The organism is Alphaproteobacteria bacterium, assembly GCA_019635875.1.
Classification (GTDB): Bacteria; Pseudomonadota; Alphaproteobacteria; order Reyranellales; family Reyranellaceae; genus JAFAZJ01.
In genome coordinates this window covers 504291-729182 of the sequence record JAHBYP010000002.1, presented here as the reverse complement: position 1 = coordinate 729182, position 224892 = coordinate 504291, and the positions used below count along the sequence as shown (strand labels likewise).

General features: G+C 69.3%; 225 protein-coding genes and 3 tRNA genes (2 of these 228 running past the window's edge). 135 read left to right on the top strand and 93 right to left on the bottom strand.

Translation table 11 applies throughout. The annotated features are described in order from the left end of the window. Positions 1–648, bottom strand: partial view of a histidine phosphatase family protein gene (locus tag KF889_09720; protein MBX3499710.1) — the 5' portion only. Its footprint begins 6 nt before the window's first position; the window shows 648 of its 654 coding nt (coding positions 1–648); it begins with the start codon at positions 646–648; its stop codon lies off the left edge, out of view. Positions 649–756: 108 nt separating this feature from the next. Beyond that, positions 757–1080 carry a heat shock protein HspQ gene (gene hspQ / locus KF889_09715; GenBank protein MBX3499709.1) on the bottom strand — a complete coding sequence of 108 codons (324 nt, stop codon included), beginning with the start codon at positions 1078–1080 and terminating at the stop codon, positions 757–759. Between the two features lie 377 nt (positions 1081–1457). Here hspQ and KF889_09710 point away from each other — a divergent pair, with 377 nt between their 5' ends. The 11 genes from KF889_09710 (at position 1458) to KF889_09660 (ending at position 11882) form a co-directional block, all read left to right on the top strand. Beyond that, a complete protein-coding gene (locus KF889_09710; protein MBX3499708.1) occupies positions 1458–2243 on the top strand; it encodes an MBL fold metallo-hydrolase in 786 nt (261 codons plus the stop codon). 20 nt (positions 2244–2263) lie between these two features. Then, positions 2264–3091 (top strand): class I SAM-dependent methyltransferase, encoded by an 828-nt coding sequence (locus KF889_09705; GenBank protein MBX3499707.1) that lies wholly within the window; start codon positions 2264–2266, stop codon positions 3089–3091. A gap of 57 nt (positions 3092–3148) precedes the next feature. After that, positions 3149–4552 carry an adenylate/guanylate cyclase domain-containing protein gene (locus KF889_09700; protein MBX3499706.1) on the top strand — a complete coding sequence of 468 codons (1404 nt, stop codon included), beginning with the start codon at positions 3149–3151 and terminating at the stop codon, positions 4550–4552. Positions 4553–4678: 126 nt separating this feature from the next. After that, a complete protein-coding gene (locus KF889_09695; GenBank protein ID MBX3499705.1) occupies positions 4679–5368 on the top strand; it encodes a Tim44 domain-containing protein in 690 nt (229 codons plus the stop codon). A 90-nt stretch (positions 5369–5458) separates the two neighbouring features. Beyond that, a complete protein-coding gene (locus tag KF889_09690; protein MBX3499704.1) occupies positions 5459–6565 on the top strand; it encodes an MltA domain-containing protein in 1107 nt (368 codons plus the stop codon). 6 nt (positions 6566–6571) lie between these two features. Then, positions 6572–7354: a (Fe-S)-binding protein gene (locus KF889_09685; protein ID MBX3499703.1), complete on the top strand. Its 783-nt coding sequence runs from the start codon at positions 6572–6574 to the stop codon at positions 7352–7354. Beyond that, the gene (locus KF889_09680; protein MBX3499702.1) at positions 7351–8778 is read left to right on the top strand and encodes an iron-sulfur cluster-binding protein; all 1428 of its coding nucleotides are present in this window, start codon (positions 7351–7353) and stop codon (positions 8776–8778) included. The genes KF889_09685 and KF889_09680 overlap by 4 nt, the downstream gene beginning before the upstream one ends. Beyond that, on the top strand, positions 8775–9446 hold the full coding sequence (locus KF889_09675; GenBank protein ID MBX3499701.1) for an LUD domain-containing protein: 672 nt from the start codon (positions 8775–8777) through the stop codon (positions 9444–9446). Before KF889_09680 ends, KF889_09675 begins: the two co-directional genes overlap by 4 nt. Positions 9447–9459: 13 nt before the next feature. Further along, positions 9460–10176, top strand: coding sequence for a methyltransferase domain-containing protein (locus tag KF889_09670; GenBank protein ID MBX3499700.1), 717 nt, complete (start codon positions 9460–9462; stop codon positions 10174–10176). A gap of 2 nt (positions 10177–10178) precedes the next feature. Next, positions 10179–10976, top strand: a complete 798-nt coding sequence (locus KF889_09665; protein MBX3499699.1) for a transporter substrate-binding domain-containing protein — start codon at positions 10179–10181, stop codon at positions 10974–10976. 9 nt (positions 10977–10985) lie between these two features. Continuing rightward, complete coding sequence (locus tag KF889_09660; GenBank protein MBX3499698.1) at positions 10986–11882, top strand: transporter substrate-binding domain-containing protein; 897 nt, start codon at positions 10986–10988, stop codon at positions 11880–11882. A gap of 63 nt (positions 11883–11945) precedes the next feature. On the opposite strand, the gene KF889_09655 is transcribed toward KF889_09660, so the two are convergent. Further along, positions 11946–12167 carry a hypothetical protein gene (locus tag KF889_09655; GenBank protein ID MBX3499697.1) on the bottom strand — a complete coding sequence of 74 codons (222 nt, stop codon included), beginning with the start codon at positions 12165–12167 and terminating at the stop codon, positions 11946–11948. A 202-nt stretch (positions 12168–12369) separates the two neighbouring features. On the opposite strand from KF889_09655, the gene KF889_09650 reads away from it, so the two are divergent. Then, positions 12370–12636, top strand: coding sequence for a hypothetical protein (locus tag KF889_09650; GenBank protein MBX3499696.1), 267 nt, complete (start codon positions 12370–12372; stop codon positions 12634–12636). On the opposite strand, the gene KF889_09645 is transcribed toward KF889_09650, so the two are convergent. Both KF889_09645 and KF889_09640 read right to left on the bottom strand, forming a co-directional pair. After that, positions 12637–13776 carry a succinylglutamate desuccinylase/aspartoacylase family protein gene (locus KF889_09645; protein ID MBX3499695.1) on the bottom strand — a complete coding sequence of 380 codons (1140 nt, stop codon included), beginning with the start codon at positions 13774–13776 and terminating at the stop codon, positions 12637–12639. Positions 13777–13866: 90 nt separating this feature from the next. Beyond that, positions 13867–13942 (bottom strand) — tRNA-Ala (locus KF889_09640). Between the two features lie 156 nt (positions 13943–14098). Here KF889_09640 and KF889_09635 point away from each other — a divergent pair. The 6 genes from KF889_09635 to folD all read left to right on the top strand — a co-directional run bounded on the left by KF889_09635 (position 14099) and on the right by folD (position 17024). Continuing rightward, positions 14099–14479 carry a RidA family protein gene (locus tag KF889_09635; GenBank protein ID MBX3499694.1) on the top strand — a complete coding sequence of 127 codons (381 nt, stop codon included), beginning with the start codon at positions 14099–14101 and terminating at the stop codon, positions 14477–14479. An 18-nt stretch (positions 14480–14497) separates the two neighbouring features. Beyond that, complete coding sequence (locus KF889_09630; protein ID MBX3499693.1) at positions 14498–14761, top strand: hypothetical protein; 264 nt, start codon at positions 14498–14500, stop codon at positions 14759–14761. After that, positions 14761–15435, top strand: coding sequence for an FHA domain-containing protein (locus KF889_09625; GenBank protein MBX3499692.1), 675 nt, complete (start codon positions 14761–14763; stop codon positions 15433–15435). The genes KF889_09630 and KF889_09625 overlap by 1 nt, the downstream gene beginning before the upstream one ends. Before the next feature lie 85 nt (positions 15436–15520). Then, positions 15521–15814 carry a YggT family protein gene (locus tag KF889_09620; GenBank protein MBX3499691.1) on the top strand — a complete coding sequence of 98 codons (294 nt, stop codon included), beginning with the start codon at positions 15521–15523 and terminating at the stop codon, positions 15812–15814. After that, positions 15811–16125 carry a DUF167 domain-containing protein gene (locus tag KF889_09615; protein MBX3499690.1) on the top strand — a complete coding sequence of 105 codons (315 nt, stop codon included), beginning with the start codon at positions 15811–15813 and terminating at the stop codon, positions 16123–16125. Before KF889_09620 ends, KF889_09615 begins: the two co-directional genes overlap by 4 nt. After that, positions 16122–17024 (top strand): bifunctional methylenetetrahydrofolate dehydrogenase/methenyltetrahydrofolate cyclohydrolase FolD, encoded by a 903-nt coding sequence (gene folD, locus KF889_09610; GenBank protein MBX3499689.1) that lies wholly within the window; start codon positions 16122–16124, stop codon positions 17022–17024. The genes KF889_09615 and folD overlap by 4 nt, the downstream gene beginning before the upstream one ends. A gap of 165 nt (positions 17025–17189) precedes the next feature. Here folD and KF889_09605 read toward each other — a convergent pair whose 3' ends face one another. From KF889_09605 to KF889_09585, 5 genes are all read right to left on the bottom strand, one after another. Next, positions 17190–18155, bottom strand: a complete 966-nt coding sequence (locus KF889_09605) for a tripartite tricarboxylate transporter substrate binding protein (protein ID MBX3499688.1) — start codon at positions 18153–18155, stop codon at positions 17190–17192. A 33-nt stretch (positions 18156–18188) separates the two neighbouring features. Then, positions 18189–18848: a GntR family transcriptional regulator gene (locus tag KF889_09600; protein ID MBX3499687.1), complete on the bottom strand. Its 660-nt coding sequence runs from the start codon at positions 18846–18848 to the stop codon at positions 18189–18191. 63 nt (positions 18849–18911) lie between these two features. Next, positions 18912–19586: a glutathione transferase GstA gene (gstA, locus tag KF889_09595; protein ID MBX3499686.1), complete on the bottom strand. Its 675-nt coding sequence runs from the start codon at positions 19584–19586 to the stop codon at positions 18912–18914. Between the two features lie 23 nt (positions 19587–19609). Beyond that, on the bottom strand, positions 19610–20218 hold the full coding sequence (gene gstA, locus KF889_09590; GenBank protein MBX3499685.1) for a glutathione transferase GstA: 609 nt from the start codon (positions 20216–20218) through the stop codon (positions 19610–19612). A 9-nt stretch (positions 20219–20227) separates the two neighbouring features. Then, positions 20228–21187: a tripartite tricarboxylate transporter substrate binding protein gene (locus KF889_09585; protein MBX3499684.1), complete on the bottom strand. Its 960-nt coding sequence runs from the start codon at positions 21185–21187 to the stop codon at positions 20228–20230. A 141-nt stretch (positions 21188–21328) separates the two neighbouring features. Here KF889_09585 and KF889_09580 point away from each other — a divergent pair, with 141 nt between their 5' ends. From KF889_09580 to KF889_09565, 4 genes are all read left to right on the top strand, one after another. Beyond that, positions 21329–22360, top strand: a complete 1032-nt coding sequence (locus tag KF889_09580) for a glycosyl hydrolase (GenBank protein ID MBX3499683.1) — start codon at positions 21329–21331, stop codon at positions 22358–22360. A gap of 7 nt (positions 22361–22367) precedes the next feature. Then, a complete protein-coding gene (locus KF889_09575; protein MBX3499682.1) occupies positions 22368–22949 on the top strand; it encodes an amino acid synthesis family protein in 582 nt (193 codons plus the stop codon). Positions 22950–22952: 3 nt separating this feature from the next. After that, positions 22953–23810, top strand: coding sequence for an alpha/beta fold hydrolase (locus KF889_09570; GenBank protein MBX3499681.1), 858 nt, complete (start codon positions 22953–22955; stop codon positions 23808–23810). 208 nt (positions 23811–24018) lie between these two features. Then, complete coding sequence (locus KF889_09565; protein ID MBX3499680.1) at positions 24019–24555, top strand: hypothetical protein; 537 nt, start codon at positions 24019–24021, stop codon at positions 24553–24555. On the opposite strand, the gene KF889_09560 is transcribed toward KF889_09565, so the two are convergent. Beyond that, complete coding sequence (locus tag KF889_09560) at positions 24542–25486, bottom strand: hypothetical protein (protein ID MBX3499679.1); 945 nt, start codon at positions 25484–25486, stop codon at positions 24542–24544. The genes KF889_09565 and KF889_09560 overlap by 14 nt on opposite strands. After that, positions 25483–26556: a lysine-2,3-aminomutase-like protein gene (locus KF889_09555; GenBank protein ID MBX3499678.1), complete on the bottom strand. Its 1074-nt coding sequence runs from the start codon at positions 26554–26556 to the stop codon at positions 25483–25485. The genes KF889_09560 and KF889_09555 overlap by 4 nt, the downstream gene beginning before the upstream one ends. Positions 26557–26663: 107 nt before the next feature. Between KF889_09555 and msrB the strand changes: the two genes are divergently transcribed. Further along, positions 26664–27086: a peptide-methionine (R)-S-oxide reductase MsrB gene (msrB, locus tag KF889_09550; GenBank protein ID MBX3499677.1), complete on the top strand. Its 423-nt coding sequence runs from the start codon at positions 26664–26666 to the stop codon at positions 27084–27086. 262 nt (positions 27087–27348) lie between these two features. Here the strand turns inward: msrB and KF889_09545 are convergent, their stop codons facing one another. The 3 genes from KF889_09545 to KF889_09535 form a co-directional block, all read right to left on the bottom strand. After that, a complete protein-coding gene (locus KF889_09545; GenBank protein MBX3499676.1) occupies positions 27349–30009 on the bottom strand; it encodes a hypothetical protein in 2661 nt (886 codons plus the stop codon). 81 nt (positions 30010–30090) lie between these two features. Beyond that, complete coding sequence (locus KF889_09540; protein ID MBX3499675.1) at positions 30091–31080, bottom strand: alpha/beta hydrolase; 990 nt, start codon at positions 31078–31080, stop codon at positions 30091–30093. Positions 31081–31107: 27 nt separating this feature from the next. Next, positions 31108–32181 (bottom strand): YeeE/YedE family protein, encoded by a 1074-nt coding sequence (locus KF889_09535; GenBank protein MBX3499674.1) that lies wholly within the window; start codon positions 32179–32181, stop codon positions 31108–31110. Between the two features lie 57 nt (positions 32182–32238). Between KF889_09535 and KF889_09530 the strand changes: the two genes are divergently transcribed. Then, complete coding sequence (locus KF889_09530) at positions 32239–32742, top strand: OsmC family protein (GenBank protein MBX3499673.1); 504 nt, start codon at positions 32239–32241, stop codon at positions 32740–32742. Between the two features lie 36 nt (positions 32743–32778). Here KF889_09530 and KF889_09525 read toward each other — a convergent pair whose 3' ends face one another. Continuing rightward, on the bottom strand, positions 32779–32997 hold the full coding sequence (locus KF889_09525) for a hypothetical protein (protein MBX3499672.1): 219 nt from the start codon (positions 32995–32997) through the stop codon (positions 32779–32781). A gap of 100 nt (positions 32998–33097) precedes the next feature. Here KF889_09525 and KF889_09520 point away from each other — a divergent pair, with 100 nt between their 5' ends. Next, positions 33098–33577, top strand: a complete 480-nt coding sequence (locus KF889_09520; GenBank protein ID MBX3499671.1) for an Lrp/AsnC family transcriptional regulator — start codon at positions 33098–33100, stop codon at positions 33575–33577. Positions 33578–33655: 78 nt separating this feature from the next. Next, positions 33656–35491 (top strand): SLC13 family permease, encoded by a 1836-nt coding sequence (locus KF889_09515; protein ID MBX3499670.1) that lies wholly within the window; start codon positions 33656–33658, stop codon positions 35489–35491. A gap of 4 nt (positions 35492–35495) precedes the next feature. On the opposite strand, the gene KF889_09510 is transcribed toward KF889_09515, so the two are convergent. Beyond that, on the bottom strand, positions 35496–36461 hold the full coding sequence (locus KF889_09510) for a LysR family transcriptional regulator (protein ID MBX3499669.1): 966 nt from the start codon (positions 36459–36461) through the stop codon (positions 35496–35498). Positions 36462–36534: 73 nt separating this feature from the next. Here KF889_09510 and KF889_09505 point away from each other — a divergent pair, with 73 nt between their 5' ends. Then, the gene (locus KF889_09505) at positions 36535–37998 is read left to right on the top strand and encodes a 4-hydroxyphenylacetate 3-hydroxylase (protein ID MBX3499668.1); all 1464 of its coding nucleotides are present in this window, start codon (positions 36535–36537) and stop codon (positions 37996–37998) included. On the opposite strand, the gene KF889_09500 is transcribed toward KF889_09505, so the two are convergent. The 4 genes from KF889_09500 to KF889_09485 form a co-directional block, all read right to left on the bottom strand. Beyond that, entirely contained in the window at positions 37974–38306 is a 333-nt protein-coding gene (locus tag KF889_09500) for a cupin domain-containing protein (GenBank protein ID MBX3499667.1), read from the bottom strand. The two genes, KF889_09505 and KF889_09500, sit on opposite strands and share 25 nt — an antisense overlap. A gap of 85 nt (positions 38307–38391) precedes the next feature. Beyond that, the gene (locus KF889_09495) at positions 38392–38814 is read right to left on the bottom strand and encodes an SRPBCC domain-containing protein (GenBank protein MBX3499666.1); all 423 of its coding nucleotides are present in this window, start codon (positions 38812–38814) and stop codon (positions 38392–38394) included. A 96-nt stretch (positions 38815–38910) separates the two neighbouring features. Then, positions 38911–40191 carry a UbiH/UbiF/VisC/COQ6 family ubiquinone biosynthesis hydroxylase gene (locus KF889_09490; protein ID MBX3499665.1) on the bottom strand — a complete coding sequence of 427 codons (1281 nt, stop codon included), beginning with the start codon at positions 40189–40191 and terminating at the stop codon, positions 38911–38913. Positions 40192–40285: 94 nt separating this feature from the next. Beyond that, positions 40286–41062 (bottom strand): TorF family putative porin, encoded by a 777-nt coding sequence (locus KF889_09485; GenBank protein MBX3499664.1) that lies wholly within the window; start codon positions 41060–41062, stop codon positions 40286–40288. 440 nt (positions 41063–41502) lie between these two features. Here KF889_09485 and KF889_09480 point away from each other — a divergent pair, with 440 nt between their 5' ends. The 13 genes from KF889_09480 to KF889_09420 all read left to right on the top strand — a co-directional run bounded on the left by KF889_09480 (position 41503) and on the right by KF889_09420 (position 55309). Next, on the top strand, positions 41503–41841 hold the full coding sequence (locus KF889_09480; GenBank protein MBX3499663.1) for a P-II family nitrogen regulator: 339 nt from the start codon (positions 41503–41505) through the stop codon (positions 41839–41841). A gap of 26 nt (positions 41842–41867) precedes the next feature. Then, positions 41868–43196 (top strand): ammonium transporter, encoded by a 1329-nt coding sequence (locus tag KF889_09475; protein ID MBX3499662.1) that lies wholly within the window; start codon positions 41868–41870, stop codon positions 43194–43196. A 261-nt stretch (positions 43197–43457) separates the two neighbouring features. Next, positions 43458–43796, top strand: coding sequence for a P-II family nitrogen regulator (locus KF889_09470; GenBank protein ID MBX3499661.1), 339 nt, complete (start codon positions 43458–43460; stop codon positions 43794–43796). 107 nt (positions 43797–43903) lie between these two features. Then, a complete protein-coding gene (locus tag KF889_09465) occupies positions 43904–45208 on the top strand; it encodes an ammonium transporter (protein ID MBX3499660.1) in 1305 nt (434 codons plus the stop codon). Positions 45209–45432: 224 nt separating this feature from the next. Beyond that, positions 45433–45864 (top strand): hypothetical protein, encoded by a 432-nt coding sequence (locus KF889_09460; protein MBX3499659.1) that lies wholly within the window; start codon positions 45433–45435, stop codon positions 45862–45864. Between the two features lie 85 nt (positions 45865–45949). Further along, positions 45950–46750: a phosphonate ABC transporter ATP-binding protein gene (gene phnC, locus KF889_09455; protein ID MBX3499658.1), complete on the top strand. Its 801-nt coding sequence runs from the start codon at positions 45950–45952 to the stop codon at positions 46748–46750. Positions 46751–46782: 32 nt separating this feature from the next. Next, on the top strand, positions 46783–47718 hold the full coding sequence (phnD, locus tag KF889_09450; protein MBX3499657.1) for a phosphonate ABC transporter substrate-binding protein: 936 nt from the start codon (positions 46783–46785) through the stop codon (positions 47716–47718). A gap of 7 nt (positions 47719–47725) precedes the next feature. Then, positions 47726–48604: a phosphonate ABC transporter, permease protein PhnE gene (gene phnE / locus KF889_09445; GenBank protein ID MBX3499656.1), complete on the top strand. Its 879-nt coding sequence runs from the start codon at positions 47726–47728 to the stop codon at positions 48602–48604. Then, positions 48601–49467, top strand: coding sequence for a phosphonate ABC transporter, permease protein PhnE (gene phnE / locus KF889_09440; GenBank protein ID MBX3499655.1), 867 nt, complete (start codon positions 48601–48603; stop codon positions 49465–49467). Before phnE (KF889_09445) ends, phnE (KF889_09440) begins: the two co-directional genes overlap by 4 nt. Positions 49468–49756: 289 nt before the next feature. Then, positions 49757–50956 carry an aminotransferase class I/II-fold pyridoxal phosphate-dependent enzyme gene (locus KF889_09435; protein MBX3499654.1) on the top strand — a complete coding sequence of 400 codons (1200 nt, stop codon included), beginning with the start codon at positions 49757–49759 and terminating at the stop codon, positions 50954–50956. A gap of 160 nt (positions 50957–51116) precedes the next feature. After that, the gene (locus KF889_09430) at positions 51117–53912 is read left to right on the top strand and encodes a DNA translocase FtsK 4TM domain-containing protein (GenBank protein MBX3499653.1); all 2796 of its coding nucleotides are present in this window, start codon (positions 51117–51119) and stop codon (positions 53910–53912) included. Between the two features lie 160 nt (positions 53913–54072). Then, positions 54073–54819, top strand: coding sequence for an outer membrane lipoprotein carrier protein LolA (locus KF889_09425; protein ID MBX3499652.1), 747 nt, complete (start codon positions 54073–54075; stop codon positions 54817–54819). Between the two features lie 46 nt (positions 54820–54865). Beyond that, on the top strand, positions 54866–55309 hold the full coding sequence (locus KF889_09420; protein ID MBX3499651.1) for a winged helix-turn-helix transcriptional regulator: 444 nt from the start codon (positions 54866–54868) through the stop codon (positions 55307–55309). On the opposite strand, the gene KF889_09415 is transcribed toward KF889_09420, so the two are convergent. Then, complete coding sequence (locus KF889_09415) at positions 55302–55877, bottom strand: hypothetical protein (protein MBX3499650.1); 576 nt, start codon at positions 55875–55877, stop codon at positions 55302–55304. The two genes, KF889_09420 and KF889_09415, sit on opposite strands and share 8 nt — an antisense overlap. A gap of 105 nt (positions 55878–55982) precedes the next feature. Between KF889_09415 and KF889_09410 the strand changes: the two genes are divergently transcribed. The 5 genes from KF889_09410 to KF889_09390 all read left to right on the top strand — a co-directional run bounded on the left by KF889_09410 (position 55983) and on the right by KF889_09390 (position 62919). Beyond that, positions 55983–56495 (top strand): hypothetical protein, encoded by a 513-nt coding sequence (locus tag KF889_09410; GenBank protein MBX3499649.1) that lies wholly within the window; start codon positions 55983–55985, stop codon positions 56493–56495. Between the two features lie 69 nt (positions 56496–56564). Beyond that, positions 56565–57416, top strand: coding sequence for an FAD binding domain-containing protein (locus KF889_09405; protein MBX3499648.1), 852 nt, complete (start codon positions 56565–56567; stop codon positions 57414–57416). A 44-nt stretch (positions 57417–57460) separates the two neighbouring features. Next, positions 57461–60160 carry a molybdopterin-dependent oxidoreductase gene (locus KF889_09400; protein ID MBX3499647.1) on the top strand — a complete coding sequence of 900 codons (2700 nt, stop codon included), beginning with the start codon at positions 57461–57463 and terminating at the stop codon, positions 60158–60160. 162 nt (positions 60161–60322) lie between these two features. After that, on the top strand, positions 60323–61771 hold the full coding sequence (locus KF889_09395; GenBank protein MBX3499646.1) for a 6-hydroxynicotinate reductase: 1449 nt from the start codon (positions 60323–60325) through the stop codon (positions 61769–61771). Positions 61772–62052: 281 nt separating this feature from the next. Beyond that, positions 62053–62919 carry a UPF0280 family protein gene (locus KF889_09390; GenBank protein MBX3499645.1) on the top strand — a complete coding sequence of 289 codons (867 nt, stop codon included), beginning with the start codon at positions 62053–62055 and terminating at the stop codon, positions 62917–62919. On the opposite strand, the gene murJ is transcribed toward KF889_09390, so the two are convergent. The 3 genes from murJ to KF889_09375 all read right to left on the bottom strand — a co-directional run bounded on the left by murJ (position 62889) and on the right by KF889_09375 (position 66528). Next, positions 62889–64463 carry a murein biosynthesis integral membrane protein MurJ gene (murJ, locus tag KF889_09385; GenBank protein MBX3499644.1) on the bottom strand — a complete coding sequence of 525 codons (1575 nt, stop codon included), beginning with the start codon at positions 64461–64463 and terminating at the stop codon, positions 62889–62891. The genes KF889_09390 and murJ overlap by 31 nt on opposite strands. 141 nt (positions 64464–64604) lie before the next feature. Then, complete coding sequence (locus KF889_09380) at positions 64605–65696, bottom strand: ATP-dependent 6-phosphofructokinase (GenBank protein ID MBX3499643.1); 1092 nt, start codon at positions 65694–65696, stop codon at positions 64605–64607. Positions 65697–65793: 97 nt separating this feature from the next. Further along, complete coding sequence (locus tag KF889_09375; GenBank protein ID MBX3499642.1) at positions 65794–66528, bottom strand: SDR family oxidoreductase; 735 nt, start codon at positions 66526–66528, stop codon at positions 65794–65796. Between the two features lie 94 nt (positions 66529–66622). Between KF889_09375 and KF889_09370 the strand changes: the two genes are divergently transcribed. Then, positions 66623–67330: a helix-turn-helix domain-containing protein gene (locus KF889_09370; GenBank protein MBX3499641.1), complete on the top strand. Its 708-nt coding sequence runs from the start codon at positions 66623–66625 to the stop codon at positions 67328–67330. Here KF889_09370 and KF889_09365 read toward each other — a convergent pair whose 3' ends face one another. Continuing rightward, entirely contained in the window at positions 67331–68035 is a 705-nt protein-coding gene (locus KF889_09365; GenBank protein MBX3499640.1) for a M48 family metallopeptidase, read from the bottom strand. Between the two features lie 214 nt (positions 68036–68249). Between KF889_09365 and KF889_09360 the strand changes: the two genes are divergently transcribed. From KF889_09360 to KF889_09345, 4 genes are all read left to right on the top strand, one after another. Further along, entirely contained in the window at positions 68250–69434 is a 1185-nt protein-coding gene (locus KF889_09360; GenBank protein MBX3499639.1) for an aminotransferase class V-fold PLP-dependent enzyme, read from the top strand. 41 nt (positions 69435–69475) lie between these two features. Further along, positions 69476–70204 (top strand): 1-(5-phosphoribosyl)-5-[(5-phosphoribosylamino)methylideneamino]imidazole-4-carboxamide isomerase, encoded by a 729-nt coding sequence (gene hisA / locus KF889_09355; protein MBX3499638.1) that lies wholly within the window; start codon positions 69476–69478, stop codon positions 70202–70204. 97 nt (positions 70205–70301) lie between these two features. Then, positions 70302–70838: a TRAP transporter small permease subunit gene (locus KF889_09350; GenBank protein ID MBX3499637.1), complete on the top strand. Its 537-nt coding sequence runs from the start codon at positions 70302–70304 to the stop codon at positions 70836–70838. A gap of 9 nt (positions 70839–70847) precedes the next feature. Beyond that, positions 70848–72434 carry a TRAP transporter large permease subunit gene (locus KF889_09345; GenBank protein MBX3499636.1) on the top strand — a complete coding sequence of 529 codons (1587 nt, stop codon included), beginning with the start codon at positions 70848–70850 and terminating at the stop codon, positions 72432–72434. Between the two features lie 15 nt (positions 72435–72449). On the opposite strand, the gene KF889_09340 is transcribed toward KF889_09345, so the two are convergent. Then, a complete protein-coding gene (locus tag KF889_09340) occupies positions 72450–73556 on the bottom strand; it encodes a TRAP transporter substrate-binding protein (GenBank protein MBX3499635.1) in 1107 nt (368 codons plus the stop codon). Between the two features lie 167 nt (positions 73557–73723). Between KF889_09340 and hisF the strand changes: the two genes are divergently transcribed. The 3 genes from hisF to KF889_09325 all read left to right on the top strand — a co-directional run bounded on the left by hisF (position 73724) and on the right by KF889_09325 (position 75777). Then, entirely contained in the window at positions 73724–74497 is a 774-nt protein-coding gene (gene hisF, locus KF889_09335) for an imidazole glycerol phosphate synthase subunit HisF (protein MBX3499634.1), read from the top strand. 73 nt (positions 74498–74570) lie between these two features. Further along, positions 74571–74975, top strand: coding sequence for a phosphoribosyl-ATP diphosphatase (locus KF889_09330; protein ID MBX3499633.1), 405 nt, complete (start codon positions 74571–74573; stop codon positions 74973–74975). A gap of 52 nt (positions 74976–75027) precedes the next feature. Then, positions 75028–75777, top strand: coding sequence for an HAD family hydrolase (locus tag KF889_09325; GenBank protein MBX3499632.1), 750 nt, complete (start codon positions 75028–75030; stop codon positions 75775–75777). Between the two features lie 136 nt (positions 75778–75913). On the opposite strand, the gene KF889_09320 is transcribed toward KF889_09325, so the two are convergent. From KF889_09320 to KF889_09310, 3 genes are read right to left on the bottom strand one after another with little or no spacing between them, the layout of a single operon-like run. Continuing rightward, positions 75914–77068: an OmpA family protein gene (locus KF889_09320; GenBank protein MBX3499631.1), complete on the bottom strand. Its 1155-nt coding sequence runs from the start codon at positions 77066–77068 to the stop codon at positions 75914–75916. Positions 77069–77086: 18 nt separating this feature from the next. Continuing rightward, positions 77087–77443, bottom strand: a complete 357-nt coding sequence (locus KF889_09315) for a (2Fe-2S) ferredoxin domain-containing protein (protein ID MBX3499630.1) — start codon at positions 77441–77443, stop codon at positions 77087–77089. A 5-nt stretch (positions 77444–77448) separates the two neighbouring features. Next, complete coding sequence (locus KF889_09310; GenBank protein MBX3499629.1) at positions 77449–77706, bottom strand: hypothetical protein; 258 nt, start codon at positions 77704–77706, stop codon at positions 77449–77451. Positions 77707–77789: 83 nt separating this feature from the next. Between KF889_09310 and KF889_09305 the strand changes: the two genes are divergently transcribed. After that, a complete protein-coding gene (locus KF889_09305; GenBank protein MBX3499628.1) occupies positions 77790–78980 on the top strand; it encodes a diaminopropionate ammonia-lyase in 1191 nt (396 codons plus the stop codon). Between the two features lie 139 nt (positions 78981–79119). Further along, entirely contained in the window at positions 79120–81168 is a 2049-nt protein-coding gene (locus KF889_09300; protein MBX3499627.1) for a thioredoxin domain-containing protein, read from the top strand. Here the strand turns inward: KF889_09300 and rbfA are convergent. Beyond that, positions 81154–81606: a 30S ribosome-binding factor RbfA gene (gene rbfA, locus KF889_09295; protein ID MBX3499626.1), complete on the bottom strand. Its 453-nt coding sequence runs from the start codon at positions 81604–81606 to the stop codon at positions 81154–81156. The genes KF889_09300 and rbfA overlap by 15 nt on opposite strands. Positions 81607–81778: 172 nt before the next feature. Between rbfA and KF889_09290 the strand changes: the two genes are divergently transcribed. Then, a complete protein-coding gene (locus tag KF889_09290; protein MBX3499625.1) occupies positions 81779–82402 on the top strand; it encodes a hypothetical protein in 624 nt (207 codons plus the stop codon). Between the two features lie 182 nt (positions 82403–82584). Continuing rightward, positions 82585–82875 (top strand): hypothetical protein, encoded by a 291-nt coding sequence (locus KF889_09285; protein ID MBX3499624.1) that lies wholly within the window; start codon positions 82585–82587, stop codon positions 82873–82875. Positions 82876–82884: 9 nt separating this feature from the next. Here the strand turns inward: KF889_09285 and KF889_09280 are convergent, their stop codons facing one another. The 5 genes from KF889_09280 to rimP all read right to left on the bottom strand — a co-directional run bounded on the left by KF889_09280 (position 82885) and on the right by rimP (position 90412). Beyond that, on the bottom strand, positions 82885–84465 hold the full coding sequence (locus KF889_09280; protein ID MBX3499623.1) for a winged helix-turn-helix domain-containing protein: 1581 nt from the start codon (positions 84463–84465) through the stop codon (positions 82885–82887). Between the two features lie 89 nt (positions 84466–84554). Next, complete coding sequence (infB, locus tag KF889_09275; GenBank protein ID MBX3499622.1) at positions 84555–87563, bottom strand: translation initiation factor IF-2; 3009 nt, start codon at positions 87561–87563, stop codon at positions 84555–84557. Between the two features lie 2 nt (positions 87564–87565). Beyond that, entirely contained in the window at positions 87566–88258 is a 693-nt protein-coding gene (locus KF889_09270) for an RNA-binding protein (GenBank protein MBX3499621.1), read from the bottom strand. Between the two features lie 18 nt (positions 88259–88276). Continuing rightward, positions 88277–89848: a transcription termination/antitermination protein NusA gene (gene nusA / locus KF889_09265; GenBank protein MBX3499620.1), complete on the bottom strand. Its 1572-nt coding sequence runs from the start codon at positions 89846–89848 to the stop codon at positions 88277–88279. Positions 89849–89866: 18 nt separating this feature from the next. Continuing rightward, positions 89867–90412 carry a ribosome maturation factor RimP gene (gene rimP / locus KF889_09260; GenBank protein ID MBX3499619.1) on the bottom strand — a complete coding sequence of 182 codons (546 nt, stop codon included), beginning with the start codon at positions 90410–90412 and terminating at the stop codon, positions 89867–89869. Positions 90413–90632: 220 nt separating this feature from the next. Here rimP and KF889_09255 point away from each other — a divergent pair. Then, positions 90633–90709 (top strand) — tRNA-Ile (locus KF889_09255). A 200-nt stretch (positions 90710–90909) separates the two neighbouring features. After that, positions 90910–91686 carry an SEL1-like repeat protein gene (locus tag KF889_09250; GenBank protein MBX3499618.1) on the top strand — a complete coding sequence of 259 codons (777 nt, stop codon included), beginning with the start codon at positions 90910–90912 and terminating at the stop codon, positions 91684–91686. A gap of 182 nt (positions 91687–91868) precedes the next feature. Here KF889_09250 and KF889_09245 read toward each other — a convergent pair whose 3' ends face one another. From KF889_09245 to KF889_09230, 4 genes are all read right to left on the bottom strand, one after another. Next, on the bottom strand, positions 91869–92234 hold the full coding sequence (locus KF889_09245) for a hypothetical protein (protein ID MBX3499617.1): 366 nt from the start codon (positions 92232–92234) through the stop codon (positions 91869–91871). Between the two features lie 53 nt (positions 92235–92287). Beyond that, positions 92288–92614: a YggT family protein gene (locus KF889_09240; protein MBX3499616.1), complete on the bottom strand. Its 327-nt coding sequence runs from the start codon at positions 92612–92614 to the stop codon at positions 92288–92290. A 73-nt stretch (positions 92615–92687) separates the two neighbouring features. Next, entirely contained in the window at positions 92688–94478 is a 1791-nt protein-coding gene (locus tag KF889_09235) for a cation acetate symporter (GenBank protein ID MBX3499615.1), read from the bottom strand. Between the two features lie 11 nt (positions 94479–94489). After that, the gene (locus KF889_09230) at positions 94490–94759 is read right to left on the bottom strand and encodes a DUF4212 domain-containing protein (protein ID MBX3499614.1); all 270 of its coding nucleotides are present in this window, start codon (positions 94757–94759) and stop codon (positions 94490–94492) included. Between the two features lie 125 nt (positions 94760–94884). Here KF889_09230 and KF889_09225 point away from each other — a divergent pair, with 125 nt between their 5' ends. The 6 genes from KF889_09225 to KF889_09200 all read left to right on the top strand — a co-directional run bounded on the left by KF889_09225 (position 94885) and on the right by KF889_09200 (position 100702). After that, positions 94885–95532 carry a hypothetical protein gene (locus tag KF889_09225; protein ID MBX3499613.1) on the top strand — a complete coding sequence of 216 codons (648 nt, stop codon included), beginning with the start codon at positions 94885–94887 and terminating at the stop codon, positions 95530–95532. Between the two features lie 5 nt (positions 95533–95537). Beyond that, on the top strand, positions 95538–96131 hold the full coding sequence (locus KF889_09220) for a 3'-5' exonuclease (GenBank protein ID MBX3499612.1): 594 nt from the start codon (positions 95538–95540) through the stop codon (positions 96129–96131). Between the two features lie 15 nt (positions 96132–96146). Further along, complete coding sequence (locus tag KF889_09215) at positions 96147–97595, top strand: CBS domain-containing protein (protein MBX3499611.1); 1449 nt, start codon at positions 96147–96149, stop codon at positions 97593–97595. Between the two features lie 49 nt (positions 97596–97644). Then, positions 97645–98298 (top strand): response regulator transcription factor, encoded by a 654-nt coding sequence (locus KF889_09210; GenBank protein ID MBX3499610.1) that lies wholly within the window; start codon positions 97645–97647, stop codon positions 98296–98298. Between the two features lie 225 nt (positions 98299–98523). After that, entirely contained in the window at positions 98524–100029 is a 1506-nt protein-coding gene (locus KF889_09205) for an ABC-F family ATP-binding cassette domain-containing protein (GenBank protein ID MBX3499609.1), read from the top strand. Between the two features lie 217 nt (positions 100030–100246). Further along, on the top strand, positions 100247–100702 hold the full coding sequence (locus KF889_09200; GenBank protein ID MBX3499608.1) for a transglycosylase SLT domain-containing protein: 456 nt from the start codon (positions 100247–100249) through the stop codon (positions 100700–100702). A gap of 11 nt (positions 100703–100713) precedes the next feature. Here KF889_09200 and KF889_09195 read toward each other — a convergent pair whose 3' ends face one another. Continuing rightward, positions 100714–104487 carry a PAS domain-containing protein gene (locus KF889_09195; protein ID MBX3499607.1) on the bottom strand — a complete coding sequence of 1258 codons (3774 nt, stop codon included), beginning with the start codon at positions 104485–104487 and terminating at the stop codon, positions 100714–100716. A 151-nt stretch (positions 104488–104638) separates the two neighbouring features. Between KF889_09195 and ettA the strand changes: the two genes are divergently transcribed. After that, positions 104639–106315: an energy-dependent translational throttle protein EttA gene (gene ettA, locus KF889_09190; protein MBX3499606.1), complete on the top strand. Its 1677-nt coding sequence runs from the start codon at positions 104639–104641 to the stop codon at positions 106313–106315. Between the two features lie 183 nt (positions 106316–106498). Beyond that, positions 106499–108361, top strand: a complete 1863-nt coding sequence (locus tag KF889_09185) for an ABC transporter ATP-binding protein (protein ID MBX3499605.1) — start codon at positions 106499–106501, stop codon at positions 108359–108361. A 40-nt stretch (positions 108362–108401) separates the two neighbouring features. Here the strand turns inward: KF889_09185 and KF889_09180 are convergent, their stop codons facing one another. Beyond that, positions 108402–109271 (bottom strand): helix-turn-helix domain-containing protein, encoded by an 870-nt coding sequence (locus tag KF889_09180; protein ID MBX3499604.1) that lies wholly within the window; start codon positions 109269–109271, stop codon positions 108402–108404. Between the two features lie 75 nt (positions 109272–109346). Here KF889_09180 and KF889_09175 point away from each other — a divergent pair, with 75 nt between their 5' ends. Further along, a complete protein-coding gene (locus tag KF889_09175) occupies positions 109347–109736 on the top strand; it encodes a VOC family protein (protein ID MBX3499603.1) in 390 nt (129 codons plus the stop codon). Positions 109737–109764: 28 nt separating this feature from the next. Here KF889_09175 and KF889_09170 read toward each other — a convergent pair whose 3' ends face one another. Next, entirely contained in the window at positions 109765–111213 is a 1449-nt protein-coding gene (locus tag KF889_09170; protein ID MBX3499602.1) for a glycosyltransferase family 4 protein, read from the bottom strand. 29 nt (positions 111214–111242) lie between these two features. Next, a tRNA-Thr gene (locus KF889_09165) sits at positions 111243–111317 on the bottom strand. 88 nt (positions 111318–111405) lie between these two features. Between KF889_09165 and KF889_09160 the strand changes: the two genes are divergently transcribed. From KF889_09160 to KF889_09150, 3 genes are all read left to right on the top strand, one after another. Next, positions 111406–112875: an L-lactate permease gene (locus KF889_09160; protein MBX3499601.1), complete on the top strand. Its 1470-nt coding sequence runs from the start codon at positions 111406–111408 to the stop codon at positions 112873–112875. A 148-nt stretch (positions 112876–113023) separates the two neighbouring features. After that, the gene (locus tag KF889_09155; protein MBX3499600.1) at positions 113024–113893 is read left to right on the top strand and encodes an NAD(P)-dependent oxidoreductase; all 870 of its coding nucleotides are present in this window, start codon (positions 113024–113026) and stop codon (positions 113891–113893) included. A 9-nt stretch (positions 113894–113902) separates the two neighbouring features. Further along, the gene (locus tag KF889_09150) at positions 113903–114532 is read left to right on the top strand and encodes a glutathione S-transferase family protein (protein ID MBX3499599.1); all 630 of its coding nucleotides are present in this window, start codon (positions 113903–113905) and stop codon (positions 114530–114532) included. A 58-nt stretch (positions 114533–114590) separates the two neighbouring features. On the opposite strand, the gene KF889_09145 is transcribed toward KF889_09150, so the two are convergent. Together KF889_09145 and KF889_09140 are read right to left on the bottom strand one after the other, a co-directional pair. Beyond that, on the bottom strand, positions 114591–114908 hold the full coding sequence (locus KF889_09145; GenBank protein ID MBX3499598.1) for a hypothetical protein: 318 nt from the start codon (positions 114906–114908) through the stop codon (positions 114591–114593). A gap of 136 nt (positions 114909–115044) precedes the next feature. Further along, positions 115045–115239 (bottom strand): hypothetical protein, encoded by a 195-nt coding sequence (locus KF889_09140; protein MBX3499597.1) that lies wholly within the window; start codon positions 115237–115239, stop codon positions 115045–115047. Between the two features lie 418 nt (positions 115240–115657). Here KF889_09140 and KF889_09135 point away from each other — a divergent pair, with 418 nt between their 5' ends. Beyond that, the gene (locus KF889_09135; GenBank protein ID MBX3499596.1) at positions 115658–116401 is read left to right on the top strand and encodes a creatininase family protein; all 744 of its coding nucleotides are present in this window, start codon (positions 115658–115660) and stop codon (positions 116399–116401) included. Between the two features lie 17 nt (positions 116402–116418). Next, on the top strand, positions 116419–116805 hold the full coding sequence (locus KF889_09130) for a nuclear transport factor 2 family protein (GenBank protein ID MBX3499595.1): 387 nt from the start codon (positions 116419–116421) through the stop codon (positions 116803–116805). Positions 116806–116830: 25 nt separating this feature from the next. On the opposite strand, the gene KF889_09125 is transcribed toward KF889_09130, so the two are convergent. Further along, complete coding sequence (locus KF889_09125) at positions 116831–117286, bottom strand: helix-turn-helix transcriptional regulator (GenBank protein ID MBX3499594.1); 456 nt, start codon at positions 117284–117286, stop codon at positions 116831–116833. A gap of 280 nt (positions 117287–117566) precedes the next feature. Further along, the gene (lnt, locus tag KF889_09120) at positions 117567–119192 is read right to left on the bottom strand and encodes an apolipoprotein N-acyltransferase (protein ID MBX3499593.1); all 1626 of its coding nucleotides are present in this window, start codon (positions 119190–119192) and stop codon (positions 117567–117569) included. Between the two features lie 127 nt (positions 119193–119319). Here lnt and KF889_09115 point away from each other — a divergent pair, with 127 nt between their 5' ends. The 10 genes from KF889_09115 (at position 119320) to KF889_09070 (ending at position 129207) form a co-directional block, all read left to right on the top strand. After that, complete coding sequence (locus tag KF889_09115) at positions 119320–119469, top strand: hypothetical protein (GenBank protein MBX3499592.1); 150 nt, start codon at positions 119320–119322, stop codon at positions 119467–119469. Positions 119470–119521: 52 nt separating this feature from the next. Next, entirely contained in the window at positions 119522–120274 is a 753-nt protein-coding gene (locus KF889_09110; protein ID MBX3499591.1) for a tRNA (guanine(46)-N(7))-methyltransferase TrmB, read from the top strand. A 207-nt stretch (positions 120275–120481) separates the two neighbouring features. Beyond that, entirely contained in the window at positions 120482–121480 is a 999-nt protein-coding gene (locus KF889_09105) for an ABC transporter ATP-binding protein (protein ID MBX3499590.1), read from the top strand. Then, positions 121477–122463, top strand: coding sequence for an ABC transporter ATP-binding protein (locus tag KF889_09100; protein MBX3499589.1), 987 nt, complete (start codon positions 121477–121479; stop codon positions 122461–122463). Before KF889_09105 ends, KF889_09100 begins: the two co-directional genes overlap by 4 nt. 66 nt (positions 122464–122529) lie before the next feature. Further along, positions 122530–124137 carry an ABC transporter substrate-binding protein gene (locus KF889_09095; GenBank protein ID MBX3499588.1) on the top strand — a complete coding sequence of 536 codons (1608 nt, stop codon included), beginning with the start codon at positions 122530–122532 and terminating at the stop codon, positions 124135–124137. Positions 124138–124319: 182 nt separating this feature from the next. Next, entirely contained in the window at positions 124320–125291 is a 972-nt protein-coding gene (locus tag KF889_09090) for an ABC transporter permease (GenBank protein ID MBX3499587.1), read from the top strand. Between the two features lie 49 nt (positions 125292–125340). Further along, positions 125341–126216, top strand: coding sequence for an ABC transporter permease (locus KF889_09085; protein MBX3499586.1), 876 nt, complete (start codon positions 125341–125343; stop codon positions 126214–126216). Between the two features lie 222 nt (positions 126217–126438). After that, entirely contained in the window at positions 126439–127719 is a 1281-nt protein-coding gene (locus tag KF889_09080) for an aromatic ring-hydroxylating dioxygenase subunit alpha (protein ID MBX3499585.1), read from the top strand. Then, complete coding sequence (locus KF889_09075; GenBank protein ID MBX3499584.1) at positions 127719–128183, top strand: aromatic-ring-hydroxylating dioxygenase subunit beta; 465 nt, start codon at positions 127719–127721, stop codon at positions 128181–128183. The genes KF889_09080 and KF889_09075 overlap by 1 nt, the downstream gene beginning before the upstream one ends. A gap of 118 nt (positions 128184–128301) precedes the next feature. After that, positions 128302–129207, top strand: a complete 906-nt coding sequence (locus KF889_09070) for a 4-hydroxythreonine-4-phosphate dehydrogenase PdxA (protein MBX3499583.1) — start codon at positions 128302–128304, stop codon at positions 129205–129207. An 85-nt stretch (positions 129208–129292) separates the two neighbouring features. On the opposite strand, the gene KF889_09065 is transcribed toward KF889_09070, so the two are convergent. From KF889_09065 to purH, 5 genes are all read right to left on the bottom strand, one after another. Next, positions 129293–129697, bottom strand: coding sequence for a VOC family protein (locus KF889_09065; protein MBX3499582.1), 405 nt, complete (start codon positions 129695–129697; stop codon positions 129293–129295). A gap of 8 nt (positions 129698–129705) precedes the next feature. Next, complete coding sequence (locus tag KF889_09060; protein MBX3499581.1) at positions 129706–131436, bottom strand: thiamine pyrophosphate-requiring protein; 1731 nt, start codon at positions 131434–131436, stop codon at positions 129706–129708. Between the two features lie 12 nt (positions 131437–131448). Then, positions 131449–132105, bottom strand: a complete 657-nt coding sequence (locus KF889_09055; GenBank protein MBX3499580.1) for a hypothetical protein — start codon at positions 132103–132105, stop codon at positions 131449–131451. A gap of 4 nt (positions 132106–132109) precedes the next feature. Next, on the bottom strand, positions 132110–133123 hold the full coding sequence (locus tag KF889_09050) for a CapA family protein (protein ID MBX3499579.1): 1014 nt from the start codon (positions 133121–133123) through the stop codon (positions 132110–132112). Between the two features lie 90 nt (positions 133124–133213). Continuing rightward, positions 133214–134827 carry a bifunctional phosphoribosylaminoimidazolecarboxamide formyltransferase/IMP cyclohydrolase gene (gene purH / locus KF889_09045; GenBank protein MBX3499578.1) on the bottom strand — a complete coding sequence of 538 codons (1614 nt, stop codon included), beginning with the start codon at positions 134825–134827 and terminating at the stop codon, positions 133214–133216. Between the two features lie 147 nt (positions 134828–134974). Between purH and KF889_09040 the strand changes: the two genes are divergently transcribed. Continuing rightward, on the top strand, positions 134975–135961 hold the full coding sequence (locus KF889_09040) for a tripartite tricarboxylate transporter substrate binding protein (GenBank protein ID MBX3499577.1): 987 nt from the start codon (positions 134975–134977) through the stop codon (positions 135959–135961). 3 nt (positions 135962–135964) lie between these two features. Here KF889_09040 and KF889_09035 read toward each other — a convergent pair whose 3' ends face one another. Further along, positions 135965–136660 carry an alpha/beta fold hydrolase gene (locus KF889_09035; GenBank protein MBX3499576.1) on the bottom strand — a complete coding sequence of 232 codons (696 nt, stop codon included), beginning with the start codon at positions 136658–136660 and terminating at the stop codon, positions 135965–135967. A gap of 12 nt (positions 136661–136672) precedes the next feature. Further along, a complete protein-coding gene (locus KF889_09030; protein MBX3499575.1) occupies positions 136673–138406 on the bottom strand; it encodes a heparinase II/III family protein in 1734 nt (577 codons plus the stop codon). A 59-nt stretch (positions 138407–138465) separates the two neighbouring features. Here KF889_09030 and KF889_09025 point away from each other — a divergent pair, with 59 nt between their 5' ends. From KF889_09025 to metK, 5 genes are all read left to right on the top strand, one after another. After that, on the top strand, positions 138466–139470 hold the full coding sequence (locus KF889_09025; protein MBX3499574.1) for an NAD(P)-dependent glycerol-3-phosphate dehydrogenase: 1005 nt from the start codon (positions 138466–138468) through the stop codon (positions 139468–139470). A gap of 1 nt (position 139471) precedes the next feature. Beyond that, positions 139472–139885, top strand: coding sequence for an EVE domain-containing protein (locus KF889_09020; protein MBX3499573.1), 414 nt, complete (start codon positions 139472–139474; stop codon positions 139883–139885). Beyond that, positions 139882–140520 (top strand): tetratricopeptide repeat protein, encoded by a 639-nt coding sequence (locus tag KF889_09015; GenBank protein ID MBX3499572.1) that lies wholly within the window; start codon positions 139882–139884, stop codon positions 140518–140520. Before KF889_09020 ends, KF889_09015 begins: the two co-directional genes overlap by 4 nt. Before the next feature lie 12 nt (positions 140521–140532). Then, positions 140533–141468 carry a DMT family transporter gene (locus KF889_09010; protein ID MBX3499571.1) on the top strand — a complete coding sequence of 312 codons (936 nt, stop codon included), beginning with the start codon at positions 140533–140535 and terminating at the stop codon, positions 141466–141468. Positions 141469–141656: 188 nt separating this feature from the next. Next, positions 141657–142943: a methionine adenosyltransferase gene (gene metK, locus KF889_09005; GenBank protein ID MBX3499570.1), complete on the top strand. Its 1287-nt coding sequence runs from the start codon at positions 141657–141659 to the stop codon at positions 142941–142943. A gap of 64 nt (positions 142944–143007) precedes the next feature. Here the strand turns inward: metK and KF889_09000 are convergent, their stop codons facing one another. The 4 genes from KF889_09000 to KF889_08985 form a co-directional block, all read right to left on the bottom strand. After that, a complete protein-coding gene (locus KF889_09000) occupies positions 143008–143328 on the bottom strand; it encodes a hypothetical protein (protein MBX3499569.1) in 321 nt (106 codons plus the stop codon). Then, complete coding sequence (locus KF889_08995; protein ID MBX3499568.1) at positions 143325–144239, bottom strand: J domain-containing protein; 915 nt, start codon at positions 144237–144239, stop codon at positions 143325–143327. The genes KF889_09000 and KF889_08995 overlap by 4 nt, the downstream gene beginning before the upstream one ends. 59 nt (positions 144240–144298) lie before the next feature. Beyond that, positions 144299–145234, bottom strand: coding sequence for an HlyC/CorC family transporter (locus tag KF889_08990; protein ID MBX3499567.1), 936 nt, complete (start codon positions 145232–145234; stop codon positions 144299–144301). Between the two features lie 124 nt (positions 145235–145358). Then, positions 145359–146906 carry an acetolactate synthase large subunit gene (locus tag KF889_08985; protein ID MBX3499566.1) on the bottom strand — a complete coding sequence of 516 codons (1548 nt, stop codon included), beginning with the start codon at positions 146904–146906 and terminating at the stop codon, positions 145359–145361. Between the two features lie 138 nt (positions 146907–147044). Between KF889_08985 and KF889_08980 the strand changes: the two genes are divergently transcribed. Next, on the top strand, positions 147045–147851 hold the full coding sequence (locus tag KF889_08980; GenBank protein ID MBX3499565.1) for a DUF2272 domain-containing protein: 807 nt from the start codon (positions 147045–147047) through the stop codon (positions 147849–147851). 280 nt (positions 147852–148131) lie between these two features. Here KF889_08980 and cobT read toward each other — a convergent pair whose 3' ends face one another. Then, complete coding sequence (gene cobT, locus KF889_08975; protein ID MBX3499564.1) at positions 148132–149160, bottom strand: nicotinate-nucleotide--dimethylbenzimidazole phosphoribosyltransferase; 1029 nt, start codon at positions 149158–149160, stop codon at positions 148132–148134. 59 nt (positions 149161–149219) lie between these two features. On the opposite strand from cobT, the gene cobS reads away from it, so the two are divergent. The 7 genes from cobS (at position 149220) to KF889_08940 (ending at position 154036) form a co-directional block, all read left to right on the top strand. Further along, entirely contained in the window at positions 149220–150029 is an 810-nt protein-coding gene (cobS, locus tag KF889_08970) for an adenosylcobinamide-GDP ribazoletransferase (protein ID MBX3499563.1), read from the top strand. Positions 150030–150033: 4 nt separating this feature from the next. Further along, positions 150034–150687, top strand: a complete 654-nt coding sequence (locus tag KF889_08965) for a histidine phosphatase family protein (GenBank protein ID MBX3499562.1) — start codon at positions 150034–150036, stop codon at positions 150685–150687. A 2-nt stretch (positions 150688–150689) separates the two neighbouring features. Continuing rightward, entirely contained in the window at positions 150690–151196 is a 507-nt protein-coding gene (cobU, locus tag KF889_08960; protein ID MBX3499561.1) for a bifunctional adenosylcobinamide kinase/adenosylcobinamide-phosphate guanylyltransferase, read from the top strand. A gap of 195 nt (positions 151197–151391) precedes the next feature. Further along, a complete protein-coding gene (locus tag KF889_08955) occupies positions 151392–152282 on the top strand; it encodes a DMT family transporter (GenBank protein ID MBX3499560.1) in 891 nt (296 codons plus the stop codon). Positions 152283–152297: 15 nt separating this feature from the next. Beyond that, a complete protein-coding gene (locus KF889_08950; protein MBX3499559.1) occupies positions 152298–152768 on the top strand; it encodes a hypothetical protein in 471 nt (156 codons plus the stop codon). Positions 152769–152899: 131 nt separating this feature from the next. After that, positions 152900–153595, top strand: coding sequence for a lipid-binding SYLF domain-containing protein (locus tag KF889_08945; protein MBX3499558.1), 696 nt, complete (start codon positions 152900–152902; stop codon positions 153593–153595). Positions 153596–153682: 87 nt separating this feature from the next. Then, complete coding sequence (locus KF889_08940; GenBank protein MBX3499557.1) at positions 153683–154036, top strand: cupin domain-containing protein; 354 nt, start codon at positions 153683–153685, stop codon at positions 154034–154036. Between the two features lie 2 nt (positions 154037–154038). Here the strand turns inward: KF889_08940 and KF889_08935 are convergent, their stop codons facing one another. The 5 genes from KF889_08935 to rsmI form a co-directional block, all read right to left on the bottom strand. Next, positions 154039–154611: an ankyrin repeat domain-containing protein gene (locus tag KF889_08935; GenBank protein ID MBX3499556.1), complete on the bottom strand. Its 573-nt coding sequence runs from the start codon at positions 154609–154611 to the stop codon at positions 154039–154041. Positions 154612–154697: 86 nt separating this feature from the next. Continuing rightward, entirely contained in the window at positions 154698–155645 is a 948-nt protein-coding gene (gshB, locus tag KF889_08930; GenBank protein ID MBX3499555.1) for a glutathione synthase, read from the bottom strand. A gap of 51 nt (positions 155646–155696) precedes the next feature. Further along, positions 155697–156551: a transglutaminase family protein gene (locus KF889_08925; GenBank protein MBX3499554.1), complete on the bottom strand. Its 855-nt coding sequence runs from the start codon at positions 156549–156551 to the stop codon at positions 155697–155699. A gap of 4 nt (positions 156552–156555) precedes the next feature. Beyond that, positions 156556–156936, bottom strand: coding sequence for a YraN family protein (locus KF889_08920; GenBank protein MBX3499553.1), 381 nt, complete (start codon positions 156934–156936; stop codon positions 156556–156558). An 86-nt stretch (positions 156937–157022) separates the two neighbouring features. Further along, the gene (rsmI, locus tag KF889_08915) at positions 157023–157919 is read right to left on the bottom strand and encodes a 16S rRNA (cytidine(1402)-2'-O)-methyltransferase (GenBank protein ID MBX3499552.1); all 897 of its coding nucleotides are present in this window, start codon (positions 157917–157919) and stop codon (positions 157023–157025) included. Between the two features lie 14 nt (positions 157920–157933). Here rsmI and KF889_08910 point away from each other — a divergent pair, with 14 nt between their 5' ends. The 5 genes from KF889_08910 to ada all read left to right on the top strand — a co-directional run bounded on the left by KF889_08910 (position 157934) and on the right by ada (position 162505). Next, entirely contained in the window at positions 157934–159154 is a 1221-nt protein-coding gene (locus tag KF889_08910) for a penicillin-binding protein activator (GenBank protein MBX3499551.1), read from the top strand. A gap of 7 nt (positions 159155–159161) precedes the next feature. Beyond that, on the top strand, positions 159162–159809 hold the full coding sequence (locus KF889_08905) for a LysE family translocator (protein MBX3499550.1): 648 nt from the start codon (positions 159162–159164) through the stop codon (positions 159807–159809). Positions 159810–160274: 465 nt separating this feature from the next. Further along, positions 160275–160655 carry an HIT domain-containing protein gene (locus tag KF889_08900; GenBank protein ID MBX3499549.1) on the top strand — a complete coding sequence of 127 codons (381 nt, stop codon included), beginning with the start codon at positions 160275–160277 and terminating at the stop codon, positions 160653–160655. 31 nt (positions 160656–160686) lie between these two features. Next, positions 160687–161289 (top strand): DUF4412 domain-containing protein, encoded by a 603-nt coding sequence (locus KF889_08895; protein MBX3499548.1) that lies wholly within the window; start codon positions 160687–160689, stop codon positions 161287–161289. A gap of 76 nt (positions 161290–161365) precedes the next feature. Then, positions 161366–162505 carry a bifunctional DNA-binding transcriptional regulator/O6-methylguanine-DNA methyltransferase Ada gene (gene ada, locus KF889_08890; GenBank protein MBX3499547.1) on the top strand — a complete coding sequence of 380 codons (1140 nt, stop codon included), beginning with the start codon at positions 161366–161368 and terminating at the stop codon, positions 162503–162505. A gap of 87 nt (positions 162506–162592) precedes the next feature. On the opposite strand, the gene KF889_08885 is transcribed toward ada, so the two are convergent. Further along, positions 162593–162961, bottom strand: coding sequence for a Smr/MutS family protein (locus KF889_08885; GenBank protein ID MBX3499546.1), 369 nt, complete (start codon positions 162959–162961; stop codon positions 162593–162595). A 254-nt stretch (positions 162962–163215) separates the two neighbouring features. Here KF889_08885 and KF889_08880 point away from each other — a divergent pair, with 254 nt between their 5' ends. The 3 genes from KF889_08880 (at position 163216) to KF889_08870 (ending at position 165803) form a co-directional block, all read left to right on the top strand. Next, positions 163216–163674 carry a hypothetical protein gene (locus tag KF889_08880; protein ID MBX3499545.1) on the top strand — a complete coding sequence of 153 codons (459 nt, stop codon included), beginning with the start codon at positions 163216–163218 and terminating at the stop codon, positions 163672–163674. A gap of 84 nt (positions 163675–163758) precedes the next feature. Then, positions 163759–165144, top strand: a complete 1386-nt coding sequence (locus tag KF889_08875) for a tetratricopeptide repeat protein (GenBank protein MBX3499544.1) — start codon at positions 163759–163761, stop codon at positions 165142–165144. Continuing rightward, positions 165141–165803: a YggS family pyridoxal phosphate-dependent enzyme gene (locus KF889_08870; GenBank protein ID MBX3499543.1), complete on the top strand. Its 663-nt coding sequence runs from the start codon at positions 165141–165143 to the stop codon at positions 165801–165803. The genes KF889_08875 and KF889_08870 overlap by 4 nt, the downstream gene beginning before the upstream one ends. A gap of 7 nt (positions 165804–165810) precedes the next feature. Here the strand turns inward: KF889_08870 and KF889_08865 are convergent, their stop codons facing one another. Both KF889_08865 and KF889_08860 read right to left on the bottom strand, forming a co-directional pair. Next, a complete protein-coding gene (locus KF889_08865; protein ID MBX3499542.1) occupies positions 165811–166173 on the bottom strand; it encodes a hypothetical protein in 363 nt (120 codons plus the stop codon). 160 nt (positions 166174–166333) lie between these two features. Further along, positions 166334–167497, bottom strand: a complete 1164-nt coding sequence (locus tag KF889_08860; protein ID MBX3499541.1) for an OmpA family protein — start codon at positions 167495–167497, stop codon at positions 166334–166336. Positions 167498–167657: 160 nt separating this feature from the next. On the opposite strand from KF889_08860, the gene truB reads away from it, so the two are divergent. The 7 genes from truB (at position 167658) to KF889_08825 (ending at position 174057) form a co-directional block, all read left to right on the top strand. After that, complete coding sequence (truB, locus tag KF889_08855) at positions 167658–168638, top strand: tRNA pseudouridine(55) synthase TruB (protein ID MBX3499540.1); 981 nt, start codon at positions 167658–167660, stop codon at positions 168636–168638. Positions 168639–168653: 15 nt separating this feature from the next. After that, positions 168654–168923, top strand: a complete 270-nt coding sequence (rpsO, locus tag KF889_08850; GenBank protein MBX3499539.1) for a 30S ribosomal protein S15 — start codon at positions 168654–168656, stop codon at positions 168921–168923. Between the two features lie 213 nt (positions 168924–169136). Then, complete coding sequence (pnp, locus tag KF889_08845) at positions 169137–171317, top strand: polyribonucleotide nucleotidyltransferase (GenBank protein ID MBX3499538.1); 2181 nt, start codon at positions 169137–169139, stop codon at positions 171315–171317. A 95-nt stretch (positions 171318–171412) separates the two neighbouring features. After that, on the top strand, positions 171413–172372 hold the full coding sequence (gene cysK / locus KF889_08840; GenBank protein ID MBX3499537.1) for a cysteine synthase A: 960 nt from the start codon (positions 171413–171415) through the stop codon (positions 172370–172372). A 36-nt stretch (positions 172373–172408) separates the two neighbouring features. After that, a complete protein-coding gene (locus KF889_08835; protein ID MBX3499536.1) occupies positions 172409–172732 on the top strand; it encodes an NIPSNAP family protein in 324 nt (107 codons plus the stop codon). A 37-nt stretch (positions 172733–172769) separates the two neighbouring features. Then, a complete protein-coding gene (gene moeB / locus KF889_08830) occupies positions 172770–173594 on the top strand; it encodes a molybdopterin-synthase adenylyltransferase MoeB (protein MBX3499535.1) in 825 nt (274 codons plus the stop codon). Further along, positions 173584–174057: a DsrE/DsrF/DrsH-like family protein gene (locus tag KF889_08825; GenBank protein MBX3499534.1), complete on the top strand. Its 474-nt coding sequence runs from the start codon at positions 173584–173586 to the stop codon at positions 174055–174057. The genes moeB and KF889_08825 overlap by 11 nt, the downstream gene beginning before the upstream one ends. 45 nt (positions 174058–174102) lie before the next feature. On the opposite strand, the gene msrA is transcribed toward KF889_08825, so the two are convergent. Beyond that, entirely contained in the window at positions 174103–174771 is a 669-nt protein-coding gene (msrA, locus tag KF889_08820) for a peptide-methionine (S)-S-oxide reductase MsrA (GenBank protein ID MBX3499533.1), read from the bottom strand. A gap of 82 nt (positions 174772–174853) precedes the next feature. Continuing rightward, a complete protein-coding gene (locus KF889_08815) occupies positions 174854–175603 on the bottom strand; it encodes a DUF899 family protein (GenBank protein MBX3499532.1) in 750 nt (249 codons plus the stop codon). 123 nt (positions 175604–175726) lie between these two features. Between KF889_08815 and KF889_08810 the strand changes: the two genes are divergently transcribed. Together KF889_08810 and KF889_08805 are read left to right on the top strand one after the other, a co-directional pair. Further along, positions 175727–175945: a hypothetical protein gene (locus KF889_08810; GenBank protein ID MBX3499531.1), complete on the top strand. Its 219-nt coding sequence runs from the start codon at positions 175727–175729 to the stop codon at positions 175943–175945. A 77-nt stretch (positions 175946–176022) separates the two neighbouring features. Then, entirely contained in the window at positions 176023–176922 is a 900-nt protein-coding gene (locus KF889_08805) for an amidohydrolase family protein (GenBank protein ID MBX3499530.1), read from the top strand. Here the strand turns inward: KF889_08805 and KF889_08800 are convergent. Beyond that, positions 176910–177299 carry an OB-fold domain-containing protein gene (locus KF889_08800; protein ID MBX3499529.1) on the bottom strand — a complete coding sequence of 130 codons (390 nt, stop codon included), beginning with the start codon at positions 177297–177299 and terminating at the stop codon, positions 176910–176912. The two genes, KF889_08805 and KF889_08800, sit on opposite strands and share 13 nt — an antisense overlap. A 2-nt stretch (positions 177300–177301) precedes the next feature. Continuing rightward, positions 177302–178435, bottom strand: a complete 1134-nt coding sequence (locus KF889_08795; protein MBX3499528.1) for a thiolase family protein — start codon at positions 178433–178435, stop codon at positions 177302–177304. A gap of 312 nt (positions 178436–178747) precedes the next feature. Here KF889_08795 and KF889_08790 point away from each other — a divergent pair, with 312 nt between their 5' ends. Both KF889_08790 and KF889_08785 read left to right on the top strand, forming a co-directional pair. Continuing rightward, complete coding sequence (locus tag KF889_08790; protein MBX3499527.1) at positions 178748–180187, top strand: 1-acyl-sn-glycerol-3-phosphate acyltransferase; 1440 nt, start codon at positions 178748–178750, stop codon at positions 180185–180187. 12 nt (positions 180188–180199) lie between these two features. After that, positions 180200–181126, top strand: a complete 927-nt coding sequence (locus KF889_08785) for a YihY/virulence factor BrkB family protein (GenBank protein MBX3499526.1) — start codon at positions 180200–180202, stop codon at positions 181124–181126. Positions 181127–181214: 88 nt separating this feature from the next. Here KF889_08785 and KF889_08780 read toward each other — a convergent pair whose 3' ends face one another. After that, entirely contained in the window at positions 181215–182207 is a 993-nt protein-coding gene (locus KF889_08780; protein MBX3499525.1) for a D-glycerate dehydrogenase, read from the bottom strand. A gap of 163 nt (positions 182208–182370) precedes the next feature. On the opposite strand from KF889_08780, the gene KF889_08775 reads away from it, so the two are divergent. Further along, positions 182371–182922 (top strand): hypothetical protein, encoded by a 552-nt coding sequence (locus KF889_08775; GenBank protein MBX3499524.1) that lies wholly within the window; start codon positions 182371–182373, stop codon positions 182920–182922. Here the strand turns inward: KF889_08775 and KF889_08770 are convergent. The 4 genes from KF889_08770 to KF889_08755 all read right to left on the bottom strand — a co-directional run bounded on the left by KF889_08770 (position 182915) and on the right by KF889_08755 (position 189984). Beyond that, the gene (locus tag KF889_08770) at positions 182915–183694 is read right to left on the bottom strand and encodes a hypothetical protein (GenBank protein ID MBX3499523.1); all 780 of its coding nucleotides are present in this window, start codon (positions 183692–183694) and stop codon (positions 182915–182917) included. The two genes, KF889_08775 and KF889_08770, sit on opposite strands and share 8 nt — an antisense overlap. A 24-nt stretch (positions 183695–183718) precedes the next feature. After that, entirely contained in the window at positions 183719–185974 is a 2256-nt protein-coding gene (locus KF889_08765) for a polysaccharide biosynthesis tyrosine autokinase (GenBank protein MBX3499522.1), read from the bottom strand. A 193-nt stretch (positions 185975–186167) separates the two neighbouring features. Beyond that, positions 186168–187688 (bottom strand): HlyD family type I secretion periplasmic adaptor subunit, encoded by a 1521-nt coding sequence (locus KF889_08760; protein MBX3499521.1) that lies wholly within the window; start codon positions 187686–187688, stop codon positions 186168–186170. 13 nt (positions 187689–187701) lie between these two features. After that, positions 187702–189984 carry a peptidase domain-containing ABC transporter gene (locus KF889_08755; protein MBX3499520.1) on the bottom strand — a complete coding sequence of 761 codons (2283 nt, stop codon included), beginning with the start codon at positions 189982–189984 and terminating at the stop codon, positions 187702–187704. A 411-nt stretch (positions 189985–190395) separates the two neighbouring features. Between KF889_08755 and KF889_08750 the strand changes: the two genes are divergently transcribed. The 4 genes from KF889_08750 (at position 190396) to KF889_08735 (ending at position 194796) form a co-directional block, all read left to right on the top strand. After that, a complete protein-coding gene (locus tag KF889_08750; protein ID MBX3499519.1) occupies positions 190396–191463 on the top strand; it encodes a hypothetical protein in 1068 nt (355 codons plus the stop codon). A gap of 39 nt (positions 191464–191502) precedes the next feature. Next, complete coding sequence (locus tag KF889_08745) at positions 191503–192864, top strand: outer membrane beta-barrel protein (GenBank protein ID MBX3499518.1); 1362 nt, start codon at positions 191503–191505, stop codon at positions 192862–192864. A gap of 39 nt (positions 192865–192903) precedes the next feature. Beyond that, positions 192904–193491 carry a polysaccharide biosynthesis/export family protein gene (locus tag KF889_08740; GenBank protein ID MBX3499517.1) on the top strand — a complete coding sequence of 196 codons (588 nt, stop codon included), beginning with the start codon at positions 192904–192906 and terminating at the stop codon, positions 193489–193491. Between the two features lie 216 nt (positions 193492–193707). Then, positions 193708–194796: a hypothetical protein gene (locus KF889_08735; protein MBX3499516.1), complete on the top strand. Its 1089-nt coding sequence runs from the start codon at positions 193708–193710 to the stop codon at positions 194794–194796. Positions 194797–194942: 146 nt separating this feature from the next. Here KF889_08735 and KF889_08730 read toward each other — a convergent pair whose 3' ends face one another. From KF889_08730 to fabA, 5 genes are read right to left on the bottom strand one after another with little or no spacing between them, the layout of a single operon-like run. After that, positions 194943–195530 (bottom strand): ActR/PrrA/RegA family redox response regulator transcription factor, encoded by a 588-nt coding sequence (locus KF889_08730; protein ID MBX3499515.1) that lies wholly within the window; start codon positions 195528–195530, stop codon positions 194943–194945. Between the two features lie 55 nt (positions 195531–195585). Continuing rightward, positions 195586–196971: an ActS/PrrB/RegB family redox-sensitive histidine kinase gene (locus tag KF889_08725; GenBank protein ID MBX3499514.1), complete on the bottom strand. Its 1386-nt coding sequence runs from the start codon at positions 196969–196971 to the stop codon at positions 195586–195588. 39 nt (positions 196972–197010) lie between these two features. Then, complete coding sequence (locus KF889_08720) at positions 197011–197808, bottom strand: enoyl-ACP reductase (GenBank protein MBX3499513.1); 798 nt, start codon at positions 197806–197808, stop codon at positions 197011–197013. Between the two features lie 59 nt (positions 197809–197867). Further along, entirely contained in the window at positions 197868–199091 is a 1224-nt protein-coding gene (fabB, locus tag KF889_08715) for a beta-ketoacyl-ACP synthase I (GenBank protein ID MBX3499512.1), read from the bottom strand. A 1-nt stretch (position 199092) separates the two neighbouring features. Next, positions 199093–199608, bottom strand: coding sequence for a 3-hydroxyacyl-[acyl-carrier-protein] dehydratase FabA (gene fabA, locus KF889_08710; GenBank protein MBX3499511.1), 516 nt, complete (start codon positions 199606–199608; stop codon positions 199093–199095). Between the two features lie 209 nt (positions 199609–199817). On the opposite strand from fabA, the gene KF889_08705 reads away from it, so the two are divergent. The 5 genes from KF889_08705 to KF889_08685 all read left to right on the top strand — a co-directional run bounded on the left by KF889_08705 (position 199818) and on the right by KF889_08685 (position 203256). Then, the gene (locus KF889_08705) at positions 199818–200231 is read left to right on the top strand and encodes a transcriptional repressor (GenBank protein ID MBX3499510.1); all 414 of its coding nucleotides are present in this window, start codon (positions 199818–199820) and stop codon (positions 200229–200231) included. Positions 200232–200352: 121 nt separating this feature from the next. After that, complete coding sequence (locus KF889_08700; GenBank protein ID MBX3499509.1) at positions 200353–200772, top strand: rubrerythrin family protein; 420 nt, start codon at positions 200353–200355, stop codon at positions 200770–200772. Between the two features lie 173 nt (positions 200773–200945). Continuing rightward, positions 200946–202295 (top strand): glycerol-3-phosphate dehydrogenase, encoded by a 1350-nt coding sequence (locus tag KF889_08695; GenBank protein MBX3499508.1) that lies wholly within the window; start codon positions 200946–200948, stop codon positions 202293–202295. Between the two features lie 14 nt (positions 202296–202309). Further along, complete coding sequence (locus KF889_08690; protein MBX3499507.1) at positions 202310–202669, top strand: hypothetical protein; 360 nt, start codon at positions 202310–202312, stop codon at positions 202667–202669. Positions 202670–202674: 5 nt separating this feature from the next. After that, the gene (locus KF889_08685; GenBank protein ID MBX3499506.1) at positions 202675–203256 is read left to right on the top strand and encodes a DUF3501 family protein; all 582 of its coding nucleotides are present in this window, start codon (positions 202675–202677) and stop codon (positions 203254–203256) included. A 17-nt stretch (positions 203257–203273) separates the two neighbouring features. On the opposite strand, the gene KF889_08680 is transcribed toward KF889_08685, so the two are convergent. Further along, complete coding sequence (locus KF889_08680; GenBank protein ID MBX3499505.1) at positions 203274–204875, bottom strand: caspase family protein; 1602 nt, start codon at positions 204873–204875, stop codon at positions 203274–203276. Positions 204876–205031: 156 nt separating this feature from the next. Here KF889_08680 and KF889_08675 point away from each other — a divergent pair, with 156 nt between their 5' ends. Then, positions 205032–206375: an adenylosuccinate lyase family protein gene (locus KF889_08675; protein MBX3499504.1), complete on the top strand. Its 1344-nt coding sequence runs from the start codon at positions 205032–205034 to the stop codon at positions 206373–206375. Between the two features lie 105 nt (positions 206376–206480). On the opposite strand, the gene KF889_08670 is transcribed toward KF889_08675, so the two are convergent. The 3 genes from KF889_08670 to KF889_08660 are packed head-to-tail and all read right to left on the bottom strand — an operon-like array spanning position 206481 to position 210050. Beyond that, positions 206481–206732: an addiction module protein gene (locus KF889_08670; protein MBX3499503.1), complete on the bottom strand. Its 252-nt coding sequence runs from the start codon at positions 206730–206732 to the stop codon at positions 206481–206483. 14 nt (positions 206733–206746) lie between these two features. Continuing rightward, entirely contained in the window at positions 206747–207835 is a 1089-nt protein-coding gene (locus KF889_08665; GenBank protein ID MBX3499502.1) for a mandelate racemase/muconate lactonizing enzyme family protein, read from the bottom strand. A gap of 55 nt (positions 207836–207890) precedes the next feature. Continuing rightward, a complete protein-coding gene (locus tag KF889_08660; GenBank protein ID MBX3499501.1) occupies positions 207891–210050 on the bottom strand; it encodes an O-antigen ligase family protein in 2160 nt (719 codons plus the stop codon). A gap of 111 nt (positions 210051–210161) precedes the next feature. Here KF889_08660 and KF889_08655 point away from each other — a divergent pair, with 111 nt between their 5' ends. Further along, positions 210162–211250: a nucleotidyltransferase family protein gene (locus tag KF889_08655; GenBank protein MBX3499500.1), complete on the top strand. Its 1089-nt coding sequence runs from the start codon at positions 210162–210164 to the stop codon at positions 211248–211250. Here KF889_08655 and KF889_08650 read toward each other — a convergent pair. Next, positions 211237–211506 (bottom strand): PqqD family protein, encoded by a 270-nt coding sequence (locus tag KF889_08650; GenBank protein MBX3499499.1) that lies wholly within the window; start codon positions 211504–211506, stop codon positions 211237–211239. The two genes, KF889_08655 and KF889_08650, sit on opposite strands and share 14 nt — an antisense overlap. A 31-nt stretch (positions 211507–211537) precedes the next feature. Further along, positions 211538–212437 carry a hypothetical protein gene (locus KF889_08645; GenBank protein MBX3499498.1) on the bottom strand — a complete coding sequence of 300 codons (900 nt, stop codon included), beginning with the start codon at positions 212435–212437 and terminating at the stop codon, positions 211538–211540. A 104-nt stretch (positions 212438–212541) separates the two neighbouring features. Here KF889_08645 and KF889_08640 point away from each other — a divergent pair, with 104 nt between their 5' ends. Both KF889_08640 and rfaE1 read left to right on the top strand, forming a co-directional pair. Continuing rightward, complete coding sequence (locus tag KF889_08640; protein ID MBX3499497.1) at positions 212542–213135, top strand: SIS domain-containing protein; 594 nt, start codon at positions 212542–212544, stop codon at positions 213133–213135. Continuing rightward, positions 213132–214601 carry a D-glycero-beta-D-manno-heptose-7-phosphate kinase gene (rfaE1, locus tag KF889_08635; GenBank protein ID MBX3499496.1) on the top strand — a complete coding sequence of 490 codons (1470 nt, stop codon included), beginning with the start codon at positions 213132–213134 and terminating at the stop codon, positions 214599–214601. The genes KF889_08640 and rfaE1 overlap by 4 nt, the downstream gene beginning before the upstream one ends. A gap of 4 nt (positions 214602–214605) precedes the next feature. On the opposite strand, the gene KF889_08630 is transcribed toward rfaE1, so the two are convergent. The 4 genes from KF889_08630 to KF889_08615 form a co-directional block, all read right to left on the bottom strand. Then, positions 214606–215178, bottom strand: a complete 573-nt coding sequence (locus KF889_08630; GenBank protein ID MBX3499495.1) for an MmcB family DNA repair protein — start codon at positions 215176–215178, stop codon at positions 214606–214608. A 250-nt stretch (positions 215179–215428) separates the two neighbouring features. Then, positions 215429–216049, bottom strand: coding sequence for a helix-turn-helix domain-containing protein (locus KF889_08625; GenBank protein ID MBX3499494.1), 621 nt, complete (start codon positions 216047–216049; stop codon positions 215429–215431). Positions 216050–216117: 68 nt separating this feature from the next. Further along, complete coding sequence (locus tag KF889_08620; GenBank protein ID MBX3499493.1) at positions 216118–217332, bottom strand: sel1 repeat family protein; 1215 nt, start codon at positions 217330–217332, stop codon at positions 216118–216120. Then, a complete protein-coding gene (locus tag KF889_08615; GenBank protein MBX3499492.1) occupies positions 217332–217967 on the bottom strand; it encodes a sel1 repeat family protein in 636 nt (211 codons plus the stop codon). The genes KF889_08620 and KF889_08615 overlap by 1 nt, the downstream gene beginning before the upstream one ends. Positions 217968–218110: 143 nt before the next feature. Between KF889_08615 and KF889_08610 the strand changes: the two genes are divergently transcribed. Next, positions 218111–218815: a cytochrome b/b6 domain-containing protein gene (locus tag KF889_08610; GenBank protein ID MBX3499491.1), complete on the top strand. Its 705-nt coding sequence runs from the start codon at positions 218111–218113 to the stop codon at positions 218813–218815. An 84-nt stretch (positions 218816–218899) separates the two neighbouring features. Here the strand turns inward: KF889_08610 and KF889_08605 are convergent, their stop codons facing one another. Further along, positions 218900–219343, bottom strand: coding sequence for a cytochrome c (locus KF889_08605; protein MBX3499490.1), 444 nt, complete (start codon positions 219341–219343; stop codon positions 218900–218902). A 197-nt stretch (positions 219344–219540) separates the two neighbouring features. On the opposite strand from KF889_08605, the gene polA reads away from it, so the two are divergent. The 4 genes from polA to KF889_08585 form a co-directional block, all read left to right on the top strand. Then, the gene (gene polA / locus KF889_08600) at positions 219541–222459 is read left to right on the top strand and encodes a DNA polymerase I (GenBank protein MBX3499489.1); all 2919 of its coding nucleotides are present in this window, start codon (positions 219541–219543) and stop codon (positions 222457–222459) included. Between the two features lie 29 nt (positions 222460–222488). Continuing rightward, positions 222489–223238: a hypothetical protein gene (locus KF889_08595; protein ID MBX3499488.1), complete on the top strand. Its 750-nt coding sequence runs from the start codon at positions 222489–222491 to the stop codon at positions 223236–223238. An 11-nt stretch (positions 223239–223249) separates the two neighbouring features. Next, the gene (locus KF889_08590; protein MBX3499487.1) at positions 223250–223879 is read left to right on the top strand and encodes a glutathione S-transferase family protein; all 630 of its coding nucleotides are present in this window, start codon (positions 223250–223252) and stop codon (positions 223877–223879) included. Between the two features lie 82 nt (positions 223880–223961). Then, on the top strand, positions 223962–224892 hold the 5' portion of the coding sequence (locus KF889_08585) for a thiamine pyrophosphate-requiring protein (protein ID MBX3499486.1). 701 nt of this gene lie beyond the right edge of the window; the window shows 931 of its 1632 coding nt (coding positions 1–931); it begins with the start codon at positions 223962–223964; its stop codon lies beyond the right edge, outside the window.

The following is a 224892-nucleotide window of genomic DNA, read 5'->3' as shown; positions in this document are numbered from 1 at the left end:
GGCGGCGCGTGGCGTGCCGGGCGGCGGCTGGCGGTGCCGCTCGAGGAACTGCGCCCAGCTCTCCGCGCGTACTCGCGCGATCATGGTGAATTTGTCCCCGCCGTCGGGGCGCACGATCATCGCCTCGCCCTCGCGCAGGAATTCCTCGCCCAGCAGTCCGGCTGCCCCGCCATGCCCGACCAGCACGCGGTTGGTGCCCGGCGCCGGCGGCGTCGACAGCAGGCGTTGCAGGGTCGGCAGCTTGTCCTTGTCGCCGCGCACCGCCTCGTCGGGGGCGACGCGACCGAAGGCCAGACGCGCGGTGTCCATGCAGCGGCAGTAAGGGCTGGCCAGCACCTCGGCGACGGCGACGTCCAGCTCGCGGAACGCCTCGCCGATCATCACTGCCTGGGCACGGCCCACGCCGTTGAGGTTGCGCTGCCGCTCGCAGGAGCTGAAGTCGACCGGGCTGGGCTCCTGATAGTCCGGCGTCGCGGCGTGGCGAAAAAAGATCACGAAGCCGCCCTTCTGCAGCATGTCGCGCAGGACCGGCGCCTGCGGCGGCTCGACTTTGGTGTTGAACACCGGGTGCTCCTGCGCCGCTGCAGCGCTCAGGGCGGCAAGCAGGAAGGCGAGCGCGAGCGCCAGGCGGCGCGGCGGTGACGGCATGGCTGGACGATCCCCTCCCATGGTGCGGAGGATGGACCGGCCCGGGCCGGTTCCCGAGTCACATCGGCTTGAGACCCCCGGGCTTGAAACCCCGGGACTTGAGACGCCTCAGTGCGCCTTGATGTGGCGCGGTTCGTAGAACGAGCCGTGGAAGCCGGAGAACAGCTCGGCGATCTGCGGATGGCCTACCGGCTTGCCGCTCCCGTCCGGCAGCAGGTTCTGCTCCGAGACATAGGCGACGTAGGTGGTCTTCGCGTTCTCCGCCAGCAGATGGTAAAATGGCTGGTCGCGCCTCGGACGCACTTCCTCCGGGATCGACATCAGCCATTCCTCGGTATTGGCGAACACCGGATCGACGTCGAAGATCACGCCGCGGAACGGATAGACGCGGTGCTTGACCACGTGGCCGATGCCGAACTTGGCGGTCCGCATCAATGCCTCGGGGGGCTGGCCCTGAACTGTCGCTATGCGTTGCATCTTGCCCCCTAGACTGTCGACCGATTGCGGCCGCATGGCGGCGGCCGGCAAGGCGGACAGCCGTCCAACCTTCCCGGGATAATGCGCCGCGTTGGCCGCTGCCGCAACGCGGCTGAAGGCGCGGTTCCGAGCGGAGAAAGGGCCCGCACGGCTGCGAGGGGGCATTTGCCGGCCTCTCGCCCGACGCCATCGCCGCGGACTCGAAGTGAATTGACGATCGCGCGGACCGGTGGTGGTGTCCCGCGGGGGTGTCGGGGAGATGCGGTTTGTCGGATTTGTCGGTGACGTTCTGGGGCGTTCGTGGATCGATCGCCTGCGCCAGCCCGGAATACATGCGCTACGGCGGCAACACGTCGTGCCTCGAGGTCATGGCCGGCGGCCATCGCCTGGTCTTCGATGCCGGCACCGGCATCCGCAAGCTCGGCAACCAGATCTGCGGCGCCGGCGGGACGACCGAAACCGAGATCTTCTTCACCCACACGCATTTCGACCACATCGCCGGCCTGAGCTTCTTCGCGCCGCTGGCGCGCAAGGGCCACAAGGTCCGCCTGTCGGCGGGCCATCTCGCGCCCGACCTCACTCTGAAGCAGGTGGTGCGCCACGCCATGGCCGCACCGCTCTATCCCGTCACCATGGACATCTTCGCCGCCGAGATCGAGTTCCGCGACTTCGTCTGCGGCGACACGCTGAAGCCGGCGCCCGGCGTGACCATCCGCACGGTGCCGCTCAACCATCCCAACGGCGCCACCGGCTATCGCATCGAGCATGCCGGCAAGTCGATCTGCTACATCACCGACACCGAGCACCGGCCCGGCGAACGCGACGCCAACATCGTCGACCTCTGCCGCGGCGCCGACATCATGGTCTACGACAGCAGCTACACCGACGAGGAGTATCCCCGACACGTCGGCTGGGGCCACTCGACCTGGCAGGAGGGCATGCGCATCGCCGACGCCGCCGATATCGCCACGCTGGCCATCTTCCATCACGACCCCTCGCACGACGACGACACCATGGACCGCATCGTCGCCGAGGCGGCGGCGGCGCGGCCGGGCATGACGCGCGCCGGCCTGCCGCGCATCGTGGCGGCGCGCGAAGGCATGACCCTGGCGCCCTGATGTTCTGGCGCCGCCTTCGACTGGGATTGCCGACTCTCCTGGGCCTTCGGCGACGCGGCTGGTTCATTCCCTACCGCTATGCCGCGACCTTGCCGCCGACCGGCGGCTCGCCACCCTACGGTGCGATCGAGGCGCTGTTCGCCGTGCGGCACGCCGCGTTCGAGGCGGTGCTCGATCTGATCGACGCCGCCGCGCTGGCCCTCGAGGCGATCGCGCGCCGCGAGCCGCCGCCGGGCTGGGCCGGTCCGACGCCGCGCTTCGATCAGGCGTGGTTTCCCACGCTCGATGCCTGTGCGGCCTACGCCCTGGTGCGCCGGCACCGGCCTCGGCGCGTTGTCGAGATCGGCTCCGGTCACTCGACGCGCTTCCTCGCCGCAGCGCTCGAGGAAGGCGCGATCGTCGCGATCGACCCGTCGCCGCGCGCCGACATCGCCCGGCTGCCGCGCGTCGAGGTGGTGCCGCGCACCGTGCACCATGCCGATCCGGCGGTGTTCGCCGAGCTCCAGGCCGGCGACCTGCTGTTCATCGACTCCAGCCACATCCTGATGCCGGGCAGCGACGTCGACCTGCTGTTCGGCCGCGTCCTGCCTGTCCTGCCGGCGGGCACGCTGGTGCATATCCACGACATCACGCTGCCGGACGATTATCCGGCCGAGTGGGCGTGGCGGAATTACAACGAGCAGCAGGGCGTGATCCCCCTGCTGCTGTCGGGCGCCTGGGAAGTGCTGTTCTCCTCGCCCTACGCGGCGACGCGCCTGGCCGGGCGAGTCGGCCAATGCGTCGCCGCACGATTGCCGCGCCATCCGCAGGGGCGGCCGACCAGCCTGTGGCTGCGCAAGCTGCGATAGCGTGCGGCTATCGACGAGGCGATGCCGCCTGCGGGACGAACCGCGTAGACTGGGACGATGAGGGCGGTGCTGAACTGGCTGTTCGACGGCGGTGGCGCCCCCGCGCCTCCGGCGCGGGTGCTCGCGCGCATCCAGGCGCAGCAGGAGCGCAGCGAGATCCTGGTCAGCGTCGCGCAATTGCTGGCGGCGCTGTTCTTCGCCGCGCTCTACCACGCCGCGCCGATGGCGCAGGGCAGCCTGCAGGATGTCGACATCATCAAGGGTGTCGACCTGATCGATGGCATTCTTGCGATCTACGCCACCCTTACCCTGATCCGGCTGGGGCTGGCGCTGGGCCATCTGCTGCGGCCGTGGATGCTCTACGCCTCGGTGGTGCTCGACATGGCGCTGCTGATGGCGGTGATCTGGAGCTTTCACCTCAAGTACGGCCAGCCGCCTGGCTTCTATCTCAAGGCGCCGACCTTCGCCTACGTCTTCATCTTCATCGCGCTGCGCGCGCTGCGCTTCGAGGCGCGCTTCGTGCTGTTCGCGGGCGCCATGGCGGTTGTGGGCTGGCTGGTCCTCGTGGCGTTCGCGGCGGGTGCGTCCGAGATGTGGGGCTACGGCGTCGGCCGGCCGTCGGGCTGCGCGGCGCATCCCTGCCGCACGCGTGACTACGTCGAGTATGTCCGCACCGACTTCATCCTTTACGGCGCGGAGATCGACCGAGTCGTGACGATCGTGGTGGTCACCCTGGTGCTGGCGCTGGCGATCGCGCGCGCCCGGCGGCTGCTGATCCGCGCCGCGACCGAGCAGGTCGCCGCGCTCGATCTGTCGCGCTTTCTCGCGCCCGAGGTGGCCGAGCGCATTCGGCGCAGCGAGATGGCGATCGCGCCGGGCGAGGGCGAGCTGCGCGACGTGGCCATCCTGACCACCGATCTGCGCGGCTTCACCCGGCTGTCGACGACGATGGCGCCCGACGCGGTGATGCGGCTCCTGCAGGAGTATCAGGGCCGTGTCTGTCCGGTGATCCTCGCCGCCGGCGGCAGCATCGACAAGTTCCTCGGCGACGGCATCCTCTCTTCATTCGGCGCGACCGGGCCGCGCGAAGCCTACGCCGCCGATGCGCTGCGGGCCGCCGATGCCGTGCTGGCCGCGATCGCCGGCTGGAACGCCGAGCGCGAGGCCGGCGGTCAGCCGGCGGTGCGCGTCGGGCTGGCCATCGCCTCGGGCCGCGTGGTGTTCGGCGCCGTGGGTGATGGCGACCGGCTGGAGTACACGGTGATCGGCGACGCGGTGAACCTCGCCGCCAAGCTGGAGAAGCACACCAAGGAGGAAGGCGTGCGCGCGCTGACCGACCAGGCGACCTACGATCTCGGGCTGGCGCAAGGATATGTCGCGCCAGCGCCGCATGAGCGGCGTGCCGGACGCCGCGTCAGCGGCGTGACCGCGCCTCTCGACCTCGTGATCCTTGCCGCCTGATTGCCCAAATTGAGGGGCAAGCATCGATTTTGGCCGACTGCCGCTCGCCTTGCCCTTTCGCGGGCCGCCGCTTATGTAGGTTGAGGCCAAGGCGGGCACAGGGCGCCCCAGCCGGCGAGGTCTTCCATGGGCAGCCATATTGAAATCATCCTGATCGCCCTGGTCGCAATATTCCTGGTATTGCGCCTGCGTTCGGTGCTCGGGCGCCGCACCGGAAACGAGCGGCCACCGACACAGGAACCCTTCGCGCCGCCGGCGCCGACGCCGGAGGCGCGCCGCGACAATGGAAACGTTGTGCAGTTGCCGCGGCCCAGCGATCCGTTGCCGCCGTCGCGCTCGGCCGGCCAGGTCCGCATCGCGGCTGCGGCCGGTGCGGGCATCGAGGCCATCCGCGATGCCGACCGCAGTTTCGACCCGCAGGGCTTCGCCGGCGGCGCGCGCGCGGCATTCGAGATGATCGTCGGTGCCTTCGCCAAGGGCGATCTCGTGAGCCTGCGCCCGCTGCTTGACGACGCCACCTATGCCAGCTTCGAGGCCGCGGTGAAGGATCGCCAGGCGCACGGGCGCGTACTCGAAACCAGCCTGATCGGCTTCGATTCGACCGAGCTGGTGCGCGCCGAGCTGCGCGGCAGCGTGGCGCATGTGACCATGCGGTTCACCACCGAGCAGATCAACGTCACGCGCGACGCCGACGGACTGATGGTCGAAGGCAATCCCAATACGGTCGAACGCGTGACCGATGTGTGGACCTTCGCGCGCGACACGCGGTCCGAAAATCCGAACTGGCTGTTGGTCGGCACCGACAGCGAAAGCTGAATTCGGGGTTCCATCCGGCGCCGCGACGTGGAATCGTCGGCGGTCCCGCGATCGTCCGAACCGGGACGACCCCTGTCCGGGAGACCACTATTGGCATTGGCAGCTCTACGTCGGGTGTTCGGCGTCTTCGGCCTGGTCGCGCTGGCGGGATGCGCCGGCGTCGGCCCCGGCAGCGAGCGCACGACGCGCCCGACGTTGTCCGCCGTCTCCTTCGCCGAGCTGCCGGGCTGGCGCGACGACATCCTCACCGACGCCGCCGTTGCGTTCCGGCGCTCCTGCCCGCGGCTGGTCGCCGGCGGCGAGACGCGCATCGCCGCCGACAACGGTGAGCAGCGCACCACTGCCGCCGACTGGAAGCGCGTCTGCGATCGCGCCGGGCAGGCGCGTGACGCACGCAGCGCGCGGGCGTTCTTCGAGCAGAACTTCCAGACCTTCGCCGTGACCGGCCAGGGCGTCGAGGTCAAGTACACGGCCTACTACGAGCCGTTCCTGCGCGGCAGCAAGGCGCCGTCGCGGCGCTTCACGATTCCGGTCTACCGCAAGCCGCCCGATCTGCAGGCCGGCGGGGCCTACCTGACCCGCGCCGAGATCGAGAGTGGCGGGCTGCGCGGCAAGGGTCTTGAGATCGCCTGGGTCGAGGATCCGATCAGCCTGTTCGAGATGCAGATCCAGGGCGGCGGACGCGTCCTGCTGGCCGAGGGCGGCTCGCTTCGCCTGGGCTTCGACGGCACCAACAACCGGCCCTACACGGCGATCGGCAAGGTGCTGGCCGACGAGGGCGCTATCCCCAGGGATCAGGTCAGCGCGCAGAGCATCCGCAAATGGCTGCAGACCAATCCGCAGCGCTCGCGTGACATCATGCGGCGCAACGAGCGTTATGTGTTCTTCAAGGACACCAGGGGCGCCGGTCCGGTCGGCGCGCAGGGCGTCACGCTGACCTCGGGCCGCAGCCTCGCCATCGACGCTGCCGTGATGCCCTACGGCATCCCGGTCTGGATCGACACCTTGCGCCCGCCGGCGCGCGGCGGCACGTCGACGCCCTATCGCCGCCTGATGGTGGCCCAGGACACCGGGGGCGACATCAAGGGCGCCGGCCGCGGCGACATCTATCTCGGCTCGGGCAACGCCGTCGGGCAGATCGCCGGCCGCTTCAACGCCGGCGGCCGCATGTTCCTGCTGCTGCCGAAGAAGAACTGAAATCAGATGCGCCAGCCGCAACGACCGGGCGCCGGCCTCGACGTCGCGCTGTTCGTCACCTGCCTCGTCGACATGTTCCGCCCCTCGGTCGGCTTCGCCGCGGCAAGGCTGTTGGAGGACGCCGGCTGCCGTGTCGTCGTGCCCGAGGCGCAGACCTGCTGCGGCCAGCCTGCCTACAATTCCGGCGACCGCGCCGACGCCGTCGACATCGCGCGCCGCGTGATCGAGGCCTTCGAGGGCTACGACCACGTCGTGGCGCCATCGGGCTCGTGCGGCGGCATGATCGCGCATCACTATCCGGCGCTGTTCGCCGACGATCCGGCGATGAAGGCGCGGGCCGAGGCGCTGGCGGCGCGGACGCATGAGCTCACCACCTTCCTGGTCGACGTGCTGGGCGTCGCGCCCCCCGCGGTGCGTTGCGAGGCGACGGCGACTTATCACGATTCGTGCTCGGGCCTGCGCGAGCTGGGCGTCAAGGCGCAGCCGCGCAAGCTGCTCGCCGGCGTCGAGGGATTGACCCTGGTCGAGATGAAGGGCGCCGAGATCTGTTGCGGCTTCGGCGGCACGTTCTGCGTGAAGTATCCCGACATCTCCAACGCCATGCTCGACGACAAGCTCGCCGATATCGAGGCGACCGGCGCCGACACGCTGCTCGCGGGCGACCTGGGCTGCCTGCTGAACATGGCCGGCAAGCTGCAGCGCGAGGGACGCCCCGTGAAGGTGCGCCATGTCGCCGAGGTGATCGCCGGCATGGCCGACGAGCCGGCGATCGGCGAGCCGGCGCCATGAAATCGACGGCGCACGCCTTCAAGGACAATATCGGCGAGGCGCTGCGCGACGCCAACCTGCAGCAATCGCTGTCGATCATGAAGGTCGGCTTCGTCGAGCGCCGCCGCGGCGCGGTCGATCGCATGCCCGAGTTCGAGGCGCTGCGCGATCGCGCGCGCGACATCAAGAACCACGCGCTGGCCAACCTGGATTTCTATCTCGAGCGCTTCGAGCGCAAGGTGCTGGCGCTGGGCGGCCATGTGCACTGGGCGCCGACGGCCGAGGACGCGCGGCGCATCGTGCTCGACCTCTGCCGCCAGGCCAACGCGCGCACCGTGGCGAAATCGAAGTCGATGATCGCCGAGGAGATCGGGCTCAACGAGCATCTCGAGGCGCACGGCATCGCGCCGATCGAGACCGATCTGGGCGAGTACATCATCCAGCTGCGCCAGGAGCCGCCGAGCCACATCATCGCGCCGGCGGTGCACCTGACCAAGGACCAGGTCGCCGACACCTTCCACGAGCATCACGGCAAGCTGGGCTTCACACGCCGCCTGACCGAGCGCAACGACCTCGTCGCCGAGGCGCGCGAGGTGCTCAGGCGCAAGTTCCAGGAGGCCGATGTCGGCATCACCGGCGCCAATTTCCTGGTCGCCGAGACCGGCAGCTCCATGCTGGTCACCAACGAGGGCAACGCCGATCTGTCGAACACGCTGCCCGACACGCACATCGTCATCGCCAGCATCGAGAAGGTGATCCCGACCCTGGAAGACGCCGCGGCGCTCTTGCGCGTGCTGGCGCGTTCGGCCACCGGACAGGAATGGTCTAGCTACACCACGTTCAACACCGGGCCCAGGCGCGACGGCGATCCGGACGGGCCACGGTCCTACCACGTCGTGCTGCTCGACAACGGGCGCTCCAGCGTGCTGGGCGGCGAGATGCAGGACATGCTGCGCTGCATCCGCTGCGGCGCCTGCATGAACCATTGCCCGGTCTATGGCGCGATCGGCGGCCACGCCTATGGCTGGGTCTATCCCGGGCCGATTGGCGCGGTGCTCGATCCGCAGCTGCTCGGCCTGGAGGAGGCCGGCGACCTGCCCAACGCCTCGACCTTCTGCGGCCGCTGCGAGAGCGTCTGCCCGGTGCGCATCCCGCTGCCCCGGCTGATGCGCCACTGGCGCGAGCGCGAGTTCGAGCGGCGCCTGACGCCGCCCGCTGTGCGCAAGGCTCTGGGCCTGTGGGCTTTCTTGGCCAAACGGCCGAGGCTCTATCGCGTGGCCACCGGCATCGCCAACCGTGCCCTGGCGCTGTTCGGCCGCGCCCAGGGTCGCTACGACGCGCTGCCGCTGGCGGGCGGCTGGACGAAGCATCGCGACATGCCGGCGCCACAAACCGGCGGCACCTTCCACGCGCAGTGGAAGGCGCGGGGCGGAGCGGTGCGATGAGCGCACGTGAGCAGATGCTGGGCGCGATCCGTCGCGGCCTGCGCCGCGGCGAGCTTTCCGGCGCGGCGCGCGAAGCCGCCGAAGCCCGCCTGGTGCAGCATCCCGTCAACATCGTGCCGCGGCGCTCGCAGGTCCCGCGCGAGCAGCAGATCGAACTTTTTGCAGAAGGCGCGAGGGCGGTCCACGCCACGGTCGCGCGCGTTGCCGAGGCCGAGGTGGCCGAAGCGGTCGGCGGCTATCTCGCCACCAACAATCTGCCGGCCGCCGCGGTGATGGCGCCTGATCCGGCGCTCGGCCGCTATGACTGGAGCGAACGGCCGATGCTGGAGATCCGCCGCGGCCTGCCGCGCGACGCCGATCGCGTGGCGATCACCGGCGCCTTCGCCGGCGTCGCCGAGACCGGAACGCTGATCTTCACCTCTGGGCCGGACCATCCGACCTCGCTCAACCTGCTGCCCGAGACCCATGTCGTGATCCTGCGCGAGGACGACATCGTCGGTGCCTACGAGGAGGTCTTCGCCCGCCTGCGCGCGCGCTACGGCGAGGGCGCCATGCCGCGCACCGTCAACACCGTCACCGGCCCGTCGCGCACTGCCGACGTCGAGCAGCAGCTCGAGCTGGGCGCGCATGGCCCGCGCCGCATGCACATCCTGATCGTGCGCGATTGAGGCGCGCCACGCGATGGGCGCGCCCGAGCAGCTCAGGATCGTCGGCACCGCGGCCACGCGCGAGATCGCCGCGCTGCTCGATGCCGTCGCCGCGGCGACCGGCAAGCGGAAGGCCCATGTTCTCCAGGTCGGCGCGCGCACCCATCCGGCCGAGCGCGGCGCACACAACTGGCGCCACCTGGTCGAGGACAGGCTCGGCAAGCGCGCCCGCTTCACCGGCGTGGACAGCTGCGCCGGCGCCAATGTCGATGTGGTGTGCGGCGATCTCACCGCGCTCGAGGCGGCGGCGTTCGACCTGGTGATCTGCGACCGTGTGCTGGAGCACGCCGTGGCGCCCTGGCACCTGGCCGGCCAGCTGCGGCAGCTCATGGCGCCCGGTGGCCACCTCTTCGTGCGCGTCGCCTGGGCGCGCGCCCATCATGCCGAACCCGACGATTACTGGCGCATGTCCTTCGCCGGCGTGATGCTGCTGTTCGACGCGCTGCGGCCTCTCTCGCTGTTCTATACCGGCGGCGCCGCCGGTCTCGACATCGCCTACCGCGTCATGCGCGGCGATGCGGTCGAGCTCTCGCCGGCGATCGGCGCCGTCGAGCAGGCGCTGTTCCAGGTCGTGCTTGACCATGAGGACAACCGGGCCATGCTGGCGAACCAGGCCGGCCAGCGCTACCCGCTGTCGCGGGACTACCTGCCGACCATGTTCGTCAACGTCGTCGCCCGGCGGGAGCCCTGACGATGCGATCCATCATCGCCGCCCTGCTCGTGCTCATCGCGAGCGTCGCACTCGCCCAGCAGGTCAAGTCGCCGCAGACGCCGCCGGGGCCGGCCGCGCCGCTGCCGCAGTCGATGCGGCTGCGCGTCGTCGTCGATCTGTCGGAGCCGCTGTTCGCGGCGCGGACCCCGGAGGGTCGTCTTGCCGGCTTCGACATCGAGCTGGTGCGGGCATTGTGCGCGCGCATGAAGGCCGACTGCATCATCGAGGCGATCGACTGGGACGAGCTGCGTGCCGAGCTCGCGGCGGGCAAGGCCGATCTTGCCGCCGGCGGCATCGAGATCGGTGGCCTGCCCGCCGAACGCGGCGTCTTCGCCGCGCCCTATGGCCGCGTGCCGCTGTCGATCGTCGTCCGCAAGGGCACGAAGCTCGACGCAACGCCCGTCGGGCTGAAGGATCGGCGCATCGCGGTGCAGCGCTCGACCCGCTGGGGGCGGTGGCTGAAGCAGGCCGGCGCCGCGACCGTGGTCGAGTACGAGACGCCCGAGGAGGTGAAGGCCGCCCTGAACGCGCAGGAGGTCGACGGCGCGCTGCTCGATCGCGCCCACACCGTGGCCTGGCTCGCCGGACCAGGCGGCGCCTGCTGCGAGGCGGCCCGGCCCGATATCCGCGATGCTGAGGCGAGCGGCCCTGGCGTCGCCGTGCTGATGCGCTCCGACATCAGGCTCAAGGAACTGGTCGACAAGGCGATGCTCGGCCTGCGCGGCGACGGCACGGTCCAGAAGCTGGCGGCCAGGCATCTGCCGTTTCCCTTGTTCTGAACGGCGGCGATGCGGATCGGCGGAAGGCTGAAGCTCCTGGCGATCGCGACGGCGCTGGCGATCGCACTGCCGGCGCCATGCGCGCCGCCGGTGCTCGCCCAGCAGCCGGGATCGACGACGGCGCAATCGACCACGCCGCCCAGGCCCAGGCCGGCCACGCCGCCGCACAAGGCCAAGCCCGGCCAGAAGCCGCCGGCGGCGCCGACGCTGAAGGCCACCGTGGTGACGGAGGGCCGGTTTCCGCCCTTCAACATGCTTGACGCCCAGGGCCGACCCGCCGGCTTCGAGGTCGATCTCGCCGCCGAGCTGTGCCGGCGCGCCCGGATCGACTGCCGGATCGTCACCGCGCCGTGGGACGACATCCTCCCCGGCCTGCTCGACAAGCGCTACGACGCGATCATGGCGTCGATGGACATGACGCCGGAGCGCCGCCGCCAGATCGCCTTCGGCCGGCGCTACATGCTGGTGCCGGGCGCCTTCGTCATGCCCAGGAATTCCATGGTGCCGGACGGCGCGCCGGCGCTGCTGCGCGGCAAGACGGTGGGCGTGCAGCGCGGCACGGTCTATGCCGACTATCTGCAGCGCGCCTTCCGCAAGACGATCCGCATGAAGATGTTCGCGACCGCCGACGAGGCGCGCGCCGAACTGGCCGCCGGCAAGCTCGACGCCGCGCTGGGCGACAAGGTGGCGCTGTGGCGATGGCTGAAGACGCCGGAGGGCGCCTGCTGCGAATTCTTCGGCCAGGACGTCAAGGACACGCGCAGTCTGGGCGACGGCGTCGGCATCGGCTTTCGCAAGGACGACGCCAAGCTGCGCGACGCCTTCAACAAGGCGCTGGCCGAGGCGGCGGCCGACGGCACGCTCAGGCGACTCGCCGAGAAATACGTGCCGTTCGCGATCTACTGAGGCGCCTGTCATCCCGAGCGCAGCGAGGGACTGGGAGCGCCCTCCAGGTTTCCGCTCGATCCTCTACGGAATCGGCTGGCCATAGCGCCAGCGAAGCTCGAAGCCCAGCTCGGTCTGCATCTGCACCTGGGCCTCGTGTCCCATGGCCTCGTCGGCCGCCGCCGCGTCGCGGGCAAGTCTCAGCGCGGTGTCGCGGTCGGTATGACCCTCGACCGCGCCATCGTCGAGCCGCACGCCCCAGTCGTCCTCGCCGTCGCTCACCACGTAATAGATTCGCCGCGCCATGCGATCCCTCCACGAAGGCAAGAAGCGTGAGCGCAGGCGATGGTTCCCGGCGCTCTGAGCGGCACAGATGTTGTGGCCAGCGATGTCGGCGACGCGCATTACTGCGCACTCGTCCGATTGATCAGTGAATCTGCTGCGCGCGGGAACCGGCGGGCAAGCCACCGGTTTTGAATCGAGGCAAGTCGCCTCGAGGCAATCCGTAATGAACGCCTGGGTCCTGTCGCTGATCATCTGCACGGCCTCGCCGCAGCCGGATGGCAGCCATTGCCAGGCACGCGCGGTCGACTACGGGCTCAGCCACGAGCAGTGCAGGGCGGCGCTGGCTGCCGAGAGCCGCAGGATCAAGCCGCCGATGCGGCTGGAATGCACCGAGGATCCGGCCCTGTCGGCGGCGTTGGAGGAGATGGACCTCGAGGGACGACGCGACGCACGGCCGCCGGCGCCGGCGAACATCCGCAAGCGCCGCTGATCAGCGGTCGCCCAGCAGCTTGCCGCGCCGGTCGGGAATCGATTCGGGGCTGGCGATCTTGGCGACGCGATCGCCCGCCTTGGCGAGATCGGGCCGCATGCGCGCGAACATGATGCCGGCCACCGGTGCCTTCAGCGCCAAGCGGCCGGCATCGGCCGGCAGCATCGGATCGACGAGATGGCCCACGACGTCACCGGCCGCCACGCGCGTGCCGGGCTCGACGCAGGGCACCCACAGCCCGGCATGCGGCGTGCGCACCGGGCCGACGCCGTCGAGCGGCGTCGCCGGGCAGGACGCAGGCGCCGGCGGCGCCTCGCCGGAGACGGCGCCGCGCGCGCACAGCCAGTCGAAGATGCCCTGCGCATCGCGCCGCGCCATCGCGTCGTCGATATCGCCGCGGCCGCGCAGCTCGACAGTGCAGGAGATCATCGCCTCGGCCGGGATCGGCTTGTCCTGATGGCGCTGCATCAGCCGCCACCACGGCCGCGTCAGCGCCTCGTCGAACGGCGTGTCGCCGGAATCCTCCGCGGTGAGCAGGGCGACGGCGCCCAGACGCGCGGCGAGATCGGCGAAGGCGGCGGCCTGGCGCGGGCCGCAATAGATGTGCAGTCCCGCCTGGTCGTCGCAATGCAGGTCGAGCGCGATGTCGGCGGTGGCGGCGAGGCGATGCAGGGTGAGCTTGAGGATGGCGCTTTCGTCGTCGGCCTTCTGCCCGGCCAGGAGCGTCTCGATCGCGGCGCGGATCGCGGCGACGTTGGCGGCCGGCTCGTCGCCGAGCTTGCCGGCCATCGCCGCCTCGAGCGCATCGCGCAGGTCGACGAAGCCGCGGTTGAAGTTGCCCGAGCCGTCGAGCGCGTAGCGGCCCTGTAGCACGCTGCCCACCACTTGGCTCAGGCCTACCGGATTGGCGAGCGGCGCGACCATGATCTCGCCGGGGATCAGCCCCTCTCGGTCGGCCTGGACCAGAAGCGGCATCAGGTGGTGCAGCACCAGCGGGCCGGGCAGCTCGTCGGCATGGATCGCCGCCTGCAGCCAGACGCGCGGGCGCGCGTCCCTGCGGCCGAAGCGGTGGACGACGATATGGCGCTCCGTGCCCGGCGACGGCGAGGGCAGCGCAATACGCTCGATGGTTCGCGGCATGGGCGGCAGCCTGCCAGCCGCCGGTTCAGTCGTCCACGCTCGCGGCGATTTGCCTGGCTGAGTGACGGTCGGGATGGTTTCGGGGCGGGTTGGTGGAGCTGAGGGGGATCGAACCCCTGACCTCCTCATTGCGAACGAGGCGCTCTCCCATCTGAGCTACAGCCCCGTCCCGAAAACGGCGCGGATAATGGTGACGGCACCCGGCGAAGTCAAGGCGGCCTTTCGGGCGGAAAAACGCCCATGGGACAGGGCTTTGGGCGGCAACTTGCCGGCCCGCGCGGGGCCGTGCGAGGGTGGCCGCCACGAGCCTCCGGAGAGCCCCATGAGCAAGCAGAAGATCCAGTCCGACGCCGCCCCCGCCGCGCTGGGCCCCTATTCGCAGGCGATCGCCGCCGGCGGCTTCATCTATTGCTCGGGCCAGATTCCGATCGATCCGAAGACCGGGCAGTTCGCCGGCGATACGATCGAGGCGCAGACGCACCAGGTGCTGAAGAACCTGCAGGCGGTGCTCAAGGCCGCCGGCAGCGATCTCGCCCGGGCTGTGAAGACGACGGTGTTCCTCGCCGACATGAACGACTTCACGGCCATGAACGGCGTCTACCAGACCTACTTCGCCGACCCGGCGCCGGCGCGCAGCACGGTGCAGGTGGCGCGCCTGCCGCGCGACGCGCGGGTCGAGATCGAGGTCGTCTGCCTCGCCTGACGCCGGAGGGCCGATGCCATGGATGACAAGACCGCCGCCTGGATCCTCGGTGCCGGCATGATCGTCGTGATCCTCGGCGTGATCATGTACCTCGTGATCATGGTGCTGGCGCTGATCATCCCGACCTGGCGCATCTGCAACCGCGCCGGCTACTCCGGCGCGATGTCGCTGCTGCACCTGATCCCGGGCGTCGGCACGGTGATCGTCTTCGCCATCCTCGCCTTCGGCACCTGGCCCGCCGGCGAGGCCGCGCCGCCGAAGCCGCAGACGGGGACACGCTGATGGAAGCCGCGGGCCTCGGCGCGCTGCTCGCCGGTCAGCTGTTCACCGTCGTCGTGCCGCTGATCTTCCTCGGCCTGACCACCTGGATGTCGTGGCGGATCATGGTGAAGGCCGGATTTCCCGGCTATCTCGGCCTGTTCAACGTCGCCGGCATCATCCCCGGCATCGGCTGGATCATCTGGATCATCCTGCTCTGGGTCTTCGCCTTCATCCAGTGGCCGCGCGACGGCGCGGGCGCGCCGCGCGTCGCCTACCAGCCGCCCGGCCCGCTGCCGCCGCAGGGCTTGCCGCCGCTGCCGCCCGGGCCGGGCACGCCGCAGGCCCTGCCGCCGCCGCAGCAGCAACTGCCGCCGCCTGCCGCCACCGGCTGGATCCTGTCCGGCGCCCTGCCCAACGGCACACCGCTGGGCTTTGCCTTCGACGAGAGCCGCCCGATCCTGACCGTGGGCGCGCCGGCGGCACCAGCCGACCTGACGATCATCGACAGCTCGGTCGGTGCGCCGCACGCCCGCCTGCATCTGCTGCCGGGCCGGCTGGGCCTCGAGGATCTCGGCACCTCGGGCGGCACCTGGATCGATGGCGCGCCCCTGCTGCCGGTCAACGGCATCCGCGAGATCAGCAACTCGCGGGAGTTGCGCTTCGGCGCCGTTACGCTTTCCCTGGCACGCGCCTGATGCCGCGCAGCCGCGTCGCCTTGCCGTCGCGCTCCCGCTCCGCTATGCGTGCGCCCCCGACAAGGAGGATGCCGTGATCTCGTCGCTGGCGGCCGTCATCGACATTGTGTTCAACCTGTTCATGTGGCTGCTGATCATCCAGGCCGTCATGAGCTGGCTGCTGGCGTTCAACGTGCTGAACCCGCGCAACCAGGTCGTCGGCATGATCTGGCAGTTCATGCTGCGGCTCACCGAGCCGCTCCTGCGGCCGATCCGCCGCTTCCTGCCGAATTTCGGCGGCATCGATCTGGCGCCGCTGGTGCTGATCCTGATCATCTACTTCGTCCGCCGTTCCATCCTGATTCCCCTCTCGTACGGACAAACCCCTTCGCTGCTGTGAGCTTCTGGACCGCGACCCGGGACGGCGTGCGCCTGCGCCTGAAGGTGCGCCCGCAGGCCCGGCGCGTCGGCATCGACGGCCTGGTGCCCGATCGCGACGGCGAGGCGCTGTCGATCTCCGTCACCGCCGCGCCGGAGGACGGCAAGGCCAATGCCGCAGTGATCGCGCTGCTCGCCCGGGCACTCGATGTCGCCCGATCCGCCATCAGCGTCACCCAGGGCGCCGCCGCCCGGCGCAAGACCATCCATGTCGCGGGCGACCCTGCGGCGTTGGGCGCGACGCTCGAAACCTGGAGGGAGAGCCCGCCATGACAGCCAGCCTGATCGACGGCAAGGCCTATGCCGCGGGTTTGCGCAGCCGCGTCGCCGGCGCGGTCGCCCAGCTGCAATCCACCGCGGGCGTGACGCCGGGACTCGCCGTGGTGCTGGTCGGCGAGGATCCGGCCAGCCAGGTCTATGTCCGCAGCAAGGGCAAGCAGAGTCTCGAGGTCGGCATGGCGAGCTTCGAGCATCGTCTGCCCGCGGCCACGACGCAGGCCGAGCTTCTGGAAGTGGTGGCGACGCTCAACGCCGATCCCCTGGTGCACGGCATCCTGGTGCAGCTGCCGCTGCCCAGGCACATCTCTACCGCCGAGGTGATCCGCGCCATCGACCCCGACAAGGACGTCGACGGCCTGCATCCGATGAACGCCGGCCGCCTGTCGCAGGTCGGCGCCGGCGAGCCGCTCGATTTCCCGGTGTCGTGCACGCCGCTGGGCTGCCTGATGCTGCTCAAGGACTCGCTGGGCGCGCTCTCCGGCGCCGACGCCCTGGTGATCGGCCGCTCGGTGCTGGTCGGCAAGCCGGTGGCGCAATTGCTGCTGCGCGAGGACTGCACCGTGACCATGGCGCATTCGCGCACCCGCGACCTGGCGGCGGCCTGCCGGCACGCCGACATCGTCGTCGCCGCCGTCGGCCGCGCGCGCATGGTGAAGGGCGACTGGATCAAGCCGGGGGCGACGGTGATCGATGTCGGCATCAACCGCGTGGCCCAGCCCGACGGCAAGTCGAGGCTGATCGGCGATGTCGACTTCGCCGCCGCCCGCGACGTGGCGCGCGCCATCACGCCTGTGCCCGGCGGCGTTGGGCCGATGACCGTGGCCTGCCTGCTGCACAACACCCTGCAGGCTGCCCGCCGAAGCGCCGGGCTGGCGCCGGCGAAGCTGTATTAGCGCGCCGGCATACCGAACATCGGAGCGACCCTGTCATTCCGAGCGCAGCGAGGAATCCAGGTCTGCCCTGGATCCCTCGCTGCGCTCGGGATGACAGTCGTGGCGTTCGATCGACCGCGCGCCGCTCTTGAGCGCCGCGGGTCAAACGGCAGGTCAGGTGACCGATCAATCGACCTGAACGCCGGAGGCCTTCACGACGGCGGTCCACTGCTTGACTTCGCCCTTGACGAAGTCGGCGAACTGATCCGGCGTGCCGGTCGCCACCGTTACGCCGCGTCCGTCGAAGGCGTCACGCACGGCCCGCATGGCCAGCACCTTGTTGATCGCCCGGTTGAGCCGCTCGACGATCGCGTTGGGCGTGTCGCGGGGCGCCAGCACGCCCATCCAGCCCTCGGTGGCCAACGCCACGCCGCTCTCGGTCATCGTCGGCAGCTCGGGCGCGAGTGCCGAGCGCACCGGAGACAGGACCGCCAGAGCCTTCAGCCTTCCGCTGCGCACCAATGGCATCGCCACGCTCAGCGTATCGAACGCCAGCTTGACCTGTCCGGAGACCAGATCCGTAGCCGCCGCCGCGCTGCCCTTGTACGGCACGTGCAGCAGGTTCGTGCCGGTCCTTCCGGTGAAGAACTCGCCGATGAGATGGTTGGTCGAGCCGATGCCGAAGGATGCGTAGGTCAGCTCCCCGGGACGGGCGCGAGCGAGTGCGATCAGTTCCTGCACCGTGCTCGCCGGCACCGACGGATGCGCCACCAGCATCAGCGAAACGGTGCCGATCCTTGCGACCGGCACGAACTCCTTCAGCGTGTCGTAGGGCGGCTTCGCCTTGACCGCCGGCAGCACCACCAGCTCCGAGCCGGTGCCCAGCAGCAGCGTGTGGCCGTCGGCGGCGGCGCGGGCCACCGATGTGGCGCCGATGGCCCCGCCGGCCCCCGCGCGATTGTCGACCACGACGGGTTGCCCAAGCTCGGCGGCGAGTTCCTTGGCGATGAGACGCGCGGCGGTGTCGGTGCCGCCGCCCGGCGCGAAGGCCGCGACAAGCGTGACGGGCCTGGAGGGATAGGCCGGCTGCGCTTGCGCCGCCGATGTGGCCGCCACCAGCAGGCCGGCCAGGATGAGTCGCACGATCTTCAAGGGAGTCTCCATGTCGTGGTCGCGCCCGGTGTGTCACTGGCCCTTGCGCATGACGCGCAGGGCCGCACGCGACGCCTGGCGGACGTGATGGATCGAGGCCTTGCTGGCGGCCGACTCGTCTCGGCTGCGCAGCGCGTTGAACATCTGGGTGAGCTCGTCGAGCGTTTCAGGCAATCGGCCGGCTTCCGACATCGAGGTCCGCCGAAGCAGCACGATGCGGTTGTGAAGCAGCTTCAGCATCGAGCTCAGGATCTTGTTGCCGCTGCCTTCGAGGATGACGTCGTAGAACTCGCCGCTGAGCTCCAGGGTCGCGTTGACATCGCCGGCTTCGGCGGCGGCCTGGAGCCGGGCGAAGACGGCCTCCAGCCTGCGCACGTGGCTGCTCGAGGCGCGCAGCACGAAGCCGATGCAGGCCTGCGATTCGAGGATGCCGCGCACCTCGTAGATCTCCTCGGCGTCCTCGTACGACAGCACCGAGACGACAGGGCCACGGTTGGGCACGAGGGTGACCAGGCCTTCGGCCTCGATCTGGCGCAGCGCCTCCCTCAGGAGCGTTCGGCTGACGCCGAGGCTTTCCATCAGCTGCCGCTCCTTGAGCCGCTCGCCGGCGTCGTAGCGCCCGGAGAGAATGGCTTTGCGCAGGCTTTCTTCGGCCTGCTTGCGCAGGGGAGTCGCCGTCTCGACGTTGTTCATCGTGTCAGCCCACCAGCCGGAGTTGCGGCGACGATGCGCCTGTGGATTCGAAGGACGGTCGGATCATACGGTAGCGGCCGGCGTGACCGGCGAGCCGACAGCGCCGGACGGGCGCAGCGCCGCCGCCTCGGCTTCGCGGCGCTCGGCCTCCTTCGCGGCGATCACGCTCGGGCGCGCGCCGATGCGCGCGAGGTAGGCCTGCAGATGCGGCCAGGACGAGACGTCGATTCCCTGGTACGCGGTCCACATCGCGATCGTGTAGCAATGGGCGTCGGCGATGGTGAATGTCGAGCCGGTCAGGTAATCGCGATCGGCCAGATGCTCGTTGAGCCACTGCAGGCGATTCAGCACCAGCTGTCGCGCGATGGGGCGATAGTTCGCCGGCGTCGCCTTCTTGATGAGCGGCATGAACGCACCCTTGTGGAGGTCCGATGCGATGAAGCTCATCCATTCCATGATGCGATAGCGCTCGAGCGTGCCGGCCGGCGCGATCAAGTCGCTGCCGGGGCACTGATCGGCGAGGTACTGCATGATGACAGCGCCTTCGCTGAGGTGCTGGCCATCGGGCAGTTCCAGGGTGGGCACCTGGCCCTTCGGATTGATCCTGTAGTAGTCAGAGCCGTCGGGCAGCTTCTTGCGCGGCACGTCGACCCAGACCAGCTCGAGCGGGATCCCGAGCTCGCGCGCGACGATGTCGACAGCGAGCGAGCAGCCGCGGACTTCGTGGTAGAGCTTCATGCGACCATTCCCCCGCGACCGTCTCAAGCTGCTTCGCGCTCCGCCTGCTCGGCGGCCTTGACGCTCGGACGTGCGGCGATGCGCGCGACATACGCTTCGACGTTGGGCCACTGCGCGAGGTCGATGTCGTGCAGCCTGGTCCACATGACGATCGTGTAGCAGTAGGCGTCCGCGACAGTGAACGTCGGGCCGGTCAGGAACTGCCGATCGGACAGTTGCTCGTTGAGCCATTTCAGACGGCCTTCGAGGTTCTGCCGCGCGATCGACCGGTATTCGGCGGGCGTGGTCGGACGAAAAAGCGGCGTGAAGCCCTTGTGCAGCTCCGAACCGATGAAGTTCAGCCACTCGAGGACGCGATAGCGCTCCATGCTCGTCGCGGCCGCCAGCAGACCGCTGCCGGGACGCAGATCGGCGAGATACTGGACGATGACGGGCCCTTCGGTGAGCCGCTGGCCGTCGGGCAGCTCCAGGACAGGAACCTGCCCCTTCGGATTGACGGCGAAGTAGTCGGCGCCGTCGCGCAGCCGCTTGGCGCGCACGTCGACCCATTCGAGGTCGAGCGCGATGCCGAGCTCGCGCGCGACGATGTCGACGGCGAGCGAACAGGCATGCGGGGTGAGGTAGAGCTTCATCGTCCGGCCTCAGTCGACGCGGATGCCGCGCTCGAGGACGATGCGGCCGTAGCGCGCGCGGCCGCGCGCGATGATGGCGGCGAGGTCCTCGGCGGAACCGCTGCCGACCTCGAAGCTCATGGCGTCGAACGACTTGCGCAGCGCGTCCGAGGCCAATGCCTTCCTCATCGCGGCGTTCAGCGTGGCCACGACGTCCGTTGGCGTGCCGGGTGGCGCCATGAGGCCGAAGAAGCCGGTGATGGCCAGATCGGCTAGGCCCGCCTCGGCGGTCGTCGGAACGTCGGGCTGCCCTGGATCGCGCGTCGCGCTGGTGATCAGCAGCGGCACCAGCTGCCCTGTCCTGACTTGCGCCAGCAGCGGCGCCAGCACCTCGTTCATCAGCTGTGCGTCGCCCCTGATCACGGCGTCGCGCGCCGAGGTCGCGCCCTTGTAGGGAACGTGCACGAACCTGGTCGTGGTCGCCGACATGAAGATTTCGCCGAGCAGGTGATTGCTCGAGCCGGCACCGGCCGACGCGAAGTTCAGCGCGTCGGGCTTGCGCCGCGCCAGGGCGACGAGCTCTTCGATCGACCTGGCGCCGGTCGCCGGCGAGGTCACGAAGATGAAGGGCTGCAGCGCGCCCACGCTGACCGGCACGAGCGATCTCAGGTAGTCCTGGCCCGGATAGAGGATCGGCGCGACCGCGAGGGTGCTGCCGCTGCCCCACAGCAGGGTGTAGCCATCCGGCTCCGCCGAGGCGACGCGGCGTGTGCCGATGCGGCCGCCCGCCCCCGGCTGATTCAGCACCACGACGGGCTGGCGCAGGACGTCGGAAAGCGCCTTGGCGACGACGCGCGCCGAGACGTCGGTCGAGCCGCCCGCCTCGAAGGGTATGACGATCGTCACCGGCCTGTCGGGATAGGGCGCTGCCAGCGCCGGCGCCGATAGGGCCAGTGCGAGCAGGACTGCCAGCGCGCGGAGGATTGGCATGATGGATGGCCCTTGTGGGGTCGATCCCATCGTTTGTACTATAGAACTGGCATCGTAGTCAATTGTAGTACTACAACATTGTTGATTGTAGCCGTTCCGTAGGGCAAGTACGGTGTTGGTGGCGGCTTTGGGAGAACGGCTATGCGGGGCACAATTCTGGTCGGGACGGCCAGCCAGGGAATCCTGCGCAGCGTCGATGACGGCGCGACGTGGCACCGGCTTGGGCTGAAGGAGGCCATCGAGTTTGACGGCGTCGTGCGCAGCCTGGCGGTTCACCCCGCCGACCCGGCGCGGATTCTCGCCGGTGCGGATGCCGGGTTGTGCGTGAGCATGGATGGCGGCGCGCACTTCTCGCGGATCGACTCGCCGATGAACGGCATGGCGGTGTGGTCGATTGCGATCGACCCGGTCGACCCGTCCTTCATCTACGCAGGAACCGGCGCACCACAGCGTGCGGCGATGTTCCGTTCGGTCGATGGCGGCAATAGCTGGGAGCGTCTGTCGCCGGACATCCCGGAGTTCTGCAACGGCGTCAATCGACCGCGCATTCTCACGATCTGCGTCGATCCCGTGGACAGCGCCCAGGTCTGGTTCGGCGTCGAGGAGGGCGGCGCGTGGCGCAGCCTCGATCGCGGCGTCACCTGGACGCGGATCGACCGGGATGGCGCGATCAACAATTCCGACATTCACCACATCGCCGTGCTGCCGCCCGCCAAGGGTCGGCCGCGGACGGCCTTCGTGCTGACGGTCAACTCGGTCTTCACCAGCACCGACGGCGGCGTGACATGGAGCGGCGTTCCATCGAAGAGCCGCTTCGACGGCATGTACTACACGCGCGCCGTCCAGCACGTGCCGACCACCGACGCCGTGGTTCTGGCGGTCGGCGATGGCACGCCGGGAACCCGCAGCCGGCTTTATCGCTCGCTGGATCGCGGCGTCAGCTGGACGCCGGCGCTCCTGCACGCGCAACCCAACTCCACCTTCTGGACGTTCGGCGCGCATGACGACGATCCGGGACTGCTGTTTGCCGGCACGAAGTACGGCGACCTGTTCCGCTCGGTCGACGGCGGGGCCAGCTGGTCCAGGGAGTGGCGGTCCTTTCCGGAGATCACCGCGGTCGCCTGGACGCCGTTCGAGGCACCGGTCCGTGCCCACCCGCAATCGATCGCCTGACCGCAGAATGAAGGCGAAGAACCTCGGCGAATTCCACGTCCGCAAATGGTACCTGCAGATCGAGGACACGCTCGCCAACGAGAGCGGTGTGCTCGCCGACGGCGAACCGGTGCGCAAGATCGTGATCGGCGCCGCGATCCACAACGCGTTCTCGGGCCGATTCGTCGAGGACCTGAGCGGCGCGGTTCGCGCATCCGGGGCGCTGGGTCAGGAGTTCGGCAACCGGTTGAAGGACGTCATCGGCAACGCCCGAGTCGCGAGCTACGGCAAGGCGTGCGTCGTCGGCGCGGCCGGCGAATACGAGCACGGCAATGCCCTGCTCACCACCGTGTTCGCCGATCCGGTGCGCCATGCGATCGGCGGTGGCGCGGCGTGGATTCCCTCCACCGGCAAGCGCGGCTCGCCCGGCACCGCCATCGACATTCCGCTCGCCCACAAGGACGAGCTGTACATGCGCTCGCACTACGACACCGTGAGCGTCATGTTCACCGATGCTCCCAACGCGGACGAGATCGTGATTGCCTTCGCCTTCGCCACGCGCGGGCGTTTGCACGCCCGTCTTGGCGGTCCTCGTGCGGAGCCCGGCTGAGCGATGGAGCGGCGCAGCTACACGGCCAGGGGCAGCACCGGACTGGCGCTCAGGGTCATCGAATGGGGCCCCCGGAGCGCACCGCCGGTCGTGATGCTGCATGGCATCAGGGGCTATGCCGAGACATTCTCGACATTGGCGGCGTCGCTGGCACCCGGCTTCCGCACGATCGCCTACGATCAGCGCGGGCGTGGCGGGAGCGACTGGGATCCCGCCCGCGAATACTACAACGACATGTATGTTCGCGACCTGGAAGCCGTCGCTCGGCAGTTGGAGCTGACGCGCTTCGATCTGCTGGGCCATTCGATGGGCGGTATCGCTGCCTACGTCTACGCGGCCGCCAATCCCGAGCGCGTCCGGCGGCTTGTAATCGAGGATGCCGGCCCGGGCGCATCGCGCGACAGCGCGGGGTCGGCCCGGATTCGTCATGAGTTTCTGTCTACCCCGACCTCGTTCGAAAGCTGGCAGGCGGCTGCCGAGTTCATGCGCAAGCTCAGGCCGAGCGTGACGGAATCGGCCCGCCAGGAACGACTTCGCAACATGCTGCGGCAGCGCGACGACGGGTCGTGGACGTGGCAGTACGACCATGCCGGCATCGCCGAAGCGCGTCTCAACGGCGATCCGTCGCGCGACGTGGATCTGTGGCCGCATGTCGAGGCGATCAGGTCACCGACGCTTCTCCTGCGCGGCCAACGATCGGACTATCTGAAGCCGGACACTGCCGAGGCGATAGGCAGGCGGAACCCGAGGGTCCAGTGGCGCGACGTTCCCGATGCCGGTCACTACGTTCACGACGACCAGCCGGAGCTTGTCTCGCGGTGGGTCAGTCTCTTCCTGAACGGATCTGGCGAAGACGCGTGAGGCGTCCGGCGCAACCCGGCCTCGCAAGCAAGCGGAGATTGTCCACCGGTGAGGCTGCATGGAGGCGGTTCACGACCGCCGTAGGGGTGGAAATAGTGCAGCATTGGCGGCCATCAAACATGCGAATCCGACAACCGTAGGGGTTCAGATAGGAGCGCGCGCTTTATGGCGGTACACCGGGACCAGTCACTCGAACTGGAGCACGCCGATGGCCCGCGACCGCAAGATCCCCTCTGATTTCTGGACCTGGGAGGCCGTCATCGACTGTGCGCCGATGACCCGACTTCTGTTCATCGGCCTGTGGAACTTCGCCGACGATTTCGGCGTGCAGCCGCTTCGGCCCCGCACCATCCGCATGCAGGTGTTTCCCGGCGACGCGATCGACAACGACGCCGTGCGGACCATGATCGACGAGCTGGCGACGCAGGGGCTGGTGCGGATCTACGAGGTCGACGGCGTGGAGTACGTCGCCGTCGTCGACTGGGGTCAGCTTCAGCGTGTCGGCAAGAACGCCAGGCGCCGCTACCCCTCGGCCCATGGCGACATGCCCTGTGCCGGCGAGGCGCCTGCGCGGACCATGGAAATCCATAGCAATGCCGAGACAGCGCCGACTCACGCGCCGCCCGAAGCGGAGCCCGATCGATCAGGACCAACTGTCATCCCGAGCGCAGCGAGGGATCCAGGGCCCGGGCTGGATCCCACGCTCCGATCGGATGACGGCCTGACGCGAACTACCGCCCCGTGAACAGGTCGCGGGCGATGGCGCCGATCAGGGCTTCGATCGACGGCGTGAAGGCGTCGTCGCGCAGCGAGAGCGCGAAGGGCAGGCTGCGCGCCGGCACCGCGGCGGCGAGGTCGTTGGAGAGAGGCCCGCGCTCGATCAGCGCCGTCGCCGGCGACAGCGCCAGCAATTCGGCATGGACCGATGCCGGCGCCTGCAGCGCCACGCCGACGCCCAGATCGGTCAGCGCCGCGACATGGCGCGCGACGATCCTGAGATCGTCGATCGCGGCGCCCGCCGCGCCATCGTCCTGCTCGGCGTAGACCAGCACGAGCTGGCCGGCGGCGGGCTGCTCGCCCTGCCAGCGCGGCAGCGACGGTGCGTAGGGTTTGGCGCTGGCGATCTCCAGCCGCGCCTCGTACTCGGCCAGGCCGTTGAGCCAGTCGCCGCGGCGCAGGCGGATGGCGGCGCGCCGCGCGCGCAGGGCCGCGTCGTTGGGCTTGAGCGTCAGCGCCGTGTCGAGGTCGCCCAGCGCGGTGATGTCGTCGCCCTCGGCCGCGGCCAGCTCGGCGCGCAGCGATAGGGCCACCAGCAGCCGCGGATCGATACGCAGGGCTTCCTCGACCTCGCCGCGCGCGGCGTCGCGCTGTCCGGCGGCGCGCAGCACATGGGCGTGGTTGAAGCGGATCGTGGCGTCGGTCGGCACCAGGCCTGCGGCGAGCGCGATATGCGGCAGCGCGTCGGCGGCGCGGCCCAGCCGCATCAGGCAGCCCGCGAGGTTGATGCGCGCGCCGACATCGTTGGTGCGCTGGCCGATGATGCGCTCGAACAGCGGCGCGGCGGCCGCGACGTCGCCGCCGCGCAGGCAGACCAGCGCCAGCCGCGCGACGATGGCGATGTTGTTGGGCTCGCGGGCAAGCGCCGCCTCGATATCGGCGCGCGACGGATCGTTCATGCGGGCTCCTCGGCCGGCGGCGGATAGAGATGCGTGTCGCCCCGGGGATCGCGCACCCGCGCGGCGCCGTCGGGCGGCAGGTCGACATAGCACGGGCCGACCGGCACCTTGCCGTGGCCGCCGGGGATGTCGAGCACATAGGTCGGCTGGCACAGGCCCGAGACGCGGCCGCGCAGCGCGCGCATCAGCGCCTGGCCTTCGGCGATCGACAGCCGGAAATGGCCGGTGCCGCGCGCCAGGTCGGGATGGTGCAGGTAGTAGGGCTTGACCCGGGCCTGCACCAGGGCGCGGAACAGCGCCTCGAGCGTCGCGGCATCGTCGTTGACGCCGCGCAGCAGCACCGTCTGCGACAGCAGCGGGATGCCGGCGTCGGACATCAGGCGCAGCGCCGCGCGGGCATCCTGCGTCACCTCGTTGGCATGATTGCAATGGATAGCAACGTAGATGGCGGCGCGCTCGGCGCGCAGCGCCGCCACCAGTTCGGCCGTGACGCGCGCCGGATCGGCCACGGGCACGCGGCTGTGCAGGCGGATCACGCCGACATGGGCAATGGCGTCGAGCGCGGCGACGATCTCGGCCAGCCGGCGCGGTGCGAGCATCAGCGGATCGCCGCCGGTGAGGATGACCTCCCAGATCTCGGGATGGTCGCGGACGTAGTCGAGCGCCTGGGTGAGCTCGGCACCGTCGAGCGCCTCGCCGCCCGGCCCGACCTGCTCGCGGCGGAAGCAGAACCGGCAATAGACCGGGCAGGCGTGCAGGGCCTTCAGCAGCACCCGGTCGGGGTAGCGATGGACGATGCCCTTGACCGGCGAAAAGGCGTGATCGCCGATCGGATCGCCCAGCTCCTCGGGCGCGACGATGCCTTCCTCGGCGGTCGGGATGTACTGCCGCGCCACGGGATCCGCCGCCGGATCGGGGCTGCGCATGCTGGCCAGCACGGCCGGCGAGACGGCAACGGCGTAGCGCTCGCTCACGGCTCGCAGCGCCGGATCGTCGGCCCGCGCGCGCGGCAGGGCGCCGAGGGCGACGAGCTCGTCGAGGGAACGGGCGGTCTTGGCCGGGACGGACATGCGGCCGCGGATAAACGCCGAATCGTGAACGCGGTCAACCCGTCCCGCCCCTTTGCAGCGGGCGCGCGAGAGGCCATGTTGGGAGGCGCACAGACAGGAGACCTGGAATGGCGACCAAGACCGCGCCGGCGGGCACCTACCCGGTGGAGAAGAGCGAGGCGGAGTGGCGACAGCAGCTCAGCGGCGATCAGTTCGCGGTGCTGCGCAAGCACGCCACCGAGCGCGCCGGCACCAGCCCGCTCGACAAGGAGTACGGCGCCGGCACGTATTACTGCGCCGGCTGCGGAAACGAGCTGTTCGATTCCGAGACGAAGTTCAATAGCGGCACCGGCTGGCCGAGCTTCTACGACGCCAAGGACGGCGCCGTCGGCACCACCACCGACCGCAGCTTCTTCATGACCCGCACCGAGGTGCATTGCGCCAAATGCGGCGGCCATCTCGGCCACGTCTTTCCCGACGGCCCCAAGCCGACCGGCCAGCGCTACTGCATGAACGGCGTGTCGCTGAAATTCGCCAGGAAGGACGGCTGAAGCGACGCGCCTCCCCGTCATCCCGAGCGCAGCGAGGGATCCAGGAAAGCCGCCTGGATCCCTCGCTGCGCTCGGGATGTCAGACGATCGACCCGCCCGCGCCTCAGGCGTTGGGCTTCGAGACCGGCGGCGGCGGATTGGAGCATTCGCCCGCCGATGCCGGCAGGGCGGCGCCGAGCGCCAGGACGGTGAGGACGAGAATCAGCGCGTTGCGCAACATGTGCATCTCCGCTGGAAGCCCGAGGCGGCGAGCTTGGCACAATCAGCGGGCATTGCCCAGCACCGGCCTGACCTCCCAGTCCTGCTCCGCGGCCGCCGCGCAGGGGCCGGTCCAGCCATCGAGCGCGCTGCGGGTCGGGATCGCCCCCGCGAAGTCGATCTCGTTGACCACGATGGCCGGCCCGCCGCCGGCCAGGAGCGGCCGGGCCACGATCGCAAGACTCGCCGCGCCGGCGTCCCGCTCGGCGCGCAGCACCGGCGCGGCCCTGAGCGGCCAGCGCCGGCCGGCCAGTTCCGGCGGCAGCGCGCAGACATATTCGCGCGCCGTCCATGGCGTGCTGTCGGATGCCGGCCGGGGATTGGCGATCACCAGCAGGCGCAGCACGCGCGGCCTCGCCTGCGCCGTGGCCGAGTCGCGCTGGAACTGCCGGCCGGGCTCGATCGACAGCGGCGAGTGGTCGCGCAGGTCGAGGGGATCGCTGGGCCGCAGCATGACCAGCCCGGCGCCGTCCCGGCCGAACGACATCGCGATCGGCGGATGGATGCGCCAGCTGCCCGCCAGGCGCGGCGCGGCGTGCTCCTCGCCGCTGCGCAGGCGCGGGGAGTCGATGTCGAACAGGCGCGGGCCGGGGCTCGAGTCGAGCGTCGTGTCGATCACCGACAGCCGCAGGCGCTCGTGATGGCCATCGCCCGGCGCGGTGTCGGCCTGCGGCGCTGCCGGGACCCTTTCGCGGCACAGGCCGCGGCTGTCCATGTGCGCCTCGCCCAGCCGGCAATTGGTCAGGTGGATTGCCAGCAGGGTCGTGTCGCGCGGCCGGCGCGGTGCGCCATCGGCGACGATCGCGGCCGGATAGCCGGTGCGATCCCAGCCGCGATGGCAGCCGAACTTGTGCGCCTGGCCGGTGACCCTGGTTCGCGAATCGAGGCAGGCCTGGTGGTGCACCGGCCAGCCCTCGAACAAGTGCCAGTCGAGCGTCGTGCGGATGTCCGGTGCCAGGCGCTCGGCGCGGCGCCTGTCGCGACGCGCCGGCAGCAAGCGCTGGACCAGCATGTTGTCGAGATCGAACAGGTCGCTGTCCGGCCGATGCGAGCAATAGCCGCGGGGCCCGTCGCACTTGCTGCGGAAGTAGAACTGCAGCGCCGGCTGCCCGGCGCCGACGCTCAACATGCGCGGCGGATGCTGGAAGCGCTTGTAGAGCTCGTGCGCGAAATCACCGCCGTCGGGCGTCCCCCAGAACCGCTTGGCCGCCTCGGGCTCGTCGGCCGCCTTCCAGTCGTGCGAGCGCATGCGCACGATGCGCCGGCCCTCGACGCAGAACTCGTACACGCGGACCTGGATCTGCTGGAAGTTGTAGCTGTCGGTGCCGATGAACGGCGCCACGATCTGCGCCCCGGCGGCGCAGATTCCGGCCGCCGTGCGGTCGACCGGCAGCAGGCCGTGCGCCGAGTGCAGGCGATGCTCGAAGCGGTCGATGTTGCTGCCGAAGCGGTACTTGATGCCGCCCGGCCGCGTGTTCGGGCCGGCCGGCCGCAGGGCGATGGTGGCGCGCGGCACGATCGTCCCGCCGGCGTCGCGATCGAAGCCGATCGGCAGGAAGATCGGACCCCAGCCGCACGGATCGTCGGTCGTCGCGCCGGGCGGGCGGCGAACGTCGACGGCGACCAGCACCAGCCAGTCGCGGCCCGAGCCGTCGATGTCGGCGACGACAGGCGCGTACGACAGGAAGTGGACCGAGCGCAGCAGATCGGTGACCCGGTAGGGCCGGCCGAGATTGTCGGCGCAGGCCCGCGCGCGCTCGATGTAGCGCGGGTTGAAGCGGCTCTCGTCATAGGCCAGCGGATCGCCGGTCTCGCCTTCGACCACGGCGATCGTCGAGAGGTCGAGCGTCATCGGCGGCGCTGCCCGCCAGCCGCCCGCGCCGTCGCGCTCGTGGATCACCAGCTCGAGCCGGGCGAGATCGGTGAGCGCGCGCACCTCGAGCAATTGCTGGCCGGCCGAGACGAAGCGGCCGGCGATCACCAGGTCGCGCGGCGGCTGGGCGCCGGCGTCGCTCTCGCAGTGATTGAGGAAATTGTCGCCGTAGAAGGTGTCGCCGAACACGTCGACCGCCGCCTTCATCCAGAAGCCGCGCGAGCGGCAGGACCGGATCGAGACGTCGTAGTGATTGTCGTCGTCCGTGACGTTGACAGCGCCGCGCGTGGCCTCGGCGCTGGCCCGGCACAGCCGGTTGATGTCGGCGAACATGTCGAGGTCGCAGTCCTGGCGCGTGCGGCCCGACGTGCCGGCGCCGTGGCCGTAGCAGAAATCGTGGCGCGCCGAGGCCTGGAAGAGCTGGCGCTCCAAGGTGCCGCCGGGCGTGCCGGCGAAGGTCAGGAAGAAGCGGCTGTCGGTGAAGGCCTCCGCCGAGCTGCGGATCGGCTCGCGATTGCCGCGGCGCAGGCGGCTGTTGCCGAGCTCGCCGCCGCACAGCCGATGATCGCCCGGCGCGGCCAGCGGCAGGCTCAGCGCCGCGATCCTCTCGTCGATGGTGGAACGGAGCACCGCGCGCAACGGGCCGGCGGCAGTCAGGTCGCGATCGCGCAGGCTCAGCACGCGATCCGCCGTCGTCACGTCGTAGTCGCTGCACGCCGCGACGAGGGCCAGCGACACGATCGCCAGCGCACGACGAACGAGCCCGGCCAGTGCGCGATCGAATGACGGCATCGCCCGATCCCCCGTCCCGTGATGGCGTCGGACAACCATCATGGGTTGCAGGGCAAGCGTATCGCGCGGGCGCGGCGCCCGCTACAGGCCCTTGAGGAACTCCACCAGCAGCCCGTTGACCGCCTCGGCGCGCTCCTGCTGCACCCAGTGGCCGGCGCCGTCGAGGATGTGCTTGCCGCGCAGCTTGGGCAGCGTCTGCGGGAAGGCGTCCATCTGCGCCTGGGCGGCGGGGAAGCGCAGCACGCCGTCGCGGCTGCCGGCGATGAACAGCGCCGGGATGGTGATCGGCTGGCCGCGCCACGGGCCGGCGAGCAGCCAGGTGCGCGTCAGGTTGCGATACCAGTTCAGCCCGCCGCGGAAGCCGGCGCGGGTGAACTCGGCGGTGTAGTAGTCGAGGTCCGCCTCGCTCAGCCATGGCGGCAGGGTCTGCGGATCGACCGTGTTGTCGAGCAGCCCGCCGCCCGGCGGCAGGATGGCGAAGCCCTTGCCCGGTTCCTGCATCTCGCCGCCGGCGGTGTAGTAGATGCGGCGCAGGCTGTTGCGCGCGTTCTTCTGCAGCTCGGCCTCGGCCACGCCGGGCTTCTGGAAGTACTGGATGTAGAACGTCTTGATGCCGCGCTTGAGCAGCGAGCTCAGGAAGTTGTGGTGGCTGGGCGGCGACCACGGCACGCTCATGCCGACCACGCCGCGGAACAGGTCGGGCCGCAGCAGGGCGCAGTGCCAGGCCACCGGCGCGCCCCAGTCATGGCCGATGACGACGGCTTTCTCCTCGCCCAGCGCCTTGAGCAGCTGGACCATGTCGCCGACCATGTGGAACAGCGTGTAGTGCTCGATGGCTTCCGGCGCCTCGGTGCCGCCGTAGCCGCGCATATCAGGGGCCACCACGCGGTAGCCGGCCTTGGCCAGCGCCAGGATCTGATGGCGCCAGGAGTACCAGCTCTCGGGCCAGCCATGGCACAGCAGGACCATCGGGCCGGTGCCGGCCTCGGCGTAGCGCATCCGGATCTTGTTGGCCTCGGCGCGCTTGAGCGCGATGCCGGGCACCGGCGAGACGAGCAGCGGATCGGACATCGAAGGCTCCGGCGAGAGGGGCGGCGATTATCGCGCGGCCGCAACACGGCGCGCACGCCATTTCATCGTCGCCGCGGCACCGGCGAAGATCGAGGCGAAGGCCAGCAGCGAGCCCAGCGACAGGGTCGACACGCCGCTCAGCCCCTGGCCGATGGTGCAGCCCAGCGCCAGCACGCCGCCGATGCCCATCAGCACGCCGCCCGAGATGTAGCGGCCGGTGGCGGCGGCGCCGTCGAAGCCCTCGAGCTTCATCTCGCCGCGCGCCAGTGCCACCAGCGCGGCGCCGACGGGGATGCCCAGCGCCCAGACGATGCCGAATTCCAGCGCGGCGCCGGTATAGGTCAGCAGGTAGATGATGGTCTGCGCCCACGGGCCGGTGACGGTGATGCTCTCGAGGTTCATGGGCTGGAACTCGTCGGCGCCGACGATGCCGGTGGCGGCGAAGCCGGCCGGCACCAGCAGGCCGATCAGCGCGCCGCCGACGAGATGCCTGGCTTCGACGCGCCGGCGCAGCACGAAGAGCAGCGCCGGTACCGCCAGCAACGCCACCATCAGCCAGCGTGCGATCGTGGCGGAGAGGCCGGTGAGGCGCGCGAGGATCGTCGGCAGGCTCTGGTCGGCGGTCGCGAGCGCCACGCCGGTGGCGGCGCCGAAGCTCTGGCGCGGTGGCGCCAGGATGCCGCGCAAGGTGGCGTAGGACACCAGGCCCATCACCAGCAGGGCCACGAGCGCGCGCAGATTGCCGCCGGCGGCCAGCACCAGCAGCCGCGCGCCGCAACCGCCGGTCAGCACCATGCCGGATCCGAACATCAACCCGCCCAGCACCGCGCCGCCCAACGGCACGGCGCCGGACAGGTAGATGGTCTTGCCGAGGTCGACGGCACCCGCGGCGGCCAGCGCCTCGACGCCGATCAGCGCGACGATCGCGGCCACGAGATAGCCGCGCAGGCGCGGCGCGTCGGGCCTGCTCAACGCGTCCTCGACCGCGCCGCGCACGCAGAAGCCCGACCAGCGCGCCACGGCGCCGAAGGCGACGCCGATGACGAGGCCGAGCAGCAGCGCCAAGGCGCGGGGGTCGAGATCGCCCATGGCCGCTGGCATAGCCGATGCGCCGCCGCCGGGGTAGGCTCACCACCGCATCAGGTCAGGGAGTTGCCGATGAACGCCGACGAGCTGCGCGCCACCCAGGCGCCGCTGAAGGACAGGTACCGGCAGGAGCCGCAGGCGGCGGTGATCACGCTGAAGGCCGCCGGCGATCTCGAGTCCGACGGCGTGGCCTGCAGGGTCGATACCGGCCGTGCCATCGTCGAGGCCGGGCTGCATCCCGCCACCGGCGGCTCGGGCCTGCAGGCCTGCTCGGGCGACATGCTGCTGGAGGCGCTGGTCGCCTGTGCCGGCGTCACCTTGAAGGCGGTGTCGACGGCGCTCGCGATTCCCATCCGCAAGGGCACGGTGCGCGCCGAGGGCGATCTCGACTTCCGCGGCACGCTGGGTGTCGCCAAGGACGCGCCGGTCGGCTTCCGCGACATCAGGCTGAGCTTCGATCTCGACACCGACGCCACGCCCGAGCAGCTGGCGACGCTCTACAAGCTCACCGAGCGCTACTGCGTGATCTACCAGACGCTCAAGAACCCGCCGCCGCTCGCGCTCAGCGCGCCATAGCGCCCATCCAGGCCACCACCTGCGTTGGAAGGCAAGCTATTGCCGACGGCGATGGGTGATCATGCGCTCGTGCAGCTCGCGGACGGCGCGGCTGCCGGTCGAGGTGAAGGTCCAGGGCAGCAGGCCGTGCAGCAGGCAGGCCAGCCCGGCGCCGATCAGGCGGAAGCCGAAGCCCGAGGCGGTGGCGAGGTGCTCGCCATAGGTCTCGCCGACCGAGGCGGGGTGGCTGCTGAAGAGGGCGGCAAGACGTGTCATGGCGATCAGGATACCGGCGTCGGAAGAAATCGGTTTGCGCAGTTTGCGCGTCCTGGCGCGGATCATGGAAAGTTTTCCTCGATTGGCCTATGATCGAGAAATGATTTCCCTCGATGCCTTCGACATCAAAATCCTCAACCTCCTGCAGCGCGACGCCACCCTGCCGCTGGCCGAGATCTCGGCCCAGGTCGGATTGTCGAGCACGCCGTGCTGGCGGCGCATCCAGAAGCTGGAGGAGGCCGGCGTCATTCGCCGTCGCGTCGCCCTGCTCGACCGCGATGCGCTGAACACCGGCGTCACGGTCTTCGTCGCCATCCGCACCCAGCAGCACAACGCGCGCTGGCTGCGGGACTTCGCGCGCGCCGTGACCGGCTTCCCCGAGGTTGTCGACTGCTACCGCATGGCCGGCGACATCGACTACCTGCTGCGCCTGGTCCTGCCCGACATCGCCGCCTACGACTCGTTCTACAAGCGCCTGATCGCCAAGATCGAGCTCAGCGACGTCACCTCGATGTTCGCCATGGAGCAGATCAAGTCGACCACCGAGCTGCCGCTGTCGTTCGTCAGGGCCTCGGCTTAGGTACAGAGCCGGAAACCGCCGGCCGGGCATCCGCGTTGTGACTTGCGGCGCCGCCAGCCGGGCGGCCCAGGGGGAAGAATGGGCGAAGGCTTGCCGCCGAACATCCACGCCGCGGCGGTCATGGCGGTGGCACTGATCGCCTTCGTCTTCTACAGCCGCGAACGCATCCCGCTGCAGACCACGAGCCTCGGCGTCCTGGTCGCGCTCGTGGCGGGGTTCAGCCTGTTTCCCTTCGCGCGCGAGGGTCGCGCCCTGACGGTCGGCGACCTGGTGTCTGGCTTCGGGCACGAGGCGCTGGTGGCGATCTGCGGGCTGATGATCCTCGGCCGGGGCCTCGTCGTCACCGGCGCGCTCAGGCCGCTGTCGCGCCAGCTTGCTCGTGCTGCGCAGGCGCAGCCGCGGCTCGCCCTGCTCTATGTCCTGCTGCTCGCGGCGGGGCTCAGCGCGGTGATCAACGACACCCCGGTCGTGATCCTGATGCTGCCGGTGCTGATCGAGGCGTCGCGCCGCGTCGGCCGGCCGCCGTCCGGGACGCTGCTGCCGATGAACTACGCCGTGCTGGTCGGCGGCACGACGACGACCATCGGCACCTCGACCAACCTTCTGGTCGTCTCGATCGCCGCCGACATGGGCGTGCGCCGATTCGCGATCTTCGACTTCACCCATGTCGCGGCAATCGCCGCCGTCGTCGGCCTGCTCTATCTGTGGCTCGTGCTGCCGCGCCTGCTGCCCGAGCGCGCTTCGCCTTTCGGCGACGCTCCTCCGCAGATATTCGAGGGCGTTCTCTATGTCCGCGAGGGCGCCGGCGTCGGCCGCACCCTGGCGGAGCTGCGCGATGGTCCGGGCGCGGACGTGCGCGTGCTGCGGGTGGTGCGCGGCGAGGGGCTCGAGCTGGTGCGCCTTCCCGACCTGAGGATCGAGGTCGGCGATCGCCTGCACGTGCGCGGAACGGCGCCCGACCTGCACGAGCTCGGCGAGCGCTTCGACCTCGCGCTCCACGACGTCGATGCCCCGCCCGAGGACGAAGCGACGGAGGACGGACTGCAACCGTCGGAGCAGCGTTTCGCCGAGCTGGTCGTCACCGATGGCTCGGTGCTGGCCGGCACCACCCTGCGCGAGTCGGGCTTCTCTTCGGCGTACTCGATCATCGCCATCGGCCTGCATCGCGCGGGGGAAGACCCGTTGGGACCGACCCAGGACATCGCGGCGATCCGACTGCGGCCCGGCGACATCCTGCTGGTGCAGGGCCTCGCCGAGGATCTCGGCCGGCTGCGCGCGCAGACCGGCCTGCTGCTGCTCGACCGCAGCTACGACTTGCCGCGAACGCGCCTGGCGCTGCCGGCGATGGGCATCATGGCGCTGGTCATCGGCCTGGCGGCGTTCAGGATCGTGCCCATCGCCGTCTCGGCGCTGGGCGGCGTGCTCGCCATGCTGCTGATCGGCTGCCTGCGCTGGCGCGACGTCGGCGCGGCGCTGTCGCTCGAGATCGTGCTGCTGATCGCCGCCAGCCTGGCTCTGGGCGCGGCGCTGACGGCGACGGGTGCCACCGACTACCTCGCCGGCGCGCTGCTGGCGGCGACCCGCAGCGCACCGCCCTGGGTGGTGCTGGTCTCGCTGATGGCCGGCATGGCGCTGTTCAGCAACTTCGTCTCCAACAGCGCCGCCGCCGCGGTCGGCACGCCGATCGCCGTCAGCGTCGCCCATCAGCTCGGCGTGGCGCCCGAGCCGCTGGTGCTGGCGATCCTGTTCGGCGCCAATTTCAGCTACGTCACGCCGATGGCCTATCAGACCAATGTCCTGGTGATGAGCGCCGCCGGCTACCGCTTCTCGGATTTCGTCCGCGGCGGCCTGCCGCTGGCCCTGCTGATGCTGGCGGTCTACGGCATCCTGCTGCCGGTCTTCTTCCCGTTCTGACGCGTTACGCCAGCCGTGCGGCGGCGCGCGTCAGAAGCCCGCGGAACCAGGCGCGGCCGCGCCGTCCGTCCGTCGCCGGGCTCCAGTAGGCGTCGATGAACAGCTGCTTGCGCGGATAGGCGATCTCGACGATGCGCAGCCGTGCGGCGCGCATCAGCTCGCGCGCCACCTTGCGCGGCACCAGCGCGACGCAGTCGGATTTCTCGACGATGGCGCCCAGCACCAGGAAGTTGGGCGCGGTGCAGACCGGCGCGATCTCGAGCGGCGAGGTCGGCTGCAGTTGCGTGCGCATCTCCTGCGGCATGCGCAGCTCGCGCCGGAAGGCGACATAGCGCGAGGCCTGGAACTGGACCGGTGTCAGCCGTTCCGGGATCGTGCGGTTCCGGGCGGCGGCGATGCACACCATCTCGTCGCGCCACAGCGGCAGGGAGCCGACCCGCTTGCCCAGGGTCTCGCCGAAGGCGCGCGGGCCGATCATGAAATCGACCTGCGCCAGGTCCTCGGCGCGGCGCGTCGAGATCCAGGTGAACTCCAGCACGACATGCGGCGCCTCGCGCGCGCACATCTCCGAGAGGATCGGCGCCAGCAACTGCATGACGTAGTCGGCGGTGTTGATCACGAGATGCACCGCCTCGCTCGCCGGGTCGAAGGGCCCGGCCGGCTTCAGCAGCAGGTCGAGCTCGGCCAGCGTACGACCGAGCGGGCCGGCCAGCGCCTGCGCCCGATCGCTCAGCCGCGCGTTGCGGCCGGGCGCGACCAGCAGCTGGTCGTCGAAGGCGGCGCGCAGCTGGCGCAGCGCCCGGCTGACCGCCGGCTGGGTCATGTTGAAGGCGCGCGCCGTGCGCGTGACGCTGCGCGTGCGCAGCAACTCGTGCAGCACCGGCAGCAGGTCGAGATTCATCCGGCGCAGGCGCGCCGCGAGGTCGCGCTCGCCCACCGTGGTTCCATAACCGCTCGTTATGCGTTTCATGTCCCGATTGACCGTTTCGGCATGCTCGCGCGGTGGCTACCGTCCTGGCAAGCGAAGCCTCGGGGAGGGGCGCATGGCGGCACGCACGGGCAGTCAGTTTCTCGCGGGCCTGCGCGATCAGCGCGAGCTGTGGATGGGCGGTGGCCGGGTCGGCGCCATCGCCGAGCATCCGGCGCTGGCCGGCGCGGCGCGCGCCATCGCCGAGGTCTTCGACCTGCAGCATCGCGCGGGGAATGAATGCCTGATGCCGGATCCCGAGACCGGCGAGCCGATCGCCGTCAGCCACATGATCCCGGCCAGCCGCGCCGACATCGAGCGGCGCCATCGCGGGCTGGAACGCATCGCCGAGTACTCGATGGGCCTGATGGGCCGCACGCCCGACTACATGAACGTCACCTTCGCCGGCTTCGCCGGACGGCGCGACGAATGGGCGATCAACGGCAACGAGCAGGGCGCCGAGAACCTGGTGCGCTACCAGAAGAAGCTGCGCCGCGAGGACATCTCGCTCACCCACACCATCGTCCACGCCAATGTCGACCTGGCCAAGGGCAAGTACCCGGTGGGCTTCGATCCGGTGCAGCTGCACAAGGTCGAGGAGACGGCGCACGGCGTCGTGGTGCGCGGCTCGCGCGTGCTCGCCACCTTGGCGCCCTTCGCCGACGAGCTGGCGGTCTATCCCGGCGGGCCGATGCCCGATGCCGCGCCCCAGCATGCGCTGAGCTTCTGCATTCCGATGGACACGCCGGGGCTGAAGTTCATCTGCCGCGATCCGGTGTCGGTCGCCACCGACCGCTTCGAGCATCCGCTGTCCAGCCGCTTCGACGAGCAGGACGCCTTCGTGATCTTCGACGACGTCGAGGTGCCGCGCGAGCGGCTGTTCATCGACGCCAACCTCGCCGTCTACAACTCGGTGATGAAGACGAGCTGGTGGCCCAACATCATGCAGCAGACCATGATCCGGGCGCAGACCAAGCTCGAGTTCGCCTATGGGCTGGCCAACCGCATGGCCGAGGCGCTCAACGTCACCGCCCAGCCGCAGACCCAGCAGCTGCTGGGCGAGCTGTTCATGTACGCGGAGTTCGCGCGCGCCTCGGTGTTCGCCGCCGAGCAGGGCGCGCGCGAGTACGGCAACGGTCTGTGGTGCTGCGACCTGCGCCCGCTTTCGGCCCTGCGCGCGGCGCTGCCGACCTGGTTCCCGCGCGTCAACGAGATCATCCGCATGATGGGCGCGCACAACCTCCTGACGACGCCCTCGCGTGCGGCGCTCGCCGACAAGGCGCTGCGGCCGCTGATCGACAAATACCTGCCGGGCGTCGGCATCGATGCCGAGCAGCGCAGCCGGCTGTTCCGTCTCGCCTGGGATTTCGCCGGCACGGCGCTGGGCAGCCGCAACGAGCAGTACGAGCGCTTCTATCTCGGCTCGGCCGGCCGCGGCCTCACCCAGGCGCATGGCCAGGCCGACCGCACGCGGGCCAGCCGACTGGTCGACCGCTTCCTGCTGGAGGATCTCGACTACTCGCCGCCCTTGGGCCCGTAGAACACCACCCAGACGCAGAACTCGGGCGAGCAATCCTCGAAGCGGTGCACCGCGCCGGCCGGCGCGAACAGCACGTCGCCCGGCGCGCACTCGTGGCGCCCGTCGTTGCAGACGAAGCGGCCGGTGCCTTCGTGCACGACGTAGAGCTCGTCCTGGTCGTGCGGCGTCTGCGGGTCGGGCTGCGGCGGCTTGTAGAAGCGCAGCTCCATCGAGCCATGGCCGAACAGGAAGGCCGACAGACGCGGGCCGCCCGTCGCCGGATATTTCGAGCGCGCTTCCGCCACCGTCGCCCGCGCGCCGTCGCGCATCGCCGCACCGCCCATCGCCGCCTCCGTGCAAAGCGGCGACGAGCCTAGCCGATGCCTCGAATGTCCCTGCCGGGAATATTGTCCCTCAATGCGCCACCAGCTTTTTCAGCCCGTCGAGCACCTTCGCCCAGTTGTTGCTGCACTCCTCGAGCTTCTCGGTCGGCACGTTCTCCTCCGACACGGTGATCTTGGTGCGCCGGCCGCTGCGCTCGAGCTGGTAGGTGACGCGGTGATGGTTCTCCGGCGCGTCGGGCTCGCCCGACATGCTGCTCCAGTGCGTAAAGGCCAGGCACTTGCGCGGCGCGATGGTCTCGATCGTGCCCTTGTCCTCGTAGCGCTGGCCGTCGTGCTCGCCGCTGAAGCGGATCTCGCTGCCCTTCTTCCAGTCGGTCTCGACCTCGGCGCCGAACATGTATTCACGGACCAGCTCGGGGGTGGTCAGCGCGTGCCACACTTCAGCCGGCGTGGCCGAGATCACGGCGGATGCTGACGCGATGTTCTTGTCCATGGGGCTGCTCCTTCCGTTGGGCGACCTCGGGGGTCTGGAAGGAGGTGGGAACGGGATGTGGCGAGGATGGGGCAGGTTGCAGAGGCAGCAGCAATTCTACAGCGGCAGGCCCCGCGTCAGCCTCGGCTGGTCGCCCACCGCGCCCATGGCGTGGCGCATGAAGAAGCGGCGCAGCGGCGGCAGGCGGTTGACGGCCGCGAGGCCGAGATCGCGCGCCAAGCGCACCGGCGCAATGTCGTTGGAGAACAGGCGGTTGAGCGCGTCGGTGGCGGCGACCAGCGCGAGGTTGTCGACGCGGCGCCAGCGCTCATAGGCCTCCAGGGTCGCGGCGCCGCCGATGTCGAGGCCCAGGCGGCGGGCATCGACGACAACCTCGGCCAGGGCGACGACGTCGCGCAGGCCGAGGTTCCAGCCCTGGCCGGCGATCGGGTGGATGGCATGTGCGGCGTCACCGACCAGCGCCAGGCGCCGGGCGATGTAGCGCTCGGCGTGCATCAGCGAGAGCGGGTAGTGATAGCGCGGCCCGACCGGGCGCACGGCGCCGAGATGCGAGCCGAAGCGCTGCGCGAACTCGCGCGCGAAGGATTCATCATCGAGCTTCAGCAGGGCGGGAACGAGATCGACGCGCTCGCTCCAGACGATCGACGAGCGATGCGCGCCGGTCGCGGGATCGTCGGTCATCGGCAGGATGGCGAAGGGCCCGCCGGGCAGGAACTTCTCGTGCGCCACGCCCTTGTGCGGCTGTTCGTGCTCGGCGACGCAGACGATGGCGGCCTGCTCGTAGCGCCATTGCAGGGCGCCGATGCCGGCCTGCTCGCGCAGCGCACCGAACTTGCCCTCGGCCGACACCAGCAGCGGCGCGCGCAGCACGCGCCCGTCGGTCAGGCTCACCGCGGCGGCGGCGTCGTCGCGCGTGATCGTCGCCGTGGCCGCCGGCGCGATGAGCGTCGCCGACGGCATCCCGGCCAGGCGCTTGAACAGCGCCAGACGGATGAAGCGGTTCTCGACGATGTGGCCCATCGGCTGCGCCGGATCGCGTCCCTCGGCCAGCTCGCGATGGTCGAAATGCAGGTGCAGCAGCGAGATGCGCGCTTCCGACGCGCCCGGCTCGAGGCGGCCGTCGGAGATGCGGATATCGTCGATCGCCGCGGCATGGGCGGCGAGCATCGGCCAGACACCCAGTGCTTCCAGTGCGCGGCGCGCCGCCGAGGCGATGGCGGTGGTACGCCCGTCGAAGGGACCGGCGGTCATGGTGTCGACCGCCAGCCGGTCGATGATGGCCACGCGCACGCCGGCCGAGGCCAGGGCGATGCCCAGCGTGGCGCCGATCAGGCCGGCGCCGACGACGATCACCTCGTGGCGGCTGTCGTTGTCCATGGCCGGACTTCGCACCCTGGACGGCGCCGGCGCAAACGAAAAAGAGCGGGCCGAGGCCCGCTCTTGAACGCTCGCGGGACGAAGGAGGGTTCGGTCAGAACGCCTTGGAGATCGAGAAGTACGGCCGCACCTTGCAGAACCGGGTGTTGGCGCATTCCGCCTGGCTCAGCGAGGTGCCGATCACCTGGGCGGTGAAGTCGAGGGTGAAGGCGGTGACAGTGACGCCGGCGGTGAAGTCCCAATAGTCGGGCGAGCCGAAATTGGCATTGCGCTCGATCGACTGGTGACCGACCGAGGCGGTCAGCTTGACCGCGATGTCCTTGTGGATCTCGAACGGCAGCGGCACGGCGACGTAGACCGCCTTGTACCAGGCGTTGCCCGAGTTGAAGAAGAAGTTCGGCGAGAAGTTGATCTTGGCGCCGAGGCTGGCGAAGCCGAAATCGTAGCTCGCGCCGAGCGCGAACTCGGTGAAGTTGGCCTGCAGCCCGGCGTTGATGCCCGGATAGAAGTAGCCGATGTAGCCGAGGTCGATGACCAGCTTGTCGTCGAAGAACGTGGCCTTGGCGCCGGCGACGATGTCGATCTCGACGTGCTCGTTGATGTCGGTGGCGAAGTTCAGGTTGCTGCCCCACACGCCGGCATAGAGCGAGATCGGCTTGAAGATCGGCACCTCATAGGTCAGGCCGCCCTGGACCGCGAAGTCGCGCGAGGTCTGGGAGATGCCACGGAACGAGTACTCGTTGGCGACCGTGACGATGCCGGTGATGTCGCCGCCGAACGGTCCGGTCGGCGTCTTGGCCGGGGCCTGGGCGAAGGCCGGCGCGGATACCGAAAGCGCCGTGGCGACGGCAACGGCCCAGATACGATTCATCATCTCTCCCCTCTGTGCGCTGAGTGCGGCGCAGCGTGCGTGCACCGATTCACTCGGGGGCCTAATGGCAAGCGGCATGCCATGCCGTTGGCGCAGCGCAGGAATCGGCGTTTGGTCGCGCGAAGCGGCAGCAGCCTGTGGCGACACCGCCACAGGCTGCTGCCGCAATGGGCAGGCCCGCCTCGCCGAGCCCCTGCGGCCCGCCTGTCGCGATACGAGCCGCCGGCCGGAGTGGCGCCGGATCTCGCCGCGAACCGGGCGGGCGCCCGATTCATGGGCAGTCTGACCGCTCTGCGCCCGCCGCATGGGCGCCACTCCCGGCCGATCTGCCTGCGCCGCTGGCACGAAACTTGATTAACCGGTTGGCGGATACCGAACGGGGTGTCCGGCCCGCCCGGCGCGAGTCCGGCCGGCGGCTCAGATCAACAAGGGGACAGTCGATGAAGCTGGTTATGGCGGTCATCAAGCCCTTCAAGCTCGACGAGGTCCGGGACGCCCTGACCGCGATGGGCGTGCAGGGCCTGACGGTGAGCGAGGTGAAGGGCTTCGGTCGCCAGAAGGGGCAGACCGAGATCTACCGCGGTGCGGAGTATGCGGTGAGCTTCCTGCCCAAGATCAAGGTCGAGGTCGTCGTCTCCGATGCGCAGGTCGAGCCGGCGGTCGAGGCGATCAAGAAGGCCGCCGCCACCGGCAAGATCGGCGACGGCAAGATCTTCGTGCTGTCGATCGAGCAGGCCGTCCGCATCCGCACCGGCGAGACCGGCGGCGACGCGCTGTGATGGAGGGGAAGACAATGAAGCATCGCATGAAGGGTCTGGCGCTGGCTGCTGGTGGCGCGGCGCTGACCGCCGCGTGGACCGTCTCGGCCCTTGCCCAGGCGCCGGCCACCCCGCCCGCCGCGCCGCCGGCGGCCGCAGCCGCGAAGCTCGATACCGGCGACACCGCCTGGATGATGACCTCGGTGGCGCTGGTCCTGTTCATGACCATCCCCGGCCTGGCGCTGTTCTACGGCGGCATGGTGCGCAGGAAGAACGTGCTGGCCACGGTGATGCAGAGCTTCGCCATCTGCTGCCTGATCTCCGTGCTGTGGATGATCGTCGGCTTCAGCCTCGCCTTCACCGGGGAAGGTTCCTACATCGGCAGCCTGTCGCGCTTCTTCCTCAAGGGCATGGAGATCGACAAGGCGCATTCGCTGGCGGCGACCATTCCCGAGCCGGTCTTCATGATCTTCCAGATGACCTTCGCGATCATCACCCCGGCGCTGATCGCCGGCGCCTATGCGGAGCGCATGAAGTTCAGCGCCATGCTGTGGTTCACCGGCCTGTGGTCGATTCTCGTGTACTCGCCGATCGCGCACTGGGTGTGGGGCGGCGGCTTCCTCGGCGGCGCCGGCGTGCTCGACTTCGCCGGCGGCACCGTGGTGCACATCAACGCCGGTGTCGCGGGCCTCGTCTGCGCCTACGTGCTGGGCAAGCGCAAGGGCTACGGCACCGACAACATGGCGCCGCACAACCTCGTGCTGTCGGTGGTCGGCGCCTCGCTGCTGTGGGTCGGCTGGTTCGGCTTCAACGCCGGCTCGGCGGTGGGTGCCAATCCGAACGCCGGCATGGCGATGGCCGTGACGCAGATCGCCGCGGCCGCCGCGGGCCTCAGCTGGATGTTCGCGGAATGGGCGCTGCGCGGAAAGCCCAGCGTGCTCGGCATCATCTCCGGTGCCATCGGCGGCCTGGTGGCGATCACCCCGGCGGCGGGCTTCGTCAACGCCACCGGCGCGCTGATCATCGGCCTGGTCGCCGGCGTGGTCTGCTTCTGGGGCGCGACGTCGCTCAAGAAGATGCTGGGCTACGACGATTCTCTCGATGCGTTTGGTGTGCACGGCGTCGGCGGCATCGTCGGCGCGATCCTCACCGGCGTCTTCGCCGTCGAAGCGATCGGCGGCAAGCCCGGCCTGATCGACGGCAACCCCGGCCAGGTTCTGGTCCAGCTCGAGGGCATCGTCGCCACCGTCGTCTGGTGCGCCGTCATCACCTACGTGATCCTCAAGATCATCGACGTGACCGTCGGCCTGCGCGTCAACCAGGAGCAGGAGGTCGAGGGCCTCGACATCAACCTGCACGGCGAGACCGTGCACTGAGCCCGGCCGGGCGCGGCCCAAGACCACCAGGTCCTCCGCGTCCGCCTGAAAGTTCCCTCCGCCGTCGGGCTTCGCACACCCGCCGGCACCTGAAGGCCCGATGCTCCGGCATCGGGCCTTTTTTCGTCTGCCTATGGATTGATCACAGAATGCCCATGAGACGGGCGATTCTCGGCTTTCGCGTGGAATGACAGCCTGCTATCGGTGGTCAAACTGTCGGCGCCCTGCTTGTCGGCGAGGCGGCCACGGAGGGAGCAGTCGATGAAGCTCATCAGCGCGATCATCAAGCCGTTCAAGATCGACGAGGTGCGCGACGCGCTGACCGGCATCGGCGTCATGGGCCTGACGGTCAGCGAGGTCAAAGGCTATGGCCGGCAGAAGGGCCAGACCGAGATCTACCGCGGCGCCGAGTACGTCATCAGCTTCCTGCCCAAGGTGAAGATCGAGGTCGTCGTCGCCGACACCGAGGTCGAGCGCGTCGTCGAGGCGATCAAGAAGGCGGCGCATACCGGCAAGATCGGCGACGGCAAGATCTTCGTCTGGCCCTGCGAGCAGGCGATCCGCATCCGCACCGGCGAATCGGGCACTGACGCCCTTTGAGGAGCTTCTGTCATCCCGAGCCCAGCGAGGGATCTTGCGGCAGCGAAGGATCCCTCGCTGCGCTCGGGATGACAGCCGATTCAATCAAGAAGCAAAAGGGGGGAACCATGGGTGCAATCGCGCGTGGCCTGGTGGTCGCGACTGTCGGCGGCCTGATCGCCAGCCCGGCGCTGGCCCAGCAGGCGCCGGCCAAGATCGACAGCGGCGACACCGCCTGGATGATCGTCGCCACGTCCTTCGTGCTGCTGATGAGCCTGCCCGGCCTGGCGCTGTTCTACGCCGGCATGGTGCGCAAGAAGAACGTGCTGGCGACCACGGCGCAGACCCTGGCGACCGCCGGCCTGGCGACCGTGCTGTGGGTGATCCTCGGATACTCGCTGGCGTTCTCGGGCAGCGGCGACTGGATCGGCGATCTCGACCGCTTCCTGATGGGCGGGCTGACGGTCGAGGCGATCCATCCCAACGCCAAGACCATCCCCGAATCGGTCTTCGCCTTCTTCCAGATGACCTTCGCCATCATCACGCCGGCCCTGGTGCTGGGCGCGGTGGCCGACCGCATGAAGTTCAGCGCCATGCTGTGGTTCATGGGGCTGTGGCTGCTGGTGGTCTACGTGCCGCTGGCGCATTGGGTGTGGGGCGGCGGCTTCCTGCAGAGCGACGGCGTGCTCGACTTCGCCGGCGGCATCGTCGTGCACATCAATGCCGGCATCGCCGCCCTGGTGGCGGCGGTTGTGCTGGGCCCGCGCCGCAATTACGGCCAGGAGAACATGGCGCCCTACAACCTGGTGCTGGCGGTGATCGGCGTGTCGCTGCTGTGGGTCGGCTGGATGGGCTTCAACGGCGGCTCGGCCGTGGCCGCCGACGGCCGCGCCGGCATGGCCATGCTGGTCACCCATGTCGCGGCCGCCACCGCGGCGCTGGCCTGGATGTTCGCGGAGTGGCTGACCATGGGCAAGCCCAGCGTGCTGGGCTTCATCTCCGGCGCGGTGGCCGGGCTGGGCAGCATCACGCCGGCTGCCGGCTATGTCGGCGTCGGCCCGGCGCTGATCATCGGGCTGGTCGCCGGCGTGCTGTGCTTCTACGCCTCGACGGCGCTGAAGAAGCGGCTGGGCTACGACGACTCGCTCGACGTCTTCGGCGTGCACGGCGTCGGCGGCATCGTCGGCACCATCGGCGCCGGAGTCTTCGCCGCCAGCTTCATCGCCGGGCCCGAGGTCAAGGGCCTGTGGTTCGACGGCAACGGCAAGCAGGTGCTGACCCAGCTCAAGGGCATCGTCGTCTGCCTGGTCTGGTCGGGCGCGCTGACCTGGGTGATCCTGATGGTCGTCAAGGCGACGATCGGCCTGCGCGTGACCAACGAGCAGGAGATCGAGGGCCTCGACCTGCATCTGCACGGCGAGCGCGTGGAGTAAAGCGTCTTGCCTTCCCCCTCCGGGGGAAAGTGACCGAAGGGCGGAAGGGAGATGTCGAAGGCGAACACCGATTTCGTTGAGGCATCCCCCTTCCGTCGCTCCGCGACACCTTCCCCCTCCGGGGGAAGGTAAGATCAAGGCCACGATCGCGCCGTTTTCCCGGGCGATGTGGTAGACAGCGCCGGCGCCGCAAGAATGCCGGCCCGCCCTCTCGGAGTCGCGCCATGATCACATCGTTTCCCTCGCGCGTTGCGCTCTCGCTCACCCTCGCCGCCGTGGCGCTGGCCGCCTGCGGCGACATGGGCTCGTCGGGCCGCGCCCCGGCCGGCGGGGGCTTCTACGAAGCGGCCGATCCGGTGGCCGACGGCGTGTCGTCCGCCTTCCGCCGCCCGATCCGCGAGGGCGATGTGCAGAGCGTGCTGGCGGCCCATGTGCGCAGCCCGGTCTACCGCGAGCTGGCCCAGCAGACCCTGCGCAAGAACAACTGCCCGCCGTCCGGCACCTGCACCGTGCGCACCCTGCTGGTCCGCGTCGACGGCACCGGCAAGCCGACCAGCGAGCCGCCCTCCTGCGGCCTGATCGTCAGCCAGATCAGCGGCCAGAGTCTGCAGTCGATGCGCTGGGAGCGCAGCTCGGGCCCCTGTGGACGCACCTGAGCTTCTGTCAACAGGCTTTCATAAATCGTTTACATCCGACGGCTAGAGAACCTTCGCGCCCGCAACATCGGCGTGGAGGTCAGGCATGCTCGTGCTCGAAGGTGTTTCGCGTCGCTTCGGCACCAAGCTTGCGGTCGATGACATCAGTCTTCAGTTCGGCGACGGCGGCTTCGTCGGCGTGATTGGCCGCTCCGGCGCCGGCAAGTCGACGCTCCTGCGCATGATCAACCGGCTGGTCGAGCCCAGCGCCGGGCGCATCGTGCACGACGGGCTCGACGTCACGGCGCTGAAGGGCGCCGAGCTGCGTGCCTGGCGCGCCCGCTCGGCCATGATCTTCCAGCAGTTCAACCTGGTCGGCCGGCTCGACGTGCTGAGCAACGTGCTGATGGGCCGGCTCAACAAGGTCTCGACGGCGCGCGCCGTGCTCAAGCTGTGGTCCGACGAGGACAAGGCGCTGGCGCTCGCCGCGCTCGAGCAGTTCGGCATCGCCAATATCGCCGCGCAGCGCGCCGAGCAGCTGTCGGGCGGCCAGCAGCAGCGTGTCGCCATCGCCCGCGCCCTGGTGCAGGAGCCCGACCTGATCCTCGCCGACGAGCCGGTGGCCTCGCTCGATCCGCGCAACACGCGCCTGGTGATGGACGCGCTCGCGCGCATCAACCGGCATTTCGGCATCTCGGTTGTCTGCAACCTGCATTCGCTCGACCTTGCGCGCGAGTACTGCGACCGGCTGGTCGGCATCGCCCATGGCCGCGTCGTGTTCGACGACGTCCCGGCGGCGCTCACCGAATCGATCGCGCGCGACCTCTACGGCCTGGAGGCCGACGAGGTGATCGACGCGCCCGCGCCCGTGCCGATGCCCGAGGGCATCGCCGTCGCCGCCGCCTGAGGTGTCTTCGTACCCCCTGCTGGAGACCTGACATGTTCGACCGCCGCCATCTGCTTGGCCTTGCCGCCGGCACCTTCGTGCTCGCCGCCGCGCCGGCCTTCGCCCAGAGCTGGAAAAGCAGCTACCCCGAGCTCGTGATGGCGATCGTGCCGGCCGAGAACGCCTCGGGCGTCACCGAACGCTTCGGACCGTTCATCGAGTACCTGTCCAAGGAGCTCGGCACCAAGGTCACCCTGCGCATCGCCAACGACTATGCCGCCGTGATCGAGGGCCAGCGTGCCGGCAACATCCACATCGGCTTTTACGGTCCGGCCGCCTATTCGCGCGCCTTCATCACCGGCGTGAAGGTCGAGCCCTTCACGACGGCGCGCAACAAGGATGGCTCGCTGGGCTACTACTCGGTGACCTATGTGCTGGCCAAGAGCCCGTACCAGAAGATGACCGACCTCAAGGGCAAGACCCTCGGCCTGGTCGATCCCAACTCCACGTCGGGCAACCAGGCGCCGCGCTTCTTCCTGGCGCGCGACGGCTACGACGTCGACAAGTTCTTCGGCAAGCACGTGTACGCCGGCAGCCACGAGAACGCCGTGCTGGCGCTGGCCCAGGGTACGGTCGATGCGGCCGCGAACTGGTGGAACGACGACGACGATTCCAACCTCACGCGCATGCTCAGGAAGGGCATGCTCAAGCACGCCGACGGCACGCCGATGAAGTACGAGGATTTCCGCATCGTCTACAAATCGGAGCTGTTGCCCAACAGCCCGTTCGCCTATCTCGCGTCGCTGCCCGCCGACCTGAAGTCGGCCATCGCGAAGGCCTTCATGGAGTCGCCGACCAAGGCCACGGCCGCCTTCCACAGGCTGTCGGACGGCAAGGATCGCGAATTTGTGTCGGTGAAGCACAAGGACTACGAACCGACGATCCAGATGATCCGCTACGTCGACGAGATGCGCAAGAAGCGCTCGTAAGCGCGACGTGACCACCGCGATCCAGCGCCTGCCGGAGGCGCAGGAGCAGGTTCTGGCGCGCGCCTATGCCCAGGCCGTCTCGGCACGGCGCATGCGCGTGGCGCTGGGCGGCGTCATCCTGATCGTCCTGATCGCGCTGTCGGCGCGCACCAGCGAGGTCGATGTCGGCACCTTCGTCGCACGCATCGGCAGCGTCGGCGACTATTTCGACCGCCTGCTGCGGCTCGATAGCGGTCAGCGCGTCTGGACCGATGTCGGCGAGTGGTTCTGGGGCCTGGGGCGCTGGAGCCGGCTGCTCTTCGACACGCTGCTGATCGCCTGGCTCGGCACCTTCCTCGGCGCCATCGGCGGCTTCTGCCTGTGCTTCGTCGCGGCGGAGAATCTCACCAGGTCGCGCGCGCCGCGCTTCGCCGCGCGGCGCTTCCTCGAGAGCTGCCGCACGGTGCCGGAGATCGTCTTCGCGCTGATCTTCGTCGTGGCCTTCGGGCTCGGCGCGCTGCCCGGCGTGCTGGCGATCGCGATCCATACCGTGGGTGCGATGGGCAAGCTGTTCGCCGAGGTGGTCGAGAACATCGACATGAACCCGGTCGAGGGCGCCACCGCATCGGGCGCGAGCTGGACGCAGACCGTGCGCTTCGCCGTGGTGCCGCAGGTTCTGCCGAACTTCGCCTCCTACGCGCTGCTGCGCTTCGAGATCAACGTGCGCGGCGCCGCCGTGATGGGCTTCGTCGGCGCCGGCGGCATCGGCCAGGACCTCGTCGAGTCGATCCGCAAGTTCCATTACTCCGATGTCAGCGCCATCCTGCTGATCATCATCGCCACCGTGATGGTGATCGACCTGCTGACCGAGCGGCTGCGCCATCACCTGATCGGGGTGACGCGATGAAGAGCCCGTTGCGTCTCGCTGCGACCGGCGATCGCGCCGGCTTGCACGACCGCCATCCCCTGGTCTTTCGTCCCTCGCCCAGGTCGCGCGCGATGGCCATCGCTGTCGTGCTGGGGGCGCTGGCGCTCACGATCTATGCCATGTGGCGGCTCGACTTCTCCTTCGACCGCATCGGCACCGGCCTGGTGCAGCTCGGCTACTTCCTCCATCTGATGGTGCCGCCCAGCCACGGCGGCAAGCTGACGCTCTATCTCGGCGCGCTGGCCGAGACACTCGCCATCGCCTTCCTCGGTACCTTGCTGGCGGCCGTGCTGGCACTGCCGGCCGGCGTGCTGGCGGCCAAGAACGTGGTCGCCAACCGCATCCTGCACTTCTTCATCCGCCGCAGCCTCGACACGGTGCGCGGCATCGACACGCTGATCTGGGCGCTGATCTTCGTCAGCGCCGTGGGCCTGGGCCCCTTCGCCGGCATGCTGGCGATCGCCGCCGCCGATTTCGGCGCCTTCGGCAAATTGTTCTCCGAGGCGATCGAGAACAGCGACCGCAAGCCGGTCGAGGGCGTGCTCGCCAGCGGCGGCGGCGGGCTGCAAGCCGTGCGCTTCGGCGTGCTGCCTCAGGTCTTCCCCGTCATGCTGAGCCAGGTGCTCTACTACATCGAATCCAACACGCGCTCGGCGACCATCATCGGCATCGTCGGCGCCGGCGGCATCGGCCTGCACCTCGCCGAGGAGATCCGCACCCTGGAATGGGACCGCGTCGCCTTCCTGGTGCTGATGATCCTGATGACCGTGGCGGCCATCGACTTCATCTCCGCCCGCCTGCGCTTCGCCATCATCGGCCGGCGCGCGAGCGCGCCGGTCTGAGGCGGCGCGACCCGACCGGCTCTTCGCCGGCGACAACCAACCCCGAGGAAGCCCTGGCGGCACCGAACAGCTACCGGCCGGGTCGTGTGGCCGGCATCAGGCGTGCGTTTCTGCAAGCCTCTGGAATCTATGTTAAAAAAGCCCCGTAAGTCGTTCTTGTAATTGACACTATCGTCCTTTAGTCTGCCGCCATATGCCGTTCCCCCGCGGCACAAGGTCTGGGCACTCGTTGTTTCTGGTCGCGGCCGGCGCCAAGCTGGCCGGGAATGGACTGAAAGCGATAGGAAAGATGATCAATCCGCGTCTTGCCCAGGATCTCAACGAATACCCGTTCGCGCGGCTGAACGAGCTGATCTCGGATCTGCCGGCGCCCAGGAACCCCATCATCATGTCGGTCGGCGAGCCGCAGGGCCCGGTGCCGCAATTCGCCCGCGACATCGTCGCGCGCGACCTTGGCCTGTCGAACAAGTACCCGCCCAACCAAGGCACGCCCGAGCTGTGCCAGGCGATCGCCGGCTGGCTCAGCCGGCGCTACGGCCTGCCCGAGGGCCTGGTGCAGTGGAACCGGCATGTGCTGCCGCTCGCCGGCTCGAAGGAGGGCGTCTACAACATCGCCACCGTGGCGGTGCCGCCCGAGAAGAACGGGCGCAAGCCGGTCGTGATGATCCCCAACCCATTTTACCAGGCCTATCTCGGCGGCGCGGTGCTGGCCGGCGGCGAGACGCTGTTCCTCAACACCAACGCCGAGAACGGCTTCCTGCCGGATTTCAATTCGGTGTCGCTTGAGACCTGGCAGCGCACGGCGCTGGTCTATCTCTGCTCGCCGGGCAATCCGCAGGGCGCTACCGCCTCGATCCCCTACATGCAGAAGCTGATCGAGCAGTGTCGCCGTCACGACGCGGTGCTGGCGATCGACGAGTGCTATGCCGAGATCTACAACGAGAAGCCGCCCTCGGGCGGCCTGCAGGCGGCGCTGGCGATGGACGAGAGCGGCGGCAAGGATCCCTTCGCCAATGTCGTCGTCTTCCACTCCCTGTCGAAGCGCTCCAACGCCGCCGGCCTGCGCTCCGGCTTCGCCGCCGGCGATCCCAAGATCATCGCCATGCTGCTGCGCTGGAAGACCTATGGCGGACCGCAGGTGCCGCTGGCCATCCAGAACGCCGCCGCGGCCTTGTGGGGCGAGGAGAGCCACGTGGCTGCGATCCGCGGCGAGTACCAGGCGCGCTTCCAGGCGGCGAAGTCGATCCTGCACAACAAGGGCGGCTTCTTCATGCCCGATGGCGGCTTCTTCCTCTGGCTCGACGTCGGCGACGGCGAGAAGGCGGCGCGCACTCTGTGGGCCGAGGGCGGCATCAAGGTGCTGCCGGGCGGCTATGTCTCGCGCGCGGTCGACGGCGTGAATCCCGGCCAGCGTTACATCCGCGTCGCGCTGGTGCAGGACCTCGACACCACCAGGCGCGCGCTCACCCGCATGTCGGAGCTGCTGTAGAGGCATGACGAACAGATCGAACCGGCTCCCTTGTCATCCCGAGCGCTGCGAGGGATCCATGCGGCCCTCCTGGATCCCTCGCTGCGCTCGGGATGACGGATCGATTCAACCTGCACGGACGGCGCTCTAGACCATGGCCCTGGCAACGCTGAAGGAAACGATGAGCTCGGCACGCGGCGGCTTCCTGCCGCCGGGCGCGACGTTGTTCTTCCGTCAGCGCGCCATGGAGCTGCTCGGCATCGGTGCGATCGTGCTGGGCATGGCGGGGCTGATCGCGCTGATCACCTATCACGCCACCGATCCGTCGCTGAACCGCGCCACCGGCTTCGCGCCGCGCAACATGCTGGGCTTTCCCGGCGCCGCTTTCGCCGACCTGATGATGCAGGGCATCGGCTTGGGCGCCTTCCTGCTGCCGGTCGGCGCGATCGCCTGGGGCGTGATGCTGGCGCGCCATCACGTGCTGCATTTCTTCGGCCTGCGCCTGGCGCTGCTGCTGGCCGCGGTGCTGCTCGCCTCGACCGCCGCCGGCCGTCTCACCGATATCGGCCAGTGGACGCCGCACGCCGGCCCCGGCGGCGTCACCGGCGCGGCGCTGGCGAAATACGTCGCCGAGATCGTGCTGACCTACAGCGACGGCGGCCCGCTGGCCGTCGTGGCGCCGCTCGCCACGCTGCTGGCGCTGGCCCTGATGGTGCCGGTGATGGGCATGCGGCGCGGCCATCTGCCGTTCATCTTCCGCGTGCTGGTCCTGCCGCTGCAGCTGCTGCGCTGGTTGTGGCGCGCCGCCGTGGCGCTGTGGCGCGGCCGCCCCGATCGCCTCGACGAGCACGCGCCGCCGCCCGGACCGCCGGTCGGCTACGCCACCATCCCCGGCGAGATCGACGCCTCGCAGTACGATCCGGCGCGCTTCCAGCCGATCCCCGACGAGGATCGCCCGCTGCCGCCGCGCGACACGCTGATGGTCGACGCGCCGCTCTCGCCGATTGCTGAGATGAAGCATCCCGACGGCGAGGTCGCGACGATTCCCGAGATCGACCACGGGCAGCGGCGCCGCGAGCACGGCTGGCTGCCGGGCTGGCTGCGTCGACGCGCCCAGCCGACGCCGGACGAATACGAAGGCATCGGCGTCGCCGAGGAACGCATCGAGCCGGTGCTGATGCGCGCCGCCGAGGGCGAAGGCGGAGCACCGCTGCCCGATGACAGCCCGCCGCCGGCCGTCGAGCCGCCGCCCGCCGTGGTGCCGTTGGGCGCCAAGGTGCTGCATCTGGTGCGCAAGCCGACGCCCGCGCCGGTGGTCGAGCCGGACGACGATCAAGCACCGCCGGTCGCGCCGGTCTACCAGCCCAAGGTCGTGCTCAAGCCGGTCAAGCCGCTGCCCGGCAAGCGCGCCCAAGCCGAGCGGCAGCACGAGCTGGCGCTGGGCGGCGAGAACTTCACCCTGCCGCCGCTCGACATCCTGTCGCCGCCGCCCCGGTCGCTGGCCGCCGCGACCATCGACGAGGAGGCCCTGGCGCAGAATGCGCGGCTGCTCGAATCGGTGCTCGACGATTTCGGCGTCAAGGGCGAGGTAGTGAAGGTCCGCCCCGGCCCCGTCGTCACGCTCTACGAGCTCGAGCCGGCGCCGGGCATCAAGTCGAGCCGCATCATCGGCCTGGCCGACGACATCGCCCGCTCGATGAGCGCGGTCTCGGTGCGCGTCGCCACCGTGCCGGGCCGCAACGTCATCGGCATCGAGCTGCCGAACGTGAAGCGCGAGATGGTCTTCCTGCGCGAGCTGCTGTCGACCAAGGACTATGAGGACCAGCGCCTGAATCTGCCGCTGGTGCTGGGCAAGGACATCGGCGGCGGTCCGGTGGTTGCCGACCTCGCGCGCATGCCGCATCTGCTGATCGGCGGCACCACCGGCTCGGGCAAGTCGGTGGGCATCAACACGATGATCCTGTCGCTGCTCTATCGGCTGGCGCCGGATACCTGCAAGTTCATCATGATCGACCCCAAGATGCTCGAGCTGAGCGTCTACCAGGACATTCCGCATTTGCTGACCCCCGTCGTCACCGATCCGCGCAAGGCGGTGGTGGCGCTGAAGTGGACGGTGCGCGAGATGGAGCGGCGCTATCAGCTGATGTCGCAGCTGGGCGTGCGCAACATCGCCGGCTTCAACGAGCGCGTGGGCGAGGCGCGCGATTCCGGCGAGGTGCTGACGCGGCGCGTGCAGACCGGCATCGATCCCGATACGCGCGAGAAGATCTGGGAAGACGAGCCGATCGACCTGGTGTCGCTGCCCTACATCGTCGTCATCATCGACGAGATGGCCGACCTGATGCTGGTCGCCGGCAAGGACATCGAGATCGCCGTGCAGCGCCTGGCGCAGATGGCGCGCGCCGCCGGCATCCATGTCGTGATGGCCACGCAGCGCCCCTCGGTCGATGTCATCACCGGCACGATCAAGGCCAATTTCCCGACCCGCATCGCCTTCCAGGTGACGTCGAAGATCGACAGCCGCACCATCCTGGGCGAGCAAGGCGGCGAGCAGCTGCTGGGCCAGGGCGACATGCTCTACATGGCCGGCGGTGGGCGCATCGTGCGCGTGCACGGTCCGTTCGTGTCCGATGCCGAGGTCGAGAAGGTGGTCAAGCACCTGCGCAAGCAGGGCAAGCCGGCCTATATCGACTCGATCACCGAGGATGCCGAGGGCGGCATCGGCGGCGGCGAGGGCAGTGGCGGCGGCTCGGGCGGCGAGGCGGAGGAGGGTTCCGACGAGCTCTACGATCGCGCCATCGACATCGTGGCGCGCGAGCGCAAGTGCTCGACCAGCTTCATCCAGCGCCACCTGCAGATCGGTTACAACCGCGCCGCCCGCATCGTCGAGCGCATGGAGCGCGAGGGCGTGGTGACGCCGGCCAACAGCGTCGGCAAGCGCGAGGTGCTGGCGCGCGACATCGACCGCGACGATTGAATGGGACCGCCGGCGTCGCGCCGGCCTCATGGAGAAGAGCCGGCGAGATGCCGGCGGTCCCAAGGCGGCGTGTGACACGGCGTTGCGGCTCACCCCTCTGTCTTGAATCCGCCGGGTTTGACGCCGATATCGCCGCCGACGGCTGAGAAAGGATATGGCGATGATCCGACTGTTCCCGCCTGCCCGCTCCGTGTTGCGCCTGACGCTCGCGGCGTCGACCGCGGTGGCCGCTTGGCTGCTGGCGCCGGCGCTCGACGAGGAACGCGAGCGGCTGATCTTCTCGGTCGAATCGGCGCGCGCGCAGGCGCCGGCCAAGCCGCGCCGCGACACGACGCCGGCGCCGCCGCCCGCCGCCGGCGTGACGGCGCAGCAGCAGGCGCTGGTGGCGCGCGTCGAGCAGTACCTGAATTCGATCACCACGATGAAGGCACGCTTCCTGCAGACCTCGGCGGCCGGCAACGTCTCGTCGGGCACCTACTACGTGCGCCGGCCCGGCCGTCTGCGCTTCGAGTACGATCCGCCGGTGCCGATCCTGATCGTCGCCGACGGCACCCAGGTCACCATGGTCGATTTCAAGCAGCAGGATTTCAGCCAGTGGCCGATCGGCTGGACGGCGGCGAGCTTCCTGGTCTCCAGCAATCTGCGCCTGTCGGGCGACATCACCGTGACCGATGCGCGCCTGGTCAACGGCGACATCCACATTTCGATGTACCAGACCAAGCGCCCCAACGAGGGCCGCGCGACCATGATCGTGCAGGACAACCCGATGCTGCTGAAGGGCTGGAGCATCACCGATGCCAAGGGCAACCAGGTCAGCGTCTCGCTTACCCGGGTCGAAAGCGGCATCGACCTCGGCAACGTCTCCTTCCGCTTCAACGAGAACGAGCTGAAGTCGGGGCCGAGGTGAGCGCGCGCGGCTTGCGTGTGGCCTCGCCCCGGTCTCTGATGGAGCGATGAAGAACGGCGACGACCCGTCCGAGGGCGGCACCTATACAGTCGAGCATCAGATCGGGTACCTGCTGCGCCGCGCCCATCAGCGCGCCACGGCGCTGTTTCAGGCCAATATCGGCGATCCCGGCACGACGCCGACCCAGTTCACCAGCCTGGTGAAGCTGGGCGAGCAGGGCGAGCTGTCGCAGAACCATCTCGGCCGCCTGGTCGGCATGGACAAGGCGACCACCCAGGGCGTGGTGCGCCGGCTGCGCGACCGCGCCCTGATCGCCGCGCGGCCCGACCCCGACGACGCCCGCCGCACCTTGCTGCGCCTGACGCCCGAAGGCGAGGAGATGCTGGCGCGGCTGATCGCCAACGGCCCGCGCGTCAGCGCCGAGACGCTCAAGCCGCTCGACGCCGCCGAGCAGCGCACGCTGCTCGGCCTGCTGTCGCGCCTCATCTAAGGCGGGCGCGGCGCTCCTCGATGCAGCGGCGCAGCTCGCGCTCCGATGTCGCGACTGTGCGCTGCGCCGGCAGATCGGCACGCGCGCGCCGCGCGGCGATCTCGTCCTCGATGGCGCGGAGCTCGATCAGCAGCACCGCTTCGCTCTGACGATAGCGATCGAGCACCTCGAGATGCGCCGTCAGATCGGCGCCCGTCAGCCGACGCTCCTCGAACATCGCCGGCGACAGGTGGGTGAGCCGTGTCCGCAACGCCTCGACATCGCGGCGTTGGCCGGCGACGCGGTCCCCCTCCGCCGCAGCCTCGGCCGCCAGCCGGTCGCGCTTCGCCTCAAGCGCCGCCAAGGCCGCGATCTCGCGCTTGATGGCGTCGATCCGCTGCGCCGCCCGATCGAGCGTCGCGCTGTCGGCATGGGCGACGGCCGAGCAGAACCGGGCGACGTCGGTGAGGTCGGGATCGTTGCGCGCCGACGCATCGCCGGTCGAGAGGACGGCGACGACCAGCGCGCAGGCATATCGCCTGGCTCTGCCGGGACCTCGACGCCGGAGGGATGGCGCGGCAGGGATCATGTGGATCGAAGGCTATCACGCCGCGTCAGCTGGCGAAGACGGCGCGTGGTAACATCACTGTGCATGGCAAAGGACGGTCGCAGCGCGAGGAGTCAGGCAGTGGCGATGGCGGCGTTCGTCGCTGCCATGCTGGCCGCGGGCGCGGTGCGGGCCGAACCGGGCTGGACCTTCGATCGAGTCACGGGCTGCCGCATCTGGGACGACAATCCCACATCGGGCTGGTCTGTGACCTGGTCCGGCCGTTGCGTCGAGGGCATGGGCCATGGCCGCGGTGTGGTGCAGCTCTATGATCGCGCGGGCATCGCCGAGTCGCGCTACGAGGGCGAAATGAGGGCCGGCCGCATGCACGGCCATGGCCTGTATGCCTGGCGCAGCGGCCAGCGCTACGAGGGCCAGCTGCGCAACGGCACCTTCCACGGCCGCGGCGCCATGACCTGGCCCAACGGCGATCGCTACGAGGGCCAGTGGGCCGACGACCTCGCGCACGGCTTCGGCGTGAAGACCACGGCCAATGGCCAGACTTTCGGCGGCCAGTGGGTCAAGGGTTGCTTTCGCCACGGCGAGCGCTGGGCGGTGGTGCGCCGCACGCCTGAGCAATGCGGCTTTCGCCGCCGGTGAATTGACTCGGATCGGGGGCGGGCTAGAATAGATCGTTCGCTTACGAACGATCTCGCCCGGGCTGGTCTGATGGCGGCTTATCTGCGACCGACGAGCATCGACGCGGCGCTCCAGGCATTGGCGAGCCGGCCGCTCACGGTGCTGGCCGGCGGCACCGATTTCTATCCCGCCCGCGTCGGCCGCCCGCTCGACGACGACGTCCTCGACATCACCGCCATCGCCGGCCTGCGCGGCATCGCCGATGCTCCCGGCCATTGGCGCATCGGCGCGACCACGACCTGGTCCGACCTGGTGAACAGCGACCTGCCGCCGCCGTTCGACGGGCTGAAGCGCGCGGCGCGCGAGGTCGGCGGCGCGCAGATCCAGAACGCCGGCACGATCGCCGGCAATCTCTGCAATGCCTCGCCGGCGGCCGACGGCGTGCCGCCGCTGCTCAGCCTCGACGCGTCCGTCGAGCTCGCCAGCATGGCCGGCGTCGTCGCCGTTCCGCTCGCCGAGTTCATCCTGGGCAACCGCCGCACGCGTCGCTCGCCGATCGAGCTCGTGACGGCCATTCGTGTGCCCAAGCCGCGCTCGCCGCGCGCCGTCGGCCACTTCATCAAGCTCGGCGCGCGCCGCTACCTCGTGATCTCCATCGCCATGGTCGCCGTCGCGATCGAATGCGACGAGGCCGGCCGCGTGACGCGCGCCGGCGTCGCGGTCGGCGCCTGCTCGGAAGTCGCGCGCCGCCTGCCCGACCTGGAGGCGGCGCTGCTGGGCTGCCCCGCCGACGCCACGCTGGCCGATCGGGTGACGCCGCGATACCTCGCGGCGCTGGCGCCGATCGACGATGTGCGGGCATCGGCGGACTACCGCGCCGATGCGGCGCTCACGGTGGTTCGCCGGGCCCTGGACGAAATCGGCAGCATGGTGTCGTCGTGACGCCCGACGATCTCGCCATCGCGCCGGCGCTGGCCGACGACACGGTGCGCTGCACGATCAATGGCAGCGCGAGGGCCTTGAGATCGCCGCCGCTGACGCGGCTGGCGCATGCGCTGCGCGACGAGCTTGGCCTGACCGGCACCAAGATCGGCTGCGATGCCGGCGATTGCGGCGCCTGCACCGTGCTGCTCGACGGCCAGCAGGTCTGCGCCTGCCTGACGCCGGTGGCCCAGGTCGCGGGCCGTACGGTGACCACCGTCGAAGGCCTCGATGCGAGCGCCGATGCGCTCAAGCGCGCCTTCCTCGTCCATGGCGCGGCGCAGTGCGGCATCTGCACGCCGGGCATGCTGATGTCGGCGACCGACCTGCTGCGGCGCGAGCGCCACCCCTCGCGCGCGCAGGTCGAGGACGCGCTGGGCGGCACGCTCTGCCGCTGCACGGGATACCAGAAGATCGTCGAGGCGGTGCTTGACGTGACGGCCGCCTCCGCGCCCGCACCGCAAGTCGGTGAAGCTGTCGGCGCGCGCGTGCCACGCGTCGATGGCGCGGCGCGGGTCGATGGCTCGGAGATCTACGGCGCCGATGGCATTCCCGCCGACGCGCTGTGGCTGCGTATCGTGCGCTCGCCGCATCACAGCGCGACCTTCACCATTGGCGACCTGTCGACGGCGAAGCGCGGCCTGACCGCGATCCTCACCGCCGCCGACGTGCCGTTCAACGGCTTCGGCATCTATCCAGACATCAAGGACCAGCCGGTCCTCGCCGACGGCCGCGTGCGCTATCGCGGCGAGGCCGTGCTGGCGCTGGTCGGTTCGCGCGATGCCGTCCTTGCGGTACGCGACCAGGAACTGCCGATCGCCTGGACTAAGCTGGAGCCGATCCTCGGCATCGACGCCGCCCGCGCGACGGGCGCGGCGCTGGTGCAGGCGGACAAGCCGGCCAACCTGCTGATCGAGGGCGGTGTGCGGCGCGGCGATGTCGATGCCGCGATCGCCTCGGCGGCGGCCGTAGCCGAGGGCATCTTCGAAACGACGTTCGTCGAGCACGCCTATATCGAGCCGGAAGCCGGCTGGGCGCGGCGCGTCGGCGATCGCATCGAGGTGCATGTCACGACGCAGACGCCGTACATGGACCGCGACGAGGTCGCCAGCGTGATGCGCCTGCCGACCTCGGCGGTGCGCATCGTGCCCAGCGCCTGCGGCGGCGGCTTCGGCGGCAAGCTCGACCAGTCGGTGCAGCCCTTGATCGCGCTGGCGGCGTGGACGTTCGGCCGCCCGGTGGCCTGCGTCTACACACGGCCCGAGAGCATGGCGGCGACCACCAAGCGCCATCCCGCGCGGGTCGTGGCGCGCTTCGCCTGCGACGCGGAGGGCCGGCTCACCGCCTGCGAGTCGCGCGCCGATTTCGACACCGGCGCCTACGCCTCGTGGGGACCGACCGTCGCCAATCGCGTGCCGGTGCATGCCACCGGTCCCTATCGCGTGCCCAACGCGCGGACCTGGGGCGCGGCGTGGTTCACCAACGGGCCGCCGGCCGGCGCCTTCCGCGGCTTCGGCGTGCCGCAATCGGCCATCGCGCACGAGGCGATGATGGACGCGCTCGCCGACCGGCTGGGCATCGACCGGCTCGAGTTCCGTCACCGCAACGCGCTGCGCGTCGGCGACATCACGGCCACCGGTCAGCGCCTTGCGCATTCGGCCGGCCTGGCGCAATGCCTCGAGGCGCTGCGGCAGCGCTGGGCCGAGTGGAAGGCCGAGACGGCCGCGTTCAACCGCAGGCCGGGCGCGACGCGGCGAGGCGTCGGCATCGGCTGCATGTGGTACGGCATCGGCAATACCTCGATGTCGAACCCCTCGATCATGCGTATCGGCATCGGCCGCGACGGCGGCGTCACGCTCTACAGCGGCGCGCTCGATATCGGCCAGGGCAGCAACACCATCATGACGCAGATCGCCGCTGACGCGCTGGGCCTGCCGTTCGCGCGCATTCGCCTGGTCACCGGCGACACCGACCGCACCGCCGACGCGGGCAAGACCTCGGCCTCGCGCCAGACCTTCGTATCAGGCAGGGCCGCCGAGCTGGCCGGCCGCGACCTGCGCGCGCGCATCCTGCGCATGGCCAATGCCGGCGCCGATGCCGAGCTGTCGATCCGCGACGCGACGCTGCTCGTCCACGAAGGCGAGAGCACGCGCGCGATCGACCTGCGCGGCCTGGCGCCCGATGCCGACGGCGACGTGATGATCGGCGAAGGCACCTTCGATCCGCCGACCTCGCCGCTCGACGCCGACGGCCAGGGCGTGCCCTACGCAAGCTACGCCTTCGCCGCGCAGATCGCCCTGGTCGAGGTCGATGTCGAGCTGGGCACGACGAAGGTGCTGCGCATGGCCGCCGCGCACGATGTCGGGCGCGCCATCAACCCGCTGCAGGTCGAGGGCCAGATCCATGGCGGCATCGCGCAGGGTCTCGGCCTGGCGCTGATGGAGGAATACATCCCCGGCCGCACCGAGAATCTGCACGACTACCTGATTCCCACGGTCGGAGACATGCCGCGGATCGAGGTGATGCTGATCGAGGATCCCGACCCGCTCGGCCCCTCGGGCGCCAAGGGTGTCGGCGAGCCGGGCCTCGTGCCGACGGCGCCGGCGATCCTCGGCGCGATCCACGACGCGACCGGGGTGCGCATGCGCCAGGTGCCGGTGCTGCCGCATCGCCTGCGCGCGGCCCTGCGGGGAGGCACAGCATGAGTATGTCACCCACTACCTTCCCCCGGAGGGGGAAGGTGGCGCGCGTAGCGCGACGGATGGGGGATGCTGCAACGAAATCGGTGTCCGTCTTCGACATCCCCCATCCGCCCTTCGGGCACCTTCCCCCTCCGGGGGAAGGGAAGGCCTCCTTTTGGTGCTGCCATGTCTGAGCTCGTGTCAGACGGCGTGGTGCGCTGCGACGCCTGCCCGGTGCTCTGTCGCATCCGGCCCGGCAAGGTCGGTGCCTGCGACCGCTACGCCAACGAGAACGGCCATCTGGTGCGCGTCGATTCGCTGGTCGTGATCGAACGCACGCAGGCGCCGCTGGTGCCCTTCGCGCAGGGCGCCGAGAGCTGGAGCGGCGAGCTTGGCCGGCCGGAGGGTACCTTCGTCACCGGCATCGGCGCGACCACGACCTATCCCGACTACAAGCCGGCGCCCTTCATCGTCGCCAGCCAGCATGACGGCGTCGACATGGTGACCGTCGTCACCGAAGGCATCTTCAGCTACTGCGGCGTCAAGGTGAAGATCGACACCGACCGCTTCCTCGGGCCCGAGCAGGCCGCGGTGCGCGTCGAGGGCGAGCAGATCGGCCACGTCACCACGGCCGAGTACGGCTCGCAGATGCTGTCGCTGGGCGGTGTGCGCCATCTCACCGGCGGCAGCAAGAAGGAGGGCGTCGTCACCTGCGACGCCATGCTGGCGCTGTGCAACCGCAAGCCGGTCGAGCTCGTCATCGATGGCGGCGCCTCTGTCGTGGTCCAGGCGGGCCAGCCGCCGGTGGTCAACGGCCAGCGCGAGGAGCGCATGCGCGTGGGCTGCGGCTCGGCCACCATCGGCATGTTCGCGCCGCAATGGCACGGCCATGTCGACGAGGTGATCGTCGTCGACGACCACATCACCGGCGTGCTGTCGGAGCACCAGGGCGGCAAGTTCCTCGACATGCCGCCCGCCGGCATCCGCGTGCGCGGCCGCCGCTCGACGCCGGGCCGCTACTTCCAGGTGGCCGAGCCGGGGCTGGGCTGGGGCGGCACCGATATCGCCGATCCGCTGGAGATCCTCGAGAAGATCGATCCCAAGGCCGCCTGGCCTGGGCTGCGCCTGCTGATGGTCTCGACCACCGGCGAGCATTCGGCGTGGTTCGTGCTCGACGAGGCACTCAGCCCGCAGCCCGCCGAGATGCCGCCCCCGGTGCGCAAGGTGGTCGAGCGTATCGCCGAGAATTGCGAGCCGGCCTTGTGCACGGTGATGTTCATGGCCGGCGCCGGCGGCTCGCTGCGCGCCGGCGTCACCGAGAACCCGGTGCGCCTGACCTTGAGCGTCAAGGACGCGCTGACCCGCGTGACCTGCGGCGGCGCTCCGGTCTTCGTCTGGCCGGGCGGCGGCATCACCTACATGGTCGATGTCGCGCGCATGCCCGACAACGCTTTCGGCCACGTGCCGACGCCGGCGCTGGTGGCGCCGCTGGAGTTCACCATGCGGCGCGACCATTACGAGGCGCTGGGCGGTTATACCGGTCGCGTCGTGTCGCTCGACGAGGCGCTGGCCGCCAATCGCCTCGACCGCCGCCCCTCGCGCGCCGGCAACCCATGGCCGGTGTCGTCGAACTAGTCGCACCCCATTCTTCATCCCTCCCTTCTTGTGCGGGAGGGCAATCGCATATGGCCGACCTGCCTTGGTTGCACCTTCCCCCGGAGGGGGAAGGTGCCCCAAGGGCGGAAGGGGGATGTCGAAGACGGACAGCGGCTTCGTTGAGGCATCACCCCCCGGGCCGTCCGCGGCCCCTGACCGTCGCGCTGCGCGCGCTCCCTTCCCCCTCCGGGGGAAGGGAGGTCCGATTTCCATATGCGATCGTCCTGCCCACGAGGGGGGAGGGAGGAGGGATGTAGGCCGTGCGTCCCGGCGGCCCGATCTCAGCGCGCCTGCCCGGTGGGCGGCTGCATCTGCAGCACGGCCCCATCGACCTGATCATCGAAGCCTTCGGTGCACAGGCCGAGGTCGAGGCATCCTATCGACAGGCCATCGAACGCTTCGACGACATCCTCGCCACGCTCGTGTCCGAGCTGCCGATCCTGCGCAGCCCGGTCGGCGGTGCACCGCCTGTGCTCAACGGTCCCGTCGCGCGCCGGATGGCCGATGCCGTCTGGCCTTACCGCGACATCTTCATCACGCCGATGGCGGCGGTGGCCGGATCGGTGGCGGACGAGGTGCTGGCCGCGCTGGTGCGCGGACGCGACCTGATGAAGGCCTACGTCAACAACGGCGGCGACATCGCGGTTCACCTCGCGCCGGGCCATGCGCTGCGCGCCGCGATCGTGGCCAATGTCGATGCGCCGGAACTCGATGGCGGCGTCGAGCTGCGGTCGGAGTTGCCGGTGCGCGGACTCGCGACCAGCGGCTGGCGCGGGCGTTCGTTCTCGCTGGGCATCGCCGATTCGGTGACTGTCCTGGCGCGCACGGCGGCGATGGCCGACGCGGCGGCGACCATCGTCGCCAATGCCGTCGATGCGGAGCATCCCGCCATCGAGCGACGGCCGGCGAACGCGATCGACGACGATACCGATCTCGGTGCGCGGCCGGTGACTGTCACCGTCGGACCTCTGCCGGGCGATGTACTCGCCATGGCGCTCGATCGCGGCTTGGAGCGGGCGCTAGATCTCCATGCACGCGGCTTGATCGAGGGCGCCGCGCTGGCGCTGCAGGGGCGGTGGCGTCTGCTCGGCGCCGCTCAGTCGATCTCAGGACGCACGCCGGGCTGACGGCGCAGCAGGCCGCGGATCTCGGAAAGGCGCACGATGCCCAGCGCCGCGCCGACGGCGCCATAGAGCGCGGCGCCGCCGAGGCACAGCGCCGCCAGCGCCAGCCACCGCATCGCGCCCGGCGTCGCGAAGGCGCCGCCGGCATAGCGCAGCGCCAGCCACAGAACGAGGCCCATGACCAGCGCCGCGACCAGCATGCGCCAGGCGCGCGACTTCAGGCGTGGGTCGGCGACGAGGTGCCCGCGGCGGACCAGCAGCCAGCCCAGCAGTAGCGCGTTGAGCCAGCCCGACAGCGAGGAGGCCAGGGCGACGCCGACATGCTGCAGGCTCGTGCTCCACAGGAAGATCACGTTGAGCGCGATGTTGAGCGCGATGCTGGCGAGCGCCACGTTGAGCGGCGTGCGCGTGTCCTCGCGGGCGTAGAAGCCGGTCGTGAGCGCCTTGACCAGAATGAAGGCGGGCAGGCCGGCGGCGAAGGCGGACAGCGCCGCGGCGGCGCGCGCGCTCTCGGCCGGGCCGAACTTTCCGCCTTCGAACAGGGTGGCCATGATCGGCAGCGCCGCGACCGACAGCGCCGCCGCCGCCGGCAGCGAGAACAGCAGGCCGAACTCGATGGCGCGGTTCTGGTTGGCCATCGCGGCCTCGGTCGAGCCGTCGCGCAGCTGTCGCGACAGCAGGGGCAGCAGCGAGGTGCCGATGGCGATGCCGACCACACCCAGCGGCAGCTGGTTGATGCGGTCGGCGTAGTAGAGAACGGAGATCGTGCCGTCGGCCATGAACGAGGCCCACACCACGTCGAGCATGGCGTTGATCTGGAAGGCGCCGGCGCCGATCGCCGCCGGCACGACCAGGGTCAGCATGCGGCGGATGCGCGGGCTGAGAATCGGCCAGCGCGGCAGCATAGACAGGCCGGCGCGGCGGCAGGCGTCGAGCAGCCAGAGCCATTGCACGATGCCGGCCGTGAACACGCCGATCGCCAGCGCGTAGCCGGGATTGGGCATGAGCGGCGTGAGCCCGAACAGCGCAACCAGCAGCACGACGTTCAGCAGCATCTGCGTCGCGGCGGCGTGGCCGAAGCGCTCCAGCCCGTTGAGCGCGCCGCCGTAGAGCGAGACCAGCGAGATGAACACCAGATAGGGAAAGGCGATGCGGCCGAAGTCGATCGCCCAGGCGATGGTCTGCGGCGAGGAGCGCAGGCCGGGCGCGATCAGTGCCACGACGACGGGCATGGCGATGATCGCCAGCGCCGTGAACGGCAGCAGTACCGCCAGCAGCGCCGCCTGCGCCTCGCGCGCGAAGGCGGCGGCTTCCTCGATGCCGCTGCGAGCGCGCTCGGCGGCGAACAGCGGCACGAAGGCCGACGCGAAGGCGCCCTCGGCGAACAGGCGGCGGAAGAAGTTCGGCAGCTTGAACGCGATGAAGAAGGCGTCGGCCACCGGCCCGGCGCCCAGGATGCGCGACATCGCCATGTCACGCGCGAAGCCCAGCAGGCGGCTCAGCATGGTGAAGCCGCCAACCACGGCAATGGCGCGGCCCAGGCTCATAGCCCGTGCCGAGTCGGCCTTCTCTCCCTCTCCCCGCAAGCGGGGAGAGGGAGAAAGAGCCATAATTCCGTCACGCGCCGACGGTAGAGTGCTCATTGGTGGCGCCCGGCGATGTGATGGTCGGGAGTCAACGCCACCACCTCAACTCACCGCATCATCGCCCAGGCAGATGCCCAGACCGCGTGCTGTGCGCACCAGCGGGCTGTTGGGATCGACGACATGCGGCACGCCCACGACCTCGTCGAGCGGCACGTCGATCACCTCGCGGTTCGACCACGCCACCATGCGGCCGGTGCGGCCCTCAGCCACGAGATCGACGGCATGCACGCCCAGCACCGAGCCCAGCAGGCGATCCTCGGCCAGCGGCGTGCCGCCGCGCTGTACGTGGCCCAGCACCGTCACGCGCGTCTCCGCGCCGGTGGCCGCGCCCAGCTTCGCCGCCAGCCAGTGGCCGATGCCGCCGGCATCCTTCACCGCCGTGGCGTCGCTGCCCGAGGGGCGCGCCGCCTCGGCCACCACGACCAGCGCGAAGTCGCGGCCGACGACGCGCAGCTCGCGCACGTGGTGCGACACCGCGTCAAACGTCCAGGTGATCTCCGGAATCAGCACGATGTCGGCGCCGCCGGCGATGCCCGCGGCGATGGCGATGTGCCCGGCGTCGCGGCCCATCACCTCCAGGATCATCACGCGATCGTGGCTCGCCGCGGTGGGCTGCAGGCGATCGAGCGCCTCGGTCGCCGTGGCCACGGCGGTGGCGAAGCCCACCGCGCGCTCGGTACGCGCCACGTCGTTGTCGATCGTCTTGGGAATGCCGACGAAGGGAATATTGCCCTGCTTGGCGAGCTTGGAGAGGATCTCCAGGCTGCCGTCGCCGCCGACGCCGATCAGCGCGTCGAGATCGAGCGCGTGGAAACCCTCGACGATCTCCTGCGAACGGTCCTTCAGCGAGCCGTCGGGCATCGGGAAGGCGAAGGGATCGCCCTTGTTGGTGGTGCCCAGGATCGTGCCGCCCAGGCGCAACAGCGATGCATCGTCGGCGCCGGGGCGCAGCTCGTCGGCCTCGACCGGGCGCGCCAGCAGGCCGTGCGTGCCCTTGCGGATGCCGATCACATCCCAGCCGTGGCCGTCGACGGCGCGGCGTACCACGGCGCGGATCACGGCGTTGAGACCGGCGCAATCGCCGCCACTGGTCAGCAGGCCGATCCGGCCGGTGCGCTTCTTCTTCGGTTTCATGGCTTGCCCCTCGCCTGGGACCGCCAGGGTCCCCCCGGCATCTTCCGTGGTCGCGGCACCGAAGAGCCGGCGGGGCGCCGGTGGTCCGACGAAGCCATCATGCCCAGCCTCCTGCATGTGCCAGGGTGTGGCCGGTGACGAAGCCGGCGCCGTCGGAGCACAGGAAGCAGACCGCCGCCGCCAGCTCCTCGGGCTTGCCCAGACGTCCCAGCGGGATCTGTGCCGTCATCTTCTTCATCGCCTCGGCATTCGCCAGCAGAGAGGGCGGGAAGTAGTCGGGGTTCTCGACATAGTTCGAGCCCACGGCATTGACCGTGATGTTGTCGCGGCCGAGCTCCTTGGCCAGCGATTGCACGAGGCCCAGCGTGCCGGCGCGCGCCGAGACATACATCGAGTAGTTGGCAATGCCGCGCAACGGCGCGGCCGACGACACGAAGACGATGCGCCCCGCCTTCTGCCGGCGCATGACGGGCACCACCTTCTGCGCCAGCTCGAACGGCTTGACCACCATCGTCTCCAGCGCGGCGCGGAAATCCTCCATGCGCGCCTCGGCGAGCGCTGCGCGCGTCGCCGGATAGGCGTCGTTGCTGACCAGCGCGTCGATGCGCGCGGCGAGCTTCAACGCCCCTTCGACGATCTTCGCCGGCTCCTGCGCGGCGATCGCCCGCGCGCCGGGGAATTCGGACTCGTAGGCCTTGCGTTTGACAGCCGAGGTGAAGCTCTCGTCATGGGCGATCACCTTCGCGCCCTCGGCGAGCGCCAAGCGCGACACGCCGTGGCCGGCGAAGCGGCGCACGTGGGTGACCAGCAGGACCCGATCCTTCAGCAGCATCGTCGCAGGCTGAGGGATCGCCTGCGGTCATTCAAGGATTTCCTCGGTGCCAATACCGTGTTGATTTCTCGCGGGATTTGAGTAGTGTAGCAAAATGCTACATACGCTTCCGATGCCTGTCTCCGAACGTTGCGATGCCGGCTTCCATCCGGTCCGCGCCTGGCGCGAGTTCCGCGGCTTCACCCAGACCCAGCTGGCGCTGGTCGTCGGCATCAGCCGGGCTTACCTGGCGCAGATCGAGGCCGGCGAGCGCACCGGCACGCTGGAGATCGTCGCCCGTCTGGCTCGCGTGCTCGATTGCCTGATCGAGCAGCTGATGCCGCGCCGCGACGAGGTGCCGGGCCGCGCCAACGCGCTGCTGGCGGCGATGCCGGGACGGCTGAAGGCGATCCTGGAAGCGATCCCCGAGACTTCGTGGCGTCTCCATCCGAAGGCGGGCGGCTTCTCGCTCGTCGAGCATGTCTGCCATCTGCGCGATATCGACGGCGATGGCTACCGCGTGCGCCTCGATCGCATGCTGGAAGAGGACCGCCCGGTGCTGCCCGACATCGACGGCGAGAAGCTCGCCATCGAGCGCGACTATCCGGCGCAGGACGCGCGCGCCGCGCTCGACGCCTTCACCGCGACGCGCTGGGCGATCGTCGGCCGGCTCGGCAAGCTCCAACCGGGCGAGCGTCGGCGGACAGGCCTGATGGCGGGCACGACCGAGATCGAAATCGACGGTCTGGTGTCGGCGATGCTGGCGCACGATTCCGAGCATCTCGACGATCTCGACCGCCTGCGCGCTGAGCTCGGCGCCTGATCAGCCCAGGCGCATCAGGCGCTCGCCGTTGCGCCGCAGCCAGGCGCGACTGGCGGCGACATCGCTCTCGGCGAGCCGCTCGGTGAGCGCCCAGAATTGCGGGCCATGGTTGGCGTGCACGAGATGCGCCACCTCGTGCGCCACGACGTAGTCGACGATCTCCGGCGGCGCGAAGGCCAGCCTTGTCGAGAAGCTCAGGCCGCCCGTGCGCGTGCAGCTGCCCCACTGCGTGGCGGTGTCGCGCACGGTGATGCGCGTGACCCTGCGGGCGATGCTCGCCGCCTTGGCATGCGCCAGCGCCGAGACGCGCACGCGCAGCTCGCCGGACAGCCAGTCGTGCAGGCGGCGCGGCAGATGCTCCATGCGACCGGCGACATGCAATGCGCCTTCCTCGAGCCACACCGTGCCGCGCCGTTCAGGCCGATGGCGCACGACGTGCGGCGTGCCGAACAGCGGGATCTCGGCGCCGTCGGCGAACGGCACCGGCGGCGTCATGCGCAGGGTGCGGCTGTGGATCCACGCCGCCTGGGCGCGGGCGAAGCCCAGCGCCGTCTCGCGCGCCATGCGCGGCGGCGCCACCAGTCGCACGCGGCCGCTGCGCTGGTCGACGCGCAGCGACACGCGCCGCGCCCTGGGGCTGCGCTCGAAGATCACGACCAGCGCCATGCCGGCGTGATCGACGGTGATCGCCTCGGGTGGCGGCAAGGCCGGCTTCGGCCTGGCCGCTACGGGCGCACTACGCTTCCGCCGGGACGCACCCGGCAACAGATCGCGCAGCGAGTCGGACAGGGACATCGGGCTGCTTGCTCGAGGGGGAACGAACGCTTGATGCTCTTGTTGCCTAAACCTGCCACATCTGGATTGTGCGAGACAATGTCTCCGTGGCGCGCGCCCGACGCCAGGCGCTAGTGTCGCGACCATGACTCTCGACATCGATCGCCTGCGCGCCGAGACACCGGGCTGCGCCCACGTCCTGCATCTCAACAACGCCGGCTCCGCGCTGCCGACCAGGCGCACGCTCGATGCGACGCTCGATCACCTCAGGCTCGAGGCCGAGATCGGCGGCTACGAGGCGGCCGATCGCGAGCGCGCGCGGCTCGACGCGTTCTATCCCTCGATCGCGAAGCTGATCGGCGCGCAGGCGGACGAGATCGCCTTCGTCGAGAACGCCACGCGCGCCTGGGATCTCGCCTTCTACACCCTGGCGGAGAGCTACAGGCCGGGCGAGCGCATCCTGACCTGCGTCAGCGAGTACTCGAGCAACTACATCTCCTACCTGCAGGTGGCGAAGAAGACCGGCGTCGAGATCGTGGCCGTGCCCGACGACAACACCGGCCAGATCGATGTCGGCGCGCTCACCAGCCTGATCGACAAACGTGTGCGGCTGATCGCGATCAGCCATGTTCCGACGCAGGGCGGCCTGGTGCAGCCGGCCGAGGCGGTCGGCAGGATCGCCCGCCAGGCCGGCGTGCCCTACCTGCTCGATGCCTGCCAGTCGGTCGGCCAGATGCCGATCGATGTCGAGGCGCTGGGCTGCGACTTCCTGTCGGCCACCGGCCGCAAGTACATGCGCGGGCCGCGCGGCACCGGCTTCCTCTACGCCAGGCGCTCGGCCTACGAGAAGATGGAGCCGATCTTCCTCGACAACCACGCGGCGCGCTGGACGGCCTCGGAGGAATACAAGGTCGTGCCCGACGCCAAGCGCTTCGAGAACTGGGAGCGCTATTTCGCCGGCGTGCTGGGACTCGCCGCCGCCGCCGACCAGTCGGTCGAGCTGGGCATGGACGCGGTCTGGGCGCGCATCAGGCTGCTGGCCGATGGACTGCGGGCGCGGCTGTCGGCGCTGAAGGGCATCCATATCGCCGATCTTGGCGCGGTCCGGGGTGGCATCGTCACCTTCTCGGTCGATGGGGCCGAGCACACCGCCATCAAGGCCCGGCTGCGGGCGCAGGCCATCAACTGCTCGGTCTCGACCCAGTTCTCCTCGCGGCTCGACCTGGAGGGCCGCGGCCTGAAGGACGTCGTGCGCGCCTCCGTGCACATCTACAACACCGAGGCCGAGCTCGACCGCTTCGTCGCGGCCCTGGACGCGGCGCGGCGTTGACGCCTTTGCATCGCCGGGCGGGGTCCGCTAAACCCCGGCCGATGATCCTGTTCCCCGCCATCGATCTGAAGGACGGCCAGTGCGTGCGCCTGCTGCGCGGTGACATGGCGGCCGCCACCGTCTTCAACAGCGACCCCGCCGACCAGGCCGGGCGCTTCGTCCAGGCCGGTTGCGAATGGCTGCACCTCGTCGACCTCAACGGCGCGGTCGAGGGCCGGCCGGTCAACAAGGCGGCTGTCGTGTCGATCCTCGAGGCGATCGGCGAGGTGCCGGTGCAGCTCGGCGGCGGCATCCGCGACCTGAAGACCATCTCGCTGTGGCTCGAGGCCGGCGTGCGCCGGGTGATCCTCGGCACGGTGGCGGTCAACGAACCGTCGATCGTCCGCGACGCCTGCAAGCAATGGCCCGGTCGCGTCGCCGTCGGCATCGACGCGCGCGAGGGGCTGGTGGCGGTCGACGGCTGGACCAAGCAGTCGACGGTCAAGGCGCTCGATTTGGCGCTGAAGTTCGAGGACGCCGGCGTCGCCGCACTGATCTACACCGACATCAACCGCGACGGCGCGATGGGCGGCGTCAACGTCGATCAGACGGTGAATCTGGCCTTCCATCTGACCACGCCGGTGATCGCCTCGGGCGGCGTGTCCTCGCTCGACGATCTGCGCGAGCTCAAGCAGCACGAGCATTCGGGCATCGTCGGCGTCGTCGCCGGCCGTTCGCTCTATGACGGCCGCATCGCGATCGGCGAAGCCCTGAAGCTCCTGAAGGCCTGAAACGCCCGCTGCGGTTAGGCCGCTGGCGTGAATCGTGCTAAGCCTGATGCACATGGCTCCGCCAGAGAGCAGCCAGGGGAGGTACGCCATGGTCGGAATGGCGCGCGCGATTCGGGCGATTGACCGGATCAATGACGGAGTGGGGCGGGTCGTCGCCTGGCTGACGCTGGCGACGGTGCTGATCTGCGGCGCCGTGGTCTTCCTGCGCTACGCCGCCGGCACGGGCTTTGTCTGGATGCAGGAACTCTACGTCTGGACGCACGCGCTGGTGTTCATGCTGTGCGCCGGCTACGCCTATCTGCGCAACGTCCATGTCCGCGTCGACATCTTCTACGCCAGCGCCAGTCGGAAAACGAAGGCGTGGATCGATCTGTTCGGCGTGGTCTTCCTGCTGCTGCCCTGGCTGGCGCTGATCGTCTGGACCGGCTGGCGCTACGTCGGCTACTCGTGGGCGACCAACGAGATCTCGGTGCAGAGCAACGGCATGCCGGCGATGTACGTGCTGAAGAGCGCCATCGTGATCTTCCCCGTGCTGCTGGGGCTGCAGGGTCTGGCCTGGATCGGCCGCTCGGTGATGGTGATCCGCGGGCTCGAGCCGCCGCCGGTCGAGCGCATCGCCGGGCCGCTGGGTTGAGCGCACACCATGTCACCGACCCTGATCGCCGACATCCTCGCCATCGCGCTGTTCGCGATCAGTATCTTCGGCGTGCTGGCCGGCTACCCGATCGCCTTCTCGCTGGCCGGCTTCGCACTGATCTTCGCCGGCCTGGGTTGGGTGTTGGGCGTGTTCGACCCGATCATCCTCACCAGCCTGCCGTCGCGCTATTTCGGCTTCATGACCAACGAGGTGCTGGTCGCGGTGCCGCTGTTCATCTTCATGGGATCGGTGCTCGAACGATCGAAGATCGCCGAGGCCCTGCTCGAGACCATGGGCCAGATGTTCGGCAAGATGCGCGGTGGCCTGGCGATCGCCGTCGTGATCGTCGGTGCGCTGCTGGCGGCCTCGACCGGCGTGGTCGGCGCCACCGTGGTCACCATGGGGCTGCTTAGCCTGCCGGCGATGATGCGGGCGGGCTACGATCCCAAGCTGGCGACCGGCGTGATCTGCGCCTCGGGTACGCTGGGCCAGATCATTCCGCCCTCGATCATCCTGATCTTCATCGGCGACCTGCTGATGGGCGCCAACCAGCTGGCGGCGATGAAACGCGGTGTTGCCGTCGAGCCCGTGTCGGTCGGCGACCTTTTCGCCGGCGCCTTCATCCCGGGCCTCTGCCTGGTCAGCCTGTACATCCTCTACGTCCTGTTCCTCGCAGTGGCGCGGCCGCAAAGCTGTCCGGCCATGGTGATGACCGACGAGGAACGCGCCTCGCTCGGGCGGCGCTTCATCCGGGCGCTGGTGCCGCCCCTGGTGCTGATCGTGGCCGTGCTGGGCTCGATCCTGAGCGGCATCGCCACGCCGACCGAAGCCGCGTCGATCGGCGCAGTGGGGGCCATGGTCCTGGCGGGACTCAACCGCGCCTTCTCCTTCGAGATGCTCAAGGCCGTGATGCGCACCACGGCGATGATCAGCGCCATGGTCTTCGGCATCGTGCTCGGCGTTTCCGTCTTCTCGCTCGTCTTCCGTGGCCTGGGCGGCGAGCACATGATCGAGGAACTGCTGACGAGCGCTCCCGGTGGGGCGTTCGGGGCGGTGATAGCCGTGATGGCCGTGATGTTCATCCTCGGCTTCTTCATGGACACGCTGGAGATCATCCTGATCGTCGTGCCGGTGACGGCGCCGGCGATCCTCGGCATGGGGGTCGAGGCGGTCTGGCTGGGCGTGATGATCGGCCTGAACCTGCAGGCCGCGTTCATCACCCCGCCGGTCGGCTTCGCGTTGTTCTACATGCGTGGCGTGGCACCGCCATCGATCACCACCATGCATATCTATCGCGGAGTGATTCCGTTCGTCGCCCTGCAACTCGTCGCCATCGGCGTGCTCTGGGCGGCGCCCGGCCTGGCCACCTGGCTGCCGCGCGTGCTGTTCGCCCCGCCGGCGGCCACGGCGGGCCAGGCGCCGGGCTCGGTCCTCGACGATCTGCTGAAGCGTCCGGCAGGTACGCCGCCGCCCTCTTCCCCGGCCGCGCCCTCTGCGTCGCCCCTCGACGACATTCTCGCCAAACCGCCGGCCGCGAAGCCGGCCGGCGGTGGCGATCCGGTATTGGACCGGTTGCTGAAGGGCGGCAACTGACGCCGCCCCTTTTGATCAGTTGAACTTGAAGCCCGTGAGGCGGGCGTTCAGGTACTCCTGCAGGCCGATGCGCGACCACGCCATCTGCTCGCGCTGGAACTTGTAGTAGGAGTCGAAGATCTTCTTGGTGATGGCGTCGCCCGTGGTGCGCAACTCGGTCAGCACTTCGTTCCACGCCTTGCCGTACTCGACGATGAACTCGTCGGGCAGACGCTTGAGCTGCACCTTGTGCTGGTTGATCAGGGTCACCAGCGAGCCGGCGTTGTTGGCGTCGTTCTCGGCCGTCGCCTCGCAGTGCTCGTCGCCACAGCCCCAGGCGAAGATCTGCTGGATGTCCTTGGGCAGGGCATCCCATTTCGCCTTGTTGGCGGTGATCTCGGTGAGCGTCGCCGGCTCGTGCATGCCGGGCCAGTAGTAGAACTTGGCCGCCTTGTAGTAGCCGGCCGCGAGGTCCTGCCATGGGCCGACCCATTCCGTGGCGTCGATCGCACCCGATTGCAGGGCGCCGAAGATCTCGCCCACCGGCAGGTTGACGATGGTCGCGCCGAGCTTGCGCAGGGCTTCGCCGCCCAGCCCGGGGATGCGCATCTTCAGGCCCTTCACGTCGGCTGCAGACTTGATCTCGCGGTTGAACCAGCCGGCCATCTGCACGCTGGTCGAGCCGGAGTGGAAACCCTTGAGTCCGAAGCCGCCGTAGATCTCGTCCCACAGGGCCTGGCCGCCGCCGTGGCGCAGCCACGCCACGGACTCGTAGTTGGTCATGCCGAAGGGCACCGTGGTGAACAGGCTGAGCACCTTCGACTTGTTCTGCCAGTAATAGGGCGTCGAATGCATGCAGTCGGCGGTGCCGCGCTGCACCGCGTCGAACGCCTCGAAGGCCGGCACCAGCTCGCCGGCGGCGAACACCTTGATGGTCAGCCGGCCGTTGGTCGCCGCGCCGACCTTGTCGGCAAAGCGCTGGGCCGCGACGCCGCCGCCCGGGAACATCTTCGGCCAGCTCGTCACCATGCGCCATTCGGTGCGCTGCTGTGAGATTGCCGGAGCGGCCAGCGTGGTCGCCGCCACCGCCGCCGTGCCGACCACAGCGGTCTTCGCAAACTTACGTCGCCGTATCGCAGCCATTGAGCATCTCCCAACGTTGTTGATCCGCCGTCGCGGGACACAACACTCTGCAGCGACGGGCGATCTGGCATCGCGCTCGGGGCCGGAACCGGGAAAGTCTATAGGTCGCGGCGCGCGACTGTAAAGCGCAGGTCCGATCCGCAGCGCGTTCGTGCTAGTCAGGACGCATGCTGAAGGTGCGCATCATTCCCTGCCTCGACGTGCATGCCGGCCGCGTGGTCAAGGGCGTGAACTTCGTCGATCTGGTCGACGCCGGCGATCCGGTCGAGCAGGCCAGCGTCTACGACGCCGCCGGCGCCGACGAGCTCACCTTCCTCGATATCACCGCCAGCCACGAGAACCGCGACACGATCTACGACGTGGTCGGCCGCACGGCGGAGCGCTGCTTCATGCCGCTGACCGTGGGCGGCGGCGTGCGTACCAACGAGAACATCCGCCGCCTTCTGCTGGCCGGCGCAGACAAGGTGTCGATCAACTCCGCGGCGGTAAGCCGGCCCGAGTTCGTCAGCGAAGCGGCGGAGAAGTTCGGCGACCAGTGCATCGTCGTGTCGATCGACTGCAAGCAGGTCGGACCTGGCAAGTGGGAGGTCTTCACCCACGGTGGCCGCCAGGGGACCGGCCTCGACGCCGTCGAGTGGGCCAGGCGCATGGCCAGCAGCGGCGCGGGCGAGATCCTGCTGACGGCGATGGACCGCGACGGCACCAAGTCGGGCTTCGACCTCGGCCTGACGCGTGCGGTCAGCGACGCCGTGTCGGTGCCGGTGGTCGCATCCGGCGGCGTCGGCACGCTCGATCACCTGGTCGAGGGTGTCACGAAGGGCGGCGCCAGCGCCGTCCTGGCAGCCTCAATCTTCCATTTCGGGATCTTCTCCATCGCCCAAGCCAAGGCGCACTTGGCACAATCCGGCGTTCCGGTTCGACAAATTGCGAAATCCCTGTAATATTACGGTGTTGCGATACGAACTAAACAACTGACGAAAATGTCGGCGTCTATCCCCCTAGTGGACCCCGAGTATGGCGAAGAGTAAGGGCAGCAAGAAGAAGGCTGCCAAATCCAAGAAGGCGCAGGCACGACAACTTGCCGAGCGGGGCGAGCCGGACGCGCACATGCTCGATCGCCTCTATGCCACCATCGAAAGCCGCCGGGGCGCCGATCCATCGACCTCGTACACGGCGAAGCTGATGGCGCGCGGTCGCGACAAGCTCGCCCAGAAGCTCGGCGAGGAAGCCACCGAGGCGGTCATCGAGGCGATCAAGGGCGACGCCGAGAAGCTCGTGGCCGAAAGCGCCGATCTACTCTACCACCTGTTGGCCCTGTGGGCGACGCTGGGCATCCGGCCGGATGAAGTCTGGGGCGAGCTGGCGCGGCGCGAAGGCGTATCCGGGCTCACCGAGAAGGCGAAGCGCAACGCCAGGTGATTGGGCGTGACGAGTCTGGCGTGATCGGCCGGTTCGGCGTAAGCCAGCGCCGATGAAGCATCTGCCGGCGGCCATCCTCTTCGATCTCGACGACACGATCATCCGTGCCTACGCCAGGCCGGTCGAGGCATGGGGCCGCCTGCTGGCGCGCTACCGCGATACGCTGGCGAACGGTGTGCCCGGCGCCGATGTCGATGCCGTCAGGGATGCCATCGTGGCGTCGGCCAACGCCTTCTGGAAGGACCCGCTCGAGGCGGCGCGCTGGCGCATCGACATCGCTGGCGCGCGGCGGCTGGTCGTCCAGGGTGGCTTCGCGCGCCTGGGCCATCGCGACGATGATCTCGCGGCCGAGATCGCCGATGCCTTCACCGAGATGCGGCGGGCCGAGTACCGGCTCTATCCCGACGCCCACGACACATTGGCGACGCTGCGCCAGGCCGGGGTGAAGCTGGCGCTGGTGACCAACGGCCGCGGCGAGGTCCAGCGCGCCAAGATCGAGCGCTTCGATCTCGCGCGGCATTTCGACCACATCCAGATCGAAGGCGAGTTCGGCCGCGGCAAGCCCGAGCCCGACGTCTATCACCACGCGCTGGGCAGGCTGGGCTGCAGCGCGCGCGAGGCCTGGATGGTCGGCGACAACGTCGAATGGGAGGTCGTCACGCCGCAGCGTCTGGGCCTGCGGGGCATCTGGTACGACCCCGATGGCGACGGCCTGCCCGAAGGCAGCGATGTCCGACCCGATCGCATCATCGCCCGTCTCGCCGACCTGCTGATCGACGAGACTCTGCCATCACGAGCGTAGCGAGGGATGACGGCCAGAGTATCGCTCCAGAGCGGCGCGCCGTTGATCGAACTCACTTGTCATTCCGAGCGCAGCGAGGGATCCACGGTCGGTCTGGATCCCTCGCTGCGCTCTGGAAGACAGTGAGAGTATCGCTCTACCGCTTGACCAGCTCGACTCGCCGGTTGCGCTGGCGGCCGGTATCGGTGTCGTTGGTGGCGATCGGCGACAGGTCGGCGACGCCGGCATAGGCCAGGCGCGCGCGATCGATGCCGTGCTTGGCGATCAGCTGGTCGACGATCGCCTTGGCGCGGTTCTCCGACAGCTGGCGATTGAAGCCGAAATCGCCCTGGCTGTCGGTATGGCCGACCAGCAGGAGCTTAAGCTTCGGGTCCTGCCGCAGGGCCGCGGCGATCGGCTCGATCGAGGGCAGTGCATTGGGCTTCACCACCGCGCTGCCGGTGTCGAACGGCACGTACAGCGATATGTGGCCCGACGTGGCGAGCTGCTGGGCGATCGCGGTGGCCGGGATCACGGCACTTGCCGAAGCTGGCTCCGCAGCCGCAGCCGGGTCGCAGGCAGGGGCCGCGGCCGGGGTCGGCTCAGGCGGCGGCTCGGGCAGCTTTGCGGTGGCCTGCTCGAGATCGGCGCGGCATCGCGCGGCGTCGGCCTGGGCGGCGGTGATCTGCCGGTCGGCCTCGTTGCGCGCCTCCATGAAGCGCTCGGCCGCCTCGGTGCGCGCCGCTGCCAGGCGCTTCTCCAGCTCGGCCTCGGCGGCGTTGTCGAGCCGACCCGCCCGGGCGCGCTCGGCCTCGTCGCGGGCGCGTGCCGCCTCGTCGCGAGCCTGGGCGATGGCGCGTTGCGACTCCTCCTGTGTCGATGCCAGGCGCGTCGCCAGCGCGTCGCGCGCGGCCACGGCGCGGGCAAGCTCCTCGCGGACTTCCGTCATCTCCGCCTTCGCCTTTGCGAGCGCGGCTGCACCGGCCGCCTGCGCGGCGGCCAGCGCGCGCTCGGCGTCGACGGCGCGCGCCATCACGCCTTTCACATGTGTTTCGAGGTCGGTCAGCTTGCGCTCCGCCTGCTCGCGATCCATCCCGGCCAGCCGATCGGCCTCGGTCTTTGCCGCGGTCGCGCGTGCGAGATCGGCCTTGGCCTGGAGCAGCGACTGTTCGAGCGCCGCGCGCTCCGCCGCCGCCCGCTCGTTCTGGGCGCGAATCAGGTCGCCGCGCGGCCAGCCCCAGGGCTTGACGAACGCCAGGCCCGCCCCGGCCGCCGCCAGCAGCATGATTGCGAGTGCCAGACCACGGCCCATCTCGCGCTTCCCCCTTGCTTAGTCCGCTGCGCGGTCGGCCGGCAGCTTGTCCGTTGGACGCAGCATCAGGCGCGGCACGCGACCGCCATCCCTGACATGCGTCTGCAAAATTTCCTCGACGTCTTCCCTGGTCGCGACGCTGTACCAGACGCCCTCGGGATAGATCACGATCGTCGACCCGAGCTCGCAGCGGTCAAGGCAGCCCGAGGCATTGATGCGCACATCCTTGAGCCCCAGCTCGCGCGCCCGGTTCTTCATGTGATCGCGCAGATCCTCCGACCCGCGCGCGGCGCAGGAGCCGCGCGGATGCGCGTCTGGGCGCCGGTTGGTGCAGCAGAAGACATGGGCGCGGTAGTAGGCTGCGGGATCGCTCATCTCGCTCACTTCTTCTGGCCACCGGCGAGCGAGGCCAGTTGCGACCAGAACATCTGCTGCAGCTGCTGGACCTGCTCGACGCCCTGCATGGTCGCCGGCAGCCAGGTCTTGAACACCGCTTCCGGCTCCATCGACGCCAGCGCCGCCTTCATCCGCGCCTCGATCTCGTCGAGAATGCGCCCCTGCATGGGCTGCAGGTCGGGCAGCCCGAAGAAGGCACGCGCTTCCTGCGGTGTGCAGTCGATCTCGACATTGACCTTCATCGGCGACACCCCTGTTATTGGCCGAACAATAGGGGAGACAATCCAGCCACGCCAGATACTTGCCGGCCATGGTACAGAGCGCCATGACCCCATCCTGGCTTCAGATCAATCCCCGCCGCCACACTGCCGCCGCATATGGCCCGGCGCAGCGCGCGGTTGTCTCCGCCGCCGGCCTGGCCGAGGTCGAGGCCGCGTTGGCGGGCTGCCCGGCGCATCGGTCGACGCCCCTGCACGACCTGCCGGCGATGGCGCGCCGCCTCGGGCTGGAGGCCCTGACGGTGAAGGACGAAAGCCTGCGCTTCGGCTTTGGCGCCTTCAAGGCGCTGGGCGGGGTTTTCGCGGTCGGCCGGGTCCTGCGCGATGCGGTGGGTGCGAGCGGCTTCGACCAGCTGGCCGGCCGATCGCACGCGCAGTTCACCTTCGCCACGGCGAGCTCGGGCAATCATGGCCGCGCGGTCGCGGCCGGCGCCAGGATCTTCGGCGCCAGGAGCGTGATCTTCCTGCCGTCCTTCACCAGCGCGGAGAAGGAAGCCGCGATCCGCGCGCGGGGCGCCGAGATCGTCAGGGTCGATGGCGACTACGAGGCGGCGGTGGCCCAGTGCCGCGAAACCTCGCAGGCGCGGGGCTGGACGATCATCTCCGACACTTCATGGCCGGGCTACGAGACGATCCCGACATATGTCATGCAGGGCTACACCGTGCTGGCCGACGAGATCCTGAAGCAGGCCGGCGCCACGCCGACGCACGTGCTGTTGCAGGCCGGCGTCGGCGGGCTCGCCGCGGCGGTGCTGGGCCTTTTCTGGGAACGCCTGGGCGATACCCGCCCGACCTCGATCATCGTCGAGCCGCACAGCGCCGATTGCTGGTTCCAGAGCAACCGCTCCGGCCGGCCGGCGTTGGCCAGCGGTGACGCCACGACGTCGATGGGTGGCCTGGCATGCCGCGAGATCTCGCCGCTGACCTGGCCGATCCTTGGGCTGGGGGCCGACTGGTTCATGACCATCGAGGAGGAGCACGTGCCACCGGCCATGCGCGTGCTGGCCCGTCCAGACGGCGGCGACCCGACAGTCGTCGCCGGTCCTTCCGGGTCATCCGGGATGGCGGCTTTGCTGCGTCTGTGCGCCGACCGGCAGGCGCGCGCGGCACTGGGGCTTGGCGCGAAGAGCCGCGTGCTGCTGATCAACAGCGAGGGCGCGTTCGGCGAGCCCGACCTGTTCGAGCGCGCGACCGGCCTTTCGCTGGCGCAGGCGACCGCGACGGCCGAACGGCGATAGTGCGGCAAGCAGAAGGGAGAAGCCGCCCTGTCCATCCGAATGTAGCGAGGGATGACAGGCGCGCTTGAACTGCCGACGGTGCTCTGTCGTCACAGCCGCGCGGCTGCCTTCGATCTCCCGCACGACTACAGGAGCTGCCATGACCGATCGCAATCGCCTGGCCGAGGAAACCAGCCCCTATCTGCTGCAGCACGCTGACAATCCCGTGCATTGGTGGGCGTGGGGCGAGGCGGCGTTGGCCGAGGCCAACCGGCGCGATGTGCCGGTGCTTCTGTCGGTCGGCTACGCGGCCTGCCACTGGTGCCACGTGATGGCGCAGGAGAGCTTCGAGACGCCCGAGGTCGCCGCGGTGATGAACAAGCTGTTCGTCAACATCAAGGTCGACCGCGAGGAGCGGCCCGACATCGACGCGATCTACCAGCAGGCGCTGGGCCTGCTCGGCGAGCAGGGCGGCTGGCCGCTCACCATGTTCTGCACGCCGCACGGCGAGCCGTTCTGGGGCGGCACCTATTTTCCCTATCCGGCGCGCTACGGCCGGCCGAGCTTCATCGACGTGCTCAGGAGCGTCGCCGGCGCGTTCCGCGATCGCAAGGATGCGATCGAGAAGAATCGCGCGGCCTTGCTTGCGGCGATGCGCGAACGGGCGCGGAGCGTCGCCGTCGAGGTGCCGCCGGGCGGCTCGGCCCTGCCGCGTGCGCTGCTGGACCAGGTCTCGGCCCGGCTGGCACAGGAGGTCGATCCGACGTGGGGCGGCATCGGCCAGGCGCCGAAGTTTCCCAGCACCCATGTCTTCGAACGGCTGTGGCGGTCGTGGCTGGCGGGCGGGCGCGCCGACGCAATGCTGTCCGACGCCGTGACCGTCACGCTCGATCGCATGTGCCAGGGCGGCATCTACGATCATCTCGGCGGCGGCTTCGCACGCTACTCGACCGACGCCCAGTGGCTGGTCCCGCATTTCGAGAAGATGCTCTACGACAACGCGCAGATGATCGATCTGCTGACGCTGGTCTGGCAGGAGACAAGGAGTCCGCTCTACGCGCAGCGAATCGCCGAGACCTGCGAATGGGTCCTGCGCGAGATGGTTGCCGCCAACGGCGCGTTCGCGGCGACCTACGACGCCGACAGCGAGCACGTCGAGGGCAAGTTCTACGTCTGGACGGCTGCCGAAGTCGATGCCGTGCTGGGTGCCGACGCGGCCTTCTTCCGCGCCGTCTACGACATCACCGACGAGGGCAACTGGGAGCACGGCAACGCGATCCTGCACCGCAACCGCCGGCCAGCCTTGCTGGTTGGATCCGAAGAGGCGCGGCTGGCGGACCTGCGCGCGAAGCTGAAGGCGGTGCGCGACAAGCGCGTCTGGCCGGGCTGGGACGACAAGGTGCTGGCCGACTGGAACGGCATGATGATCGCGGCGCTGGCCAACGCCTCGCAGGTCTTCGATCGGCCCGACTGGCTGGCCGCGTCCCGACGTGCTTTCGACGCGGTGTGGCGTGACATGCGCGGCGCCGATGGGCGCCTCGCCCACAGCTGGCGCCTCGGTCAGGCCAAGCATCGCGGCACGCTCGACGACTACGCCAATCTGGCGCGCGGCGCGCTCGCGCTGGTCGAGGCGGGCAGCGGCGACTCCTACCTCGACGCGGCACGCCAGCTGGTCGAGACTCTCGATATGCATTTCCCCGATGCTGACGGCGGCGGCTACTTCTTTACCGCTACGGACGCCGCCGACGTGATCGTGCGGCGCAAGGATGCGCACGACGGCGCCACGCCCTCGGGCAACGGCGTCATGGTCGGCGTGCTGGCCCGGTTGTGGCTGTTGACCGGCGTGGCGGGCTACCGCGACAGGGCCGAGCGGCTTGTGCTCGCCTTTGCCGGCGAGGTCGAGCGCAACTTCTTTCCGCTGATGAGCCTGATGAACAACGCCGAGCTGCTCGAAGACACCGTCGAGATCGTCATCGTCGGAGACACCGCCAACCCCGGCACCCGCGCGCTGCATGCGGCGGTCCAGGCCCGATCGCTGCCGAACAAGGTGCTGAGGCGGCTCGGGCCGCAAGAGTCGCTGCCGCCCGGGCATCCGGCCTTCGGCAAGGGGCTGGTCGCGGGCAAGGCCGCCGCCTATGTCTGCCGGTCGATGGCCTGCTCGGCGCCGGTGACCGCGCCGCGCGAACTTGCAAAGCTACTGGCTGCCTGACTGCTTCTCTTCGTCCTCGCTGCCGGCTTCGATATCGCGGGCCACGTCGGGCGAGTGCAGCAGCTCGTTGATGCGGCCGGCGTAGTCGAAGGATTCGTCGATGCGGAACTGCAGCTCGGGGGCGTGGCGCAACTCGACCATGCGCGCCAGCTGGGAGCGGAAATAGGGCGCAGCGCGGCGCATGGCGGACAGCAGGCGCTCGCGATCGACGCCGCCCAGCGGCATCACATAGGCGACGGCGTTGCGCAGGTCGGGGCTGCAATCGACCTGGGTCACGGTCACGGAGGCGCCGCGCAGCTCAGGATCGCGCATGTCGCCGCGCTCGAACAGCCGCGCCAGGGCGTGGCGCAGCTCCTCGCCGACGCGCAGCTGGCGCGGAGATTTGGGCCGGCCGGCAGGATCGGCGCCGGCTTTGGCCGAGGACTTTCGACGGCTCATATGGCTCCCAATACTTGCGCGGGCCCTTATGTGCAACCTGGACACTGCCTTTGTGCCCTTTGCAGGTTTTTTGGAATTTTTTGGGTCTTTTGGCGGTGGTCGTCCGGTACCTATTGTCGCGTGACGAATGATTGTTCACCCCAATCGCCATCTGTCGCAAGAGGAGGGTCGCATGGCTCTTGTTGGGATCATTCCGTACGTTAGCTTGAGCCTGGTGAAGCTTCAGGCGCCGTTGATGAGCGGCCTCGAGATCGCGGCAGCGCGTGTCCAGGGCGGCCAGGCCGACGCGGCGTGTCAACGTTGGTTTGGCGACACCAGCCAAACGTGGAAGAAGGAACTGGCGACGACGCTGAGGAAGTGGCGTTCGAACATCAATGTCCGGACGATCAAGGTCGGCTTTGCGCCGCGCGACGACCGCGGCGCCAACGCGGCCTCCTGGCGCACCAAGAACGGACTCGATTTTTCGACGCAGCTCACGGGCACGGGAACGAACGACCACATGAATCTCGACGAGGGGTTCAGCAGCCTGCCTGAGTACCTGCCGCTGCAAGGAGGCGTCGTGGATGCGACCTTCTACAGCCAGAGCAAGTACGAAACTCTCGTGCATGAGCTGTCGCACCTGTTGCTGAATACGAAGGACGTGCCGGTCGGATTTGATTCCGACGGTGATGTCAAGGAAGCCTATGGAGCGAAGCGATCCGCAAAGCTGGCGGTCAACGATCCGGCCAAAGCGAAGCGGAACGCCGAGAACTGGGGCATCTTCGTCGAGGCTGTGGGCATCCACAAATCGTCGTGACCGAGCCTTCGACGGAGCGGCGGCGACGCCTGCAACCGCTCCTTCGGCTAGGGGAAGCTCCACCCGTGGACCCTTTCGTGCGGGGACGCAGTGTCGCACCAGCCTCCGTCTCCGAGACGATGGAAGCTGACCGGGATCTCCGAATCGCCTGCACGAAGAGCTACAGGAGCTATCGCTACCGCTTGAACAAGCATGGCCCGAACCACCGGGAGCCGACATCCAAGAAGGCGGCGCTCTCCGGCGGCTATTGGCCATCGGTCGATACCAACGAATGGGACCTTTACCTGAAGCCGGGCACGACGTTCGACAATGCCGTCAAGACCGTGCTCGACCGCAAGGAAGGCTGGCGGATCGATTTCGTCGGCCACAAGAGCGACTGGAAATCGCTGAAGCGCATCGAGATCAAGCGCGGCAAGGACCACATCTCGGTCACGCTGTGGTCCTGCACCGGCAGCGCAAGACTTTTCACCTGATCGATCGGCTCAGCGGGCCGCGTCCGTCGGCCCGCTGTCGCCTTGCGGCACGCCCGCGCGCCCGAAGCCCTCGACGACGGCCTGAATCACCCGTTTGCCGGCGCGCCGGGCGTTGAACTGCACGAAGCGCGCGATGCTGAAGGTGGGATCGCGCACGAGCAGCGCAGCCAGCGCCTCTTGTGCGGGTTGGCCCGCGGCACCCAGCGCCGCAACCAGCGCGCGCCATGCCGACAGCCTGTCGTCGCTGTGCGCGACCGCACGTTCGGCCCACGACACAGCCTCGTTGAGCTGCCCGAGCATGAGGTGGGCGTAGGATATGCCGGTCATCGGCTCTCCGGCACCTGGATCGATCGGATCGAGCCTTATTGCCTCGTCGAAATGGTCCAGCGCGCGTTCGGGCCGATCGGAATAGAGCTGTACCCAGCCGGCGGCGGCCCGAGTCAGTGCGGAGTTTGGATGCAGCGCGACCGCGCGCTCGACCAGCTCCAGCGCGGTCGTGCGCCGATGCTCGAGATAGGCGAAGACGATGCCGACCTGCGCTAGAACCGTCGGCTCGTCGGCACCGTGGTCCAGGGCCGCTTCGGCCAGCCGGATAGCTTCGGCGGCGTTCTTCTCCGGGTTCGGGAAGATCTGTGAGACCTGCCACATCCGGCACCAGCCGGCGGCGGCAAGCGCGAGGGGAAAGGTCGGATCGAGCGCGATTGCCTGGTTGAGCCAGTCGAGTGCCGCCTCGCAGTTCTCGCGCGTCATCGGGTGCATGCGCCAGATCGCCCGCAAGTATGCTTCGTAGGCGTCCCGGCGGTCGGTCGGGCGGCGACGCACCTCCTCGATCTCGGATCGCCGCAGATTCGGCTCGATGGCCGAGACGATGCGGGTCACGATCTGGTCCTGCAGCGCAAAGATGTCGGCATCGGCGCCGTCGAAGCGGTCGCTCCAGACCTCCCTTCCATCGGCGGTGCGTATCAGCCCGACATTGACGCGAACGCGGCCGTTGGCGCGGCGTACGGCGCCGGAGATCATGTAGCGAACCGACAGCTCGCGGCCTATGGCCATCGGCGTAAGGTCGCGGTCGCGCAATGCGAAGGCCGATGCGCGGGCGATCACGGTGAACCAGCGCACGCGCGACAGCGCCGTGATCAGGTCCTCAACCAGGCCGTCGGCAAAGAACGTCTGGTCGGCGTCACCGCCCAGCATGCGGAACGGCAGGACGACCAGCGACGGTCCCTGCCCGATCCCGACCGACGCCAGGGCGCCCGGCGCCGCGGGCACCGAATCGGGCCGTGGCAGCGTCCCGCCGAAGCGATAGCCGCGTCCGGGCACGGTAATGATCATGGCGGCGCCGGAATCGCCGAAGGCTTTGCGCAGGGCAGAGATCTGGACGGTGAGATTGGCCTGCTCGACGACACCGCGCCCGGGCCATGCGGCGGCCATCAATTGCTGCTGCGAGACGACTTCGCCCCGCGCCCGGATTAGGGCGAGAAGCAGATCCGTTGTGCGGGCACCGAGGGACTGGCGGCGCTCGCCGTCCATCAAAGTGCGGCTTCGCGGCAGCAGACGCCAGCGCCCGATGTCGACAACCTGCTCGTCCACGGTCCCGCCATCGCCCGGTTTCAACGCGACAGTGACCAGTATACACGCAGGCCGCTCGAACACTCCGTCCGGTTGTGCTCCCCGACGCCCTACAGCGTCGGACGGACCTCCTCGACCTCGAAGCACTCGATCTGGTCGGCAGGGCGGATGTCCTCGTAGTTCTCGAAGGCCATGCCGCACTCGAAGCCGTTGTTGACCTCGCGCACCTCTTCCTTGAAGCGCTTGAGCGTCTTGAGCGTGCCTTCGTGGATGACGGTGTTGTCACGCAGCAGGCGCACCTTGGCGCCGCGCTTGACCACGCCCTCGGTGACCATGCAGCCGGCGACGTTGCCGACCTTGGTGATCTTGAAGACCTGCCGGATCTCGGCGTAGCCGAGGAAGTTCTCCTTGTAGGTCGGATCCAGCAGACCCGTCATCAGCGCCTTCACGTCGTCGACGACGTTGTAGATGATCGAGTAGTAGCGGATCTCGATCTTGTCGCGCCTGGCGACCTCGCGAGCTTGCGGATTGGCGCGCACGTTGAAGCCGATGATCACGGCGTTGGAAGCGCGCGCCAGGGTGACGTCGGACTCGTTGATGCCGCCGACGCCGCTGTAGAGCACCCGCACCGCGACCTTCTCGGTGCTGAGCTTCTGCAGCGAGGCGGCGATCGCTTCGACCGAGCCCTGCACGTCGGCCTTGATGACCACGGGCAGATCCTTGGCCGTGCCCTCGCGGATGCCCTTGAGCATCTCCTCGAGGCTGCCGCGGCCGCCGGCCTCCTTGGCGAGCTGCGCCTGGCGGTCGCGCCGGGCGCGGAACTCGGCGATCTCGCGGGCGCGTGCCTCGCTGTCGACGACGTGGAACTCGTCACCGGCCTCGGGCGTGCCGTTGAGACCCAGCACTTCGACCGGATACGCCGGCGGCGCCGCATCGACCTGCTGGCCGCGATCGTCGACCAGACGACGCACGCGGCCCCACACGGCGCCGGCGACGAAGACGTCGCCGCCATGCAAGGTGCCGCGCTGTACCAGCACCGTCGCCACCGAGCCGCGGCCCGGATCGAGCTTGGCCTCGACGATGGTGCCCTCGGCCTCGCGGTTCGGATTGGCCTTGAGATCGAGAATCTCGGCCTGCAGCAGGATGGCCTCCTGCAGCTTGTCGAGATTGATCTTCTTCAGCGCAGAGACCTCGACCGACTGCACGTCACCGCCGAACTCCTCGACCTGCACCTCGTGCTGCAGCAGGGCCTGGCGCACACGGGCGGGGTCGGCGCCGCCCTTGTCGATCTTGTTGATGGCGACGATCATCGGCACCTTCGCCGCCTTGGCGTGGGCGATGGCCTCGATGGTCTGCGGCATGATGCCGTCATCGGCCGCAACCACCAGCACGACGATGTCGGTCACCTTGGCGCCACGCGAGCGCATCGCGGTGAACGCCTCGTGGCCCGGGGTATCGAGGAAGGTGATCTTCTGGCCGCCTTCCAGCGTGACCTGATAGGCGCCGATATGCTGGGTGATGCCGCCGGCTTCGTGCGCGGCGACGTCGGTCGAGCGCAGCGCGTCGAGCAGCGACGTCTTGCCGTGATCGACGTGGCCCATGATGGTGACCACGGGCGGGCGCGGCAGCAGCGACTCGTCGGCGTCGACGACGGTGCCCAGGCCGACCTCGATGTCGGCCTCGGTCACGCGCTTGGGCGTGTGGCCCATCTCGGAAACGACCAGCTCGGCGGTGTCGGCGTCGATCACCTGGTTGATGGTCACCAGCTGGCCCATCTTCATCAGGATGCGAATCACGTCGACGCCGCGTTCGGTCATGCGGCTGGCGAGCTCCTGGACCGTAATCGTCTCGGGGATCGTCACCTCGCGATAGAGCTTCTGGGTCTGCGCCTGACCCGTCTGCATCTTGCGCTTTTCCTTCTCGTTGGCCCGGCGCAGCGCGGCGACCGAACGCCCGCGAATCGTGTCCTCGTCGTTGAGCGCGGCGTTGACGTCGACCTTGCCGGTGCGCCGCTTGGGGTCCTCGCGGCGGCCCGGCGTCGTCGGCCGCTTTGGCGGCGCCATCGCCGGCCGGCGTGGCGCGGAGGGGCCCAGGCCCGACCCCGGCGGGCGCGGTCCCGGCCCGGGTCCGGGCGCACGGCGAGGCGCCGGCGCCGCGTCCTCGGCACCGATCTCGGCGAGTTGCTGGGCTCGGCGCGCCGCGACCGGCGAGTTGTCGGCCTTGGCCTGCGCATCGCGCAGATGGCGCTGCGCCTGTCCTTCGGCACGCTTGCGCGCTTCTTCATCAGCCTTCTTGCGCGCCTCTTCCTCGGCGGCGCGCCGCTCGGCTTCCTCGCGCTGGCGGCGCTGGCGCTCCTCGTCGGCCGCGCGCAGCTTGGCCGCCTCCTCGCGCTGCTTGCGGCGCTCCTCGTCGTCGCGCACCGATCCGACAAGCGCCTTGGCGCGCGCCTCGCGTTCCTCGGGCGTCAGCGTGCGCAGCACAACGCCGCGGCCCTGCGGTCTTGTTGCCGGGGCTGGCGTTGGACGCACGATCCTCGCCGGCGTCGCCGGAGCCGTGCTCGTGCCTCGCGGCGCGGTGGTGCCGGCCGGGCGCAGGTTCGCTGCGGGTGCAGGACGGTTGGTGGTGACTGCCGGTGTCGCCGGCGGCGCGGCCGGGCGGGGCGCCGGCGCGGAAACCGCGGGCGCCGCCGTGGCCGTCGCCGGCTCAGCCGCCGGGGCGGACGTCGGCGCCGGAGGCGGCGATGGCGCTGGCGGTGGCGGTGGCGGCGCCTCGACCTTGACGGGCGCGGTTGCCGGTTTCGCGGCAGCTGGCGCGGCCGGCCTCGCCTCGGCGGGTCTGGCCTCGGCGGGCCTGGCCTCGGCGGGCCTGGCCTCGGCGGAGCGCGCTGGCAGTGCGCGAGCCGCCGGTGCGGCCGGAGCGACCGCAGGCGCCGCTGTGGGCGCGGCCGCCGCCGGGCCGACGATGCGCTTCTTCTTGACCTCGACGGTCACCGCCTTGGTGCGCCCATGCGAGAACTTCTGGCGCACCTGCCCCGCCTCGACCTTCGGTTTCAGATCAAGGCGGCCGGCGCCGGCGAGCGTCAGCGGCTTGCTCTGCTTGGTCTCGGTGCTATCCGTCATGTTCAGCCGTTCTCCGATCCTCGGTACGCCGTCGACGACGACGCCTGGGTGTCATAGCCCTCGCCGGCGTCCATACGCCCGCGAAAATCCAGGAAGCGATCGATCGCCGCGGCGACCGATGCGGCGGCACCGCGAGCGATGCCGATATAGGTCGCGTTCTCGCGACCGAAGATCCTGCCCAGGGTGGCCGCGTCGCAGAACGCGACCATCCGCACGCCCCAGCCGGCGAGCTTGGCGCGCCCGTCGCTGTCCTGGGCATCGGTCGCGACCACGACCAGCGCGATCTTGCGGCCGCGCAGGCGTTCCTCGACCTTGGCGAAACCCGACACCGCGTGTCCGCCACGGCGGGCGAAGCCCAGCGCGCCCAAGGCGCGCTCCAGCAGCTGCCGCTCGATCAGATCGGCGAGGCCGGCATCGACGCTGACCTGGCGCCTGGCGCCGCGCGCGAAGGCTTTGCGGGCGATCGCCTTCTCGAGGGCGGCGCGCGTGGGCGTCAGCCACAGGCCGCGGCCCGGCAGCCTGCCGGCGAGATCGGGCACGACCTGGCCGTCGGGGCCGACGACGAAGCGCATCAGCCGCTCGCGCGGCAGCACCTCGCCGGTGGCCAGGCAGGTGCGCAGCGGCCCGCGCTCGTCGTCGCCCGAGGCGACCACGGCCGTTGCGTCCGCTGTTTCAGTACCCACCACGTCCAGCATGCCCGTTCCGTCGCTCCCTTACTCCGCCGCCGCGTCCTGCTGACCTTCGTCCTGGCCTTCGCCCTGGCCCTCGTCGGCGAACCAGTGGGCGCGCGCCTTCATGATGATGGCGTTGGCCGTGTCGAGGTCGAGGTCGAACTCGCGCAGGATGCCGTCCTTGGGATCGACCAACTCGTCGCCCGACAGGTCGGCGAGGTCGTCGAGGCTCTTCACGCCGGCCTCGCCCAGGCTCACCAGCATCGCCGGCGTCAGCCCCTCGATGTCGCGCACCTCGTCGGCAACGCCGAGCTCCTTGCGCTTCTCCTCGAATTCGCCGTCGCGCTTCTCGATGAACTCGACGGCGCGGCGCTGCAGCTCCTGCGCCAGGCCCTCGTCGAAGCCCTCGATCGAGGTCAGCTCGCCGAGCTCGACATAGGCGACTTCCTCGATGCGCGTGAAGCCCTCGGCGACCAGCAGATGGGCTATCACCTCGTCGACATCAAGCGCGGCGACGAAGGCATCGACGCGATCGCGTGTCTCCTTTTGGCGGCGCTCCGACTCCTCGGACTCGGGCAGGATGTCGATGTCCCAGCCGGTGAGCTGCGAGGCCAGCCGCACGTTCTGGCCACGCCGGCCGATCGCCAGCGACAGCATGTCGTCGGGCACCACGACCTCGAGCTTGCCATTGTCCTCGTCCATCACGACCTTGCTGACCTCGGCCGGCGCCAGCGCGTTGACGACGAAATTGGCCGGCTCGGGCGACCACGGGATGATGTCGATCTTCTCGCCCTGCAGCTCCTGCACGACAGCCTGCACGCGCGCGCCGCGCATGCCGACGCAGGCGCCGATCGGATCGATGCTGGGATCGTGGCTCAGCACGGCGATCTTGGCGCGGCTGCCCGAATCGCGCGCCACCGCCTTGATCTCGATGATGCCGTCGTAGATCTCCGGCACCTCCTGCTTGAACAGCGCAGCCATGAACTGCGGATGGGTGCGCGACAGGAAGATCTGCGGGCCGCGCGGCTCCTCGCGAACGTCGTAGATATAGGCGCGCACGCGGTCGCTGGGGCGCAGCGCCTCGCGCGGGATGCTTTCGTCGCGGCGGATGATGGCCTCGGCGCGGCCGCCGAGATCGACGATGACGTTGCCGAAATCGACGCGCTTGACGGCGCCCGAGACGATCTCGCCGACGCGGTCCTTGAACTCCTCGTATTGCCGCTTGCGCTCGGCCTCGCGCATGCGCTGGGTGATCACCTGCTTGGCGGTCTGCGCGGCAATGCGGCCGAAATCGATCGGTGGCAGCTCGTCGGTGAGGAAGTCGCCGACCTGGGCCTCGGGGTTGCGGCGCTGCGCCTCGGGCACCGCGATCTGCGTCGCCTCGTTCTCGACCACGTCGACGACCTGCATGAAGCGCAGCAGGCGGATCTCGCCGTTGCGGCGGTCGATTTCGGCGCGGATGTCGTGCTCCAGGCCGTACTTGGAGCGGCCGGCCTTCTGGATCGCCATCTCCATCGCCTCGAGGACCTCCTCGCGGTCGATGCTCTTCTCGCGCGCCACCGCGTCCGCGACCTGGAGCATCTCCAGGCGGGGGATGTCTGCGGTCGTTACCATGTCATCGCTCCCATCCGTTCAGTGTGCCGAAGCCGGCGCGCGTCCAGCGGCGCCGGAATCGTCGGACTTCGAACTCTCCTCGATCAACGCGTCCGTCAGTACAAGCTTGGCCCGGTGAACCGTCGAGAGCGGGATGGCGATCTCGCCGCCCTCGTCCATCCGCAGGCGGGCGATGTCGTTCTCCAGACCCAGGATCACGCCCTTGACCCGGCGGCGGCCGTCGACCGGTTCGCTGAGCTCGACGCGCGCCACGTGGCCCGCCCAGCGCGTCCAATCCTTGCGCCGCGTCAGCGGCCGGTCGATGCCCGGCGAGCTGACCTCCAGCTCGTAGGCATGCGGGATCGGATCCTCGACATCGAGCACGGCCGACACCGATCGGCTGATCGCGGCGCAATCCTCGACCGACATGGCCACGCCGTCGAGGCGCTCGGCCATGATCTGCAGCCGGCCCTCACGACCTCCGGCCATCAGGACGCGCACGAGTTCATAACCCAGCCCCTCGATGGTCGGTGCCAACAGGGCCGCGATGCGCCGTTCCGGTTCCGTCAGTCGACCGTTGTCCACTGGCCTTCCGTCTTGCCCGGCGGCCCACGATCCCGGTGCTTCAAACGACAAGAGCGGGCTTTCGCCCGCTCTTTGTTGTTAGGTCCGGTATCGGACCGCCTGTAATGTGCCGCTGCATATAGTAAAGGGCCCCCCGCGAGTCCAGCGGAATCGGGCCGAAACGTTCCTTTCGGGGGCCGCCCTTGCGCCGGATCGGGGCGGGCTGATACCACGCTTTCGGGGGCCCGTAGCTCAGCTGGTCAGAGCGGACCGCTCATAACGGTTTGGTCGCAGGTTCAAGTCCTGCCGGGCCTACCACGAACCCGCCACGAACCCGACGGCACGATGGGTGGATCGGACCTGCGGCCTTGCGCTTCTTGCCCGGCTCTCCAGCTGAAATGGCGGAGTTATCAGGGCAGTACCCGGATTCTCTCACCTCCGCGGCAACAATACGTTCCTGTGACGATCGATTTCTGCGACAATCCGGGTCCGGCCGCACACCGGCTACGGTGCTGGGAATGAGCGACGCGCAATCTGCCTACGATCGCGGCGACTATCCGACCGCTCTCCAGCTCTGGTCGGCTCGCGCGCTGCGGGGAGAGGCGAGTGCCCAGGTCAATCTCGGGTGGATGCACGCCCGGGGCCAGGGAACGCCCAGGAATCTTGCCGAAGCGATCAGGTGGTTCCGGCTGGCCGCCGAAGCCGGGGATGCCAGTGCCCAGACGACCTTGGGGGTGATGTACGCCGGTGGCCGCGGCCTGCCGCGCGACGATGTCGAGGCGATCAAATGGTTCCGGCTCGCCGCTGCGCAGGGCCGCGCGGTCGCCCAGGCCGCCCTCGCGGAGATGGATGCCGAGGGCCGGGGCGCGCCGCTGCAGGTTGGCCGGTCGGTACGGGAGGTGGAGCCGGCCTCCAAGGCACAAGCCGTGCACTTGTCTCCTGAGATTCTGCACAGCCCAGCGTGGCGCGGCCTCAGCGGACCGGCTGTCAAGGTCTGGCTGGAGCTGCGCAGCAGATTCACGGGCGGCAACAACGGTCAGCTGACCTTGAGCCTGGACGAGGGGGCACGCCTGCTGCGGCTGGGCAAGGCAACCGTAAAGCGCGCCTTCGACGAACTTCAGGATGCCGGCTTCATAGCCCTGACCAGTCGGGGCCAGTGGAAGGGCCGGATTCCCAGCAAGTGGGCGATGACCGATCTTGATCTCGATGGGGAGAGGGCGACAAAAGCGTGGCAGGGCCGTAACTTAGCCAACGGAGAAAAGCTCGGTACCACAATGGTCCCATCCCGGGATTAGGGGTCGGAACGGGAACCGAAACGGGCCGCCAGAGTGAACCTTTTGGGTGTGATTGCGATTTGTACCGCATGTGTCGGTTCTATTGTGTTTCGGTTTCAATATGGACCGACAGTATCCGGGCCGTATTGAAACCGAGAGATCTGATGGAGCCTAGCTCGTCGTGTCGCGCTTGCCGCCTGCCATTACTTCACCATGTGCAGCCCGGCCGCGATAACGCACATGGACAGAGCCGTGTATCCGGCCAACGCGGCGTAACGGCGGATCACGTCGCTGCGGATCTGCTGGATCACCGTCTCGGGGTAGCCGGGCGGCAGGTCACGCCCCCGATCCAGCAGCAGCCACGCCTCCGTTCGCCGAATCGGGACTCGCAGCGCATTGCGATGCTGGAACTCCAGGACGAGGTACATGAAGGTGGTGAGCGCTGCACCCACCTTGAAGCTCAGCACAAGGTCGAAGGCCAGCCCGGCCATGGTCGTGGCGATCGCGAGCACGCCGAAACCGCATCCGCGCAGCACGCACATCTCGACGACGTACTCGATGCGGTTCATGGTCCGGCCTCCAGCCGCGCATCATGCGATGGGCCGGCCGGAGTGGTCCATCCCTAGCCGGATACCATGTTGCCGAGGGGTGGCACGAGCCCGGCCACCCGCATGACGACGTAGAAGACGTAGCGCGCGACCAGCACCCAGAAGCCGGCGACGAGCGGCAGAAAGGCCGCGAGCACGAAGCCGGGGGTGATCGGCCGCACGAGTGCCAGCAGCCAGTCGGTCAGGCGGCAGAAGTTCCGCCAGATGTAGTTTGGATGCCCAGGCGGGAAGAACAGGCCCAGGACGAAGCGACCGATGCACGTCCAGAACAGTGCCGACAGCAGGTAGTTCGGCACCTGGTAGGGCCAGTAGGCCCAGAAAAGATTGACCGTCTCGCCCACGCCTCGCTCCGCCGCCCGGAAGTGGAACGCGGGGCCACAGGCCCCGCGTCTGGCTTTAGCGTATCTGGCAGCGCTATTCGACCAGCGCCGCCTTCTGGCTGGTCAGCCGGACCCCGCCCTTGGGGACGCGGATCGAGTCGATGAAGTCCTGCATCGCGCGCGACGGGGCCGGCGTCATCAGGCTCACCACCACGGTGACGAGGAAGGCAACCGGGATGCCGAAGATGCCGCAGGAGATGTTGCGAATGCCGAACCACAGAGGCATGCCGTAGTACTGGGTGCCGATCAGATAGAACAGGCAGAGGCCGAAGCCCGCCGCCATGCCGGCGCCGGCACCCCAGGCCGTGGTGCGCTTCCACCACACGCCCAGCACCAGGGGCGCGAACAGTCCCGAAGCGGCGAGCGAGAAGGCCCACGCGACCATCGCCACGATCGTTGACGGCCGGGTCGATGCCGTCGCCGCCGCCGCGATGGCGACGAAGATCAGGATGACGCGGGCCACGATCAGCCTGGCCTTGGCGTCGGCCTTGGGGTTGATCATGCGGTAGTAGAGATCGTGGCTGAGCGCGTTGGCGATCGCCAGCAGCAGGCCGTCGGCGGTCGACAGCGCGGCAGCGAAGCCACCGGCGGCCACGAGACCCGATATCACGTAGGGCAGGCCGGCAATCTCCGGCGTCGCGAGCACGATGATGTCGGGATGGAAGGTCAGCTCCGACAGCTGCAGGATCCCGTCGCCGTTGGCATCCTTGATCGACAGCATGCCGGAGATCTCGGCCCATTTGGCGACCCAGGCCGGCAGCTTGGCGATCTCGGTGCCGACCAGGCTGCCGTAGACCTCCCACTTCGCGAAGGCGGCATAGGCCGGCGCTGTGAAGTAAAGCAGGAAGATGAACAGCAGGCTCCAGGCCACTGACTTGCGGGCTTCACGGACGTTGGGCGTCGTGAAGTAGCGCATCAGGATGTGCGGCAGCGAAGCCGTGCCGATCATCAGGCAGAGGATCAGGAACAGGAAGTTCAGCATCTCGGTGGTACTGAACTGGCCCCTGGCGTCGACGAAGGGCGCGACGTGGTGCTTGACCACACCCAGCTTGTCCTCGAGCGCGGTGATCGCCTCGAGCGCCTGGCCGTACATGATCTGCGGCACCGGAACCCCGGTCTTCTGTGCCGACAGCCAGACCACCGGGATCAGGTAGGCGACGATGAGGATGATGTACTGCGCCACCTGGGTCCAGGTCACCGCCCGCATGCCGCCGAGCATCGAGCACACCAGGATGCCGAGCAGGCCGACATAGCAGGCGACCTCGAAGTTCAGCCCGATGGTCCGGGCGGCGATCAGGCCGACGCCGAAGACCTGTGCCACGACGTAGGTGAAGGACGCCGCCATCAGCACGACGACGCCCAGCAGCCGCACGGTGTTGCTCTCGTAACGGGCGCCGAGGAAGTCGGGCACCGTGTACTGGCCGAACTTGCGCAGGTATGGCGCCAGCAGGATGGCCACCAGCACGTAGCCGCCGGTCCAGCCCAGCACGTAGCCGAGGCCGCCATAGCCCAGCACATAGAGGGAGCCGGCCATGGAAATGAACGAGGCGGCGCTCATCCAGTCCGAACCGGTCGCCATGCCGTTGTAGAACGCCGGCACGACGCGACCCGCCACGTAGTACTCTGAGACCTGCGCGGTTCGCGACAGGTAGCCGATGATGGCGTAGACGAGGATCGTGCCGAGGATGAAGCAGTAGCCGATGATCTTCTGCCCGAGGCCCATCTGCTCGAGGATGGCCAGTAGGATCGTGAACCCCACGAAGCCGCCGGTGTAGATGCCGTAGATCCGGCCGAGATTGCTGATGAAGTCGCCTTTGGTCGCCATGATCGCCCCCCTCAGTCCTCGGCCACGTTGAACTCTTCATCGATGGCGTTCTGCCGTCCGCCATACCAGAAGATCACCCAGACGAAGATGATCAGCGATCCCTGGGCCGCCATGTAGAAGCCCAAGGGGAAGCCGAGGATCTTGACCTCGTTCAGGGGCACGGCGAAGAAGTGGACCGCGAAGCTGAAGATGAACCAGATGGCCAGGACCCCCCACATCAGCGTGCTTGTCCTGTTCCAGTACGCCTTGGCTTTCTCGGGCGTGAGGCCTGTATCCGACATTGGCGTTCCCTTCCCAATTTGGCGGTAATGTTTCATGGCCCGCGCCCGTCCCGCCATTCGACCTTGGTCGTAATGCGGATCGGGCGGTCTTGCCGTTCTGTGGCGCGGCTCGAGGAGGGATCGCGATGAAGCTGCTCGGCGTCATCCTGTCGACGCTCGGCGCGCGGCGCGTGTCGCGGCGCATCGCCGACGCGGCGGCGTTCGCCGATTTCGCCGGCCGCGAGGCGCTCTATCTCGCGCAGAAGACGACGATCGAATATTGCCGCGCGCGCTCGGGCTTCAACTACGAGAAGCTGTCCAAGGAAAAGACGTTCATCGAAGCCTTCGACATCGCGCGCGCCGAGGCGTTCGCGGCCTGCCTGTCGGACGTCGTGCTGGTTGCCGAGGCCAGGCTGCGCCAGGCGGTGCCTGCCGGGCGCGAGGCGGTCTTCGAGGCGGCGCTGCGGCGCGGCTTTGTCATTGCGCTTGCAAGCGTGCCGCCGCCCGCCGGCGATGCCGCGCGGTGGGAAGCGGCGGCAGCGGACTTCGCCACACGGCTGGCGCACGCGCGTCTCGCGCCTCCGCGCCGTCCCGACGAGATCGCGCGGCATGGTGGCCGCCGGCTGTTCCAGGCGCTGCCGTTCGATCGTGCCGTCGTGGCTTATGACGGCGAGATGGTGGTCAATGCTCTGCGCTTCGCCATGGTCCGCTTCGACGGGCTGGCCGCCGGCGAGATCGATGTCGCGGCGCTCGTCGCCGACCTTTGTGGCGATCCGCCCGGTCCCGCGCGATGAGCCGGGTGGCGACCACGCTCGCGGGCAGCCGGTTTGTTGCGCTCGACACCGAGACCACGGGCCTGTCGGTATGGCGGGACGCCGTGGTCTCGATCGCGCTCGTAGAGCTCGTCGATGGCCACCCGGCCGCCGCGCCGCTGATCGACGCGCGCGTGCGGCCCGGCCGGTCGATTCCGGCCAGCGCCACCGCCATCCACGGGATCGCCGACGCCGATGTCGCCGCGGCGGCGCCGCTGTCGTCGCTGTGGCCGCGGCTGACGACGGGGTTCGACGGCGCTGTGGTCGTCGGCCATGGCATCGGTTTCGACATGGCCATCCTCAAGCGCGAGGCGCGCCGGGCGGCATTGCCCTGGCGCGCGCCGCCGACCCTTGATACCCGGGCGCTGTCGGTGGCGCTGGAGCCGCGCCTTCTGCACCTCGATCTCGCCGAGATCGCCCATCGCCACGGCGTGGAGTGCGGCGCCCGCCACACCGCCTTGGGGGATGCCCTGACGGCGGCCCGGTTGTTCGGCCACCTGGTCGGTCGCCTCGAGGCGATCGGCGTGCACACCGTCGCCGCTGCCGCCGCCTTCGCCGAACGCGCCCACGCGCTGCGCTGAGGAGGCGGCCCCACGATGGACGTTTCGGCCCTCAGAACGCTCGACAGCTGGCCCTACCGGCATCGGCTGGCCGACGTGATGCGCACGCCGGTCGCGACGGTGACGGCCGACACCACGCTGGCCGAAGCCGCTCGCCGGATGGTTCAGGCCGGCATCGGCGCCCTGCCGGTGGTCGATGACGGTGGCTGCATCATCGGCATCCTGTCCGAGCGCGATGCATTGCGGCTCGCTGCCGAGGGCGGCGCGCCCACCGCGCATACGGTCGGCTCGCTGATGTCCGCGCCGGTCGATGCGATGCCGGCCGACACCTTCGTCTATCGGGCCCTGGCGCGGATGCAGCGGCGCGGCTTCCGCCACATGCCGGTGGTTGATGCGGCAGGCCATCCGGTCGGCATGGTATCGGCCCGTACGTTGCTGGCGCAGCGCGCCGCCTTCGCGCTGGCGCTTGGCGACGAGATCGATGTGGCTGCCGATGCCGCCGCCCTGCGCGCTACCCACGACCGACTGCCGGCCCTGGCGACCGCGTTGCTCGCCGACGACGTGTCGCCACCTGCCGTGGCCGCCGTGATCGCCGCCGTCACCCGCGACATGACGGGCCGGGCGGCGGCACTCGCGCAGGCGGCGATGATCGAGGACGGCAGGGGCCCCGCGCCCTGCGGGTGGTGCCTGCTGGTGCTGGGATCGGCGGGGCGCGGCGAGAGCCTGCTGGCGCCCGATCAGGACAATGCGCTGATCCTCGATCCGCGGCCGGAGCAGGACGCGTCTGCGGTCGACGACTGGTTCGCCGCCTTTGCCGGTCGCCTGAACGCGATCCTGGATTCCGGCGGCATCCCGCTCTGCAAGGGTGGCGTGATGGCCCGCGAGGCTGATTATCGGCGCACGCGCGCGGGGTGGCGCACGACCGTCGCGCGCTGGGCGGAGAATCCCGACGGCGAAGCCGTGCTGGCGGCTGACATCTTTTTCGACCTCGTATCGGTGGCCGGCGACGCGACGCTGGCCGACGGGCTGCGCCAGGACGCGATCGCCGCCGTTGCGAGCTCGCCGCTGTTCCTGCGCCGGCTGGCCGAACCGGTGGGCGGTGCCGAGGCGGCATTGGGCTGGTTCGGCACCATTCGCCTCAAGGAGGGTCGCGTGGACGTCAAGCGCGCCGTCCTCATGCCGATCGTGGCGACGCTGCGCGTGCTGGCGCTGCGACGCGGCATCAAGCAGGTGGCCACGAAAGAGCGCCTGCGGGAGCTTCGTGCGCAGGGCGTGGTAAGCGAGGCCGACGCGACGGCGCTTGAGAGGGCGCGCGAGACGGCAATGGCGGTATTGCTGCGCCAGCAGATCGCCGACATCACCGCCGGCAAAGCGCCGGGCAATGCCGTCGATCCGGGCATCCTGGATCGCCCCGCCCGCCGGGCGCTGCGCTGGTCGATCGAGCGGGCGACGCTGATGCCCGGCTTGGTCGGCGACGCCCTGTGATCGCGGGCGCACCTTGACCATTTCGGTCGGCGGGAGCGATGGTTTGGCGATGGCCGTTCCCGCCGCATCGCCGCAGGCCTTCCTCGTCGCCGACGATCACCCGATGGTGCGCGATGCGCTGGGCACCGCGCTGGGCCAAAGCTTCCCCGGCGCGCTTATCGCCACCGCCTCGACCCTGGCCGAAACCGAGGCGGCGCTGGAGCGCGAGCCTGAGTTCGACGCGCTGCTGCTCGATCTCGACATGCCCGGCATGGATGGGCTGACCGGCCTGGCGCTCCTGCGCTCCAACTATCCGGCAGTGCCGATCATTGTCGTCTCGGCGGCGCAGGATGTGCAGATCGCACGGCGGACCATCGAGTTCGGTGCTTCGGCGTTCATCGCAAAATCGGCGCCGCTCGACGAGATCGGCGGGGTGGTGCGCGGCGTGCTGCGCGGGGAAGTCTTCGCGCCGCCGGGCGTGCCGGCCGGGTCGGGGTCCGCCGAGTCATTCGCCCAGCGCGCCCAGCAGCTGACGCCGCAGCAATGGCGGGTGCTGTCGCTGATGGTGCACGGGGACCAGAACAAGGTGATCGCCCACAAGCTGGGTGTCGGCGAGGCCACGGTGAAGGCGCATGTCACCGTCATCCTCAGGAAGCTCGGGGTGCGTTCGCGCACCCAGGCGGTGATCGAGGCGCGTCACCTCGCCTTGCCGCCGGCGGGGTGAAGGTGTAGACGGGCCGCGTCCGCGACATCCAGCCAGGGAGGACCGCGTTGGGCACATACAACCAGTATCAGACGCGCGGTCCCGTCACCGCCCCACGATCCGAGCGCATCGTGGGGCCGGCCGACAGCAGGGACTGACGCCGCAGGCGTTCCCGACGAAGTCTGGTCTGCCCCCAGGGCGCGTGCGCGCGCCCGTTTCCAAGACGGCAAGACCAGCGAGATTCCCATGGCTACCATCAGCCTGCGCGGCGTGAGCGTCCTGACGCCCGATCCGCTTTTCCGTGACCTGACCTTCGTCGTCGGCGAGTCCGATCGCATCGGCCTCGTGGCCGGCAACGGCGCCGGCAAGACCACGCTCCTGCGCTGCCTCGCCGGCGCCGCCGAGCCGACGTCCGGCGACATCGTGCGTTCGCGCGGCCTGCGCATGGGCATCGTCGAGCAGGATGTGCCGGCGACCTGGCTCGACCTGACCCTGGCCGAGGTCGTGCGCCGCGGCCTGCCCGCGGCGATGCGCGAATCCGAGTCGTGGCGCGTCGATCTCGTGCTCGACGAGTTCGAGACGCCCGCCGACATGCGCGAGCGCGTCATGCGCGCGCTGAGCGGCGGCTGGCAGCGCCTGGCGCAGATCGCGCGCACCTGGGTCGCGGATCCCGACGCGCTCCTGCTCGACGAGCCGACCAATCATCTCGACCTGGAGAAGATCCGGCTGCTCGAGGCGTGGCTGACGTCGCCGCTGCGCCGCGTGCCGATGGTGATCGCCAGTCACGACCGGCGCTTCCTCGATACATGCACCAACCGCACGCTGTTCCTGCGGCCGGAGGCCTCGCGCTACTACGACCATCCGTTCTCGACGGCGCGCCGGTTGCTTGCCGACGATGACGCCGCGCAGGAGGCCAGGTTCGCCAGGGATGCGCGCGAGGCCGATCGCCTGCGGCGCAGCGCCGGCGAGCTCAAGAACATCGGCATCAACAGCCTGAGCGACGCGGCGCAGAAGAAGGCGGCGCAAATCTACCGGCGCGCCGAGGCGCTCGAACGCACCATGAAGCCGGCCCATGTCGAGCGCGCCGGCGACATCCGGCTGGCCAATCGCGGCACGCATGCGCGCGTGATGCTGGGTCTCGACAGGGTCACGGTACGCACGCCCGACGGCCGGGCGCTGTTCACGACGGGCAGGCTCGAGATTCGACAGGGCGATCGGATCGTCGTGCTCGGCGCCAACGGCGTCGGCAAGTCGCGCTTCGTCGCCCTGCTACGCCAGGCGATCGCCGCGCCAGACAGCGTCGCGGGTGTGCGCATCAGTCCGACGTTGGTCCTCGGCTATGTCGACCAGGCGATGTCGCATCTGCCCGACGACAGGACGCCGCTGTCGTTCATCACGGAGACGTTTCGGCCCGGCGATCAGCGCGCCACGAGCCTGCTGGCGGGGGCCGGCTTCCCGCTCGACCGCCAGCGCCGTCCGATCGCGACGCTGTCGCCCGGCCAGAAGGCGCGGCTGGGCCTGCTGGCGCTGCGACTGGCCGATCCGAACTTCTACCTGATGGACGAGCCGACCAACCACGTCGACATCGCCGGGCAGGAGCGGCTGGAGCGGGAGATCCTGGCGCACGAGGCGACGTGCGTGCTGGTCTCGCACGACCGGCATTTTGCGGCCGCGATCGGCACGCGCTTTCTGCTGGTCGACAAGGGCGCGATGGTCGGGATCGACGCGGCGCCGGGGTTTTCCCCGGCCTGAGGTGCGGCCAGGGCAGGGTTGACTGGTGTCACCCCGAGCGCAAGCGAGGGGTCCAGGCCGGCCCTGGGTCCCTCGCTGACGCTCGATATGACAAGGGGGAATTGACCAGCCGCACGCCGCTGCGAATCCCTTGCTTGCCGCGCTCGGCATGAGAGAGATGATTTCGGCCCGTCCGGGCATTGCTTTAGGGTGGCCGCCCGAAGGCACGGGGGAGAGCATGAAGCATCGACTGGGCCGGCGCGACCTCATCGCCGCGACACTGATCGTCGCGCTGGGCGGCTGCGCGCAGCGATCCAGGCCGACGGTGGCCGCCCCGCCCGCCCCGCCGCGCCAGGTCTACAATCCCGGCGACGTCGACCCCGGTCTCGCGGAGAAGATCCAGTTCCACGCCGATCGCAACCAGGTGCCGGTCGAGCTGGTGCACAAGGTGATCCGCCGCGAGAGCCGCTACCAGCCGCGCGTCGTCGGCGCCGGCTTCGCCATGGGATTGATGCAGATCAAGTTCAGCACCGCGCGCGGCATGGGTTACGCCGGCACGCGTGACGGGCTGCTCGACCCCGACACCAACCTGCATTGGGGCGTCCGCTACCTTGCCGCCGCCTATCGCTACGCCGGCGGCGATCCGGTGATGGCGGACCGCCACTACGCCAGGGGCTTTCCGTACCGGCCCTGACGGCGCTGCTGTCACGCCGTCAGCCGCTCCGTGGGGCGGCCGCGCAGGCGCAGCAGCGCCCGCAGCGCAGCCGGCTTCACTGGCTTGTACAGCACCTCCACGCCCCGCGCGCGGGCGCGGGGACGCAATGTCGGATCGCGGTCCGCGGTAAGCACCGCGGCGGGCACGGCGAGCGCCCAGCGACGGCGCAGGGTCTCGATGATCTCCAGCCCGTCCGGCCCTTCGCCGAGATGCAGGTCGGCGACCACCAGGTCGGGGAAGCGACCGGCGCGGTCGACCGCCTCGATCGCTTCGTCGAGCGTGGCGGCGAGCGCGACCTGGCAGCCCCAGCCGCCGATCAGCGCGGCCATCGCCTCGAGCACCTGTGCCTCGTCGTCGATGCACAGCAGGAAGGCCTCGGGGTCGAAGACCGGCGCCGTCTGTTGCGTCAGTGCCGCCGGCGGTGCGGCGATCACAGAGGCGATGCGGCACACGTCGACATGAAAGGTCGACCCCTGGCCCGGCGCGGAACGCAGGCCGATCGGCAGGTCGAGCATGCGCGCGATGCGCTCGACGATGGCCAGCCCGAGCCCGAGGCCGCGCTCGCGCTCGCCGCGCTCGTCGTCGGCGTTGAGGCGCACGAACTCCTCGAAGATCATCGCCTGTTTGTCGTGGGCGATGCCGCGGCCGTTGTCGCGTACCTCGATGCGCAGCCGGTCGCCGGCGCGGCGGCAGCCGAGCAACACGCGCTGCGGCCGGCCCTCGGCGGCGCCGTAGCGGATGGCATTGGATAGCAGATTCTGCAGGATGCGGCGCAGGAAGGCGGGATCGGTCGACACGAAGGCGCGGCTCGGCACCACGCGCAGCTCGACGCCGTGGCGCTGCGCCAGCGGCGCGAAGGCGGTGGCCAGCGACTCGAAGAGCGGCTGCAGCGCGAAGGGCCGCGTCTCGGGCTGGAAGGCGCCGGCGTCAAGCTTGGAGATGTCGAGCAGCGCGTCGAGCAGCGATTCGACGGCGCCGAGGCTGAGGTCGATCTTGCCGCCCAGGTCGTTGTGCGGCTCGCGATCGATCAGGGCCGCGGTGAACAGGCGGGCGGCGTGCAGCGGCTGCAGCAGGTCGTGGCTGGCGGCGGCGATGAAGCGCGTCTTGCCGAGGTTGGCCGCCTCGGCCTCGGCACGGCTCGCCTCGAGCTCGGCGGTGCGCTCGATGACGCGCTGCTCGAGGTGCTCCTTGGCCTGGCGGAGGTCGGCCTCGGCCCGTCGCGCCTGGGTGATGTCCTGGTAAAGCAGGAAGAATCCGACGACGTCGCCGTTGTGGTCGAGGTGCGGGATATAGGTGCCGGCGGCGACCTCGATCTGCACGTCGTTGGTCGGGAACTCGATCTCGAAATGCTGCTCCTGTCCCGCGAGCACACCGTCGATATGCGGCTTGAGCTGGCCATAGCGCTCGGCGCCGATCACCTCCAGCGACGTGCGGCCCTCGGTCTGCTGGGCGGTGAGGTTCAGCGCCTGCTGGTAGGGCCGGTTGGTGAAGCGGTAGCGCTCGTCCTTGTCGAGATAGGCGATCAGCACCGGCACGTTGTCGGTGTAGACGCGGATGCGCCGCTCGCTGTCGCGCAGCGCCTCGGCCGTGCGCACGCGCGACGTGACGTCGTGGCAGGTGGCGACGAAGCCGCTGCCGGGCAGCGGATCGAGCCGGAGCTCGACGACGCGGCCGCCGCTCACCAGCTCGTGGATCTGCGCCGTGTCGGGTCGGCTCAGCAGACGCTCGACCTCGTCGGGGCCGCCGAGCTGCGCGGCCGGCGCGCCGACGGCGACCTTGTCGGGATCGAGCGACAGCAGGGTGGTGAAGCGCTCGTTGGAGATCTCCAGCCGGCCCTCGCGGTCGAAGGCGGCGATGCCCATGCCGACATGGTCCAGCGTGTTGCGCAGGATCTCGTAGTTGTAGCGGATCGCCTCCGACGCCTCGTCGATGATGGCGCGCGCCGTTCCGGGCAGGATCAGGCCGCGCCGCGCCGAGGCGGCGACGATGACGCGTGCCGAGGCGGCGCCCAACGTGCCCGACAGCGCCCGCTCGGTGCGCGCCAGCGCGGCCTGTGTCGAGAGCGGCCCGCCGGCGAAGACACGCTCGGCGCGCTCCGGCCCGATGAAGCGCGCCACGAGGTCGCGCAGCTCGGCGATGCGCGTCGCGGCCACCGGCACCGGCGAGGCGGGCTGCTCGGGATCGGTGCCGAGCACAAAGGAATCGGCTTGCTGGCGATCGCGGCCCAGCGGACGGGCGAGCAGGGAGACGCCGACCAGCAGCAGCGTGTTGACCAGCATGCAGACGATGAAGCCCTGACCGACCGGATCGAGCTCGGCCAGCGATCCGGGCAGCCACGGCTGCAGCGGCGTGCTCTGCCTGCCGCCGCTGGTCGCCTGGCCCAGCGAGGGCAGCAGCAGGGCGTAGAGCCAGACGACGAAGCCGCCGGCCAGGCCGGCGACGACGCCGTAGCGGTGCGCGCCCCGCCAGTACAGTCCGAGCACCAGTCCGGGCGCGAAATTCGCCACGGCGCAGAACGAGATCATGCCGATCGAGGCCAGCGGCAGGTAGCCCGAGATCACCCGCTCGTAGGCGTAACCGGCGAGCAGGATGAGCACGACGGCGATGCGGCGCACCAGCACGACCGTGCCGCCCATCTCGCTGGCGCGGCCGGCCTCGCGGCGCAGCAGATAGGGCATCACCAGCTCGTTGCCGATCATGCTGGAGAGCGCCATGCAGGCGACGATCACCATCGATGTCGCCGCCGACAGGCCGCCGATGAAGACGAACAGCGACAGCCAGTTCTCGCCGCCGCTCATCGGCAGGCGAAGCACGAAGAGGTCGGGATCGCTGCCCGGTCCCAGCAGCAGCAGCCCGCCTACCGCCAGCGGCACGACGAACAGGTTGATCAACACCATGTAGAGCGGGAACAGCCAGCGCGCGGTCCTGAGGCTTGAGGGATGGTCGTGCTCGACCACGGCGACGTGGAACTGGCGCGGCAGGCAGAGGAAGGCCGTGCCAGCCAGCAGCGTGAGCACGATCCACGACAGCGTCGAGCCCTGGTTGGTGACGCGATCGGCGATCGCCGGCGCTGCCGCGACCTTGGCCAGCAGATCGGCCGGCCCGTCGAACAGGACGAAGAGCACGAAGGGGCCGACGGCGAGCAGGGCGGCGAGCTTGACCACCGACTCGAAGGCGATGGCCAGCATCATGCCGCGATGCTGCTCGGAAGCCTGCACGTTGCGCACGCCGAACAGGATGGTGAACACCGCCATCAGCGCGGCGACGAACAACGAGGTGTCGGTGTAAACCACTGCCGACGCGCCGCTGTGGTCGCCCGAGCCGGCGATCGCCTTGAAGCTCGAGGACACCGCCTGCAACTGCAGGGCGATGTAGGGCAGCACGCCCACCGAGGCGAGCAGCGTGGCAGTGACGCCGACGGCGCGGCTCTTGCCGTAGCGCGAGGCGAGGAAGTCGGCGATCGATGTGACGTTGTTGCGCTTGGCCGCCTGCACCATCTTGCGCAGCATCGGATAGCCCGCGATGACCACGATCGCCGGGCCGACATAGATCAGGACGAAGTCGAGTCCGCTGGTCGCGGCGCGGCCGACGGCGCCGTAAAACGTCCACGACGTGCAGTAGATCGCCAGCGACAGGCTGTAGACCACCGGCCCCATGGCGCCGGTCGACCAGGTGCGCGCGTGGCGGTCGCCGAGCCACGCCACCGCGAACAGCAGCCCGAGATAGGCGAGCGAGAGGCCGAAGACCGCTGTCTCCTGCAGCATTGTCCCGTCCGAAGGTGTTTCTTCCCAGGAGGCATAAGACTACGCGGCCGGGACGCTGTCCATGCGCGCGCCTGGGCCGCCACGTTGATCCGGCGCCGCCCAGCCGCTACAACCCGCGCCAATTCCGACATCCCTGCCCGAGGATCGCCCGATGGCCGCCTACCAATACGTCTACGTGATGAAGGGTCTGTCCAAGACCTATCCCGGGGGCAAGCAGGTGCTGAAGGACATCTGGCTGAGCTTCTTCCCCGGCGCCAAGATCGGCGTGCTGGGTCTGAACGGCTCGGGCAAGTCGACGCTCCTGCGGGTGATGGCCGGGCAGGACGACAATTTCACCGGCGAGGCCTGGGCGGCCGAGGGCGTGAAGGTCGGGCTGCTGGCGCAGGAGCCCGAGCTGGATCCGACCAAGGACACGCTGGCCAACGTCATGGAGGGCGTCGGCGAGACGGCTCACCTGCTGAAGCGCTTCGAGGAAGTGTCGGCGGAGTTCGCCAATCCGGACGCCGACATGGACAAGCTGATCGCCGAGCAGGCCGAGCTGCAGGAGAAGATCGACAACGCCAATGGCTGGGACCTGCAGCGCACGGTCGAGATCGCCATGGACGCGCTGCGCTGCCCGCCGGGCGACGCCGACGTGAGCAAGCTCTCCGGTGGCGAGCGCCGGCGCGTGGCGCTCTGCCGGCTGCTGCTGTCGAAGCCCGACATGCTGCTGCTCGACGAGCCGACCAACCACCTTGACGCCGATTCGGTGGCCTGGCTGGAGCGCTTCCTGCACGACTATCCCGGCACCGTCGTCGCCGTGACCCACGACCGCTACTTCCTCGACAATGTCGCCGGCTGGATCCTCGAGCTCGATCGAGGCCAGGGCATTCCGTGGGAAGGCAACTACTCCTCGTGGCTGCGCCAGAAGGAGACGCGGCTGGCGATCGAGGAGAAGACCGCCGATGCCCGCCGGCGCACACTGCAGCGGGAATTGGAGTGGATGGGCCAGAGCCCGCAGGCGCGGCGCAGCAAGAGCAAGGCGCGCATCGCCGCCTACGAGCAGATGCTGGCCGAGAGCGACCAGCAGACCCTGGACAAGGCGCAGATCGTCATCCCGCCCGGCCCGCGCCTGGGCGACCTCGTGATCCGCGCCGAGAAGATCTCCAAGGGCTATGGCGATCGCCTGCTGATCGACGGGCTGAGCTTCAACCTGCCGGCCGGCGGCATCGTCGGCGTGATCGGCGCCAACGGCGCGGGCAAGACCACGCTGTTTCGCATGATCACCGGCCAGGAGAAGGCCGACACCGGCAGCTTCACCGTCGGCCCGACGGTGAAGCTGGGCTACATCGACCAGTCGCGCGAGAGCCTCGATGCCAACAAGACGGTGTGGGAGGAGATTTCCGGCGGCAACGACATGATCATGCTGGGCAAGCGCGAGGTGCCCAGCCGCGCCTATTGCGGCGGCTTCAACTTCCGCGGCCCCGACCAGCAGAAGAAGGTCGGACAGCTCTCCGGCGGCGAGCGCAACCGCGTGCACCTCGCCAAGATGCTGAAGACCGGCGCCAACGTGCTGCTGCTCGACGAGCCGACCAACGACCTCGATGTCGACACGCTGCGGGCGCTGGAAGAGGCACTGGTCGATTTCGCCGGCTGCGCCGTCATCATCAGCCACGACCGCTGGTTCCTCGACCGCATCGCCACCCACATGCTGGCCTTCGAGGGCGACAGCCAGGTGGTGTGGTTCGAGGGCAACTACCAGGACTACGAGGCCGACCGTAAGCGCAGGCTGGGTGCGGAAGCCGACCAGCCCCACCGCATCAAGTACAAGCCGCTGGTGCGGGCTTGACTCCTTACCTTTCCCCCGCTGGCGGTGGAAGGTAGAAAGCCGCGTCGCCGCGCGCATTGCGGCGGGGGTCGAATTGTGCAAAGTCACCGCGAAAGGCGTCCGGACCGACCTCCGGCGGTCCTGTCGCGGCCTCCCTCCGCCGCGGCGCTCCCACTCATTGTCGGTGAATGAACCTTGTCGGGGATGCGGCAAACAATCAGCAGCTTCCTGCGATCGCCGATCGGACGTCTGCTGAAGGATATCGCGCGGCGCTACCGCGGCGGGCTGTGGACGGTCTTCATCGTCTCCAACGTCGTCGCCATCGTAGGCGCGCTGCAGTATCCGCTGATCACGGTGTTCGTCAGCGCCGTCGCCGGGCAAACGCCGCAGGACGGCATCACGTCGGGCATCATCGAGTGGCTGCATCAGCTGCCGGGCCTGAACACCTTCGAGGGCCAGCGTGGCGTGATCATCAGCATCCTGGTGGTGCTGTTCTTCCAGATCTCGCTCAACGCCCTGGTCGCCTATCTCTACTCGCGGGTCGTCGCCACCGTGAACGCCCGCATCGCCAGCGACCTCGTCGTGCTGGCCGCCGACAAGGCGCTGGGCATGCCGATCGAGTACTTCGACCGCTCGAACACCGGCGAGCTGCGCGCCAAGCTCACCGAGCCGCCGCTCAACGACATCCCGCACTTCATCTTCAGGCTGCAGGAGATCGTCTCACAGCTGGTGCGCCTGGCGGCGACGATCGTCGTGCTGTTCTGGCTGTCGACCCAGCTGACGGCGCTGATGGTGCCGGTGGGCATCATCATCGGCTTCCTGGTGAACCGCACCCACCGGCGCATCTTCAGCCTGCTCACCGCCATGCGCGCGGTCGAGATCAAGTTCGCCGGCCAGTCGCACGAGCTGCTCGAGGGCATGCGCGTCGTCAAGCAGAGCAACCAGGAACTGCGGATGCTCGATGCCTACGCGGATACCGGCGGCGACCTGATCGAGCGGCGCCGCGTGTTCGCGATCAAGCAGTCCGAGCAGAACTTCGTGCTCGAGGTCGGCGGCCTGCTGATGATCAGCTCGGTGTTCGGCGTGCTGGCGCTTTCGGACTGGGGCAGCTTCGGCGAGCGGCTGGGCATCGGCGTCGGCTTCTTCGCCGCGATGATCCGCGCCTATATGCAGCTGCGCCAGATCGTGGCCGACGTCAATTCGCTGGCGCCGCAGCTGCCTCGCGTGAGGGGCTACGCCGACATCGTGCTGGCGGTCGAGCAGGCCAAGCCGCCGCGGCCGGAAGAGCCACCGCCGCCGCCCACCGGCGCCGGCGCGCTCGACGTGCACGGCGTCTGGTTCCGCTACGTCGAGGATCGCTGGGCGCTGAAGGACATCAACTTCTCGGTGGCCCCCGGCTCGACCACGGCGATCGTCGGCCTGTCGGGCTCGGGCAAGACGACCCTTCTGGAGATTCTCGCCCATCTGCGCTTCCCCGAGCGCGGGCGCGTGACGCTCGACGGCAAGGACCTCGACGACTACGACGCCAACGGCCTGCGCGGCGCCATCGGCTACGTCAACCAGGAGCCTTTCATCTTCAGCGGCAGCCTGCGGCGCAACCTGGTGTTCGCCAAGCCCGACGCCAGCGAGGAGGAGATCGAGAAAGCCATCCGCATGGCGGCGCTGACCGACGTCGTCGCAGGCTTCAACGGCAATCTCGAGGCGGAGATGGGCGATCGCGGCCGGCTGCTGTCGGGCGGCCAGCGCCAGCGCGTGGCGCTGGCGCGCGTGCTGATGCAGCAGCCGGCCTTCCTCATCCTCGACGAGGCGACCAGCGCGCTCGACATCAAGACCGAGCGCGTGATCTTCGATCACCTGATGGCGACGCGGCAGGAGCGCGGCCTGATCGCCGCGACGCACCGGCTGGTGTCGACGACCAATTTCGACCGTATCGTCATGATCCACGACGGCCGCATCGTCGAGGAAGGCAGCCATGCCGAGTTGATGGCGCATGGCGGCATGTACCACGACCTGTTCAAGTTCCAGACCGACGCCATCGCCTTCGCGCCGCAGGCCAGCCTGGCGTAGCGGCGCTCGCATGGAAGATCCCCTGCTGCGATGACAGGGATCACCTTGATGGCGGCTCCCGAAGCCGGACCGCCGCATTCGTCTTCGCCAGCCGTTCCATCCGCTCGCGGCTCGTCGCGTCGGCCGGTGCGTAGAGCGAGACGGCGAAGTCGCTGTCGCGGCCGGCTGGCTGCAGCACGGCGAAGTCGAACTCCATGTCGCCGACCAGCCCGTGCCGCACTGTCTTGCGCCAGATCGGCGGTTCGGCGAGTTCGCGATCGGCCCACCAGCGCGCGAATTCCTCGCTCGACGCAATGAGCAGCGCCACCAGCGACGCCAGCACCGGATCGTCGGCCATCGCCGCCGTCGCCAGCCTGAACTGCGCCACCGTCGAGCGCGCCACAGTCTTCCAATCGACGAAGATCTCGCGCCACAGCGGGTCGAGGAACATGCGGCCGATGACGCTGCCGCGCGCCGGATCACCGCTGTCGAAGGCGCCCAGCAACAGGCGGGCTGGCCGGTTGGTGGCGACGACCTGGCGGTAGCGGTTGGTGATGTATGCCGGGTGCGGCGCCAAGCCGCCGATCAGCGACAGCAGGTTGGCCGCCGGCATCGCCTCGCCGACCGGGCCGTCGCGCCAGTCGAGGTCCGGCCGCGCCAGCCGGAACAGATAGGTCTGCTCCGCCTGGCTCAGCCGCAGCGCCCGGCCGAGCGCGCGCAGCGCATGGGCGGAGGCGTTCACGTCGCGGCCCTGCTCGAGCCAGACATACCAGGTGGCGCTGATGCCGGCGGCTTCGGCGACCTCTTCTCGCCGCAGGCCGGCGGTGCGGCGGCGTCCACCGGGCGTGATCCCGAACGCCGCCGGGTCGAGTCGCTCGCGCCGGTTGCGCAGGAACCGCGCGAGTTCGTCCCGCCGCGTGGTGGTTTTCATACCAGGATAATATCTTATCTTTTACCAGTGTAGAACTTCCTTAGGATCCCGGCCTCCCGACCAAAGGACCCCCGAATGTCCCCACTCGGCGAGATCCGCCAGATCGACTGTACGGCCATCTACGCTCGCGACCTGAAGGCGATGCGGCACTTCTACGAGCACGTCATGGAGTTCCCGCTGATCCGGGTGCTGAGCGAGCGGTGGATCGAGTACCGCGTCGGCGGCACGACGCTGGCCCTCGCGGTGCACGGCCCGCGCTTCGGCGGCACGCCGCCCGCTGCCGGAGATCTCTCGGTGCAGCTGGCGTTCCGGGTCGCGCCGTCGGAAGTGGCGCGGTGTGCCGCGGCATTGGAGACCAAAGGCGTGACGCTGATCGCGCCGTTGACCGACCAGGCGTTCGGCCATCGCACGATCTTCTTCCGCGACCCCGACGGCAACGTGCTCGAGATCTATGCGGAGATATAGGGGCGCCGGCGAACGATCGCGCGCGGCTCTATGAGCGCACGCCTTCCACCGCCGCGAGCAGTTCGGCGCCAACCTCGTCCCAGTTGCGCGCCACGAAGCGCTCGCGGATGCGCGCGTTGGCCGCCTCGAGATAGCCCGGCTCGCCGATGACGCGGCGCAGCTCGGCGAGCCACGCCGCCTCGTCGTCGGTGTCGGCATGGAAGGCGAGACCCTGGCCGGCCTCGGGCAGCGACGTGTTGGCGGCGGCCAGGCAATACTTGCCGAAGGACAGCGATTCGAGGATCGGCAGGCCCCAGCCTTCGTACAGCGACGGGAAGAGGGTGAAGGCACAATTGGCATACAGCCAGGCGACCTCGCCGTCGGTCGGCCCCTCGACGAAGCGCAGCTTGCGGTTCCACATCAGCGTGTCGGCGGACATGGTCGCGAACAGTTCCTCGTAGCGCCAGCCGCGCTGGCCGGCGAACACCAGGGTTGGCGCCGCCTCGCCCAGCTCCTCGACCAGCCTGCGCCACAGACGATAGGCGAAAAGGTGGTTCTTGCGCGGGTTGATGGTCGAGACATAGACGACGAAGCGCCCCGGCTGCAGCGAATGGCGGGCCAGCGCCGCCGCGGGCCGCGGCACCACGCCGCCCTCGAGATCGGAGCTCAACGGCACGCGCACCACTGGCCGGATCGTCGCCTTCCGTTCGCGCGCATAGGCCTCGACGTCGTGCGCGACATAGGCAGAGGTCGCGCAAATCGTGTCGGCGCTCTCGATCAGGCCGTCGATGAAGCGCGTGAAGCGCCGGCGACCGGTCGCGTCGGTGAAGAACGCCGGCCGGCGGATCGGGATCAGGTCATGCACCAGGGCGACGAAGCGCACGCCGCGCTCGCGCTTCAGCCGTGCGATCTCGCGCAGCGGCGACGGGTTCCACCAGATGCCGAGCAGAAGCAGGGTCGAATCGCGCGCGAGCTCGACGGGACCGGAGGGCGTGTCGGACGGCTTTTCGCCGGCGCGCGTTTCCACCAGCACGTCGATGAAGTGGCCGAGGCGATCGGAGCCTTCGGTCAGCCGCAGGCGCTGCGCCATCGCGCGCCGCTCCTGTGGCGAGAAATGCTGCCAGGCCGCGGCGATCCGGCGAAAGGCGGCAAGCACGATGGTGCGGCCCGGTTCGCCGCTCACCGGCAAGCGACCGGCCAGCGCGGCCGACGCCCGGGCCAGCGCGCGCCGGAGTGCGGCCCTGGGATGCGGCTGCGGCGGCTCGGCACAGATCGCCTCGAGGTCGAGCGACTGCGCGCGCGTGATCGCTTCGAGGACGGCCGCGAAGTCGACCCGATGGAAATGCCTGTGCTGGTCGCTCCAGGCGACCACCGATGCGCCGCGTGCCGCGAGATATCGGGCGACCTCGTGCTCGACCCGGGGAATGCCGGTCTTCTTCTGGTGACGGCTCTCGAGCAGGTTGGTCACGCAGACATAGATCGGCGGTTGTTGCGTCACGTGCGCTTCCGCCGCCGGACGAGGGAAAATGGTGCCCCGAGTCGGATTTGAACCAACGGCCTACCGCTTACGAAGCGGTTGCTCTACCGCTGAGCTATCGGGGCGCCGCGCGGCTTGATACGGGAAACCACACCGGGCCGCAAGCTTGTCTGGCGACAAGCTTTTCCTTGCTCAGTCCCCCGCCGGCGCGGCATGGCTGCGGCCGTCCCGCGCATGACCCTTCTCGCCGCCGCCGCCCCGCTGGTTCTTGTCATCGTCCTGCTCGCCAGCGGCCGCTTCGGGGCCCTGGCGGCGGGCGCCGCCGGCCTGGCCGCAACGGTGATCGCCGCCCTGGGGCTGCACGGCACCGGGGGGTTCGCGGGCTTCGCCGTCGACCAGACCCTGGTCGGATCGTGGCTCTCCTGGCAGGTGATCTCGATCGTCGCCGGCGGCGTATTCTTCTACCGCTGCATCGCCGCCAGGGCGCAGCCGACGCCGCCATCGCAAACCATGGCAGCGGCGCCTGATCACCGCCGCCTGTACTTCGTCTGCTTCCTGCTCGGGCCCTTCGCCGAGGCGGTCACCGGCTTTGGCGTCGGCTACATCATCGCGCTGGCGGCGGTGAGCCGGCTGGGCATCGGCGGCGTGCCGGCGCTGCTCTTCGGCCTTTACAGCCAGTCGATGGTGCCGTGGGGCGCGCTGGCCGCAGGCACGACCGTGGGCGGGCTGCTCGCCGGCCTGTCGCCGACCACGCTCGGGGCGCTGTGCGGGCTGCTGCAGATGCCCGTGCATCTCGGCTACCTCGCCCTGTTCTGGTACTTCCGGCGCGGCATCGGCCCGGCCCCGACGGCCGCCCAGCGCCTCGACGACCTCGTGTGGACCATCGCGATCGTCGGCACGGTGTGGGCGTCGCATCTGGTCATCGATGTCGAGATCGCCGGCGCCGCGCCGCTGGGCGTGCTGGCGGCCTTGCGCTGGCTACGCGACGAGCGGCCCGATGCCGCGGCGCTGCGCCGCGCCGCGTCGGGTGCGGCGCCCTATGCGGCCCTGACCATCGCGCTGGTGCTGACGCGCACCGTCGCACCCTTGCAGACGATGCTGAAAAGCCTGTGGGCATGGCAGCCGATCGCCGGCCAGCCATCCTTCCCGCCGTTCTACGCGCCGGGCTTCTGGCTGCTCGCGGTCGGCCTGCTGAGCGCGCTGGCGCTGCGTGCACCCATCAGCGCCGTCGTAGGGAGCACGGCACGCGCGGCGTGGCGGCCCAGCGTCGTGACCCTGTTGTTCGTCATCATGGCCGCGTTCTATGTCGCGGCGGGCATGGCGGCGATCATCGCCGATGCGCTGTCCGCGGCGGTCGGCTCGGCCGCGGCGCTGGCGACGCCGCTGTTCGCGGCGGTCGGCGGCTTCCTCACCGGCAGTGGGGCCGCGTCGAACGCCATGCTGATGCCGATGCAGGGGGCACTGGCGGCCGAGACGCGCCTGCCGCTTGACTGGATCGCGGCGGTGCAGAACAGCGTCACCGCCAACCTCACCATGCTGTCGCCGATCCGCGTCTCGATGGGCGCGGCGATCCTGGCGCTGGCCGGCGGCGACGGCGCCGTCTATCGCCGCGCCTGGCCGCTGGCGCTGCCGCCGCTGCTCGTCGGCGTGGCGACGATCCTGGTGCTGCTGACGCGAAGCTGAGCTATAGCGTATTGAATCACTCTGTCATTCCGAGCGCAGCGAGGAATCCAGCGGAGATGCATGGATTCCTCGCTGCGCTCGGAATGACAGTGAACTCGCGTGCACGGGCCTTGAGCTAGGGTGCGGCGCGCTCTCGATGGAGGATTCTATGGCCAAGGTCGCCTTTCTCGGACTCGGCGTGATGGGCTTCCCGATGGCCGGGCATCTCGCGGCCAAGGGCCACGACGTCACGGTCTACAATCGCACCTTCGCCAAGGCCGAGCAGTGGACGCAGAAGCACAAGGGCGCGGCGAAGAAGACGCCGCGCGAGGCGTCGGAGGGCTGCGATATCGTCTTCTGCTGCGTCGGCAACGACGATGATCTGCGCTCGGTCGTGCTCGGCAAGGACGGCGCCTTCGCCGGCATGAAGAAGGGCGCCATCCTGTTCGACAACACCACCGCCTCCGCCAATGTCGCGCGCGAGCTCTACGCCGGGGCCAAGAAGCTCGGCCTGCATTTCGTCGACGCGCCGGTCTCGGGCGGCCAGGCGGGCGCGGAGAACGGCCAGCTCGCGGTGATGTGCGGCGGCGACCAGGAGCCGTTCGACCGCGCCAGGCCGGTGGCCGACAGCTTCGCCAAGGCCTGCACCCTGATCGGCCCCTCGGGCTCGGGGCAACTTACCAAGATGATGAACCAGATCTGCATCGCCGGCCTGGTGCAGGGGCTGAGCGAAGCGATCCATCTCGGCATGAAGGCCGGGCTCGACATCGAGAAGGTGATGGGCGTGATCTCCAAGGGCGCGGCGCAGAGCTGGCAGATGGACAATCGCTGGCAGAACATGGTCGCCGGCAAGTTCGACTACGGCTTCGCTGTCGACTGGATGCGCAAGGACCTCAACATCTGCCTCGACGAGGCGCGCAACCAGGGCGCGCGCCTGCCGGTCACCGCGCTGGTCGACCAGTTCTACGCCCAGGTGCAGCGCCGCGGCGGACGGCGCTGGGACACCTCGAGCCTGATCCACCTGCTCAACAACGACTGAGGTGCCGCGATGTACCGCCTGTTCGGACGCAGCGGCTGGGGCTCGGCGCTGATCGAGGCGCAGCTCGTGTGGTACGGCCGGCCCTTCGAGTTCGAGGAGGTCGGCGATCTCTTCAAATCGGCCGAGGCGCGCGAGAAGCTCGCGCGCGTCAATCCGCTGGCGCAGGTGCCGACCCTGGTGCTGCCCGACGGCGCAGTGATGACCGAGAGCGCGGCGATCACCCTGCTGCTGGCCGACGACGCGTCCGCCGATCGCACGCTGGTGCCGCCGGCGGGCACGAAGGAGCGCACGGCGTTCCTGCGCTGGCTGGTCTTCCTGGTCGCCAACATCTACCCGACCTTCACCGTCGCCGACGACACGAGCCGCTGGCTCACCGGCGAGGGGCCGCAGAAGGAGCTGCGTGAACGCTTCAACGACTATCGCCTGCGGCTGTGGCGCCAGGTCGAGGAGTCGCTGGGCGAGGGTCCGTGGTTCCTCGGCCAGCGCTTCAGCGCGCTCGATCTCTACGTCGCGATCATGACGCGCTGGACGCCCAGGCGTCCGTGGTTCGCCGAGACGCCGAAGCTCAACGCTATCGCCACGCGCACCGACGCGGTGCCCGATCTCGCGGCGGTGCTGAAGCGCAACTTCCCGACGTAGCGCCGCACCCTGTGATCCTCGGGGCCGCGGACGGCCCCGAGGATGACAGAGGGCTGAGCTACCGCGCCGACGACGTCACGTCGAACACGCCGACCAGCTGCGTCAGGCTGCGCGCGACATGCGCGGCGGTATCGGCATCGAGGCCGGCGACCTGGACGTCGACGGTCAGCACCTCGGCGTCGGGCGTGCGTGGCGTGCCCTCGAGCGCGGCGTGCACACGCAACGGCACCAGGCCGCGCTTGGCGATCAGCTCGAGCACGCGCGGCAGCAGGCCGGGCGAGGGATCGGCGGCGACGGCGAAGCAATGCACGTCGCGCGGCACGCTGTTGGAACGGTAGTCGGAAGCGGTCGGCTCAGCGGCCGTGACAGACAACATGTCGGGAACTCCGATCGGCGATGGCGAATGACAGCACGGCCCGGCCCTCGAGAAGGGCCGGGTGGCTAATTCGCCGCCGAAGGAGCATCGTCCCGGACATGAAAGATTGTTAGCACGCGGGCGCTCAGTTGGCCAGCTAGGCCTGGCGCGAAAGGAGGACCAGCGCGCCGCAGGCCAGCAGCATGACGAAGAACACGCCCATGCCGAAATTGTGGCGCACCGCCATGCGCAGTCGCTGGGCAAATGTGCGCCGCCGCCTGGGCGGTACCACCATGGTGCTGAAAAGCGGTCGCGCCCGCAAGCCGTCACTGGCGGTGTCGGGTGCGCTCATGGCCGCCTCAGCGGAAGACCGCGCTCAGTCGCACGCCAATGTCCCGCAGGGCGCAACGCAGATCCCACGAGAGGTCGTGCCAGAAGTCACGAATCGCGTTCATGGCCTGATGAATATCCCCCAACCCTACAGGAGGATTTTCGCGCGTTCCCTCTCACGATGAAATCATGAACAGATTCCTCTATGATATTCAGAGGATTAAAAGAAGAATCGCGCGTGCCCAGTGGCCATATTTGACCGTCGGCAAAGGTCGATTCGGGCGGTGGATCAAATCATTGTGGACCAATCACAATCCATGGCCTCATCTTCGGCTCGGTGACCAGCTCTACCCACTACATATTGTAGTGGTCTGGCCTCGCTTGCGATCAGCGGCGGGTGCGGCCATGCTCCGCGCGCGGTGACGACAAGGATCAGGACGATGCGGCTGCAGCTGGTGACGTGGCACGATGTCGAGGCGTATCTGCGCAAGAGCACCGGGATCATCATCCCAATCGGCTCGACCGAGCAGCACGGGCCCAACGGCCTGGTCGGCACCGATGCGCTGACGGCGGAGTTCGTCGCGCAGGGCGTTGGCGAGAAGCTGGGCGCGCTGGTCGCGCCGACGATCTCGGTCGGCATGGCGCAGCACCATCTCGACTTCCCCGGCTCGATGACCTTGCGGCCCTCGACCCTGATCGCGGTGGTGCGCGACAACATCCAGTCGCTGGTGCGCCACGGCTTCACCCGCTTCTTCTTCGTCAACGGCCATGGCGGCAACATCGCCACGGTGACGGCGGCGTTCTCCGAGATCTATGCCGAGCGCTCGCTTGTGCGCGGCAGCAACGCACCCTCGGTGAAGTGCAAGTTGCGCAACTGGTGGGAAGGGCCGGGCATCCGCGCGCTGTCGAAGGAGCTCTACGGCAATGCCGAGGGCAGCCACGCCACGCCGAGCGAAGTGTCGATGACCTTCTACATGCATCCGCAGACCGAGAAGAAGATGCCGATGTCGCCCGAGGTGGCGCCCAACGGCAGCTTCGCCGACGCCGAGGACTATCGCCGCGCCTTCCCCGACGGGCGCATCGGCTCGAACCCCAATCTGTCGACGGCCGCGCACGGCAAGCGCTTCTACGAGACTGCCGTCGAGGAAGTCGCCAGGGACTATCTCGCCTTCACCGCGAGCTGAACCGGAAGGAGTTGCGCATGATGCCCAGCGCCGAGCAACGCGACGCGATCTTCCGCGCCTTCGGGCGTGCGTTCTTCAAGCAGGACATGGAGGCGATGTACGCGGTGGTGACGCCCGACTTCACCTGGACGCTCCTGGCCAATGGCAGCCTGCGCACGCTCGATTCGCGCGAGAAGGTCGAGGCCTTCTTCACCGAGCGCAAGAGCCAGGTCGAGAACGTGCGCTTCGCCGACGTGGTCTATCACCACGCGCCGGACGCCTCGTTCATGACCTTCAGGATGACGGGAACCGACAAGGCCACGGGCAGGCCTTTCGCCGCGGTGGGCGTCGAGCGCTACACCTTCCGCGACGGCAGGCTGGCGGTGAAGGACGTCTATGTGAGGCCGGCGGACGCCGGCGGCTGAGCCGCGGCGCCGGGCGGACCGCAGCTCAGCGCTTCTTGCCGGTGGCGAGCTTGTGCGCCTTCGAGGCGGCGCCGACGGCCTTGACCATCTCGAAGATGCGCTTGCGCACCTTCTCCTCGTCAATCTTGTAGTAGGCGCGCACCAGCTCGAGCGTTTCGCGCTTGGCGAGCGGATCCTTCTCGTCCTCGAACGGCGTGCCTTCCTCGGCCAGGCCGGCCTTGCGGCCACGACCGCGGCCGCCGCGGCCGACCAGCACGTTCACCGGCATCTCGTCGAAGAAATACGAGACGGGCACGTCGAGCACCTTGCTGAACTCGTAGAGCCGGCTGGAGCCGATGCGATTGGCGCCGCGCTCGTACTTCTGGATCTGCTGGAAGGTGAGCCCGACAGCTTCTCCGAGCTTCTCCTGGCTCATGCCCAATAGCGTTCGCCGCTGGCGTACACGCATGCCGACATGAACGTCGACGGGATGACCTGCCATGGTCGCTTTGCTCCTTGTTGCGGCGACGCTCAGCGCTGAAATCCGTCGACTGGGACGTCCAGCGCTCCACGCCAATCCCGTACATGGCAGAACGCCACGTACGCCCCCGATTCACGGTGGGCGGGCGTGGCGCACTCATCGAATGAATGCTCAGTGTCCGACGTGGACCGTGAATCTATCGTCAACATAGCGTCAATTGGTCCTAACGTTAAGACATTATTTATACGACTGGTTGTCGCAAGGTGGTGGCCATGCGCGCCTTACGGGAAAATTACCACAGTCATTGTGCAGATTTTGAGATGCGGAATTGTCGGACCGAGACGCCGAGCGTGACGATGGCCATCAACGCCAGCAAGACGGCATCACCGTGGCGCCCGTACAACGTCGGCGACAGCGGCGGCGGCAACCGTTCATCAATTACTCCCTCGACGTTCATGCCGAGCTGGCGCAGTACGCGGCCGCCGCCGTCGATCACGGCGCTGATGCCGGTATTGGCCACACGGATCATCGGCAGGCCTTCCTCGACCGCGCGCAGGCGGGCGCTGACCATGTGCTGGTAAGGTCCGCTCGAGGTGCCGAACCACGAGTCGTTGGTGACGTTGAGGATCCAGGCCGGGCGCGGCCGGGGTACGATCTCGTCGGGGAAGATCGCCTCGTAGCAGATCGCCACCGCGAAGGGCGGCAGGCCGGGCAGGGCGATCGGTGTCCGCGTCTCGCCGAACTCGAAGGAGCCGCGGCCGATCGTGTCGCTGAGCGGGATGATGTCGCGCAGCGGGAGATACTCGCCCAGCGGCACGAGATGGATCTTGTCGTAGGTGGCGCGGATCACGCCCTGATCGTCGATGGCGTGCAGGCTGTTCCACACCGGCACGCCGCCGGTCAGCGCCGCGGCGCGCCGGTTCTCCTCCGGCGTCATGGGCCCGCGCGGCGCGCCGGCGAGCAGAAAGCCGCCTTTGGGCACCAGTGGCTGGAAGGCAGCGAGATAGGTCGGCGACTGCGCCAGCAGGAAGGCTGTCGCGGTCTCCGGCCAGATCACGTGCGCCACGCCGGCCGGCCGGCCGGCGGTGCTCAGCCGCATCAGCTTGGCGACATGTTCGGCGCGCCGTTCGGAGCGCCATTTCTCGCCTTGCGGGATATTGGGCTGCACCAGGCGCAGCAGCGGCCGCCCTTCGACCGGCGTGGTGCGGGCATCGGCCTGGGCCAGCCGAGCCTCAAGCGAGGCGCCGCCGGCCACGCCGATCGCCACCGCGAGCACCACGACGACGGCGCTCGGCAGCCAGCGTCTCGTGCCGGCGTCGGTCAGGCTCGCCGGCATCGCCAGGACGAGGATCGTCAGCAGGGAAAGGCCATAGACGCCGACCCAGGCGGCGGGCTGCAGCGCCGGTGCGCTGAACGCCCAGACGTGCCCGGCCGGGTTCCACGGAAATCCGGTCATGACGTGGCCGCGCCCCCATTCGGCGACGACCCACCACAGCGCGAACAGCACCACGCGGCGCCAGCCGGCGAAGCGGTCGGGCATCGCCCTGATGGTCGCGACGTAGAGCATGCAGGCGGTGCCGACAAACAGCGACAGCAGCGCCGCCAGGCCGAGCACGATGGGCGGCCCCAGGGGTGCGAAGATTGCCGGCGGCACGAAGAACGCCTCGATGATCCAGTAGCAGCCGACCGAGAAATGGCCCAGCGCCCAGAAGAAGCCGTCGAAGAAGGTCCGGCGGCGGCGCGGCGCCGGCCCCATCGTGCCGTCGAGCAGCCAGAGAAGGCCGACCAGGCCGATCGGCATCAGCGGCAGGACGTACCACGGCGGCATGGCGAAGCCGGCACCGGCGCCCAGCGCAGCAGCGACGGCAATTCGCCGCCATCCGGTCAGGCCGCCCAGCCAGCGGGCCCACGACGACAGTCCTCTCATCGGCGCATCCGTCGACAAACACCGTTTCCTTTCAATTGTTTACCCCGATTTCATTGCAGAAGAGAGGAACTTTGCTGTAGTATTTGCCTGTGGGATGGCCCATCGGCAGGGTCGGAGCTGAGACGCAATGTCCTTGATCAGGGAATGGTTCGCGGAGTGGGCGCAGGATTATTTCATCCGCCGCGGCTACGATCCCGTCAATCGCGTCATCAATGTGCTGGGCGGCCTTTTGGTCATCGGTGTTCTGGGAATGATCGCCGCGCACAGCTTCGCCTGACCGTCCGATCCGGCTTGTGAAGCGCCGCGCCGCGGCCTATGCCGCGCCGGCCATGCAAACCGACACCGCGCCGCATATTCGCACGATCTATGGCCGCCGCCAGGGCAAGAGGCTGCGCGCCCACCAGCAGGCACTGCTCGATGCGCGTTTGCCACACCTGCGCGTGCCGGTGACGCCCAGCCTCGATCCCGCCGACCACGCGGACCGGCTCGACCTCGCCGCCCTGTTCGGCCGCGCCATGCCGGGTGGCTACTGGCTCGAGATCGGCTTCGGTGCCGGCGAGCACCTGGCGTGGCAGGCCGACCAGCATCGCGACGTCGGGCTGATCGGCTGCGAGCCCTACATCAACGGCGTCGCCAAGGCGCTGGCGCATGTCGAGCGCCTGGGGCTGGACAACGTGCGCATCCACGACAACGACGCGCGCTTCGTCATGGCCGCGCTGCCGCCCGGCTCGCTGACCGCCGTCTTCGTCCTCTTTCCCGATCCCTGGCCTAAGGCGCGCCATCACAAGCGCCGCTTCGTCTGCCGCGAGAACCTCGATCGACTCGCGACCTTGATGGCGCCGGGCGCCGAGCTGCGGCTGGCGACCGACGATCCCAGCTACCTGCCGTGGATGGTCGAGCACGCCTGCCTGCATCCGGCCTTCGAGTGGCTCGCCGAGCGTCCCGGCGACTGGCGTACGCGGCCCGACGACTGGCCGCCCACGCGCTATGAACGCAAGATGCTGGCCGGCCGCACGCCGACCTTCCTCAGGCTGCGGCGTCATGCGATCGTGGGCGATCACGACATCGTGCGCGCGCGATAGTGCACCGGCCCCACAGGATAGCCGATGCGCCGCGACCAACTGTCTTTCCGCGGACGCCGCATTCGGCCTGCGGCCCGATGCCTGTCGCACTTGTACTGAACGCCCGCGATCCGTAAGGTTTCCGCCGGCCCGCCAGAGGCCGCGCCGCAGCCTTGGCCTGCGGCAGCATCAGACAGGGACGGAAAATGCGCGCCACGGAGCGACCTCATGCCGTTGCTTGAGGTTAAGGATCTTCACACCGAGTTTCGTACCGGCGCCGGCCTGGTCCGCGCCGTCGACGGCATTTCCTACACCGTGGAGCAGGGCGAGACCGTCGCCGTCGTCGGCGAGAGCGGCTCGGGCAAGTCGGTCGGCGCGCTGTCGATCATGCGCCTGATCGCCGATCCGCCGGGGCGCATAACGGGCGGCGAGATCGTGTTCGACGGCCGCGACCTGCGCTCGCTCTCGGAAGCGGAGATGCGCGAGGTGCGCGGCCGCGACATCGGCATGGTGTTCCAGGAGCCGATGACGTCACTCAATCCGGTGCTGACCATCGGTCGGCAGATCACCGAGGTGTTGGAGCAGCACCAGGGCGCCGATCGCGAGGCGGCGCACAAGCGGGCGCTGGAGCTGCTGGAAATGGTGGGAATCGCCGATGCGCCGCGCCGGCTGAAGCAGTACCCGCACCAGCTCTCAGGCGGCATGCGCCAGCGCGTGATGATCGCCGTGGCGCTGGCCTGCAATCCCAAGCTGATTATCGCCGACGAACCGACCACGGCGCTCGATGTCACCATCCAGGCGCAGATCCTCGAGCTGATGAAGGCGCTGACCGAGCGTTTCAACGTGGCGCTGATCGTCATCACCCACAATCTCGGCGTGGTCGCGCGCTACGCCCAGCGGGTCAACGTGATGTATGCCGGGCGCATCGTTGAATCGGGCAGCGCCGCGGCGATCTATCACGACCCGCGCCACCCCTACACCATGGCGCTGTTGCGTTCGGTCCCGAGGCTCGACCAGCCGCGCCGCGCGCGGCTCGATCCGGTCGAGGGCCAGCCGCCTGACCTGACAAGGCTTGACGGCGGCTGCTCCTTCCGGCCGCGCTGCCGCTTCGCCATCGAGAAGTGCGCGCAGTCGAGGCCGCCGCTCGAGCCGGCCGGCGAAGCGGGCCACAGCTCCGCGTGCTTTCGCCGCGACGAGTTGGGTGCGATGGCGGAGGCGGCGCAATGAACTTGGCGGCGCCCCTCGTCGAAGTGCGCGGCCTGCAGATGCACTTCCCGATCACCGAAGGCATCGTGCTGTCGCGCAAGATCGGCGACGTCAAGGCGGTCGACGGCGTCGACTTCACGATCGGCCGCGGCGAGACGCTTGGCCTGGTGGGCGAGAGCGGCTGCGGCAAGACCACCACCGGCCGCTGTATCCTCAGGCTCGAGAAGCCGACGGCGGGGCAGATCATGTTCGACGGCGCCGACGTCGCGCAGATGCCGCGCCGCGACCTGACCGCGCTGCGCCGGCGCATGCAGGTGATCTTCCAGGATCCCTACAGCTCGCTGAACCCGCGCATGAAGGTCGGCGACATCATCGGCGAGCCGATCAAGGTGCACGGTGTCGAGCCCGACGCTGCGAAGCGGCGCGAGCGCGTGCGCGAGCTGCTGTCGGTATGCGGGCTCGATCCCAAGTTCACCGACCGCTATCCGCACGAGATGTCCGGCGGCCAGCGCCAGCGCGTCGGCATCGCGCGCGCGCTGGCGCTCGATCCGGAGTTCATCGTCTGCGACGAGGCGGTCTCGGCGCTCGACGTGTCGATCCAGGCGCAGGTCGTCAACCTCCTCGAGGATCTGCGAGAGCGATTCAAGCTCACCTACCTGTTCATCGCCCACGATCTGTCGGTGGTGCGCCATCTCTGCCATCGCGTCGCCGTCATGTATCTCGGCCGCATCGTCGAGATGGCCGAATGCGACGAGCTGTTCGACAATCCGCTGCATCCCTACACCCAGGCGCTGCTCGCCGCCGTGCCGGTGCCCGACCCGACGGTCGAGGCGTCGCGCCGGTTCAGCCCGCCCAAGGGCGAGGTGCCCAGCCCGATCAACCCGCCCTCCGGCTGCGTGTTCCATCCGCGCTGCCCGATGGCGGTCGAGGGCTGCTCGCGCACGCGCCCGGCGCTGCGCGAGCTCAGGCCGGGCCACTGGGTCGCCTGCAGCGAAGCGACGTGACTATCGAGTAGGCGTACATCTGGAAGGGGATGGGGAAAGACCAGACAGGTTCTTAGGGAGGGTGTGATGAAGTCCAGAACGGGACTATGGGCCGCTACCGGCCTTGCCTTGACGGCGATGCTCGCCGTCGCACCGGCCAGCGCGCAGGCGCCCAAGCGCGGCGGCACGCTGGTGTTCATGATTCCGGCGGACTCGCCGCCGAGCTTCGACGGACACCGCGAGACGACGTTCGCCACGGTGCACGCCACCGCGCCGTTCTACAGCGTGCTGATCCGCGTGCCGCCCGACAACCCGGCCTCGACGACCGAGTTCGTCTGCGATCTGTGCACCGAGATGCCCAAGCCGACCGACGGCGGCAAGACCTACACCTTCAAGATTCGCTCCGACGTGAAGTGGCACGACGGCAGCAAGCTCACCGCGCATGACGTCGGCGCCAGCTGGAGCCGCATCGTGTTCCCGCCCAAGGGCATCACCAGCGCGCGCGTCAGCTACTACTCGATGGTCGAGAAGATCGAGGTGCCGGACGACTCCACCGTCGTCTTCCGCCTCAAGGTGCCGTCGGCGGCCTTCCTGCCGGCGCTCGCCGATCCCTTCACCTACATCTACAAGAAGGAGATCCTCGACAAGGACCAGCACTGGTACGAGAAGAACATCATGGGCTCCGGCCCGTTCAAGTTCGTCTCCTACGCGATCGGCCAGTCGATCAAGGGTGAGCGCTACGCAGACTACCACCACAAGGGCCAGCCCTATCTCGACGCCATCGAGGGCATCTTCGCCGCCAAGCAGGCGACCCGGGTCGACGCCGTCCGCGGCGACCGCGCCGCCATGGAGTTCCGCGGCGTGCCGCCGTCGGCGCGCGACGAGCTGATGAAGGAGGGTGCCGACAAGATCGTCGTCCAGGACAGCGACTGGAACTGCGGCAACATCGTCACGCCCAACCACAAGCGCAAGCCGTTCGACGACGTGCGCGTGCGGCGCGCGCTGGCGCTCGCCGTCGACCACTGGCGCGGCGCGCCGGCGCTCAGCAAGATCGCCATCGTGCGCACGCCCGGCGGTATCGTCTTCCCGGGCTCACCGCTGGCGGCGACCAAGGAGGAGCTGCAGCAGATCGTCGGCTTCTGGCCGGACATCGAGAAGTCCCGCGCCGAGGCGCGCCGCCTGCTCAAGGAGGCGGGGCAGGAGAACCTCAAGTTTACCCTGGTCAACCGCAACGTCGACCAGCCCTACAAGTTCGTCGGCACCTGGCTGATCGGCGAGTGGAAGAAGATCGGGCTCGAGGTCGAGCAGAAGGTGGTACCCACCGGCCCGTGGTTCCAGGCGATGCGCACCGGCGACTTCGACGTCGTCGTCGACGCCAACTGCCAGAGCGTGGTCAACCCGGCGCTCGACACCAGCAAGTACCTGCCGCAGAAGGAGTATCCCGAGAGCTACGGCGGCTACGATGATCCCAAGTCGAGCGAGCTCTACAAGAAGATGCTCGCCGCGACCGATCCGAAGGAGCAGCGCGCAGCGATGCGGGCCTACGAGAAGCATACGCTCGACACCATGGTGCATGCGATCGTGACGCCCTACTGGTATCGCATCCTGCCGCACCGCGCCTACGTCAAGGGCTGGAAGATCAGCCCCAGCCACTACCTCAACCAGGATCTGGCCAACGTCTGGCTGGACAAGTGAAGTGACTGCCCTTCTCCCCGCGCAGGCGGGGAGAAGGCGCCGAGCGCAGCGAGGCGGATGAGGGGCTTCGCGCCGGCGCAACGAGCAGACTGGAAGTCGAGAGACCTCCAAGCCCCTCATCCGCCCTTCGGGCAGCTTCTCCCCGCCTGCGCGGGGAGAAGGGTGGCTATCGGGAGCTCTGAGTGTACCGCTACATCGTCACGCGCCTCCTGATCGCGATCCCGACGCTCCTCGGGGCGGCGGCGCTGGTCTTCACCCTGATGCGATTGATCCCGGGCGATGTCTGCGTCATCCGCCTGGGCTCCGGCGGCGCGCACGTAAACCAGGACGCGGTCAACGCCTGCCGCGCGCAGCTTGGCCTGAACGACCCGCTGCTGCTGCAATTCCTCGACTTCATCTGGAACTACATCTCGCTCGATTTCGGCAAGTCGATGTGGTCGGGCAATCCGGTGGTCTTCGAGATCGGTGTGCGCCTGCCGGTGTCGCTGCAGATCGCGCTGATGGCCACCATCATCGCCGTCCTCATCGCCATCCCGCTCGGCACCATCTCGGCGCTGAAGGAGAACACCTGGCTCGACCACGTGGTGCGCGTGGTCGCCATCGCCGGCATCGCCACGCCCTCGTTCTGGCTCGGCATCATGTCGCTGGTGCTGGTGCTCGACATCACCTACTGGACCACCGGCAAGGCGTGGATGCCGCCGATCGACTACGCGCCGTTCTGGCAGGATCCGCTGCACAATCTGACGGTGGTCATGCTGCCGGCGATCACCGTCGGCTACCGCTACTCCGCCGTCACCATGCGGCTGACGCGCTCGGCCATGCTCGAGGTGCTGCGCGAGGACTACATCCGCACGGCGCGCGCCAAGGGCCTGATCGAGAAGCTCATCATCAACCGCCACGCGCTGAAGAACGCGCTCCTGCCGGTGGTCACCCTGATCGGCATCGAGTTCGCCTTCCTGATCGGCGGCCTGGTCGTCACCGAGCAGGTGTTCAACATCAACGGCATCGGCCGCCTGCTGGTGCTGGCGGTGCAGAACCAGGACAACGTGCTGACCCAGGCCCTGGTGATGCTGATCGTCGTCGTCTTCGTCATCACCAACCTCGTGGTCGACGTGCTCTACGCTTGGCTCGACCCGCGCATCCGCTACTCGTGAGAGGCCAAGAGGCATGACCGTCACCGTGCAGAACGGCGCCGTCCCGCCCATGCCGGCCGAGGAGGCGGTGGATCTCAGGAAGTCGCCGACGCGGCTGGCGCTCGACTTCGTGCGCCGTCAGCCGCTCGGCACGGTCGGGCTGCTGATCGTCGTCGTGATGCTGCTGACCGGCGTGTTCGCGCCGTGGATTGCGCCCTTCGATCCCGAGGAGAACGACTTCACCGCCATGATGCAGGCGCCGAGCCTGACCCATCTGCTGGGCACCGACCAGCTCGGCCGCGACATCCTCTCGCGTCTCGTGCATGGCGCGCGCACGGCGATGATCGTCGGCTTCACCTGCGCCGTGGTCGGCGGCATCATCGGCCTCGTGCTGGGCGTCGCCAGCGCCTATTTCGGCGGCTGGTTCGACCTTGTCTTCCAGCGCGTGCTCGACGTGCTGATGGCCTTCCCGCTGATCATCCTGGCGCTGGCGGTGGTCTCGGTCTTCGGCACCGGCGTGTTCAACGTCATCGTCGCCATCACCGTGCCGCTGGTGCCGCGCTGCGCGCGCGTCGTGCGCGCCAGCGCGCTGGCGGTGCGCGAGATCCCCTATGTCGACGCCGCGCGCGCGCTCGGCTTCAGCCACGCGCGCATCGTGCTGCGCCACATGGTGCCCAACGTCGTGGCGCCGTTTCTCATCCTGCTGTCGGCCTTCGTCGGCCAGGCGATCCTCGCCGAGGCCTCGCTCAGCTATCTCGGCCTGGGCGTGCAGGAGCCGGTGGCGGCCTGGGGCCTGATGCTGCAGGGCGGCGCCGAGGAGTACGCCACGACGGCGCCGTGGATCGCCGTGTTCCCCGGACTCGCCATCGTCCTGGCCGTGCTCGGCATCAGCCTGTTCGGCGACGCCCTGCGCGACGCGATCGATCCGAAGCTGCGGGACCGGTAGCTCTTCAACTCCCTCTCCCCGCTCGCGGGGAGAGGGTCGGGGTGAGGGGCTGGACCCCACCTGACCGTGGCCACGGTTTGTCGCACGAACCCCTCACCCTCCCATCGCGCTACGCGCGACGGGCCCCACCCTCTCCCCGCAAGCGGGGCGAGGGAGTGAAGGCTCTGGCGTCGTCACCCTGGATCGGTCAGGCTGCACCCCAAGAACCGAGGGAGGTTCGCCATGGACATCCGGCACGACGTAATCGGCCACGAGGATCTGCCAGGGCAGACGCCGCACGGGCCGTGGCCCGAGGACTCGCTGGCGCGCGTGCCCTACTGGGTCTACCGGGACGAGGCCAACTACCAGCGCGAGATGCGCCGGCTCTTCGAGGGCGCGACGTGGAACTTCGTCTGCCTCGAGGCCGACATCCCCGACAAGGGCGACTACCGCACCAACCAGGTCGGCGCCATGCCGGTCATCGTCGTGCGCGACGCCGACGGCGCGATCAACTGCTTCGAGAATCGCTGCGCCCATCGCGGCGCGCTGATCGCCTTCGACGACGGCGGCAACGTCAAGGGCAACTTCAAGTGCGTCTATCACGCCTGGGGCTACGATCTCTGCGGCAACCTCAAGGGCATCGCCTTCGAGAAGGGCATCAACGGCCTGGGCGGCATGCCGCCGGGCTTCGATCGCGCCAGGTTCAGCCCGCGTAAGCTGCGCACCACGACCTTGTGCGGCCTGGTCTTCGCCACGCTGTCGGACGACACGCCGCCGATCGAGGACTTCATCGGCGCCGAGGTGCTGGGCCGGCTCAAGCGCGTGCTCAACCGGCCGATCCGCGTCATGGGCCGCTTCGTGCAGCCGCTGCCCAACAACTGGAAGCTCTATGTCGAGAACGTCAAGGACACCTATCACGCCAGCCTGCTGCACACCTTCCTCACCACCTTCCGCATCTCGCGCCTGACCCAGGGCGGCGGCGTGCTGGTCAGCGAGGACGGCGGCAACCATTCGAGCTACACCATCGGCGTCGCGGAAGGCGCCAATGCCGGCGCCTACAAGGCGCAGGAGATCCGCACCGACCAGGACGGCCGCTTCGCACTGGCCGATCCCAGCGTGCTCGACTCGGTCGAGGAGTTCGGCGACCAGATCCAGCTGCAGATCCTCTCGGTCTTTCCCGGCTTCATCCTGCAGCAGATTCACAATTGCCTGGCCGTGCGCCACGTCGTGCCGCGCGGCGTCGACAGGATGGACCTGGTGTGGACGTACTTCGGCTTCACCGACGATTCCCCTGAAATGAACCGGCGGCGCCTGAAGCAGCAGAACCTCGTCGGCCCGGCCGGCTTCATCTCGATGGAGGACGGCTGCGTCGGCGGCTTCGTGCAGCGCGGCACGGCGGCGGCGGGCGAGCATGTCTCGGTGATCGAGATGGGCGGCGCCACGGCCGAGAGCCAGGCGACGCGCGCCACCGAAGCCTCGGTGCGCGGCTTCTGGAAGGCCTATCGCCGGCACATGGGCTACTGATGGATCTCGCGCGCCTCGTCGAGCTGAACGCGACCTACGCGCGCGTCATCGACACCGACCAGCTCGAGGAATGGCCCAAGCTGTTCCTCGACCCCTGCCTCTACAAGCTGACCACGGCCGAGAACGTCGCCAAGGGCCACGAGGCCGGCCTGATCTATGCCGACACGCGCGGCATGCTCGAGGACCGCGTGTCCTCGTTGCGCAAGGTCAACATCTACGAGGGCCAGCGCTACCGCCACGTCGTCGGCCTGCCGGTGGTGCTGGGCGAGACCAACGGCACCGCCGATGTCGAGACGCCGTTCCTGCTGGTGCGCGTGATGCGCGACGGCACGACCGACCTGTTCGCCACGGGCGTCTACCGCGACAAGGTCAAGCCCGACGCCTCGGGCGCCCTGCGCTTCGCCGAACGCGTCGTGGTCTGCGACGGCCGCCGCTTCGATACGCTGGTGGCGATCCCGTTCTGATGGGCAAGCCTCGTCGTCCTGAGCGCAGCGAAGGACCTCGCGGTCTTGCGATCATCCGAGGCATTGTGATCATGCGCACCACCGCAAGGTCCTTCGCTGCGCTCAGGACGACACGGGAGTGACCCGCATCGGCATCGCGCTGGGCGATCCCAACGGCATCGGCCCGGAGATCGCCATCAAGGCGGCGCGACGCTTCGCCGGCGCGGTGCTGGTGGGCGATGGCTTCGTGATCCGCGATACGGCCGCGCGCCTGGGCGTGCCCGTTCCCGAGTTCGTCGACGCGCCCGGCCTCGACCCCTCAGGCTATGCGCCGGGCCAGCTCGACCCGCGCGCCGGCAAGGCGACCGTCGCCTATGCCGAGGCCGCGATCCGCCTGGCCGAGGCGGGCCGCATCAACGCCGTGATCGGCTGCCCGCACTCGGAGACCGCGGTGAATCGCGCCGGCATTCCCTTCAGCGGCTATGCCGGGCTCGTCGCAGATGCCACGCGCACGCCGCGCGACCGTGCCTTCATGATGCTGGTGGCCAAGGGCATCCGCATCGCGCACGTCACCTTGCACGAATCGGTGGTGCGCGCCCTGGCGCGGCTGTCGCCCGAGCTCGTGGCGTCGGCGGCGCATGCCGCTGTGGCGACCACCAGGATGCTCGGCGTCGCGACACCCAGCCTGGGCGTCTTCGGCATCAACCCGCACGCCGGCGAGGACGGGCTGTTCGGCGACGACGACGAACGCGTCACCAAGCCTGCGGTGGCGCGATTGCGGCGCGAGGGTCTCGCCGTCGACGGGCCGGTCGGTGCCGACCTGCTGCTGAGCCAGCGCCGGCACGACGTCTATCTCGCGATGTTCCACGACCAGGGCCACATCCCGATCAAGCTGATCTCGCCGCTGCGCGCCTCGGCCCTGATCCTCGGCGTGCCGGTGCTGTTCGCCTCGGTGGCGCATGGCTGCGCATTCGACATCGCCGGCAGGAACCTCGCCGATGCGACCGGCGTGATCGAGACGATCGAGCTGCTGGCCAGTCGCTGAGGCACGCCTGGTCATCCCGAGCGCAGCGACGGATCTACGGCCGGCCGTAGATCCGTCGCTGCGCTCGGGATGACCAGGCGTGGCTCTACTTGTACGACGACACCTCGATCAGATTGCCGTCGGGGTCGCGGCAATAGACCGAGACGATGACGCCCATGGCGCCGAGCTTCTCGCCGGGGCCTTCCTCGATCGCCACGCCGCAGCTTCTGAAGTGATCGGCGACCTGCTGCGGCGTCGAGCGCGTGAGGAAGCACAGATCGTCGCTGCCCGGCGCGATGGCGCGGCCGGTGAACCACTGCTCCTGCGTCGCCCAGTGCGGGCGCAGGTTGATCTTCTGCCGCCCGAAATGCATCGAGGTCACCGTGCGGCCCGGCCGCGGCTCGGTGACGACGCGCTTCATGCCCAGCACGCGCTCGTACCACGACGCCGCGGTCTCGACGTCCTGCACGTTGATCACGAGATGATCGAGGGCTTCGACGGAGAGGGTCATGGCCTTCCTCAGATCCTGGTGACCTTGGCGTGCAGCAGCGCGGAGCGGCCGTTGCGCACCGCATCGAGGCAGCGTGCGATCGCGGCCTCGACCACTCGGGGATCGGAGACCAGCTCGCCATACGCGCCGCTGGCCTCGGCGACCTTGGCGAAGTCCATGTGCGGCGAGAGCCTTGCACCGAACTCGCCCTCGGCCTTGGCCTCACCCTCGGGATAGACGCGCAGGGTCGCGGCCTTCACCGCGCCCCAGCCGGAATTGTCGAGCACCACGGTGAAGACCGGCAGGCCGTACTGGCTGGCGACCGAAGCCGTCGATTGCGGGTTGGAGAAATAGAAGGTGCCGTCGCCGACGAACTGCACGATGGTGCGCTCCGGCATGGCAAGCTTGAGGCCCAGCGCCATGCCGCCGGAGAAGCCCAGTCCGCCACCGGCGAGACCCACCAGGGTGCCCGGCCGGGTGCGCGGCACCTGCTGGAAAACCACGGGGCCGTTGCGGATCGCCTCGTTGAGGATGATGTCCTCGGGCTTCAGCGCCTTCGCCACGGCGGCACAAAGGAAGTGCGGGTTGATCTGTCCCGGCGTGCCCGCGTCGGCGGCGAGCGAGGCGGCCTGCTTGCGGCGCGCGGTCTGTTCATCATCCAGCGCCGCCACGCGCTTGGCTGCACGCTCGCGGAAACCGGCATCGGCGCGCGTCTCCAGCGCCGCCAGCAGATCTGCCAGCACGCGATGGCTGTCGCCCTGGATGCGCAGATTGCCGGGGAAGGTCCACATCGGCATGGCGCGCTTCTCGGCGTCGATGTCGATATGCGCCCACCAGGTGCGCGGATCGTCGGGTGTGTCCTGCGGGATCCACGGCACGTCGACATCGACCAGCAGGCCTACATCGGCCTCGGCGACATGCCTGCCCGCCGCGAAGCCGCCATGGCAGGGCGAGTCCTGCGGCATGTTCAGGTGCAGCGGGCTGAACTCGACGACGCGGATGCCGGCGAAGCGCGCCAGGCGATCGAGGATGGCGGGCGTGGCGTGGTTGCGGCCGGAGTAGGCGGTGATCAGGAGCGGCCGCTCCGCCGCCAGCAGCCTGTCCGCCAGCACGTCGATGGTGGCGGCGTCGGCGCCGCTGGCCGCGACCGGTCCGAAGCGTTCGCCGGGATAGGAGCGGATGGCGCTCTCCGACCACAGCTCGGTCAAGGTCTCGCGCGGGAAGGTGAGATACACCGGGCCGCGTGGATCGCTCGACATCACGGTATGGGCGCGGCGCAGCGCCTCCTTCACGATCACGCCCGAGGGCAGGTTGTATTCCCACTTGGTGTAGGGCCGCACGACGCTTGCCTGGTCGAACGGTTCCTGCACGAAATGCACGTAGGTGTCGCGCGAGCCCAAGAGCTCGCCGCGCGTGGTGAAAGGCGCCTTGCCGGCCATCAGCATCACCGGGATGCGCGCGCGGCAGAGATTGTGCAGCGCCATCGCCGAGTTCGCGGTGCCGGCGTCGACATGCACCATGACGCCCTGGCCGCGCCCGGTGGCCAGGGCGTAGCCCGCTGCCATGTGCACCGCGGTGTTCTCGTGCGGGCAGAGCACGATGCCCGGCAGCTTGCGGCCGTTGCGCCGCGCCGCCGCCATCTCCTCGATCAGCGGCGCGTGGTCGGTGCCGAAGTTGCAGAACAGGAAGTCGATGCCGATCTCGTTGAGACCGTCGAGGAAGTAGGCGGCGGTCGAGCGCCGAATCTCGTTGCCTTCCATGGCCGTTCTCCCTCAGCCGTCGCGCTCGTAGGTCAGCGTCTCGCCCTTGGTCTGGAACACGCTATGGACCCACTCGCCGGCCTGATCGTGCCAGGTCTCGCCGCGGGCATAGGAGACGGTGACCCGGTGGCCGTTGGCGAGACGCTGCGCGCCCAGCACCGGCAGCACGCGCTGGCCCAGCGCTTCGACCGTGACGATTTCGAAACGCGCCTTCTCGCAGTCGATGACGTTGCGCTGGCGCACGAAGGCGGGATGCCACACCGAGTTCGAGGTCAGCGAGCGCGACGGCACCATGCGCGCGCCGGCCGGACCTTCGAGCCGCAGGTTGTCGCCCTGCGGCGTGGCGCGCACGCTGTAGCGCTGGCCATCGTCATAGGTCTCGGCGCGCAGCGACAGCAACCGGTCGCCCTGCCAGATCTCGGTCGCATCGTGCGTGTAGCGGAAGACCCGCACGAAGGCGACGTAGACCGACAGCTCGACCAGGGTGCGGGCGATCAGGCGGTCGCCGTCGCGGGCGAAGGCCAGCCGCAGGCTGCCCATCGGGCTGCCCTGGCGCGAGACGCGGAAGGACAGATCGCGCGGCGCTGCCGGCAGCTGCGCCGCGGCCGGGCCCGCCACGAACGCGCCGATCGCCGCCAATGCCCGCCGTCGCGAGAGCCCGTGCGGCATGGCGCTAGGCCTCGCCTGCCGCCGCCACCGGCTCGGCGATGAAATGCGCGGCGTCGCCGGCGGCGTGCTCGGCGCGGCCGCCCGGCGGCGACAGCCGGGCCAGTCGCGAGATCATGCGGCGGTGGAAGGCGCCGCGCGCCAGCCGCACCCGGCCGGGATGCAGCACGACAGGCACGACGCGCAGGCCGCTCACCTTGCCGTCGACGAAATCGACGAGGAAGACGCCGCCGGTGAAGAAGGGCAGGAACGGGAACCACCAGACGTCGTCGATGAAGTCGCCGGTGTCGTACAGGATGACGCCGTCGCCGCGCCGCTCGACGCCCTGCACGATATGCGCGGAGTGGCCGTGGAAGACATCGACGCCGCAATCGATGGCGGCGCGCGCGAAGCGGCGGAAGCGGGCCGGCGGCCAGGGCCTCAGGTTTGGACCCCAATGGGCGCTCAGGATCACGGTGCGCGCCCCGGCTTCGCGCAGGCCGCGGACATCGGCGGCGATGCGCGCCATGGTGGGCGCATCGTCGTCGATGCGCATGTAGTTGCTGCCCGGCCGGCCGGGGCCGGCGGCGAAAGCCGGCGTGTTGTCGGTCAGGCCGATGGCGCCGATGGTCGTGCCGGCGACCTGAAACAGCGCCGGCCGCGCCGCTTCCTCGGCATCGAGCCCGGCGCCGGCGCGGGCGATGCCGGCGCCGTCGAGCAGGCCGAGCGTCTCGGCCAGACCCTCGGCCTCGCGATCCAGCGTGTGGTTGTTGGCGAAGTTCACGAAGGCGATGTTGGCGGCGCTCAGCAGGCTCACCGCGGCGGGCGCCGCGCGCAGCCGCACCGGCTTGAACGTGCCCCGCCAGCGCCGCGGCCAGTCGGTCAGCGGCACCTCGAGATTGGCGATCACCGCGTCGACGCCGCGCAGCAGCGGCAGCACGTCTCCCCAGACGTCCTGCGGTCGTCCGGCCGCCGCCGCGGCGCTGCATCTGCTGTCGAAAATCAGATCGCCGATGAACGCCATCGTCGTGCCACGCGCCATATTCCCCACGCCCCCCGCCGGCGTCGTCGGCCGGTCCTCGGCGAAGGGTAGTCCAGCGGCGCGATCAGCCCAAGCGCGATCCGGACGGCCTCAGTGCCGGAAGTGACGCATCCCGGTGAAGACCATGGCCAGGCCCTTCTCGTCGGCGGCCTCGATCACCTCCTTGTCGCGCATCGAGCCGCCGGGCTGGATCACGGCGGTGGCGCCGGCCTCGGCGGCGGCGAGCAGGCCGTCGGCGAAGGGGAAGAAGGCGTCCGAGGCGACGACGCTGCCGATCGCCGGGCTCTGCGCCAACTTGGCGATCTCGCCCGATTCGGCGGCGCGGATGGCGGCGATGCGCGAGGAATCGCGGCGGTTCATCTGGCCGGCGCCGACGCCCACCGTGGCGCCGTCCCGGGCGTAGACGATGGCGTTGGACTTCACGTGCTTGCACACCGTGAAGGCGAAGAGCAGGTCGTCGAGCTCCTTGGCCGTCGGCGCCCGTCGGGTCACCACCTTGAGGTCAGCGCGGCCGAGCTTGCCGTTGTCGCGGGTCTGCAGGAGGTAGCCGCCGGCGACGCTCTTCAGCGTCATGCCGGCGCTCGACGGATCGGGCAACGAACCGGCCAGCAGCACGCGCACGTTCTTGCGCCTGGCGAGGATCTCCAGTGCCTCGGCGGTCGCGTCAGGCGCGATCACGACCTCGAGAAAGAGCCTGGAAAGGTCCTCGGCCGTGCGCGCCTCGAGCGTCGTATTCATCGCGACGATGCCGCCGAAGATTGACACCGGATCGCAGGCATAGGCCTTGAGGTAGGCGTCGTACTGGCTCTTCGCGACCGCCACGCCGCACGGGTTGGCGTGCTTGATGACGACGACCGCCGGCTCGTTGAACTCCGCGACGCACTCGTAGGCCGCCTCGGTGTCGCCGATGTTGTTGTAGGACAGCTCCTTGCCCTGGACGATGCGCGCCGTGGCGACGCCGGGGCGCCGGCTGCCGTCGCTGTAGAACGCTGCCTGCTGATGCGGGTTCTCGCCATAGCGCAGGCTCTGCACGCGCGTGGCGGCAATGGTCAGGCGCTCGGGGAAGGTCTCGCCCTGCTGTCCGGCGAACCAGCCGGCGATCGCCGAGTCGTAGGCGGCGGTGCGCGCATAGGCCTTGGCGGCGAGAGTTTGGCGCAGCTTGAGCGTCGTGGCGCCGCCATTGCCCTCCATCTCGGCGCGGATCGCAGCGTAGTCCTGCGGATCGACCGCGATGGTCACGAAGTCGTGGTTCTTGGCCGAGGCGCGGATCAGCGCCGGGCCGCCGATGTCGATGTTCTCCACGCAGGTGGCGTAGTCCGCGCCGCGTGCCACCGTGGCCTCGAACGGGTAGAGGTTGACCACGACGAGATCGATCGGCGCGATGCGGTGATCGGTCATCGCCTTCTGGTGCGTGGCGTCGGTGCGCCGGCCGAGGATGCCGCCATGGATCGCAGGCTGCAGCGTCTTGACCCGGCCATCCATGATCTCGGGGAAGCCGGTGTGGTCGGAAACCTCGACCACCTTCACGCCGGCGTCGCGCAGGGCCTTGGCCGAGCCGCCGGTCGACAGGATCTCCACGCCCTGGGCGGCGAGGAAGCGGCCGAACTCGACCAGCCCCTCCTTGTCGGACACCGAGACCAGGGCGCGGCCGATGCGCGCCAGGTCGGGGGTGGGCGAAGGCTGGACCTGGGCGGGGGCGGACATGGCGGCTTTCCGGCGGCGAAGGGATTTTCGCGCGCTCTATAGCAAACACCGGCGCCCCGTGGATGCGACGGATTGTGGATGATCCGGCGGTTATGACATACCTGTGCGGCCGACAGCCAAGACAGACGCGACAGGGAGAGAGTGGAGATGGCGAACAATCGATGGTCGAGGCGGCGCGTGCTGGCGCGCGGCGGCATGGCGATGGCGGGCCTGCTGGCGGCGCCCGCGCTGGTCCGAGCGCAGGATTTTCCCGGCAAGACGGTGCGCGTCGTGGTGCCCTATCCGGCCGGTGGCGGCACCGACATCGTCGCCCGGCTGCTCGCACCCAGGCTGTCGGAACGCTGGAAGCAGACCGTGGTGGTCGACAACAAGGGCGGCGCCAGCGGCATCCTCGGCAGCGAGATCGTCGCGCGCGCGCCGGCCGACGGCCACACGCTGCTGATCATGACCAGCGCCCACGTCATCAACCCGTTCACCAACAAGAACCTGCCCTACGACACCGAGAAGGACTTCACGGCCATCACGACCCTGGTGATGAGCGGCCTGACCCTGGTCGGCTCGACCAAGACGGGCCTCGATTCTATGGACAAGTTCCTCAAACTGGCGCGCGCCAACCCCGGCAAGTACCAATGGGGCAGCACCGAGAACACCACCCGCATGACCGGCGAGCTATTCCGGGTGAAGAGCGGCCTGCAGATCGAGAACGTGATGTACAAGGGCGCTGCGCCGATGCTTCAGGAGCTGATCGGCGGCCACATCCCGGTCGGCTTCACCAGCCCGCTGACGGCGATGTCGCACCACCGCAGCGGCGCCCTGCGCATGCTGGCGGTGACCACGGAGAAGAGACTGTCGGTGATCCCCGACGTGCCGACCATGGCCGAGGTCGGCATCCCGGATCTGGCGCGGCCGGCCTGGTTCTCGCTGTTCGGGCCGGGCGGCATGGCGCCGGCGCTCGCCAAGCGGCTCCACACCGACTGCGCCGCGGTCCTGGCGGAGCCCGAGGTCAAGGCCAAGATCGCCGATCTCGCCAGCGAGACCGGCGGCGAGGCGCCAGATGTCTTCGCCGCCCGCATCAGGACCGAGCTGAAGGTCTGGGGCGACGTCGCCAAGCTCGCGGGTGTCAAGCCGGAGTAGCGGTTACAGCCCGGTATCGGCGATCCAGTCCGTCAGCAGGGTCGACAGCTCGCGCGGGCGCTCCAGCGGCGCCATGTGACCGCAATCCTCGACGACGGCGAAGCGCCCGTCGCGCAGGTGCCTGGCCATGCGCTCGGTTTCCTCGAAGCGGCGCAGGCGGTCCTGGCGCGCGGCGATCACCAGCGACGGGCAGGTGATGCGCTCGAGATCGACGTAGCCGTCGGCGCGCGCGGGCGTGAGCTGGCGGATCATCACCGTCTTGCCCAGCCGGCGTGTCATGCCGCGCAGCCGTTCGAGCAGGGCCGGATCGCGCTCGCGATCCGGATGCAGCGCCTGCGAGAAGCTGCGCGCCGAGCCGCCGCGCGCGCCCGGTGCGTTGAGCGCGTCGATGCGCGCTTGCTTGTGCGCGTCCTCGCTGGCCGACTGCGCGCGCGCCGAGCTGCAGATGAAGGCGACGCCGGCGACGCGTTCGGGCGCCATCAGGGTGGCGATGCGCGCCACGAAGCCGCCCATCGAGAAGCCGATCAGGACGAAGCGCGGCGGCGATTCGGCGAGCACGCGTCTTGCCATGCCGTCGAGCGAATCGTCCTCGTAGACATTGCCGAAATGCGGCCGGCCCAGCGCCGCCAGCATCGGCATCATGTCGCTCCACAGGTCGACATCGCACATGAAGCCGGGCAGCAGGACCAACTCGCGCATGCTGGACGCCGATCAGCCCTCGACCCGGGTGAAGGCCCATTTGATCTTGGCGCCGTCGGGACCCAGCGCGCCGGTCAGCACCAGCTGCGCGGCGCGGCGGATGCGCTGGCCGTCGCCGAGATAGACGCTTTCCGCCAGACCGATGGTGCCGCCGCTGGCGCGCAGACGCCAGCCTTGGCCCGAGGGCAGCCGCAGCAACGCACTGGCGCCGGACTGCGCCAGCGACGCCTTGACGTCGGGATGCAGGTGGAAGCGCACGGCGAACTTGCGCCCCGAGGCGGTCTTCTTCACGCGCTTGCCCTCCGGTCCCGCCAGCGTGTCCTCGCCGCGCAGATCGGTGCCGTCGGGCGACAGCCACAGGCGCCGCTTGTGCACGACGCCGAACAGCGAGCGCCAGCCGTCGTGGCTGAGCTCCAGCCACAGCGCGCCGTCTCGCTCGAAGCGCTTGGCCGCGACATGGGCCGGCGGATGCTCCAGCGGCCCGTCGGGCATGACCTCGGAGGAATTGGTGTCGTCGACCACGGCCGTCGAATGCGCCGCGGTGTAGCGCATGGTCGAGCGCCACTCCGCCGCCAGCCCGGGATAGGCGCCACAATTGACGATCATGCGTTCGCTGCCGAGCGAGAACTCGAAGGACAGCGTGCCGGCATGGGCTTCGAGGTCCAGCCTGCGTCCGGGCGGCATGCCGGTATCGGCGATCACCTGGGCGGCGCCGGCGGCCAGACGCTGAAAGCCGCCGCGCGGGGCTTCCTTGGGCGGCCGCGCCGTCGTGCCGGTGCGCGCCAGCGCGAGGTCGAGCAACGCCGGATCGCCTTCGTCGGAGCCGTTGAAGCAGGCCAGCCCGCCATCGCCATGGCGGAAGAAGCGCAGCATGCCCGAAGCGCGCTCGATCGCCGCCTGCAGGGTGGGTGGCCCGGTGCGGTCGGCCGACAGCAGGCAGGCGCGCAGGTCGATGAGATGGCGCAGCGCGACGAATTGCTGGCGCGGGCTGCGCTCGGCGATGGTGCCGTCGTCGAGCACGATGCGCGCCAGCGCGCGCGACAGGCGCGCCAGCGAACGCTCCAGCGCGCGGTCGTGCTCTGGCCCGGCCTTGATGAAGGCGAGGTCGACGATCGCCGCCGCCTTCATCGCCGCCAGCAGGCGGGTGCCGGCCAGCCCACCGGGGATCAGCCGTTCGAGGTGACGGCGCTGCTGTGCCAGGCTGGCGACCAGCCGCGCGGCGAAGCCTTCGGTGGCGCCCGACGCCAGGAAATCGAAGTGCCGGATCCACATGACGACGCGGACCGACAGCACGTCGGCGCGCCAGGCGATCGGCGACCATCGCGGGTTCGCCGCGATCCATTCGTCGACCTTGGCCGCCGCCATGTTGGCGGCCAGCGGCTGGCCGGCGTCGCGCAGGTCGCGCAGCCACTCGAACTTGTTGAGCTCGGCCAGCCACAGCGGGTCGGCGTCGGCGCGCTGCCAGGGTTCGCCCTCGAACGGGCCCGTGCGGCCGTAGGCGGCGAACTGTCCGGCGAGCAGCGTGTCGGCGCGCGCCGGGTCGCCTGGCCACGGATCGGGCGCCACGGCGAAGAAGGCGCCGGGCGGCCTCGTGCGCAGGAACAGCGGATAGAGCGCTGAGCCGAACCACACACGGCGAACCGCATCGCGCAGATCGGGCGCGGCGGGGGGCGCTGTCAGCGCAGTGGCCATGAACGGCCGGCTGGCGCGGCAGAAGGGGAAGGCCGCATCATCGCCACGTAACATCGCGATTCGACCGCCGCAAGCTTCTGGCCGGTGGATGGCCGGGGCGGGTACAAGAGGGGATGGACCGGCCCGGCTTCTCCCGCATCGGTATCGTCGGCGGCGGCGCCTGGGGCACGGCCCTGGCGATGACCGCGCGCCGCGCCGGGCGCGACGTCACCCTGTGGGCGCGCGAGCCCGAGGTGGTGGCCGAGATCGGCCGCGACCACCGCAACACCGCCTTCCTGCCCGGCCACGCGCTCGATCCGGCGATCCGCGCCACTGCGGATCTGGCCGGGCTGGGCGCCGACATCGTGCTGCTGGTGACGCCGGCACAGGTCACCCGCGCGATGGCGTCGGAGCTGCATCGCCACCTCGCGCAGGGCGTGCCGGTGATCATCTGCGCCAAGGGCATCGAGACCGCCACCGGCGCCCTGATGCCCGCCGCGGTGGGCGCGGCGATGCCGGGCCGGCCGGTGGCCATGCTGTCGGGACCGACCTTCGCCGAGGAGGTCGCGCGCGGCCTGCCGACGGCGGTGACGCTCGCCTGCGCCGATGCCGCGCTGGGACGCGCGATGGCCGGGACGCTGGCGACGGCGACATTTCGGCCCTACTGGAGCGACGACCTGACCGGCGCGGCGCTGGGTGGCGCGGTGAAGAACGTGCTGGCCATCGCCTGCGGCATCGCCGATGGCCGCAAGCTGGGCGACAACGCGCGCGCCGCCGTGCTGACGCGCGGCTTCGCCGAGATGGCGCGGCTGGGCGTGGCGATGGGCGCCAGGGTCGAAACCATGGCCGGTCTGGCCGGTCTGGGCGATCTCACCCTGACCTGCAACGGGCCCTTGTCGCGCAACCGCTCGCTGGGCGTCGCCGTCGGCGAGGGCGCGAAGGCCGCTGACTTCCTGGCGGCGCGCAGTTCGGTCGCCGAGGGGTTCTACACGGCACCGGTGGTGGCCGAGGTCGCGCGCCGGCACGACGTCGAGATGCCGATCTGTACCGCCGTCGCCCATGTGTTGCATCATGGCGCCGACGTCGAGGCGACCATCCGCGCACTGCTGGCCCGTCCGCTGCGCGGCGAAGGGGAGTGACATGGCCCATTGGCTGGTGAAGTCCGAACCGTCGACCTATGGCTGGGACCAGATGGTCAAGGACAAGCGTACCTTCTGGAGCGGCGTTCGCAATCATCAGGCCGCAGCCAACATGAAGGCGATGAAGAAGGGCGACCTCGCCTTCTTCTATCACTCTGGTGACGGCAAGGAGATCGTCGGTATCGTGCGCGTGGCGAAGGAGTACTATCCCGACCACACCGACGAGACCGGCAAGTTCGGCATGGTCGATCTCGAGGCGGTGAAACCGCTGAAGACGCCGGTAACGCTGAAGGCGATCAAGCAAGACGCCAAGCTCAAGGATTTCGGCCTCGTGCGCCAGGGCCGGCTGTCGGTGGTCGCGGTCAGCGACCCGCACTGGGCGCTGTTGATGAAGATGGCGGGAGAGAAGGCATGAGCAGCACCGAGCAGCAGGAGCCTTCACCCGAGGAGGTGCTGGCTGCAGTCACGCACCAGGTCGAGCAGGACCGCGGCCGAGCTGCCGGCGATCCCAAGGCGCGGCCCGACCTCGCCGCCTCGCTCAACGCGCTCGCCACCATGCTCAACGCGGTGGGTCAGGTGCACGAGGCGGTGAAGCCGGCCGAGGAAGCCGTCGAGTTGCGCCGCGCGCTGGCCGGGGAGACACCCGATCTGACGCCCGATCTCGCACTGGCGCTCAACACCTTGGCGACCATGCTGGGCGCGGCCGAGCGCTTCGACGAGGCGCTGATGGCGGCGCAGGAGGGCACCATCGTCTATCGCGGGCTGGCCCGCGCCACGCCCGAGCAGTTCATTCCCGATCTGGCGCTGTCGCTGGGCGCCGAGGGCCGGCTGCTCGCCGGCCAGCAGCGCATGCGCGACGCCTGCACCGCGGCAGGAGAGGGCGTGGCCAAGCTCAAGCCGTTCTTCGAGCACGCGCCGGAGCCCTTCGCGCCGCTGATGCGCATGCTGTGCGCCGACTACGTGCGCTACGCCCAGGGCAGCCGGCAGCAGCCCGACGCTGCGCTGCTCGATCCGATCGTCGAGGTCTTCAAGAAGCTGCCGCCGGCGTAAGAGTATCGCGTCATGTCCGCAATGACGGGCGATGCCGCCGGCGTTCTGGCGGCCAACCGGCGCGGCATTGCGCTCATGTCGGCGGCGATGTCGGTGTTCATCGTCAACGACACGCTGATCAAGATCGCCAGTGAGAGCATGCCGGCGAGCCAGGTGGTTGGCGTGCGCGGCATGATGGCATCGCTGTGGATCGGCGCGGTGCTGCTGGCCAGCACGCCGCTGCGCGAGCTGCGCTGGCTCGGCGAGCCCAGCCTGCTGGGCCGCTGCGCGCTCGATATCGCCGGCACCTTCTCCTATCTGCTGGCGCTGTTCGCCCTGCCCATCGCCACCGCCACGGCGATCAACATGGCGACGCCGATCTTCATCACCGTGATGGCCGTGCTGTGGCTCAGCGAAGCCGTTGGCTGGCGGCGATGGAGCGCGGTGGCGGTGGGCTTCGTCGGCGTGCTGCTGATCGTGCGGCCCTCGCCCGAAGGGCTGAACTGGTGGGCGCTGCTGGCCTTCGGCGCCACCGGCCTGCACGCCTTCCGCGACATCTACACCAGGCGCATCGGCGCGGAGGTGCCCTCCGTGGTCATCACCTTCGCCAACGCGCTGTCGGTCGGCCTGTTCGGCTGCGCCATGGCAGCGATCGACGACTGGCGGCCGATGGGCTGGCGTGAATGGGCCCTGCTCGGCAGCGCCTCGCTGTTCCTGGCCATCGGCTATCACTGGGTGGTGCTGGCGATGCGCGCCGGAGAAGCCTCAGTGATCGGCGCCTTCCGCTACAGCGGCTTGGTCTGGGCAGTAATCATCGGCTGGGCGGTCTGGAACCACATACCCGACGGCCTGACCTGGGCCGGCATGACCCTGCTGGTCGGCGCCGGCCTCTACATCGTGCATCGCGAACGCGTACGCGCCCGTGAGGCCGCGACCGTAAGTCCCCGAAATCAGCCCGGAAGCGCTTGATTTCCGGCCCTCTCTCCGTCTTTCTATGGCCCGTCGACCGCCTGTCGGAAGGGCCGGCCGGCCGTGGATGGATTTCGGGCCCCTTGCCACCACGAAAAAAATGGCTAAGCGGTCGACGGCGCGCCCCGTGTCCCCCACGGGTCCGGCTCGATCCCGGTCCAGAACGAAGAAGCAAGGAGAGCCCTGCCGTGGCGCTTCAGGACTACATTTTCACCAGCGAATCCGTCTCCGAGGGACATCCCGACAAGGTCTGCGACCAGATCTCCGACGCCATCCTCGATGCCTTCATCGCCAACGACGTGAAGCTCGGCATCGCCGACGACAGCCACGCCAATACCCGCCTGGGCTGCGAGACGCTCGCCACCACCAACAAGATCGTCATTGCCGGCGAGGGCCGCGCGCAGGCGCCGTTCATGCGCAAGTACGGCGGCCACACCGTGGTCAACCGCGAGGCGCTGAGCGAGATCGCCCGCGGCGTGGTGCGCGACATCGGCTACGACCAGGACGGCTTCTCCTTCCACGGCGCCGATGTCGAGGTGTTGCTGCACGGCCAGTCGCCCGACATCGCCATGGGCGTCGACGCCAAGAAGAAGGGCGGCAATCTCGGCGAGCAGGAAGGCGCGGGTGACCAGGGCCTGATGTTCGGCTTCGCCTGCCGCGACAGCGAGGCCTACGAGAAGGGCTCGTTCATGCCGGCGCCGATCTACTTCTCGCACAAGATCCTGCAGGTGCTGAGCGAGGCGCGCCGCTCGGGCGAGTTGCCCGACCTGCAGCCCGACGCCAAGAGCCAGGTCACCGTGCGCTACGCCGGCGGCAAGGCGGTGGGCGCGGTGAAGGTCGTGGTCTCGACGCAGCATCGCGAGGCGACGGCCAAGGGCAGGAAGTACAACTCGGGCATGATCAAGGAGATGATCCGGGCGCACGTGACCAAGTCGCTGCCCGATGGCTGGATGCCCAGGAAGGACGCCGATTTCTTCGTCAACCCGACCGGCAACTTCGTCGTCGGCGGCCCCGACGGCGATTGCGGCCTGACCGGTCGCAAGATCATCGTCGACACCTACGGTGGCTATGCGCCGCACGGCGGCGGTGCCTTCTCGGGCAAGGATCCGACCAAGGTCGACCGCTCGGCCGCCTACGCCGCACGCTACCTCGCCAAGAACGTGGTCGCCGCCGGGCTGGCCGATCGCTGCCTGATCCAGGTCGCCTACGCCATCGGCGTCGCCGATCCGATGTCGCTCTATGTCGACACCCAGGGTACCGGCAAGGTCGACGAACGCCGGCTCGAGAAGATCCTCGCCGACATCTTCCCGCTGCGCCCGACCAACATCCGCCGCGGCCTGCAGCTCAACAAGCCGATCTATCAGCGCACGGCCGCCTACGGCCATTTCGGCCGCAAGCCGGAGAAGGACGGCGGCTTCTCGTGGGAGCGCACCGACCTGGTGAAGGAACTGAAGGGCGCCTTCGGCGAGAAGTAGTCGTCCGACGAGCGAGGATCACGAGCAGCGGCGTGGCGACACGCCGCTGCTTTCGTTTGGGTTGTCAGCGCTCGACCAGCGCCGCGGCGATCGCCCGGCGCACCTCTTCGGGCTGGCGCGCGATGGCGTCGGCAAGGCGCGCCAGACGATGACGCAGCGTATGCACCTGGTCGAGCAGCGGCACGACCGCTTCCAGCGCCGAGTCGTCGATCGCCAGATCCTCGCGCAATTCGATCAGAAGCTGCACGCGGGCCACGTCGATGGCGGCGAAGCGCGGCGGATCGTCGTCGCCTTCGGGCCGCAGCAGGCCGACCGCGATCCAGCGCTCGATCCGCGCCGGTGTGAGCGTCCCGTGAAGGCGCAGCAACTCTTCGAGAGTCGTCATGTCAGCGCCTCCAGGTGGCTGCGCGGGTCATGCGCCTTGCCGGCCTGCCAGTCCTCGAGAAATGCCTTGAGCTTCTCGTCCGCCTGCTCCGGCAGCGTCACCTGCAGCGTGACGAGCTGATCGCCGCGTTTGCCGGTGCGGCGGTCGAGCAGGCCGCGGCCGCGCAGTCGCATCACCTTGCCGCTGTTGGAGCCGGGCGTGACCTTCAGCATCACCGGCCCGCCGATGGTGGGCGTGCGAACCGAGCCGCCCAGCACGGCCTCGCCCAAGGTGATCGGCAGGTCGACGCGGATATCGCGGCCGTCGCGCTTGAAGACCGCATGCGGCTGCACGTCGAGCTCGACGATGGCGTCGCCGGCCGGCGCGCCTTCCACCCCGGGCATGCCCTGGCCCTTCAGCAGCAGGGTCTCGCCGTCCTCGGCGCCTTCGGGAATCGTCACCTCCAGCAGGCGACCGTCGGGCAGCTGGATGGCCTGCCTGCCGCCGCGCGCGGCGATCAGGAAGGGGATCGACAACGTGAAGGCGACGGTGCCGCCGCGGCCGCCCATGCCGGGACGGAAGCCGCCGCGCCCGAACAGGTCGGAGAACATGTCGCCGAAGCCCTGCAGGTCCTCGGGATTGAAGCCCCGATCGTACTTGCGGCCGCCGGCCTGGCCGGCGTGGTCGCGGTAGAAGCCACGCGGCTTCTCCTGCCCGCTGGCGTCGATCTCGCCGGCATCGTAGCGCTTGCGCTGCTCGGCATCCGACAGCAGCGCATGCGCCGCCGAGATCTCCTTGAAGCGCGCCTCCGCATCCTTGTCGCCGGGATGCAGGTCGGGGTGGTTCTGCTTGGCCAGCCGTCGGTACGCCTTGCGGATCTCGTCCGCCGACGCCGTCCTGGCCACGCCCAGCACGGAATACGGGTCCCTCATTGCGACGAATATGTGTTCGAAACACGCCCGTGCCAATGGGCAGTCGAGCGCAAGGCTGATCAGCCCGATTCGTTGCCGCGGTCCATGGTCTGCGGGCCATCGGGCGGCGAGCGGCGACGCACGCGCAGGCGGCGGATACGGCGCGGGTCGACGTCGAGGATCTCGAACTCCAACCCGTTGGGGTGGCGCACGATCTCGCCGCGCAGGGGAATACGGCCGGCGAGGCTGAAGATCAGGCCGCCCAGGGTGTCGACCTCGCCGCGCTCCTCCTCGTTCAGCGCCGGCCCCAGTGCCTCCTCGAAGGCCTCGATGGTGGTGCGGCCGGTGGCTTCGAAGACGCCGTCACCCTTGGGCACCGGCTTGTCCATGGTCTGGACGTCGTGTTCGTCCTCGATCTCGCCGACGATCTCCTCGACCAGATCCTCGATGGTGACCAGCCCGTCGGTGCCGCCGAACTCGTCGACCACCAGCGCCATGTGGACGCGCTGGCGGCGCATGTCGAGCAGCAGATCGAGCACCGGCAGGGTGGGTGCCGCGAAGATCACGCGGCGCAGTACGTCGCGGAGGTGGAACTTCCGGCCGGCGTTCCAATACGGCATGACGTCCTTCATGTGGACCATGCCGATCGTGTCGTCGAGCGACTCGCGGTAGACGGGGTAGCGCGAATGCGCCTCACGCTGCATCAGGCGGACGGTGTCCTCCAGCGAGGTGTCGACCGGCACGGCCAGGATGTCGGCGCGCGGCACCATGACATCCGACACCGTCTTGCCGCGCAGGCGCAGGATGTTGGCGAACAGCGTGCGCTCCTCGCCGCCCAGCGCCGGCATGTTGGCCGGCGCGTCGCGCAACTCCGGTGTCTTCTCGATGATCTCCTGGATGGCGTCGCGGATTTCCTCGCCGCGGTCGCGACGACGCAGCCGGCGCCAGACACGGCGCAATCGGCCGCCATCGCCGGCCGCGCCGGGACTTCGATCAGGCGATGATTCGGAGGACATGGCCCCAATATACGAAGAGCCGACCCGCAGCGAAAGACCGGGAAATGGGTCTGCCGGCGTCCTGCCGGCTCATGGAAGTCGTTGAAAACACTGGGAGGAGGCCGACGAGGCGCCGATCCTCCTACTACATCACGACTTCAATCAGGTACGGACCCTTGGTGCTCATGGCGTATTGCAGCTGCTTGTTGAGCGCCTCCAGGTCGTGCGCCTGGGCGCCTTCGACGCCCATGCCCTTGGCCAGCTCGACAAATTTCAGCGTCGGGCGGTCCAGGGTCAGCATGTCGATGGCGCGCGGTCCCGGGTTGGGTGCGCCAACATCGCTTAGCTGGCTGTAGAGGATCTGGTAGGAGCGGTTGGCGAAGATGATGACACAGACGTCGAGGTTGTCGCGCGCCATCGTCCACAGCGCCTGGATCGTGTACATCGCGCTGCCGTCGCCGATCATGCAGACGACCTTGCGATCCGGGCAGGCCACCGCGGCGCCGACCGCGACCGGGGCGCCGAAGCCGATCGAACCGCCCATGTTGTTCAGCCAGTCATGCGGCGGCGCGCCGACGCTGAACGGGAAGAAGCCGCGCCCGGTGGTCACCGATTCGTCGACCACGATAGCGCCCTCGGGCAGCACGGCACCCAGCGCCTGGCCCAGCCCATCCAGGGTGAACTTGCCGCTGGGCTTTTCCGGCCGCTTGGCCTGCGCCACGCCGGCCGGCTGCAGGCCGGTGGCGCCGAGCTCGGCGGCGAGCGCCTCGAGCGCGGCCTCGCAATCGTCCTCAACGGCGCAGAGCCTGGTCAGCGTGCAGCCCTCGGGGGTCAGAATGCTCGGCTTGCCGGGATAGGCGAAGAACGCTGCCGGCTCCTTGGCGCCGACCAGCACCATCTGCTTCATGCCCTTGAGCATGGCCTGCGCCTGCTCGACGACGAAATGCAGGCGGGTGATCTGCACCCGGCCGGCACCGCGCGACAGCCGCGCCGTGCCGCCCGAGCCCTGCACCTTGCAGCCGGTCTTGGCGGCGATCTTGCCAGCCAGCTCCAGACCTTTTGCGCGCAGCGCGCGGCCGCCCAGCAGCAGCATCGCCGGCTCACCCGAGGTCAGCGCCCTGGCGGCCGCCTTCACCGTGTCGGCATCGGGCTTGCGCTGCGCCGGCACCGGCACCGGCTCGGCGACCTCGCCGCCCGGCGTCCAGGCGCAATCGGCCGGCAGGATCAGCGTGGCGATCTGGCCGCAGCCCAGGCGGGCGGCCTGCACCGCGGCGGCGCCGTCCTTGCCCACGGTGCCGGGGTTGGGCGAGGTCTTGACCCAGTGCGAGAACGGCCGGGCGATGCCCTCGATGTCGGCGGTCAGCGGCGTGTCGTACTTGATGTGATGCGTGGCGTGCTCGCCGACGATGTTGACGATGCCGGAGCCGGCCTTCTTGGCGTTGTGCAGGTTGGCGGCCGAGTTGGCCAGCCCCGGTCCGAGATGCAGCAGGGTTGCCGCTGGCTTGTCGGTCATGCGGTAGTAGCCGTCGGCGGCGCCCGAGCAGACGCCCTCGAACAGGCCGAGCACGCAGCGCATGCCCTCGACCCGATCGAGGGCCGCGACATAGTGCATCTCCGAGGTGCCGGGATTGCTGAACGAGACGTTCACGCCGCTCTTCACTAGTGTGCGCACCAGGCTCTCCGCACCGGTCATCTGGTCGTTGCCGTCCATGATCGCTCTCCCTGGGTCGCATCCCGTTGGCGGCGGAGATTAGCGGGCCGCAGCCGGGGTCGTGAAGCGTCCCGCGGCGCAGGGCTTCCTTGCATCGATGGCTTCGTGTCTAGTGGCGGCATGCGTTCTTCGGGCGTGCCTGGCGCGTTTCTGCTGCTACTTGCGCTGGCCGCCTGCGCCGGGCAGCGGCCCGGGCCGCCGCCCGCCTGCGAACCCGCCAAGCAGTACCGGGATCCGAGGACGGCGCTGCCCGGCCGCGACTACGCCAGCAACATCGCGACCCTGCTGTTCGGCGAATGGGACCGTTTCGGCCGCCAGACCTGGCGCTATCGCGCGGGCGATGCCAAGGGCGAGGAGGTGAGATCGGGCCTGAGCGAGACCGATCGGCCGGAATGGGTGCAGGCCTATTGGCGCTCGGTGAGCTGGTCGCTGCCGGTCGAGCAGGTCGCGGCGCGGCCCTGGTCGGCGGTGTTCGTGTCGTGGGTGATGATCCAGGCCGGCGTGCCCACGAAGGCCTTCTGCGGTCACCCGGCCCATGCGGCCTATCTCGAGACGATCTGGAAGCGCCAGCAGCGCGATCCCGACGCACCCTTCGTGCTGCGTCACTATCTCGAAGCGGTGCCGCAGCCCGGCGATCTGGTCTGCGCGGCGCGCCGGCCGTCGGCGCGTGCGCCGGTGTCGGAGATCTCGATCGGCCATTTCCGCCGGCCTGACGGCAACTTCCTCGCCTCGCACTGCGACGTCGTCGTGGGAGTCGATCCGGCGCGCGGCCTGCTGGAGGCGATCGGCGGCAATGTTGCCGATTCGGTGACGCTGAGCATTTTCGACATCGACGCAGCGGGCCGCCTGGTTGCCCCGAGCGATCGCGACGGTGCGCGACCGTGGTTCGCCGTGATCGAGAACCACTACGCCCGCCAGGGCCGATGACCGGGCTGAATGAGCCCTGAGCGCTCCTCGAAGCGGCGGCCGGGGCTGGTCGCAACGGCCGATCAGCCGATACAGGCGACGGTGACGTTGCCGGTCTGGACGGCGATGTCGTTGCCGTCTGTTTCGCGGGCGCCGCTGCCGACGCCTCCCGATGGCTGGCGAAGATCACCACGTGGTTGACGGGATCCTCGCCGGCCGCCTTGACGACGGTCTGAGGCCCAACGCATCGGCTGACTTCGCATCGGTCGGCACCGTTGCCGCCGAAGGGCGTGTCAATAGCTCAGCTTCCATTCCGGCCGCTGACACCGGCCTCACCGAAGGTCGCCATGCCATCGAGACAGGCGCAGGCAGCCTTCAGGAGCGCCACGGCGAGGGCCGCGCCGGAGGCTTCTCCCAGCCGCATGCCGAGATCCAGGAGTGGCCGCTTCGCCAGTCTCCCGCACAGCGCTCCATGCGCCGGTTCGGCGGAACGATGGGCAACGAGGCAATGATCCAGAGCGGCGGGATCGAGGCGGTGCAGCACGGCGGCCGCGGCGGTGCAGGCAAAGCCATCGAGCAGTACGGGGATATGACCCATGCGCGCCGCCAGGATGGCGCCGGCGATGGCGGCGATCTCCTCGCCGCCCAGCGCCGCCAGCACCGCCAGCGGATCGCCCGAGACGGCGCGATGGCGCTCGACGCCCAGCCGCACGGTCTCGATCTTCCGTGCGAGCGCCTCGCCGGCGACGCCGGTGCCCGGCCCGACCCAGTCTTCCGCCGTGCCGCCGAACAGCGCCAGGCAGAGAGCGGCGGCCGAGGTCGTATTGGCGATGCCCATCTCGCCCAGGCACAGCACGTCGATTCCGGTTTCGGCGGCCATCATGCCGTAGGCCATGGCGCGCGCACAGCGCGCCTCGTCCATCGCCGGTCCCTGGGTGAAATCGGCCACGGGGTGGGCGAGATCCATCTCGTAGACCCTGAGGTCACCGTCGATCGCCGCGGTGAGCTGGTTCACCGCCGCGCCGCCGGCCACGAAGTTGCGCACCATCTGCTGGGTGACGCTGGCCGGATAGGCCGACACGCCGCGCGCCGCCACGCCATGGGCGCCGGCGAAGACGCAGACCCGGGGACGCTCGCAGCGTGGCCGCTCGCGGCCCTGCCACGCCGCCAGCCACTCGGCGATCTCCTCCAGCCGGCCAAGCGAGCCGGGCGGCTTGGTGAGGTCGGCCTGGCGCAAGCGTGCCTTGGTTTGCGCCGCGACATCCGGTCCCGGCATTTGCGCGATGACCGCGCGCATCTCGGCGAAGGTTGCGGCCTGAGGGGCGGTCATACGGGGAAGCGGGTGCGGCCGTGTCGGAGGGGCGCGGACTGTCCTACAATCGCCCCGTCATGACCAGCGAAAACCCGCAGCGGCCGGGCAATGTCGAGGAATGGTTCGCGGCGCTTGGCGAGACCGCGACCTTCTTCACGCGCCTGCCGTTCAACTTCAGCGGCGCGCCCCGCTTCCGTCTGGCGCAGCGGCTACCGACCCTGCCGGTACTGGGCCTCGCCATCGGCCTGGCAGCCGGCCTCGATCTGGCGATCGCGCAATGGCTGGGGGCCGGACCGATCCTCGCCGCTTTCGTCGGCTTGCTGACAGCCATCGTGATCACCGGCGCTCTGCACGAGGACGGGCTGGCCGACACCGCCGACGCGCTCGGGCCCGCCGGCGCCTCGATCGAACGGCGGCTGGAGATCCTGCGCGACAGCCGCATCGGCGCGTTCGGCGCGCTGGCGTTGATCTTCTCCGTCGGCGTGCGCGTCGCGGCCCTGGCGCAGCTGGCGGCGCGCGACACCGGCATCGCGCTGCTGGCGCTGGTCGCGGCCCACATGCTGTCGCGCGCGGCGATCGCCTGGCCGATGGGCGCACTCGAGCCGGCGCGCGGGGACGGGCTGGGCGCCGGGGTCGGGCAGCCGACGACCAGCGATGTCGGCATCACGCTGGCGATCGGCGGCGGCATCGCCTTCCTCATGCTGATGGGCGTGTCGCCGATCTCGGCGGTGCTGGCCCCGGCTGTCGTCTTCGCCGTCGCCTGGGGCATGGTGCCGCTGGCGCGCGAACGCTTCGGCGGCTACACCGGCGACGTCCTGGGCGCGACGCAGCAGATGGCGGAGACCGCCGCGCTGGTCGTTGTGGCGATGTGCGTGGGCTGGAGGTAGGCGTATGGCGACGGCGGCGAGCAACAAGGCACCGGTGACACGCTGGTGGTGGGTCCGCCATGCCGTGGTGCCCAACCCGGAAGGCCGCTGCTACGGCCAGAGCGACATGGATTGCGACGTCAGCGACCACGCGCTGTTCCGTCACCAGGCGGCGCTGCTGCCGCGCGGCGCGGTGTGGGTGACCAGTGGCCTGTCGCGCGCGATCAAGACCGCCGACACGCTGCGCGCGCACGGCGCGGACTGGCGCGAGCCGTTGCGCGAGCCGCGCTTCAACGAGCAACATTTCGGCCAGTGGCAGGGCCTGACCTATGCCGACATCGCCGCCAACCATGGCGACAACCATCTCTTCTGGCTCGGCCCGCCGACCAACCGGCCGCCAGGCGGCGAGAGCTTCGTCGACCTGATGCAGCGCGCCGGCTCGGCGATTCTCGAGATCAACGAGACGCACAAGGGTCGCGACATCGTCGCCGTCACCCATGGCGGCACGATCCGCGCCGCGCTGGCGCTGGCAATGGGGCTGGGCGCCGATGCCGCGGTGCGCTTCGAGGCCGAGAACGTCTCGCTGACCCTGATCGAGCATTACGAGCAGGCGGACCCGGATCACGCCTGGCGCATCGTCTTCACCAACCTGCTGCCGCGCGTCGTCGCAGCCGCCTGACGATGGCGGCGCCTGTCACGCTCGTGCTGGGCGGCGCGCGCGCCGGCAAGAGCGGCTATGCGCTCGCGCTGCTGGGCGGCGGCCTTTTCGTCGCCACCGCCGAGGCAGGGGATGCCGAGATGGCCGAGCGCATCGCCGTCCATCGCGCCGAGCGCGGCCAGGCGTGGATGACGATCGAAGAGCCGCTTGATCTCGCGCTGGTGCTGCGCCGGCACGCCGACGAAGCGCGCGCCATTCTCGTTGACTGCCTGACCCTGTGGCTGAGCAACCTGATGCATCGGGACCGCGACATCGATGCGGCCACGGACGAATTGCTGGCCGCGCTCGACGCACGCGCCGGCCAGACCGTGCTCGTTGCCAACGAGGTCGGGCTGGGCATCGTGCCTGACAACCCACTCGCCCGTCGCTTTCGCGACGCGCAGGGCATGCTCAATCGCCGCGTCGCCCAACGCGCCGATCGCGTCGTCTTCATGGCTGCCGGCCTGCCGATGATGCTGAAGGGCGCCTAGGGCGACGCGCGCAGCATCAGATTCCCTCGGTCATCCCCGGGGCCGCGGACGGCCCCGGGGATGAAAGTTGCGTTCGATTGGCCGCACGTGGCTCCAGCAATTCGCCGTCGTCCGCCGGATGGCGGGCGAAACGTGCGGCATGTCTCGTCGCGCTTTCGCCGAGCGGGAGCGACGATGACTTCTTCGCGTCAGACCATGGGAGCGACCGAGTGGCTGCTGCTCGGGACGCTATCGGTACTGTGGGGCGGCTCGTTTCTGTTCGGCAAGATCGCACTCGCCGAGTTGCCGCCTCTGACCATCGTGCTGGCGCGCGTCGGACTCGCGGGCGCCGCCCTGTGGCTCGCCGTCGTCGTCACGCGCCTGCAGGTGCCGCGGGAGCGCGCCGTGTGGCTGGCGTTCTTCGCCATGGGGCTGATCAACAACTTGATTCCCTTCAGCCTGATCATGTGGGGCCAGGTGCGTATCGGCAGCGGCCTTGCGTCGATCCTCAACGCCACGACGCCGCTGTGGACGGTGCTGGTGGCGCATGTGTTCACCGCCGACGAGAAGTTGGATGCGCGCAAGCTCGCGGGCGCGCTGACCGGCGTCGCCGGCGTCGCGGTGATGATCGGGCCGATGGCGCTCGCCGGGCTGGGTGGTGATGTCGCCGCCCAGCTCGCGGTGATCGCCGCGACACTGTCCTATGCCTTCGCGGGTCTCTATGGCCGGCGCTTCGCCCGCCAGGGCGTGAAGCCGTTGGTGGTGGCCGCCGGTCAGGTCGGCGCCACCACGGTCATGCTGCTGCCCGTCGCCCTGCTGGTTGATGCGCCCTGGAACCTGGCAATGCCCGGCCCGCGCACCGTCGCAGCGCTCTGCGGCCTGGCGCTGCTCAGCACGGCGCTGGGCTACGTGCTCTACTTCCGCATTCTGGCGACGGCAGGCGCCACCAATGTGCTGCTGGTGACTTTCCTGATCCCGGTCAGCGGCGTGCTGATGGGCGTGCTGGTGCTCGACGAGACGATCGAGCCGCGCCAGCTCGCCGGCATGGCGCTGATCGGTCTGGGGCTTGCGGCGATCGATGGACGTCTGCTGCGTCGCGCCAGTTAGCTATACTGGCCGCCGATGCGCGTCGACGCCGGCGAAACGTCCGTTGTCCTGACCGAGCGCCCGATCGTGGAGCGCTTCTTCAACGCGTTCCTGGCGGTGGCCGGAGGCTTCACCGCCTGGCTCTGCCTGCGCTTCTACGAGCCCGGCGGCGATTGGGGTGATCTCGCCCTGGCCCTCTTCGCGCCGTTTCTCCTGGTCGTTTCGGCCGCCGGCCTGTGGCGCGTGCTGACCCTTTGGACCACGACCTGTCGCGTCGACGGCGTGCGCCGTGTCGTCGAGCTCGCCCGGCACGCGCCATTCGCTCGACGCGACGCGCGCTGGAGCTTCGATGACATCGGCGAGCTGCGCGCCGGTGCCGACACTGCGTGGCGGGCCACCCTGGTCCTGCGCGACGGCCGTCGCGTCGCTCTCCAACCCCGGGGCGGTGATCCGGAAAGTGTCGAGCGATTCGTGTCGCAGGCGCGGCGGATCATGACGGCTGCGTGAATCGCGCCGGCGGCCGTCACAATTCCGCCGTGCGCCCTAGCCATGCTCCCGGCCGACATTGGTGGTATTGTGAAGTTGCCACGCCCCACGGCGTTCCCCGCGCCGGCGTGGCCAAACCAAGGAGCGCGACCATGACGATCCGCACCAATCTTGTGACGCGCCGCGGCGCGATCGCCGGTGGCACCGCCCTGCTGGGCATCGGCGCCAGCGCCCCGGCGCTGGCCGACGCCAAGCGCCAGGCGCTGGTCAACGATTCGCTGCGCACGGCGCAGAAGATCATCGAGGGCAAGGAAACACCCGATGCGCGCAAGCACATGCCGCAGGCACGTGCTGTGATGATCATGCCGGCCTTCGCGCAGGCCGCCTTCATCATCGGCGGCGCCGGCGGTCGCGCCGTGATGCTGGCGCGCAGCGGCCGCTCCGACTGGTCGTCTCCGGCGTTCTATTCCCTGGGATCGGGCAGCATCGGCCTGCAGATCGGCGGCCGTGTGCAGGAGATCGTGCTGATCATCCTGACCGACAAGGGCCTGAACGCCCTGATGAACGACAAGTTCAAGTTCGGCGCCGAGGCCGGGCTGACCTTCGCCCGCGAAGGCGCTGGCGTCGCCGGCGCCACGACCACGGCGGTCGGCGCCGATATTGTGTCGTTCTCGACCGCCGCGGGCCTGTTCGCCGGTGGCGCGCTGGAAGGCTCGTACATCGAGCCCGACAATGACTGGAACGCGCTGTACTACGGCCAGGGCGCCTCGCCGCGCGCCATCCTGCTGGATCGGCGTTACACAAACCCCGGCGCCAATGCGCTGCGCCAGTATCTGGCCCGGGTCTGATAGCCGACCGGCTCATCCGACCGCCCGCGCGGTGTTGCCCCCGACGCCTGGCGCGGGAGAGTGGGGTCACAGTCCGAGGGCATGTCGATGACCGTGATAAAGACCCCTTATGGTCCTCTCGTCGTCGAGCCGGTCGACGAGGGTTGGGGCTCGATTGAATGGCTGATAGGCGAGCGCGTGCATCCCGGCGTGCGCCACAGCGTAGCGCGCATCCTGGTGCGGCCGGGCGCCGAGTCGCCGCGCGAGCGGCATGCCCAGGCGACCGAGACGGCAATATTGCTTTCAGGCGAGATCACCTGTGTCATCGACGGCAGGCCGGTTGAGCTGTGGCCGGGCGATGTGGCGCTGATCCCGGCCGGCGCGCACCACTACCTGCGAAACGAATCGCGCGAGCCGGCCACCGTGCTGCTGAGCTTCTCGGCCGGCGCTGCTGCCGGGTAGCGTCACTCCCTGCCACCGGCGGCGCGCAGCAGCGAGGCGATGGCGTGGCGGTTGTTGCGCACCGCGTACGCCAGGGCCGTGCGGCCTGTGAAATCGGCGATGTTCGGATCCGCCTTGTGCGCCAGCAACGCACGCACGATCTCGGCCGAGCCGCGCCGCGCGGCGGCGATCAGCGCCGTGACGCCCTGGCGGTCCTGCAGGTTGACGCGCGGTTTGCGGGCCAGCAGCAGCTGGGCGGCGTCGATGTCGTCACGCTCGGCCGCCCACATCAAGGCGGTACGCTGATCGGCGTCGACGATGTCGACCACGGCGCCGGCCTTCAGCAGCAAGTCGACGATCGCGAGATGGCCCCTGGACACCGCGGTGACCAGCAGCGGCGTGCGCCGCTCGTCCGCCTGGTTGGGGTTCTCGCCCTTGAGCAGGTCGCGCCGCACCGCCTCGACCTCGCCGCGCGCGACATTGTGGATGATCTGCTTGTCGAACAGGCCTTGGGCTCGTGCGGTCGCGATCAGTCCCAGCCCACCGATCACCGCGCCCAACAGGCCCCGCCGGGCGGTCCCATTCTTCCTTCTCATGCCCACACCCCCCCCGGGCGTCTTGTAGGGCGCCTCGGCGGTGTCAGTTTGCCCCGGATCGCGGCGAGATCAAGGCGCCCGTGGCCTCAGCCGCCGCGCCGCCTTGCCTCGACCGCGTCCCAGATCCTCGCCTCCAGGCAGACCCCGTCGAAGCGGTTGATCTGCTGCAGGCCGGTCGGCGAGGTGACGTTGATCTCGGTCAGGAAGTCGCCGATCACGTCGATGCCGACGAACACCATGCCGCGCTCGCGCAGGGCGGGGCCGATTGTCTCGCAGATCTGTCGGTCGCGCGCCGACATGGTCGACTTGGTGGCGGTGCCGCCGACATGCATGTTGGATCGCGCCTCGCCTTCGGCCGGCACGCGGTTGATCACGCCCACCGCCTCGCCGTCGATCAGGATGATGCGCTTGTCGCCCTTGCGCACTTCCGGCACGTAGCGCTGCGCGATGATCGGCTCGCGCGACATCCTTGTGAACATCTCGAGCAGCGAGGCGAGGTTCTCGTCGTCCGGCCGGACGCGGAACACGCCGGCGCCGCCGTTGCCGTAGAGCGGCTTGATGATGATGTCCTTGTGCACGTCGCGGAAGCCGCGGATCTGCGCCATGTCGCTGGAGATCAGCGTCGGCGGCATAACGCCTTCGAACGTCGTGACGAAGAGCTTCTCCGGTGCGTTGCGCACCTCGCGCGGATCGTTGACCACCAGGGTCGCGGGATGGATGCGCTCCAGCAGATGCGTGGTGGTGATATAGGCCATGTCGAAGGGCGGATCCTGGCGCAGCCAGACGACGTCGAAGGTCGCGAGATCGACGATCTCGTGTGGTCCCAGCGTGTGGTGATTGCCCTTCTCGCGGCGCACCGACATGGCCTGCGCACGCGCCTTGACCTTGCCGTCGAGGAAGAACAGGTCGGCCGGCGTGTAGTGATAGACGGCGTGGCCGCGTTTCTGCGCTTCCAGCGCCAGCACGAAAGTCGAATCGCCGTCGATGTCGACGCTCGACACGTGGTCCATCTGGAACGCGACACGCAGAGCCATTGCGCTTCCCCCTCATCGTCCTTGTCCCCGCGCAGGCAGGGAGAAGGGCTTTCAGTTAAGGCGCCGGCGCAGTTCCCGCAAGTGATCGCTGGCCTGTCGGCGCGCCCGCTCGCGCAGGGCGGCGCGCTCGGGATCGGCGTGCGGCTTGTCGGTGAGCGCGAGGAAACGGTCGTAGGCGCGGATCGCCGCACCGACGCTCTCGGCCCGCTCGGCGATGGCGCCCATCTCGTACCAGAGCTCGGCGCGATCGGGCGCGATCGCGGTCATGCGCTCCATCACCGCCAGCGCGCCGGCGATGTCGGCGGCGCGCAGCAGGCGGCCCTTGCTGTTGTTCTCCAGCCGCAGCAGCACGTCTCGGTCGTCGACATCGGCGACGTGATCGGGCGTCAGCTCGGCATCGCGTCCGGCCGTGGCCTTCAGCAGGCTGCGCAGCTGCGGCGGCGTGCGCGAGGCGCCCTGGTCGAATGGATCGACGATCTCGGCGCCGCCGCCGCCATCGATGCGCAGCAGGAAATGGCCGGGGAAGGACAGGCCGGTGGCGCGCCAGCCCTGGGCGCGCGCGACATGCATCCAGATCACGCTCAGCGCCACCGGCAGCCCCTTGCGCCGGTCGATGACGCGCGCCAGGTCGGCGTTCTGCAGATCGTCGTAGGTCTCGCGATCGCCGCGGTAGCCGTAGCCGACGGCGAGGATCTGGCGCATCGCCTCCATCGCCGGGCGACGGCGGCGCACGAGATCGGCGACCTCGGCGACCATCGCCGCGAGATGCTGGCGATAGGGATCGGGATCGAGACCGGGCTGGCGCGCCACCGACAGCAGCAGGGCGGCCTCGGCGATGTCCAGGGGAGAATCCCGGGCGCACAGCGCGCGCAAGCGATCGAGCGTCTGCGTGCGGGCTTCGCTCATGGCCTCATCCGTTCGTCGGCCGCCAGACATCGGTCATGTGCCGGGGCCAGCCGCGCGGCGCGACCAGCATGGCGTCGAAGCGCCAGGCGCAGCCGATCAGCGCGGGGTGGCGCGCGGCGAATGCCTCGGCCGCGCGAGCGATGCGCCGAAGCTGCGATTCTGTCAAGGCGAAGGCCGCCTGGTCGTGCGTGGCGCGCGCCTTGACCTCGACGAAGGCGACGACGCCACCGCGCCGCGCGACGATGTCGATCTCGCCCGCGGGGCAGCGGAAGCGCCGCGCCAGGATTCGATAGCCCGCAAGACGCAGGCGCCAGACGCAGCGCATCTCGGCCCAGCGGCCGAAGCGATCGGCCGCGACACGGCGGGATTCGGATGGCGCTGTCATTCACCGAACCTGTCATCCCGAGCGTAGCGAGGGATCCAGGGTGGTCCCGGATCCCTCGTTACGCTCGCGATGACAGGGAAGACAGTTCATCGCTCGCCCGCCGTTCGCTTCAGCTCGAGGGCCCGCGCATAGACCTCGCGGCGTGGCCTGCCGAAGCGCGCAGCGACCTCGGCCGCCGCTTCCTTGACGCCGGCGCCGGCCATCGCCGCACGTAACGCGGCGTCGACGTCGTCGGCGCTGACGGCACGCGCGTTGGCGTCGGGTGGGCCGACGACGATGACGATCTCGCCGCGCGGCGGACCCTCGGCGCGGTAGTGCGCCGCCAGCGCGTCGAGCGGCGCGCGACGCGTCTCCTCGAAGCGCTTGGTGAGCTCGCGCGCGACGGCGGCGGGGCGAACCCCGAGCAGGGCGGCGAGATCCTCCAGCGATTCGACGAGGCGATGCGGCGCCTCGAACAGCAGCAGGGTCGCATCGACCGCCGCCAGGGCGGCGATCGCCCGGCGACGTTCCGTCGCCCTGGCCGGCAGGAAGCCGGCGAACAGAAATCGGTCACTGGGCAGGCCGGACAAGGCCAGCGCGGCCAACGGCGCGGACGGGCCGGGCACGACGGTGACGGGATGGCCGGCGTCGATGGCGGCGCGCACCACGCGGTGGCCGGGATCGGAGACCAGCGGCATGCCGGCATCGGAGATCAGTGCCACGACCTTGCCGTCTTCCAGCGCCGCAATGATGGCGCGCGCCGCCTCGGCCTCGTTGTGGTCGTGGCAGGCGATCAGCGGGGCGGCGATCGCCAAGCTGCGCAGGAATGGGCGCGAGACGCGCGTGTCCTCGCAGGCGACCAGGTCGGCGCCGCGCAGGGTATCGAGCGCGCGCAGCGTGATGTCGCGGGCATTGCCGATCGGCGTGCCGACGACGTACAGACCGGGCCGCGGTTTACTTCCCGCGGCCGCATCAGTAGCGTCGGATACCGTCGTCGGCTGCATCCAGGAGGCCTTTCATGTCGCATTCGGTCGGGACGGCGCCGCGCCGACGGGTGGCCACGATGCTGGCCTGCGCGGCCATGGCGATGATCGCCCTGGCCGGCTGCGAGACCAAGCCGAATCCGGCGGCCTCGTCCCGCCCGATCGCGCCGCCGCCGGGGCCGGTTCCGCCGTCGCCGATGTCCCCGGCCGTGACGCCCAGCGGCAAGCCCAAGATCGCCCTGCTGCTGCCGCTCAGCGGCCGCGCGCGCGAGATTGGCCATGCCCTGCAGGACGCCGCCGAGCTGGCGCTGTTCGATGGCGCCGGCAGGGACATCGCCCTGGTGCCGATCGACACCGGCGACACGCCCAACGGCGCGGTCGCCGCCACCGAGCGCGCCATCCGCGAGGGCTCCAACCTGATCCTCGGCCCGCTGTTCAGCGTGTCGGCGGCGGTCGCCGGACCGGTCGCCAGGCAGGCCAATCTGGAGATGATCAGCTTCTCCAACGACGAGGGCACGGCGCAGCCGGGGCTCTACGTCATGGGGCTGGCGGTCGAGCCCCAGGTGCGTCGCGTCGTCGACTACGCCCAGCGCAGGGGCGTGAGGCGCATCGTCGCGCTGGCGCCGGCCTCGGGCTATGGCGGCCAGGCGATGCAGGCGCTGCGCGACGCCGCCCAGCGCGCCAACATCAATGTCGGCGCCAGCGAGACGGTGCCGGCGAGCGGCGATCCGGCGGCGCCGGTGAAGCGTGTCGTGGCGACGATCGGCGCCGATGGCTCAGGCACCGCCTTGTTCATTCCGATCGGCGCCCCCCGCGTGAACGCCGTGGCGTCTTCGCTCGCCGAAGCCGATATCGCATCGCGCAGGGTGCGGCTGCTCGGCACCGGCGTGTGGGACGTGGCCAATATCGGCGGCGAGAAGGCGCTGGTCGGCGCCTGGTTCGCCGGGCCCGATCCGGCGCGCCGCGCCGCCTTCGAGCGCAAGTTCGAGAGCGTGCACGGCAGGGCGCCGCCGCGCATCGCCACGCTGGCCTACGACGCGGTGATGCTGGCGGCGCGGTTAGCGCGGCTGAGGGCGGGTGGCGACTTCACGGCCGGCGCCATCACCGACGGCGGCGGCTTCAACGGTCTTGACGGCCGCTATCGCTTCCGCACCGACGGGCGCGTCGAGCGCTCGCTGGCGATCCTCGAGATCGAGGACGATCGCCTGAAGGTGGTCGACCCGGCGCCCAGCGCCTTCATGTCGGTGGTCAATTGAGGCGGCGATGTTCGATCCGCATCTGCTGTGGCTCTATACCGGCGCCGCCGCGCTGCTGATCCTGACGCCCGGCCCCGACACGTTCCTGGTCGCCGCCACCAGCGCCGCCGACGGCGCGCGGGCGGGCGTGCTGGCGTCGATGGGCGTGTTCGTAGGCTGCCTGTTCCATATCCTGCTGGCCGCCGTCGGCATCTCGGCGCTGATCGCCGCGACGCCCTGGGCCTTCGACGCCATCAAGATCGCCGGCGCGATCTACCTGGTCTGGATCGGCCTGCAGGCACTGCGGGCGGCATGGCGAGGCCATGTCGGCGAACCCCCGCCGTCGATACCGCGCGGACGCAGCACCGCCCGCTCGCTGTTCCTGCGCGGCGCGCTGACCAACGCCCTCAATCCCAAGGCGGCGGTGTTCTTCATCGCCTTCCTGCCGCAATTCGTCGATCCCTCGCGTGGCCATGTCGTGGCGCAGTTTGTCGTGCTGGGGCTGATCTTCAACGTGCCGGGTACGCTCTACCTGATGGCGGTGGCGTCGATCAGCGGACGCGCCACCTCGGCGCTGCGCCGCCAGCCCCTGGTGCGCCGTGCAATGGATGCGCTGACCGGCCTGTTCTTCATCGGCCTGGCGGCCCATCTGGCCCGGACTCAGGCAAAAGGTTAGTGGCGATTCCAAAGCACTAGACCACGTTCTTCACTTGCTCTGACGTCCGTGCGCTGCTAGGGTCAGGCGCAATCGCGGTGTCGCGCGTCCGGCGGTTGCCCTCCTCCCTCCGCTGGTCGATTTTCCGGCCGATGCCCCCCGATCGGCCGGATGAGGTCAAGAAGCCGCCAAGAACAAGTCTGCAGGCAGAAGCATGGGCGAACAGCATCGCTGTCGCCCATGTTCCGCCAACGCGGTGTCCAGCGGTGACGGCCGACTGTGTAGGCCGGCCCGGCGTGTCGGCGTCGGCTCCTGCCCACCGATGCGCTCGGTGGGAGCGTCGGCGCCGACCGTCGGCTGATCATCTCCTCGTCCCATCGTCATCGACAACACCCGCGGGATCGGTATCGTGCCGCCGGCGCAGCCGTTCCGCCGGGCGTGCGGCGGTTGACGCGCCCGCCCCGGCGGCAACGCCGGAGGCCGCTGATGACTTATGACCGCAACAACGTGTTTGCCCGCATCCTGCGCGGCGAATTGCCCTGCAGGAAAGTCTACGAGGACGAGTTCGCGCTTGCCTTCCACGACATCAATCCGCTGGCGCCGGTGCATGTCCTGGTGATTCCCAAGGGCGAGTATGTGTCGAACGCCGACTTCGCGGCCTCGGCGCCCGACGAGCTGGTGATCGGGTTCTGGCGTGCCGTCGGGGCCACGGCCGGGGCGCTGGGCCTGGATCCGCTGGGCTACCGCATTGTTGCCAATCACGGCCCCAATGGCGGCCAAATCGTCTTCCACTTTCACGTCCACATTTTCGGCGGTCGTCAGATGAGCCATCGTATGGGCAACATGCCGCGACCGAACGAAGGTTGAGTTCAACGCCTCCACCTCTCCGGAGCCATCCATGCGCCTCTTTGTCCGCCTCGCCTCAGCCGCCGCCGTCGCGCTCGCCGCGTCGGCCGCCTCGGCGCAGGTTCCGCTGCCGTTTCCCACCGTCGATTTCATGCTCGAGGGCAAGATCGTCGCCGCGTCGGCCGGTCCGGCCCAGGGCATGACCACGCTCATGCGTCACAAGAGCGGCAAGATGCGCGTCGATGTCGATAACATGGGCATGAAGGGCTACATGCTGATGGAGCGCGGCGGCAAGACCGCGACCATGGTGATGGAGCCGTCGCCGGGCATGAAGATGGCCATGGAGATCGACCTCAACCAGGCGTCCGCCGCCAATTCCGGCCCGATGGACATGTGGGACATGAAGGGCACGCGGATCGGCACCGACCGCATCCTGGGCGAGTCCTGCGACTGGTGGCAGGCCGAGCACAAGGGCAAGAAATCCAAGGCCTGCGTCACGCCCGACGGCATCCCGCTGAAGGCGGTCGACGCGCAGACCAACGAGGCCATGTGGGAGGTCGTGCGGCTGGAGCGGCGCACCCAGGACGCGGCGCTGTTCGTGGTGCCGCCCGACGCCCAGCGCATGCAGATGCCCACCATGCCGCGCCGGCAGTGATCGATATCGCCGCAAGGCGCGGATAGCCGCGCTGGCGGCGGTGTCCTAACTCTGGAGCATGAGCAACACCGCCCCAATGGCCCAGGCCATCGCCACCCCGCGCCAGCCGACCGCTTCGGTGCTGGCGTTCCCCGCCACCAGGGCCACCACGCCCGACGTCGAGACGGCGTGGCGCGCCGTGCAGGCGCGCGATCGCGCCTTCAACGGCCGCTTCTACTTCTCGGTGAGGTCGACCGGCGTGTACTGCCTGCCGTCCTGCGCCGCGCGTCCGCCGCTGCGCAAGAACGTCGACTTCCACCCGAGCTGCGAGGCCGCCGAGGCGGCGGGCTTCCGCGCCTGCAAGCGCTGCCGGCCGCGCGACTGGCAACAGGAGGCGGGGCTGAGCCGCGCCGTCGCCCAGGCGTGCCGGCTGCTCGACGCCGAGGCCGAGGTTCGGCCCTCGCTGGAGCGCATCGCGCGCCAAGTCGGGCTGACCGGCTCGACCTTGACCCGCCGCTTCCAGCGCGAGCTGGGCGTGGCGCCACGCGACTGGCTGGCGGCGCGCAAGACCAGCCGCTTCAAGGCTGCGCTGAAGGCCGGCGACAATGTGACCTCGGCGCTGTACGGCGCCGGCTATGGCTCCTCCAGTCGGGTCTACGAAAAGTCTGACCAGGTGCTGGGCATGACGCCCGCGACCTACCGCAAGGGCGGCGCCGGGGCGCGCATCGCCTGGACCACGGTCGACAGCGACTATGGCCGCGTGCTGGTCGCCGCCACCGCCAAGGGTATCGCCGCGGTGCGCCTGGGCGACGACGAGCGGGCGCTGCTCGCCGACCTGCGCGAGGACTTCCCGGCGGCCGAGATCGTGCCCGACAGCGGCGCATTGGCGCCGAAGGTCAAGGCCGTGATGGCCCGTCTGGAGGGCCGCAAGCCGACCGCAATCGACGCGCCCGACGTGCCGCTCGACATCGTCGGCACCGCGTTCCAGTGGCGGGTTTGGAAGGCGCTGACCGAGATTCCCGTGGGGCAGACCGCGACCTATGGCGAGATCGCCCGGCGTATCGGCGAGCCCGGTGCGGCCCGTGCCGTGGGCCGCGCCTGCGCCACCAACCCGGTGGCGCTGGTCGTACCCTGCCATCGCGCCGTGGGATCGAGCGGCGCGCTCACCGGCTATCGCTGGGGCGTCGAGCGCAAGAAGCGCATCCTGGCGGCCGAGAAGCAGCGCGCCGCCGGCTGAGGCATCTGTCTGTCATCCCGAGCGTAGCGAGGGATCCAGGCCACCCCTGTATCCTCGCTACGCTCGGGATGACAGCAGCCAGCTGCGCTAACGCGGCTTCCTGAGCAGCACATAGAACGCCCCGCCGCCGCCGTGACGCGGGCTGGCGGGGCGCACGCCGATCACCCGGCCGCGATTCTCCGACCGGTTCAGCCAGTGCGGAAACTCAGCATGGATGCGACCGCCGACCGGTCGGTTGCCGTCGTCCTGGCGCGCCGCCTTGCCGGTCACCACCAGCACCACGCGGGCACCGCTCGCCTGGGCGCGCTCGAGGAAGCGCGCCAGCGCGCGCTCGGCCTCGGCCAAGGTATGACCGTGCAGATCGATCGATGCATCGGGCGCCAGCTTGCCGCGCCGCAGGCTCTCCTCGGTGGCGCGATCCAGGCCTGTGGCCGAGCGCGGGTCGAGGTCCGGCAAGGCCGCCGCCGATGGCGCCGGTGCCTTGACACGCGAAACGGCAGCCGCGGGCTTCGGTGCCGGCTTGCCCGGCGACGGCGGGACCGCTCGTCGGCCCCGCAGAGGCCGCGCGTCCTTCATGGCGCGATGAAAGAGATCGTCGTCCGGCATCCGGTGAAGATATCACACGGGTCAAGGCAGGCATCGCAAGGGCGCGGTGTCCGTATCGGCGCGCTGTTGCTAGACTCGGATTGTCGATTCGGCTGGGGGAAACCATGGCAACGATGATCGTCGTCTGCCGTCCGCTGATGCTCGCCGGCGTGATGGCGTTGATGGGGCTGGCGCCAGCGCTCGCCCAGGTCACGCCGGCACAGAGGCAGAAATTCGAAGCATGGGTCGAGCACACGAACCGGACGCAGGAAACCGGCCCGATGACCAATGCGACCTTGCTCGGCTTTGCCACGGACCAGGTCAGGCGCCGGCAGATCGGCGACACGCGCGACGGATTCAGCCGGCTGTTCGCCGTCGTCATCCCGGCGCAGGCCAACGGCATCATCCTCGCGGCGGGCCGCGCCGATACCGCCACCTACGGGGTGCATCGCACCGGCACGCATCTGCGCCGCATCAGCAGCGGCCGCAACATCAACCGCGTCGTCAGCAAGTGGGACGGCGCGGAGTGCGAACGCGACTTCAAGGAGCAGGTTCAGTACTGGCTCGATCGCTCGCTCAGTTGAAACGACGCGCCAGCCCGCGTTGCCCGGTGGAGCCCGCTGGGCTAGAACCCGCGCGTATCCGCTCCACCATCAGCGAGTCCGCGAATGGCCGCGCCGCCAGTGCCTGCCCGCGATCCAAGCGCCGAAGCCGCGCTGCGCCAGGGCATCGATCTCCTGCAGCTGGGCCGCGCCAGCGAGGCCGAGGCGCTGCTGCGCATGGCCTATGCAAGCATTGGGGACAGGCCCGACATGCTGCACTTCCTCGCCGTTTCGGCCATGCAGCGCAACGATGCGCGTGAGGCCGAGCTTCTATGGAAACGTGCCATCGGCCGCGATCCGAAGGAACCGATGCTGCGCTACAACTACGGCATCGCGCTGCAGGGCCTGGGCCGGCTCGACGATGCCATCCGCGAATGGCGCCAGGCGCTGCGCCTGCATCCCGACAACATCGATGCGCGGCTGCGCGTCGCGGCGGCGCTCAGCGACAATAACCGGCTGGCGGCAGCCGAGCGCGAGTATGCCGATCTGATCCAGATCTGCGACCGGCCGGAGACCGCCGGGCGCATCGCCCCCGAGGTGCTGCGCCAGGCGCGCGTGATGGCGCGCTCGGCGCTGGGCTATCTGCTCTACCGGCTGGGCCGCAACGACGATGCGCTCGCGGTGTTCGACGCGGCGCTGACCGATCTGCCCAGCAACGATCCGATGCGGCCCGCGGTGCTGGGCGATCGCGCGCTCGCGCTGGACATGGTCGGCCGCTCCGACGAGGCGGTCGCCGGCTTCGAAGGTGCGCTGCAGCTGGCACCGGCCAACGCCAAGCTGCACAACGGCATGGGACACGTGCTGCTGCGCGCCGGACAGGCCGCCGAGGCCGAGGCGGCCTTCCGCCGCGCGCTGGAGATCGATGCCGGCTTCGCCGAAGCGACGCGCAACGTCGCCCGCGCGCGCGGCGAGCAGGGCGATTCGGCCGGCGCGCTGGATTATCTGGTGCTGGCGCTGCAGACGGCGCCCGACGACACCGATACGCTCTACGACATGAGTACGCTGGCGCTCGAGCTGGGCGAGCCGCAGCGCGCCGTGACGGCGCTCGAGCCCTTCCTGCAGCGCCATCCCGAAGATGCGCGCGCCCTCAACAATCTCGGCCTCGCCTATCTGATGACAGACCGGGCGGGTGAGGCGCACGCGACCCTGCGCAAGGCCTTCAAGCTGATGCCGGACGAGCCGCTGGTGCTGACCAATCTCGGCCGCTCCCTGGTGGCGCTGGGCCGCCCCCAGGAAGCAGAGCCGCTGCACCGCAAGGCGCTGAAGCTGCAGCCCGGCGATCCGCGCCTGCTGGGTCACTTTGGCAACTGCCAGCTCGCCCTGGGCAACATCGAGCAGGCGCGTGAGCTCTACGTCGCGGCGCAGACCGGCCATCCCGACAATGCCGATGCGCGCATCGGGCTGGAGCGTATCGAGGCGATGCGCGCGATGAGCGGCGAGAGCCCGACATGAGCGCCGCGCTTGCCGAGGTCCGGGCGCGCATCGCCGCCGCCGCGCGCGCCGCGTCGCGCGATCCCACCGCCGTGACCCTGGTCGCGGTGTCCAAGACGCATGGCGCGGAGCGCGTCGAGGAGCTGCTGCGCGCCGGCCATCGCGTGTTCGGCGAGAACCGCGTGCAGGAGGCGCAGGCGAAGTTTCCTGACCTCAAGAAGCGCTACCCCGATCTTGAGGTGCATCTCATCGGCCCGCTGCAGACCAACAAGGCGCGCGACGCGGTGGCGCTGTTCGATGTGATCGAAAGCGTCGACCGGCCGAAGCTGGCGGCCGAGCTGGCGCGCGAGATGGCGAAGCAGGGAAGGCGGCCGGCCTGCTTCGTGCAGGTCAACACCGGCGAGGAAGAGCAGAAGGCCGGCGTCGCGCCCGCGGAAGCAGACGCCTTCATCCGCGCCTGCGTCGAGGAGCACAAGCTGCCGGTGGTCGGCGTGATGTGCATCCCGCCGGCCGACGAGGAGCCGGCGCTGCATTTCGCCCTGCTGGCCAAGATCGCCCGGCGCAACGGGCTTGATCGGATCAGCATGGGCATGAGCGCCGATTATGAGACCGCGGTGCGCTTCGGCGCCACCCATGTGCGGGTCGGCAGCGCGCTGTTCGGCGTGCGCGGTGCCGCCTGACGACGGCTCAGCTCTTCGGCAAGCCACCGACAAAGCAGTGGATTTGCTCCGTCTCGTCGGCGCAGATGTGGCTGTTGCCGTCGGGCGCGACGATGTTCAGCACGGCTTCCGGCGGTACTCTCTTCCAGCGCCCGTTGAGCATGGCGCGCCACCAGCCGTGGTGGTCGCGATAGGCGCGGGTGGGCCGGCAATCGCGCCCGTCGCAGCAGCTCAGCCCCGTAACGGGGTGCATCAGCTGGCGGTACCACTCGTGGTACTGGGCATGGCCTTCGCCTTGCCAGCCCTCCTGTGCGCGGAGCGCCGGCGCCACCAGGACGAGGAGCAGCCAGGCCACGGTGCCGAGCGCCAGCGGCGCGAAGAGCCGGATCACCCCATCGCCCACCCATCTGGAGGAGGAAGTCGAGGTCGCCGGAGGACTTGGCCCACGGCTAGCCACCATAGGGCGCGGCGGTGTGCAGCGCCAGCGACGCCTCCGCCCCAAAGAAGAGGGGCGGCCGAAGCCGCCCCGCGTCTGCCGATCGATGGCCGGATCAGAAGACGATCTCGACGCGCCGGTTCTGCGGCTCGCGCACGCCGTCGGCGGTCTGCACCAGCGGCTGGCTCTCGCCGCGGCCGACGACGGCGATCTGGTTGGCCGGAATGCCCTCGCGCACCAGCACGTCCTTGACCGCGTTGGCGCGGCGCAGCGACAGCGCCATGTTGTAGTCGTCGCCGCCCGAGCGGTCGGCGTGGCCGGTTACGTTGAGTCGCGTGGCGCGGCCCGCCTTGGCGTCGTTCGCCGCCTGGCGGATGGTGGTCGCCGCGGTGTCGGTGACGACGGCGCGGTCGAAGTCGAAGAACACCATGTAGCTGCGGCCGCTGGCGGGCGCCGCGGCAGGCGGCGGTGCCGGCGGCGGCGCCGCGCCGCGCGGTCCGGACAGGTTGTAGGTCAGGCGGATGAATGGGCCGGCCGAGACCGCGGTGCCGCGCGCCATGCTGCCGTTGAAGGCAGTGTTGAACAACGCGTCGATGCGCGCGCCGCCGGTGATCGCCAGCGAGGGCGTATCGGAGAAGCGGTACTGCACGCCGAGCTCGCCGCCGACCACCGGCACCAGGCGCCAGTAGCCGCTGCCATTGGGCGTGCCGACCTCGCTGAAGCTGCCGGCGAGCAGGGAGCCGTCGATGCTGCCGACCACGCCGATGTTCTCGGTGAAGAATGTCTGCGCGCCGATGCCGATGCGCGGACCGATCGCCCAGACATTGCGATGCGCCTGGGTGCCGATCGCCACGGCGACGGCATCCTGGTTGAAGTGCAGGCCGCGGACGCCGCCGAACACGCGCACGGCGGTGTCGCTTCCCATGTTCATGCTGTAGCCGGCCTCGAGGTCGAGGTACTGATAGCGCGACGAGGTGTCGAGACGGGCGCCGCCCACGGTCGACGACGAATTGCGGTGCCACTGGGCGCCGCCGCCCAGGGCGTAGTCCCAGGGCGAGTCAGTCTTGAAGCCGACGATGCCGCTGAAGCCCGGGCCGCTGCGCGGGCGCGCGTTCAGGCCGGCGCCCGGGCCGGCGCGATCGCCCCAGTTCCACCTCCACAGACCGGTGGCGCCGGCGTAGAAGCCGGTCTGTTCGGGGACCTGCGCTTCGGCGACGCTCGCGGCGCCAAGGGCGAGCGCGGTCGAGGCGGCGAGGAGGGAACGGTGAACGCGGTGCATCGGGAACTCCCGGCTCGGATGGCGATGCGCAGGCAACGCCGCGTAACCGGATTGGTGGCGGCTCCGCGATGACCTTGCGGGCGCGGTGTGGCATCGAGGACACGGTTCGAGTGCTTTGTGTCGGGATCGGGCCGCCCGGCGCGGTGAATGGGGCAGGAGCGTGACGCAAAGACGGCGGGAGAAAGTCGACGGCTGGCTGAATCTCGACAAGCCGCTCGGGCTCGGCTCGACATCCGCCGTTGGCCGGGTGCGCTGGCTGTTCAGTGCCGCCAAGGCCGGCCATGGCGGCACGCTCGATCCGTTGGCCAGCGGCGTGCTGCCGATCGCCCTGGGTGAGGCAACCAAGACCGTCCCGTGGGTGATGGACGGCCGCAAGGTCTACCGCTTCACCATCGCCTTCGGGCAGGCCACAGCGACCGATGATCGGGAGGGGGCAATCGTCGGCGAATCGGCGGTGCGACCATCCGACCGCGATCTCGCACGCTCGCTCGAGGCGTTCACCGGCGAGATCGAGCAGCGGCCACCGGCCTTTTCCGCGCTGAAGATCGACGGTGCGCGGGCCTACGATCTGGCGCGCGGCGGCGAGGCCGTCGAGCTGGCGCCGCGCCGGGTCAGGGTGGACCGGCTGGTCGTGCTGGCCCGGCCATCCGCCGACCTGGCCGAGCTGGAGGTCGAGTGCGGCAAGGGCACCTATGTCCGCTCGTTGGCCCGCGACATCGCCCGCACCGTGGGCACGGTGGGTCATGTGGCGGCCCTGAGCCGCACTGTCTGCGGTCCATTCCGCATCGAGGACGCAATTTCGATGGCGACCCTGGAGGCGGCTGCGAATTCGCTTCCCAAGGAGGGGTCTTTCGGGCATAAGCCCGCGCTTCTCGGGCATTTGTGGCCCGTCGTGACCGCGCTGGACGACATCCCGGCGCTGGCCTTGACGGACCGGCAGGCTCAGCGCCTCTCCGCAGGGGTGGCCGTGCCGATGACCGAGATCGCCGGCGCCGGGGCGCCGCCGATCGGGACGATGTCGCCCGCCGAGGGATCGGCCGAGCCTGCGCGCATCGTGCGGGCGATGGCCGGGGCGCGGTTGGTGGCGATCGCCCGTATCGACGGCGATCTGCTGCGGCCGGTACGCGTCCTCAACCTCTGAATGCGGGAGTTCCCGATGTCGGTCACGGCCGAGCGCAAAGCTGAAATCCTCAAGTCCTACGCCATCAAGGAAAACGACACCGGCTCGCCGGAGGTCCAGGTGGCGCTGCTCAGCGAGCGCATCAACAACCTCACCGAGCACTTCAAGGGCCACGTGAAGGATCACCATTCGCGTCGCGGCCTCTTGAAGATGGTCAGCCAGCGCCGTCGGCTGCTCGACTACCTCAAGGATCGCGACAGCAAGCGCTACGACGCTCTGATCGAGCGTCTGGGCCTGCGTCGCTAGCAGGAGTACCGGCCCCGTCATTGTGGCGGGGCCGTTTCGCGTCGAGGCACCGGTTACCCGTGCGGTAACGCGACCGGCGCCGCGACTTCGCAGGACAACCGTCGGACCAGGGGCGAGAGCGAACGGTTCCGGCGGTCCCGTCATCGCATAGGGCGATCGGCGGGCGGCGCGCGTCACGGGGCGTGGCGTCGATCGGGAAAGGAATGGACTGTCATGTTCGATGTATTTCGCAAAGAGATCGAGTGGGCCGGCCGCAAGCTGGTGTTCGAGACGGGCAAGGTCGCCCGCCAGGCCGACGGTGCGGTCATGTGTACCTATGGCGGCACGACCGTGCTGGCCGCCGTGGTCGGCGAGAAGCAGCCCAAGCCGGGCCTCGACTTCTTCCCGCTCACCGTCAACTACCAGGAGAAGGCCTTCGCCGCCGGCAAGATCCCGGGCGGCTTCTTCAAGCGCGAAGGCCGGCCGAGCGAGAAGGAGACGCTGACCTCGCGCCTGATCGACCGGCCGATCCGTCCGCTGTTCCACGAGAGCTATCGCAACGAGACGCTGGTCGTCATCACCACGCTGGCGCACGACATGGAGAACGATCCCGACATCGTCGCCATGGTCGCCACCTCGGCCGCGCTGACCATCAGCGGCATCCCGTTCCTGGGTCCGATCGGCGGCGCGCGCGTCGGCTATATCGACGGCCAGTACGTCATCAACCCGACCCTGGAGCAGCTCGAGAAGAGCGACCTCGACCTCGTCGTCGCCGGCACGCAGGAAGGCGTGCTGATGGTCGAGTCCGAGGCCAAGGAGCTGCCCGAGGACGTGATGCTGGGCGCCGTGATGGCCGGCCACCAGTCGATGCAGGCGGTGATCCAGGCGATCATCCAGCTGGCCGAGCACTGCGCAAAGGAGCCGTGGCCGCTGGGCGAGCCGTCGGCCGCCGCCGTCGCGGTCAAGGCCAAGCTCGACGCCGAGATGCGCGCCCCGCTGATCGCCGCCTACGGCGAGGTCGCCAAGCAGGCCCGCCAGGAGAAGATCAACGCCGCGCGCACGGCCGCCAAGGCGCTGCTCGGCGACGATGCCGCCGCGCTCGCCGCGCTGAAGGAGCAGTTCCACGACCTCGAGGCCGATGTCGTGCGCAAGGCCATCCTCGACACCGGCAAGCGCATCGACGGCCGCGACACCAAGACAGTGCGGCCGATCGTGGCCGAGGTCGGCGTGCTGCCGCGCGCCCACGGCTCCGCCCTGTTCACCCGCGGCGAGACCCAGGCGCTGGTCGTCGCCACCCTGGGCACCGGCCAGGACGAGCAGATCATCGACGCGCTCGAGGGCGAGTACCGCGAGAACTTCATGCTGCACTACAATTTCCCGCCGTACTCGACGGGTGAAGTGAAGCGCATGGGCTCGCCGGGCCGGCGCGAGATCGGCCACGGCAAGCTGGCGTGGCGCGCGCTGCGCCCGGTGCTGCCCTCGAAGGAGAAGTTCCCCTACACGATCCGCGTCGTGTCGGAGATCACCGAGAGCAACGGTTCGTCGTCGATGGCCTCGGTCTGCGGCGGCGCGTTGTCGCTGATGGACGCCGGCGTGCCGCTGGCGCGGCCGGTGGCGGGCATCGCCATGGGCCTGATCAAGGAAGGCGAGCGCTACGCCGTGTTGTCCGACATCCTCGGCGACGAGGATCACCTCGGCGACATGGACTTCAAGGTCGCCGGTTCGGAGAAGGGCGTCACCTCGCTGCAGATGGACCTGAAGATCACCTCGATCACCGAGGAGATCATGAAGGTGGCGCTGGCGCAGGCGAAGGATGGGCGCATGCACATCCTGGGCGAGATGGCCAAGGGCCTGGGCGGCGCGCGCGAGTCGGTGAGCCAGAACGCGCCGCGCATCACCGTGATCAACATCCCCAAGGACAAGATCCGTGAAGTCATCGGCACAGGCGGCAAGGTGATCCGCGAGATCACCGAGCAGACCGGCGCCAAGATCGACATCGAGGACGATGGCACGGTGAAGGTCGCCGCCGTCGACAACAAGTCGGCGCAGGCCGCTCTCGACTGGATCAAGGGCATCGTCGCCGAGCCCGAGGTCGGCGTGATCTACAACGGCAAGGTCGTGAAGGTGGTCGAGTTCGGCGCCTTCGTGAACTTCCTGGGCGCCCGCGATGGCCTCGTGCACATCTCCGAGCTGGCGCCGCGCCGCGTCGCCAAGGTCGGCGACGTGGTCAAGGAAGGCGACCAGGTCAAGGTCAAGGTGCTGGGCGTCGACGACCGGGGCAAGGTCAAGCTGAGCATGAAGGTCGTCGACCAGGCGACCGGCGAGGACATGACCGAGAAGCTGCGCGCCGAGCGCGACCAGCGCGATGCCGAGCGCGCGCAGCGCCGCGATCCGGCCGACGCGCCGCAGCCCTGATTCTTGCGACACCTCGGAAAATCGGACGGCGGCCTGCGGGCCGCCGTTTTCGTTTGTGCTAGGGTCGGCGCCAAGAGACTGGAGGGGAGAGCGCGATGGCTGGCACGCCGGAGTTCCGCGGCAGGATCTACGACAGCATCGTCGACACCATCGGCGCGACGCCCCTGGTGCGCCTGTCGAAGCTGGCGGCCAAGCGCGGGGTCAAGGCCGACGTGATCGGCAAGCTGGAGTTCTTCAATCCGCTGGGATCGGTGAAGGACCGTATCGGGCTGTCGATGATCGACGCCGCCGAGAAGGCCGGCCGCATCACCCCGGGCAAGTCGACCCTGGTCGAGCCGACCTCCGGCAACACCGGCATCGGCCTGGCCTTCGTCGCCGCGGCCCGGGGCTACCGCTTGATCCTGACCATGCCGGAATCGATGTCGGTCGAGCGGCGCAAGATGCTGAAGTTCCTGGGCGCCGAGCTCGACCTCACGCCACGCGAGAAGGGCATGAAGGGCGCCATCGCGCGCGCCGAGGAGCTGCTGAAGACGATCCCGGGCAGCTTCATGCCGCAGCAGTTCCAGAACCCGTCGAATCCGGAGATCCATCGCCGCACCACGGCGGAGGAGATCTGGCGGGACACCGGCGGCAAGCTCGACATCTTCGTGTCAGGGGTCGGCACCGGCGGCACGATCACCGGCGTCGGCGAGGTGCTCAAGCCGCGCCTGCCCAACCTCAAGGTCTATGCGGTGGAGCCCGAGGACAGCGCGGTGATCTCCGGCGGTCCGCCCGGTCCGCACCCCATCCAGGGCATCGGCGCCGGCTTCATCCCCGACATCCTCAACAAGGGCGTGATCGACGGCGTGATCCGCATCGCCAACGCCAACGCCTTCGCCACCGCGCGCGAGGTCGCCGCCGTCGAGGGCCTGCCGGTCGGCATTTCCTCCGGTGCCGCCATCGCCGCCTCGCTCGAGCTCGGCGCCAAGAAGGAGAACGAGGGCAAGCGCATCGTCGTGATCGTGCCCTCCTTTGCCGAACGCTACCTCTCGACCGCGCTGTTCGATGGGTACTAGGCTCCGCTTCGTCCAACGCCTCCAGGAGGAAACGCCGTGATCTTCGACATGCGCACCTATGTCTGCCGCCCGGGCACCATCGCCGCCCATCTCAAGCTCTACGAGGAGTTCGGCAAGACGCCGCAGACCAGGCACCTGGGCCAGCCGGTGTTCTACGCCGTCACCGAGACCGGCCTGGTCAACAGCTTCGTCCATATCTGGGCTTACGACGATGCGGCCGACCGCGCCAGGAAGCGCGCCGCGATGCAGGCCGACCCGGACTGGCAGACCTACATGAAGAAGAGCGCCGAGCTCGGCGCGCTGGTGCAACAGAACAACCAGATCATGAACGAGGTGCCGTTCTTCACGGTCAAGCGCTGAGCCTGCGGACGGGGTGTGGCGTGCTATAAGCGCCGGCATGGACTTCAGCGAAGCCCAGCTCCAGCGCTACGCGCGCCACATCATCCTGCCGGAGATCGGCGGCATCGGGCAGGCGAAGCTGCGCCAGGCCCGGGTGCTGGTGGTCGGCGCCGGCGGGCTGGGCGCACCCTTGCTGCAATACCTGGGCGCCGCCGGCATCGGCACGCTGGGCGTGATCGATCACGACACGGTCAGCCTGTCGAACCTGCAGCGCCAGGTGATCCACCGCACCGCCGATCTGGGCGTGCGCAAGGTCGACAGTGCCCGCCGGGCGCTGGCCGAGATCAATCCCGAGTGCGAGGTCATCACCATCGCCGAGCGGCTGACCGCCGACAACGCGATGGCGCTGGTCGGCGGCTACGACATCGTCGCCGACGGCTCGGACAATTTCGCCACCCGCTACCTGCTGACCGATGCCTGCTTCCTCGCGCGCCGCACCCTGGTGGCGGCGGCGATCCTGCGCTTCGAGGCGCAGCTCTCGACCTGGAAGGCGCATCTCGGCGCGCCGCATCCCTGCTATCGCTGCCTGTTCTCCGAGCCGCCGCCGCCCGACTCGGTGCCGAGCTGCGCCGCCGCCGGTGTGCTGGGCGCGATGGCCGGCACGATCGGTGCCTGGCAGGCGACCGAGGTGGTGAAGGAGATCCTCGGCGTCGGCCAGTCGCTGTCCGGCACCCTGCTGCTCTACGACGCGCTGGGCGCCTCGGTCGAACGCCTGGAGATCCAGAAGCGCGAGGACTGCCCGCTATGCGGCGCGCATCCGCGGATCACCTCGCTCGACGCCCCGCTCGCGCGGGCCAGCTACGACGAGGTCTATTGTGGCTGACGTTCAACCCGCGCTGTCGATCGTCGCGCTCTCGGGCGACTACGAACGCGTCCACTATGCCTTGGCGATGGCCGCCGCGGCGCGCGCCGTGGGCCGGCCGACCACGCTGTTCTTCACCCAGAAGGCAATCCTGGCGCTGACGCATTCGAAGTCGGGCGAGCCGCTGTGGCGTCGCCTGCCGGCCGACCCTGGCGCATCGTCGGACGGCCGCGCCGGCTTCGCCGACGCGCTCGACGCCGGCATTACGCGCGACGACGCCTACAAGGCGCGCGGCGTCGGCGACTTCGAGACACTGCTCTCGGCCTGCGTCGAGATGGGTGTGCGCATCATCGTCTGCGAGATGGGCCTGCGGGCGCAGACCATCGATCGCGACAGCCTGCGCCAGGACGTGCCGCACGAGATCGCCGGCATCGTCACCCTGCTGGAAGCAACGCCGGCGGGTAGCCAGCTGGTGACGCTGTAGAGCGCGACACTGTCGTCCCCCTCCGGGGAAGGGAGTGTTCCTGCCTTATGCGCTCGCGGTGACCCCCGTGCCGATCGGGCAGGACACGCCGGTGCCGCCCAGGCCGCAATAGCCGTTGGGCACTTTCGCCAGGTATTGCTGGTGATAGTCCTCGGCGTAGTAAAATTCGGGCGCGTCGAGGATCTCAGTCGTGATCGCACCGAAGCCGCGCTGGCCCAACGCAGCCTGGAACAGGCTCTTCGATGCCTCGGCCGCTTCGCGCTGCGCGGCGCTCTCGACATAGATGCCGGAGCGGTATTGGGTGCCGACGTCGTTGCCCTGGCGCATGCCCTGGGTCGGGTCGTGGTTCTCCCAGAACACCTTGAGCATCGCCTCGAAGCTGGTCTTCTTCGGATCCCACCACACCTTCACCACTTCGTTGTGCCCGGTCTGGCCGGAGCAGACTTCCTCGTAGGTGGGATGCGGCGTGTAGCCGGCGGCGTAGCCCACGGCGGTGCTGTAGATGCCGGGCGCCTGCCAGAACTTGCGCTCCGCCCCCCAGAAGCAGCCCATGCCGAATTGCGCCGATTCAAGCCCGGCGGGGAAGGGCGGCCGGATGCGGTTGCCGTTGACGAAGTGAATGTCCGGAATCTCGAAGACATAGCCCGCGCGGCCGCGCAGCGCCTGGTCGGGCGCCGGCATCCTGGCCTTCTTCGACAGCATCGACAGAAACATGAGTGATCTCCCTCGGATCCGCCGGGACAAAGGTGGGCGCGAAGCGGCCCGCCGTCAACGCAGGCGCGCGCAGATGTGAGCGTCAGTAGCGCAGCTTCGGGTCGAAATCGCCGCGGCCCTCCGGCGTCAGGTCGAGCATGTTCCACAGTGGGTCGAGCAGGTCGTTGTGCCGGTACTCCTGCCCGGGCTCCGGCGGCACGTAGAGCAGTTCCGAGCCCCAGAAGTGCCGGATCACGCCGTTCTCGCGCCTGAAGACGTTGAGGATCGGCATGTCCCATTCCTCGCCGGGCTTGAACTCCTGTTGCTCGCGCATCGCCTCGGACAAGGCCGTGGAATCGCCGAAGTAGTCGCGGCCGTAGGTATTGCCACTGGTCGACAGCAGCCTCAGATGCTGCCAGCCGCGCTGGCGCGCCCATTCGAGCAGGCGTGCCAGCGGCGACTTGGCGACCACGACGAAGCTCGCCCGCTGGGTGACGTGGCGGGCGGCGCCATCGAGGGCATCGAGGAAGTGCGTGCAGCCCGCACACGGCGCATCGCGCTCCGGCCCGAACATGAAGCTGTAGACCAGCAGCGCGTCGTGCGGGCCGAAGAGCCGCGAGAGCTTCAAGTCCTCGGGTCGGCCCGCCGCATCGATGCCCTCGAACACGTAGTCCTCGGGAACCCTGCCGCCGGGCGGCAGGGCGCGGCGCTGCGCGGCGACGCGTTCGACCTGCCGGCGCAGGGCCATTTCCTCGGCGAGCAACGCGTTGCGCGCGCGGCGATAGGCCGGGCTCTCGTTGGGGAACTGAAGATGCTGGAGCGCAGTCGACACCGCGGGCGCGGAATGGGCCATGGCGTTGATCCCTGCGGGTCGCTCTCCCCGTCCCACGCCATATCGGGCCGGGCCGCGGTGTCGACAAGGGGAACCACCCCGCCGCGGCCCTCGTTCTGCGACAGGGCCAAAGGAGGTCGAACCATGGCCACGATTCCTGCCGACCGCGAGCTGCGCGAGCACGAGGACAGCTACTTCGTGTTTCGCCGCATCGTCTTCTACGCGCTCATGCACATCGCCTTCACCATCGTCTGCCTGGCGCTGGCCTTCCTGGGCGGCGCGGCAGTGTTCTCCGCCATCCTGTGGATCGGCGGCACGCTCGCGATGCTGGGCATGTATATCGTGCGCACGGCTCGCAGCTGATCGTTTGTCGGGCGCCGCCTGAAGTGGTTGACTGCCCGGCAAGACGGCGCTGACCGTCGTATCCGGGGAGACGTCCGATGCCCCATGGCGCGCCCAACCACCCGCTCGCTACCGAGCAGGCGCCCGCCTGCGCGCCGCCGCGACCCGAGATGCGCGCGCCGCCCTGGGCGGTGCCTTTCGGCGCCTGCTGCTGCCACGCGCATGTCATCGGCGACGGGTACGAGCATCACCTCGTCGCCGGGCGCAGCTACACGCCGCCGCCGGCCACCGAGAAGCAGTACCTGCGCATGCTCGACGGGTTGGGCCTGACGCATGGCGTGCTGGTGCAGATCAGCGTGCACGGCACCGACAACAGCCTGATGGTCGAGGTGCTGCACGACCATCCCAGGCGGCTGCGCGGCGTCGCCGTCTGCGCGCCCGGCGTGCCGGATACCGAGCTGCAGGCGTTGAACGAGGCCGGCGTGCGCGGCCTGCGCTTCAACGTCACGTCGGGCGGCGGCATCGGCTTCGAGGCGCTGGAGACACTGGCAAGCCGCATCGCGCCGATGGGCTGGCACGTGCAGCTGCTGACCACGCCGGAGCGGCTGGTCGAGGTCGCGCCGCGCCTGCCGTCGCTGCCGGTCGATGTCGTGATCGACCATATGGCCTACATCAAGCCGCCCGATGGCGTGGCGAATCCCGCCTATCAGGTCATGCTCGACCTGCTGAAGAACGGGCGCACCTGGGTGAAGATCTCCGGCGCCTATCGCAACAGCCTGCAGGACCACGAGTGGAGCGACACCGACGACGTCGCCACGGGCCTGATCGCGGCGCGGCCCGACCGGCTGGTCTGGGGCACCGACTGGCCGCACACGCACATCACCAAGCCGATGCATCGCACCGGCGAGACGCTGGAGATCCTCGGCCGCTGGATGCCCGACGCCGCACTGCGCAAGCGCGTGCTGGTCGACAATCCGGCGACGCTCTACGGATTCTGATCGACGACGAAGCGCGGCACGACGCGATCGCCGAAGAGCACGAAGCCGACGCGCACGCGGGCGCCGATCGCAAGGTCGGAATCGGCGTGCGCCATCATGCGGAAGCCCTCGTCGAGGTCGACCAGCGCGATGCCGTATGGCGCGTGCTTGCGTAGCGCGTCCGAGGGCGGGCGGTGCACGACTGTGATCGAGAAGATCGTGCCGGTGCCGGCGGCCAGGCGCATCTCCAGCCGGTCGCCGTCGCAGACATCGCAGCGTGCCTTGGGCGGGAACTGCGGCGCGCCGCAATGATCGGCGCAGCAGCGCGAATAGGCGATGCGGCCCTCCTGCACCTGTTGCCAGAAGGCCCGGGCGTGGGGATCGGCACTGACGCTCATGTTCACACCCGTTCCAGGATCATTGCCACATGCGAGGACATCACGCCGCCATCGCCATGCACGTAGGCCGTCGAGGGTGAGCCCGCCTGGCGGTCGCCGGCGCGGCCGCTCAGCTGGCGCTGCGCCTCGACGAGATGCGCCATGCCACCGCCAACGCCGCAATGGCCGAAAGACAGCAGCCCGCCATGCAGGTTCAGCGGCAGGTCGCCGCCGATCTCGAAGCGTCCGGCGCGCGCCGCCTCGCCCGACTGGCCGCGGCCGACGAGGCCGATCTCCTCCAGCAGCATGGCGAGCGTGATGGTGAAGGAATCGTAGACCGCGAGGTGCTGGATGTCCTTCAGGCGCATGTGCGCCTCGGCGAAGGCCGCGTCGGCGGCGCGCTTCGCGCCCATGTCTGCCCAGTCGCGCGCCATCGAGATATGCTGGTGCAGGTGCGCCTGACCCGCGCCACGCACTCTTACGCGGGCCGCGTTCGTGGGATCGCGTGTGATCACCATCGCCACGCCGCCATCGGAGATCGGGCAGCAATCGAGCAGGCGCAGCGGCAGGGCGATCGGCTTTGACGTCATCGCCTGCTCGAAGGTGAAGGGCTCGCGCAGATGCGCCTGCGGATGGCGCGCGGCGTGGCGGCGCATGACCACGGCCAGTGACGCGAGATCCGCCTGCGTCAGCCCGAACTGATGCATGTAGCGCGCCGCCAGCAGGCCGTAATAGGCCGGGATGGTGGCACCATAGGGCACCTCGTAATCGGGGTGGCCGGCCTGCGCCAGGGTCTGGATCGACTGGTCGCGCGTCTGGCCGGTGGCGCGGTTCTCGGCGCCGACGATGAGCACCGCCTTGCAGCGTCCCGAATCGACCAGGATCGAGGCCAGCATGGCCATCGCCACGCCGGTGGCGCCGCCGGCCTGCATGGCATGGGCGTAGGCCGGCCTCAGCCCGAAATGCTCGGCGAAGACGGTGGCCAGCATAATGTGCGGCATGGTGGTGGCATAGCCGCACAGCACGCCGTCGATGTCGCGGCGTTCGATCCCGGCATCGTCCATAGCCAGGCGCGCGGCGTCGGCCATCAGACCCGGCGTCGTGCTGCCGGGATGCTGGCCGAAGCGCGTGGTGCCGACCCCGGCGATATAGGCCATCCGCTCCTCCCTTGCGGCGGCGACCGTATCTGCCTTCCCCCGGGTGGGGCAATCGCCTACGGCCGCTTTGCTTTGGTCTTGCCTTCCCCCTCCGAGGGCGAGGTGATCGCATATGACTTTCCCCCCGTTTTCCCTTCTCCCGCCTTCGCGGGGAGAAGGGAAGAAGGCCATGCGTGATCACCCTGCCCGTTGGCGGGGAGCTGCGCGCCACCTTCCCCGCCAGCGGGGGAAGGCATGAGACTCGCCATACGCGATTGTTCTACCCTCCAGAGAAGGTTGCTACGGGTGCCGAAAGGGGAGGGTGACAGGCGAATGACCGAGCCGGTTTCGGTACCGTTGTGGCTGTTCGTGGCGCTCGTCGTCTTCGCGGCCTGGTCGCTGCTCGACCGCCTGCTGATCCCCTCGGGCCGCTGGTTCCTGCGCCGTCGCGTCAACCGGCTGATCGACAGCGTCAACCGCCGGCTGCGCATCGAGATCAAGCCGTTCCAGCTCACGCGCCGCCAGGTGCTGGTCGACCGCCTGGTCTACGACCCGCTGGTGGTCGCCGCCGCCAACGAGAAGGCCAAGGCCGAGAACATCCCGCGCGAGGCGGCGATGACCGAGGCGCATCGCTACGCCAGCGAGATCGTGCCGGCGTTCAACGCCTACGTCTATTTCCGCGTCGGCTACGCGCTGGCGCGCGCCTTCGCCCGCGCGCTCTACCGCGTGCGGCTGGGCTACGTCGACGACATCGCCCATGCCCAGGTGCCGCAGGACGCCACCATCGTCTTCGTCATGAACCACCGCAGCAACATGGACTACGTGCTGGTGGCCTTCCTCGCCGCCGAGCGCACGGCGCTCAGCTACGCGGTGGGCGAGTGGGCGCGCATCTGGCCGCTGCAGCAGCTGATCCGCTCGATGGGTGCCTATTTCGTGCGCCGCAACTCCAACAACCCGCTCTATCGCCGCGTGCTGGAGCGCTATGTGCACATGGCGACCGAGGCCGGCGTGGCCCAGGCCATGTATCCCGAGGGCGGGCTCACCAGGGACGGCAGGCTGCGGCCGCCGCGTCTGGGCCTGGTCGACTACGCGCTGAAATCCTTCGACCCGCAGGGCGCACGCGACATCGTCTTCGTGCCCGTCGGCATCAACTACGACCGCGTGCTGGAGGACCGTACCCAGCTGCGCGCCGGCGACGCCGAAGCGCCGCGGCTGGGTGCCGGCTTTGCGCTGAAGACCACGCTGCGCTTCGCCGCGCGCAACTTCGGTCAGATGCTGCGCGGGCGCTGGTACAGCTTCGGCTATGCCTGCGTGAATTTCGGCACGCCGATCTCGACGCGCGCCTGGCTGGCGCGCACCGCCGAGCGCTTCGGCGGCGATCTGCGCACGCTCGACAAGGAAAAGCGCTTCGAGGCGGTGGGCGCGCTGGCGGCCGACATCATGGAGGGCATCGGCAGGGTCGTGCCGGTGCTGTCGGTGTCGCTGGTGTCGACTGTGCTGCTCGAGGCGGAGGAGCCGATCGACGAACTGGAACTGAAGGGCCGCTGCGCCGTTCTGCTCGACGATCTGGGTGCCGCCGGCGCCAGGATCTACCTGCCGCGCGGCGATCGGGACTATGCCATCCACGTGGGCTTGCGCATGCTGACCCTGCGCCGGCTGGCGCTTGTCAGCGAGGACGGACTCTACGCCGCGGCGGCGACGGAGCGGCCGCTGCTGGCCTACTACGCCAACGCCATCGCCCATCTGCCGCGCATCGATTCGAAGGCGGCGTGATAGGCTGGCGTCATGTTGTGGCGGCGCACGAAGGATCTGTTTTTCGCGGTCTGCAGGGCGTGCGTCGACAACCGCCTGCTAAAGCTGCTGCTCGACATCCTCCTCGCCACCTATCGCAGCTTCGTCGATAACCGCCTGACTTCGATGGCTGCGGCGATCGCCTTCTACACGATCTTCTCGCTCGGCCCGGTGCTGATCTTCAGCGTCGCCATTGCCGAGCCGGTGGTCGGCCGCCTGATGGCGCAGCAGCACATCCTCGACGCCATCGCCACGGTGATCGGCGCCGAGAACCTCGACATCCTGCGCCGCTTCGCCGACACCAGCCTGTTCCGAGGCCGCGGCTGGGTCGCGGCGGTCGGCCTGGCGTTGCTGCTCTATTCCGGCTCCGCGGTCTTCGTCGAGCTCGACAGCGCGCTCGACCACATCTGGAAGCCGGCCGGCGGCTGGCGGCGCCACCCGGTGATCGCCGAGCTGCGCACGCGCCTGCTGGCGCTGGTGATGATGACGGCGATCGGCGTGCTGTTCCTGGTGGTGCTGCTGGCCGGCCTGCTGCTCAGCGCCTACGCCGACGCGCTGAAGACCTTCCCGATGCTGGGCGAGTGGATCGGCCCCGCGGTGTCGGGCGCCCTGCAGTACGGCGCCGTCGCGGCATTCTTCACCGTGATCTACAAGGCGCTGCCCGACGTTGTCGTGCCCTGGCCCTATGCGCTCTACGGCGCCGCGATCGTCGCCGGGCTGTTCGCCCTGGGCAACTGGGCGATCGTCTACTATTTCAGCGTCACCCACATGGCCAGCGCCTTCGGCGCCGCCGGCGGCGTCGCCGCCGTCATGGTGTGGATCTACTATACCGCGATCATCGTGCTGCTCGGCGCCCAGGTCAGCCGCGCCACCCGCGACGTGCTGGAAGCACGCACCTCGCTGCCGGGGACCGAGGAGTGAGGTCTGTCTGCCTTGCTGGGAGCGCCGGCGTCTCGCCGGCTCTTCCATGAGGCCGGCGGGACGCCGGCGCTCCCAGGAGGAAGCGACCTCAGAACATCGCTGCCAGCACGCGATCCGGCGGCCGGTGGCCGTCGACGAAGGTCTTGATGTTGATGATGACCTTCTCGCCCATCTCGATGCGGCCCTCGAGCGTGGCCGAGCCCATGTGCGGCAGCAGCACGACCTTGTCGAGCTCGACCAGCTTGGGGTTGATCGCCGGCTCGTGCTCGAAGACGTCGAGCCCGGCGCCGGCCAGCTCGCCGGCGCGCAGCATGCGGGTGAGCGCGTTCTCGTCGACCACCTCGCCGCGCGCGGTGTTGACGATGATGGCGCTGGGCCGCATCAGCTTCAGGCGGCGCGCCGAGAGCAGATGATAGGTCGCCGGCGTGTGCGGGCAGTTGATCGAGACGATGTCCATGCGCGCCAGCATCTGGTCGAGGCTTTCCCAGAAGGTCGCCTCGAGCGGCTTCTCGATGTCGGCGTGCAGGCGGCGGCGGTTGTGGTAGTGCACCGCCATGCCGAAGCCGCGGGCGCGGCGCGCCACCGCCTGGCCGATGCGGCCCATGCCGACGATGCCCAGCCGCTTGCCCCAGATGCGCGCGCCCAGCATCGCCGTGGGTGCCCAGCCGGTCCATTTCGCGGCACGCACCAGACGCTCACCCTCGCCGACCCGGCGGGCCACGGCGAGGATCAGCGCCATGGTCATGTCGGCAGTGTCCTCGGTCAGCACGCCCGGCGTATTGGTCACCACCACGCCGCGCTGGCGGGCGGAATCGAGGTCGATGTGATCGACGCCGGTGCCGAAGGAGGCGATCAGCCGCAGCTTGGGCCCGGCCTGCGACAGCACGCGCGAATCGATGCGGTCGGTCACCGTCGGCACCAGCACGTCGGCGGTCTTGACCGCCTCGATCAGCTGGGCCTGCGTCATCGGCTTGTCGTCGGCGTTCAGCCTCGTATCGAACAGTTCCATCATGCGCGTCTCGATCGCATCCGGCAGCTTGCGCGTGACGATGACGAGCGGCTTCTTTGGCGAAACGGCCATGATGGCTCCAGCGACCCCCGAAGGCGGGGCAATAGCAAAGCCCCGCGCAGCTTGTCCAGTTTGGCTCCCGGACGCAGCCGATCCGCAAAAACCATGCCGAATCCGCCTCTTATCCGGGCTTTGACAGGTGGAAGGAAAGCCGGCGCTGCGATATAAGTTGCGGATGAGGCGTAGCGCGCGGTTCAGACGGTCGGGATGGGCTTTGGCCCTGTCGGCGCTATTGGCGATCGCCGGCCTTCCCGCCTTCGCCCAGGCCGTCGCGACGTCGGGCGGCGCCCACCCGCCGCCGCTGCGCAAGGGCACCGGCCTGCCGGTGCCGCGCTTCGCCAGCGTGCGCGCCGAGCAGACCAACGTGCGCACCGGCCCCGGCGTCCGCTATCCCATCGACTGGGAGTTCAAGCGCAGGAGCATGCCGATCGAGATCGTCGGCGAGTACGAGAACTGGCGCAAGATCCGCGACTGGCAGGGCGCCGGCGGCTGGGTGCACCAGAGCCTGCTGACCGGCAGGCGTTACATCATCGTCACGACCGCCAACGCGCCGCTGCGCAAGACGCCCTCGCCCAACGCCGCCATGGTCGCCCGCATGGGCGTCGAGGTCATCGCCCAGGTGAGATCGTGCTCGGGCGATTGGTGCCGGGTGCAGGCCAGCGGCCATATCGGCTGGATCGAGCGCCGCCACGTCTGGGGCGTCTACAGGGGCGAAGTCGTCAATTAGGCAGCGCGACATAGGTGGCGTCGAAGCGCCGCGCCAGCTCCGCATCGTCGACCAGCGCACCGCGCACGGCACCCAGACCGAGGTTCCGCTTGGCGAGCCTGGCCAGCCCGTCAATGTCGGCCCGCGCCATGGCGACGATCGGCGGTCCGGCGGCGCGCTGCGCCTTCGCCGGCAGCGCCTGCCAGTGGCGCAGGGCCAGCTCGACGCGCGCGTCGCGTCGTCTCGGGTCGTAGGGCGCTACCTCGAGGGCGCGCGACAGCGGGCCGATCACCGACGGATCGCCCAGGGTCAGCACCTCGAGGGCTTCGGCCAGTGCCGTCCAGGCCGCGGGATGGGCCGGCGCGCTGCGCACCGCGATCCTGGCGGCATCGACGCTTTGGCGGGCATGGGACTCGATGATCGTGACGTCCGTGGCCCGCCGCGCCTGCCAGAGCCGCAGATCGGCCAGCAGCAGCGCCGAGTCGGCATCCGGCGCCAGGTCGAGCGCGAACTCCAGCCGCTCGGCGGCCTGCGCGATATTGACGGGGTTGAGGCCGCGCTCGCCGGCGACATAACGCTCGACCAGCGGTCGCGCCTGGAGCACGGCGATGGCGGCGAAGAGGTGCGGCAACGCCATGGCGCCCAGCGCCAGGCCGCCGACCACGGCGATGACGCCCAGCGGCAGCGACAATGCGTGGCGCAGATGCTCGGGTCCGGCGCGCCGGCCGCGCCGCGCGCGGCTGTCTGGCCGCACGTCGGAAACCAGCGAGATACGGTTCGTGGGCATCGCCATGACGGACTGCGTCGAAGGTGGCGGCTACTCGCCGTAGTACTTCTTGTAGCCGCGGTAGTAGTACACGCCGCTGTCGGTGTAATCGTACTGGGCGTGGCGCCGCAGGTCGACCTGGGTAAGCACGATGCCCGACAGGCGCGCGCCGGCCTCGTAGACCATCTTCACGCCGGTCGAGGCGATATCGCGCCGCGTCTTCTCCCAGCGCACGACGAAGATCGTCGTATCGGCCTGGCGCACCAGCAGCAGCGCATCGGACACCGCCAGCACCGGCGGCGTGTCGAGCACGACGAGGTCGAAGGCGTCGCCCAGCTGCTGCAGCAGGCGGCGCATGCGCAGCGAGCCCAGGAGGTCGGTGGGCGAGGGCGGACGCTTGCCGGCGAGGATGTAGTACAGGCCGGTGCGCGGCTCGACATGCACCAGCTCCTCGAGGTTGCGCTGGCCCGAGAGGAACTCGGCCAGGCCGGCCTCGTTCTCGACGCCGAGGTTCTTGTGCGCCGAGGGCTGGCGCAGGTCGCAGTCGATCAGCAGCGTGCGCGCGCCCGACGCGGCCGAGGCGGCGGCAAGCGACAGCGAGGTCGTCGTCTTGCCCTCGCCAGGCACCGACGAGGTGACCACGACGGTGCGCTGCGGGTGGTCGGCACTGGACAGCTGGATGCCGGTTCGGATCGTGCGCAAGGCCTCGGAGTAGGCCGAGTTCGGCTTGTCGACGATGTTCATCCACGGCTTGGCGTTGCGCCGCAGGCGGCCGGACTGGAACGGCACCATGCCCAGCGCGGCCACGCCGGTCATCTGCTCGAGCTGGTGGATCGAGCGGAAGCCGGAATCCATCAGCTCGATGACGATGGCCACCGCGACGCCCAGCGCCAGCGAGGCGACGAAGGCCATCAGCACGATCAGGTCCTTGCGCGGCGCCACTGGCCAGTTGGGAGTCTCGGCATCGCTCAGCGGCCGCGCCATCGACTTGCGCTGCTGCTGGCCGGTGAGGCTGACCTCCTGGAAGCGCGACAGCAACGCCTGGTAGTACTGCTTGCGGGTGTCGAGCTCGGTCTGCAGCGTGCGCAGCTGAGCCAGGTTCACGGTCTGGCGCTTGATCTGCTCCTCGAGGCGGGTGACCTCGGTACGCAGCTTGTCGACCGAGATGCGCGTGGCTTCGAGCTCGCGGCGCTGGTTGGCGATGACGCGGCCGCGCTCGGCATTGACGCGGGCCTGCACGGCGCCCAGCTGCTGGCGGGCACTGACCATGGCGGGATGCGTCGGTCCGAGCTGCGCGCCAAGCTCGGCGACGCGCTTCTCGGCGCTGGCCAGCTCGCCCAGCAGCGTGGTGTCGTTGGGCAGCATGCCGTTGTCGGCACGCGCCGACTTCTCGCGCAGTTCCTTCTCGGCCGACAGCAGCTGCGCCTGCAGCTCGATCAGCTGCCTGGTCTGCGTCGAGGCATCGCCGGTGTCGTAGATCTGATTGGCGGCGCGGAACTCGGCCAGCTTGCCCTCGGCCTCGACCACCGCCTTTCGCGCAGTCTCGGTCTGGGTGCTGAGGAAGCGCATCAGCTCCAGCGCATCCTGCTTCTTGTCGGATGTCTGCTGATCCATGTACGTGCGGATCGCCTGGTTCACCGACTGCGCGGCGAGCTGCGGATCGGACGAACGGTAGCGCACGCTCATCACGCGCGAGTACATCGGGATCGCGGTCGACAGCCCGGCGGCCCAGGCGCCGGCGATCTGGTTGTAGAACGGATCCTTCTGGTCCGGCGGCATCGCCTCGAGGCGACGGCGGACCTCTTCGGGCGGCAGGCGCGACGGCGGCGCGGCGCCACCGGCGCCCACCAGCTTCAGGAGCGGCGCGAACAGCGCCTTGAACTTGCCCTGCTGCGGCGGCGCGAGATCGGGGTTGAAAAGCGGGTGCTCGATCAGGTTCAGCGCCCGTACCGAGATGCGCGCGGCGGTCTCGCTCTTCAGCTTGGCCGCCTCGGCCTCCATGTTGACGTCCAGGGGACCGGCGCCCTGGTTGGGGTTGATGATCGAGGTGTCGGTGCTGCCCTCGATCACGATGTCGGCCTGGGCCTGGTAGACCGGGGTCAGCTGGTTGGCGATCAGCCAAGCGATGGTGGTGCCGATCAGCGCCACGCCGCCGATGAGCAGCTTGTGGCGCCGCAGCATGCCCAGGATGTTGCGGACCGATACCGACGGCGAGGGATCGCCCTGCGGCTGCTGTTGCGAAACAGACGGCGGGGCTTCGACGGGAAGGTTGCTGTACGCCGTTTGCAGGCGCGTCACGTTCGCCATGGACTAGGACCACCCTGCGGCCGGGACGTCCGGCGAATCATGCAACAAGAATCACTAAATAACATGTCCTAAACTACTCTAAAACAAAGAAATTTCAAAGCCCTTGTCACTTCATTCCGGATCGTTCGCACCTACAATCTGTGGGGTGTGGCATTCCTGTGACCGCAATTCGTAGCGTGATGATGTCGTGTGATCATCGCTCCTTCAGGGCGCCGCCGACGGTCGAGAACAGCCGGTCGGTGAAGTATCCCATGATCGAGCGGCGGCCTATGTGCAGGTCGACGGTCGCGGTCATGCCGGGGGTCACCCGGTTTCGCTTGGGGTCCTCTCCCAGGTAGTCGCGGTCAATCGAGGCCAGGACGACGAAATAAGGTTGCGTCGTGGCCGCAGCCTGCGGGTTGACGGCCGGGTCCGGCGCGGTGGCGTCGGCGGCGATATGCGTGACCTGGCAGGCCAGCGCGCCGTGGCGGATCCAGTCATAGGTCTGCAGCTTCACGGTGCAGGGTTGGCCGGGTGTGATCAGGCCGATATCGGCGTTGGTGACCCGGATCTCGACCTCGATGCGCCGAGCCTCGCCCGAGGGCACGACGCCGACCACGAGTTCGCCGGGCCGCACCGCCTGGCCGGGGTTGGTCAGCCGCAGGCCGTTGACGATGCCGTCGATCGGCGCACGCAGGACCAGGTTGCGCCTCAGGGCCAGCTGTTGCTCCACGCCGCCCAGCGCACGGTCGCGCTCGGCGCGCGCCTCGCCGAGCCGCTTGAGCGCCGCCGACATCCATTCCCGGTCGACGATGGAACGCCGCCCGGCCGCTTCGGCAAAAGTCTGCTCGGCGCTCTTCAGCTCCTCGCGCGCCGAGGCGAGCTCGCCTTGGGCGATGACGAGGTCGCGCTTGACGCCGAGGTACTGCAGCTCGGGGAAGTATTGCTGGCCGACCAGGCCGCGCAGCGCCGACTCGCGCCGGGCCAGGATCGCCACCGTCTCCTCAAGGGTCTTGATGCGGTTCTGCAGCGACAGGACCCGTGCGCGCGTCTGCTCGATCACCGAATCCGCCGCGGTGCGCCTTGCCTGCAGCTCCGACTGGCGCGCACGCCACAGATTGAGCTGATCGGCGATCACCGCCGGGGCGTCCGACAGTGCCGCCGGGAAGATCGGCGGTGTCGACGGGCTGGCGGTTTCCGCCTCGAGCCGCGCCACCTCGCCGGACAGCGTCAGATAGACCGTGCGCGTCTTGCTGATCTCCTGGTCGACCTGATCGGCGTCCAGCGCCACCAGCTCTTGGCCCTGGCGAACCTGATCGCCATCCTTGACGAAGATGCGCGCCACGCGCCCGCCTTCGGGATGGCTGACGGTCTTGGCCTTGCCGGCGGGCCTGATGACGCCCGGAGCCGTCGCCACCTGATCGATCATCGAGACCGTCATCCACAGGATCGCCGCGGCGATGAAGCCGGCGACGGCATAGATCGTCCAGCTGATGTAGGGCGAATGCCGGCGCTCGGTGATCGCCTCGATATCGGGCAGGAAATCCTCGACCCTGGAGCGCGGCGTGCCGGGCAGGCGGGCCTCGGCGAAGACGCGGGCCAGCGCGTTCTCCGCCGGCTTCGCCGGCGCGGCGGATGCAGCCGAGGGCGCCTGGGACGCCTGGCGCGCGCCGCCATCCGGCTCGTCGCGAGTCGGCCGCCGTGCCCCGTTCGCCAGTCTCGCGCCCTCGACCATCGCGCGATCCTCCTCAGCCGCCGGCCAGCGGGCCGCCGCTGGCGACCAGGCTGGCGACGTTGGAGCCTGGGCTCATCGGCGAGGGGGCGCCGGGCTGGGCGCGGCTGGCCTCGGCCATGCGGATGCGGGCATAGGCCATCACCTCGGTCGGTGGGCCGATGCGCTCGATGCGGCCGTCGATCACCAGCGCCACCTTGTCGGCGATGGCGAGCGGCGCCAGGCGGTGCGTGACCATGACGATGGTGCGGCCGCGCGCGTTGGTGCGCAACGTGCGCAGCAGCTGCTCCTCGGTCGCCGGATCGAGCGCGCTGGTCGCCTCGTCGAGCACGATAATACGGGGATTGCGGATAAGGGCGCGGGCGATGCACAGCAGCTGCTTCTGGCCCTGCGAGAGGCCGCCGCCGCGTTCGCTCAGCACGGTATTGTAGCCCTGCGGCAGCTTCTGGATGAAGTTGTGGGCGCCGACGAACTTGGCGACGGCGACGATGCGACCGGGATCCTTGTCGGCGACGCCCATGGCGATGTTCTCGCGCACCGTGCCGGAGAACAGCTGCACGTCCTGCGGCACGGCACCGGTCTGCGCGCGCAACTGCGCCGGCGAGATATGCGCGATGTCGGTGCGGTCGACCAGCACGCGGCCCGACGTCGGCGTGTAGAGACCCTGCAGCAGGTTGGAGATCGTCGTCTTGCCCGAGCCCGAGGGGCCGATGATGCCGATCACCGTGCCGGGCTCGATGCGCAGGTCGATCTCGTGCAGGATCGGCGGGCCGTCGTCGTAGCGGAACGAGACGCGCTCGAAGACGATCTCGCCCTGCAGCGGCGGCATCGGCGCCAGCTGGCCGGGCTCGATCTCGGGCGCCACCTGCATCATCTCGTCGATGCGCGCGAAGGCGGCGCGCACCGCCTGCAGCGTATGCCAGGCCGAGATCACCTGGCGCATCGGCGCCAGCGCGCGGCCGGCCAGCATGTTGACGGCGATCAGCGCGCCGATGCTCATCAGCTGATTGGTGATCTCCCAGGTGCCGATCAGGATGACGCCCAGCGAGACGAACATCTGCAGCGCACCGGTGAAGGAGCCGACGACGTTGGCCAGGTTGTTGGCCTTGAAGCTGGTCCAGGCCGAGCGCGCGACGCGCTCGCGCCAGCGCCGCTCGATCTCGCTCTCCAGTCCCAGCGCCTTGATCGTGCCGGCGTTGTTGACGGTCTCGTTGAGCGCCGAGCCCTTGGCCGCCAGCGCGTTGAAGTTCTCGTCGATGTAGCGCTTCTGGGCGCGATGCGTGAGCAGCGAGATGCCGATGAACACCGGGATCATCAGGGTGACGAAGACGCCGATGATGGTGTTGATCAGGTAGATCGCGGTCAGATAGATGAAAACGAAGCCCAGATCGATGATCAGGGCCGGCATCTGGCCGGTGAAGAAGGCGCGCAGCGTGTCGAGCTGGCGCAGCCGCTCGGCGATCACGCCCGATGGCGTCTTCTCGAAATGCTGGTAGGGCAGGTGCACGAGATGGCGCACGACCTCGCCCGACATCAGCGCGTCGATGCGCGCGCCGGTGTTGCTCGAGATGTAGCCGCGGAGGATGCGCAACAGGGTGTCGAAGGCGTAGACGACGGACATGCCGACGATCAGCACGACCATCGTCGTCGCCAGCGTGTCGGGGCTGCCCTGGCCGATGACCTTGTTGAAGATCACCATCATGAAGAGCGGCGTGGCCAGCGCCAGGATGTTGATGGCGCAGGACGACACCAGCAGCTCGCCCAGCACCGGCCGGACGCGCTCGTAGAGCAGCGCCTTCCAGTCGCGCCTGCGTGCCTCGCGCGGCACTTCCTTGAGCACGATGGCCCGGCCGGTGAGCCCGGCGATGGTGCGCGCGTCGAGCGTGCGCACCTTGCCCTCGACGACATCGAGAGCGGTGAAGTGCTCGCCGTCGCGCGCGGTCACCACCATCGACGGCGCGTTGCCGGGGCCGACCAGAATGAAGGGCGTCGGCAGACGCGCGAGCGTCGCGGCATCCGTCGTCACCGGCGCTGCCTTGAAGCCGAGGCGGGAGCAGGCGAGGAGCACGGTCGGCTCGTCGAGGCCGTGCTCGGGGATCGGGCAGAGCGCCCGCAGTTCCGCCTCGCTGACCGGGCGGCCCATCTGCTGGGCGACATAAAGCACGCAGCGCAGCAGGGTATCGATGCGGCGTCCCGGCCGCGGGTCCGCCGCGGGCAGCTCGCCCGGCGCGGGGCTGACCGGCTGCGCCGAATCTGCTGCGTCCGGGGGATGGCCGTGCGATCTGTCAGGCGGAGCCATATGCGCAAGCAACCTCAGCGACGCGGTGGGACGGGCTACCGAACGGTGCCGGCCACCAGCGCGCCCGCGCTATTCCCGGTATCCGTGCAACTTCCTGTCACGGTACCATGCGCCTGTCGCAGGGACCATTGCCGAATAGTCCATTGTGGCAAGAAATCCGTCTAATATCAATAGCCTGCGGAATCACCCTGAAGCTGCATGAACGGTCTGATTTCGACTGAACGCGACGAGGAGTCGCAGACGGAAGGCGCATCACGTCAGATTGACGATTTTTCGACGATCGATCCCGTTTCGTTCAGGGTCTCGTACCGCGACGTGCAAAAATCTGTGTTACTCGGAATGCTGGTTTGCTATAAGGACTAGGAATCGTTTGGCGAATTTTGTCCAAAAGAATTTTCAGGAAGCGATTTCATGGGTACCTCCTTCCGCCACATTCTCCCGGGTTGGCTCACCGCGCTGCTGGTGCCGGCTCTGCTGTGCGGTACCGCTGCTGCGCAGTCACCGCAGCTTGTCGATCGCATCGCCCGCAATGACGGCGACTGGCGGTCGCAGGTCCGCGACTACCTGATCGGCAATACTGGCGCGGGCGATCGGACCCAGATCACGGACCGTGCAGTTCAGCTGATCAAGACCTTGCACGAGCGCTGCCGCAGTGGTGGCTGCGGCGCGGCGGGCAGCCCGGGCACGCCCGGCGGCCCAGGCGGTCTTGCAGCGGCCGTGCAGGATGTCGCCAAGATCGCCAGCGGCGCGGTCTGCGCGGCCTATCCGATCGACACGGTCTGCGTCCGCCGCTGGACGGTGCCGCGCAACATCCAGGCGTTCGATTTCGATCCGCCGCGCGCCCCGGTCTATCCCGGCATGATCCCGATTCGTCCGGGCGACTCGCGCATCACCGGCGGTGAGCGCGGTGTACGCTATAACGACGCCTATCCAGCCTCCGGCGACTCGCTGCTGGACGTGCGCTCCTTCCGCGTGCCGGCGCCCAATGGCCTGCTGCGCGTCTCGCTGATCAGCGGCAAGCGGCCTCTGGCGCAGGCGCTGTCCTCGCCATTCGGGCGCACGTTGACCGCCAACGGCCTGCCCTACGACATCGTCGCCGCCGGTCCCGATCGCTGGATCCCTCGCGGCGCGCTGGCGACCGGCACGCCTGACCAGGTCTTCGTCGCCAACAACATCCTGCCCGGCAGCGCACCCTCGATCATCTTCGAGGTCGAGAATACCCAGGGCGTGCTCGAGCTTGTCTTTCCGCAGGGCGCCGAGCTGGGCGCGGTGCTGATCGAGCCGGCCAACCTGCCCTCGACGCTGGTGCTCGATTCGACGGCGCGCGGCAGCGGCGTGCTGTCCAATGATACCTGCCTGCGCGAGCGCGAGAGGCTCGATCGCGAGCTGGCTGCCCTGCCGCAGTCGGCGCCGCCGCCGCGCAACGTGCCGCCGCCGCCGCCCCCGCCGCCGCCTCCGCCGCCCGTGAGCAAGAGCTAAGCCATGTGCTCGACATCCCGGCTCTTGCGCGGTCTTTCGATGACCTCGGGCACCGCAGCCGTCGCCTTTGGCCTCGCGGCAGCGATGTGGATCGCCACTGCGGTGGCGCAGACGACGACCACCACCACTACGACGCAGCCCGGCACGCAGCCGGCTACGCAACCGGGCGTGCGACCCGGCACGCCTCAGCCGACGGCGCCCGGCGCCCGCACCACGTCAGCGGGTCGGGCCCAGGAACTGTCGGCGCGCGAGGCCTCGGTGCTGCGCGGGCCGCGCAGCGACCAGCTCGAGGGTCTCCTGGTCGGCAGCTTCATCGTCCATCCGCGCCTGGCCCTGGATGTCGAATACGACGACAACATCTTCCGCACGAACACCAATCGCGTCAGCGACTTTGTGTTCCGGGTGCGTCCCGGCGTGACCGTCGACAGCGATTGGGACGAGCACGCCTTTCAGTTCTATGCCCTGGGTGAGCTGGCGCGACTGGCCTCCAACAGCAGCGAGAACTACGAGGCCTTCCAGGTCGGTGCGCGCGGTCGCTTCGACATCAATGATGAACTGGCAGTCAATGGCGAGGCCGAATTCGCGCGCATCCGGCTTGGCCGCGGCCAGCCGGGCTCGGTCGGTCCGGGCATAAATTCGGTGGTGCATCAGTTCACCACCGGCCTGTCGGTCACCTACAACGGCGATCCGCTCTACGTCCGCTTCGGGCCGCGCTTCCAGCGTGTGACGTATGTCCAGGGCGACGGCGGCATCAACCAGGACTACAACAGCTTCGAGTTCGGCGGCCGTATCGGCTACAAGATCACGCCGGAACTGTCCGTATTCATCGACCCGTCGTATCAGTGGGTGCGCTACGACCAGCAGACCGATCCCTTCGGCTTCCAGCGCAATTCACATGGCTTCGACATTCGCGCCGGCGTCGCCTACGACATCACGCAGACGATCACGGCGGAACTTGGCCTCGGCTATTTCCGCCGCAAGTTCAGCGATCCGCGCCTGGCGCCGATCTCCGGCCTGTCGGCGCTCGCCCGCCTGTACTGGAACCCGACCGACACGATCTCGATCGAGCTGGAGGGCCGCCGCGGCGTCACTGAATACCGCACGGCGCTGGCCGGCGTCGCCTCGGGCAACGCCGTCAACACCGGGGTGCAGCTTCGCGTCGGCTACCTGCCGATCGACGAGGTGCTGTTCGACGCCGGCTTCGCCTGGCAGCAATACGACTACGCCAGCCCGCTCACGCGCACCGACAACTATTACACCTTCGACATCGGGGCGAAGTACTTCATCATTCCGCAGGTCTTCGTCGGGCCGCGCTATATCCACGAACGCCGCAACTCCAGCGTTGCGGGCTTCAACTACAACGACAACCGCTACATGCTGACGCTTGGCGGACAACTGTGATACCGTCCCGCGCGGAGTAGAGAACCGCTGTGGGATGGTATGATCGTGACAAGCTTCTTCCGTCCTCTATTGACAATGTTGCTGTGCGGCCTCGTGGCTTTCGCGGTGAGCGCGTGCGAGTCCTCGAGCGGCGGCGGCCCCGGCAAGCCCGCGCCCGACAGGCTGGGTGCGGTCGGCGGCATGGATTACAAGCTGGGAGTCGGCGACAAGGTCAAGGTTGTAGTGCTGGGCCAATCCGACCTCGGGGGCGACCTTGAGGTCGATGCCGGAGGCAAGATCGTCGTCGCGCTGATCGGTGAGGTCTCGGCGGCCGGCCGCACGGTCGGCGAGGTGCAGGACGAGATCCGCGCCAAGTTCTCCCAGGGCATCCTGCGCGAACCCAGGGTGACTGTGCAGGTCGTGGGCTATCGGCCCGTGACCGTGCTTGGTCAGGTCCGCCAGCCGGGCCGCTATCCTTTCGCCTCGGGCCTGGATGTACGCGGTGCGGCCGCGATGGCCGGCGGCTACGAGCGTCGCGCCAGCGTCGATAGCGCCATCATCTTCCGCGGCGGGGAGAAGCTCGAGGGTAAGGCCGACACGCCCTTGCTGCCGGGCGATACCGTCGACATCCCGCGCAAGTTCTTCTGATCGATCCAACCCCCTTCGCGACCGACGGGCCGGCAGTTTGCCGGCCCGTTGTCGTTTTGGCCGCTCCGAAACGGACCCTGAATCGCCGCAAGGGATGAAGAGTCGAGATATAGTGCGCTGAAATATAAGGACTTTTGTGTTCAACGACTATGACATTGCAATTTCTCAGCAAAATCAATAAGATGAATCCTGATATTGAAGTGAATTTTGAGCCAAATGCGATTCTCTGCCCTTTTCCTGGCCTGCTCCACCCTTGTCGCCGTTGCTGTCGACGCTGCTGCGCAATCGCCGCAGATCGCTGCCGCGACAGCGGACGGCGAGATCCGCGACATCGTCGAGGGCGCGGCGCGCAACGATGCCGGCTGGCGCCAGCAGGCCGACGAATTCATCCGCGGCGAGCACACGCCGACCTTCGGCAATCGCACCCACGCGCGCGACCGTGCGATCCGCCTGCTCGAGGCGATCGACGAGCGCTGCCGCAATGGCGAATGCCAGACCGGCCGCCAAACGCTGGGCGCGGCGTCCGTGGCCCAGTCGCCGTCGCACGACGTGGCACGCATGGCGAGGACCAACGTCTGCTCGGCCTATCCGATCGCCGCCACCGGTGTGAAGCGCTGGAACGTGCCGGCCGGCTCGCTGGCCTTCGACTTCCAGCCGCGCGGTACCCAGCCCTCGGCGGGCGCCATCCCCATCGTGCCCGGCGACGGCCGCCTGATGGGCGGCTCGCGCGGCGAGCGCTATGCGGACGGCTATGTACTGACCGGCGACTCGCTGCACGAGGTGCGCGGCTTCAAGACGCCGGTGCCGCCGGGTCGTCTGCGCGTCATCCTGCTCGGCTCGACCCAGCAGCGCGCCCTGGCGATGCGCCTGCCCTTCGGTGCGAGCCTCGAGGTCAACGGCCGCGTGCTCGAAGTGCTGGGCGTGGCGCCCAATCGCTGGCTGCAGCGCGGCGTTCTGAGCGGCAGCGACCGTGCCGAGGCGACAGCGGCGGCCAATCTGCTGCCAGGCAGCGCGCCGGCGATCGTCTTCGAGACCGACAGCGCTCGTGGCCAGCTGACGCTCGGCTTCCCCGCCGGCATCGAGGTCGGCGCCGTGATCGTCGAGCCGGCCGACCAGCCCTCGTCCTTCGTGCTCGACGCCGCTGCGCCGGGTGCCGTGGCTTCCGACTCGATCTGCCTGCAGGAGCAAGAGAGGATTGACCGCGCGCTGGCCGGGCTGCCCTCGGGCCGCGTGACGCAGACGCGCACACCGACTGGCGAGGTCACGCCCAAGCCGTCGAGCCCGACATCGCTCAGCCCGAGTTGACGGGCGCGGCCCGTCATCCTGAGCGCAGCGAAGGATCCAGCGATCAAAGGCACTGATGACGGCGGCGCCGGACAATCCCGGCGCCCTTGTCGCTTGTCCGCGATGCCGCAAGGTCCTTCGCTGCGCTCAGGACGACGACGGAAAACCTACTGTTCGCGGGGCGCGTGCTTGCCGAGGATTCGCTGCAGCGTACGGCGATGCATGTTGAGCCGCCGCGCCGTTTCCGAGACGTTGCGATCGCACTGCTCGAAGACACGCTGGATGTGCTCCCAGCGCACGCGGTCGGCCGACATCGGATTGGAGGGCGGCGGCGGCAGCTTCTTGCCGTGCGCGACAAGCGCCTGCTCGATGGCATCGGCATCGGCCGGCTTCGACAGGTAGTCGACTGCGCCCTCCTTCACCGCCGCGACCGCGGTGGCGATGTTGCCATAGCCGGTGAGCACGACGATGCGCATGTCGGGTCGCGCCTTGCGCAGCGGGCCGACGATCTCCAGCCCATTGCCGTCGCCCAGCCGCAGGTCGACCACCGCGTAGGCCGGCGGCGTCGCCGCCTGGGCAAGCGCCTCGGCCACCGAGCCGACGGCGGTGACGACATAGCCACGCTGCTCCATGGCGCGGGCCAGCCGGGTGCGGAACGCCAGATCGTCGTCGGCGATCAACAGACTGCGCTCTAAGTCGTCCCCGGCATCCGCCGCTGTTGCGGCCGCGCCGGGCTTGTCGTCGCGGTTGGCCACGATGCTTCCCCTGCTACGCTCTCAAACGCTGCCGTCGAGCGAATGCCCGCAGCCCTTAAGTAGACCGGAACACCGGGTTCTTCCAGCGCGCCGTGACCCGGGCGCCGCCACCCGCGGATTGCGGGCGGTTATTGAAACGGACGGTGGCGCCCGTCCGTTCCAGCAAGGTCTTGGCGATGAACACGCCCAGGCCCATGTGGCCGTCTGTGCCATCGCGCGTTGACAGAAATGGGGCGCCCAGCTCGTCCAGCAAGGTGTCCGGGAAGCCCGGCCCGTCATCCTCGACCGCGATCTCGACCCAGGCCGCGGTCCAGCGCGTGGTGATCAGCACTGTCGATTTGGCGAAGCCGCAGGCGTTCTGGACTAAATTGCCGACACCCTGCAAGAACTCTGGGCCGCGCACCATGACGGGCGCCACCTGCGGTGCGGAGGGCGCCGCCGGCGTCGCCTCGAAGGCGATCCTGACCTTGCCGTCGTTCCAGGGTTCGGCGGCGGCTTCGACCAGCGCCGGCACGGGCACCACGGTGTAGGCGTCCGACACGTCGCCCACCGGATCTACGCTCAGCCGCGTGAGGATGGTCCGGCACCGCTCGACCTGGTCTACCACCAGGTCGACGTCCTCGCGCAGCGGGTCGTCCGGCTCGACCTCGCGCTGCATTTCGCGGCTCACCACGGAGATCGTCGACAGCGGGCTGCCCAGTTCGTGGGCCGCCGCCGCCGCCAACGCGCCCAGCGCCGAGATGCGCTGCTCGTGCGCCAAGGTCGCGGCCACGGCGGCCAGTGCATCGCCCATCCGCCGGCTCTCGTCGGCCAGCCGCCATGTGTAGAGCGCGATCAGCGCGATCGACAAGGTCACGGCCAGCCACACCGCGGTGACGAAGATCGGCGGCAGCACCGGCGGCGGGCCGTCCCAGGGCAGCGGCAGGTGGAACAGCGTGATCAGTCCGGCGCAGAGCACGGTGAGTCCGCTGAGCACCGCCACGCTGCCGCGCGAGAGGTTCGAGCCGGCAACGGCGACGGGCGCCAGCAGCAGCAGCACGAAGGGATTGGAGATGCCGCCGGTGAGATAGAGCAGCAAGCTGAGCTGCAGCACGTCGAAGCCGAGGAAGACCGCCGCCTCGCGGTCGCGCAATTGCGTGCTGGTCGGCCGGCCGATCTCGAAGATCAGGTTGAGCAGCGCCGACATGCCGATGGCGCCGAACACCCACAGCACCGGCATCTTGAAGCCCAGGCCCCAATGCACCGTGCCCGCGGTCACCGCCTGGCCGGCGACGGCGATCCAGCGGATCTGCACCAGCGAGCGCAGGCGCACGCCGCTGCGTCCCTCAAGGAAGGATGTCGCCTCGTCGAAGCTCGGCCGCGTGCGCCGCGCGGCGGATGCCGCCGGGGCAGCCGCCGCCGGCGCGGGGTGCGCCGGCATGATCGCCTCGCTGTCGCTCACCTCAGCACATCCCGGGCCGTTCTCGCGCGGCCCCGTCGCCTATTCCTCGCCGTTGCCGCCGGCAGCCGCGGAAGGCGGCGCCATGCCCATCACGTGATAGCCCGAGTCGACGTGGTGCACTTCGCCGGTAACGCCGGCCGACAGATCCGACAGCAGATAGAGCGCGGCGCCGCCGACATCGGCCTGGTCGATGTTGCGGCGGAGCGGCGCCACCTCGCGCGTCGTGCGATAGACGTAGCGGCCATCGCCGATCACCGCGGCGGCGAGCGTGCGCATCGGACCCGCGGAGATGGCGTTGACGCGGATCCTGTGCGGGCCGAGGTCGGCCGCGAGGTAGCGCACGCTGGCCTCGAGCGCGGCCTTGGCGACGCCCATCACGTTGTAGCTCGGCATCACGTGACGCGCACCGCTGTAGGTGAGCGTGATCAGGCTGCCGCCGTTGGTCATCAGGGGCTGCGCGCGCCGCGCCAGGTCGGTGAGCGAGAAGCAGGAGATGGTCAGGCTGCGCTGGAAATTGGCGCGGCTGGTGTCGACGTAGCGGCCCTTGAGCTCGTCCTTGTCGGAATAGGCGATGGCGTGCACGAGGAAGTCGAGCCGGCCCCACTCCTTCTTCAGGGTCTCGAACAGCTGGTCGAGACTGGCATCGTCCTCGACATCGGCCGGTAGCACGAGCTTGGCGCCGAGCTTGCCGACCAGCGGCTTGACCCGCTGGCCGAACACGTCGCCCTGGTAGGTGAAGGCGAGTTCCGCACCCGCGGCGTGGCAGGCCTTGGCGATGCCCCAGGCGATCGAGCGGTCGTTGGCCACGCCCATGATCAGGCCGCGGCGGCCGGTCATCAGGCCCGAGGCCCTGCCCGCGGCGTCCGCCGCCGATGCGCCACTGACCGAATCGGGGCTCATGCGCCGACCCTCTGAAACAGCAGCACCGCGTTGGTGCCGCCAAAGCCGAAGCTGTTGGACATCACGCGCTCGAGTCCCGCGTCGTCGACGCGCGCGCGCGCGATCGGGTAGTCGCCGACTCCGGGATCGAGATTGTCGATGTTGATCGAGGGCGCGATGAAGTCGTGCTGCAGCATCAGGAGCGTGTAGATCGCCTCGTGCGCGCCGGTGGCGCCCTGGCTGTGGCCGGTCATCGACTTGGTCGAGCTCACCGTCGGCAGGCGGTCCTTGAAGACCTCGCGGATAGCGTCGAGCTCGGTGATGTCGCCCACCGGCGTGCTGGTGCCGTGCGTGTTGATGTAGTCGACCGGGCGGTTGTGGCCCGAGCCGCCCAGCGCCATGCGCATGCAGCGCACCGCGCCCTCGCCCGAGGGCGCCACCATGTCGGCGCCGTCTGCGGTGGCGCCGTAGCCGACGATCTCGCCGTACATCTTCGCGCCGCGCGCGCGGGCGCGCTCGTAGTCCTCGAGCACGACGATGCCGCCGCCGCCGGAGATCACGAAGCCGTCGCGGTCCTTGTCGTAGGCGCGCGAGGCGCGCGTCGGCTGCTCATTGAAGCCCGCGGACATCGCCGGCATGGCGTCGAACAGCACCGACAGGCGCCAGTCGAGCTCCTCGCCGCCGCCGGCGAAGGCGACGTCGGCCTTGCCCAGCAGAATGGTCTCGTAGGCATTGCCGATGCAGTGCGCCGAGGTCGAGCAGGCGGAGCTGATCGAGTAGCTGGGGCCGCGCACGCCGAAGGCCGTGCCGAGATTGGCCGACACCGTGCTCGACATCGCCTTGGGCACGACGAACGGGCCGACGCGCTTGGGGCCTTTCTCGCGCGCCGTGTCGGCGGCCTCGACGATCGCCTTGGTGCTGGGACCGCCGGAGCCGGCGATCAGTGCCGTGCGCTCGGACTTGATGGTGGCCTCGTCGAGGCCGGCGTCGGCGATGGCTTCCTTCATCGCCAGCCAGGCGAAGGCGGCGCCGTCGCCCATGAAACGGCGCAGGCGGCGGTCGACCACTTTCTCGACGTCGACCTTCAAGGTGCCGGCGACCTGGCTGCGGAAGCCGCGCTCCTTGTACTCGGGCACGAACTCGATGCCCGAGCGGCCGGCCTTCAGGCTCTCGGTGACCTCGGCGGCGTTGCTGCCGATGCTCGAGACGATGCCCAGGCCGGTGACGACGACGCGGCGCATCTCAGCCCGCCGCCTGCGGCTGGAACAAGCCGACCTTCATGTCGCTGACCTCGAAGGCCGGTTGCCCGTCGGCTTCGAGCACGCCATCGGCGACGCCGAGCACGAGCTTGCGCAGAAAGACGCGCTTCATGCTGACGCGGTAGGTCACGCGCTTGATCGAGGGCGTCACCATGCCGGTGAACTTGACCTCGCCGACGCCCAGCGCGCGGCCCTTGCCCGGCGCCTTCAGCCAGCCGAGGAAGAAGCCGACCATCTGCCACATGGCGTCGAGGCCGAGGCAGCCCGGCATCACCGGATCGCCCTGGAAGTGCACCGGGAAGAACCAGAGGTCGGGCTTGACGTCGAGCTCGGCGACGATCTCGCCCTTGCCGTACTTGCCGCCCTTGTCGTCGATATGGACGATGCGGTCGAACATCAGCATCGGCGGCAGCGGAAGCTGCGCGTTGCCGGGGCCGAAGAGCAGGCCCTTGGCACACCTGATCAGGTCGTCGTAGCCGTAGCTGTTCTTGGTAACGATCGCGTCCACGTCGATCTCGCGCTGGTCTTTGGGAATCGCTGCCGGGATCTATGTCGCGACCCCTCGTGGCTTCTAACAAATAGGGCTGCGGTGGCAAATGGCAATTCCCGGTCCGTCAAAGACTTAGGGTGGAAGCCGGACATCACGCGGCGACAAATCACGGTGGCTCCTCTAGGCATCGGAGCCGCGCGGTGGCATATGACGAGGCGATGACCACGTCGCCCCAGAACGCCGTTCCGGCCCGGCTGCGCAGCGCGGGGCTCAGGCCCACGCGGCAGCGTCTGGCCCTGGCGACCCTGCTGTTCGGCGACGGCCGCGACCGCCATGTCACGGCCGAGCAGCTGCACGCCGAGGCGCGGCGCGATGGCGCCAAGGTCTCGCTGGCGACGGTCTACAACACGCTCAACCAGTTCACCGCCGCCGGCCTGCTGCGCGAGGTTTCGGCCGGGCCGGGCCGCATCTACTTCGACACCAACGTCTCGGCCCACCACCATTTCCTCATCGAGGGCGACAGCGTCCTGGTCGACATTCCGGCCGAGCAGGTGGTGCTGGCCAGGCTGCCGGATGCCCCCGAAGGCCTGCGCATCGAGCGGGTCGACGTGGTGGTGCGCGTCCGCAAGTAGGGTTTTGCGGCTGCAACTCATTCTCAGTTTAGAAAGATTCTAAAATCATTGACCGCCCGCGGGCCGGTTCCTATACCGGGCGCGACGGCGCCCTGTCGGCGCAAGCACGAGGGAGAGGACCATGGCAAAGCTTGGCGGTTCGAAGACCGAGGGCAATCTGAAGGCGGCGTTCGCTGGCGAGAGCCAGGCCAACCGGCGCTACCTGTACTTCGCCCAGAAGGCCGATGTGGAGGGCTACAACGATGTCGCCGCCGTGTTCCGCTCGACCGCCGAAGGCGAGACCGGCCACGCCCACGGCCACCTGGAATTCCTCGAGGCGGTCGGCGATCCCGCGACCGGCCTGCCGATCGGCGAGACCGGCGCCAATCTGAAAGCCGCCATCGCCGGCGAGACGCACGAGTACACCGATATGTACCCGGGCATGGCACGCACCGCCCGCGAAGAGGGCTTCGGCGAGATCGCCGACTGGTTCGAGACGCTCGCCAAGGCGGAGAAGAGCCACGCCGGCCGCTTCCAGAAGGCGCTCGACACCCTGTCGTAACCACCGCAAGGACGACGGGAGCCGGCTGGGCTCCCGTCGCGTTTTTCGCGTTGGCCCTGCGGCACAGACTGTCATCCCGAGCGTAGCGAGGGATCCAGGGTGAGCCTGGATCCCTCGCTACGCTCGGGATGACAAGGGGTCTGGCGGCGTTCGGCGTTGCGTACGGAGGATCGATGCGCGAGGGCAGCCTCGAGGCGCCGACCCGGCATCCCCTGGGTTGGCAGGACGCCGATTTCTGGGACGAGGCCAAGCTTCAGAAGGAGATGGAGCGGGTATTCGACATCTGTCACGGCTGCCGCCGCTGCTTCAATCTCTGCGACTCCTTCCCGCGCCTCTTCGATCTGGTCGACAACAGCCCGAGCGGCGAGCTCGACGGCGTGAGGCACGAGGATTTCGGCAGGGTCGTCGAGGCCTGCACGCTGTGCGACCTGTGCTTCATGACCAAGTGTCCCTACGTGCCGCCGCACGAATGGGCGCTCGACTTCCCGCATCTGATGCTGCGCCACCGTGCAGTCGAGGCGAGGAAGAAGGGCGGCGCCGGCTTCATCGAGCGCCAGCTCGCCGAGACCGACCGCAACGGCAAGCTGGCCAACATCGTCTCGGGCGTCGCCAACTGGGCGACCGACGAAAAGAACGCCGGCACGCGCCGCGTGCTGGAGAAGGTCGCCGGCATCCATCACGGTGCGCGCCTGCCGCGCTACGCCGACGAGACGCTGCTCAATCGCGCGCGGCGCGAGAGCGTGGCGGTCAATCGCGAGGCGCCGGCCTTTGGCAAGCGCAAGGCGGTGCTCTACGCGACCTGCTTCGTGAACTTCAACAACACCGATATCGGCCAGGCCTCGCGCGCGGTGCTGGCCCGGCTGGGCGTCGAGACCGAGGTGGCGCATCCGGCCTGCTGCGGCATGCCCAAGCTGGAGCTCGGCGATCTCGAAGCCGTAGCCACGGCCTCGCGCAAGGTCTCGGCCGAGCTGCTGACCTGGGTCGACAAGGGCTACGACGTGATCGCGCTCACGCCGTCCTGCGCGCTGATGCTGAAGTTCGAATGGCCGCTGATCGTGCCCGACGATGCCAACGTCAAGCGCCTGTCGCAGGCGACGTTCGACATCAGCGAATACGTCGTCGACATCGCCAAGAAGGAGGGCCTAGCGCCCGGCCTCACAGCGCTGGAGGGCGGCGTCACGGTGCATCTCGCCTGCCATTCGCGGGCGCAGAACATGGGCGCCAAGGCGGCCGAGATGCTGCGCCTGGTGCCGAAGACGCGCGTCGCGGTGGTCGAGCGCTGCTCGGGCCATGGCGGCATCTGGGGCTCACGCACCGAGAATTTCGACGTCGCGGTCAAGGTCGGCAGGCCGGCGGCGCAGCAGGCGTTGCGCAACAACACACCCTTCGTCGCCTCGGAATGCCCGCTGGCGGCGGATCACCTGCTGCAGGTGATGCAGCTGACCGCCGAGGACGAGCCGCCGAAGCCGTCCCGGCCACACCATCCGATCGAGCTGTTCGCCAAGGCTTACGGATTGATGTAGCGGAGGAGGAAACGATGAGGGTTTCAGATTTGGTGTGCGCTCTGGTTTTCTCGCTGGTGGCTGCCGGTGCGCATGCCGCGGATCCCAACGGCCGCTATCACATCATCGGTGCAGGCAGCGTGAAGTGCCAGCAGTACTCCCAGGCGACCGATCAGCAAAAGCTCTTCGCGCACACGTGGATGGCCGGCTATGTCACGGCGCTCAACCGTGCGACGCCGGACAACTATCACATCGTCGGTAACACGACTCCGGAGAGCATGTACGGGATGGTGGGCAAATATTGTGCCGACAATCCCGATACTTCCCTGGGTATCGCCGTTCACAAGGTCATCGAACACTTGCACCCCAACCGCATCCGCAAGTCACCGAACTGAAGACCATGCGCAAGATCACCGAAGCCGACATCCTGCCGCTGCCCGACTACGTGAAGATCCGCGCCGAGCGGCGCTCGGCGATCACGGCGCTGAAGAAGAACCGGCGGCTCGAGGTTGGGCCGTTCGCGACCTTCTACTTCGAGAGCTTCGACACCATGCTGCACCAGGTGCAGGAGATGCTCTACATCGAGAAGGGCGGCGCGCAGCAGGTGCCGGACGAGCTCGCCGCCTACAATCCGCTGATCCCCGACGGCCGCGAGCTCACCGCCACGGTGATGCTGGAGATCGACGACCCGGTGCGCCGCGCGCGGGTGCTGGCGGGCCTGGGCGGCATCGAGCACACCATGGTCATCCGCTTCGCCGGCGAGACCGTGAAGGGCGCGGCCGAGGACGACCAGGAGCGCACCCGTGCCGACGGCAAGGCCTCATCGGTGCAGTTCGTGCACTTCCCGTTCACGCCGGAGCAGATCGCCAAGTTCCGCGCGCCCGGGACGGAGATCGTGGTGGGCTTCACGCACGAGAATTACGGCCACATGGCGCTGATGCCCGACTCCGTGCGCGCGGCGCTGGCGCAGGATTTCGACTGACGCCCCGGCACCCGGCCTCAGGGCAGTCGGCGCGCCGTCAGACGAAACGTCACGCCGCCGGGATAGTTGGAACTCGCCGTCAGCGTGTCGCCCTCGATCCTGCCGGTCAGCGTGTGGTCGAAGGGATTGCCGGCGCGCGGCGTGCCGGGCGGTGCGATTCCGGCGTAGCGCATGCGCACCTGGCCATCCGCCTCGATGGCGCCATCCAGCGTCTGTGGCGAGCCTTTGCCGACAGCCACGCCGCTCAGCCGGTTCTTTGCGATCTGCATGTTGGCCGGCCGGCAGGCGTCGTTGCGGCAGACCTGGCCGGCCCAGCGGCCCTCGAACGAGGTCGTCGGACCGGCGGGCGCGACGGAGGATATCTGCGGTGCCGCCTTGCGCCGCTCCTCCTCGAGCCTGTCCAGGGCGGCATCGCCGTCCTTCGACAGCAGCGCCGCCTGCGCCGCGGTCAGGAAGCCGGTCGGCGACTCGGCGCGGGCGCGCTGCCAGTTGGCGATCATCTGCCGCGACCGCGGCCCCAGCACGCCGTCGGTGCCCATGGTGTCGAACCCCTGGGTGGTCAGCGCCGCCTGGATGCGGCGACGATCGAGCTCGCTGAGCTTGAGCGCCATTTCCCGCTGCTCGTCCGTGGCGGCGGATGACGGCGCGGGCGCGGCAGCCGCGGCCTGCAGCTCGGTCAGCCGCGCGCGCGCGAAATCGGCGTAGACGCCATCGGGAAAGCGCTTGAGGAAGACTTCGAACATCGCCGGGTTGCTGCTGCCGGCGATGGCGCTCCACGCCGCCAGCTCGAGCGCCTCGGGCGATGCGGCAGACGGCGCGGCGCCCGGGGCGGTGTTGGTCGCGGCCGCCGCCGCGGGGTGGAAGTAGAAGTCGCCCCGGAACGAGGAACTCACCCAGGGCGTCTGCTTGCTCGCGGTCGCCGCGGCAACGCCGTCGATGGTGCGCTTGAAGACTTCCTCGAGCGTCAAGCCGGGCACGGCCATGGCCTTGAGCAGCTCCGCCGTGTAGACGCCGTTGTCGCCGTCGCCATCGGCGGCGGTGTCGCCAGGTGCGGTGGCGTAGGCGATCACCGTGCCGCGCGGCGCGTCGGTCTGCGCCAGGCCGCGCGTCGTCGCGCGGAAGCGGCGGGTGAAGGGATTGTTGCGGCAGGCGTCGAGCACCACGAGGCTAAGCCGGGCGCGCGACTCCTCGAGGCGATCGAGCACGTCGTTGACGTCGATCGACTCGTATTTGAGGTCGTATTCGTTGGCGAGTGCTACGTCGACCGGCAGCAGGTAGTTGACGCCGCGCACCTGCAGGCCATGTCCGGCGAAATAGAACAGGCCCACGCCGCCCGGCGGCACCTTGCCGGCGAACTCATGCAGCGCCTCGACGAAGGCGCGGCGCGTGGCGTTCTCGCGCAGGATGACCTCGAAGCCGGCCGCCGTCAGCGCCGTGGCCATCGCCCTTGCGTCGTTCACGGGATTCTTCAGGACCTCGGCATTGCTGTAGGCGCTGTTGCCGATCACCAGCGCGATGCGCACCTCGCGCGCCTGCAACGCTGCGCCGCAGAGCGACACGACGAGGAATCCAGCCAGGGCGGCAAGCCACGCCCATGCGAAGCGACGGTCCGACGTCATTCTCGGCGTTCCGGGATTGACCAACGGCGGCGTCCACCGCCGTGCCCATGCAGATTAGTAAGAATTCTATCAGAAACATGACGACTGTGCCACTGGCCGGCTGGACGTGATGGCTGGCCATCGGCAAGGTGCCGCCGCGCGTATCGGGGAAGGGACATGGGCAGCACGGTTTTCGAGTCGATCCTGTTTCGCGACATGTTCGGTACCGCGGCGATGCGCGCGGTGTTCGACGATCGCACCCTGATCGCGCGCTATGTCGAGGTCGAGGTGGCGCTGGCCAGGGCCGAGGCCCGCGCCGGCGTGATCCCGGCCGATGCCGCCGAGGCGATCGCCCGTACCGCGGATGCCGGCAAGCTCGACTTCGATCGGCTGGAGCGCGAGACACAGAATGTCGGCTACCCGATCCTGCCGGTCGTCGCGCAGCTGTCGAAGATGTGTGGCGAGGCCGGGCGCTACGTGCACTGGGGCGCCACGACCCAGGACATCATGGACACGGCGACGGCGCTGCAGCTGCGCGCCGCCCTCGACATCGTCGCCGCCGACGTCGATGTGCTGCGCACCGTCATGGCCGATCTCGCGCGCAAGCATCGCGACACGCCGATGGCCGGCCGTACCCATCTGCAGCAGGCGCTGCCGGTGACATTCGGCTTCAAGGTGGCGGTGATGCTGGCGGCGATGGACCGGCACGCCGAACGCCTGAAGCAACTGCGCCCGCGCGTCGAAGTCGTCGAATTCGCCGGCGCCGCCGGCACGCTGGCCTCCATCGGCGAGAAGGGTCTGGCGGTCCAGCGCGAGCTGGCGCGCGAGCTCAACCTCGCCGAGCCCGCCGCCACCTGGCACGTCGCGCGCGACGGCTTCGCCGAGGCGGTCAACGCCCTGGCGCTGATCTGCGGCACCTTGGGCAAGATCGCGCTCGATACCATGATCATGATGTCGACCGAGTACGGCGAGGTCTTCGAGCCCTTCGTGCACGGTCGTGGCGCGTCGAGCACCATGCCGCAGAAGCGCAACCCGATCTCCAGCGAGCTGATCCTCGCCGCCGCCAAGATCGCGCGCCAGCAGGCCGGCTTGATGATCGACGCGCTGGTCACCGACTTCGAGCGCGCCACCGGCCCGTGGCACGCCGAGTGGGCGGCGATCCCCGAGGCCTGCCTCGCCACCGCGAGCGCGCTGCATCAGGCCAAGTTCATGCTGGGCGGCCTGATCGTCGACACCGCGCGCATGCGCAGGAACCTCGACATCACCTCAGGGCTGATCGTCGCCGAGGCCGTGATGATGGGCCTCGCACCACACATCGGCCGCCAGCAGGCGCACGACGTCGTCTACGACGCCTGCCGCGAGGCCTCTGAACACGGCACACCGCTGCTCGACGCGCTGCTCAAGGTCGAGGCGGTGACCAAGCACCTCGATCGCACAGCGCTGGCGAAGCTTTGTGATCCGTCGAACTACCTCGGCATCGCGCCAGCGATGGTCGATCGCGTCGTGACGTCGCGCTCCTGATTGCGGCGCACGCGAGCGTGATCAGACTGTCATCCCGAGCGCAGCGAGGAATCCGGGGCGGTCCTGAATCCCTGGCTACGATCGGGATTGCAGAGGTGTCAGCCGCTACCGATTGAAGCCGTGCTTGGCCAGAATCTCATCGAGCGATTTGCGGGGGGCGTTAGGACTTGCATCAAGCTCCGCGCTTCGTGCTTCGAGGATTGCGCGATGTTCTGGTGTCAGTTCGGGCGGGGCGATCTCGAACTCGGCCTCGATTTCATCCCAAATGGCATCGGCGAGCAGCAGCCGGTTTTCGGGCGAGAGCTTTTCGACTTCACGCTTGAGTGCCTCGGGCAGGTTGGCGGTCCGGAGCGACATGTTCGACGTCCAACCTATCCCACGCGATACAGCCGGATCGCATCGGCGTCCGGCTCGCAGCCCAGGCCGGGCCCCTGCGGCACCGCGACCTTGCCGTTCTTCGGTTTCACCACCTCGCCCATCGGCTCGGCCGCGAGATCGACCGCCAGGCGTTCGAGCAGCGGCACGTTGAGCGCGGCGGCGAGATGGATCGTGTGGGCGTAGCCGGCACCGATCATGAAGCAGTGCGGCATGAACTGCACGTCGAAGGCGTCGGCCAGCGCGGCGATGCGAATCGCCTCGGACAGGCCGTGCGCCTTGGCGATGTCCGGCTGCACGATGTCGACAGCGCCGGCCTCGAACATGATGCGGTAGTCGGCGAGGCTGCCGGCGTTCTCGCCGGCGGCGATCGGGATGCTGGTCGAGCGGCGCAGCGCGGCCAGCGCCTGCACGTTCTCCGGCGGCCAGGTCGGCTCTTCCAGCCACAGCAGGTCGTGCGGCTCCATCAGCTTCGCGTTGCGCTTCGCCTCGGCGAGCGTCCACGGGCAGTTGGTGTCGAGCATCAGCGCCACGTCGGGGCCGATGGCGGCGCGCGAGGCGCCCACCGTCTCGACCAGCACCTCGTGCAGCTTCAGCGCGCCGTAGCCTTCGCGCGCCAGCCGCTCGCACGCCTTGCCTGCGGCGGGACCGGAACCGTAGCGCACCATGCTGGCGTAGAGCGGCAGCTCGTGGCGCGCGCTGCCGCCCAGCAGGCGATAGAGCGGCAGGCCGGCTGACTTGCCGAGGATGTCCCACAGCGCCAGATCGACGGCGGAGACGCAGAAGGCGACCAGGCCGACGCGACCGAAATTGTGATGCAGCCGCTCGAGGTCGCGCTTGATGAGGTTGATCTGCGTGGCGTCACGACCGATCAGGGCGGGTGCGAGGTGGGTGTCGAACACCGCCTTCAGCGCCAGCTCGCCGTTCTTGGTGAAGACTTCGCCCCAGCCGCTGATGCCCTGGTCGGTGTCGATGCGCACCAGCAGGGTCTGGAACTGCTTGTGCGCGCCGGCCAGTCGCCAGAGTCCGCCATGATCCTCGTAGGGGATGGCGAGCAGGATGGATTCAACGCTGGTGATCTTCACGATGTCCCCCTGCATCGTTGGCGGGCGGCATCGTGCGCGAGGATCGCCGCGCGGTCTACGGCCGGCGCGAAAGCGGCAGACGCACGACGTTGCCCGGCGGATCGTCGGGCGTGTCCTGCGGCGGCGCGGACTCGGCACCTGGCTGCCGTGCTTCGCCCGGCCAGGCCGGCGGCATTGGCGGCTGCGGCGCAGTGGCATCGACGATCGGCGGCAATTCCTCGGTCGCGGCGTGGGCGAGGTCGTCGGCTGGCGGCGTGGTGCCCAGGCCGGTCCACACCTCGGGCGGGGTCGGTTGATCCGGCGGTGTCGGCGTCGTCACCGGGCGAGCCGGCGTGGCGGCGGCCTGACGCAGGCTCTGCCAGCGCGCCAGCGCGGCCTTGTAGGACTCGGTGCCGCCATCGGCGGCGACGGCCTCGTCCTGCGCCACCGTGGTCTCGCGCTTGGGCGCAACGCCGTCGGCATCGCCCCAGTGCCTGGCGGCAGGGGAGAACATCGGTCCCAGCGATCCTTCGCGCGGTTCGGGCTGGCGGTGCAGCGCGTCGGGCAGGACATCCGACAGCCCTGTCGAGCCGCGCTCCAGTGCCAGCGGCACCTGGGGCGCGGGTGTGACGAACTCCCGCGGCACGCTGGTGGCGGCGGCGCCTGGCCGCATCCAGGGCAGGTCGAACTCCGGCGGTGGCGTCACCGAATCGTCGGCAAAGGCCGGCCGATCGCTGCCGCGGCGCCGGCGCCGCCGCTTCTTGCGCGGCTGTTCGGGCGCCGGCTCGGTCTCGGTTGCCGAAACCTCGCGGCCGACGCGCTCCGAGGCCAGCGACTGCGCCGAGGCGACGCCCAGCATCAGCATGAAGGTCACCGCCACCGCCGGCATCTGCAGCGAGAAGTCGACCATCGAGTGGCCGGCGATCAGCGCCGCGCCGGCTATGGCGGCGATCGCGAAGCTGGTGCCGCGAGAGCACGAGAACAGGGCTGTGACGCAGATGCCCACGGCCATGCCGGCCAGCGCCAGGCTGATCAGCAGGGCCGGGATGCCGCCCTCGACGGCGAGCTCGAGATAGGAATTGTGCGCGAAGTCGACATAGGCGTCGAACCCGGGCGGGGCGTGCAGCGCGCCGTTGAATGCCGCCGGGAAGCCGCCCAGCCCGTGGCCGACCATCGGCCGCTCGCCGGCGACCTGGCGGCCGATTTCGAACAGCACCCAGCGCGCGTCGTGCTCCATGCCGTCGCTGACGCGTTCGGCGAGGAAGCCGCCGCTGATCACCAGCGCCGCCGCCACGAATAGGCCGCCGGCGCCGATCAGCGCCAGGAAGGCGCGCAGACTGAGGATGCGCACGATCAGCATGCCCACCCCGAACACGGCGAAGCCCAGCAGCAGGCTGGCGACCCCGGCGCGCGAGCCGGTGAGGATCACCGCCATGACACCGGTCGCGATCGCCAGCGCCGAGATGTAGAAGACCGGGGTGGCTTCCTCCGACACCGTGCGCAGCATGGCGATCGGCGAGGTGCCGCTGCGCATCACGCGGCGCAGCTCCGACAGCAGCGGCGCCATGGCGATGATGACGCAGAGCCCGCCATAGGTTGCGTAGGAGTTGCGGTTGATGAAGGTCGAGGTGACGCTGCGCGAATAGGCCGAGGGCACGATGCCGAGGATCGTCTTGTAGCCGGCGAACATCGCGAACAGGCCATAGGCGGCATAGGCCAGCCCGACGGCGGCGAGCACGATGAAAGCCCAACGCGCGCGCTGGCGGTCGCGGCAGAGCATGAATGCGAGGAAGAACACGCCGCCATAGGCCAGAAGCTTCATTGCCTGGTGCGCGCCGACGCCGGGATCGAGCGCGATGGCACCATTGAGCGGCTCACCCAGCGCGCGGGCCGCCTCGGCCCAGGCGGGATGCGCCAGCCCCGCGCTGGCCGGCGAGGTCTGGAACCAGTACCAGACGATGAGCGCGCCGAAGACGGCCGCGAACACCAGGGCGATGCGGTCGATCACCACTGCCGCCGGTGCGGGCGGTGGCGGCCCGTCGGTCGAGGCCGAGGACGGCATCATGACCGTCGCGCCGCCCCGCAGGACGGCACGGATGCGGTCGACGCCCCACAGCACCAGCAGCACGGCGACGATCGCCGACAGCACGCTCCAGGGCAGCGGCCGGTTCGAGGCGAAGGGCAGGGGTGCGATCGCCACCGTCGCGATCAGCAGCCAAAAGACGAGGTTGGTCATCTCGGGTCGGAACCCGCTCCGGTGGCGTCGGTATGTTAAGGTGTCACTGTAACATACGGGCAATGGCGCGTCATTTGACGGGGGCCTCTGGCGACGCAGGGATGATCCGGGATGGAGTCGATGGAGGGCATCGAGGCTGCCGCGCGAGCGCTTTGGGCGGTGCTGCTGACCGGCAAGCCGCCCGCGTCGCCGCCGACGGAAGCCGGCCTCTCGTTCCTGGGGCAGCGCCTCGCCCGGCGGCTGTCGCCCGCCTGGGTGGCGAGTCTTCTGGAGCCACTGATCACGTCGGGGATGCCCGCGCCGATCGACCCGGTGGTCGCCCGGCAGGCCTTGATGGTGGCACGGCTGACGCTTGGCGCCCAGGCCGAGGCCGTTCGCCTGATGCAGGATGCCGGACTGGAGCCCGTGGCGCTGAAGGGCTTCGCCCATGCCCACGCCCTCTACGGCGAGCCCGCCGCACGCATCTCGGGCGATCTCGACGTGCTGCTGCGGCGCGACCAGCTGGCGCCGGTCATCGACCTGTTCGGCAAGCGCAGCTATGCCTTCGCCGCCGACGGCCGGCGGCGATGGGGATTCGTCTCTGACGCCAGCTTCGTGCCGTTCTTCTCGCCCGATGGGCTGTGCAACATCGACCTGCACGTCGAGGCCGATTCCTGGCCGCTGCACGACGGCCTGCCGGCCGACGACGTGCGCAAGGCGGCCCGCCGGATCGCCTATGCCCATGGCAGCTTCACCGCACCCTCGCCCGAGCACGCCCTGCTGATCGCCGTCTCCAACATCGCCAAGGATCGCTTCTTTGCGCCCACCCTGTCCAAGGTGATCGATCTGTCGCGGCTGCTGATGCGCCACGACGGCGTTCTCGACTGGCGGGAGATCGAGCGGCGCGGCAGCCGCGCGGCGCTGATGCCGGCGCTCAATGCCACCCTGGCGCTGATGGTGGCACTCGGCCTGCCGCAGGCTCTGGTGCCGCCGGACCTGTCACGGCGGCCCACCGGGCTGCCCGGCCGGGCCTTCACGCGAATGCTGGCCGACTGGCTGGCGATGTTCCCGCGCGATCCGGGCGCCGCCGGCCTGTTGGCCCGCGAAGCCCTGCTGGCGCGCGAGCCCGCCACCTTCGTGGCCCTCAACCTGCGCCGCCTGCGCGGGCTGCTGCGCCGCGGCGACGGCATTCCGCCGGAGGCGCGGCTCAGCCCGTCGTGAGCAGCAGGCCGCGCTCGGCCATGGTCCGCAGCAGGGCGGCAAGGTCGGCGGCGATGGTCTCGCGCGGCAGATCGGGGAACGCATCGATCAGTAGCGCCTCGAGATCGGCCGCGCTCATCGGCTCGGCGAGCGCGGTCCATACGCCGCCCGCCAGGGTGTCGAGATAGAAGATCGCCTGCGTCGCCGGATCGACGACGAAGGTGCCGTCCTCCATCGTCGTGACGGTCATGTCGGGATTGCGCTGCAGCAGAGCCATAGCGGTTTGTCGGGTGCGAGCGGGGTCCGGGTCAACCGCCAAGCGGGCGCATCAGTCGGTCGGCGGCGCGGGCGCTGGAGCCGTAGGCCAGCGACCAGCAGGTTACGCCGGCGGCCAGCGAGCCCATCATGCCGACCAGCTCGGCGGCATCGACCGCCGGCGTCGCCGCCTGGCGAAGCAGCGCCAGCGCCGCTTGGCCGCGCGGCAATGGCCGCAAATCGAGCGCGCTCTCGTCGCCTTCGACGCGGCGCGGCACGACGATCGCCGACAGCGGCGCGATCTCGCCGAACGGCGCGCCGCCGATGCTCTGCGGATCGACCGTGGCGATGATCGCGGCACCATCCTCGTCGTGGTGCTCGACGGTCATATGGCGCTCGATGAACGCGATATAGTCGGCTCCGGCGGCGGGATGGATCGGCAGGCGCACGCGCGGCGTCAGGCCGAGCGCGACGCCGGCGGGACCGCCCTCGCCCCCCAGCGCGGCGCCGTCGCCGACCAGCAGGCGGTCGTCGGCGACGAAGCGCGCTCCGCGCGCCGCGAGCTGCAGGGACAAGGTGCTCTTGCCGCTCATCGAGTCGCCGGGCAGCACGATCAGCCCGTCGCCGACGCGCGCTGCGCCGGCGTGCAGCGAGACCAGGCGCGGCGAGCGCTCGATCGCCTCGGCCACCAGCAGCGAAACGATCTGATTGGCCGCCTCCTCGGCGCTGGCAACGCGCAGGCTGCCTTCGGGCAGGGCGGGGTGACGCAGCACGTAGGCATCGAGGTCGTCGGCCAGCGCCTGGATGACGATGTCGGGCGGAGCACCGTTGCCTTCGACCATCGGCCACAGGGCGAGGAATCGGCGATGGAAGGGCTCCAGCGCCGCATCGCTGTCGACGTGGATCCAGGCGTTGTCGAGGGCGGCGAAACGGTAGGCGCGTCGTCGGGACATTCGACCCGCATCCTGCCATCGCATTGCCGAGGTGGATATGGCCTCGCCTTTGATTCACAATCGTCGCCGTGCCTGACGACGCCCACGCGACACTGCGCCAGCGCCTGCGATCCCTCGACGCCTACTGGGCCCGCGAGCTCGACGAGCATCTCGCCGTCGCCGCCGAGACGCGGCGCGCGCTGCGCGAGGATTTCGCGCGCCTCGTCGAGGTCTGCGCCCGCGCCTTCGCCGACGGCCACAAGCTGATGATCTTCGGCAATGGCGGCAGCGCCGCCGACGCCCAGCACATCGCCAGCGAATTCTCCGTGCGCTATCGCGCCGACCGCCGCGCCCTGCCGGCGATGGCGTTGACCGCCGAGGCCGCGACGCTGACCGCCGCCGGCAACGATCTGGGCTTCGAGCGCGTCTTCGCGCGCCAGATCGAGGCGCTGGGCCGGCCGGGCGACATCGCCATGGGCATCTCGACATCCGGCCGCAGCCGCAACGTGCTCCAGGGCCTCTCGCAGGCCCGCGGCCAGGGGCTGGTGCCGGTGGCGCTGGGCGGCGGCGACGGCGGCGAACTGCGCGGCGTGGCCGATCCCTGCCTGATCGTGCCGTCACCGACCGTGGCGCGCATCCAGGAGATGCACCTCACGCTGGGTCAGATGCTGTGCGGTGCGGTCGAGATCGCGCTTGGCCTGGCGGGCGGCGAGCCATGATCGACACCGATGCGCTGTTCGCCCGCCTGCCGGCGCTGGGCTCGGTGCGCGTGCTGGTGGTCGGCGACGTCATGCTCGACCGCTACATCTACGGCACCGTCGAGCGCATCTCGCCGGAAGCGCCGATCCCGGTGCTGCGCATCGAGCGCGAGAGCGCGATGCTGGGCGGCGCCGGAAACGTCGCGCGCAACCTGGCGGCGCTGGGCGCGCAGGCGATCTTCGCCACCGCCGCCGGCGGCGACACCGCGGGACGCGAGATCGCCGGCCTGATGGGCGAGGAGCGCGCCATCGAGGCGCAGCTGGTAATCGAGTCCGGGCGCGTCAGCACGGTGAAGAACCGCTTCATCGGCGGCGCGCAGCAATTGCTGCGGGCGGATCGCGAGCTGGCGGCACCGCTGTCGGCCACGGCGCGGCAGAACCTGCTGGCGCGCGTGGCGCCGTCGCTGGCCGAATGCGACGTCGTGATCCTCTCGGATTACGGCAAGGGCGTGCTGGCCGAAGGCGTGGCGCGCGACATCATCGGCGCGGCGCGCGCGGCCGGCCGGCCGGTGATCGTCGATCCCAAGGGCCGCGACTACGGCGTCTACGCCGGCGCGACCTCCCTGACGCCCAATCGCCACGAGCTCGCCGACGCCACCGGCATGCCGGCCGGCAGCGATGCCGAGATCGAGGCGGCGTCGCGTGCCCTGATCGCCCGGCTGGGTCTCGAGCACGTGCTGGCGACGCGCGGGGCGCAGGGCCTGTCGCTGGTGCGCGCCGGCGGTGCGGCGCTGCATGTGCCGGCGCGGTCGGTCGAGGTGTTCGACGTCTCGGGCGCCGGCGACACGGTGATCGCCACTTTCGCCGCCGCGCTGGGCGGCGGGCTGACCGGCGAGGACGCCGCGTCGCTGGCCAATGTTGCCGCCGCACTCGTCGTGGCCAAGCTGGGCACCGCAACCTGCTCGCTGGCCGAGTTGGCGCGCGGGCTGCTGGGCGGCGGTGGTACCGATCCACACGCCTCCAAGATCGCCGACCTCGCGCGGCTGCGTGACGAGGTGGCGCGCTGGCGCCAGGCCGGCCTGAAGGTCGGCTTCACCAATGGCTGCTTCGATCTTCTGCATCCCGGCCACGTCTCGCTGATGCGCCAGGCGCGCGCGGCCTGCGATCGGCTGGTCGTCGGGCTCAACAGCGATGACTCAGTGCGCCGGCTCAAGGGCGCAGGTCGGCCGGTCAATGGCGAGACGGCCCGCGCCACAGTGCTGGCCTCGCTGGCCGATGTCGACCTGGTGACGGTGTTTACCGAGGACACGCCGCTCGGGCTGATCGAGGCGATCCGGCCCGACGTGCTGGTGAAGGGCGCCGACTATACGCGCGAGACGGTGGTCGGCGCCGACCTTGTCGAAAGCTGGGGCGGCCGGATCGTGCTGGCGGCGCTGGCCGAGGGCCACAGCACCACGGCCACCATCCGCCGCCTGGGCGGCGCCTGACCCCTCAGGCGCCGTCAAGCGCGGTGAAGGCGGGGTCGGCCAAGCGCTGCAGGCGCTCGCCGGCCAGCCGGCTCAGGCGCACCAGCAACGCCTTGCGCCGTGCTGCCGACAGCCTGGTGGCGTCCGGCGGGCGCAGATCGTCGCGCAGCAGCTCGGCACCGAAGGCGTCGGCGAGGATCACGCCGGTTTCGACGGGCAGCAGTTCCAGGGGGAAGGTGGCGGGCGTCGCGAAATAGAAGCGGTCGCACCAGGCGAGGTAGTCGCCCCATTTGGTGTCGACCCGGAAATCCTCGAGGCTGGATTTCACCTCGACAATGACGATCTCGGCGGCGTCGCCCACGGCCACGATGTCGGCGCGCCGGCCGTCGGCCAGCGGCACCTCGAGGATCGGCGACAGGCGGCGCTGGCGCAGCCAGCGCGCGGCACCGCGCGTCACCGCCTGGGTGACCTCGGGTCGGCCAAGAGGATCGTCGCTCAATGCCACTGACTTAGTCCTGTTTTCGTCAGGGATATGACGAGGAGTGGCTAGCCAAGCTGCACTCGGCCTGATATAGTTCCGCCCATAATTCCAAGTCATATGGGCCTGGGGATGGGTGTTTATGCATAACGTTCCAGAAACCACCGAAACTGCTACGCCGTCGCCACGCGAGGACGTCTCCGTGTCCCGCCGTCGTGCGCTCGCGAGGCTCGGGCTCGCCGCCGGTGCCGTCTATACGACGCCGACCCTCCTGCGACTCGACCGTCAGGCGCTGGCGGCATCGACGCCGTGTCCGCCGCCCGGGATGACCGGTGTCTGGCGTCCGCCGAGCTGCCCGAAGAAGTAGCCTTCAGCGCCGCTTGACCCAGCGGACCGGGCTCGCCCATTCGAGCCGGACGTTGACGATCGGCTCGGCGACAAACGACATCAGCAGGTAGGTATTACGTCCGCCGCCCACGGCGAGGCGCTTCACCAGCGTGGGTCCGTTGACCAGCTTCACGACGCACTCGCGGCCGACGCAGGTCGCCGGATCGACGCCGCCCAGCCCGGGATCGCGTCCGTAGAACAGGATGTCGCCGTCGGCGTAGGCCGGCAGCAATGCATCGCCGCGCACCTTCAACGCCACCATGGAAAGCCCCGAGTCCGGCGGCGCCTCCACCTCCTCAGTGCCGGCCCCGGGCGACGGATCGCCGATCATCAGCACCTCGCCGCCGGCGCCGACATGGCCTGCCACCGGACTCATGCGCCGACCGACGCGGATCTCGCCGTAGCGGAACACCGCCGTCGGCACGCCCGCCATGTCGGACAGCACCTCGAGCATTTTGTCGTCGGGGGTGAAAGCGCCCTTTTCCCACCGATGCACGGTGGGTTGGGTGACGCCCAGCCTGGCGGCAAATTCCTGCTGGGTCAGGCCCTTCTGCTTGCGCAGGCCCTTGATGCGATGGCCCAGCTCCCGGAATGGCTCGCGCATCTTCAACCCATGATTGTCATCGAGGCGCATACTAGGGAGCCATAATAATACAAGTCAAGAATATGCCGCTACGGCACCTTGGTCGGCGGGCGTAGGATCGGTGCTTCGTCGTCGGCGTGGGCAACGTGTTCGGGCCTGGGCGTGAACGACAGCGCCGCGTGCTCGGCGCGCTCGATCTGGTCCGGAGTCAGCTTCTCGGCGGCACGGGCCCGCACCTTGGCAGCGTTACTGTGACCCTGGCGCTCGGCCAGCGCCAGCCAGCGATAGCCATCGACCGGATCCGTGGTGCCGGCGACACCACCGCTGAGCCAGATGCCCAGCACATACTGCGCGTCTGCGAAGCCCTGCTCGGCGGCCCGGCGATACCAGCGCTGCGCCGTCGGAAAATCGCGCGGCACGCCGGCGCCGGCGAAGTAGCAGTTGCCCAGCTTGGCCTGGGCCATCGCCACCCCGGCCTCGGCGGCGCGCAGGTACCAGGAGGCTGCCGCCTTGGCGACCTCCTCCTGCTGCCTGCCGCTCCGACCCATGGTCATCTGGCCGAACAGGTCACCCATCAGCAGCGCCGCTTCGGGGAAGCCATGATCGGCGGCGTGGCGCAGCCAGAACTCGGCGCGCGCGCGGTCGCGGCTGACGCCGCGACCCTCCAGCAGCATGGCGCCATAGCGCACCGCTGCCGGCAGATGGCCGGCCTTGGCGGCGCTCAGATACAGCGGCGCGATCTCGCCCCAGCGCTGTGCCGCCTGCGGCGAGGTCTCCAGGGCGCGCGCCCAGGCGTAGGTGCCGTACGGATCGCCGGCCTTCGACGCGCGCTCGTACCACATCAGGGCCTGCGCCGGATCGTGCGGCACGCCGCGGCCGTGGGCATGCATCAGGCCATGGTTGTACGCGGCCCGGGCGATGCCGCCCTCGGCCGCTTCGCGAAACAGCCGGGAGGCCTCGATGTCGTCCCGATTGGTGCCGGCACCTGTGAGGTACTGGAAGGCCAGCCCGAACTTGGCGCGCGCATTGCCGGCGAAGGCAGCGCGGCGCAGCAGGATCATGCCCTCGCCGACGCTGGCTTCGTCGCCGCGCTGCACCAGCAGGATCCCGAGCCAGGCGGCCGCCTCGTCGTCGTCGACCGCCAGGGCGCGCAGAACCGGCTCGGCCGTCGCAGCGTCGCCGCGTTGAGCGGCGGCGATGGCGCTGGCCAGTCCGGCCGGCTTGTCCTGCGCCGACGCCGCAGCGGCGGTGAGTGCCAGCAGCCATGCCAGCGCCATGGCGCGGGAAAGGCGGCCGGAGGCCATCAGCGGCGTGGGGTGAAGTTGTCGGCTGCGGCCTTGGCGCGCTCGATCTGGTCGGGCGTCATGTCCTTGGCCATGGCGGAGAGGAACTGGCCGGCCTCGGGCACGCCGCGCCGTGAAGCGAGCGCCGTCCATTTGTAGGCCTCGACCATGTCCTTGGTCACGCCAGCGCCGTCGGCATGAGTGATGCCGTAGAACAGCATCGAGCGGGCAAAGCCGCGCTCGGCCGAATCCTTGATAAGCGGCACCGCCTTCTTGAGGTCGAAGAGCTTCGACTCCCGGTTGGCGTAGACCTCGGCGCCAAGCAGGAACTGCGCGCGCGGGTCGCGATTGTTGGCCCGGGGCAGCAGGAACCTCTCGGCGCCGGCCCAGTCCTTGGCCTTGATGGCGTCGAAGGCCGGCTGCAGGTCGTTGACCAGATGCGTCTTGCCCTTGCCGGCGTCCTGCTTGCCAGGATCCTGCGGCGGCGGGGCGGGCGCGGGCGACGGCAGGTTGAACGACTTGGGCGGCGGGGCCGGTGCCGTCGGTGTGGTCGGGGTGGGCGAGGTCCCGAAACCCTGGGCCATCGCCGTCGCAGGCCCAACGGCCAGTGCGATCGTCATCGCCAGCCTTGCGCCGATCATCGGTTGAACTGCCATGTCTTCCCTGCGGATCCGCCGAGGTTCGCGAACGGCCCTAGTGCTAGGCGGCCAACATGGCGGAAAGGCGGCGTGGTATCAATCGCTTGACCCGGATCGGCGCGTGGGCACAGTGGCGCGGGGCGTAGCCAACCGAGGATACCATGGCCGGCGAATCGCGATCGAAGCTGCGCGTATGGGATCTGCCGACTCGGCTGTTCCACTGGACCCTTGTTGTGCTCGTGGTGTTCCAGGTCGTCAGCGTCAAATGGGGCCCGGGCTGGGACAAGGAGTTCAACTGGCTGACCCTGCATTTCTGGTGCGGCTACGCAATCCTCGCCCTGCTGCTGTTCCGCATCGCCTGGGGCTTCGTCGGCAGCACCACGGCCCGTTTCGGCCACTTCGTGAAGGGCCCGGGCGCCGGCATCGCCTATCTGCGCGGGCTGTTCGGCGCCAAGGGCGAGCCCGAGATCGGCCATAACCCGGTCGGCGGCTGGATGGTGGTGGCGCTGATCCTCGGTCTGCTGTTCCAGATCGTCACCGGCCTGTTCGCCACCGATACCGACATGGGCTACTACGCCGGACCGCTTGCGAAATTCGCCAGCGATGGCTTCGGCACTGGCGCGACCAAGCTTCATACCTTCTGGATCAACGTGCTCTACGTGATGGTGGCGCTGCATGTCAGCGCCTCGCTGTTCTATCTCGTGGTCAAGCGGCAGAACCTCGTCGGCCCGATGTTCAGCGGTGACAAGCTGTTTCCGGCCGACATGACCGCACCGAGCCTGCGGTTCGCCAGCGCGCGCCTGGCGCTGTCGCTGCTGATCGCGGCGGCTTGCATCGTCTACCTCATCGTGCGCATCGGCGGTTGACGCGAAACGGCCGGTCGCGAGGACCGGCCGCTCGTGTGTCGGCAGACGCGCTGCGCGCGTTCCGACAGCGCATCGTACGTGGGATTACTTCGCGCGATACTTCTCGTGGCAGGCGCCGCAGGTCTTGCCGGTTGCGCCGAAGGCCGCGGTGAGCGCTTCGATACTGCCCGAACCCGCGGCCGCCGCCATGGCGTCGGCGGCGTTGGCCGACGCAGTGTTGGCAGCTTCGAAGCCGGCCCAGTCAGTCCAGATCACCGGCAACGCCTTGGTGTCGCCCTTGTCCGAGCCCTTGGGATAGAGCTTGGTGTGCGCCACCGTGAGTTCCTTGATCTTGGCAGCATGTGCCTGCGCGCCCGAGGTTGCGCCCTTCGCGTCGATGATGCCCTTGATGGCCTTCATCGCGGCGCCGGCCTGCTTGCGGTTGTCCTTGCGGGCCGCGATCGGATCGGTCGCCTGCGCCAGCACCGTGCCGACCAGAGCGCCCGACAGGGCAAGGCCGATGGCGCCGACGATCAGTCCCTTACGCATGGTGGATCCTTTCCTGGTGTCCCCCGACGGTTTCGCCTCCCGCATCCGACCGCCCGTCGCCCGGTCGAACGCAATAACCCTACACGAATAAACACCTTTGTCTCATGACTCTTCCTCAGAATTTTTCCCCATCGCGGTTTCGAGTCCGTGCCCGCCCGCCTCTTGAATGCCCGGTCCGAAAGTTGTGAGGTGCGGGCATGCCATCGACCGACACCAACAAGCCGCTCCGCCATCTCTGGCTGATCGACGGCTCGGGCTACATCTTCCGCGCCTTCCACGCGCTGCCGCCGATGACCCGGCCGGACGGCACGCCGATCAACGCCGTGTTCGGCTATTGCAAGATGCTGACGCAGTTTCTCGACGATCCGGCGATCGATCACGTTGCCGTGATTCTCGATGCCGGACGCGAGACGTTCCGCAATGGCATCTATCCGCAATACAAGGCGCACCGGCCGGAGCCGCCGGAAGAGCTGATCCCGCAGTTCCCGCTGTTCCGCGAGGCCACGCGCGCCTTCGGCCTGCCCTGCATGGAGCTGGCGGGCTTCGAGGCAGACGACCTGATCGCGACCTACACGCGCGAGGCGGTCGAGGCGGGTGCCGACGTCACCATCGTGTCCTCGGACAAGGACCTGATGCAGCTGGTCGGCGATCGTGTCTGGCTCTTCGACCCGATCAAGATGCGCAAGCTGGGCCGCGAGGCGGTATTCGAGAAATTCGGCGTGACGCCCGAGAAGGTCGTCGACGTGCAGGCGCTGGCCGGCGACAGCACCGACAACGTGCCGGGCGTGCCCGGCATCGGCGTGAAGACCGCGGCGCAGCTGATCACCGAGTACGGCGATCTCGACGCGCTGCTGCGGCGCGCCGGCGAGATCAAGCAGCCCAAGCGGCGCGAGGCGCTGCAGAACAATGCGGAGCTGGCGCGGATATCGCGGCAACTGGTGAAGCTGCGCGACGACGTGCCGGTGAAGGAGCGCGCTGACTCGTTCGACAAGCGCGCGCCTGACACGTCGAAGCTGGTGCCATGGCTGGAGCAGCAGGGCTTCCGCTCGCTGCTGGCGAAGTATCGCAACGGCGGGCCGGCTCCCGCAGCGACCCCGGCCGCCGTGCCAGGCCCGGCGGCGGTCGCACCGAAGGCGCAGACCGCAGTCATTGCCGCTGCCGACGATCGCGTCGCCACGGCGCGCGACTGGCGCATCTCGGATCGTCCCTTCAGCCTGATCGACTACGAACTCGTCACGACGGCGGCGCAGCTCGAGGATTTCGTCGCCGCCGCGCGCAAGGCGGGCGTCATCGCCTTCGATTGCGAGACCGACGCGCTCGATTCGCTCAATGCCAATCTCGTGGGCGTGTCGCTGGCGCTTCCCGACGGACCGGTCGGCGACATCGATGTCTCGCGCCGTCGCGCCGCCTATGTGCCGCTGGGCCATCGCCCGCCGGCGGCGCCCAAGCAGGGCGCGCTCGATCTCGGCGGCGAGCAGGCGGCGGCGTCGGGCTCCGACGCGCTGCTGCCCGGCCAGCTGGCGCTCGCCGACATGATCCGCGTCCTGAAGCCGCTGCTCGAGGACGAGGGTGTGCTGAAGATCGGCCAGAACATCAAGTACGACTACGCCGTCTTCCTGCGCCACGGCGTCGTCATCGCGCCGATCGACGACACCATGCTGCTGTCCTTCGTGCTCGACGGCGGCAAGAACGGCCACGGCATGGACGAGCTGGCCGAGCTGCATCTGGGCGTCTCGACCATCAAGTTTGCCGATGTCGCCGGCTCGGGCGTCAAGCAGGTGAGCTTCGACCGCGTGCCGATCGACAAGGCACGCGACTACGCCGCGGAAGACGCCGACGTCACCATGCAGCTGTGGCTCACGCTGAAGCCGCGCGCCGCCGACGAGCACATGTCGACGATGTACGAGCGCATCGAGCGGCCGCTGATTCCCGTGCTGGTCGATATGGAGCGTGCCGGCGTCAAGGTCGACGCCACCGAGCTCAAGCGGCTGAGCGCCGATTTCGAGCGGCGCATGGCCGAGTACGAGGCCGAGGCGCACAGGCTCGCCGGCAAGAGCTTCAACGTGAACTCGCCCAAGCAGCTCGGCGAGATCCTGTTCGACGACATGAAGCTGCCCGGCGGCAAGCGCAACAAGAACGGCGCCTGGGCGACCGATGTCGGCATTCTCGAAGAGCTTGCCGACGCGGGCCACGCGCTGCCCAGGGCGATCATGGAGCACCGCCAGCTGGCGAAGTTGAAGGGCACCTATACCGACACGCTGGTGACGCAGATCGATCGCCGGACCGGTCGCGTGCACACCTCCTATCACATGACCGGCGCCTCCACCGGCCGGCTGGCCTCGACCGATCCCAACCTGCAGAACATTCCGGTGCGCACCGAGGACGGACGCAAGATCCGCAAGGCTTTCGTCGCCGAGAAGGGCAACACGTTGCTGTCGGCCGACTACTCACAGATCGAGCTGCGCCTGCTGGCGCATGTCGCCGGCATCGAGTCGCTCAAGGAGTCCTTCGCCCGCGGCGAGGACATCCACGCGCGCACCGCCTCGGAGGTCTTCGGCGTGCCGATGGCGGGCATGGACCCGATGGTGCGGCGCCAGGCCAAGGCGATCAATTTCGGCATCATCTACGGCATGTCGGCGTTCGGCCTGGCCGCCCAGCTCGGCATCGCCCAGGGCGAGGCGCGGCGCTACATCGAAGCCTATTTCGAGCGCTATCCCGGCATCCGCGACTACATGGACCGCACGCGCAAGTTCTGCCGCGAGCGCGGCTACGTGATGACGCCGTTCGGCCGCAAGATCCACCTCACCGGCATCAACGACAAGAATCCGGCGCGGCGCGGCTTCTCCGAGCGCGCGGCGATCAACGCGCCGCTGCAGGGCGGCGCCGCCGACATCATCAAGCGCGCGATGATCGCCCTGCCCGGCGCGATCGAGGCCGCCGGGCTCAAGACCAGGATGCTGCTGCAGGTGCACGACGAGCTGGTCTTCGAGGCGCCGCTCGACGAAGCCGACGACGCCGGTGCGGCGATCAAGGCGACGATGGAGAAGGCCGCGACGCTGTCGGTGCCGCTGGTCGTCGAGGTCGGCCGCGGCGCCAGCTGGGCCGAGGCGCATTGAGCATGCGCGCCACAAGCGGTTGTCGCGCGATGCTCGTCGCGCTGGCATGCGTCGCGATGATGGGCGGCGGCGCGGCTGCCCAGGACAGCAATCCCGTCGTGCGGCCGACGATGATTGCACCGGGCACCAACGCCGTCATCGAAGCGGGCGAGCCCAGCGGCTGGTCCAACCCCGAGGACATGCAGGCCACCACCGGAACCGCGGCGATCCCGGCGGCGACTCGACAGCTCTGGACCGAGGAAGCCCGGCGCATGCAGCGCTTGGGCACGACGACGACGCTCAAGGCCAGTCGCTCGGGTGGCGTGCTGATGCTGGCGCTGAACGGGGGGCGCACGCTCAAGCTCTTCGATCAGGGTGTCCCCGGCTCGGCTCTGTACGACGGCGATCGTTTTCACCTTCTGGTCGACTTGCCGCTGGCGGCCAATCTCTACGCCGTCGACGTGATGATGAACGAGTTCGACTTCCACTGGCTGATACTGCCGTCGACCGGCGTAATGACGTCGCTGCCGGGCAAGCCGGTGCTGTCGGCCGATCTGCGGCGCGCCTTCGGCTTTCGCGACGAGCTGATGAATGGCCGCGAGCTGGCGGTGGTGTCGATCGGGCCAGACCAAGTGACGCATGACGAGGTCTCGTGGCAGCCGGACAACGAACCCGACACCGAATACGCCCTCAGCTGGACCGCCGACGGCCAGGCCATCACGGTTTCTGAGGTTCGACAGAAGACGCACCGCACCAGCTTCCGGCTGCTCCTGAAGGATGGGGCATGGCGGCGCGAGTAGGGGAACAAATCATGCTGAAGATCTACGGGCGCGCCAACTCGATCAATGTGCAGAAGGCACTGTGGGCGGCCGACGAATGCGGGCTGGCCTATGATCGTCTCGATGTCGGCGGTGCCTTCGGCGGCAACGACCAGCCGTGGTATCGCTCGATGAATCCCAACGGCGTGGTGCCGACCATCGACGACAACGGCTACGTGCTGTGGGAGTCCAACTCCATCGTGCGCTACTTCGCGGCGACGCACGCGGCGGGCACCCTGTGGCCGCTGGAGCCACGCGCGCGCGGCGAGGCCGAGCGCTGGATGGACTGGCAGCTGAGCACGATCTCGGCCGGCATGACGACCCTGTTCTGGGGCCTGATCCGCACGCCGCCGGAGAAGCGCGACAACGAAGCGATCGAGAAGGCGCGGGGCGCGACGGCCGCGCTGTGGCAGCGGCTCGACGGCCATCTCGCCAACCGCCTCTTCGTCGCCGGCGCCACCTTCACCATGGGCGACATCCCGGTTGGCGCCATGGCCTATCGCTGGCTGCACCTGCCGTTCAAGCGCGACGACCTGCCGGCGATGCCGCACCTGAAGGCTTGGTACGACCGTCTCGCCGAGCGGCCGGCCTATCGCAAGCACGTCACGATTCCCATGACCTGACGCATAGCGGCCCAGCGCCCGGACACGATGGACTCCGCCGTGTCCGGGCCGCCATGATCCTCCCGCACCAGGGAGGAATCACATGAAAGTCGGTCTGGCGATCTCCGAGATCCTCAAGCGCGAAGGCGTCGACGTCATCATCGGCTATCCGGTGAACCATATCCTCGAGCTCGCCGCCCATCTCGACATCAGGCCGATCATCGTGCGCCAGGAGCGCATCGGCCTGCACATGGCCGACGCCATCTCCAGGCTGACGCGCGGCAAGAAGATGGGCGTGTTCTGCATGCAGCACGGCCCGGGTGCGGAGAACGCCTATGGCGCCGTGGCGCAGTGCTTCGGCGAATCGGTGCCGGTGCTTGTGATGCCGATGGGCTACGCCCGGCGCATCGCGCATATTCCGCCCAATTTCAACTCGACCATCGCCATGGCCGGCGTCTCCAAGCACTCCGAGCCGATCACCTCGGGCGCGGAGGTGCCCAACATCATGCGCCGCGCCTTCTCGGCGTTGCGCAATGGCCGCGGCGGTCCGGTGGTGATCGAGGTGCCGACCGACACCTTCGCCGAGGAGGTGGCGGAGCCGATCGACTACACGCCGGTGCTCTCGACCCGCTGCGGCCCCGACCCGGACGCGGTGAAGCAGGTGGCCAAGGTACTGATGGGCGCGCAGAAGCCGGTGATCTATGCCGGCCAGGGCGTGCACTGGGCCGATGCCTATGCCGAGCTGAAGGAGCTGGCCGAGCTGCTGGCGATCCCGGTCTGCACCAGCCTCGAGGGCAAGAGCTGCTTCGACGAGACGCATCCGCTGGCGCTGGGCGCCGGCGGCCGCGCCATGCCCAAGGCGGTGCACCAGTTCCTCGCCGAATCCGACGTGATCTTCGGCATCGGCTGCAGCTTCACCGAGACGAACTTCGGCGTGTCGATGCCCAAGGGCAAGACGATCATCCAGGCCACGCTCGACCCGGCGCATCTCAATAAGGACGTGCGCGTGCAGCACGGCCTGATCGGCGATGCCC

Coding starts and splice junctions, on each gene's coding strand:
- hspQ (MBX3499709.1), bottom strand. CDS start 1,080: ATGCGGACCGCCAAGTTCGGCATCGGCCACGTGGTCAAGCACCGCGTC.
- KF889_09710 (MBX3499708.1), top strand. CDS start 1,458: ATGCGCTACGGCGGCAACACGTCGTGCCTCGAGGTCATGGCCGGCGGC.
- KF889_09700 (MBX3499706.1), top strand. CDS start 3,149: ATGAGGGCGGTGCTGAACTGGCTGTTCGACGGCGGTGGCGCCCCCGCG.
- KF889_09695 (MBX3499705.1), top strand. CDS start 4,679: ATGGGCAGCCATATTGAAATCATCCTGATCGCCCTGGTCGCAATATTC.
- KF889_09685 (MBX3499703.1), top strand. CDS start 6,572: ATGCGCCAGCCGCAACGACCGGGCGCCGGCCTCGACGTCGCGCTGTTC.
- KF889_09680 (MBX3499702.1), top strand. CDS start 7,351: ATGAAATCGACGGCGCACGCCTTCAAGGACAATATCGGCGAGGCGCTG.
- KF889_09675 (MBX3499701.1), top strand. CDS start 8,775: ATGAGCGCACGTGAGCAGATGCTGGGCGCGATCCGTCGCGGCCTGCGC.
- KF889_09670 (MBX3499700.1), top strand. CDS start 9,460: ATGGGCGCGCCCGAGCAGCTCAGGATCGTCGGCACCGCGGCCACGCGC.
- KF889_09665 (MBX3499699.1), top strand. CDS start 10,179: ATGCGATCCATCATCGCCGCCCTGCTCGTGCTCATCGCGAGCGTCGCA.
- KF889_09660 (MBX3499698.1), top strand. CDS start 10,986: ATGCGGATCGGCGGAAGGCTGAAGCTCCTGGCGATCGCGACGGCGCTG.
- KF889_09655 (MBX3499697.1), bottom strand. CDS start 12,167: ATGGCGCGGCGAATCTATTACGTGGTGAGCGACGGCGAGGACGACTGG.
- KF889_09650 (MBX3499696.1), top strand. CDS start 12,370: ATGAACGCCTGGGTCCTGTCGCTGATCATCTGCACGGCCTCGCCGCAG.
- KF889_09645 (MBX3499695.1), bottom strand. CDS start 13,776: ATGCCGCGAACCATCGAGCGTATTGCGCTGCCCTCGCCGTCGCCGGGC.
- KF889_09635 (MBX3499694.1), top strand. CDS start 14,099: ATGAGCAAGCAGAAGATCCAGTCCGACGCCGCCCCCGCCGCGCTGGGC.
- KF889_09630 (MBX3499693.1), top strand. CDS start 14,498: ATGGATGACAAGACCGCCGCCTGGATCCTCGGTGCCGGCATGATCGTC.
- KF889_09625 (MBX3499692.1), top strand. CDS start 14,761: ATGGAAGCCGCGGGCCTCGGCGCGCTGCTCGCCGGTCAGCTGTTCACC.
- folD (MBX3499689.1), top strand. CDS start 16,122: ATGACAGCCAGCCTGATCGACGGCAAGGCCTATGCCGCGGGTTTGCGC.
- KF889_09600 (MBX3499687.1), bottom strand. CDS start 18,848: ATGAACAACGTCGAGACGGCGACTCCCCTGCGCAAGCAGGCCGAAGAA.
- gstA (MBX3499686.1), bottom strand. CDS start 19,586: ATGAAGCTCTACCACGAAGTCCGCGGCTGCTCGCTCGCTGTCGACATC.
- gstA (MBX3499685.1), bottom strand. CDS start 20,218: ATGAAGCTCTACCTCACCCCGCATGCCTGTTCGCTCGCCGTCGACATC.
- KF889_09585 (MBX3499684.1), bottom strand. CDS start 21,187: ATGCCAATCCTCCGCGCGCTGGCAGTCCTGCTCGCACTGGCCCTATCG.
- KF889_09580 (MBX3499683.1), top strand. CDS start 21,329: ATGCGGGGCACAATTCTGGTCGGGACGGCCAGCCAGGGAATCCTGCGC.
- KF889_09575 (MBX3499682.1), top strand. CDS start 22,368: ATGAAGGCGAAGAACCTCGGCGAATTCCACGTCCGCAAATGGTACCTG.
- KF889_09570 (MBX3499681.1), top strand. CDS start 22,953: ATGGAGCGGCGCAGCTACACGGCCAGGGGCAGCACCGGACTGGCGCTC.
- KF889_09565 (MBX3499680.1), top strand. CDS start 24,019: ATGGCCCGCGACCGCAAGATCCCCTCTGATTTCTGGACCTGGGAGGCC.
- KF889_09560 (MBX3499679.1), bottom strand. CDS start 25,486: ATGAACGATCCGTCGCGCGCCGATATCGAGGCGGCGCTTGCCCGCGAG.
- KF889_09555 (MBX3499678.1), bottom strand. CDS start 26,556: ATGTCCGTCCCGGCCAAGACCGCCCGTTCCCTCGACGAGCTCGTCGCC.
- msrB (MBX3499677.1), top strand. CDS start 26,664: ATGGCGACCAAGACCGCGCCGGCGGGCACCTACCCGGTGGAGAAGAGC.
- KF889_09545 (MBX3499676.1), bottom strand. CDS start 30,009: ATGCCGTCATTCGATCGCGCACTGGCCGGGCTCGTTCGTCGTGCGCTG.
- KF889_09540 (MBX3499675.1), bottom strand. CDS start 31,080: ATGTCCGATCCGCTGCTCGTCTCGCCGGTGCCCGGCATCGCGCTCAAG.
- KF889_09535 (MBX3499674.1), bottom strand. CDS start 32,181: ATGCCAGCGGCCATGGGCGATCTCGACCCCCGCGCCTTGGCGCTGCTG.
- KF889_09530 (MBX3499673.1), top strand. CDS start 32,239: ATGAACGCCGACGAGCTGCGCGCCACCCAGGCGCCGCTGAAGGACAGG.
- KF889_09525 (MBX3499672.1), bottom strand. CDS start 32,997: ATGACACGTCTTGCCGCCCTCTTCAGCAGCCACCCCGCCTCGGTCGGC.
- KF889_09520 (MBX3499671.1), top strand. CDS start 33,098: ATGATTTCCCTCGATGCCTTCGACATCAAAATCCTCAACCTCCTGCAG.
- KF889_09515 (MBX3499670.1), top strand. CDS start 33,656: ATGGGCGAAGGCTTGCCGCCGAACATCCACGCCGCGGCGGTCATGGCG.
- KF889_09510 (MBX3499669.1), bottom strand. CDS start 36,461: ATGAAACGCATAACGAGCGGTTATGGAACCACGGTGGGCGAGCGCGAC.
- KF889_09505 (MBX3499668.1), top strand. CDS start 36,535: ATGGCGGCACGCACGGGCAGTCAGTTTCTCGCGGGCCTGCGCGATCAG.
- KF889_09500 (MBX3499667.1), bottom strand. CDS start 38,306: ATGCGCGACGGCGCGCGGGCGACGGTGGCGGAAGCGCGCTCGAAATAT.
- KF889_09495 (MBX3499666.1), bottom strand. CDS start 38,814: ATGGACAAGAACATCGCGTCAGCATCCGCCGTGATCTCGGCCACGCCG.
- KF889_09490 (MBX3499665.1), bottom strand. CDS start 40,191: ATGGACAACGACAGCCGCCACGAGGTGATCGTCGTCGGCGCCGGCCTG.
- KF889_09485 (MBX3499664.1), bottom strand. CDS start 41,062: ATGAATCGTATCTGGGCCGTTGCCGTCGCCACGGCGCTTTCGGTATCC.
- KF889_09480 (MBX3499663.1), top strand. CDS start 41,503: ATGAAGCTGGTTATGGCGGTCATCAAGCCCTTCAAGCTCGACGAGGTC.
- KF889_09475 (MBX3499662.1), top strand. CDS start 41,868: ATGAAGGGTCTGGCGCTGGCTGCTGGTGGCGCGGCGCTGACCGCCGCG.
- KF889_09470 (MBX3499661.1), top strand. CDS start 43,458: ATGAAGCTCATCAGCGCGATCATCAAGCCGTTCAAGATCGACGAGGTG.
- KF889_09465 (MBX3499660.1), top strand. CDS start 43,904: ATGGGTGCAATCGCGCGTGGCCTGGTGGTCGCGACTGTCGGCGGCCTG.
- KF889_09460 (MBX3499659.1), top strand. CDS start 45,433: ATGATCACATCGTTTCCCTCGCGCGTTGCGCTCTCGCTCACCCTCGCC.
- phnC (MBX3499658.1), top strand. CDS start 45,950: ATGCTCGTGCTCGAAGGTGTTTCGCGTCGCTTCGGCACCAAGCTTGCG.
- phnD (MBX3499657.1), top strand. CDS start 46,783: ATGTTCGACCGCCGCCATCTGCTTGGCCTTGCCGCCGGCACCTTCGTG.
- phnE (MBX3499655.1), top strand. CDS start 48,601: ATGAAGAGCCCGTTGCGTCTCGCTGCGACCGGCGATCGCGCCGGCTTG.
- KF889_09435 (MBX3499654.1), top strand. CDS start 49,757: ATGATCAATCCGCGTCTTGCCCAGGATCTCAACGAATACCCGTTCGCG.
- KF889_09430 (MBX3499653.1), top strand. CDS start 51,117: ATGAGCTCGGCACGCGGCGGCTTCCTGCCGCCGGGCGCGACGTTGTTC.
- KF889_09425 (MBX3499652.1), top strand. CDS start 54,073: ATGATCCGACTGTTCCCGCCTGCCCGCTCCGTGTTGCGCCTGACGCTC.
- KF889_09420 (MBX3499651.1), top strand. CDS start 54,866: ATGAAGAACGGCGACGACCCGTCCGAGGGCGGCACCTATACAGTCGAG.
- KF889_09415 (MBX3499650.1), bottom strand. CDS start 55,877: ATGATCCCTGCCGCGCCATCCCTCCGGCGTCGAGGTCCCGGCAGAGCC.
- KF889_09410 (MBX3499649.1), top strand. CDS start 55,983: ATGGCGGCGTTCGTCGCTGCCATGCTGGCCGCGGGCGCGGTGCGGGCC.
- KF889_09405 (MBX3499648.1), top strand. CDS start 56,565: ATGGCGGCTTATCTGCGACCGACGAGCATCGACGCGGCGCTCCAGGCA.
- KF889_09395 (MBX3499646.1), top strand. CDS start 60,323: ATGTCTGAGCTCGTGTCAGACGGCGTGGTGCGCTGCGACGCCTGCCCG.
- murJ (MBX3499644.1), bottom strand. CDS start 64,463: ATGAGCCTGGGCCGCGCCATTGCCGTGGTTGGCGGCTTCACCATGCTG.
- KF889_09380 (MBX3499643.1), bottom strand. CDS start 65,696: ATGAAACCGAAGAAGAAGCGCACCGGCCGGATCGGCCTGCTGACCAGT.
- KF889_09375 (MBX3499642.1), bottom strand. CDS start 66,528: ATGCTGCTGAAGGATCGGGTCCTGCTGGTCACCCACGTGCGCCGCTTC.
- KF889_09370 (MBX3499641.1), top strand. CDS start 66,623: ATGCTACATACGCTTCCGATGCCTGTCTCCGAACGTTGCGATGCCGGC.
- KF889_09360 (MBX3499639.1), top strand. CDS start 68,250: ATGACTCTCGACATCGATCGCCTGCGCGCCGAGACACCGGGCTGCGCC.
- hisA (MBX3499638.1), top strand. CDS start 69,476: ATGATCCTGTTCCCCGCCATCGATCTGAAGGACGGCCAGTGCGTGCGC.
- KF889_09350 (MBX3499637.1), top strand. CDS start 70,302: ATGGCGCGCGCGATTCGGGCGATTGACCGGATCAATGACGGAGTGGGG.
- KF889_09345 (MBX3499636.1), top strand. CDS start 70,848: ATGTCACCGACCCTGATCGCCGACATCCTCGCCATCGCGCTGTTCGCG.
- KF889_09340 (MBX3499635.1), bottom strand. CDS start 73,556: ATGGCTGCGATACGGCGACGTAAGTTTGCGAAGACCGCTGTGGTCGGC.
- hisF (MBX3499634.1), top strand. CDS start 73,724: ATGCTGAAGGTGCGCATCATTCCCTGCCTCGACGTGCATGCCGGCCGC.
- KF889_09330 (MBX3499633.1), top strand. CDS start 74,571: ATGGCGAAGAGTAAGGGCAGCAAGAAGAAGGCTGCCAAATCCAAGAAG.
- KF889_09325 (MBX3499632.1), top strand. CDS start 75,028: ATGAAGCATCTGCCGGCGGCCATCCTCTTCGATCTCGACGACACGATC.
- KF889_09320 (MBX3499631.1), bottom strand. CDS start 77,068: ATGGGCCGTGGTCTGGCACTCGCAATCATGCTGCTGGCGGCGGCCGGG.
- KF889_09315 (MBX3499630.1), bottom strand. CDS start 77,443: ATGAGCGATCCCGCAGCCTACTACCGCGCCCATGTCTTCTGCTGCACC.
- KF889_09310 (MBX3499629.1), bottom strand. CDS start 77,706: ATGAAGGTCAATGTCGAGATCGACTGCACACCGCAGGAAGCGCGTGCC.
- KF889_09305 (MBX3499628.1), top strand. CDS start 77,790: ATGACCCCATCCTGGCTTCAGATCAATCCCCGCCGCCACACTGCCGCC.
- KF889_09300 (MBX3499627.1), top strand. CDS start 79,120: ATGACCGATCGCAATCGCCTGGCCGAGGAAACCAGCCCCTATCTGCTG.
- rbfA (MBX3499626.1), bottom strand. CDS start 81,606: ATGAGCCGTCGAAAGTCCTCGGCCAAAGCCGGCGCCGATCCTGCCGGC.
- KF889_09290 (MBX3499625.1), top strand. CDS start 81,779: ATGGCTCTTGTTGGGATCATTCCGTACGTTAGCTTGAGCCTGGTGAAG.
- infB (MBX3499622.1), bottom strand. CDS start 87,563: ATGACGGATAGCACCGAGACCAAGCAGAGCAAGCCGCTGACGCTCGCC.
- KF889_09270 (MBX3499621.1), bottom strand. CDS start 88,258: ATGCTGGACGTGGTGGGTACTGAAACAGCGGACGCAACGGCCGTGGTC.
- nusA (MBX3499620.1), bottom strand. CDS start 89,848: ATGGTAACGACCGCAGACATCCCCCGCCTGGAGATGCTCCAGGTCGCG.
- KF889_09250 (MBX3499618.1), top strand. CDS start 90,910: ATGAGCGACGCGCAATCTGCCTACGATCGCGGCGACTATCCGACCGCT.
- KF889_09245 (MBX3499617.1), bottom strand. CDS start 92,234: ATGAACCGCATCGAGTACGTCGTCGAGATGTGCGTGCTGCGCGGATGC.
- KF889_09235 (MBX3499615.1), bottom strand. CDS start 94,478: ATGGCGACCAAAGGCGACTTCATCAGCAATCTCGGCCGGATCTACGGC.
- KF889_09230 (MBX3499614.1), bottom strand. CDS start 94,759: ATGTCGGATACAGGCCTCACGCCCGAGAAAGCCAAGGCGTACTGGAAC.
- KF889_09225 (MBX3499613.1), top strand. CDS start 94,885: ATGAAGCTGCTCGGCGTCATCCTGTCGACGCTCGGCGCGCGGCGCGTG.
- KF889_09215 (MBX3499611.1), top strand. CDS start 96,147: ATGGACGTTTCGGCCCTCAGAACGCTCGACAGCTGGCCCTACCGGCAT.
- KF889_09210 (MBX3499610.1), top strand. CDS start 97,645: ATGGCCGTTCCCGCCGCATCGCCGCAGGCCTTCCTCGTCGCCGACGAT.
- KF889_09205 (MBX3499609.1), top strand. CDS start 98,524: ATGGCTACCATCAGCCTGCGCGGCGTGAGCGTCCTGACGCCCGATCCG.
- KF889_09200 (MBX3499608.1), top strand. CDS start 100,247: ATGAAGCATCGACTGGGCCGGCGCGACCTCATCGCCGCGACACTGATC.
- KF889_09195 (MBX3499607.1), bottom strand. CDS start 104,487: ATGCTGCAGGAGACAGCGGTCTTCGGCCTCTCGCTCGCCTATCTCGGG.
- ettA (MBX3499606.1), top strand. CDS start 104,639: ATGGCCGCCTACCAATACGTCTACGTGATGAAGGGTCTGTCCAAGACC.
- KF889_09185 (MBX3499605.1), top strand. CDS start 106,499: ATGCGGCAAACAATCAGCAGCTTCCTGCGATCGCCGATCGGACGTCTG.
- KF889_09180 (MBX3499604.1), bottom strand. CDS start 109,271: ATGAAAACCACCACGCGGCGGGACGAACTCGCGCGGTTCCTGCGCAAC.
- KF889_09175 (MBX3499603.1), top strand. CDS start 109,347: ATGTCCCCACTCGGCGAGATCCGCCAGATCGACTGTACGGCCATCTAC.
- KF889_09160 (MBX3499601.1), top strand. CDS start 111,406: ATGGCTGCGGCCGTCCCGCGCATGACCCTTCTCGCCGCCGCCGCCCCG.
- KF889_09155 (MBX3499600.1), top strand. CDS start 113,024: ATGGCCAAGGTCGCCTTTCTCGGACTCGGCGTGATGGGCTTCCCGATG.
- KF889_09150 (MBX3499599.1), top strand. CDS start 113,903: ATGTACCGCCTGTTCGGACGCAGCGGCTGGGGCTCGGCGCTGATCGAG.
- KF889_09145 (MBX3499598.1), bottom strand. CDS start 114,908: ATGTTGTCTGTCACGGCCGCTGAGCCGACCGCTTCCGACTACCGTTCC.
- KF889_09140 (MBX3499597.1), bottom strand. CDS start 115,239: ATGAGCGCACCCGACACCGCCAGTGACGGCTTGCGGGCGCGACCGCTT.
- KF889_09135 (MBX3499596.1), top strand. CDS start 115,658: ATGCGGCTGCAGCTGGTGACGTGGCACGATGTCGAGGCGTATCTGCGC.
- KF889_09130 (MBX3499595.1), top strand. CDS start 116,419: ATGATGCCCAGCGCCGAGCAACGCGACGCGATCTTCCGCGCCTTCGGG.
- KF889_09125 (MBX3499594.1), bottom strand. CDS start 117,286: ATGGCAGGTCATCCCGTCGACGTTCATGTCGGCATGCGTGTACGCCAG.
- lnt (MBX3499593.1), bottom strand. CDS start 119,192: ATGAGAGGACTGTCGTCGTGGGCCCGCTGGCTGGGCGGCCTGACCGGA.
- KF889_09115 (MBX3499592.1), top strand. CDS start 119,320: ATGTCCTTGATCAGGGAATGGTTCGCGGAGTGGGCGCAGGATTATTTC.
- KF889_09110 (MBX3499591.1), top strand. CDS start 119,522: ATGCAAACCGACACCGCGCCGCATATTCGCACGATCTATGGCCGCCGC.
- KF889_09105 (MBX3499590.1), top strand. CDS start 120,482: ATGCCGTTGCTTGAGGTTAAGGATCTTCACACCGAGTTTCGTACCGGC.
- KF889_09100 (MBX3499589.1), top strand. CDS start 121,477: ATGAACTTGGCGGCGCCCCTCGTCGAAGTGCGCGGCCTGCAGATGCAC.
- KF889_09095 (MBX3499588.1), top strand. CDS start 122,530: ATGAAGTCCAGAACGGGACTATGGGCCGCTACCGGCCTTGCCTTGACG.
- KF889_09085 (MBX3499586.1), top strand. CDS start 125,341: ATGCCGGCCGAGGAGGCGGTGGATCTCAGGAAGTCGCCGACGCGGCTG.
- KF889_09080 (MBX3499585.1), top strand. CDS start 126,439: ATGGACATCCGGCACGACGTAATCGGCCACGAGGATCTGCCAGGGCAG.
- KF889_09075 (MBX3499584.1), top strand. CDS start 127,719: ATGGATCTCGCGCGCCTCGTCGAGCTGAACGCGACCTACGCGCGCGTC.
- KF889_09065 (MBX3499582.1), bottom strand. CDS start 129,697: ATGACCCTCTCCGTCGAAGCCCTCGATCATCTCGTGATCAACGTGCAG.
- KF889_09060 (MBX3499581.1), bottom strand. CDS start 131,436: ATGGAAGGCAACGAGATTCGGCGCTCGACCGCCGCCTACTTCCTCGAC.
- KF889_09055 (MBX3499580.1), bottom strand. CDS start 132,105: ATGCCGCACGGGCTCTCGCGACGGCGGGCATTGGCGGCGATCGGCGCG.
- KF889_09050 (MBX3499579.1), bottom strand. CDS start 133,123: ATGGCGCGTGGCACGACGATGGCGTTCATCGGCGATCTGATTTTCGAC.
- purH (MBX3499578.1), bottom strand. CDS start 134,827: ATGTCCGCCCCCGCCCAGGTCCAGCCTTCGCCCACCCCCGACCTGGCG.
- KF889_09040 (MBX3499577.1), top strand. CDS start 134,975: ATGGCGAACAATCGATGGTCGAGGCGGCGCGTGCTGGCGCGCGGCGGC.
- KF889_09035 (MBX3499576.1), bottom strand. CDS start 136,660: ATGCGCGAGTTGGTCCTGCTGCCCGGCTTCATGTGCGATGTCGACCTG.
- KF889_09030 (MBX3499575.1), bottom strand. CDS start 138,406: ATGTTACGTGGCGATGATGCGGCCTTCCCCTTCTGCCGCGCCAGCCGG.
- KF889_09025 (MBX3499574.1), top strand. CDS start 138,466: ATGGACCGGCCCGGCTTCTCCCGCATCGGTATCGTCGGCGGCGGCGCC.
- KF889_09020 (MBX3499573.1), top strand. CDS start 139,472: ATGGCCCATTGGCTGGTGAAGTCCGAACCGTCGACCTATGGCTGGGAC.
- KF889_09015 (MBX3499572.1), top strand. CDS start 139,882: ATGAGCAGCACCGAGCAGCAGGAGCCTTCACCCGAGGAGGTGCTGGCT.
- KF889_09010 (MBX3499571.1), top strand. CDS start 140,533: ATGTCCGCAATGACGGGCGATGCCGCCGGCGTTCTGGCGGCCAACCGG.
- KF889_09000 (MBX3499569.1), bottom strand. CDS start 143,328: ATGACGACTCTCGAAGAGTTGCTGCGCCTTCACGGGACGCTCACACCG.
- KF889_08995 (MBX3499568.1), bottom strand. CDS start 144,239: ATGAGGGACCCGTATTCCGTGCTGGGCGTGGCCAGGACGGCGTCGGCG.
- KF889_08990 (MBX3499567.1), bottom strand. CDS start 145,234: ATGTCCTCCGAATCATCGCCTGATCGAAGTCCCGGCGCGGCCGGCGAT.
- KF889_08985 (MBX3499566.1), bottom strand. CDS start 146,906: ATGACCGGTGCGGAGAGCCTGGTGCGCACACTAGTGAAGAGCGGCGTG.
- KF889_08980 (MBX3499565.1), top strand. CDS start 147,045: ATGCGTTCTTCGGGCGTGCCTGGCGCGTTTCTGCTGCTACTTGCGCTG.
- cobT (MBX3499564.1), bottom strand. CDS start 149,160: ATGACCGCCCCTCAGGCCGCAACCTTCGCCGAGATGCGCGCGGTCATC.
- cobS (MBX3499563.1), top strand. CDS start 149,220: ATGACCAGCGAAAACCCGCAGCGGCCGGGCAATGTCGAGGAATGGTTC.
- KF889_08965 (MBX3499562.1), top strand. CDS start 150,034: ATGGCGACGGCGGCGAGCAACAAGGCACCGGTGACACGCTGGTGGTGG.
- cobU (MBX3499561.1), top strand. CDS start 150,690: ATGGCGGCGCCTGTCACGCTCGTGCTGGGCGGCGCGCGCGCCGGCAAG.
- KF889_08955 (MBX3499560.1), top strand. CDS start 151,392: ATGGGAGCGACCGAGTGGCTGCTGCTCGGGACGCTATCGGTACTGTGG.
- KF889_08950 (MBX3499559.1), top strand. CDS start 152,298: ATGCGCGTCGACGCCGGCGAAACGTCCGTTGTCCTGACCGAGCGCCCG.
- KF889_08945 (MBX3499558.1), top strand. CDS start 152,900: ATGACGATCCGCACCAATCTTGTGACGCGCCGCGGCGCGATCGCCGGT.
- KF889_08940 (MBX3499557.1), top strand. CDS start 153,683: ATGACCGTGATAAAGACCCCTTATGGTCCTCTCGTCGTCGAGCCGGTC.
- KF889_08935 (MBX3499556.1), bottom strand. CDS start 154,611: ATGAGAAGGAAGAATGGGACCGCCCGGCGGGGCCTGTTGGGCGCGGTG.
- gshB (MBX3499555.1), bottom strand. CDS start 155,645: ATGGCTCTGCGTGTCGCGTTCCAGATGGACCACGTGTCGAGCGTCGAC.
- KF889_08925 (MBX3499554.1), bottom strand. CDS start 156,551: ATGAGCGAAGCCCGCACGCAGACGCTCGATCGCTTGCGCGCGCTGTGC.
- KF889_08920 (MBX3499553.1), bottom strand. CDS start 156,936: ATGACAGCGCCATCCGAATCCCGCCGTGTCGCGGCCGATCGCTTCGGC.
- rsmI (MBX3499552.1), bottom strand. CDS start 157,919: ATGCAGCCGACGACGGTATCCGACGCTACTGATGCGGCCGCGGGAAGT.
- KF889_08910 (MBX3499551.1), top strand. CDS start 157,934: ATGTCGCATTCGGTCGGGACGGCGCCGCGCCGACGGGTGGCCACGATG.
- KF889_08905 (MBX3499550.1), top strand. CDS start 159,162: ATGTTCGATCCGCATCTGCTGTGGCTCTATACCGGCGCCGCCGCGCTG.
- KF889_08900 (MBX3499549.1), top strand. CDS start 160,275: ATGACTTATGACCGCAACAACGTGTTTGCCCGCATCCTGCGCGGCGAA.
- KF889_08895 (MBX3499548.1), top strand. CDS start 160,687: ATGCGCCTCTTTGTCCGCCTCGCCTCAGCCGCCGCCGTCGCGCTCGCC.
- ada (MBX3499547.1), top strand. CDS start 161,366: ATGGCCCAGGCCATCGCCACCCCGCGCCAGCCGACCGCTTCGGTGCTG.
- KF889_08880 (MBX3499545.1), top strand. CDS start 163,216: ATGGCAACGATGATCGTCGTCTGCCGTCCGCTGATGCTCGCCGGCGTG.
- KF889_08875 (MBX3499544.1), top strand. CDS start 163,759: ATGGCCGCGCCGCCAGTGCCTGCCCGCGATCCAAGCGCCGAAGCCGCG.
- KF889_08870 (MBX3499543.1), top strand. CDS start 165,141: ATGAGCGCCGCGCTTGCCGAGGTCCGGGCGCGCATCGCCGCCGCCGCG.
- KF889_08860 (MBX3499541.1), bottom strand. CDS start 167,497: ATGCACCGCGTTCACCGTTCCCTCCTCGCCGCCTCGACCGCGCTCGCC.
- rpsO (MBX3499539.1), top strand. CDS start 168,654: ATGTCGGTCACGGCCGAGCGCAAAGCTGAAATCCTCAAGTCCTACGCC.
- pnp (MBX3499538.1), top strand. CDS start 169,137: ATGTTCGATGTATTTCGCAAAGAGATCGAGTGGGCCGGCCGCAAGCTG.
- cysK (MBX3499537.1), top strand. CDS start 171,413: ATGGCTGGCACGCCGGAGTTCCGCGGCAGGATCTACGACAGCATCGTC.
- moeB (MBX3499535.1), top strand. CDS start 172,770: ATGGACTTCAGCGAAGCCCAGCTCCAGCGCTACGCGCGCCACATCATC.
- msrA (MBX3499533.1), bottom strand. CDS start 174,771: ATGTTTCTGTCGATGCTGTCGAAGAAGGCCAGGATGCCGGCGCCCGAC.
- KF889_08815 (MBX3499532.1), bottom strand. CDS start 175,603: ATGGCCCATTCCGCGCCCGCGGTGTCGACTGCGCTCCAGCATCTTCAG.
- KF889_08810 (MBX3499531.1), top strand. CDS start 175,727: ATGGCCACGATTCCTGCCGACCGCGAGCTGCGCGAGCACGAGGACAGC.
- KF889_08805 (MBX3499530.1), top strand. CDS start 176,023: ATGCCCCATGGCGCGCCCAACCACCCGCTCGCTACCGAGCAGGCGCCC.
- KF889_08800 (MBX3499529.1), bottom strand. CDS start 177,299: ATGAGCGTCAGTGCCGATCCCCACGCCCGGGCCTTCTGGCAACAGGTG.
- KF889_08795 (MBX3499528.1), bottom strand. CDS start 178,435: ATGGCCTATATCGCCGGGGTCGGCACCACGCGCTTCGGCCAGCATCCC.
- KF889_08790 (MBX3499527.1), top strand. CDS start 178,748: ATGACCGAGCCGGTTTCGGTACCGTTGTGGCTGTTCGTGGCGCTCGTC.
- KF889_08785 (MBX3499526.1), top strand. CDS start 180,200: ATGTTGTGGCGGCGCACGAAGGATCTGTTTTTCGCGGTCTGCAGGGCG.
- KF889_08780 (MBX3499525.1), bottom strand. CDS start 182,207: ATGGCCGTTTCGCCAAAGAAGCCGCTCGTCATCGTCACGCGCAAGCTG.
- KF889_08775 (MBX3499524.1), top strand. CDS start 182,371: ATGAGGCGTAGCGCGCGGTTCAGACGGTCGGGATGGGCTTTGGCCCTG.
- KF889_08770 (MBX3499523.1), bottom strand. CDS start 183,694: ATGGCGATGCCCACGAACCGTATCTCGCTGGTTTCCGACGTGCGGCCA.
- KF889_08765 (MBX3499522.1), bottom strand. CDS start 185,974: ATGGCGAACGTGACGCGCCTGCAAACGGCGTACAGCAACCTTCCCGTC.
- KF889_08760 (MBX3499521.1), bottom strand. CDS start 187,688: ATGGTCGAGGGCGCGAGACTGGCGAACGGGGCACGGCGGCCGACTCGC.
- KF889_08755 (MBX3499520.1), bottom strand. CDS start 189,984: ATGGCTCCGCCTGACAGATCGCACGGCCATCCCCCGGACGCAGCAGAT.
- KF889_08750 (MBX3499519.1), top strand. CDS start 190,396: ATGGGTACCTCCTTCCGCCACATTCTCCCGGGTTGGCTCACCGCGCTG.
- KF889_08745 (MBX3499518.1), top strand. CDS start 191,503: ATGACCTCGGGCACCGCAGCCGTCGCCTTTGGCCTCGCGGCAGCGATG.
- KF889_08740 (MBX3499517.1), top strand. CDS start 192,904: ATGATCGTGACAAGCTTCTTCCGTCCTCTATTGACAATGTTGCTGTGC.
- KF889_08735 (MBX3499516.1), top strand. CDS start 193,708: ATGCGATTCTCTGCCCTTTTCCTGGCCTGCTCCACCCTTGTCGCCGTT.
- KF889_08720 (MBX3499513.1), bottom strand. CDS start 197,808: ATGACCGGCCGCCGCGGCCTGATCATGGGCGTGGCCAACGACCGCTCG.
- fabB (MBX3499512.1), bottom strand. CDS start 199,091: ATGCGCCGCGTCGTCGTCACCGGCCTGGGCATCGTCTCGAGCATCGGC.
- KF889_08705 (MBX3499510.1), top strand. CDS start 199,818: ATGACCACGTCGCCCCAGAACGCCGTTCCGGCCCGGCTGCGCAGCGCG.
- KF889_08700 (MBX3499509.1), top strand. CDS start 200,353: ATGGCAAAGCTTGGCGGTTCGAAGACCGAGGGCAATCTGAAGGCGGCG.
- KF889_08695 (MBX3499508.1), top strand. CDS start 200,946: ATGCGCGAGGGCAGCCTCGAGGCGCCGACCCGGCATCCCCTGGGTTGG.
- KF889_08690 (MBX3499507.1), top strand. CDS start 202,310: ATGAGGGTTTCAGATTTGGTGTGCGCTCTGGTTTTCTCGCTGGTGGCT.
- KF889_08685 (MBX3499506.1), top strand. CDS start 202,675: ATGCGCAAGATCACCGAAGCCGACATCCTGCCGCTGCCCGACTACGTG.
- KF889_08680 (MBX3499505.1), bottom strand. CDS start 204,875: ATGACGTCGGACCGTCGCTTCGCATGGGCGTGGCTTGCCGCCCTGGCT.
- KF889_08675 (MBX3499504.1), top strand. CDS start 205,032: ATGGGCAGCACGGTTTTCGAGTCGATCCTGTTTCGCGACATGTTCGGT.
- KF889_08670 (MBX3499503.1), bottom strand. CDS start 206,732: ATGTCGCTCCGGACCGCCAACCTGCCCGAGGCACTCAAGCGTGAAGTC.
- KF889_08660 (MBX3499501.1), bottom strand. CDS start 210,050: ATGACCAACCTCGTCTTTTGGCTGCTGATCGCGACGGTGGCGATCGCA.
- KF889_08655 (MBX3499500.1), top strand. CDS start 210,162: ATGGAGTCGATGGAGGGCATCGAGGCTGCCGCGCGAGCGCTTTGGGCG.
- KF889_08650 (MBX3499499.1), bottom strand. CDS start 211,506: ATGGCTCTGCTGCAGCGCAATCCCGACATGACCGTCACGACGATGGAG.
- KF889_08645 (MBX3499498.1), bottom strand. CDS start 212,437: ATGTCCCGACGACGCGCCTACCGTTTCGCCGCCCTCGACAACGCCTGG.
- rfaE1 (MBX3499496.1), top strand. CDS start 213,132: ATGATCGACACCGATGCGCTGTTCGCCCGCCTGCCGGCGCTGGGCTCG.
- KF889_08630 (MBX3499495.1), bottom strand. CDS start 215,178: ATGACTTGGAATTATGGGCGGAACTATATCAGGCCGAGTGCAGCTTGG.
- KF889_08625 (MBX3499494.1), bottom strand. CDS start 216,049: ATGCGCGAGCCATTCCGGGAGCTGGGCCATCGCATCAAGGGCCTGCGC.
- KF889_08620 (MBX3499493.1), bottom strand. CDS start 217,332: ATGGCCTCCGGCCGCCTTTCCCGCGCCATGGCGCTGGCATGGCTGCTG.
- KF889_08615 (MBX3499492.1), bottom strand. CDS start 217,967: ATGGCAGTTCAACCGATGATCGGCGCAAGGCTGGCGATGACGATCGCA.
- KF889_08610 (MBX3499491.1), top strand. CDS start 218,111: ATGGCCGGCGAATCGCGATCGAAGCTGCGCGTATGGGATCTGCCGACT.
- KF889_08605 (MBX3499490.1), bottom strand. CDS start 219,343: ATGCGTAAGGGACTGATCGTCGGCGCCATCGGCCTTGCCCTGTCGGGC.
- polA (MBX3499489.1), top strand. CDS start 219,541: ATGCCATCGACCGACACCAACAAGCCGCTCCGCCATCTCTGGCTGATC.
- KF889_08595 (MBX3499488.1), top strand. CDS start 222,489: ATGCTCGTCGCGCTGGCATGCGTCGCGATGATGGGCGGCGGCGCGGCT.
- KF889_08590 (MBX3499487.1), top strand. CDS start 223,250: ATGCTGAAGATCTACGGGCGCGCCAACTCGATCAATGTGCAGAAGGCA.